Source organism: Adhaeribacter arboris (assembly GCF_003023845.1).
GTDB classification, from domain to species: Bacteria; Bacteroidota; Bacteroidia; order Cytophagales; family Hymenobacteraceae; genus Adhaeribacter; species Adhaeribacter arboris.
On the sequence record NZ_PYFT01000001.1, the window covers coordinates 4,200,715 to 4,431,400 of the forward strand.

Annotated in this window: 164 protein-coding genes and 1 pseudogene (1 of these 165 cut by a window edge); 90 read left to right on the plus strand and 75 right to left on the minus strand. The window is 43.0% G+C overall.

The genetic code is table 11. The features are described from left to right. Window positions 1–42: 42 nt before the first annotated feature. Together AHMF7605_RS17250 and AHMF7605_RS17255 are read right to left on the minus strand one after the other, a co-directional pair. Window positions 43–1,404 (minus strand): sensor histidine kinase, encoded by a 1,362-nt coding sequence (locus AHMF7605_RS17250; RefSeq protein WP_106931301.1) that lies wholly within the window; start codon window positions 1,402–1,404, stop codon window positions 43–45. After that, a complete protein-coding gene (locus AHMF7605_RS17255; protein WP_106931302.1) occupies window positions 1,394–2,773 on the minus strand; it encodes a sigma-54-dependent transcriptional regulator in 1,380 nt (459 codons plus the stop codon). The genes AHMF7605_RS17250 and AHMF7605_RS17255 overlap by 11 nt, the downstream gene beginning before the upstream one ends. 265 nt (window positions 2,774–3,038) lie before the next feature. Between AHMF7605_RS17255 and AHMF7605_RS17260 the strand changes: the two genes are divergently transcribed. From AHMF7605_RS17260 to AHMF7605_RS17300, 9 genes are all read left to right on the plus strand, one after another. After that, entirely contained in the window at window positions 3,039–4,301 is a 1,263-nt protein-coding gene (locus tag AHMF7605_RS17260) for an efflux RND transporter periplasmic adaptor subunit (protein WP_106931303.1), read from the plus strand. Between the two features lie 330 nt (window positions 4,302–4,631). After that, on the plus strand, window positions 4,632–5,309 hold the full coding sequence (locus AHMF7605_RS17265) for a family 16 glycoside hydrolase (protein WP_106931304.1): 678 nt from the start codon (window positions 4,632–4,634) through the stop codon (window positions 5,307–5,309). Between the two features lie 121 nt (window positions 5,310–5,430). Then, window positions 5,431–6,123 carry an ABC transporter ATP-binding protein gene (locus AHMF7605_RS17270; RefSeq protein WP_106931305.1) on the plus strand — a complete coding sequence of 231 codons (693 nt, stop codon included), beginning with the start codon at window positions 5,431–5,433 and terminating at the stop codon, window positions 6,121–6,123. 540 nt (window positions 6,124–6,663) lie between these two features. Further along, window positions 6,664–9,078 carry an ABC transporter permease gene (locus tag AHMF7605_RS17275; protein WP_106931306.1) on the plus strand — a complete coding sequence of 805 codons (2,415 nt, stop codon included), beginning with the start codon at window positions 6,664–6,666 and terminating at the stop codon, window positions 9,076–9,078. Window positions 9,079–9,231: 153 nt separating this feature from the next. Next, window positions 9,232–11,700 carry an ABC transporter permease gene (locus tag AHMF7605_RS17280; protein ID WP_106931307.1) on the plus strand — a complete coding sequence of 823 codons (2,469 nt, stop codon included), beginning with the start codon at window positions 9,232–9,234 and terminating at the stop codon, window positions 11,698–11,700. Between the two features lie 201 nt (window positions 11,701–11,901). Next, complete coding sequence (locus AHMF7605_RS17285) at window positions 11,902–14,304, plus strand: ABC transporter permease (RefSeq protein WP_106931308.1); 2,403 nt, start codon at window positions 11,902–11,904, stop codon at window positions 14,302–14,304. Between the two features lie 134 nt (window positions 14,305–14,438). Continuing rightward, window positions 14,439–16,178: a serine hydrolase gene (locus tag AHMF7605_RS17290; RefSeq protein WP_106931309.1), complete on the plus strand. Its 1,740-nt coding sequence runs from the start codon at window positions 14,439–14,441 to the stop codon at window positions 16,176–16,178. Window positions 16,179–16,640: 462 nt separating this feature from the next. After that, on the plus strand, window positions 16,641–16,850 hold the full coding sequence (locus AHMF7605_RS30565) for a hypothetical protein (protein WP_233219175.1): 210 nt from the start codon (window positions 16,641–16,643) through the stop codon (window positions 16,848–16,850). Window positions 16,851–17,267: 417 nt separating this feature from the next. Then, window positions 17,268–19,646, plus strand: a complete 2,379-nt coding sequence (locus AHMF7605_RS17300) for an ABC transporter permease (RefSeq protein WP_106931310.1) — start codon at window positions 17,268–17,270, stop codon at window positions 19,644–19,646. Window positions 19,647–19,784: 138 nt separating this feature from the next. Here AHMF7605_RS17300 and AHMF7605_RS17305 read toward each other — a convergent pair whose 3' ends face one another. Next, window positions 19,785–21,428: an ABC-F family ATP-binding cassette domain-containing protein gene (locus tag AHMF7605_RS17305; protein ID WP_106931311.1), complete on the minus strand. Its 1,644-nt coding sequence runs from the start codon at window positions 21,426–21,428 to the stop codon at window positions 19,785–19,787. A 511-nt stretch (window positions 21,429–21,939) separates the two neighbouring features. Here AHMF7605_RS17305 and AHMF7605_RS17310 point away from each other — a divergent pair. The 17 genes from AHMF7605_RS17310 to AHMF7605_RS17385 all read left to right on the plus strand — a co-directional run bounded on the left by AHMF7605_RS17310 (window position 21,940) and on the right by AHMF7605_RS17385 (window position 38,187). Then, window positions 21,940–22,701: an SDR family NAD(P)-dependent oxidoreductase gene (locus tag AHMF7605_RS17310; protein ID WP_106931312.1), complete on the plus strand. Its 762-nt coding sequence runs from the start codon at window positions 21,940–21,942 to the stop codon at window positions 22,699–22,701. Between the two features lie 267 nt (window positions 22,702–22,968). Continuing rightward, a complete protein-coding gene (locus AHMF7605_RS17315) occupies window positions 22,969–23,706 on the plus strand; it encodes an SDR family oxidoreductase (RefSeq protein WP_106931313.1) in 738 nt (245 codons plus the stop codon). A gap of 174 nt (window positions 23,707–23,880) precedes the next feature. After that, on the plus strand, window positions 23,881–24,786 hold the full coding sequence (locus AHMF7605_RS17320; protein ID WP_106931314.1) for a helix-turn-helix domain-containing protein: 906 nt from the start codon (window positions 23,881–23,883) through the stop codon (window positions 24,784–24,786). A gap of 157 nt (window positions 24,787–24,943) precedes the next feature. After that, window positions 24,944–25,717 (plus strand): SDR family oxidoreductase, encoded by a 774-nt coding sequence (locus AHMF7605_RS17325; protein WP_106931315.1) that lies wholly within the window; start codon window positions 24,944–24,946, stop codon window positions 25,715–25,717. A gap of 99 nt (window positions 25,718–25,816) precedes the next feature. Then, window positions 25,817–26,854, plus strand: a complete 1,038-nt coding sequence (locus AHMF7605_RS17330; protein WP_106931316.1) for a bestrophin family protein — start codon at window positions 25,817–25,819, stop codon at window positions 26,852–26,854. Between the two features lie 438 nt (window positions 26,855–27,292). After that, a complete protein-coding gene (locus tag AHMF7605_RS29825; RefSeq protein ID WP_158267544.1) occupies window positions 27,293–27,442 on the plus strand; it encodes a hypothetical protein in 150 nt (49 codons plus the stop codon). A 375-nt stretch (window positions 27,443–27,817) separates the two neighbouring features. After that, a complete protein-coding gene (locus tag AHMF7605_RS17335; protein ID WP_106931317.1) occupies window positions 27,818–28,861 on the plus strand; it encodes a DUF4097 family beta strand repeat-containing protein in 1,044 nt (347 codons plus the stop codon). Window positions 28,862–29,386: 525 nt separating this feature from the next. Beyond that, the gene (locus AHMF7605_RS17340) at window positions 29,387–29,674 is read left to right on the plus strand and encodes a hypothetical protein (RefSeq protein WP_106931318.1); all 288 of its coding nucleotides are present in this window, start codon (window positions 29,387–29,389) and stop codon (window positions 29,672–29,674) included. Window positions 29,675–29,826: 152 nt separating this feature from the next. Beyond that, the gene (locus tag AHMF7605_RS17345; RefSeq protein WP_106931319.1) at window positions 29,827–30,693 is read left to right on the plus strand and encodes an SDR family oxidoreductase; all 867 of its coding nucleotides are present in this window, start codon (window positions 29,827–29,829) and stop codon (window positions 30,691–30,693) included. A gap of 13 nt (window positions 30,694–30,706) precedes the next feature. Beyond that, the gene (locus tag AHMF7605_RS17350) at window positions 30,707–31,624 is read left to right on the plus strand and encodes a helix-turn-helix domain-containing protein (RefSeq protein ID WP_106931320.1); all 918 of its coding nucleotides are present in this window, start codon (window positions 30,707–30,709) and stop codon (window positions 31,622–31,624) included. Between the two features lie 241 nt (window positions 31,625–31,865). Continuing rightward, on the plus strand, window positions 31,866–32,609 hold the full coding sequence (bla, locus tag AHMF7605_RS17355; RefSeq protein ID WP_106931321.1) for a subclass B1 metallo-beta-lactamase: 744 nt from the start codon (window positions 31,866–31,868) through the stop codon (window positions 32,607–32,609). Between the two features lie 350 nt (window positions 32,610–32,959). Then, window positions 32,960–34,339 carry a LutB/LldF family L-lactate oxidation iron-sulfur protein gene (locus tag AHMF7605_RS17360; RefSeq protein WP_106931322.1) on the plus strand — a complete coding sequence of 460 codons (1,380 nt, stop codon included), beginning with the start codon at window positions 32,960–32,962 and terminating at the stop codon, window positions 34,337–34,339. 249 nt (window positions 34,340–34,588) lie between these two features. Then, window positions 34,589–35,473 carry a glycerophosphodiester phosphodiesterase gene (locus tag AHMF7605_RS17365; protein ID WP_158267545.1) on the plus strand — a complete coding sequence of 295 codons (885 nt, stop codon included), beginning with the start codon at window positions 34,589–34,591 and terminating at the stop codon, window positions 35,471–35,473. A gap of 95 nt (window positions 35,474–35,568) precedes the next feature. After that, on the plus strand, window positions 35,569–36,513 hold the full coding sequence (locus tag AHMF7605_RS17370; protein ID WP_106931324.1) for a DUF1835 domain-containing protein: 945 nt from the start codon (window positions 35,569–35,571) through the stop codon (window positions 36,511–36,513). A 247-nt stretch (window positions 36,514–36,760) separates the two neighbouring features. Further along, on the plus strand, window positions 36,761–37,000 hold the full coding sequence (locus AHMF7605_RS17375; RefSeq protein WP_146153612.1) for a hypothetical protein: 240 nt from the start codon (window positions 36,761–36,763) through the stop codon (window positions 36,998–37,000). Window positions 37,001–37,077: 77 nt separating this feature from the next. Next, window positions 37,078–37,539: a hypothetical protein gene (locus AHMF7605_RS17380; RefSeq protein WP_106931326.1), complete on the plus strand. Its 462-nt coding sequence runs from the start codon at window positions 37,078–37,080 to the stop codon at window positions 37,537–37,539. Window positions 37,540–37,584: 45 nt separating this feature from the next. Continuing rightward, on the plus strand, window positions 37,585–38,187 hold the full coding sequence (locus AHMF7605_RS17385; RefSeq protein ID WP_106931327.1) for a hypothetical protein: 603 nt from the start codon (window positions 37,585–37,587) through the stop codon (window positions 38,185–38,187). A 176-nt stretch (window positions 38,188–38,363) separates the two neighbouring features. Here AHMF7605_RS17385 and AHMF7605_RS17390 read toward each other — a convergent pair whose 3' ends face one another. Beyond that, the gene (locus AHMF7605_RS17390; RefSeq protein WP_146153613.1) at window positions 38,364–38,570 is read right to left on the minus strand and encodes a hypothetical protein; all 207 of its coding nucleotides are present in this window, start codon (window positions 38,568–38,570) and stop codon (window positions 38,364–38,366) included. A 243-nt stretch (window positions 38,571–38,813) separates the two neighbouring features. On the opposite strand from AHMF7605_RS17390, the gene AHMF7605_RS17395 reads away from it, so the two are divergent. Beyond that, window positions 38,814–42,482 carry an AAA family ATPase gene (locus AHMF7605_RS17395; RefSeq protein ID WP_106931329.1) on the plus strand — a complete coding sequence of 1,223 codons (3,669 nt, stop codon included), beginning with the start codon at window positions 38,814–38,816 and terminating at the stop codon, window positions 42,480–42,482. 114 nt (window positions 42,483–42,596) lie between these two features. On the opposite strand, the gene AHMF7605_RS17400 is transcribed toward AHMF7605_RS17395, so the two are convergent. The 3 genes from AHMF7605_RS17400 to AHMF7605_RS17410 form a co-directional block, all read right to left on the minus strand. Beyond that, on the minus strand, window positions 42,597–43,628 hold the full coding sequence (locus AHMF7605_RS17400) for a glycoside hydrolase family 5 protein (RefSeq protein ID WP_106931330.1): 1,032 nt from the start codon (window positions 43,626–43,628) through the stop codon (window positions 42,597–42,599). Window positions 43,629–43,780: 152 nt separating this feature from the next. Beyond that, window positions 43,781–45,043 carry an MFS transporter gene (locus AHMF7605_RS17405; protein WP_106931331.1) on the minus strand — a complete coding sequence of 421 codons (1,263 nt, stop codon included), beginning with the start codon at window positions 45,041–45,043 and terminating at the stop codon, window positions 43,781–43,783. A gap of 96 nt (window positions 45,044–45,139) precedes the next feature. Beyond that, window positions 45,140–45,886: a 3-keto-disaccharide hydrolase gene (locus AHMF7605_RS17410; protein ID WP_106931332.1), complete on the minus strand. Its 747-nt coding sequence runs from the start codon at window positions 45,884–45,886 to the stop codon at window positions 45,140–45,142. Between the two features lie 471 nt (window positions 45,887–46,357). Here AHMF7605_RS17410 and AHMF7605_RS17415 point away from each other — a divergent pair, with 471 nt between their 5' ends. After that, complete coding sequence (locus AHMF7605_RS17415; protein ID WP_106931333.1) at window positions 46,358–49,756, plus strand: ThuA domain-containing protein; 3,399 nt, start codon at window positions 46,358–46,360, stop codon at window positions 49,754–49,756. A 489-nt stretch (window positions 49,757–50,245) separates the two neighbouring features. Next, window positions 50,246–52,951: a T9SS type B sorting domain-containing protein gene (locus AHMF7605_RS17420; protein WP_106931334.1), complete on the plus strand. Its 2,706-nt coding sequence runs from the start codon at window positions 50,246–50,248 to the stop codon at window positions 52,949–52,951. A gap of 215 nt (window positions 52,952–53,166) precedes the next feature. On the opposite strand, the gene AHMF7605_RS17425 is transcribed toward AHMF7605_RS17420, so the two are convergent. Next, entirely contained in the window at window positions 53,167–54,213 is a 1,047-nt protein-coding gene (locus AHMF7605_RS17425; protein ID WP_106931335.1) for a sugar phosphate isomerase/epimerase family protein, read from the minus strand. 157 nt (window positions 54,214–54,370) lie between these two features. After that, window positions 54,371–55,510, minus strand: a complete 1,140-nt coding sequence (locus AHMF7605_RS17430; protein WP_106931336.1) for a Gfo/Idh/MocA family protein — start codon at window positions 55,508–55,510, stop codon at window positions 54,371–54,373. A gap of 437 nt (window positions 55,511–55,947) precedes the next feature. Here AHMF7605_RS17430 and AHMF7605_RS17435 point away from each other — a divergent pair, with 437 nt between their 5' ends. Then, the gene (locus AHMF7605_RS17435) at window positions 55,948–56,877 is read left to right on the plus strand and encodes a TIM barrel protein (protein ID WP_106931337.1); all 930 of its coding nucleotides are present in this window, start codon (window positions 55,948–55,950) and stop codon (window positions 56,875–56,877) included. Between the two features lie 124 nt (window positions 56,878–57,001). Beyond that, window positions 57,002–60,094, plus strand: coding sequence for a PVC-type heme-binding CxxCH protein (locus AHMF7605_RS17440; protein WP_106931338.1), 3,093 nt, complete (start codon window positions 57,002–57,004; stop codon window positions 60,092–60,094). Window positions 60,095–60,312: 218 nt separating this feature from the next. Here AHMF7605_RS17440 and AHMF7605_RS17445 read toward each other — a convergent pair whose 3' ends face one another. The 7 genes from AHMF7605_RS17445 to AHMF7605_RS17475 all read right to left on the minus strand — a co-directional run bounded on the left by AHMF7605_RS17445 (window position 60,313) and on the right by AHMF7605_RS17475 (window position 87,839). Next, the gene (locus AHMF7605_RS17445; protein WP_106931339.1) at window positions 60,313–64,761 is read right to left on the minus strand and encodes a T9SS type A sorting domain-containing protein; all 4,449 of its coding nucleotides are present in this window, start codon (window positions 64,759–64,761) and stop codon (window positions 60,313–60,315) included. Window positions 64,762–65,228: 467 nt separating this feature from the next. Then, window positions 65,229–69,728, minus strand: a complete 4,500-nt coding sequence (locus AHMF7605_RS17450; protein WP_106931340.1) for a T9SS type A sorting domain-containing protein — start codon at window positions 69,726–69,728, stop codon at window positions 65,229–65,231. Window positions 69,729–69,861: 133 nt separating this feature from the next. Further along, window positions 69,862–72,870, minus strand: a complete 3,009-nt coding sequence (locus AHMF7605_RS17455; RefSeq protein WP_106931341.1) for a T9SS type A sorting domain-containing protein — start codon at window positions 72,868–72,870, stop codon at window positions 69,862–69,864. Window positions 72,871–73,608: 738 nt separating this feature from the next. Further along, entirely contained in the window at window positions 73,609–78,030 is a 4,422-nt protein-coding gene (locus AHMF7605_RS17460; RefSeq protein WP_158267546.1) for a T9SS type A sorting domain-containing protein, read from the minus strand. A gap of 436 nt (window positions 78,031–78,466) precedes the next feature. Then, entirely contained in the window at window positions 78,467–82,996 is a 4,530-nt protein-coding gene (locus AHMF7605_RS17465) for a T9SS type A sorting domain-containing protein (protein ID WP_158267547.1), read from the minus strand. A 433-nt stretch (window positions 82,997–83,429) separates the two neighbouring features. After that, on the minus strand, window positions 83,430–84,431 hold the full coding sequence (locus AHMF7605_RS17470; protein ID WP_106931344.1) for a T9SS type A sorting domain-containing protein: 1,002 nt from the start codon (window positions 84,429–84,431) through the stop codon (window positions 83,430–83,432). A 9-nt stretch (window positions 84,432–84,440) separates the two neighbouring features. After that, complete coding sequence (locus AHMF7605_RS17475) at window positions 84,441–87,839, minus strand: hypothetical protein (protein WP_106931345.1); 3,399 nt, start codon at window positions 87,837–87,839, stop codon at window positions 84,441–84,443. Window positions 87,840–88,799: 960 nt separating this feature from the next. Here AHMF7605_RS17475 and AHMF7605_RS17480 point away from each other — a divergent pair. Beyond that, window positions 88,800–89,576, plus strand: coding sequence for a LuxR C-terminal-related transcriptional regulator (locus AHMF7605_RS17480; protein ID WP_106931346.1), 777 nt, complete (start codon window positions 88,800–88,802; stop codon window positions 89,574–89,576). 196 nt (window positions 89,577–89,772) lie between these two features. Here AHMF7605_RS17480 and AHMF7605_RS17485 read toward each other — a convergent pair whose 3' ends face one another. The 4 genes and pseudogenes from AHMF7605_RS17485 to AHMF7605_RS17500 all read right to left on the minus strand — a co-directional run bounded on the left by AHMF7605_RS17485 (window position 89,773) and on the right by AHMF7605_RS17500 (window position 102,965). Then, window positions 89,773–92,775 (minus strand): T9SS type A sorting domain-containing protein, encoded by a 3,003-nt coding sequence (locus tag AHMF7605_RS17485; RefSeq protein WP_106931347.1) that lies wholly within the window; start codon window positions 92,773–92,775, stop codon window positions 89,773–89,775. Window positions 92,776–93,349: 574 nt separating this feature from the next. Beyond that, the gene (locus AHMF7605_RS17490; protein ID WP_106931348.1) at window positions 93,350–96,910 is read right to left on the minus strand and encodes a GEVED domain-containing protein; all 3,561 of its coding nucleotides are present in this window, start codon (window positions 96,908–96,910) and stop codon (window positions 93,350–93,352) included. 786 nt (window positions 96,911–97,696) lie between these two features. Then, the gene (locus tag AHMF7605_RS17495; protein ID WP_158267548.1) at window positions 97,697–101,059 is read right to left on the minus strand and encodes a GEVED domain-containing protein; all 3,363 of its coding nucleotides are present in this window, start codon (window positions 101,057–101,059) and stop codon (window positions 97,697–97,699) included. A gap of 638 nt (window positions 101,060–101,697) precedes the next feature. Beyond that, window positions 101,698–102,965, minus strand: a pseudogene (locus tag AHMF7605_RS17500) (dicarboxylate/amino acid:cation symporter). 268 nt (window positions 102,966–103,233) lie between these two features. On the opposite strand from AHMF7605_RS17500, the gene AHMF7605_RS17505 reads away from it, so the two are divergent. The 4 genes from AHMF7605_RS17505 (at window position 103,234) to AHMF7605_RS17520 (ending at window position 110,674) form a co-directional block, all read left to right on the plus strand. Next, window positions 103,234–103,977, plus strand: coding sequence for a hypothetical protein (locus tag AHMF7605_RS17505; RefSeq protein ID WP_106931350.1), 744 nt, complete (start codon window positions 103,234–103,236; stop codon window positions 103,975–103,977). Window positions 103,978–104,184: 207 nt separating this feature from the next. Then, the gene (locus AHMF7605_RS17510) at window positions 104,185–106,968 is read left to right on the plus strand and encodes a TonB-dependent receptor (protein ID WP_106931351.1); all 2,784 of its coding nucleotides are present in this window, start codon (window positions 104,185–104,187) and stop codon (window positions 106,966–106,968) included. Continuing rightward, window positions 106,968–108,116: a DUF4249 domain-containing protein gene (locus AHMF7605_RS17515; protein ID WP_106931352.1), complete on the plus strand. Its 1,149-nt coding sequence runs from the start codon at window positions 106,968–106,970 to the stop codon at window positions 108,114–108,116. Before AHMF7605_RS17510 ends, AHMF7605_RS17515 begins: the two co-directional genes overlap by 1 nt. Before the next feature lie 95 nt (window positions 108,117–108,211). Beyond that, on the plus strand, window positions 108,212–110,674 hold the full coding sequence (locus AHMF7605_RS17520) for an MG2 domain-containing protein (protein WP_106931353.1): 2,463 nt from the start codon (window positions 108,212–108,214) through the stop codon (window positions 110,672–110,674). A 169-nt stretch (window positions 110,675–110,843) separates the two neighbouring features. Here AHMF7605_RS17520 and AHMF7605_RS17525 read toward each other — a convergent pair whose 3' ends face one another. The 3 genes from AHMF7605_RS17525 to AHMF7605_RS17535 form a co-directional block, all read right to left on the minus strand. Further along, window positions 110,844–112,481 carry a catalase gene (locus AHMF7605_RS17525; RefSeq protein ID WP_394336205.1) on the minus strand — a complete coding sequence of 546 codons (1,638 nt, stop codon included), beginning with the start codon at window positions 112,479–112,481 and terminating at the stop codon, window positions 110,844–110,846. Between the two features lie 172 nt (window positions 112,482–112,653). Further along, window positions 112,654–112,992, minus strand: coding sequence for a hypothetical protein (locus AHMF7605_RS17530; protein ID WP_106931354.1), 339 nt, complete (start codon window positions 112,990–112,992; stop codon window positions 112,654–112,656). Between the two features lie 256 nt (window positions 112,993–113,248). Next, the gene (locus AHMF7605_RS17535; RefSeq protein WP_106931355.1) at window positions 113,249–114,343 is read right to left on the minus strand and encodes a DnaJ domain-containing protein; all 1,095 of its coding nucleotides are present in this window, start codon (window positions 114,341–114,343) and stop codon (window positions 113,249–113,251) included. A gap of 160 nt (window positions 114,344–114,503) precedes the next feature. Here AHMF7605_RS17535 and AHMF7605_RS17540 point away from each other — a divergent pair, with 160 nt between their 5' ends. The 4 genes from AHMF7605_RS17540 (at window position 114,504) to AHMF7605_RS17550 (ending at window position 116,239) form a co-directional block, all read left to right on the plus strand. Then, entirely contained in the window at window positions 114,504–114,878 is a 375-nt protein-coding gene (locus AHMF7605_RS17540; protein ID WP_106931356.1) for a phage holin family protein, read from the plus strand. Continuing rightward, complete coding sequence (locus tag AHMF7605_RS17545) at window positions 114,875–115,099, plus strand: hypothetical protein (protein WP_106931357.1); 225 nt, start codon at window positions 114,875–114,877, stop codon at window positions 115,097–115,099. The genes AHMF7605_RS17540 and AHMF7605_RS17545 overlap by 4 nt, the downstream gene beginning before the upstream one ends. 212 nt (window positions 115,100–115,311) lie before the next feature. Further along, window positions 115,312–115,476 (plus strand): hypothetical protein, encoded by a 165-nt coding sequence (locus AHMF7605_RS29830; protein WP_158267549.1) that lies wholly within the window; start codon window positions 115,312–115,314, stop codon window positions 115,474–115,476. Then, entirely contained in the window at window positions 115,466–116,239 is a 774-nt protein-coding gene (locus AHMF7605_RS17550; RefSeq protein WP_106931358.1) for a geranylgeranylglyceryl/heptaprenylglyceryl phosphate synthase, read from the plus strand. Before AHMF7605_RS29830 ends, AHMF7605_RS17550 begins: the two co-directional genes overlap by 11 nt. Window positions 116,240–116,332: 93 nt before the next feature. Here AHMF7605_RS17550 and AHMF7605_RS17555 read toward each other — a convergent pair whose 3' ends face one another. The 7 genes from AHMF7605_RS17555 to panC all read right to left on the minus strand — a co-directional run bounded on the left by AHMF7605_RS17555 (window position 116,333) and on the right by panC (window position 122,453). Continuing rightward, window positions 116,333–117,256, minus strand: coding sequence for an AraC family transcriptional regulator (locus AHMF7605_RS17555; protein WP_106931359.1), 924 nt, complete (start codon window positions 117,254–117,256; stop codon window positions 116,333–116,335). 157 nt (window positions 117,257–117,413) lie between these two features. Continuing rightward, window positions 117,414–118,553 (minus strand): acyl-CoA dehydrogenase, encoded by a 1,140-nt coding sequence (locus AHMF7605_RS17560; RefSeq protein WP_106931360.1) that lies wholly within the window; start codon window positions 118,551–118,553, stop codon window positions 117,414–117,416. A gap of 353 nt (window positions 118,554–118,906) precedes the next feature. Beyond that, complete coding sequence (locus AHMF7605_RS17565) at window positions 118,907–119,587, minus strand: zinc metallopeptidase (protein WP_106931361.1); 681 nt, start codon at window positions 119,585–119,587, stop codon at window positions 118,907–118,909. A gap of 14 nt (window positions 119,588–119,601) precedes the next feature. Then, the gene (gene rfaE2 / locus AHMF7605_RS17570; protein ID WP_106931362.1) at window positions 119,602–120,090 is read right to left on the minus strand and encodes a D-glycero-beta-D-manno-heptose 1-phosphate adenylyltransferase; all 489 of its coding nucleotides are present in this window, start codon (window positions 120,088–120,090) and stop codon (window positions 119,602–119,604) included. Then, window positions 120,071–121,126, minus strand: coding sequence for a lysylphosphatidylglycerol synthase transmembrane domain-containing protein (locus tag AHMF7605_RS17575; RefSeq protein ID WP_106931363.1), 1,056 nt, complete (start codon window positions 121,124–121,126; stop codon window positions 120,071–120,073). Before AHMF7605_RS17575 ends, rfaE2 begins: the two co-directional genes overlap by 20 nt. An 18-nt stretch (window positions 121,127–121,144) precedes the next feature. Beyond that, complete coding sequence (gene panD, locus AHMF7605_RS17580; RefSeq protein WP_106931364.1) at window positions 121,145–121,492, minus strand: aspartate 1-decarboxylase; 348 nt, start codon at window positions 121,490–121,492, stop codon at window positions 121,145–121,147. A gap of 112 nt (window positions 121,493–121,604) precedes the next feature. After that, a complete protein-coding gene (panC, locus tag AHMF7605_RS17585; protein ID WP_106931365.1) occupies window positions 121,605–122,453 on the minus strand; it encodes a pantoate--beta-alanine ligase in 849 nt (282 codons plus the stop codon). Between the two features lie 142 nt (window positions 122,454–122,595). On the opposite strand from panC, the gene AHMF7605_RS17590 reads away from it, so the two are divergent. The 3 genes from AHMF7605_RS17590 to glmS are packed head-to-tail and all read left to right on the plus strand — an operon-like array spanning window position 122,596 to window position 126,704. Next, a complete protein-coding gene (locus AHMF7605_RS17590) occupies window positions 122,596–123,414 on the plus strand; it encodes a glycogen/starch synthase (RefSeq protein ID WP_106931366.1) in 819 nt (272 codons plus the stop codon). Continuing rightward, complete coding sequence (locus AHMF7605_RS17595) at window positions 123,398–124,810, plus strand: DUF4270 family protein (RefSeq protein ID WP_106931367.1); 1,413 nt, start codon at window positions 123,398–123,400, stop codon at window positions 124,808–124,810. The genes AHMF7605_RS17590 and AHMF7605_RS17595 overlap by 17 nt, the downstream gene beginning before the upstream one ends. A 58-nt stretch (window positions 124,811–124,868) precedes the next feature. Continuing rightward, window positions 124,869–126,704 carry a glutamine--fructose-6-phosphate transaminase (isomerizing) gene (gene glmS / locus AHMF7605_RS17600; protein ID WP_106931368.1) on the plus strand — a complete coding sequence of 612 codons (1,836 nt, stop codon included), beginning with the start codon at window positions 124,869–124,871 and terminating at the stop codon, window positions 126,702–126,704. A gap of 64 nt (window positions 126,705–126,768) precedes the next feature. Here glmS and AHMF7605_RS17605 read toward each other — a convergent pair whose 3' ends face one another. Further along, window positions 126,769–127,449: a 3-hydroxyacyl-CoA dehydrogenase family protein gene (locus AHMF7605_RS17605; RefSeq protein ID WP_106933516.1), complete on the minus strand. Its 681-nt coding sequence runs from the start codon at window positions 127,447–127,449 to the stop codon at window positions 126,769–126,771. Between the two features lie 44 nt (window positions 127,450–127,493). Here AHMF7605_RS17605 and AHMF7605_RS17610 point away from each other — a divergent pair, with 44 nt between their 5' ends. Then, on the plus strand, window positions 127,494–127,880 hold the full coding sequence (locus AHMF7605_RS17610; RefSeq protein WP_106931369.1) for a RidA family protein: 387 nt from the start codon (window positions 127,494–127,496) through the stop codon (window positions 127,878–127,880). Between the two features lie 67 nt (window positions 127,881–127,947). Here the strand turns inward: AHMF7605_RS17610 and AHMF7605_RS17615 are convergent, their stop codons facing one another. Beyond that, the gene (locus AHMF7605_RS17615) at window positions 127,948–128,919 is read right to left on the minus strand and encodes a YihY/virulence factor BrkB family protein (protein ID WP_106931370.1); all 972 of its coding nucleotides are present in this window, start codon (window positions 128,917–128,919) and stop codon (window positions 127,948–127,950) included. Between the two features lie 227 nt (window positions 128,920–129,146). On the opposite strand from AHMF7605_RS17615, the gene gltX reads away from it, so the two are divergent. The 3 genes from gltX (at window position 129,147) to AHMF7605_RS17630 (ending at window position 132,194) form a co-directional block, all read left to right on the plus strand. Beyond that, a complete protein-coding gene (gltX, locus tag AHMF7605_RS17620) occupies window positions 129,147–130,685 on the plus strand; it encodes a glutamate--tRNA ligase (protein WP_106933517.1) in 1,539 nt (512 codons plus the stop codon). A 347-nt stretch (window positions 130,686–131,032) separates the two neighbouring features. Further along, window positions 131,033–131,350, plus strand: a complete 318-nt coding sequence (locus tag AHMF7605_RS17625) for a hypothetical protein (protein WP_106931371.1) — start codon at window positions 131,033–131,035, stop codon at window positions 131,348–131,350. 79 nt (window positions 131,351–131,429) lie between these two features. Further along, window positions 131,430–132,194: a TIGR00266 family protein gene (locus tag AHMF7605_RS17630; RefSeq protein ID WP_199200258.1), complete on the plus strand. Its 765-nt coding sequence runs from the start codon at window positions 131,430–131,432 to the stop codon at window positions 132,192–132,194. Window positions 132,195–132,280: 86 nt separating this feature from the next. On the opposite strand, the gene AHMF7605_RS17635 is transcribed toward AHMF7605_RS17630, so the two are convergent. The 5 genes from AHMF7605_RS17635 to AHMF7605_RS17655 all read right to left on the minus strand — a co-directional run bounded on the left by AHMF7605_RS17635 (window position 132,281) and on the right by AHMF7605_RS17655 (window position 137,092). After that, complete coding sequence (locus tag AHMF7605_RS17635; protein WP_106931373.1) at window positions 132,281–132,664, minus strand: hypothetical protein; 384 nt, start codon at window positions 132,662–132,664, stop codon at window positions 132,281–132,283. 218 nt (window positions 132,665–132,882) lie between these two features. Beyond that, entirely contained in the window at window positions 132,883–134,400 is a 1,518-nt protein-coding gene (locus tag AHMF7605_RS17640; protein WP_199200259.1) for a GH3 auxin-responsive promoter family protein, read from the minus strand. Window positions 134,401–134,584: 184 nt separating this feature from the next. Continuing rightward, window positions 134,585–135,316, minus strand: coding sequence for an LPS export ABC transporter ATP-binding protein (gene lptB, locus AHMF7605_RS17645; protein ID WP_106931374.1), 732 nt, complete (start codon window positions 135,314–135,316; stop codon window positions 134,585–134,587). A gap of 170 nt (window positions 135,317–135,486) precedes the next feature. After that, on the minus strand, window positions 135,487–136,689 hold the full coding sequence (locus AHMF7605_RS17650; protein ID WP_106931375.1) for an alginate lyase family protein: 1,203 nt from the start codon (window positions 136,687–136,689) through the stop codon (window positions 135,487–135,489). 124 nt (window positions 136,690–136,813) lie between these two features. Further along, window positions 136,814–137,092 (minus strand): hypothetical protein, encoded by a 279-nt coding sequence (locus tag AHMF7605_RS17655; protein WP_106931376.1) that lies wholly within the window; start codon window positions 137,090–137,092, stop codon window positions 136,814–136,816. 397 nt (window positions 137,093–137,489) lie between these two features. Here AHMF7605_RS17655 and AHMF7605_RS17660 point away from each other — a divergent pair, with 397 nt between their 5' ends. Continuing rightward, the gene (locus tag AHMF7605_RS17660; protein WP_106931377.1) at window positions 137,490–138,530 is read left to right on the plus strand and encodes a ferredoxin--NADP reductase; all 1,041 of its coding nucleotides are present in this window, start codon (window positions 137,490–137,492) and stop codon (window positions 138,528–138,530) included. A gap of 73 nt (window positions 138,531–138,603) precedes the next feature. On the opposite strand, the gene AHMF7605_RS17665 is transcribed toward AHMF7605_RS17660, so the two are convergent. Then, window positions 138,604–138,846, minus strand: a complete 243-nt coding sequence (locus AHMF7605_RS17665) for a hypothetical protein (RefSeq protein ID WP_146153614.1) — start codon at window positions 138,844–138,846, stop codon at window positions 138,604–138,606. Between the two features lie 250 nt (window positions 138,847–139,096). Further along, window positions 139,097–139,768 (minus strand): peptide-methionine (S)-S-oxide reductase MsrA, encoded by a 672-nt coding sequence (gene msrA, locus AHMF7605_RS17670; protein WP_106931379.1) that lies wholly within the window; start codon window positions 139,766–139,768, stop codon window positions 139,097–139,099. A 433-nt stretch (window positions 139,769–140,201) separates the two neighbouring features. Between msrA and AHMF7605_RS17675 the strand changes: the two genes are divergently transcribed. The 5 genes from AHMF7605_RS17675 to AHMF7605_RS17695 all read left to right on the plus strand — a co-directional run bounded on the left by AHMF7605_RS17675 (window position 140,202) and on the right by AHMF7605_RS17695 (window position 146,738). After that, window positions 140,202–140,585 (plus strand): Hsp20/alpha crystallin family protein, encoded by a 384-nt coding sequence (locus AHMF7605_RS17675; RefSeq protein ID WP_233219176.1) that lies wholly within the window; start codon window positions 140,202–140,204, stop codon window positions 140,583–140,585. Between the two features lie 235 nt (window positions 140,586–140,820). Next, the gene (locus AHMF7605_RS17680; protein WP_106931381.1) at window positions 140,821–141,579 is read left to right on the plus strand and encodes a hypothetical protein; all 759 of its coding nucleotides are present in this window, start codon (window positions 140,821–140,823) and stop codon (window positions 141,577–141,579) included. Window positions 141,580–141,717: 138 nt separating this feature from the next. Beyond that, window positions 141,718–142,152: a nucleoside deaminase gene (locus tag AHMF7605_RS17685; RefSeq protein ID WP_106931382.1), complete on the plus strand. Its 435-nt coding sequence runs from the start codon at window positions 141,718–141,720 to the stop codon at window positions 142,150–142,152. Next, on the plus strand, window positions 142,125–142,556 hold the full coding sequence (locus tag AHMF7605_RS17690) for a septal ring lytic transglycosylase RlpA family protein (RefSeq protein WP_106931383.1): 432 nt from the start codon (window positions 142,125–142,127) through the stop codon (window positions 142,554–142,556). The genes AHMF7605_RS17685 and AHMF7605_RS17690 overlap by 28 nt, the downstream gene beginning before the upstream one ends. Window positions 142,557–142,973: 417 nt before the next feature. After that, on the plus strand, window positions 142,974–146,738 hold the full coding sequence (locus AHMF7605_RS17695; RefSeq protein WP_106931384.1) for a DUF7948 domain-containing protein: 3,765 nt from the start codon (window positions 142,974–142,976) through the stop codon (window positions 146,736–146,738). A gap of 137 nt (window positions 146,739–146,875) precedes the next feature. Here the strand turns inward: AHMF7605_RS17695 and AHMF7605_RS17700 are convergent, their stop codons facing one another. From AHMF7605_RS17700 to AHMF7605_RS17730, 7 genes are all read right to left on the minus strand, one after another. Next, window positions 146,876–147,628 carry a ZIP family metal transporter gene (locus tag AHMF7605_RS17700; protein WP_106931385.1) on the minus strand — a complete coding sequence of 251 codons (753 nt, stop codon included), beginning with the start codon at window positions 147,626–147,628 and terminating at the stop codon, window positions 146,876–146,878. Window positions 147,629–147,642: 14 nt separating this feature from the next. After that, window positions 147,643–148,380 (minus strand): class I SAM-dependent methyltransferase, encoded by a 738-nt coding sequence (locus AHMF7605_RS17705; protein ID WP_106931386.1) that lies wholly within the window; start codon window positions 148,378–148,380, stop codon window positions 147,643–147,645. A 338-nt stretch (window positions 148,381–148,718) separates the two neighbouring features. Then, window positions 148,719–148,997: a heavy metal-binding domain-containing protein gene (locus AHMF7605_RS17710; protein WP_106931387.1), complete on the minus strand. Its 279-nt coding sequence runs from the start codon at window positions 148,995–148,997 to the stop codon at window positions 148,719–148,721. 18 nt (window positions 148,998–149,015) lie between these two features. Continuing rightward, window positions 149,016–149,315, minus strand: a complete 300-nt coding sequence (locus tag AHMF7605_RS17715) for a hypothetical protein (RefSeq protein ID WP_106931388.1) — start codon at window positions 149,313–149,315, stop codon at window positions 149,016–149,018. A 142-nt stretch (window positions 149,316–149,457) separates the two neighbouring features. Continuing rightward, entirely contained in the window at window positions 149,458–149,931 is a 474-nt protein-coding gene (locus AHMF7605_RS17720) for a YcxB family protein (RefSeq protein ID WP_106931389.1), read from the minus strand. Between the two features lie 126 nt (window positions 149,932–150,057). Further along, window positions 150,058–150,918, minus strand: a complete 861-nt coding sequence (nadC, locus tag AHMF7605_RS17725; RefSeq protein ID WP_106931390.1) for a carboxylating nicotinate-nucleotide diphosphorylase — start codon at window positions 150,916–150,918, stop codon at window positions 150,058–150,060. 278 nt (window positions 150,919–151,196) lie between these two features. Continuing rightward, a complete protein-coding gene (locus tag AHMF7605_RS17730; RefSeq protein ID WP_106931391.1) occupies window positions 151,197–151,604 on the minus strand; it encodes a DUF4783 domain-containing protein in 408 nt (135 codons plus the stop codon). A 139-nt stretch (window positions 151,605–151,743) separates the two neighbouring features. Here AHMF7605_RS17730 and gpmI point away from each other — a divergent pair, with 139 nt between their 5' ends. The 15 genes from gpmI to chrA all read left to right on the plus strand — a co-directional run bounded on the left by gpmI (window position 151,744) and on the right by chrA (window position 175,411). Continuing rightward, a complete protein-coding gene (gene gpmI, locus AHMF7605_RS17735; RefSeq protein ID WP_106931392.1) occupies window positions 151,744–153,273 on the plus strand; it encodes a 2,3-bisphosphoglycerate-independent phosphoglycerate mutase in 1,530 nt (509 codons plus the stop codon). 33 nt (window positions 153,274–153,306) lie between these two features. Next, window positions 153,307–153,879, plus strand: coding sequence for a hypothetical protein (locus tag AHMF7605_RS17740; protein ID WP_146153615.1), 573 nt, complete (start codon window positions 153,307–153,309; stop codon window positions 153,877–153,879). A gap of 158 nt (window positions 153,880–154,037) precedes the next feature. Then, a complete protein-coding gene (locus AHMF7605_RS17745) occupies window positions 154,038–155,333 on the plus strand; it encodes a sugar MFS transporter (protein WP_106931394.1) in 1,296 nt (431 codons plus the stop codon). Window positions 155,334–155,522: 189 nt separating this feature from the next. Then, window positions 155,523–157,028 carry a M43 family zinc metalloprotease gene (locus tag AHMF7605_RS17750; protein ID WP_158267550.1) on the plus strand — a complete coding sequence of 502 codons (1,506 nt, stop codon included), beginning with the start codon at window positions 155,523–155,525 and terminating at the stop codon, window positions 157,026–157,028. 561 nt (window positions 157,029–157,589) lie between these two features. Beyond that, window positions 157,590–159,722: a nitrite reductase gene (locus AHMF7605_RS17755; RefSeq protein ID WP_106931396.1), complete on the plus strand. Its 2,133-nt coding sequence runs from the start codon at window positions 157,590–157,592 to the stop codon at window positions 159,720–159,722. 274 nt (window positions 159,723–159,996) lie between these two features. Further along, a complete protein-coding gene (locus AHMF7605_RS31130; RefSeq protein WP_394336206.1) occupies window positions 159,997–161,550 on the plus strand; it encodes a TSUP family transporter in 1,554 nt (517 codons plus the stop codon). 255 nt (window positions 161,551–161,805) lie between these two features. Beyond that, entirely contained in the window at window positions 161,806–162,978 is a 1,173-nt protein-coding gene (locus tag AHMF7605_RS17765) for an O-succinylhomoserine sulfhydrylase (RefSeq protein WP_106931398.1), read from the plus strand. Then, entirely contained in the window at window positions 162,975–163,889 is a 915-nt protein-coding gene (locus AHMF7605_RS17770; protein WP_106931399.1) for a PhzF family phenazine biosynthesis protein, read from the plus strand. The genes AHMF7605_RS17765 and AHMF7605_RS17770 overlap by 4 nt, the downstream gene beginning before the upstream one ends. A gap of 569 nt (window positions 163,890–164,458) precedes the next feature. Continuing rightward, window positions 164,459–167,854, plus strand: a complete 3,396-nt coding sequence (locus AHMF7605_RS17775; protein ID WP_106931400.1) for a SusC/RagA family TonB-linked outer membrane protein — start codon at window positions 164,459–164,461, stop codon at window positions 167,852–167,854. Window positions 167,855–167,987: 133 nt separating this feature from the next. Further along, on the plus strand, window positions 167,988–169,448 hold the full coding sequence (locus AHMF7605_RS17780; RefSeq protein ID WP_106931401.1) for a RagB/SusD family nutrient uptake outer membrane protein: 1,461 nt from the start codon (window positions 167,988–167,990) through the stop codon (window positions 169,446–169,448). A gap of 24 nt (window positions 169,449–169,472) precedes the next feature. After that, entirely contained in the window at window positions 169,473–170,357 is an 885-nt protein-coding gene (locus AHMF7605_RS17785; protein ID WP_106931402.1) for a zinc-binding metallopeptidase, read from the plus strand. 49 nt (window positions 170,358–170,406) lie between these two features. Next, a complete protein-coding gene (locus AHMF7605_RS17790; RefSeq protein WP_158267551.1) occupies window positions 170,407–171,741 on the plus strand; it encodes a DUF4302 domain-containing protein in 1,335 nt (444 codons plus the stop codon). A 230-nt stretch (window positions 171,742–171,971) separates the two neighbouring features. Then, window positions 171,972–172,673, plus strand: a complete 702-nt coding sequence (locus AHMF7605_RS17795) for a superoxide dismutase (protein ID WP_106931404.1) — start codon at window positions 171,972–171,974, stop codon at window positions 172,671–172,673. A 275-nt stretch (window positions 172,674–172,948) separates the two neighbouring features. After that, the gene (locus AHMF7605_RS17800) at window positions 172,949–173,923 is read left to right on the plus strand and encodes an isopenicillin N synthase family dioxygenase (protein ID WP_106933519.1); all 975 of its coding nucleotides are present in this window, start codon (window positions 172,949–172,951) and stop codon (window positions 173,921–173,923) included. Window positions 173,924–174,172: 249 nt separating this feature from the next. After that, a complete protein-coding gene (gene chrA, locus AHMF7605_RS17805) occupies window positions 174,173–175,411 on the plus strand; it encodes a chromate efflux transporter (protein ID WP_106931405.1) in 1,239 nt (412 codons plus the stop codon). Window positions 175,412–175,426: 15 nt separating this feature from the next. Here chrA and AHMF7605_RS17810 read toward each other — a convergent pair whose 3' ends face one another. From AHMF7605_RS17810 to prfA, 3 genes are all read right to left on the minus strand, one after another. Then, a complete protein-coding gene (locus AHMF7605_RS17810; protein WP_106931406.1) occupies window positions 175,427–175,849 on the minus strand; it encodes a secondary thiamine-phosphate synthase enzyme YjbQ in 423 nt (140 codons plus the stop codon). Further along, entirely contained in the window at window positions 175,846–177,351 is a 1,506-nt protein-coding gene (locus AHMF7605_RS17815; RefSeq protein ID WP_146153616.1) for a hypothetical protein, read from the minus strand. The genes AHMF7605_RS17810 and AHMF7605_RS17815 overlap by 4 nt, the downstream gene beginning before the upstream one ends. A gap of 158 nt (window positions 177,352–177,509) precedes the next feature. Beyond that, a complete protein-coding gene (prfA, locus tag AHMF7605_RS17820) occupies window positions 177,510–178,580 on the minus strand; it encodes a peptide chain release factor 1 (RefSeq protein WP_106931408.1) in 1,071 nt (356 codons plus the stop codon). Window positions 178,581–178,768: 188 nt separating this feature from the next. On the opposite strand from prfA, the gene AHMF7605_RS17825 reads away from it, so the two are divergent. Further along, the gene (locus AHMF7605_RS17825; protein WP_106931409.1) at window positions 178,769–179,518 is read left to right on the plus strand and encodes a c-type heme family protein; all 750 of its coding nucleotides are present in this window, start codon (window positions 178,769–178,771) and stop codon (window positions 179,516–179,518) included. Between the two features lie 283 nt (window positions 179,519–179,801). Here the strand turns inward: AHMF7605_RS17825 and AHMF7605_RS17830 are convergent, their stop codons facing one another. Both AHMF7605_RS17830 and crtD read right to left on the minus strand, forming a co-directional pair. Next, on the minus strand, window positions 179,802–180,455 hold the full coding sequence (locus AHMF7605_RS17830) for a carotenoid biosynthesis protein (protein WP_158267552.1): 654 nt from the start codon (window positions 180,453–180,455) through the stop codon (window positions 179,802–179,804). 35 nt (window positions 180,456–180,490) lie between these two features. Beyond that, complete coding sequence (gene crtD, locus AHMF7605_RS17835; protein WP_106931411.1) at window positions 180,491–181,969, minus strand: 1-hydroxycarotenoid 3,4-desaturase CrtD; 1,479 nt, start codon at window positions 181,967–181,969, stop codon at window positions 180,491–180,493. A gap of 52 nt (window positions 181,970–182,021) precedes the next feature. Between crtD and AHMF7605_RS17840 the strand changes: the two genes are divergently transcribed. Beyond that, on the plus strand, window positions 182,022–182,387 hold the full coding sequence (locus tag AHMF7605_RS17840; RefSeq protein WP_317046549.1) for a hypothetical protein: 366 nt from the start codon (window positions 182,022–182,024) through the stop codon (window positions 182,385–182,387). An 81-nt stretch (window positions 182,388–182,468) separates the two neighbouring features. Here AHMF7605_RS17840 and AHMF7605_RS17845 read toward each other — a convergent pair whose 3' ends face one another. From AHMF7605_RS17845 to rbfA, 4 genes are all read right to left on the minus strand, one after another. Further along, the gene (locus AHMF7605_RS17845) at window positions 182,469–185,423 is read right to left on the minus strand and encodes a DEAD/DEAH box helicase (RefSeq protein WP_106931412.1); all 2,955 of its coding nucleotides are present in this window, start codon (window positions 185,421–185,423) and stop codon (window positions 182,469–182,471) included. Between the two features lie 586 nt (window positions 185,424–186,009). Next, window positions 186,010–187,233: an ABC transporter permease gene (locus tag AHMF7605_RS17850; RefSeq protein ID WP_106931413.1), complete on the minus strand. Its 1,224-nt coding sequence runs from the start codon at window positions 187,231–187,233 to the stop codon at window positions 186,010–186,012. A 184-nt stretch (window positions 187,234–187,417) separates the two neighbouring features. Beyond that, on the minus strand, window positions 187,418–188,230 hold the full coding sequence (locus AHMF7605_RS17855) for a class I SAM-dependent methyltransferase (protein WP_106931414.1): 813 nt from the start codon (window positions 188,228–188,230) through the stop codon (window positions 187,418–187,420). Window positions 188,231–188,295: 65 nt separating this feature from the next. After that, the gene (rbfA, locus tag AHMF7605_RS17860; protein WP_106931415.1) at window positions 188,296–188,685 is read right to left on the minus strand and encodes a 30S ribosome-binding factor RbfA; all 390 of its coding nucleotides are present in this window, start codon (window positions 188,683–188,685) and stop codon (window positions 188,296–188,298) included. Between the two features lie 250 nt (window positions 188,686–188,935). On the opposite strand from rbfA, the gene AHMF7605_RS17865 reads away from it, so the two are divergent. After that, entirely contained in the window at window positions 188,936–189,682 is a 747-nt protein-coding gene (locus tag AHMF7605_RS17865; protein WP_106931416.1) for a hypothetical protein, read from the plus strand. 50 nt (window positions 189,683–189,732) lie between these two features. Further along, complete coding sequence (locus AHMF7605_RS17870; RefSeq protein WP_106931417.1) at window positions 189,733–190,344, plus strand: hypothetical protein; 612 nt, start codon at window positions 189,733–189,735, stop codon at window positions 190,342–190,344. 112 nt (window positions 190,345–190,456) lie between these two features. On the opposite strand, the gene rpiB is transcribed toward AHMF7605_RS17870, so the two are convergent. From rpiB to AHMF7605_RS17905, 7 genes are all read right to left on the minus strand, one after another. Continuing rightward, entirely contained in the window at window positions 190,457–190,891 is a 435-nt protein-coding gene (gene rpiB / locus AHMF7605_RS17875; protein WP_106931418.1) for a ribose 5-phosphate isomerase B, read from the minus strand. A 114-nt stretch (window positions 190,892–191,005) separates the two neighbouring features. Next, complete coding sequence (gene tatC / locus AHMF7605_RS17880) at window positions 191,006–191,809, minus strand: twin-arginine translocase subunit TatC (protein ID WP_106933521.1); 804 nt, start codon at window positions 191,807–191,809, stop codon at window positions 191,006–191,008. A gap of 70 nt (window positions 191,810–191,879) precedes the next feature. Further along, window positions 191,880–193,154, minus strand: coding sequence for a serine hydroxymethyltransferase (glyA, locus tag AHMF7605_RS17885; RefSeq protein WP_106931419.1), 1,275 nt, complete (start codon window positions 193,152–193,154; stop codon window positions 191,880–191,882). A 222-nt stretch (window positions 193,155–193,376) separates the two neighbouring features. Then, window positions 193,377–196,691: an IPT/TIG domain-containing protein gene (locus AHMF7605_RS17890; RefSeq protein WP_158267553.1), complete on the minus strand. Its 3,315-nt coding sequence runs from the start codon at window positions 196,689–196,691 to the stop codon at window positions 193,377–193,379. A 471-nt stretch (window positions 196,692–197,162) separates the two neighbouring features. Further along, window positions 197,163–197,399 (minus strand): hypothetical protein, encoded by a 237-nt coding sequence (locus tag AHMF7605_RS17895; RefSeq protein WP_106931421.1) that lies wholly within the window; start codon window positions 197,397–197,399, stop codon window positions 197,163–197,165. A 164-nt stretch (window positions 197,400–197,563) separates the two neighbouring features. Further along, window positions 197,564–198,073, minus strand: coding sequence for a hypothetical protein (locus AHMF7605_RS29835; protein ID WP_158267554.1), 510 nt, complete (start codon window positions 198,071–198,073; stop codon window positions 197,564–197,566). A 91-nt stretch (window positions 198,074–198,164) separates the two neighbouring features. Continuing rightward, entirely contained in the window at window positions 198,165–199,022 is an 858-nt protein-coding gene (locus AHMF7605_RS17905; protein ID WP_106933522.1) for an SDR family oxidoreductase, read from the minus strand. A gap of 270 nt (window positions 199,023–199,292) precedes the next feature. Between AHMF7605_RS17905 and AHMF7605_RS17910 the strand changes: the two genes are divergently transcribed. The 7 genes from AHMF7605_RS17910 to AHMF7605_RS17945 all read left to right on the plus strand — a co-directional run bounded on the left by AHMF7605_RS17910 (window position 199,293) and on the right by AHMF7605_RS17945 (window position 204,143). After that, the gene (locus tag AHMF7605_RS17910; protein WP_106931422.1) at window positions 199,293–199,547 is read left to right on the plus strand and encodes a 4a-hydroxytetrahydrobiopterin dehydratase; all 255 of its coding nucleotides are present in this window, start codon (window positions 199,293–199,295) and stop codon (window positions 199,545–199,547) included. Between the two features lie 88 nt (window positions 199,548–199,635). Further along, window positions 199,636–200,322 (plus strand): 16S rRNA (cytidine(1402)-2'-O)-methyltransferase, encoded by a 687-nt coding sequence (rsmI, locus tag AHMF7605_RS17915; RefSeq protein ID WP_106931423.1) that lies wholly within the window; start codon window positions 199,636–199,638, stop codon window positions 200,320–200,322. 22 nt (window positions 200,323–200,344) lie between these two features. Further along, the gene (locus AHMF7605_RS17920) at window positions 200,345–200,797 is read left to right on the plus strand and encodes a hypothetical protein (RefSeq protein ID WP_106931424.1); all 453 of its coding nucleotides are present in this window, start codon (window positions 200,345–200,347) and stop codon (window positions 200,795–200,797) included. A gap of 105 nt (window positions 200,798–200,902) precedes the next feature. Next, the gene (locus AHMF7605_RS17925) at window positions 200,903–201,145 is read left to right on the plus strand and encodes a hypothetical protein (RefSeq protein ID WP_106931425.1); all 243 of its coding nucleotides are present in this window, start codon (window positions 200,903–200,905) and stop codon (window positions 201,143–201,145) included. A gap of 588 nt (window positions 201,146–201,733) precedes the next feature. Then, window positions 201,734–202,963, plus strand: coding sequence for an Lnb N-terminal periplasmic domain-containing protein (locus AHMF7605_RS17935; RefSeq protein WP_106931426.1), 1,230 nt, complete (start codon window positions 201,734–201,736; stop codon window positions 202,961–202,963). 107 nt (window positions 202,964–203,070) lie between these two features. Beyond that, complete coding sequence (locus AHMF7605_RS17940) at window positions 203,071–203,868, plus strand: inositol monophosphatase family protein (protein WP_106931427.1); 798 nt, start codon at window positions 203,071–203,073, stop codon at window positions 203,866–203,868. An 89-nt stretch (window positions 203,869–203,957) separates the two neighbouring features. Beyond that, entirely contained in the window at window positions 203,958–204,143 is a 186-nt protein-coding gene (locus AHMF7605_RS17945; protein WP_106931428.1) for a FeoB-associated Cys-rich membrane protein, read from the plus strand. Between the two features lie 16 nt (window positions 204,144–204,159). Here AHMF7605_RS17945 and AHMF7605_RS17950 read toward each other — a convergent pair whose 3' ends face one another. Further along, window positions 204,160–204,609, minus strand: a complete 450-nt coding sequence (locus AHMF7605_RS17950; protein ID WP_106931429.1) for a YybH family protein — start codon at window positions 204,607–204,609, stop codon at window positions 204,160–204,162. 229 nt (window positions 204,610–204,838) lie between these two features. Here AHMF7605_RS17950 and AHMF7605_RS17955 point away from each other — a divergent pair, with 229 nt between their 5' ends. Then, a complete protein-coding gene (locus AHMF7605_RS17955) occupies window positions 204,839–205,171 on the plus strand; it encodes a hypothetical protein (protein ID WP_106931430.1) in 333 nt (110 codons plus the stop codon). A gap of 143 nt (window positions 205,172–205,314) precedes the next feature. On the opposite strand, the gene AHMF7605_RS17960 is transcribed toward AHMF7605_RS17955, so the two are convergent. From AHMF7605_RS17960 to AHMF7605_RS17990, 7 genes are all read right to left on the minus strand, one after another. Further along, on the minus strand, window positions 205,315–206,256 hold the full coding sequence (locus tag AHMF7605_RS17960) for a mechanosensitive ion channel family protein (RefSeq protein WP_106931431.1): 942 nt from the start codon (window positions 206,254–206,256) through the stop codon (window positions 205,315–205,317). 4 nt (window positions 206,257–206,260) lie between these two features. Further along, window positions 206,261–206,680 carry a putative signal transducing protein gene (locus AHMF7605_RS17965; RefSeq protein WP_106931432.1) on the minus strand — a complete coding sequence of 140 codons (420 nt, stop codon included), beginning with the start codon at window positions 206,678–206,680 and terminating at the stop codon, window positions 206,261–206,263. 95 nt (window positions 206,681–206,775) lie between these two features. Then, window positions 206,776–207,798, minus strand: a complete 1,023-nt coding sequence (locus AHMF7605_RS17970; RefSeq protein ID WP_106931433.1) for a radical SAM protein — start codon at window positions 207,796–207,798, stop codon at window positions 206,776–206,778. Window positions 207,799–208,832: 1,034 nt separating this feature from the next. Continuing rightward, window positions 208,833–210,209 (minus strand): DNA repair protein RadA, encoded by a 1,377-nt coding sequence (gene radA, locus AHMF7605_RS17975; protein ID WP_106931434.1) that lies wholly within the window; start codon window positions 210,207–210,209, stop codon window positions 208,833–208,835. A gap of 268 nt (window positions 210,210–210,477) precedes the next feature. Then, a complete protein-coding gene (locus tag AHMF7605_RS17980) occupies window positions 210,478–211,089 on the minus strand; it encodes a hypothetical protein (protein ID WP_106931435.1) in 612 nt (203 codons plus the stop codon). A gap of 134 nt (window positions 211,090–211,223) precedes the next feature. After that, complete coding sequence (locus AHMF7605_RS17985) at window positions 211,224–212,471, minus strand: MFS transporter (RefSeq protein WP_199200260.1); 1,248 nt, start codon at window positions 212,469–212,471, stop codon at window positions 211,224–211,226. Window positions 212,472–212,531: 60 nt separating this feature from the next. Next, window positions 212,532–213,392, minus strand: a complete 861-nt coding sequence (locus AHMF7605_RS17990; RefSeq protein ID WP_106931436.1) for a sugar phosphate isomerase/epimerase family protein — start codon at window positions 213,390–213,392, stop codon at window positions 212,532–212,534. A 315-nt stretch (window positions 213,393–213,707) separates the two neighbouring features. On the opposite strand from AHMF7605_RS17990, the gene AHMF7605_RS17995 reads away from it, so the two are divergent. After that, window positions 213,708–214,292: a hypothetical protein gene (locus tag AHMF7605_RS17995; RefSeq protein ID WP_106931437.1), complete on the plus strand. Its 585-nt coding sequence runs from the start codon at window positions 213,708–213,710 to the stop codon at window positions 214,290–214,292. Between the two features lie 339 nt (window positions 214,293–214,631). Continuing rightward, complete coding sequence (gene fumC, locus AHMF7605_RS18000; protein ID WP_106931438.1) at window positions 214,632–216,032, plus strand: class II fumarate hydratase; 1,401 nt, start codon at window positions 214,632–214,634, stop codon at window positions 216,030–216,032. A 184-nt stretch (window positions 216,033–216,216) separates the two neighbouring features. Here fumC and AHMF7605_RS18005 read toward each other — a convergent pair whose 3' ends face one another. Further along, window positions 216,217–216,921: a LytR/AlgR family response regulator transcription factor gene (locus AHMF7605_RS18005; RefSeq protein ID WP_106931439.1), complete on the minus strand. Its 705-nt coding sequence runs from the start codon at window positions 216,919–216,921 to the stop codon at window positions 216,217–216,219. Window positions 216,922–216,943: 22 nt separating this feature from the next. Further along, the gene (locus AHMF7605_RS18010) at window positions 216,944–218,008 is read right to left on the minus strand and encodes a sensor histidine kinase (RefSeq protein ID WP_106931440.1); all 1,065 of its coding nucleotides are present in this window, start codon (window positions 218,006–218,008) and stop codon (window positions 216,944–216,946) included. A gap of 236 nt (window positions 218,009–218,244) precedes the next feature. On the opposite strand from AHMF7605_RS18010, the gene AHMF7605_RS18015 reads away from it, so the two are divergent. Continuing rightward, window positions 218,245–218,703 carry a hypothetical protein gene (locus AHMF7605_RS18015; protein WP_106931441.1) on the plus strand — a complete coding sequence of 153 codons (459 nt, stop codon included), beginning with the start codon at window positions 218,245–218,247 and terminating at the stop codon, window positions 218,701–218,703. A 214-nt stretch (window positions 218,704–218,917) separates the two neighbouring features. Here the strand turns inward: AHMF7605_RS18015 and AHMF7605_RS18020 are convergent, their stop codons facing one another. Beyond that, window positions 218,918–219,406 (minus strand): DUF416 family protein, encoded by a 489-nt coding sequence (locus AHMF7605_RS18020; protein WP_106931442.1) that lies wholly within the window; start codon window positions 219,404–219,406, stop codon window positions 218,918–218,920. Window positions 219,407–219,485: 79 nt separating this feature from the next. Continuing rightward, window positions 219,486–221,036: a M20/M25/M40 family metallo-hydrolase gene (locus tag AHMF7605_RS18025; RefSeq protein WP_106933524.1), complete on the minus strand. Its 1,551-nt coding sequence runs from the start codon at window positions 221,034–221,036 to the stop codon at window positions 219,486–219,488. A gap of 390 nt (window positions 221,037–221,426) precedes the next feature. Here AHMF7605_RS18025 and AHMF7605_RS18030 point away from each other — a divergent pair, with 390 nt between their 5' ends. The 6 genes from AHMF7605_RS18030 to AHMF7605_RS18050 all read left to right on the plus strand — a co-directional run bounded on the left by AHMF7605_RS18030 (window position 221,427) and on the right by AHMF7605_RS18050 (window position 228,174). Beyond that, the gene (locus AHMF7605_RS18030) at window positions 221,427–222,533 is read left to right on the plus strand and encodes a Gfo/Idh/MocA family protein (RefSeq protein WP_106931443.1); all 1,107 of its coding nucleotides are present in this window, start codon (window positions 221,427–221,429) and stop codon (window positions 222,531–222,533) included. Window positions 222,534–222,979: 446 nt separating this feature from the next. Beyond that, complete coding sequence (locus AHMF7605_RS18035) at window positions 222,980–223,486, plus strand: DUF6265 family protein (protein ID WP_106931444.1); 507 nt, start codon at window positions 222,980–222,982, stop codon at window positions 223,484–223,486. Window positions 223,487–223,973: 487 nt separating this feature from the next. Beyond that, window positions 223,974–224,489, plus strand: a complete 516-nt coding sequence (locus AHMF7605_RS18040; RefSeq protein ID WP_233219177.1) for a DinB family protein — start codon at window positions 223,974–223,976, stop codon at window positions 224,487–224,489. Window positions 224,490–225,171: 682 nt separating this feature from the next. Then, window positions 225,172–225,858 carry a trehalase-like domain-containing protein gene (locus tag AHMF7605_RS30975; RefSeq protein WP_317046550.1) on the plus strand — a complete coding sequence of 229 codons (687 nt, stop codon included), beginning with the start codon at window positions 225,172–225,174 and terminating at the stop codon, window positions 225,856–225,858. Further along, entirely contained in the window at window positions 225,855–227,003 is a 1,149-nt protein-coding gene (locus AHMF7605_RS30980; RefSeq protein WP_317046551.1) for a glycoside hydrolase family 15 protein, read from the plus strand. The genes AHMF7605_RS30975 and AHMF7605_RS30980 overlap by 4 nt, the downstream gene beginning before the upstream one ends. 145 nt (window positions 227,004–227,148) lie before the next feature. Further along, the gene (locus AHMF7605_RS18050) at window positions 227,149–228,174 is read left to right on the plus strand and encodes a glycoside hydrolase family 5 protein (RefSeq protein ID WP_106931445.1); all 1,026 of its coding nucleotides are present in this window, start codon (window positions 227,149–227,151) and stop codon (window positions 228,172–228,174) included. Window positions 228,175–228,362: 188 nt separating this feature from the next. Here the strand turns inward: AHMF7605_RS18050 and AHMF7605_RS18055 are convergent, their stop codons facing one another. Beyond that, on the minus strand, window positions 228,363–230,027 hold the full coding sequence (locus AHMF7605_RS18055; protein WP_106931446.1) for a carboxylesterase/lipase family protein: 1,665 nt from the start codon (window positions 230,025–230,027) through the stop codon (window positions 228,363–228,365). Window positions 230,028–230,313: 286 nt separating this feature from the next. On the opposite strand from AHMF7605_RS18055, the gene AHMF7605_RS18060 reads away from it, so the two are divergent. Then, window positions 230,314–230,686: the beginning of an ABC transporter ATP-binding protein gene (locus AHMF7605_RS18060; RefSeq protein WP_106931447.1), read on the plus strand. 1,406 nt of this gene lie beyond the right edge of the window; the window shows 373 of its 1,779 coding nt (coding positions 1–373); its start codon is at window positions 230,314–230,316; its stop codon lies beyond the right edge, outside the window.

The following is a 230,686-nucleotide window of genomic DNA, read 5'->3' on the forward strand; positions in this document are numbered from 1 at the left end:
CTGATTGGCGTTACAGGCAAACACTACCCAAACTACCAAAACCTAAAACTGCAAAGTAAAAGTAGTGCCGTGGTTTTCTTTGGATTTTACCTGGATATTGCCTTTGTGCAGGTGCATGATTTGCTTGGCCAGGCTCAGGCCAATGCCGGAACCATCTTTGTGCGCCGTAAAGAAAGGAATAAAAATACTTTCGATAATTTCTTCCGGAATGCCGCTGCCGTTATCGGCTACTTCGATGTAAATTTTTTCGTTTTCCTGTTTACCAGCTCTTAGCTTAATGGTAGGATTTGGCCGGCCGAGTACGGCCCGTTGAGCATTGAGTATCAAGTTAATCAATACCTGTTCCAGTAAGCGGGGGTCGGCTTGTAGGGTTAAATCAAGGGTGTTTATCTCGGTTACCAGCAGAATGTTTTTTTCCTCTAACTGCGGGTTCATGAGCGTGTAAATACTGTTCAGCAGTTCTTCCACGTACACGGTTGTGAGCAGCAGGTCGTTTACTTTACTCAGGTTACGGTACGTTTTCGCGAAACGCAGCAAACCTTCGCCCCGGTTCTGAATAATTTCAATGCCTTCTTCTAAATCCTGCAACAGTTCGCCGTTGGGCTGGGGAATTTGCTCTTGTTCGTATTGTTCCCGGTTCAGGCGCAAATGGCGGCGCATGGTATCGGCCAGCGACGAAATGGGGGCTACCGAGTTCATGAGTTCGTGCGTCATTACACGCAGTAATTTTTGCCAGGCTTCGGTTTCGGTTTCGTCAATGGCAGTACTCACGTTTTTAAAGGCTACCAATAGTAAGTCGCGCTGCTGCATCTTAAAGGCCGTAGCCGACAAGAGCAACTGCATGGGTTGCTGATTAACGCGCAGCTTTATTAGTTGGCTATCGTTGGGTTTCAGCTTGATAATAGCTTCGTGCAAGGCTTCGTTCCTTCTTTGTAAGGAATCGATTTGTTTTAAATAAGGCAGCCCCAGCGTGCGTTTAAAAGCTTCATTTATCCATTCTACTTCGCCGGTGGCGGCATCAAACGAAATAATACCGGTATCAATCAGTTGCAAAATGGTTTGCAAATAATGAAACTGGGCTTCTTTCTCGAATTGCAGTTGCTTAAACGTGTTGTTAATCTGGTTAAAGGCGTGGTGCAGTTGCCGCAGCGACGGATTGGTGTGCTTTTCGTTAAACTGCTGCGAAAAGTCGCGGTACTTTACCGCCAGAATAAATTTAGCCAGTTCGTTGTTGCTGCGCGTTACATAGCGGGCCAGTTCCCAAACTAAACCGATTAAAATACTCGCGGCAAAAATTACCTGTGGGTACGCCCGCTGGATAAAATAATACACCGCGGCGTACAACAGAACAAAAATAAAGAAGAGCCGAAAAAATATACCGACTTCGAGGCGCTTAAATGTCATGTTTCTCGAGGCGGCGGTACAAGGCCGTGCGGGTGATGCCCAATTCTTTGGCGGCTTTAGAAATATTACCTTTGTTGCGTTCAATGACGCGCATAATCGTAGTGCGCTCCACTTCGCTAAGTTGCAGCGGTCCTTCGTCGGGAACAGTGGTTGGCGCGGTTGCGTGCACAGGCTGTTCCATGGCCGAAAAAGCAAAATCCTGGGGCCGCAGTTCCTGACCATCGGCTAAGATAATGGCGCGTTCTACGGCGTGCTGTAATTCCCGGATGTTTCCCGGCCAGCTATGCTGCTTTAACTTTTTAAGCGCCCCATCCGAGAGGTACGGTACCGGTTTATGGTTTTTCTGAGCGTAGTGCGCCGCAAAATGGCGGGCGAGTAAAATAACATCGTCGCCGCGTTCGCGGAGCGGCGGTAAAGTAATTTCCACGGTATTAATGCGGTAAATTAAATCTTTCCGGAACTGATTTTTAGCGGCTAACTCGTAAATAGGCACGTTGGTCGCCGATACCAAACGAATATCAATGGGAATTTGCTGATTGCTGCCCAAAGGAATAACCAGGCGGTTTTGCAAGGCCGTCAGTATTTTGGCTTGCTGCGGCAGCGAAATATTACCAATTTCATCCAGAAACAATGTTCCGCCATTAGCCGCTTCAAACCGGCCGGTACGGTCTTCTTTGGCATCGGTAAAGGAGCCTTTTTTATGGCCAAACAGCTCGCTTTCAAATAAGCCTTCGCTTAGCGCGGCCAAATCGGCGGTGATAAACGGCTTGTTGGCCCGGAACGATTTTTGGTGCAGCGCCCGCGCTACCAGTTCTTTACCGGTTCCGTTTTCCCCCAGAATTAAAACGTTGGCTTCGGTAGGAGCAATTTTATCAATTTTGTAAAACACATCTTGCATGGCTTCCGATTGGCCCAACATATCAAAGCCTTCGGTAGCGGCTTTGGGGCGCGGAGCGGTTTTGTTGGCGTGTTCGCCGCTGGTATGGCCGGCGCAGGCTTTTTCCAGGGCTTCGAGCAGCTTCTCGTTGCGCCAGGGTTTCACAATAAAATCGGTAGCTCCTTCTTTTAAAGCGCGTACGGCCAGTTCTACGTCGCCGTAAGCCGTAATCATAACTACGGTGGCATTTTTATCTTTTTCCAGAATTTTGTTCAGCCAAAAAAAGCCTTCGTTGCCGGTATTCAGTGCACTCTTATAATTCATGTCCAGGAAAATAACATCAAAGGCCTGCTTCGATAACAGGGAAAGCAAGTTCTCCGGATTTTTTTCCGTTACTACTTCTTTTACTTCGGTTTTTAGCAGCATTTTTACGGCAAACAGCACGTCGCTCTCGTCATCTACTACTAAAACCCGGGCATTTTTGGTATTCATGTGTGGATTTGGATTAGATTAATTTATTACGAATATAAGTAGGTTTTTTAATAATTCCTGCAAGAAAAGTCCTGTTGTTTTTGGTATTTTGTAAGCTGTTACATCACCGGACACTTTGCCGCGAAGAGGTGTATCAAAACCGAACATTTTTTTACCTAATTGAGTATTATATAGTGCTAAACTACTTAAAATAAACAAGTTACATAATTGGCATTTTTATTTCTCTAAGTGGTTACAAGAAATGACATAATAAATGTATACAACAATGGATGTTTTAATTAAAAAAAAGAAGTGGACTACGCAACGGATTGTAAGCCTGGCGATGGGCGCGTTAGTGGTTTTGCTGGTAGGCGCTTCTTATTTTTCGACTAGCGGCAAAGCCAAACTCAATGTAGATACCAATAAAATTACGATTAGCCCGGTTACCAAAGGCAATTTCCAGGAATTTATTCCCTTAGATGGCATTGTGCTCCCTATTAAAACCATTTACCTCGATGCGACGGAAGGCGGTACTGTGCAGAAGATTTTAGTAGAAGACGGCGCCCAATTAAAGCAAGGTACGCCTATTGTGCAACTGGCCAATACCGACTTACAACTCGAAATGATGAACCGCGAAACGGCGGTGTTTGATTTAATTAACAACATGAACACCACGCGCAACCTGATGCAGCAAAACCGCATTTCGCAGCTAAACCAACTCGCCGATATCGACTACAACCTGCGCGATGCCCAACGCTTATACGACATGAACAAAAAACTTTACGAAGAAAAAGTAGTGCCGAAACAAGAATATCTGCAAGCCAAATACAAATACGATTATCAGGTTCAGAAACGCCAGTTGACGCTGCGCACTTTAAAGCAAGATTCCCTGAATATGCACCAGCAATTAGCCCAGATGAAAGAATCGGTGGAACGGATGCAGAACAACCTGGCTTTAATGCGCAAAAAAATGGACGATTTACTGGTAAAAGCGCCGGTGGATGGTCAGATTACTTCGCTGAACGCCGAAATTGGGGAATCAAAAACCCGCGGCCAACGCCTGGGCCAGATTGATGTGCTGGATGGGTTTAAAGTGCGCGCCAATATTGATGAGCATTATATTTCCCGGGTATTTACCGGCCAGAAAGCAACTTTCTCTTTTGCGGGTAAAGATTACGACTTAAACGTGAAAAAAGTATTTACCCAGGTAACTAACGGTCAGTTTCAGGTAGATATGGAATTTGTGAACGAAGTACCCAAAGGAATCCGGCGCGGACAATCCTTGCAACTGCGCTTAGCGCTCTCCGACCAAACCCAAGCCGTTTTAGTACCACGGGGTGGCTTTTACCAAAAAACCGGCGGCAACTGGATATTTAAAATCGATGAAAGTGGCAATAAAGCTTACCGCACCGAAATTCGTTTAGGCCGTCAAAATCCGGAGTATTTCGAAGTAGTTTCCGGCTTGAATCCCGGCGACAAAGTAGTAACCTCGAGCTACGAAAACTACGAAGACATGGGCGAACTGGTCATTAACGAAGAGAAAGAGTAGCCTGAATCGCAGATTTGCGCAGATTATTAAGATTATCCAAATTATAAATAATTTAAGCTAAAGCCGATAATTGTCCCCCTTGGAAGGGGGTAGGGGGATGATAAGGCAGCTAAATAAGTAAAAGATAGAACAACAGAGCAGAATAAGTATTATACTGAAAAGCTAAAGCCATTTGCTAAAACTTTACGCCATGATTCTACTAAAGCGGAAATTAGATAATGGAAAGGCAAAGGTAAATCTTCCCCCTACCCCCTTCGAAGGGGGACAAAATACTTAACTTATATACATCAAATACTTGCATAACATCAAATAATAGAAGATAAAACAAAGATGAGAGCCCGGGTTATAGTAGCGTATATGATTGCTTTTCTGTTCGTGCTCCGGGTACACGGACAGGAGAAGCCGACGCACTACAACCTGGCAGAATTAAGTAAAGCCAATCAATTAGAAGCCTACAACCGGGAAGTAAGTTCTTTTTCGGAAAATGGCAAAAGCGGCATCCGCTTCTCCGAAAAAGAAAACGATGGCATTGCCTGGTTAAAAGGTGCTACTTTCTCAGACGGAATAATTGAGGTGGACATAAAGGGGAAAGACGTTTTACAGCAAAGTTTTGTGGGAGTAGCTTTTCACGGGGCGGACGATAAACAGTTTGAGGTGATTTATTTTCGTCCTTTTAATTTCCAAGCCCAGGATTCAGTTCGTCGTATTCACGCGGTACAATACGTATCGCTCCCGGATTTTGACTGGCAGCGTTTGCGCCAAGAACAAAACGGCAAATACGAAAAAGCCATTGGGTTAAAGGTAAATCCTAACGATTGGTTTCACGCGAAAATAGTTGTTCAATATCCGCAGATACAGGTATTTATTAATGGGGAAAGTAAGGTTAGTTTGCAGGTAGAGCAACTAAGTAACCGCCGGACTGGCAAATTAGGCTTGTGGGTAGGAAATCAATCAGATGGTGATTTTGCTAATCTAACCGTAGTAAATAAGAAAAGTCCGGCCGAGTAATCCCTTACGAACCGTACAGTATAATTGGTTCGGGAGAAATAAAATTTAAAATATAACAACGAGCCTTAGGGTAAAATAAAAACAGAAACTAAAATATTAAAAATATTAATCGCTCATACTTATGATTACTGTCTCGAACCTCGAAAAAGTGTACCGCACCGAAGAAGTAGAAACCAAAGCCTTGAACAAAGTTTCGTTCGTGATTAACGAAGGCGAGTTTGTCGCCATTATGGGACCTTCGGGCTGCGGTAAATCAACTTTGTTAAATATTCTGGGATTGTTAGACCAGCCCGATGGCGGTAGTTTCCTATTTCTGGGCCAGGAAATTTCTAATTTTTCGGAACGCCAGCGGGCCGAACTGCGCAAGAAAAACATTGGTTTTGTGTTCCAGAGCTTTAACCTGATTGATGAGCTAACCGTGTTCGAGAACGTAGAACTGCCACTGATTTACTTGGGTGTAGGTGCCGCCGAGCGCAAGCAGAAAGTAGAAGCCATGCTGGAGAAAATGCAGATTATGCACCGCCGCAACCACTTTCCGCAACAGCTGTCGGGTGGTCAACAGCAGCGGGTAGCCGTGGCCCGGGCCGTTATTCAGAAACCTCGCCTAATTTTGGCGGACGAACCAACCGGTAACCTCGACTCCTCGAACGGTAACGAGGTAATGGAACTGCTAACCGACCTGAACGAAAACGGTACTACCGTAATAATGGTAACGCACTCCGAGCACGATGCCCGTTACGCCCACCGCATTTTGCGCTTACTCGACGGCGAAGTTGTACTCGAAAACATACAAGAGCAGTTCTCGGGAGTGTAGAAAAAACTGCATTGTTACTACTCTTTTAAGTTAATTTCAGACAGGCAAAACTTTTCTGCTAATCTTTAATGCCCGTTTTTATGCTTATAAAGAAAAGCTACTTAGTTATTGCTATCCGCAATTTGGTACGGCATAATGTATTTTTTTCGTTAATTTATTCGGGCTGGCTCTTGGTATTTGGTATGGCCGGTAGAGTGTAAAAGCAACCACTTGAACTTCCAGACAGCGGTATTTAGATGAACTATAATCAGGCAGCTTTAGCTTAAATTTTTCTTTCGCAACCTATTCTCACCCTACAAGGAGGAATTACAAAAGAAAAATAAGCCGTATGATGAACCTTAACCTAAAAACACCAAACTGTACGGTCAAATAGTGGTTTTTACCATTAAAGAGTCATAATTAAGAAAGCTTGTATTCATTCACTCATTCAAAATTCACTCATTCCAACATCCACTCAGGCACTTATTCAAAATGCACGCATTCATTTACCCACAGTAGTAATCCGATATATTTTCGTTCCGCCACTTAGAAGCTACTACAATGCTCAAAAACTATCTCAAAATTGCTGTCCGCTACTTCTTCCGGCACAAAACGTATTCGGCCATTAACCTGTTGGGCTTAAGCATAGCCGTAACGTGTTGCTTATTAATTGGCTTATTTGTCAGGCAGGAAAATAGCTACGATAATTTTCACGCGAAAGCCGACCGCATTTACCGGCCCTGGGTAAAAGAGATTTTTCAGAACGAGCCTTTTGTAAATACTACTACTCCTTACCCACTGGGACCGGCTATAGTAACGAACTACCCGGAGGTGGAAGGTATGACCCGGGTAGTTAGCGTAAGCGGGAACGTGCAACAAAACGGGGAAACTTTTAAAGAGCGCATTCACCTGGTAGAACCTGATTTTTTTAAGTTGTTTGACTTTCCGTTGGTGCAGCAAAGCCCTGCTCCGCTCCGGCAACTAAATACCGTCATTCTAACCGAAGCCATGGCGCAGAAGTACTTCGGGAAGGAGAATCCAATCGGCAAAATCCTTAAAATTCAATTAGATTCTGCTCTAGAGGCATTTTCTGTAACGGCAGTGGCTAAAAATGTACCCGTAAACTCCAGCATTCGGTTCGACTTTCTGGTGTCTTTTGATCACATTAAGCAAATTCGTTCCCCGAAAAATTTAAAGCATTGGCATCAGGTAGAAGGCGAAACCTACATCTTGCTCCGCCCCGGCATCCTTCCCGCCCAGCTAGCAGCTAAATTTCCCACTATGGTAAAAGCCGCTCTCGGCGAAGAATACAAACCTAACACCTATACCATTTCTCTGCAGCCCATCCGCGATATCCACTTAAATAATGAATTACCGGAAGGAATAGAACCCATTAGTAACCCGGCTTATTCTTATATTTTGGCTACCATTGCCGGCTTTATCTTACTTATTGCCTGCATTAATTTTATGACCTTGGCCATTGGCCGCTCTGCCAGTCGCGCCCGCGAAGTGGGCATGCGCAAAGTAATGGGGGCGGTTCGGCGGCAGTTGATGCAGCAGTTTTGGGGCGAAGCCTTGTTTTTAACCTTTTTAGCGGTGCTGCTGGGTTTACTTCTAACCGTAATTTTGCTGCCGGCCTTTAATCAGTTAGCGAATAAAACCCTGGTGTTCCGCCTGGATGCCGGCACCATAAGCCTATTGTTGGGTTTAATATTGGTAGTAGGCCTGATTGCGGGAAGCTACCCGGCGCTGGTACTTTCTCATTTTCGGCCGGTAGAAGTATTAAAGGGCAAGCTTACCGTAAAAGGCGACCAAAGTTTGTTTCGGCGCAGCCTGGTAATTGTGCAATTTTCGTTATCGGTATTCTTAATAGTCGGAACCCTGGTAATGAACCGACAAATGCATTACCTGCAAAATAAACCTTTAGGCTACCGGGCCAATCGCTTGGTAGTTATTCCTACTACGCAAGGCGGCGAAGCGGGACAGGCGCAGGTAACCCGGTTCCGTAATGCCCTTAGTACCCGGTTAGGAGGAGCTACGGTAGCGGTTTCAGCTTTCCCGTTTGGCAGTGGTCCCTGGGCCAGCGTTGGCTACACCGATACCAAGAAAGTATACCACGAATTTGCTCAAAATAACATTAATGCGCCATTTATTCCGGTTTACGGCATTAAACTCAAAATGGGGCGCAATTTTGAAGAAGGCAACTCCGCCGATACCTACCAATCTATTATTGTAAACGAAGCACTGGTGAAAGAATACGGCTGGAAAGACCCGCTGAACGCTCGCCTGCCCGGCAAATTTCCGGCGCACCGCATTATTGGTGTAGTCCAGGACTTTAATTTCGAATCGCTGCATACCCCGATTAAGCCGTTGGTGCTGGTCATGCAATCCGATTCGCTTTACCAAGGCATCCAAAATTTAATGTATTCTACTTCTCCGCAGCCCGATATTTCAGTACGCCTACCCGAAGGCAACCTTGCCGAACAAGTTGCCCTGCTGGAGCAAACCTGGAAAAATATTGCTCCTAACGAGCCTTTCAGCTATACTTTCCTCGACCAAAATCTCAAAAATCAGTACCAACAAGAGCAACGCTTAGGAAAAATGATAAATATTGCTTCGGCGCTGTCTATTTTTATTTCTTGTCTGGGGTTATTTGGTTTGGCAACGTTGGCTGTTGCCCGCCGCACCAAAGAAATTGGCGTGCGTAAAGTATTAGGCGCCTCCGTGCCCGACATTGTAGCCCTGCTTTCCAAAGACTTTATATTACTGGTACTAGTAGCTAATCTAGTGGCCTGGCCCTTAGCTTGGTACAGCGTGCACCAATGGCTGCAAGATTTTGCTTACCAGGTTCCGGTAAGTGGGTGGGTTTTTGGCTTGGCCGGAATGGCCACGTTGGTCATTGCCTTACTCACCCTGTCGTTCCAGGCAATCCGGGCCGCCTTGGCCAATCCGGTACAAGCTCTGCGCAGCGAGTAATATCGGGGTTCTGGTTCAGCTAAATGCGGGAATGTTGAATGCGCGAGTAAATGAGGACTAATTACAAATTTGAATAGTTATAGGTTATCTGATAATTGAAGCATTTAAAGCAAGATTTCTTAGTTCTGTTATTCACGCATTTAAAATTCAATCATGCTCCGCAATTACTTTAAAATAGCCCTTCGTAACTTCTGGAAATACCCTGCATTCTCCGGCATTAATGTGCTGGGGTTATCCATTGGCATTAGCGCTTGTTTAATTATTTATTTGCTGGTACGGTTCGAATTAAGTTACGATACGTTTCATGCGGACCGGGAGCGGATTTACCGGGTAGTGTCGCACATTGGCATTGCCGATGAAACGTTTAAGAACAATGGGGTTTCCGGTCCTTTGCCGGCCGCGATGCGGCAGGAAGTAAGCGGCTTGTCCAACGTAGCCGCCTTTCACTTGCTGTATGTACAGCAAGTACAAATTTCCGCAGCGCCCGGAAAAGCAAAAAAACTCGATGTTAGCTCCGCGGATTATAATCCGGTCAATCAAAACTACGTAATAACCGACCCGCAGTATTTTGCTATTTTTCGGTACGACTGGCTGGCCGGTAATCCCCAAACTTCACTGCAAGAGCCTTACCAGGTAGTTTTGTCTGAAAAGCAAGCGTATAAGTATTTCGGAAAGTTAAAGCCGGCGGCCTGCCTGGGCAAAGTACTCACTTATCTGGATGGTCAGGATACCTTAACGGTAACTGTGGCGGGAGTTGTTCGCGATTGGCAACAAAACACTGATTTACACTTCACGGATTTTATTTCTTTGGCAAGCGCTCAAAATCCAAAATGGAAAGATCGACTAGGCCTGGAAAAATGGGGAAGTACCGACTCGAACTCGCAGTTGTTTATTAAATTAGCGCCTAATACGAATCCGGACCAAATAGCTAAGCAATTTCCGGCTTTAATCAACCGGCACCTCCCGAAAGACGAATACAACAATAAACGCGCTTTTTTGCTCCAACCTTTGTCGGATATTCACTTCAACGCCGAATATGGGGGCAATTACGTGCGCTTGGCGCATCGGCCTACGCTGTACGCCCTTATGGGAGTGGCGGTGTTCTTGCTACTCATTGCCGCTATTAATTTTATTAATCTGGCTACGGCGCAATCGGTGCAGCGAGCGAAAGAAATTGGCGTGCGCAAAGTACTGGGCAGCAGCCAGAGCAGTTTAGTAAGTCAATTTCTAAGCGAAACCTTGGTCTTAACATTAGCGGCGGTGCTGCTGGCCGGGCTACTTACCAACCCCATTATAATTGCATTTACCGCGTATTTACCGGCTGGCCTCCACTTACCCTTGTTCGAGCCGGCAATTTTACTTTTTCTGGCGGGTATTACAGGCGTAACCACTTTACTGGCCGGTTTTTATCCGGCCTTAGTTCTTTCCGCCACGGCTCCTATCCAGTCGCTAAAAGGACAGATTTCGGCTGCCACTACCCGCAAGGCGTACTTACGCAAAACTTTAATTGTGTTTCAGTTTGCTATCTCGCAGGTTTTTATTTTGGGTACCCTGGTAGTCGGCACGCAGATTAATTACATGCGCCACCAAGATATGGGTTTCCAGCAGGATGAGATTGTAACCTTTGAAACGGATTGGCGCGATCAGAGCAAAAGGAAGCTGGTGCTATTAGATAAAATCCGGCAAATTCCCGAAGTAGACCAAGTGAGTTTAAGTAATTTAACACCGGCTCATAGCAACAGCAACACCACTACTTTAAGTTATTTCGATGGTAAAAAAGAAATCTCCCTGAACGTACATAACAAATCCGGCGACGAAAATTTTATTCATTTGTACGGCATTAAGCTTTTAGCGGGACGAAACATTCAGGGCAGCGATACCTTGCGGGAAGTGCTCATTAATCAAACTTACGCCCAAGCGTTGGGTTTTAAGCAGGCCGGCGAAGCCGTCGGGCACTTTTTACTGCTCGATAAGCAAAAGCTTCCCATTGTTGGAGTAGTAGCCGATTTCCACGTGCAATCGTTGCATAACCCGATGGAACCCACTTTTATCGGCTCCGAAAACAAGTATTCCCGCACCATTAGCCTGAAACTACTGACCAAAGGGCGGTCTGCCGCTGCCGTTAAGGCTACGCTGGCTAAAATAGAAAAAGAATTCCAGGCCCTTTATCCGGCGCAAAAAATAAACTATGCGTTCTTCGACGAAACCATTGCCCATTTTTACGACAATGAACAAAAAATAGCCACCATTATGCGTTGGGCTACGGGCTTGGCTATTTTAATTTCCTGCTTGGGTTTACTGGGTTTGGTGGCGTTTACCATTACCCAGCGCACTAAAGAAATTGGTATCCGCAAAGTTTTGGGCGCCTCGGTTACTTCTATTGTTTCGCTGCTGTCGCAAGATTTTCTAAAACTGGTATTACTGGCGAATGTGGTGGCCTGGCCTTTGGCTTGGTGGGCCATGCACCAATGGCTGCAAGGTTTTGCTTACCGCGCGCCTCTTTCTTGGGGGTTATTTGCCCTGGCGGGTATTTCGGCTATTTTAATTGCTTTACTGGCGATTAGCTTCCAGGCCATCAAAGCGGCGGTGGCTAACCCGGTTAAAAGTTTACGAACGGAATAAGTCTGATTTAGAGTTTTTAGAACAAATAGATTTTTAAGATAAGGATTTCTAAAACTTGTTTTGCCTAAATAAAAAATTATCCTGATTGCTAAAATGTAAAGCAAGAACTCTTTTAACAAAAATGAAGGCAACGGAGACGCAACATTCTTTAATTCTCGAATTAAGCAAATCAAGGTTCCGACTAAATTAACCACTACCCCCATGCTGAAAAATTATTTTAAAATTGCATTCCGGAACATTAACCGGCACAAAGGCTATACTTTTCTGAACGTGGCCGGTTTAGCTATCGGCATGGCGGCCTGCCTGCTAATTGCCCTGTACGTCCGGAATGAGTTGAGTTACGATACTTACCACACGGCGGCCGACCGGTTGTACCGCGTGACCATTGATATTCAGAGCCGGGCTGGTAACCGGGTGTTTGCCCAGACCTCAGCACCCTTAGCAGCGGCTTTGCAAAGAGATTTTCCGCAGGTAGAAAAAGCAACCCGCCTGCATAAACAAAGTAGTCAATTGGTAACTTACGGACCGGAAAAAAGCTTTTACGAACAAAACTTTTACCTGTCTGATCCGTCCATTTTTGAAGTCTTTACCCTGCCGCTGGTAAAAGGCAATGCGCAAACGGCTTTAAACCGACCGAACACCTTAGTAATTACCGAAGAACTGGCTAAAAAATATTTTGGTAATGCCGAACCGTTAGGTAAAATTTTAAAAGTAAATAATGAGCCTTTTGAGGTAACAGGGGTTTCGCAAAGCTTACCGTATAACAGCCACCTGAAAATGGATTTAATTACTTCTCTGGCGACTTGGGATAAGCAGGATTGGTACAAAAAAGATGTTGCCGACAACTGGCATTCTACCATGTTTTATACCTACATCAAAGCCAAAGAGCAGGTAAATATTCCGGCTTTTGAAAAACAAATTGTAACGGCAGCAGATAAGTACGTAAGCGAACAGATAAAAGACTGGGGGGTTAGTTATTATTTTTTCCTGCAGCCAGTTAAAGCTATTCACCTGCATTCGCAGTTAAAAGACGAGGCCGAAGCGCCGGGCAATGCCGTTAATGTTTATATCCTGATGGTAGTGGCCGGGTTAATTATCTTAATTGCTTCACTTAACTACATCAATCTTACTACGGCGCAATCAGCTAACCGGGCCAAAGAAGTGGGAGTCCGCAAAGTGATAGGAGCTACTAAAAGGCCGTTGATTACGCAATTCCTGTGCGAATCTTTACTGCTTACGTTTATGGCGCTGGTTTTAGCACTACTTGTTGTTTTCCTTACCCGTCCATCCTTCGAAACTTTAACGGGACAAACCTATAATTTCAGCTTAATTTTTACCCCGCAATATATTTTAATTGTACTGGGTATTACGGTTTTGTTAGGTTTGGCGGCAGCTATTTACCCGGCCTTGGTTTTGGCTTCTTTCCGGCCGGTGGCAGTGCTGAAGGGTAGTTTAAGCTTAGGTACCAAAGGCGCCGGCCTGCGGCAAGTACTGGTAGTTTGCCAATTTACTATTTCGCTGATGCTGCTGGTGGGCACCATTATGGTGTACCGGCAACTAAACTATATGAAAAGCCAAAGCCTGGGTTTCGAGAAAGAACAAATGCTGGTTTTACCCGTTCGGGGTACCTCTATCGCCGACAACTATGAACAAATAAAAAGTGAGTTTCAGAAGCATCCGGCCGTAGTAAGCGCCACTACTTCGGCCAGTGTACCCGGCCAGGAAGTAAATAATTTTAGCGTTTCCTTAAAAGGCGAAGCCGATGACAAAGGACAATCTATGTATTATTTATTCACTGATTTTGATTTTCTGAAAACCTACGGTATTAAGATAGTAGCAGGCCGGGATTTTGATAAGACTATTCAAACCGATAAAGAATCTGCTTTTTTAATTAATGAAAAAGCGGTAACCGCCTTCGGCTGGGCTACACCGGAAGAAGCAATTGGCAAAAAGCTGGATGCCGGTTTTGGCCGGGATGGAGAAGTTGTTGGCGTGTATAAAGACTTTCACTATCGCTCCTTGCAAGCGCCCATTGAGCCTCTGGTATTAGCCATTGTTCCGTGGCGGCTAAACACCATTAGTTTGCGCCTAAAAACAAACGAATTACCGGCCACCATGGCTTTTGTGCAAAAAAAATGGCAGGAGCTTTTTCCGCAAAACCCTTACGAATATGCTTTCCTCGACGAGGAATTTAACAAACAATACCAAGCCGACGAAAAAATCGGCCGCACTTTTCTGGCTTTTACCAGTATTGCCATTTTTATTGCCTGCTTAGGCTTATTTGGTTTAGCTACGTTTGTGGCGCAGCAACGGACCAAAGAAATTGGGGTGCGCAAAGTACTGGGCGCTTCAGTAGCTAATATTGTGAGCTTGGTATCAAAAGATTTTGTAAAGTTGGTATTTATTTCCTTCGTAATTGCTACGCCGCTTGCTTATATACTTATTAGTAAATGGCTGGAGAATTTTGCATCTCGTATCTCTATTGGTTGGCTTACTTTTGCTATTGCTGGTATTGCCTTGCTTCTAATTGCCCTGTTAACAGTAAGCTATCAATCTATAAAAGCAGCTTTAGCAAATCCGGTAAAAAGCCTGCGGAGTGAATAAGCATTCCGCATCATCTCTAATTTAATGAAGCACGCATTAAATTTATATATATAAACTTCGGTAATGTTTTTACTCCTAAATCGTCTTTCTTAATACTTAACTTTTTATAACTTATATCAGAAAATAAGGCCCCTATGCGACTAAGATTTAATCATCTCAATAAATGGGCAGTTTTTGGTTTGAGTTTACTTCTGCTGGGGCATTCTATCAGGGGTGTGGCCCAGGGCAGTTCCAGTTCGCAGCAGAATAAGGTAAGTACGACGCAACTAATTGCACAATTAAATAAAACCATACCCCAATTACTCGATAGTGCTTCTATTCCGGGTTTAGCTATCTCGGTAATTAGAGAGGGCAAAATGGCCTATACCCAGGTTTACGGCGTAAAAAGCACCGAAACCAAGGAGAAAATGGCGATCAATACTATTTTTGAAGCCGCCTCTTTAAGTAAACCGGTTTTTGCCTACGCTTGCTTGCAGTTAATGGAACAAGGGCTCCTAAACCTGGATAAACCCTTGTACACTTACCTGCCTTACCCGGATATTGCCAGAGACGAACGCTACAAAAGAATTACTGCTCGCATGGTATTAAGCCATACTTCCGGTTTCCCGAATTGGCGCAACAACGATTCTTTACGCATTAATTTTGAACCCGGTCAAAAGTTTAGCTATTCCGGCGAAGGTTACGTCTATCTGCAAAAAGTTGTCGAGAAAATTACGGGTAAGCCTTTAAACCAATTAATGGAAGAAAAAGTATTTCGGCCCCTCGGTATGCCCAACAGCAGCTACATTTGGCGTCCCGATTTTGATGCCAAAACAGCCGCGCCGCACGATGCCTTTAACAATGCGTTACCGAAAAATAAACCAACCACTGCCAACGCCGCCGCTTCGTTACACACCACGGCTCCCGATTACGCTGCATTTATTACGGCCGTTTTAAACGGTACCGGCCTGAAAAAGCAAACTTTAACGGCTATGTTCACACCGCAAATTCAGGCTCCGGAAGAAAGAATCAATGCTGCCACTGCTTTATCTAAATCAGTTTCCTGGGGCTTGGGAGTAGGCTTGCAGGAGACACCCGAAGGAAAAGCATTTTGGCATTGGGGCGATAATTATAGTTTCCGGTGTTACGTACTGGCTTACCCGAAAGAAAAAATGAGCGTGGTATATTTTACCAACAGCAATAATGGCTTAAGTGTCGCCAACCGAATTATGCACTTGGTAACCAAGCGGGAACAACCGGCCATTGCCTTTATCGATTACGAACAATATACCAGCCCCGGCTTTTTGTTCCGGCAAGGTATTCCCAAACAAGGAGTAACCGCCGCTATTAAACCTTTCTTAAAGCCCGATAATAAGCCGGATATTGCCGAAGAAGAGCTGAATAGCATTGGTTACCAGTTACTGCGCAGCGGGAAAGTACAAGAAGGGAAAGAAGTGCTGCAATTAAATTTGGAAGCGTACCCGCAATCGGCGAATGTGTACGATAGCTACGCGTATGCCTGTCTGCTAAACGGCGAAAAAGACGCCGCCGCCCAGAATTATTTTAAAGCCTACGCCCTCGACCCCAAAAACAAAGAAGCCAAACAGATTGCTGACCAACTTACCGCGGCGCAAGCACCCAAAGGCAACGCAGAGTTTAAATTAAAAGGTTACGGGACTGCTAAACTAATTACCCTGGCCGGCAGCTTTAACGATTGGAATGCGTACCGTAATTTTTTTGTAAAACAAGGCGACGAATGGGTATGCCGCCTGGATTTAACTCCCGGAAAATACCAATACAAAATAGTAATTGACGGCGACTGGATATTAGACCCTAATAATAAAGAAACTGCCGAAGAAAATGGCTATAAAAATTCGTTGTTAGTGGTAAAGTAAAATTTATTAGGTCTTTTCTTTATCGCTACTACCTAATTAAACTGCTTTCCGGGAGAAGTAACAAATATAAGTTCGGCTTTTAGTTGGGCTTAATGCATAGGACTTCAACCACATTGGCAGGAAGACTAAAATTGCTTAACTTTATTAATTGAAAAAGCAAAACGAACCACTTAATTTCGAGATTGACAAGCTTACTAATTCTATTGAGAACATTGTTACTCGCGACAGTTTTCCGACGGACGTACTAGTACTTTCCAAGGCAGATTTAAAACATATAAGTAAAAGAATAGTTGGGAGTTTGATTGGAAGAATGAATTTAAACAAGCAGATAGAGATATTTATAAATTAACTATCGTTAACAACCTCACTGTTGTTCAAGGACTCAGAAGCCTGACCGAGAAACAAGACCACATTTACTTACACCTTATTGAAAGTGCCCCGTTTAATAAAGGAAAGAATAAAATGTATGCTGGTGTACCAGGGAATTTAGTGGCCTTTGCCTGTAAATTATCTTTCCATAGAGGTCACGATGGCTTTGTATCTTTTCTGGCCAAATTAAGACTGATAGACCATCATCAGCAAACATTGCAAGCGGTACATGTTGGCGGACATTTAATGGTTATAAATACAACTGGTGCACTTAAGCTGATTGACAAGTACTTTACAACTTAAAATTATGGGGCTAATAAAAGAACCTCAAAATATTGACTTTACGGTTGACCCATGACCGTTAATAGAAGAAGAACAGAAAACAATCAGTAACTATATTCAAGCTGAGAAAGCAAAGAACAAGGCAAAAGCAGAAAAAAAAGCATTAAGCTCAATAAAACCTTTCCAGCAGGCAGGTTAACATTTGACAGTTACTGCTATTACCTTTCGATAGGCTGATAAGGATAGTTGCAGAAGCGAACAATAGATTGTACTACAACCGGACAGTTTCACCCAAAATACGCACAAACAGTATATTAACTGATTAATAATCAGCAGATTATATTATTGGCATTGTTCTTATTGTTAATTCAGGGTCTATTCCCGGCAGTATTTGTTCCGGAAAAGAAGCATTATCCGGTACTCTTAATCTGATACATTATGCTCCAGCACACCTTACTCCTGGCCTACCGCAGCTTTTTGCGGTTTAAAAGTACGTTTCTCATTAATTTGATTGGTTTGTCTACGGGCATGGCTTGTACTTTATTCATTTACCTTTGGGTAAACAGCGAAGTACACGTTGATAAATTCCACGCGAAAGATGAACGGCTTTTCCAGGTAATGGAGCGCCGGCAAAACGCGGATGATATTATCATGAGTGAAATGACCTCCGGCCCGGTAGCAGAAACGTTGGTGGAAGAAATGCCGGAGGTAGAATACGCGGCGGCGGTAATGCATTATTCGTGGTTTCCCAAATTTACCCTTTCTATCGGCGAAGAGGATCGCCAGGCCTTTAAGGGAACCGGACAATTTGCCAGCCAGGACTTTTTCCAGGTTTTTTCCTACGGCCTTATTCAGGGCCAGGCCAAAGACGTATTGCGCGATAAAAACGCGATTGTGCTATCGGAAGAACTGGCGCAAAAATTATTTCACACCACGCAAAATGCGGTGGGCAAAACCATGGTTTGGAAAGTGGGCCCTTTAAAAAAGCCCGTAATCGTTACAGGTATTTTTAAGGATGTTCCGGCTAATTCTTCCGAACAGTTTGATTTTTTATTGTCTTTTGAAGCCTGGAAAGATATCAATCCCGGCGTTTTAGAATGGGGAAATAATGGCACGCATACCTATGCGGTTTTAAAAGCCGGCGCTAACCCGGAACAGTTTAATAGTAAAATTACGAACCTGTTAGCTAGCAAAGTAGGCAGTACAAACCGGCAACTGTTGCTGAAGCCCTATTCGCAGAAGTATTTATATGGTCACTACGAAAATGGGGTACAAACGGGCGGCAGAATTGTGTACGTCAAGCTCTTTTCGGTTATTGCTCTGTTTATTCTCCTGATTGCCTGCATTAATTTCATGAATCTTTCTACGGCCAAAGCCAGCAGCCGAACCAAAGAAATAGGGGTGAAAAAAGTAATGGGCGCTACCCGCAACACGCTTGTTTGGCAATATTTGAGCGAGTCGCTGCTCATGGCTTTTATATCTTTGGGGGTAGCCCTTTTACTGGTTGTTTTGTTACTACCGGCTTTCAATCAGATTACCGACAAACAGCTAACTCTTACCCCAAGCCTCCCCTTCATCCTGGCGATTTTAATGGTTACCTTATGCACCGGCTTGATCGCCGGCAGTTATCCCGCCTTATATTTATCTGGGTTTAATCCGGTAGCGGTATTAAAAGGAAAGCTGCAAACTGTATTAGGGGAAGTGTTAATCCGTAAAGGATTAGTGGTGTTTCAGTTCTCGTTGTCGGTTATTTTAATTGTGGCGGTGTTGGTGGTATACCGGCAAATTGGGTATATCCAAACCAAACAGTTAGGCTACGACAAAGACAATATTATTTATTTTGACCGGCAGGGCAAACTCTACGAAAATTTGGAAGCATTTCTGGCCGCCGTAAAAAATACACCGGGCGTGGTAAATGCCTCCAGCATTAGCAGCAGTATTATTGGCAGCCACAATACAACGGGCGGTCTGGACTGGGAAGGTAAAAATCCGAACGAAAGTATCGATTTCGAATTAGTAAGCGTGAATTACGACCTGCTTCAAATGTTGGGTATTCAAATGGCCGCCGGAAGAGCTTTTTCCAAAAATTTCGCTACCGATAATACCAAAATCATTTTTAATGAAGCGGCCATTACTGCCATGGGATTAAAAGACCCGGTGGGTAAAAATATTAACCTCTGGGGTACAAATATGGAGATTGTGGGAGTAGCGAAAGATTTTCATTTTGAATCGCTCCACGAAAATGTGAAACCCTTGTTTTTTAGATTAGAGCCTCCGCAAACCAATACCATAATGGTAAAAACCAGGGCGGGGCAAACCAAAGCAGTTATCGGTAAACTTCGCCACTTGTACGAAGAATTTAATCCCGGCTTTACTTTCGATTATACCTTTCTGGACCAGGATTTTCAGGCGCAATACGTAGCCGAACAAAGGGTGGCCATCCTTTCCCGTTACTTTGCCGGTTTGGCTATTCTTATTTCGTGCCTGGGTTTATTTGGTTTAGCCGCTTTTACCGCCGAACGTCGCCGCAAAGAGATTGGGGTACGGAAAGTATTAGGAGCCAGCCGCTTCAGCATTGTGTACTTATTATCCGGCGACTTTACTAAACTGGTGGTAATTTCTATTGGTGTTGCGTTGCCAGTTAGCTACCTCATTGTAAAAAATTGGTTGCAGGATTTTGAATACCGGGTAGCTTTAGAATGGTGGTACTTTATAGGAGCTGGTTTGGCTGCATTAGTAATTGCCTGGCTAACGGTGAGCACGCAGGCCGTAAAAGCGGCCTCGGCAAACCCCACGCAGAGCCTAAAAGATGAGTAAACGCGGAGTTAACGTAAACGAGTTTGGCGAACAAGCTAATTGCTTTTGGCGAGAATAGCCGAACCAATAGAATACAGACAAAAAGAGAATGCCCGGACGTTAAAAAAAGCGTCCGGGCATTCTCTTTTTTTTAAAATTTTACTTTTTCGCGGTTCGTTCTATTTCACGAAGGTTTTCCATTTTTTTGTTGCGCAGGAAACCGTTAATATCTTCGAAGTGCTCTTTAATGCGTTTGTTACCAAATTCAAATACTTTGGTCGCCAGGCCATCCAGAAAATCGCGGTCGTGCGATACCAGGATCAAAGTGCCGTCGAAGGCTTTCAGCGCGTCTTTCAGGATGTCTTTGGTTTTAATGTCCAGGTGGTTGGTCGGCTCATCCAGAATCAATAAATTAACCGGCTGCAGTAGTAATTTAATCATGGCCAAACGGGTTTTCTCGCCACCCGAAAGCACCTTTACTTTTTTCTCGATGGTATCGCCGCTAAACATAAAAGCGCCCAGAATATTTTTAATGTTGGTGCGCACGTCGCCCACGGCAATCTGGTCAATGGTTTGGAAAACAGTGAGTTCGCCATCGAGTAAAGCGGCCTGGTTCTGAGCAAAATAGCCGATCATGGCATTGTGGCCCAGATGCAATTTGCCCTCGTACTCTATTTCGCCCATAATGGCTTTCACCAACGTCGATTTACCTTCGCCGTTTTTGCCCACAAAAGCTACTTTCTGGCCCCGCTCAATGGTAAGCGAAGCATCCTGAAAAACCGTGTGGTCACCGTATTTCTTGGTGAGATGATCTACGATCACGGGGTAATTACCGGAACGCGGCGCGGGCGGAAATTTTAAATTTAAATGCGAGGTATCTACTTCGTCTACCTCAATCAGTTCTATTTTCTCCAGCATTTTTACCCGCGATTGTACCTGTAAGGTTTTGGAATAAGTGCCTTTAAAACGGTCGATAAATCCCTGGATTTCGGCAATTTCTTTCTGCTGGTCTTCGAACTGGCGCTGCTGTTGCTCCCGTCGCTCTTGCCGCAACTGCAAATACTGGCTGTAATTTACTTTGTAATCGTAAATGCGGCCCATGGTCACCTCAATGGTGCGGTTGGTAATATTATCCACGAACGTTTTATCGTGCGAAATAACCATTACGGCCTTGGCATTATTTACCAGAAATTCTTCGAGCCACTGAATGGATTCAATATCCAGGTGGTTGGTCGGCTCATCGAGCAAAATCAAATCGGGTTGTTGCAGGAGGATTTTGGCCAGTTCAATGCGCATGCGCCAGCCGCCGCTGAACTCCCGGGTAGACCGCAAAAAATCTTCCCGCGTAAAGCCCAACCCCTTGAGCGTTTTCTCTACTTCGGCATCAAAGTTAATTTCTTCGACGGAGTAATATTTTTCGCTGAGCTCCGATACTTGTTCAATAATCGCGTAGTATTCTTCTGATTCGTAATCGGTGCGGGTTTCAAGTTGGGCATTCAGCTCGTCCATCTCGGTTTTCATAGCCAGAATTTTACCGAAAGCTTTGGACGCCTCTTCAAATACGGTGCAATCGTCTTCGGTGAGTAAATGCTGCGGCAAATAAGCGATTACGGCATCTTTGGGCGCCGATACTTTGCCCCGGGTGGGTTTACTTTCGCCGGCAATAATTTTAAGTAAGGTTGATTTTCCCGCCCCATTTTTGCCCATTAAGGCAATGCGGTCCGTCTCGTTGATATTAAAACCCACATTGCTAAAAAGAGGTGCCCCGTTGAACTCTACACTAACCGAATCTACTGAAATCATGATACTTATAAATGAGGCCGCAAAGATACTCGTATTTTTACTTTCTTGCGTTATCCTCCGGTAAGTAAAGTACGTTCGAAATTATCTAAAGCCCTTTCGGCCAGTTTAAAGCCAAAAAATGCTTAAACTTGGCGGTGATTTGGATTTATTTGCGGTGTAAAATACAAATATTGACAGGTATATTTCAAGTGACTACAAAAAGTACGATAAAACTTTCGCCTATTTAAGAGCTGACAACAAGGCAGATCGGCTGCACAACCGGCAGTTTGTAAGATCAGTACCGGACGGTAAGCCGAACAGCTTCTAGCAGGTTTTCACATTCATTCAATTACTGCTCTGTCATCTACTTTACAGGTAAAACAGTCCTTCACTGACTTTAGGAATAACATCACGGGCAGTATCGTTTATAAACAATCCTCGATTTGGTTATAAAAATCCGCAATTAGGTTACGTCTTACTCCTTACCTCTGATGACATTTGTTGCATAATCTCAAAATTAAAAATTAACAAAATGAATAACGAACGTATTGCCCTGGTTACCGGGGCGAATCAAGGGGTGGGCTTTCAGGTGGCCAAAGAGCTGGTGGCAAACGGCCACCAAGTGTTTATCGGGTCACGTAACCTCCAGCGGGGGGAAGCCGCGGCCAAGGAGATTAGCGAGGGCGCTATCCCGCTCCAACTCGATGTAACAGACCGGGCTTCCATTGCGGCTGCGGCAGAGCGGATACGCACCGAGTTTGGCCGCCTCGACCTGTTGGTTAACAACGCAGCTATTTCAAATACGCGCATGCAGCAGTTGGGCCTGTCCCTTCGCGAGTACGCCCAGATTACCTTAGCGAGCAATGCCTCCCTCGATGAAGTAAAAGAAATTTGGGAAACCAACGTATTCGGGGTACTCGCTGTTTATCAGGCGATGTTGCCGCTCCTGCGCCAGTCGGAAGACGCTCGTATCGTCAATGTATCGAGCGGTGTCGGCTCCCTTGCCACCAATGCAGACCCGGCTTTCCCTTACCGCGCCTTTTACAGTGTGGGGTATTCCGCCTCGAAAACGGCTCTGAATGCCGTAACCCTGGCGATGATGGTGGAGTTAGAGTCTACCAACATAAAAATCAATTTAGTTTCACCGGGCTTCACCAAGACGAACCTCAACGGATTTGAGGGTATGGAATCTATCGAAGAGGGTTCCCGCGAAGTGGTGCGGGTGGCGCTACTCGGCGCAGACGGTCCGTCAGGCACATACACGATGTGGGAAAATACCACCATCCCGTGGTAGTATGGTGTTAGCGGGTTTCATGAAGAATAAAATTTCAAAAGGGAAAAAGAGAAAAATATTTCGTACAAACTGGAATCTTTATTTTGCTTTAAACCGGATGCCGTCCTTACCGAGCCTTGACAAAAATAAGCGACAGAGAAGACCCGGATGGGCAATCCGTTGACGTACAATCAACCTTCTCATTCTGGCTACGAAATTCCCTGGTTAGGTTACATTTAACAAATAATCCCTGCTGAATTTTGTACCTCACAATTAAATAAATAGAAAATGAAAAAAGCGTTAATTACAGGAGCCAATAAGAGCATTGGTTTTGAAATTGCCAGACAGCTACTGCAAAAAGGTTATCACGTTTATTTAGGTAGCAGAAAATTAGAAAACGGGGCAGAGGCAGTAGAAAAGCTCAAAGCCGAAGGTCTTGCAGCAGTTAAAGCCGTACAAATTGATGTAAGCAATACTGCATCTGTAAAAGCGGCTCGTGCTGAAATAGGCAAAAAAACAGAAGTGCTTGATGTGCTTATAAACAACGCCGGTATTAATGGTGGGATGCCGCAAACAGCATTAACTGCTGATGCTGACATTATGAATGAAGTTTATAATACCAACGTTTTTGGTGTGGTAAGAGTTACCCAGGCTTTTATTGATTTGCTAAGAAAATCTGATCAACCCCGTATTGTAAATGTTTCATCAAGCCAAGGTTCTCTTACTTTGCATAGCGATCCTACATCGAAATACTATAACCATAAGGGAGCTACTTACCATCCTTCGAAATCCGCATTAAATATGTACACCATCAATTTGGCTTACGAATTACGTGATACGAATTTCAAAGTGAACGCTGTTGACCCAGGCTTTACTGCTACAGATTTTAATAATCACCGGGGAACTGGTACTGTTGAAGAGGCGGGAGCCCGGATAGTAAAATACGCTACGGTTGATGCCAGTGGGCCAACCGGTAAGTTTTTCAGTGAAGAGATTAATCCTGAAACCGGAGTAATTCCGTGGTAGAATTTATCATAATTATTTTTTACTCTTTGGTAAAAACTCAACGCAGCTAGCATTTATACCTTACGAACGTTAGCCATGACGATTATTACACTCTCCATAATGGTATTTAGTCTAATGCCTTTATACCTAAATTATTGGGAACCAGAACAAAACAATAATTAATAATCCCACAAAATGGACAAGAGCATCCCTCGTAGATTTAAATCAATATCTGAATTTAATCGGGCATTCGGGCAACCCAAACCTTTGCACCCGTTGATAAGCTTGATAGATATTAAAAACACGAACATTTTGCCAGACGAGTTATTTAGCTCGTTTATTTTAGATTTCTACAAAATTGCCTATAAGACAAACGTTCATGGGAAAGCAAAATATGGCCAGAACTATTATGACTTTGGCGAAGGCGGCTTAATATTTTCCGCGCCAAACCAAGTTTTTGAAAGACCTGAAACTGGAAAATCGGGCAATGCATTGCTTATTCATCCTGATTTTTTGCTTACTTATCCCTTAGCCAAGAAAATAAAACAGTATGGCTTCTTTTCCTACGCAGCAAATGAAGCCTTGCATTTATCAGACAGTGAAAAGGAAACCATCCTGACTATTTTTAAAATAATTGATGATGAATTAAAAAGCAGGATAGATGATTTCAGCCAGGATGTAATTATATCGCAAATTGAATTGCTGTTGAATTATAGCAATCGTTTTTACAAGCGGCAATTCATCACCCGTAAAGCAGTAAATAGCGACGTGTTACAAAATTTAGAGAAATTGTTAGATGATTATTTCAACAATGAGAAATCATTGCTGCAAGGTATTCCAACGGTGCAATTTCTTGCGGAAAACTTAAATATTTCAGCAAGCTATTTAAGCGATATGTTGCGCTCCCTTACCGGACAAAATGCACAACAACACATTCACAACAGACTTATGGAGAAAGCGAAAGAATTATTATCTGCCACTAATTTAACGGTTGCAGAAGTTGCCTATCAGCTTGGTTTCGAATATCCGCAATCGTTTAGTAAATTCTTTAAGACAAAGGCAAAGTTTTCACCTTTAGAATTCAGACAATCCTTTAACTAATCCTGCTAAAAACAGGCAACAACCAAAGACACAGCTGGGCCATTCTTTTGATCTATTATTGGCTTTCTCATTTTGACTACAAAATTCCTCAGTTAGATTACATACGACGAATAACATTTCCTGAATTTTGCCTCTCACCATTAAAAACAAGCAGAAAATGAATATCAGCAATAATACCATCCTTATTACCGGTGGCACCAGTGGCTTAGGGCTTGAATTTACCAGGCAATTAGTTGATTGGGGAAATACCGTCCTCGTAACCGGCAGAGACCTTTCCAAACTGGGGAAGACCAAAAAAATCTTTCCCCAAGTGCATATTTTTCAAAGCGACGTAAGCGACCCAAAAGCAATCCGTGAACTTTATGAGAGGGTAATCACGCAATTTCCAAACCTTAATGTATTAATAAATAATGCAGGCGAAATGCGAAAAATAAACCTGCACGACGTTTCGTATGATTTGGAGAATATTACCAGAGAAATTGAAATTAATTTATCGGGGCCCATTCGTATGGTACAGCAGTTTTTGCCCCATTTAAAAACGCAAAAAGCCGCGGCCATTTTAAACGTAACATCAGGGATTGCCCTCATCCCATTTCCCATCTCGCCCATTTACGGTGCTTCAAAGTCCGGGCTTCGGTCTTATACAAAGTCTTTGCGTATTCAAATGAAAAACACTAGCGTCAAGGTTTTCGAGTTAGTGGCACCAGGGGCAAAAACCCCTTTGAATGATAAATTTGAAAAAGACGTTGACCCTAAAACATTGATGGACCCCGGCAAATTAGTTGCCATTGCTATAAAAGGTATAGAAAATGACACTTTAGACATTTATCCCGGTCTTGCCAAACTCCTAAAAATAGCCAGCAGGGTTGCACCCGGCTTTTTATTGCAACAACTTAGCAAGCCGGTCGACAAAATGCAATTAGACCAATAAGGCAAATTAGCCAAACGCTAATAAATAGCGTACTGGAAAGTTGCCATAAACAAAATATAAAAGTAGCGAACGTTAAAATTTTAGCTTTAAATTAAAAACATGGTAGTCAAAAAAAATGTGTCGCTTAAGGACATTTTAAGCTTTGCCGGCCATCATTTTATTTGGTTTACTGCCTGGTCCGTAAGTGTTGCTTGTTTGTATTATTTTACAGACCTTAAGCAATTTTCAATTCCCTGGCTACCCTTGTCTTTGATAGGTACGGCGGTAGCCTTTTACGTGGGTTTTAAAAACAACCAGGCTTATGACAGAGTATGGGAAGGTCGTAAAATTTGGGGTAGCATTGTAAATAGTAGCAGAAGCTGGGGTAGTATGGTGAAGCATTTTGCAAATAATCAGCATACTACTCAACCCAGATACCAGGACGAAATCAATGCACTTAAAGAAAAAATTATTTACCGTCATATTGCCTGGGTGTATACTTTACGCAGCCAATTGCTTATTAATACAGACTGGGAACACGTAAACTTAAAAGGTAGTTACGGTAAATTGGGACAGCAACGGCAAAAAAAATTCGGTACTGGGCTCTTTGAAGATGGAATAATGGAAACCAACCTTTCTGACTACTTGCCCAAAGAGGAACTGGCACTACTTGATAATTTTGAAAACACTGCTACGCACATTATAGACAAACAAGCCGAAGAATTAACCAAACTTAGAAGCCTCAATTTAATTGACGATTTTAGGCACATGGAGTTGCAAAAAATACTGAACGAATTTTACGCTTTCCAGGGCATGGCGGAGCGGATAAAAAAATTTCCCTTGCCACGCCAATATGCAAACGCCAGTTTCATTTTTGTATGCCTGTTTATATTTATGTTGCCATTTGGTATGGTGTCGGAATTTTCGAAACTGGGCAACTGGGGAATTTGGCTTTCCGTTCCGTTCATGGTAATAGTAGGATGGATATTTGTGGTTATGGAATTAGTAGGCGATTACTCCGAAAATCCGTTTGAAGGACTTGCTACTGATGTGCCCATGCTCTCCATCTGCAGAACAATAGAAATAGACTTGTTGCAAATGCTTGGCAAAAAAGACATTCCAAAACCAATACAAGCAAAAAACGGCATTCTGATGTAACTCCACTTAATTGGCCGAAACGAAGAAACCAGCGGCTAACAGCAGTTTGCTAATAAGATAGCAGGCCGTTTAAATGTTAACCGTTCCTTCAATTTAGCTTCATGTACGACAAAAGACTAGCTATTATATATAGATTAATAAATATTATATATTAATTCTATTTATAATCACTCTAAGCACCAGCTGCCAACACGGGTTTGGCGCAAGCGGGGCTGAAGAACAAGGGCTGAACTTCTTATCGCTATTCATCAGCAGTACACGGGCCAAGCTGACGGAATGCTGTTTTCCCGCCTGTGTCAAGCCCTAATCCGTAACATGTATTCAGCTAACAGGTGTTAGATACGCGTAATAATATCAGATACATATCAGGAGCGCATAATTTGATAATAAACGAATTTAAAAACGAGTTCGTAGATGGGGGATAAGAAATAGCATTAAATGACGGCTCAAGAATTAAAAACAGATATCCAGAAAGTACTGGACAACGTTCCGGAGAATCTTTTAGCAGCGGTTCTTTCTTATTGGCAAGAAGTACAGAAAAGAACCGCTGCTGATTTTAATAATGCGCAGCATCTGAAAAAATATTAACGGAAGACAGCGAGCTTCTTCAGAAGCTTGCTCAATGATTCGTATGAAAGAAGTGGAGCAAATGCATAATTTGTTAATAGAAGAATTTGGGAGAGCCAAAAGGCCAGAGATTTTAGAGCATTAAACGCCGCCAATAACTATTTCAAATCTTAGTTTCTAAATTTTTCATTCTCCCTGTAATATTCTACTAACCTAGTCGTCTTTGTGATTGACTCCCCTACAGGCCGGAGCATGTTTTTCGGCAGATCCCGTACCCAGAAGTATAGATTATTAATGTACAGCAAAAGATTACAGGCAACCTCGCACATGTTTTTAGAATCTGCTAGTAAAGAATAAGCAACAACTCATTTCTTAAAAAATCTAAAAAATAAAACCATGAAAATTTATTTAGCGCTCTTATTATTTGGCCTTGGTTTTACGGTAAATGCCCAGATTAAAACCGGTCAAGAACCTTACCTTACTAAATCCCTGGCTAAGGAATCCATAAAAGAAGTAGAAGTAAAAACCTCGGGCGGCAGCATTGCCGTTACGGGTGGCAACGCTGCCGATGCCCGCGTGGAAGTATTCGTCAACAGCAACCGGGAACGCTCCGGCCAAACTCTAAGCAAAGAAGAAATTCAGCAACGGCTAACCGCCGATTATGACCTTACCCTAAGTGCCAGCAACGGTAAGCTTATTGCCCGGGCCCGGCCAAAAGAAAAAGATATGGACTGGAAACGGGGTCTGAATATTTCATTCCGGGTATTTGTACCGCAAAACGTTTCTACGGAGTTAACTACCAGCGGGGGTGGTATACAGTTAGCCAATATTTCGGGGGAGCAGCATTTTACCACCAGCGGCGGCGACTTACAAATTGACCGGGTAAGCGGCCGAACTAAAGGCAGTACTTCCGGCGGGAGTATTCACCTGAAAAATTCAAAAGATAATATAGATTTAAACACCAGCGGCGGCGACATTGAGGCCACGGATTGCACCGGCGATATGCGGCTCGCTACCTCGGGCGGCTCTTTGCAGTTAACTAATTTAAACGGAATAGTAGAAGCCAGTACCTCAGGCGGCGACGTGAATGGCCGTAATATTACCGGCGAATTAAGTGCCCGTACGTCGGGCGGCGATATTGATTTGCGCGACCTGGCCTGCACCCTCGAAACTTCTACGAGCGGCGGCAATTTAGAAGTGGCGATTAAAAAGCCCGGCAAATACATTAAACTCAGCAATTCAGGGGGTGATATTTCCCTGCAACTACCCAAAAACATTGCGGCCGACCTGGATTTACAAGCGGATCAGGTGAACGTAGGCAAACTGGACGCCTTTAACGGCACCATCGAAAAAGACGAAGTAAGAGGCAAATTAAACGGCGGCGGCATCCGAATCACCGCCGATGCCGGTAGCGGGAATGTATCGTTGTCGGTCCGGTAACGAGTTATTGCTTCGTTCAATAAAACTCAAAACTTAAGCAGTATATAGCAAGATTTTATATTACTTACGTTTAAACCGTTTTAGAAGAAGCCACAAAGGGATAAAAGTAGAGAACTCAACAAGCGTTCTCTACTTTTATCCCTTTGTGTTTTTACTTGATTTCCCATTACTGAAAGCTAATTCTAGCCTTAGAAAGCCAACTTCTTGTTTTCCCATATTTGTCTTCCAGGAAGACTAGTTTTCCATCTCCTAGTCAGCGCATCCGGTTATTATTCTAATTTTTAGTCTTGGTTACTCACCCAAACATAGTTTCTTTATCTTTACTAAATACTGTTTTAGATATAGCAAGCGGATACACCTTACATAATGCCGATAACCGGAACAGTTGGTACTTCTGGTTGTGCGTAAGTAAAATGTATAAAAGGAAAAGAGGACATAGAAGAAGTTGCTGACCTACAGGAAGCTATTGAATGCGACACCGAAAGTCATAGGATTAAAGAAATAGCAGAGTTATTCATTAATGCAATGAATGACTGGCCTACCTACAACCAGACCAAAATTGCTGACTTTGTTCAAGAGTTAAAGGTCTACTTTGGAAATCCATTGACAATAGACTCCATATATAGAAAAGAACTAGATCCGAAAGATGGTCTTGATCTTTGGCGACATGAGGCTGGGTCTTCCGTAGCTGAAATGATTCACATCTCTACAAGGTTTGAAGGGGAAAGTAACTTTGATAAAATACTACAACAGCTTCTGAATTATTATAAAGTGGTAAAATACCATCGAAAATCCACACCTAAAAAGTACTAAAACGCTTTTTAGCCACGGTCCGTTAGCACCATAGTGAACGACCAGAAACGACACGATAACCGATAAGGTCAGATTTGACTACGACAAAGATAGATCTGACTAAAATTATTTATGTGCTGTTGCAGAACTTTACAGCAACAAAAAATAAGAAAATGAATAGAATATTAGTAACCGGTGCAACGGGCCAACTAGGCAGTGCCGTCATCGAAACCTTGGTAAAAAAAATTCCCGCCAGTCAAATTTCAATCCTTACCCGTAAAGAAGAAAAACGAGTTAAATTTCAAGCGGAAGGCTTCCCTGCGTATTTAGGTGATTATGACGACGTAGATGCTCTTGAAAAAGCCATGGCCGGAGTGGACACCGTTTTACTTATTTCGGCCGGTGACGAAGGTAACCGCAGGCAACAACACCAAAATGTGGTGAACGCTGCCCAAAAAGCCGGGGTAAAAAATATAGCTTATACCAGCCGGTCTTTAAAAAACAGAGCTACTTTAGCCAATAAACTAATGGTGGACCATTTTGAAACAGAAGATTATATTATAGCAAGTGGACTGAAATACGCTTTTTTTAGAAATGTATTGTACCTGGACGCCATACCTTTGTTTATTGGCAAGCAAGCCACCGAAACAGGTATTTCTTTACCGGCCGGCGATGGAAAAGTGGCTTATGCTTTAAGAAGCGAAATGGGCGAAGCAATGGCCCATGTTTTACTGCAGGAAGAATGGGAAAATAAAATTTATAATTTCAACGGCGGCAAAGCGTATTCCTTTTACGATATTGCTGCTGCTCTTACCGAGCTTTCGGGCAAAGAAGTAAAATACACCGCCATGGAAACCACCGCCTTCGAAGGAATGATGAAACAAAGAGGTTTACCCGAACCCGTAATCAAGAAAATTGTTGCTTTTCTAACGGACATTAAACAAAATCAGGAAGCAGAAATCGGCAATGAACTGGCGATTCATTTAGGCCGAAAACCAATAGCACTAAAAGACGGATTAAAAACCTTATTTGGCTTGTAATTGAGATTGTATTATGGCTTCCTTAGCAGCAAATCACTTAAAAACCATTGCCGACTATCATCGGTTTATGGAACTGCCCAAGCCCGAACATCCTTTGGTAAGTGTGGTAAAATTTGAAGACATTAAACGAAAATCCTCGAATTGTCCGGGCAGTATTATTCACAATTTCTATTCTATTGCCCTGAAAAAAAACTTTAATGGAAAATTAAAATATGGGCAACAAGATTTTGATTTTGACGAAGGCGTAATGCACTTTATGTCACCAAAACAAGTTTTGACAATAGAGCCAAACGCACCAGAATTTACGCATTCAGGCTGGCTATTGCTTATTCATCCCGATTTCCTTTGGCATACGGCATTGGCTAAAAATATAAAGCAGTACGAATATTTTAGCTACAACGTAAATGAAGCCCTGCATCTTTCTGAGAAGGAAGAAACGTTGGTAACCGGAATCATGCAAAATATTGCCCTAGAGTATCATACCAGCATCGACAAATACAGTCAGAATGTTATTATTGCGCAAATAGAATTGCTACTAACTTATTCGGAACGTTTTTATCAGCGCCAATTTATTACCCGGAAGATTGTTAATCACAAAATACTTAATCAATTGGAAGACCTGCTTACCAGTTATTTCAAAGACGATAGTTTAATAAAAAAAGGAATTCCATCGGTTCAGTTTATTTCGGACAGGTTACACATTTCTCCCAATTATTTAAGCCGTTTACTTAAAATGCTCACCGGACAAAGCACGAAGCAATTTGCACAAGACAAGTTAATGGACTTAGCTAAAGAAAAATTATCCACTACCAACCTGGCAATTAATGAAATTGCTTACGACTTGGGTTTTGAACATCCTCAATCGTTTAGTAAACTTTTCAAAAGCAAAACCAACTTATCGCCTTTAGAATTTAGGCAGACATTTAACTAAAGAATAGCCCTTACAGCTTACAAAAAAATAGTTTTTCCTTTATCTTTCTAAGCTTGGTTTCATCAAAAGTTTTCGGACAAAATTATAAAGATATTCACCCTGATTCATGTTAAACTTGCTAAGGAAAGCACTTTATTTATATAGGTATATAACTCGTGGTTCGACGGAAAAGCAACCCATATGAAATATTAAACGCTAAAAATACCTTTTCCCATTTTTCTCTCCTGCACGCTAAGCCTTTATGAAAAAATACCAACTGCTTTTCCTTTTTAGTTTTTTAATCTTTGGATTCATCTCCGCCCAAACAAGCCAAAACAACCCAAACAGCAAAACGGAATCGCTTACCATTCAAAAAATTAGCAATCACGTTTACCAGCACACTTCGTTTCTGCAAACCGAAAGCTTTGGTAAAGTTCCGTGCAATGGCATGATTGTTTTTGATAAAACCGAAGCCATTATTTTTGACACTCCCCCCGATAATAAAACCTCTTTAGAATTAATTACTTGGGTAAAAAATAAACTGCATTGTAAAATTAAAGCCATTATTCCCACTCATTTCCATTCCGATTGTTTAGGTGGCTTAGAGGAGTTTCACAAACATAGCATTCCTTCTTACGCGAATAATGAAACCATTGCTATTGCCAAATCTAAAAATATAATCGTGCCGCAAAATGGATTCAACGATTTGCTGGAATTAAAAGTGGGGGACAAAAAAGTGCTGGTCGAGTACTTTGGTCCAGGCCATACTCAAGATAATGTAGTGGGTTACTTTCCGGATGAAAAAATTATGTTCGGGGGTTGTTTAATTAAAGAACTAGGGGCCGGAAAAGGAAATTTAGAAGATGCTAATACTATGGCTTGGCCTATAACCGTAACAAAATTAAAAGAAAAGTACCCCAATACAGCCTTCATTATTCCCGGTCACGGAAAATCAGGCGGCACCGAACTATTAGATTATACGATTAAACTATTTGCGCCAAAGTAAGTTATACAGTAGCCTGATCCAGTTCAGCAATTATTCAATCTCTGCAAAGTAAGTAAAGGTTAAAACGCTTACTCGCTCCGGGCAAAGAGAAAATTTTATCATCACTTCAGAAAAGCTTTTCTCTTAGGGGAGCAGGCATGAGGAAAGAGATTTATCGCCGTTTCAAAGTTTAATGGCGTTTATAGAGTAATACGCCTGCTTTCAATCTAACAAACTAATATTTAGATTCGGGCAATAAAAAATATTGCAATTCCTTAACCGCGTGCTTACCTTAGCTATTCTATCGTTTAAGGAAGTTACCGCTTATTCGTTTTTAAGCGAAGTCATTTAATTATAAAAGGATACCTATTTTGACAAAGATAAAACAGTTTTTGCAGGACTCAGAAACCAAGTCGTTTGACCTGAACCACCGGCGAATTATAAAATATAATATTGGCAAGTATAACCTGGCCGTAAAACAAGGCTTACAACAATATCGCAACCACGAATTGGCGCGCGATCGGGCTTCGTTTATTAAAACCAACGTTATAAATAACCTGGATAAATACCTGGTTGAGTTCGAAAATAATTTCACCCAGCGGGGGGGTAAAGTGATCTGGGCCCAAAACAAGGAAGAAGCTTTGCGCGAAATCGGCCAGATTATGAAGCGCAAACGGGCCAAATCGGTGGTAAAATCTAAATCCATGACGACCGAGGAAATTCATTTAAATGAATTCCTGGAGAAAAACGGCATTGAAACCGTAGAAACCGATTTAGGCGAATACATTGTGCAACTCGCCGAACAGCGGCCTTACCATATTGTAACGCCAGCCATGCACATGTCTAAAAAAGATATTTCGGACTTGTTCGTGAAAAAGCTTAAGATTGCCCCTACCGACGATGCCCAGCAACTGGTTTTAACGGCCCGCCGGTTGATGCGCGATAAATATACGGCCGCCGAGGTAGGTATTACCGGCGGCAATTACCTAATTGCCGATATTGGCGGGGTAGCCGTAACCGAAAACGAAGGCAACGGCCGTTTATCCACCACTTTCCCGAAAACGCACATTGCTATAGTGGGTATTGAGAAAATGATTCCCAGCATTATGGATCTGGATCTGTTCTGGCCTTTGCTGGCTACCAGCGGCACCGGCCAAAACGTTACGGTTTACAATACTATTTTTACCGGCCCGCGGCAACCGCAAGAAAAAGATGGTCCGGAAGAAATGTACGTTATTTTGCTCGATAACGGCCGCACCGATTTATTGGCTTTGCCCGAGAAACGCGAAGCCCTTAATTGTATTCGCTGCGGGGCGTGTTTAAACGTTTGCCCGGTGTACCGCAACATTGGCGGCCATGCCTACGAAACTACTTACAGTGGCCCGATTGGTTCCGTCATTTCGCCGCATTATAACGGCATGGCCGAGCATAAACATTTGAGTTATGCCAGTTCGTTGTGCGGTGCTTGCACCTCGGTATGTCCGGTTAAAATCAACATTCACGAACTATTGCTGCTCAATCGCCAGCAAAGCGTGGCCGAAGGCTTGGCGGATAACCAGGAAAAATTAACTTTTCAGTTGTGGACCAAAGCCATGAAAAACCGGCGTTTGATGGATTTAGTACCGGTGGCCTTAAAAAACATGGCTTTGCGCCTGATTTTAAAAGATACCTGGAGCCGCAAACGCGAGCCCTTACAAGTTGCCCCCAAATCTTTTGGAAAACTTTACAAAGAATACCAGAAGAAAAAATAAAGTCAGCCTATTTCGTCTATAAATTCGGTAAAAAAGCCTCTCGCACGAGAGGCTTTTTTATGTTTCACCCGGAATAGAAAAAGCCTTTAGAGAAATAAAATCGAGTACTTGCGCAGACCCGGAAAGTAGTTAACTTAAGAGCCTAAATCTATCGCCGAAATGAAATGCCCCAGTTTCCTGACCTCGTTTAAAACGGGTAATTTACCTGCCCAGGCAAGCCTAAAGTTTCTACTTTTAACTTTTTCGAGGATGGAAGTTCTACAGTTATTTTTCCGAATGCGGCTTTATAAAGATTCTTACTCTGTTTTGTGGAGCGGCTTGTTTTTAGTGAGTTTGTTGTGGACGGGTTGTTCTAACACGCCGGAAAAAATCCGGTTAATAAATCAGAAACGAAAAGTAATGCTGGCGGCTCACCGGGGGGCTTCGGAAGTAGCACCGGAAAACACTTTAGCGGCCATTCAAAAAGCCTTAGATTCCCCCGCCGATTTTATCGAAATTGATATTCACCAGACCCTCGATTCGCAATTGGTAGTAATGCACGATGCCACTCTTGACCGGACAACCAACGGCGAAGGCGCTATATCGGACTTACCGTTATCGGCAATAAAAAAACTAGATGCCGGTAGCTGGTTTAAACCAGAATTTAAAAAAGAAAAAGTACCAACCCTGGAAGAAGTTCTGCAACTGGTAAAAGGCCGCAAAAAGTTACTCATTGAATTAAAAAAAGGCGATGATTTTTATCCAGGAATGCCCCATCGAACGATTGCTCTGTTGCAGAAGTACCATGCCCGTAGTTGGTGCGTGCTACAATCTTTCCACGACGAGATTCTTCAGGAAATCTGGCAAAACGAATACAACGTGCCTACGCACAAGCTAATAGTAGGTAAATTACCTATGTTGCCGGTTTATTTTGATGTAAGCCTACGATTCGGTTATTTCGATAAATATTACCGGGCTTCGGCCATAAATGCGCACCACTATTTTGCTACTCGCGGCTTTGTGAAACTGGTGCATAATGCCGGCTTCAAAACGTTTGTCTGGACGGCCGATGATCCCAGCGAAATTAATAAACTCGTAGACCGAGGCGTAGACGGAATAATAACCAATGCGGTTTCTTCTTTAATAGTACAGTAAATTTTCTTTCTTCCTTATTTCATTTTAAACGTAAATACTTTTATAAGAACAGTATTCTGAAGTTTAATGTTACATACCTGAATTAACTATCTTTCATGCTGCATATTCTGAATGGCGACGGAATGGCTGAACCGTTTAAACAAGCCGCTATACCCGCCGATGATTGTATTGTTTGGCGCGAAATTTTGTCGGAAGGTCCTATTGTAGACCAAGACTCAACCGTTGAATTTTGGCAAGCCCGGCAGCACTATATCACCCAAACGTACCAGGAAGCTCCTACCACTTACGTATTAAAAGTAACTACCGAAGTTAAACACCTCGACACGTATAGCCAGCACAACGAAGTAGTTTTGTGGTTTGAACACGATTTGCTTTGCCAGATAAATTTACTGTATCTGCTGCACTGGTTTGCGCAGCATAATTTAAATAAAACTTCTCTAAGCCTGGTTTGCATCGGCTCGCACCCGGAAAAGCCGGATTTTAAAGGTTTAGGTGAATTATCTCCCGAACAATTAGCCGCTTTGTTTCCGCAGCGGCAAGTACTTACTCCCGCCGACTTAGCTTTAGGCGATCGCGGTTGGAAAGCTTACGCAGCGCCCACGCCCGAACCTTTAATTTACTTTTTACAGAAAGAAGATTTCACCCGTTTACCCTTACTCCCTATTGCCTTACATGCCCATTTAACCCGGTTTCCGTCGGTACAAAATGGCTTAAATGCTATAGAACAGCTACTATTAGAAATTATCGCCACAAACCAACTTACCACAACTGAATTATTCGAGAAATTTTGGCAACGTACCAGCTTATTTGGTCTCGGCGATGCTCAGATTGTGAACTACCTGGTAGAGTTGGAACAAGCAGAGTTAATTCAAATTCAGGAAACAATTTCCATTACCGATTTAGGAAATAAAACTTTACGGTCGGAATGCGATTACGTGCAACTTCACCCGGTAAACCGCTGGTTAGGTGGGGTTCATTTACAACCCGGTATTCCTTACTGGCGTTGGAATCGCGCAAACGAGGAGATACTAATGTTGTAATTCCTAACTCATTATTTCATTACTTTCCTAAATTTCCGAACAGACTTTTTTCGATCCTCGATGAAAAGTTTGCTTCTAGTTTGCTATACTTAAAATTCTAAAAATTACTCCTTCCTGATTATTTTTAAACTGCTTTTCGTTCTTTTAAGAATAAGCAAATAGAAATTTACTCTTTAAAATTATAGCTATTCAAATAAATTTTATTATTTTGTATAGCTATAAACACATTAATCATCCTTTTGCCCTTATGAAAATCCTTTACTTAACCTGTATTGTTTCTGGTCTTTGCTTGGCACAGCACCAGGCAAATGCCCAATTGCTCAATAAAGTGCGCCAAAAGCTGGAAAATGCCGCGGAGCAATCCGTGAATAAAGCCCTGGGAACCGACAAAAATGCCTCCTCTTCCCCTACTTCTCCCACTGCTTCTTCGGGCAGCCGGGCTCGCAATAAAGGGGGAGCCGGTTTGGTTACTACTCCCCCGATGTAAAAGAAAACCTCACTGATGCCGAGAGTAAATACAAAGCCGGTCAATACGGCCAGAGCCGGGCGGCTTTACAGCAAGCGATGCTGGGGGTAGAAATGGAAATCGGGCAGAAAATTTTAAAATCATTACCGGAATCTATTTCGGGACTGAAGAAAAACGCCGAATCGGACCAAGTTACCAGCACCGGTTGGGGTTGGGCCGGTCTAACTATCCAGCGCCAGTACGCGGATGGCAACGACAAAGAACTAACGGTTACCGTCGTAAATAATGCCGCCTTGCTCTCGGCGGTAAATTTGTACTTAAGCAACGGCGGCTACAGCCAAACGACAGGCGGTAAGCAAGACTGGAAACAAACCAAAGTAAAAGGCAACCGGGCGGTTATTGAGTACGACGAAAATTCCGGATATAAGCTCACCGTGCCCGTAGGGCAATCGTCGGTTTTGGTTTACGAAGGCGTTAACTTTAAAGACGAATCCGAATTAATGACGGCTGCCAACGCCGTAGATATTGCCGGGATTAAAAAAATGTTAGGCGAAAAATAAAATCCGGTATTCACTCTTTAACTATTTCTCCTTGATTTTACCCTCATGAAAAAGATATTTAGCTTATTATTTTTAAGTGGATTTACCCTGGTGGCTTTTGGCCAGGACTTTAATAAAAATTTAGCGGATGCCCGCACCGCGTATGCGGCCGGTAACTTAAGTAATTCCCGGTTTGCCATGGAGCAAATGCTGCATACGCTGGATGCGGCCATTGGCAAAGATATTTTAAAACTGCTACCCGCTAAAATGGATGCCTTAGCCGCCAATGTAAAAACCGATAATACTACCGGCACGGGTACGAACAGCGGCCTAGGCCTTTATGTGCAGCGCTCTTACGGTACCGGCGCTAAAACGGCCACCGTTGATATTATTAACAATTCGCCGCTGATTACCTCCTTAAATACGTTGCTGGCTTTGCCTTTTATCGGTCGGAGTGGCGATGGCAACCAAAAAGTAGTGAAAGTACAAGGCTACAAAGCCGTTCTTTCCAAAACGGAGAATTCGGAAACGAAAAAACTAGACTACGACTTACAAATTCCCATGCAAAACACCCTCGTTACTTTCAAGATGACCGAAGCCCAGGAAGCCGATGTACTCCGTTTAGCCAATACCATTCCGTTAGAGAAAATTGCCACAATGGCCCAATAACTTATTAAATTTTATTACATATTAGCTTATTCCATTTAGGGGAGCCAGAGTAATCTCAGCTCCCCTGATTTTTAACCCGGCTGTTAACAAAATACTCGCTGAATGTCCTCGCTAAGTTCTAAAAATTATTTTTTTACCTTTCAGCATCTCATTTTTATCCAGTACTGCAAATCACTTTATCTCAAGGGAAAAATAATCAGAACGTAGGCAAAATAACCTGTAGCAAAAAGAAACTGAACCCGTTTGGCTAGGGAGGGCCTTCTCAGGTTCCGGTGCTTGAGCATTCCGACGTGTAGGGGCGTGCTGCGCACGTTCCCGCCCGCCCGGAAGAGCCAAATGAGGCCCGCCGGCCAGGAGGCAAACAGGTTACTGCTCCACCGCATTAGCACGGCCACATTGAGACTGGCACAGTCTCAACGGATAAATCCATTAACACATCTTTTAAGTTTCTATCTAGTATTATAGCCAGTCTCTGGTTTCCTAATCTTTTCATTCCCAAAACCGAACCTATAAAAGAAGTTACCTTCGAAAGCGCTTGGCCTAAGTTAATTCTTTTAAATTCCCCTTTTCGTTTTTATCTTTAAGAAACCAGAATAACCGGAAGACCGGTAGCTGCACGTATATTTATGAAGATACTGGGCGTACGATTCCTGAACCTGAACTCCCTCAAAGGACTACACGAAATTAGATTTGACCAAAGTCCGCTCGCGGAAGCGGGTTTGTTTGCCATTACCGGACCTACCGGGGCCGGCAAAACTACCTTACTGGATGCGATTACCGTAGGACTTTTCGGGCGGGTTCACCGGCACGACCGCGATGCTTTCGAAATAATGACCCGGCACACCAGCGAATCTTTTTCGGAAGTAGAATTTGAGGTAAAAGATAAAAAGTATCGGTGTAAATGGGCAGTTTACCGGAGCCGTAAGAAAACGGATGGCAAATTGCAGCCTACGCACATGGAGTTAATTACCCTCCCGGACCAGAAATTAATGGATTTAAAACCCAGCGAGGTTCCGGGTAAAGTTGCCGAAATCAGTGGCTTAGATTACAATCAGTTTTTACGCTCGGTAATTCTTTCGCAAGGTGATTTTACTCGTTTTTTAAAAGCCAGTGAAAGCGAACGCAGCGATTTACTCGAAAAAATAACAGACACAGGAATCTACTCCCGTATTTCGATGTGGGCGTATCGTCAGGCCGATAAAGAGAAAAAAACGCTGGAACTCTTGCGCGCCAAACTGGATAATTCGGAACTATTAACCGAAGAACAAGTTTCTGATTTCCAAACCCAGGTTGCCGATTTACAAGACCAAATTCAGCAACAACAAAAAGTTAAACAAGAACGGGAACAACAGGTAAACTGGCTATTGCGCCTGGAGCAATTGCAGCAGAAAAAAACCGGATTGGCCGCTCAACTGCAAGTATTAGTAGCCAATTTTGAAGCCCAGCAATCTGAATTTAAAAAACTGCAGCAGCACCAACGGGCACTACAATTTAAACCAGCTTTAATTCAAATAAAAAGTTCGCAGAACCAGGCGCAGCAATTAGATCAGAATTTATTGCACATTGCCCGCTTGTTGCCCGATTACCAGCAACAAACCCAGGAAGCAGAACAGCAATTAATTATAGCCAAGCAACAAGTACGGCAAGCGCAGGAAGAACTGGAAGCAGCAGAACCCATCTTTCACGAAGTTACCCAGCAAGATTCCATTATTTCGCGGGACAAAGAACATTTCCTGAAAAACCGGCAGAACTACATTCAAGCGGGTGAAGAACTGGAAAAGCTTAGACAACTTTTAACAACTAAACAAACCGCACTACAGCAAATTCAGCTCTATTTAGAGCAAACCCAAAATTGGCTGCAGCAAAATCAACCAGCCCAGCACCTGGATCGGGAAATTATTACTTACCAGCAAGGAGTAAAAGATTTGCACGATAGTAACCGTAAATTACAAGAAGTTAACCGGGAGTATGCCGAGCAAGAAAATACGCATAAAACAGCTAACCGGTTCATTCAGCACCAAAAACAACAGCTGGAACAAGATCAGAATAACGCCTTAGCCACCTCGGCACAAATAACTTTTTTACAGCAGATTAATCAAAATTTACTGGCTGGCCAATCATTCGCTGAATTAGAAAAAATTTGTAACGAGTTACCAACCCGAATTCATTTACTAGAACAGCAAAACCAACTAGCCTACCAATATCAGCAAATTACCGGCAAACTTAAAACCTTAAGCCAAAGTATTCAGGTAAATGAGGCCGAACAGCAACAAGTTAGCCAGGCCAGTAGCGAGTTAACTGTAAAAAAACAACAAGCCACCGAAACTTTACAATACCTGCAGCAGATTGTAGACTTACAGCGTCAGATTCAGAAGTACGAAGCCGACCGGGAATTACTGCAACCGCACCAACCTTGCCCGCTTTGCGGCTCGGAACAGCACCCGTTCGTACTAAACCAATACCATAGCAACGTATCCGAAGCCGAACAAAAATGCCATACGCAACAACAGGTAGTGGCCGGGTTAACGGACCAGCAAACTATTCTGGCTTTGCACTTAAGTTCGTTAAAGGCCCTGCTGGAGAACGAACAAAAACAAATAGCGGAGCTAAAAGCCGAGCAGGCGGCCTTAATAAGTAAGTTCAGGGTAAATCAGGGAAACCTGCCCGAAGAACTTTTTATTAATTCTGGTGCCGCCATCCTAGAAATACTACTTGGTTACCAACAAAAATACCAGGCAAAAAAAGAATTATGGAACAAGATCCGGCAAAACGAAGAAGAATGCCGCCGCTTCGAAAAAATACAGCAGGAGCAAAAAGAAATTATCCTGAAGCGCGAACACGAGATTAGCCGGGCCCAGGAAAAAGAAGAACAGGCTCTGCGGCAAATGCAGTACCTGCAAGAAGAAGTAGCTGATTTAAAAGAACAGCAGTTGGTGGTATCCGCACAAATTCAATCGTTTTTATTACGCTTCGGAATGACGTTTACCCTGGACAAAAGCCGGGATATTGAAGCCCGATTACAACAACTTTCCGCTACTTTCGCGCAGCATTCCGAGCAATTACAAAAATTAAATTTAAATTTAAAACAAACCGAAACGGAGCAAATCCATCTTTCCGAAAATATTCGAGAGAGAGAACAGTTACTTCAACAGCAAAAAATAGTACTTCAAAAAGACCAGGCTAATTTACAACAGCTCATCCATACCCGGCAGCAATTATTTGGCACGAAGATTCCGCAAACCGAACGGGAACGACTGAAACAAGCTTTACAACAGCAAAATCAATTACTCGAAAGTTTACAAGGTTCCTTCCTGCAAAAGCAAGAGCAAATGCGCTTGGCGCAAAGCCGGCAACAACAATGGCAAACCGAATTAACGCGGGTACAGGCGCAAGTAACTACCTTAACCACCGAGCTACACCAATCGGTAAGGGCACATAATATTGATTCGGTAGATACTTTGGTGCAATTATTTTTAACCGACGACGAAGCCCACCGCATTGAGTTATTGCAAAAACAAGCCGAACGGGCTTTAGCCGAACACCAGAAATTATACACCGATACCGAACAGGAACTTTATCGGGAACAAGCCCGCCAACTCACCGATTGCGCCTTGGCAGATTTGCAAACGGAAAAGGAAGATTTAAATGCCACAATGGCCCGTTTGCACCAGCACATAGGATCGCTGCAAAGGCAACTGGAACAAGATGCCGAGATAAAAGCAAAATATCGCGAAACGGCCGCGCAGGTAGATATTCAACAAAAAGAGTTTTTGCGCTGGGATAAAATGGCCGCCCTTATTGGCTCCGCCGACGGCAAAAAGTTCAGTAAGTTTGCGCAAGGCCTTACCCTGGCTCGCTTAACGGAGCTTGCCAACCGGCATTTAGTTAAATTAAACGAACGGTACCGGATTTTTAAAAATCCTAACCAGGATTTGGAATTACAGATTATTGATACGTACCAGGCGGATGCCGTGCGCTCCATGAATACTTTATCGGGCGGCGAAAGTTTTCTGGTAAGTTTAGCGCTCGCATTAGGTTTATCGGATTTAGCGGGCCGGAAAGCGCAAATAAATTCTCTATTCATCGACGAAGGATTCGGCACTCTGGATACTGATACTTTAGATATTGCCATAAGTGCGCTGGAGAATTTACAAGTCGGCGGGAAGCTAATCGGCGTTATTTCGCACGTAGAAGCCTTAAAAGAACGGATCAGCACCCAAATACAGGTAAATAAGCAAGCAGGCGGCCAAAGCTTTATAAAAATAGTGGGTTACGAAACCGAAGTTTACGTGTAAAATAAATCTCCAGCTACTAAATCTTTTCTTACTCTTGCCACTTGGCCCAGTGCGTACTTAAATAGTTTATAAACCACCGAGCTAGTAGTAGATTTTCTAACTATTCTTAAAGTATTACTTAGGATTTTTGGCTCGTAATTCTTCCCGCACGAATAAACCCGAAGGACTAATTTCGGCATCGGCCCAACCGCCCGTTGATTTGGCGCCGGGTTTTAAAGCGGCCGAGGTTTCTTCTTTATCGGCTAATGACCAATTGCACCACGAAATCTTATTATCATCCATAAATTTCCACCAGGCTTTGGTTTCGGTTTGGTCGAGTACGCCGTTGCCGGAAGCTTCGCAAGTACCATATTCGGTTACCATTAAGGCAATACCTTTATTTAGGGCTCGAGCCGCGGCATCGCGCAGCCATTGTTTGTGCGTGGCAGCGTAAAAGTGCAAAGTATAGGCTACATTAGGCTGCTTTATGGGATCATTGGCGGCTTCTTCTACTTGCTGCGACCAATTACGCGTACCACAAATTACCAAGTTATCCGGGTCGTGCTGCCGGATAGCATTAATAATAATTTCGCTGTAAGGTTTTATTACCCCCGACCACGACACATCCAGCGGCTCGTTAAAGATTTCGTAAATAACATTGGGTTTATCGCCGTATCGTTGCGCCATTTCTGTAAAAAAAGCTTTGGCCTGCTCGGTGTGCTTCTCGGCTTCGTGGTCGTGCCAATCAATGATTACGTATAATCCTTGCTCAATAGCCGCATCTACTACGGTAGTAACTTTTTGCTTTTCTGCCTCCGGATTTTGTAAATACCCTTCGTAATCTACGGCCATAGCCGCCCGAACTACGGTGCAACGCCAATCGTCTTTCAACCATTTTACCGCTTCGGGAGTGTAGTATTTCCCGATCCACTGGCTCCAGAAAAAAGACATTCCGCGTAACTGAACCGGACTGCCATTTTTATCGACAATGCGGTTGCCTTGTACCCGCAACTGTCCGAACTGAGCTACGGCGTTGGTAACAGTAACCACATCTGTCGGTGGATTTGCAGGAAGATTAGGTTTAGCCGTTGCGGTTGGTTCTTTTGACTGGCAACTCCACAACAAAAAGAAAAATGCAACTAGCAGATAATTATATTTTTTTCTCATTTTTTAATTTAATCTGACAACCACTCCGACAAATCCAATACGCATAAGTTCAATAACTCTTATACTTATAAATACTGCATTCATCATAAAAAAGCCGCTATTTACCTAGCAGCTTTTTTTATGATGAATGTAAATTATTATAGTAACCTAAATTACACGATTGGTTGCTGAAGCACCTTTCCTTCTGTGGCAACACTTACTCTACGGTTACGATTACGCATCACAAACCACAATATTGTAAAGGCTACAATCAGAATAAGAGGGAAAGTAGTCATTTTGAGCAAAGTTGCTTGTCCGGCGGCTAAATCCAATGCATCCCCGGAAAGACCAGCGGCTGATTTTGTTGCCCGCTCACCATCAATCCAACGGCCAATAATAGGCTGGAAGATAGAGGTGGAAAACATACCTACCCCACCCACGATAGACATGCCAAGCGCTCCACTTAATGGAATGTTCTGGGCTACAAACCCGATCATTGTTGGCCAGAAATAGCAAACCCCCACCGCAAAGAAAATAGCTGCTACGTAGGCCATTGATCCGGTTTGGGAGCTAAATAAATAAATACCAATAGCAGCAAATATAGCCGAACCTAATAATACTCCTGTCTGGTCGATTTTATGAACAAGCGGACCGGCAAAATAGCGGCCAATTGCCATTAAGGCGGTGGTAAGCGCCAATATCAGCATTGGGCTGGCTCCGCTTTTAGCCATGATAAGACCTACCCATTGCTGCGGACCAAATTCACTGATAGCCGTTAAAGCCATGCAAGCAAAAATAAACAGGTACAGGGGAGTGAGCATAGCCTGGAAATTTTTGGCTAAAGAAGTTACACCTTCTACATGTGGCCGAGGAAAATTTTGACCAAAATATAGGAACGCATAGATGATAGTAGGGATCATAATTACCCAAATCTGAGCTTGCCAGGGCAATCCGGCATCGGTCATAAATTTAGATACCAAGCTACCGATAAAGATACCACCGGGGAACCACATATGGAACCGGGCCAGCATCTTGTTCATTTGATTACCGGAGTACATATCAGCTATCATTGGGTTACACGCCGCCTCGGTACAGCCATTACCTAAACCGATAAAAAAGGTAGAGATCAGCAGCCCGGTGTACCCACCTGCATAAATGGTCAGGAGGATACCCAATGTATGCGCAAAAAAGGCAAACATCATGATTCTTTTAGGGCCAACGGTGTGGTAAACCAAGCCGCCAATAATCATAGCTATGGGGAAGCCAAAAAACCACATCGAGTTAATGAAGCCTAACTGCTCCGCCGATAAGCCAAAGTCCTTGCCCAACTGAGGCAAAATACCGGCCCGGATACTAAAGGAAAAGGCCGTGGTAATTAAGGCAAAGCAACTGGCGTAAAAAAGCCTGGTTTGGTTAATTTCTTGTGTCTGTGCCATAAGAAGTAAGCAAATAAATAAGGTTAGTTATAAGTTTGATTAAAATAAGAGTCCTGTTGTATAAGTAGTAATTGCTATTTGCTTAGCCTGAGCAAATTATAAGGTGCGAATTTTGATATTTTTAAACCAAACTTTATCGCCGTGATCCTGCAAAGCGATGTGGCCTTTTTTGATTTTACCGTAACCCGGCATAGAAGCAAACTTACTTTCTTTTACCAAGGCTTGCCACTCGGGGCTGCCTAATTGGTATTCTACTACTTTTTTGCCGTTTAACCAATGCTCCACGTGGCCTTTATTTACTACTAACTTAACGTGGTTCCATTGGCCAACCGGCTTCACGGCTGGTGTCGATAAAGGAATCATGTCGTAATTGGCCCCGGCTTGGCGGTTACCGTTTTTACCTTGTTTGGCATCCGGGTGCTTTTCATTGTCGAGTACCTGCATTTCCGGGCCGGTGTGGTAAGTAGCCTGGTACTGCGGATCTTCGGACACATTATAGATGATACCACTGTTTCCGCCTTCCGAGATTTTCCAGTCCAGGAGTAGTTCGTAATTTTCGTATTGATTTTTGGTAATAAGATCACCGGCTCCCTTTCCTACCAAAGTAATGGCGCCATCTTCTACGCCCCAACTGGCCGGCACATTTTCTTTGCGAAAGCCGCGAAACTGATTAATGGTTTTTCCATCGAAAAGCAAGGTATAGCCCGCTTTTTTTTCGGCGGCGGTTAACGTATTATCGCTTTTCCCGGTAGTTTGCCGGAGTTTTAGGGTACCCGCGTACGAGGCAGAAACGGCTAAAGCAAATAAGGCCAACAGTTTTACTTTTTTTAGACTAATCTTCATTAAAGCTTGGTTTAAAATATGATGTGGTAAACTGAAATTTGTCTAAAAATAAATAATTTAAAACTAATCGTCGCAATAATTTTCAGCATTAAAGATTGAATTTTATTTATTTTGTAAATTATACAATATTATTCCTGATTAGGTAAATCATTTAAATTAAAACCCGGTAAATGTTGAGTTTTATTTAAATAAATAGACCTTTAAAAATTCCACCTATCTGCTTTAAACCAACATTTCGGGTAAAACACCTCGTTGGAACAGGTCTGCGCATTATAGAAAGTACATTCCGGAAAAGAAAGAGATAACCTTAGCGAATTAAAATCAGTTTTTATAATTATTCTGAAATGATTTACCTTAGACGAAAATTTATTTTCGTAAATAGTAGTATGATGTAACACCCTGCTGCCTCCTGTAGCAAATCGTAAGAACACCTAAAAACAAACAAGTACTAAATAGATTAATTAAAAAGTAATGAAAATTAAAAATACCTGGCGGCTTGTGGCCGGAAGTACTTTTGCCGTTTTAATTCTGGCATTATTTACTTTCAGCAAATTAGTAGTAAAGCCGAAAATCTTGATTTTTAGTAAAACCGCTGGCTATCACCATGCCTCCATTGCCAAAGGCCAGCTCGCCCTCCTTCAATTAGCCCGCGAAAACGATATGGACGCGGATACCACTACCGATTCTACCGCTTTTAACGACTCTAATTTAAAGCAATACGCCGCTGTGGTTTTCTTAAGCACTACCGGCAATGTGCTGAACAATTACCAGGAAGCCGCTTTTGAGCGTTATATTCAGGCCGGTGGTGGTTTTATGGGAATTCACGCCGCCGCCGATACCGAATACGACTGGGGCTGGTACGGCCGCCTGGTAGGCGCTTACTTTCTGAACCATCCGAAGCAACAGAATGCGGTTATTCAGGTAATTGACCGCAAGAATGGAGCTACCAAACACTTGCCTAAAAAATGGAAGCGCTGGGACGAATGGTATAGCTACAAAAAAATCAGCCCGGACATTAAGGTGTTAATGAACCTGGACGAAAGTTCGTACGAAGGCGGCAAAAATGGCAAAAACCACCCGATTGCCTGGTACCACGAGTACGATGGCGGACGCGCTTTTTATACCGGTTTAGGCCACACCGACGAATCGTACGCGGACCCGCAATACCTGAAGCACGTTTTAGGAGGACTTCGTTACGCCAGTGGCAAAAACCAACCTTTAGATTACGCCAAAGCTAAAACCCAAAACGTACCCGAAGACGATCGTTTCGTAAAAACGTTACTCGATCAAGGCAACTTTAATGAGCCTACCGAAATGGCCGTGTTGCCTAACTTAGATATTTTAGTAGCGCAACGCCGCGGCGAACTTATGCTGTACAGCCAAAAAGAGCAAAAAGTAAAACAAGTAGGCGCGTTAAACGTGTACTTCCGGACGCATACCAAAGGCGTTAACGCCGAAGAAGGAATTTTAGGTTTAGCCGCCGATCCGGATTATAAAAACAATAATTACGTTTACCTCTATTATAGCCCGGCCGATACTTCGGTAAACCGTTTATCCCGGTTTACTTTCCGCGGCGATTCGCTGGATCGGAAATCAGAAAAAATGATTCTGCAGCTTTATTCACAGCGCGAAATTTGCTGCCATACCGGTGGTTCTATTGCGTTTGGCCCGGATAAGTTGTTGTATCTTTCTACCGGTGATAACTCTACGCCTTTTAACGAACCCAATGCCCGTTACGTAAGCTCTGGGTATGCTCCTTTAAACGATATTCCCGGTCATATTCAATACGATGTTCGCCGGTCTTCGGGCAATACCAACGATTTACGCGGTAAAATTCTGCGCATCCGCGTAAAGCCGGATGGTACTTACGACATTCCGGAAGGTAATTTATTTCCGAAAGGCACGGCTAAAACCCGTCCGGAGATTTATACCATGGGGCATCGTAACCCGTATCGTATTTCCGTAGATCAGAAAAATAGCATTTTGTACTGGGGCGAAGTAGGCCCCGATGCCCGCGAAGACAGCATGGCAACCCGCGGCCCGCGCGGTTACGATGAAGTAAACCAGGCCAAAAAAGCCGGATTCTTTGGCTGGCCGTTGTTTATTGGTAACAATTATCCTTACCGGGCCTTCGATTATGCTACTGGTAAAAGTGGGGAACCTTTCGACCCCGCTAAGCCGATTAATAACTCCCGCAACAATACAGGTTTAACCGAACTACCGCCGGCTACGCCGGCCTTTATCTGGTATCCGTACGCTGAATCGCCGGACTTTCCGCAGGTAGGCATTGGTGGCCGGAATGCAATGGCGGGCCCGGTTTATTACACCGATATGTACCCGAAAGAAACCCGTTACCCCGACTATTATAACGGCAAATTGTTTATTTACGAGTGGATCCGCGATTGGATTAAAGTAGTAACCTTAAATAAGGAAAATAACTACGATAAAATGGAGCCTTTCATGCAAAACGCCAAATTAGCTGCTCTTATTGACATGGAAGTAGGCCCGGATGGCCGGCTTTACTTACTCGAATATGGTAAAGGCTGGTTCGCGAAAAACCCCGATGCTGGTATTTCCCGCGTGGATTACCTGCCGGGTAACCGTCCGCCGAAAGTATCTACTTTAGATATTGATAACCTGAACGGTAACTTACCTTTCACGTTTACCGCCAGCGTAAAAGCCACCGATCCGGAAAAAGATAACTTAACGTACGTGTGGACTATTGGCGATCTTAAAAAAGAAACCAAAGAGCCTAGCCTGAAATATACCCTGAATAAAGCCGGCGATTATAAAGTGCAGGTACAAGTACAGGATGATAAAAAAGCTTTCAGCAGCAGCAACGTGGTAACGGTATATGCGGGTAATGAGCAGCCAATGGTAAATATTGTTATTCAGGGCAATAAGTCTTTCTATTTCCCGAATAAACCGGTTAATTATTCGGTAAAAGTAATCGACGAAGGCGCGAAAGTAGACCCGAAAAACTTGTTTGTTTCTACGGATTACATCCAAGGCCGCGACATGGCGGCGGCTTCTACTGGTCATCAGGTAATTTCGGAAGCTATCTTGGGTAAAAACTTAATGATGAATTCTGATTGTAAAGCTTGCCACAGTATCACCGAAAAATCTATTGGGCCCGCCTTTGCCGATGTAGCCAAGCGGTACCAGAAAGATACGCGCGCCCAGGATTACCTGATTGGTAAAATTATTAAAGGTGGCGGCGGTGTTTGGGGCGAAAACGTAATGCCGGCGCACTTAACCATGAAAGAAGGCGACGTACGGCAAATTGTTACTTTTATTTTATCGCTGGCTAATGCGGATAGTAACAAACCTAGTTTACCAGCAGTTGGTAAAATTGTACCTAGCATAAACGAAGAGAAAAAGCAGAATAATGTGTTCCGGTTAATGGCTACCTACACCGATGCCGGTGGCGCTGGTATTCAACCGCTTTCCGGTTCTCAGGCTATTTACTTGCGCAATACCACCATGGATGTATCGGATTTCCGCGAAGTAAAAGGCTTTGCGCCAAAAGATTCGGCGGGCGCCCGTTACTTAACTTTACCCGTTACGGAAGGCTACCTTAAAGGCGAGCAGTTAGATTTAACGGGTATCAGCCGCATTGAATTAGCCGGCTTTGGTAGCGGTCGCCCCGGCAAATACCAGGTGGAATTACGCAGTGGCAAAGCAAACGGTACAGTTATTGGGCAAACAACGGTTGATTTTGCCGATAACCGGCAAAAAGTAACCGCTAGTGTACCAGTGCCTAAAACTGCCACTAACGGCCAGTTACAAGATTTGTATTTGGTAGTGAAACCGGTTCAACCAGGTGGCCGGGCCTACCTTAAAACCATAAGCTTTATACCGGAGTCATAGTACTTTAACTTTAAATCAGGTATAAATAGAAATACCGCTTTCCCGCAAGGTGATTTAAGCCCGATGGAAAGCGGTATTTCTATTCATATATCCTCTACTACTAAGCTAATTTTGAAATTAATAGCGTAATCTTAGAAGGGAACTTAAGTTTAACGCGCAATGCGAGGAGCGATGGGTCTGGAGATGAATACACCAATTTATCTTTAGGCTTAGCCTTTCCGATATATTTACCGGGTAAAAACAACAAATAAGTAATGTAAAAATTAGAATTTTAGAGCCTGTTCTGATGAGCGGGCTTTTTTATTGGTTTAACTCGTTCTAGTAACTCTGTTTTAACCTAAAACATCCTATCTCTTTCCATTTTCATTACCTTCAGTTTCTGAATTATTATTTTGGATGTTTATCCTTTAAATTTTTTCAAAAAGTACATTTAAGTAGGATGTGCTACTATCCGTTCTTTCTTATATTACTTCTAAATATCCGAAAGTAATGCCTCAGCTAAAACTTATCGTCAGGAAAGTATATCTCTGTATCACATTGGTAATTTTATCTGCACCTAGTTATGGGCAGAACGAAGCTTCCGTTTGGTATTTGGGGAATGGTTATGGCTTAGATTTCAATCAAGGTACGCCGGAAGTTATTAAGGCAGGATCTGATGAGGGATTCCCTACTTATACGTATTCCAATACAGCCGGTCAGGTACTTTTATCGGCCAACCAGCAAGGTATCTTTAATAAAGACGGGAATCTTATTCAGCACGGAGCCTGGGAAGAAACTATTATCAATGAAATTTACATCATCCGGAAGCCGGGTTCCCGATCGCTGTTTTACATTTTTTACGTGGGTGCTACCAGTACCAATAACACATTTATTAACTCAGTGAAGTATAAAACCGTAGACATCACGGCAAATGGAGGATGGGGAGCCGCCTTAGAGGAAGCTAAAACGATTTACTCCACTTTACACGGCTCCTTTACCGTTTCCGCGCTTTGCGCCAATAATACGTACTGGCTGGTAGGCGAAGCCGACCGGAATGTTAGTACTGGCTCCGACCAGTTACTAGCTTTTCGCATAACCGTAGACGGCGTATCGCTTAATCCGGTGCGCTCCGTACCCGTATCCATTGGCAATTCCAGTGGTTTAAAGTTTTCTCCTAAAGGCGATAAAATAGTATTTGGCTATGATGGTAATGGTTTTGAAGGAACGGATGTGGCTAATTTTAATACCGAAACGGGAGAAATAACCAAATCCATCCGGTTGGAGCAAAGAGGCTGGAACGCAGAATTCTCGGCCTCAGGTAACAGAATCTATCTTAGTGGCTTATATAATAACCCCGGGAAAGTATGGCAGTTTGACCTTAGCACGAATGATGCCCAACAAATAATAGCTTCTAAGACACTGGTTTACGCGGGACCAGGGCATTTTGAATCGTTACAGTTGGCTCCCGATGGAAAAATTTACTTAACGCAACCAGATAATAAAAAAGCGCTGGCGGTGATAACTTACCCGGAACGGTTAGGAGCCGCCTGTGCAGTTACTCCTGATGCCATTACGCTGCCCAAAGAGATAGAAGGCCGATTGCCCACTTTTGCCGCTAATTTTTTATCAGACTATACCTTTCAACCCGATGCTGGTCCGGACAAAGAGGTATGTCAAAACCAACAAGTGACGCTGGGAGGCACGAGTAACAATCAATTTACTTACCGCTGGGAACCAGCTAATTACCTCAGCGATCCGACTTCTTATCACCCAACTTTCCAGTATGCCGATACTATTACTAAAAAGATAGAAGTAAATTACACCCTGTACGTAAACGATGGCAGTTGCGTACGGGTGGACGAAGTAGTGGTTTCGGTATTCCCGATCCCGGAAAAAACATCTATAAATGGCAGCCGATCCGTTTGTCCGGGAGTGGAACAAGTAGAGTACACCGTTGTGGCACACGCAGGATACCGTTACCAATGGTCGGTAATGGGGGGGCAGTTGGTAAGCGGGCAAGGTAGTAATGCCGTTAAAGTAAATTGGGGAGCCACAAACGCCCATGCGCAGGTGAAAGTAATAGTACTAAACCAATTTAACTGCGCGAGTGAAGCAACTATATTACCTGTGCGCATTAACGTAGAATTAAAACCAGAAACACCGCAAGGCGCTGATGTAATCTGCCTGAATCAATCAGCCCAAAACGTGTATTCGGTTATCTATACCAATGGCTCGGTATATACCTGGGGTATACAAGGCGGGAAGATAACATCCGGGCAAGGTACCAGCTTAGTAAGCGTTGATTGGATGGGTTTAGGAGAACATAAAATTTGGATTCAAGAAAAAAGTACCACCGTAGACACGATTTGCTTCGGAGTTTCTGATACACTTCGGGTGAAAATTTTTAAAGATTCTACTGCTTTAATGATGCAGAATGTAAGCGTAAGTCTTACCGATGAAAAGCAAGTGGAAGTAACCTGGGCCAGTTCAGATAATGATCGTTTGCAAGGTCCGCTTACTTTGTGGCGCCGGCCATTTGGTACCACCACCTGGACTGTGGTTAGTAACCCTGGCAACTCCCCTTTCACTGATGCTGATATTACAACTGATGCGAGTATCTATGAATATCAAATTGGCGCTTTTAATGGTTGTAATGAATCTATTAAGAGCGACTCTCACCATACCATTCAGCTAAAGGCCGAAGCTCTAGAGAATAACTCCAAAATTACTCTAGCTTGGAATGCCTATGATGGTTGGCCAGACGGGGTGGAACGTTACGAAATTTGGCGCCAATTAGATGATGAATCAGATTTAAAACTGGTTGCCCAGGTTACTCCGGAGAACCTTACCTTTGTTGAACTTTCTGCTACCGCTGGTTTTACGCACCTGTACCGCATTAAAGCGATTGCCCGCAACAGTTCTTTTAGTTCTTGGTCGAACGCGGTAAACCTTTCTTTTTCACATGCACCCTTAATTCCTAATATCATCACTCCCAATGGCGATGGACGGAATGATTTTTTTACCATTCGATATATAGAGCTTTATCCGGACAATCAATTAACCATCTATAACCGGTGGGGACAGCCCGTATGGGAAAAAGAAAAGTATGATAATAGTTGGTCAGCGGCAAACCTAACTGTAGGTACTTACTATTATAACCTATTGCTTCGGAAAACAGGAAAGCAAATAAAAGGATGGGTTGAAGTGGTCCGTTAAAAAAGTAGATACAGCAACTATAGTAAGTAGCTATTTATACAGACATGCCTTTTTATTGCCTACCAGCTAATTGAAAATCTACCTTTAATAGAGTGCTTAAAATATGCTTCGTTTTAAAACTAACAAATGATTAAAGAGCAATTACAGCTTTGATTAAAAACAAAAAACCTGTTCTGTAATAACAGGTTTTTTGTTTTTAATGTTAACACTCTCAATTATTCTAATCCCAGAACCTTACGGTTATAAGCTTCGTCGGAGCCAGTGCCGGCAAAATCATCAAATGCCCGTTCCGTACGGCGAATAATATGCTGCTGAATAAACGGTGCGCCTTCGGCGGCACCATCTTCGGGGTGTTTAATGGCACACTCCCATTCCAACACAGCCCAGCCTTCGTAATTATACTGCGCCAGCTTGCTGAAGATGCCCATAAAATCTACCTGGCCATCGCCTAAAGAACGGAAACGGCCCGGACGATCAATCCAATCCTGGTAGCCGCCGTACACCCCGGAACGGCCAGTTGGGTTAAACTCCGCGTCTTTTACGTGGAACATTTTAATGTGCTCGTGGTAAATATCAATGTATTGCAGATAGTCTAATTGCTGCAGCACAAAGTGGCTCGGATCGTACAATAAATTTACCCGTTTGTGATTACCCGTAGCCGCTAAAAACCGTTCGAACGTAACGCCATCGTGCAAGTCTTCACCGGGGTGAATTTCGTAGCATAAATCTACTCCTACTTCGTCAAAAGCATTTAAGATAGGCCGCCAACGATCTGCTAACTCTTTAAAACCCGTTTCTACTAAACCCGCCGGGCGTTGCGGCCAGGGATAAACAGTATGCCACAACAACGCTCCGGAGAAAGTAGCGTGCGCATTTAAACCTAAGTTCTGGCTAGCCTTAGCCGCGTATTTTAATTGTTGTACCGCCCATTCGGTACGGGCTTTCGGGTTATTACGGTATTCGGCCGGGGCAAAGCCATCAAACATGGCGTCGTAAGCCGGGTGCACCGCTACTAATTGCCCTTGTAAGTGAGTAGATAATTCCGTTATTTCTACCCCAGCGGCTTGGGCTACGCCTTTAAATTCATCGGCGTACGTTTTGCTTTCGGCCAGTTGTTTTAAATCTACAATGCTGCCCGCCCAGGTAGGAATTTGTACACCTTTATAGCCTAAACCAGCGGCCCATTTACAGATGCTTGCAAAAGAATTAAAGGGGGCTTCATCGCCCAAAAACTGCGCTAAAAATATTCCAGGTCCTTTCATGTATGTTTGGTTGATAGTCCATGGACGACAGTCCACAGAGGGGTTAAACAATATACTTAGTCGATAGTCCATAGACCATAGTTTACAAATGTTATTAAGTTATTTAGCCGATAATCGAGGATTCATGGACTATGGTCTATGGACCATCGACTATCGACTAAATAACAAACTTCGTCCATTTCTGGTCAGAGTGGGCCGAAGCCAAACAAGTATCAATAAAAGCTAGGCCACGAATTCCTTCTTCAATACCCGGAAAGTCCATGTAAATAGGATTCGGTTCTTCGCCGTTCATGCGGGCACGTAACGTAATGGCAAAGTTGCGGTATAAATTGGCAAAGGCTTCCAGAAACGCCTCGGGGTGACCGGCCGGTACCCGGATGTGGGCTTTAGTCGCTTCGGATTGTTGCCCAACGCCCGGCCGCAATCTGCGCGCGCCTTCTTCGTTGGTTTTGTAGATAAGCGTATTAGGATCCATTTGCCACCATTGCAAACCGCCAAACTCTCCGTAAACCCGGATGTTTAAATCGTTTTCTTCACCGTTGGCAATCTGGCTGGCGTGCAATACGCCTTTGGCCCCGTTGTCGAACCGCAACAACACGTTACCGTCGTCTTCCAATTTGCGGCCTTCCACAAAAGTGGTCAGGTCGGCGCAAAGCTCGGTAATTTTTAACCCGGTGATGTATTCGGCTAAGTTTTCGGCGTGCGTACCTATGTCGCCCATGCAACCGGCCGCACCGGAACGGGCGGGGTCGGTGCGCCAATCGGCTTGTTTGTTGCCGGTAGCTTCTAATAGTTGCGCCAACCAGCCCTGCGGATATTCCACAATTACCTTCCGGATTTTGCCCAGTTTGCCGCTTTGGACCATGGCCCGGGCTTCTTTCACCATCGGGTAACCGGTGTAATTATGAGTCAGGCAAAACAGCAAACCCGTTTGGTCAATAATTTCTCTTAAATCTAAAGCTTCCTGCAAATTTAAGGTAACCGGCTTATCGCACACCACGTGAAAACCATTTTCTAAAGCCATTTTCGCGGGCGGAAAGTGCATGTGGTTTGGCGTTACAATTGACACAAAGTCCATGCGTTCGCCTTCGGGCAGTTCTTTTTCTTTTTGGATCATTTCCTCAAAATTAGCATATACCCGATCCGGTGGTAAACGTAGCGCTTCGCCCGAAGCTTTCGATTTTTCTGCGTTGCTACTAAAAGCGCCGCAAACTAAATCAATTTCCCCATCCAGAGCGGCTGCCATGCGGTGGACAGCACCAATAAAGGCGTCCTTTCCGCCGCCAATCATGCCCATTCTTAGTTTTCTGTTCATTGTTTACAGTAAGCGTTTATCTAATTTAAACTGGGTTAAGAGCAAATATTTTCTGTTACCCGGAAGGTCATACTTTGTTTCTAAAACTACTAGAAAGATTTAATATTTATTCCTACCCTGCCTTTCAAAAATAATAGTTACTACGGATATTTTCTATTAATAGAAGACTTTGTACCGGAAAAGAAATCAGGAATAATAAAAGTTACAGATGTAAGATTTTACTTGTTATTGTACAATTAACAATAAATAAGAAGATTAACTACACTTGTTACAACAAAGCACTACTTCTATTAAATAAATTGTAAATAAAACGCGCAAGTGGTTATTTCATTTGAAATATTTTAAATTAACCCCCTACTTTACGTCTGTAAAATCGAATCTGGCATCCTTCATCAGCGAATATATTATACCTTAAACTCATGAACCGTAGAAATTTCTTTCAAAAAGGCTTGGCTGCCAGTGCTGCGGTAGCACTAGGATCAGCTGCTCTTACTCCGGAAACCTTGGCTTCTCCTCTGGTTGCTCCCAAACGTAAATTTAAATTGAATTATGCGCCGCATTTCGGGATGTTTAAAAACAGCGCGGGCGACGACGTAGTGGATCAGCTTAAATTTATGGCTGATAATGGCTTTATGGCTCTGGAAGACAACGGCATGATGGGCCGGCCGCCGGCCGAACAAACCAAAATTGGCGAAACGCTAGCTAAATTAGGCATGACCATGGGTGTTTTTGTGGTAGATAAAGGGGGGAACGGTCAAAACACCTTAGCGGCCGGCAAGAAAGAGCACATGGATATTTTCCTGAACGGCTGCAAAAAAGCCGTGGAAACGGCCAAACGGGTGAATGCTAAGTGGATGACGGTAGTACCCGGCGATTTCCACCGGGATATTCCCATCGGCATTCAAACCGGTAATGTAATTGAAGCTTTGCGCCGAGGGGCCGAAATTCTGGAACCCAACAATTTAATAATGGTACTGGAGCCGCTCAGCGATTCGCCCAACCTTTTCCTGCGTAACTCCGACCAAACCTACATGATTTGTAAAGGAGTAAACAGTCCAGCCTGTAAAATCTTGTTCGATATGTACCACATGCAGAAAAACGAAGGCCGTATCATCTACAATCTCGACCAAACCTGGGAAGAAGTAGCCTATATCCAAATTGGGGACGAACCCGGTCGCAAAGAACCTACTACCGGCGAAATGAATTACCGCCGCATTTTCGAGCACATCTATAAAAAAGGGTATAAAGGCGTATTAGGCATGGAGCACGGCAATTCACAGCCGGGGAAAGAAGGCGAAAAAGCGTTAATTAACGCTTACGTAACCTCCGACGATTTTAGCGTTGCCTGATCTGTTTTCTAACTAAAATTTTACTAAATCAACAGCCAACTAATTTATTAAAACTGCCCGAAGAGCTGAAAGGTAATTTTAGTAAATCTGTAAGCTGTTAACCTCTGTTACCTACGCATTGCCCATGAAGAATAAAACAGGTTTTTCCACCTTTCAGGAAAAGCAATCCATTACGAAAAGTAATCCTTTTTTAAGTAAAACCAACGGACGCTTACTTTTAGGAGGTCTCCTGTGCCTGAGTGCCGCCTTTAGTACCAATATTCATAAAATCCGACCGGCCGACGATGATCTTTCAACGGGCTTTGAAGTAGCCAACGGCCTGGAGGTAAAAGCATTCGCCACGGAACCTTCCGTCCGCAATCCTACTAATATGGACATTGATGCCAAAGGCCGGGTTTGGGTGTGCGAAGGCGTAAATTACCGGCCCAAGCTTAACCCCACTAACAAAGGCCAGGAAGAGGGCGACCGCATTTTAATTTTAGAAGATACCGATGGTGATGGAAAAGCGGATAAAGAAAAAGTTTTTTATCAGGGCAACGATGTAAACGCGGCCTTAGGCATTGCGGTGCTGGGTAATAAAGCCATTGTTTCGGTATCGCCGAACGTATTTATATTTACCGACACCGATGGGGATGATAAGGCCGATAAAAAGGAACTATTGTTTACTGGCTTAAGCGGCGAGCAGCACGACCACGCTGTTCACGCTTTTACTTTTGGCCCGGATGGAAAATTATATTTTAACTTTGGGAACGAAGGCAAGCAAATAAAGGACAAAGAAGGTAAACCGTTGGTGGACCGGGAAGGCAACGAAATTGCCGACAATGGCAAACCTTACCGCCAAGGCATGGTTTTCCGCTGCGATATGGACGGTTCTAATATAGAAGTACTGGCCAATAACTTCCGGAACAACTACGAAGTAGCCGTCGATTCGTACGGCACTTTGTGGCAGTCGGATAACGACGACGATGGCAACCGCGGTGTCCGGATTAACTACGTGATGCCTTACGGGAATTATGGTTTCCGGGACCAGATGACGGGAGCCAGCTGGCAATCGCCGCGCACGAACCTGGAAGAAGAAATACCGCTCCGCCACTGGCATTTAAACGACCCCGGCGTAGTACCTAATTTACTGCAAACGGGTGCCGGTTCTCCCACGGGTATGGTAGTATACGAAGGAAATTTACTGCCTGCTACCTTCCAGGGCCAGATGATTCATTCCGATGCGGGTCCTAATGTAGTACGGGCTTACCCGGTACAAAACGACGGGGCGGGTTACAAAGCCGAAATCGTAAATATTTTAAAAACCAAAGAAGACAAATGGTTCCGGCCTTCCGATGTAACCATTGCTCCGGACGGTTCACTCTTCGTCGCCGACTGGTACGATCCGGGCGTTGGAGGTCACCAGGTGGGTGATTTAGTTAAAGGCCGCATTTTCCGGATAGCGCCTCCCGGCACTGCCTACACCGTTCCCAAACTGGACTTATCTACTCCGGCCGGCGCCGCCGAAGCCTTAAAAAGCCCAAATTTGGCTACCCGTTACTTAGCTTACGAAAAGCTGCAGGGCTGGGGCAAGAAATCAGAGAAAGTACTGGCTAAAATGTTTCAATCCGATAGCAATCCGCGTTTCCGGGCCCGGGCTTTATGGCTGTTGAGTAAACTGAATAAAAAAGGCAAAAAATACATGGATGCGGCCGTTAACGATGCCGATGCCAACATCCGGATGGCCGGTTTACGCGCGGCATTAGAACAGAAAATAGATGTAAACCCGATCCTGGCAAAACTAGCCAAGGACTCATCGCCGCAGGTACGCCGGGAAGTAGCCGTCAATTTACGTTTTAATAAATCGCCGGAAGCCGCTCAAATCTGGACCACTTTAGCCAACCAATACGATGGCCAGGATCGCTGGTACCTGGAAGCATTAGGTATTGGGGCAGATTTACAGTGGGATACTTTCTTTGCGGCCTGGCAAAAACAAAGTAACCGCGATGTAGCCAACAAAGCCAATCGCGATATTATCTGGCGGGCCCGCACTCCGGAAGCTTTAAAAATGCTGCCTACTCTTATTACGCAAGCCAATGTAACCGAAAAAGAACGTCCTCGTTATTTCCGGGCTTTTGATTTTTACCCGGAAGATGCTGCCAAACAACAAATATTGCTTGGCTTATTAAACGGCAACAGTCCGCAACAAGCTCAGATAATATCTTTAGCATTGAATCACATCGACGCCAAAAAATACGGTTCCGATCCTAAGGTGCAAAGTGCTTTACGTCGGGGGCTGGAATACGCAAAAGGCCAAAACCAGTTTGTGCAACTGGTAAAACGCTTCGAGTCAAAAGATCAGAATGCCGAATTAGTGCGATTGGCTACCACGCAACCAGAATCGGAAATAGGGGTGGAAGCTTCTAAAATCCTATTACGGACTGGTCCGGACCAGATTATGAAAGTTTTAAACGGCAAAGAAGAAACGGCGCTCGCCATGATTACCGCTATGGGCCGTTACGAAGACAAAAAAGCGCAGGAATTGCTGGAAGACGTAGCCTTAAATGGCAATCGTAGCATAGAAGTTCGTAAACTAGCTTTAAAGAAAATTGGCCGGGGCGGTTCGGGAGAAGCTCGTTTGCTGAACATTGTTAAAAACAACAAATTAAACCCGGAAATGCAGCAGGTGGCCGGTAGTGTTTTATTAAATTCTTACCGCCAGAACATTCGCGAAGAAGCGGCTCAATACCTGAAAACTCCTTCCCGGGAAGGCAAACCTTTACCTCCCATTGATCAGTTAGCCACCTTAACCGGTGATCCGGTAAATGGCAAAGCGGTGTTCTCGCAATCGTGTGTAGCCTGTCACAAGGTTAATGGCGAAGGCACTCCATTTGGTCCGGAGCTTTCCGAGATTGGCAATAAACTCCCCAAAGTAGCCTTGTACAAATCCATCCTGCACCCGGATGCCGGTATTAGTTTTGGCTACGAAGGATATCAGGTCAAATTGAAGGACGGGAACCAGGTAGTAGGTATTATAGCCAGCCAAACCGAAGACAAATTAGATCTGCGCCAACCCGGTGGTTCGGTAACGAGCTATGCCTTAGCTGACATTGCTTCCAAAAAACAAATGGAAAATTCACTAATGCCCTCTAACCTGCAGCAAACCATGAGCGAGCAGGAACTGGTAAACTTAGTAGAATACCTGACTACCTTAAAGAAAGCATCCGCCTCTAATTAGGGGATTCTTATTCAATCTTAAAACTTCCTGGCCTAATACCAAATCGCTTCAAGTAGCTGCCATACCGAAGGAAATAAAACTTGGCGGGTTAGCGCAATTTTTTAAATCAACCTGATGGAAGGTAACTAATATTATTGGGTATAAGTTGATACAAAAAGGATTTACAGCATGAAAGCCAAAGGCGCTTCATTTTTTATTTAGCTGCTTCCGTATTAGTATTATTTGGTTAAGAGCATTTTCTGCTGATGGCGTTGCGTAGGGGTTTGTAATTGCAGGAAATACAGGCCGGCCGGGTTAGGGCCGGCTTGCCAGTGTACCTGGTAAGTTTGGTTTACTTGGGTTTGACCTTGAAACAATGTAGTAATTTCTTTGCCTTGGTTGTCGTATATTTTCAACTGTACCGATTGCGACTGAGGCAAAGTAAAACTTACAGTAATTTTCTCCCGGAACGGATTAGGATAGGCGCTTAAATTTATTATTTCTGCTGGTTCATCTACTAAGGTAGCTTCTCGGGCGGGAGTTACGGCACTGGTCTGGGGGGCTACTTTCACGAGCCAATAATCGGTGCTGCCTTGGCTGGGTTGGGTTCTGTCGCCGCTTACTCCTGAATCCGAACGCCCACCGAGCAGTAAACCACCATCGTAAGTTTGCAACACAGCGTGCAGTTCTTCGGAGCCATTGCCCCCGAAGCGTTGGTCGGCTATTTTCTCCCCTCCGGGAGCCACTTCTACTACCCAGTAATCGCTGGCTCCCTGGTTGGCTTGCGTCTTGTCCCCGCTATTACTCGAAGAAGAAGTGCCCGCTAAAATGTAATTCCCTTCTTCGGTGTAAGTACTGGCCCGCAGTTCATCGTCCTGATTGCCGCCAAAGGTCTTATCCCACAACTTGGTACCTTTTTCATCTAACCTAATTAACCAGTAATCTTTTTCTCCTTTACTTTTCTGGCTCTTGTCGCCTTCTTTGCCCGAACTACTGGTGCCGGCAATAAACAAGTTATCGCCCTGGCTACGCCCTACTGAATAGGCCTCATCCTGGTCGCTACCGCCGTAACTTTTCTCCCAAAGTAAATTACCGTCTTTATCGGTCTTCACGGCCCAGAAATCACTCTTACCTTGACTCGCCTGGCTCTTATCGCCACTGCTGCCGGACGCGGAACTGCCGCCCAGGAAAAAACCGCCGTCTCTCGTTTCCGTAAAGCTGCCTAATGTTTCGTCTAGACGGCCACCATAGCGTTTATCCCAGACCTTATTACCATCGGCACTTATCTTCACCAGCCAGTAATCATGGTTGCCTTGAGAAGCTTGGCTTTTATCACCGCTAACGGGGGAATTGCTCGTGCCACCTACCACGTATTCCCCGGAAGTTAACTGAACTACTTTCTTCAACTCGTCATTCCCCGAACCGCCAAAGGTTTTATCCCACTGCTTCGTGCCTTGTTTATCTATTTTCACGACCCAGTAATCGCGCTCACCTTGGCCGGCTTCTGTTTTGTCTCCGCTCTTACCCGAGCGAGAGGAACCGCCTAAGAGATAGCCCCCATCAGCGGTTTGAATAACGCGGTTCAGATAATCCTCCTGCGTGCCGCCGTAGCTTTTCTCCCAAACCTTTTTGCCGTTCTTATCTGATTTTACAATCCAGTAGTCGTTATTACCTTGGCTGTTCTGGCTCTTGTCGCCACTAACCCCGGAGTTGGTATAGCCTCCCGACAAGTAGCCGCCATCACTGGTCTTAATTACCGAAGTGAAGTTGTCTTTGCCCGTGCCACCGTACCGCGTATCCCATTGGGCGATGTAGGGTTGTTCTTCAGTTAGCTTAATTATCCAGTAATCGAAGCTACCCTTACCAGCAGAAATTCCACTAAATAAATACCCGCCGTCGCTTACTTGCTGTAAAGAAATTAATGCTCCACTTATAATAGTTTCGTCCCAAACTTTCGTGCCATCTGCGTGTAACTTTACTATCCAAGGTCTACCAGATGCTTTTGTTCTATCCCCACTGATGCTGGAAGTAGAAGTACCACCCAAAATATAGCCGCCGTCATTTGTCTGTTGCACCGAGGCTAACACATCATCCCCATCTCCCCCAATAATTTTATCCCATTCTTTAATACCATTCGCTTTTAGCTTTATTATCCAATAATCATTGTTGCTGCTAGTCCTGTCACCTCCAGCTCCTAAAACATAGCCCCCATCACTTGTCGGCTGTACCGAAGATACCTCCCCCACATTAAATGCTTTATCCCAAACTATGGTACCATCCGCTTGTAACTTCACCAGCCAGGCCCCGCCTCTGTTATCTTCGGATTTATCACCGGTTTTGCCGGAAAAAGAAGTGCCACCCAGGATATACCCTCCATCGCTGGTTTGCTGAACGGAGACAAAAATTTCTTCATCATCGCCGCCAAGGGTTTTATCCCAGACTTTAGTACCGGCCGAATTCAGCTTCACTACCCAATAATCGCCGTGATAGAAAGCTTCCTCACTATCCCGGCTAGCTTCGGATTTATCGCCACTAATTCCGGAAACAGAAGTGCCACCCAGAATATATCCCCCATCACGGGTTGGTTGAAGGTAGGTTAATTCATCCTTCTTATTACCGCCAATGGTTTTGTCCCAGGCCTTACTACCATTGGCATTCAGCTTCACTACCCAGTAATCAGCTTCCCCTTTATTGGCTTCGGATTTATCGCCGCTTTTACCCGATTCGGAATACCCCCCTAGAATATAGCCCCCATCACTCGTCTGCCGGACAACATGTAACACATCGTTCGCATTACCCCCAATCGTTTTATCCCAAGCTATGGTTCTATCGGCATTCAGCTTCACTATCCAGTAATCTGTAGTAGGCTCACCGTTACTAACTTCCCCTTTGTTAGCTTCGGATTTATCCCCGCTGATGCCCGAAGCAGAAGTACCACCCAGAATATAGCCGCCATCCGGGGTTGGTTGGACAAAAGAAATAACGTCCTCCTTATCGCCACCAATAATTTTCTCCCATTCTGTTTTAAGCAGCGCCGGTGTTTCCACGAAGAAGGAAAGGGTTGCTTCGGCCGGTTGGTAAGCATCAGTGCCTGCCACAAAGGCTTTTACTAATACGGTACCTAAGCCGATAATCGTTACTATATTATCTTTAATAGTAGCCGGCCCCGAAACAACCCGGAAGGTAACTGGTAAACCCGATGTGGCTGTGGCAGAAATAGCAAAAGGCCCCTCACCTAAAGTTTTAACGGGAATAGAAGCAATAGTTACAAATTGATTTTTACTACCTTTGTTATCCAATTTTATAATCCAGTAATCGCTTCCTCCTTTAGCTGCTTGCGATTTATCGCCGCTTTTACCCGAATTAGACCAGCCGCCTAGAATATAGTTTCCATCACTGGTCTGCTGTAAAGAGGTTAATACATCCGTATCACTGCCACCGCTGGTTTTATCCCATTCTTGGCTCCCATCTGCTTTTAGCTTCACCACCCAGTAATCTTCATAACCTTTAGAAATTTGGGATTTATTACCGCTAATGTCCGAACCAGAATATCCACCTGCAACATAGCCGCCATCACTCGTCTGTTGCACCGAAGCCAACTTATCACTATTACTTCCCCCGATGGTTTTGTCCCATTCTTTGCTGCCATCGGCCTTTAGTTTCACTATCCAATAATCACCGTTGCCTCCTTTAGGTGCTTGCGATTTATCGCCTGATATTTCGGATTGCGAAGTGCCGCCGAGAATATATCCCCCATCATTCGTCTGCTGCCCAGAAGTTAAATTATCATCACTATTTCCCCCAATCGTTTTATCCCATTCTTTGCTACCATCTGCTTTTAGCTTCACTACCCAATAATCAACATCGGTGTAATCACTTTTTTTGTTTTCCGATTTATCACCGCTTATACCGGAAGTAGAAGAGCCGCCCAGAATATAGCCGCCATCACTCGTCTGTTGCAACGAGCTTAACTCATCAGATTCGCTACCTCCAATAGTCTTATCCCATTCTTTGCTGCCGTCCGCTTTTAGCTTTACTATCCAATAATCATAGTTTTCTTCTTCTCCTCTGTAAGCATCCGATTTATCTCCGCGTTTGCCGGAATTAGAAGTCCCGCCTAGGATGTAACCGCCATCACTTGTCTGCATCAATGCGGCCAACATGTCTTGATTATTTCCCCCAATAGTTTTATCCCAAACCTTTTTACCCTTATTATCAATCTTCACTATCCAGTAATTTTGAAAACCTTTATTTGCTTCGGATTTATCACCACTCTTGCCAGATTCAGAATACCCGCCTAGAATATAACCGCCATCACGGGTTGGCAGCACGGTGGCTAAGTGTTCATAACCATTTCCCCCGAAGGTTCTGTCCCAAATTTTTTCACCATTCGCATCTAACTTAACAATCCAATAATCAAACTCACCTTTATTAGTTGTGGTTTTATCGCTGCCAATGCCTGATAACGAAGATCCACCCAGAATATAGCCGCCCTCCTGGGTGGGTTGGATAGAAGCTAATTCATCCAAATTACCGCCCCCAATGGTTTTATCCCAGAGTTTATTTTGGGCCAAAGTAGTGAGGGTGAAAGAGAAATAAAGTAAAAAACAAAGGCTTGGCGCGCACCACGCAGGTACTATTTTCCGGCTTGGATAGCTATGATTAAAAGCAGATAAAAGTGTTTTCATGAGGAAAGATTTAGTGTAAGGGCGGAGAAGTAAATACAAAGGGTTAAGCAGATAAATGAAGGGAGATAATACTGGTAATTAGTAAGAAGGTAAAGCACCCAAATACAAGTAGTTCCTTCTGGTTTTAGTACCTAAGTTAAAGTTATTCTTGATAATATACTAAAGAATCTAAAATGGATTAGCATAAAAAAGCCTGTATAGTTTGCGGGTAGATTTTAGGAATAAAGCAGCTAGCGCTTCGCTTAATTAAAAATCAGAAATTATGAATTAGAAATTCTAGCTTAAAAGAGTTGCAAGCTAGAATAGATGCTAATTTTATTTCTACCAATTAAATTGGACAAATACTAGCGAAAAATAATAAAGAAAACGTAAGTACTCGTTTTACTTTTTACAGGTATGTTTATAAAAAACAAAGCCGGCTAGCATTTTTGCTCTGCTACCCGGCTTGCTTATGAAAGTAGTTTGGCTTACTTCGTTACAAGCAGCTTCTGTTGCTGGCGCAAAGTAGGAGTTTGCAGTTGTAGTAAATACATGCCCGCTGCCTGCTGATTAGCTTGCCACTCAATTTGGTACGGTTGCTTGGCTTGCACCTGCCCCTGGAACAAAGTGGCGACCTGCTTACCTTGCATGTCGTATACTTTTATGGTAGCGGTTTGGCTTTGCAGCAAAGTAAAACTAACAGTAAGCCGTTCTTTGGCCGGATTCGGAGAAGCCGTGAGCAGGTTATACGCTGCTTTAATTATTGGTTCCGTTGCGGGTACGGCCTGCCGGAAAGCGGCGAGTGAATTACTAAGTGGCGCTACTTTTACCAACCAGTAATCCGTACCGCCCTGACTAGACTGGGATCGGTCGCCACTTACGCCGGAAGCGGAGCGGCCGCCCAAGAGCCAGCCGCCATCGCTAGCCGGGAATACGGTGCGTAGTTCTTCGGCTCCGCTGCCGCCAAACCGCTGATCAATCAGGTTCTGGCCTTTCTCATCTACCTGCACCATCCAGTAGTCACTTTCTCCCCGGCTGGCCTGGCTTTTATCGCCCCCGGCATCGGAATAAGAAGTACCCGCCAGAATATAGTTCCCTTCGTCGGTGTACGTACTGGCCTGTAGCTCATCATCCTTTGCGCCCCCGAAAGTTCGGTCCCATACTTTTGCGCCTTGCTGATTTACTTTTACCAACCAGTAATCTTTGCCGCCTTTACTTTCCTGGCTCTTGTCACCGTTTTTACCGGAGTCACTGGTACCGGCCAGGTAGAGGTTATCGCCGTGGCTGCGCCGCACCGAGTAAACTTCATCGTTACCGCTACCGCCAAAGGTTTTTTCCCAAAGTAAGTTGCCGTCTTTATCCGTTTTTACCGCCCAATAATCACTGCCGCCCTGGTTTTCCTGAGTTTTGTCGCCCGTTTTGCCTGACCAGGAACTACCGCCCAGGAAAAAGCCCCCATCTCTGGTGTCGGTGAAGCTGCCTAGCTTGTCTTCTTTGCTGCCCCCATAGTTTTTATCCCAAAGTTTCTCGCCCGTGCTGCTGATCTTGACTAACCAGTAATCCTTATTTCCTTGCCCATCCTGGCTTTTATCGCCGCTCTTGGGCGAATTACTCGTACCGCCCAGCACGTATTCTCCCGAGGCCAGTTGCACTACTTTTACTAGTTCATCCTGACCACTGCCCCCCAGAGTTTTGTCCCATTCGGTATTACCTTGGCCATCTACTTTTACTATCCAATAATCCCGCTCGCCCTGGCCAGCCTCTGACTTGTCGCCACTTTTGCCCGAAAGCGAGGAACCGGCTAATAAGTACCCCCCATCGGCTGTTTGAATAAGACGGTTCAGAAAATCATCGCCACTGCCACCGTAACGTTTATCCCATTCTTTTTGCCCGTTCTTGTCACTCTTTACAATCCAGTAGTCGTTCTCCCCCTGGCTACTTTGGCTCTTATCGCCATTGTTACCGGAAGTGGTGTAACCACCCGCTAAATAACCGCCATCCCGGGTCTTGATTACCGAAGTTAAGTTATCCTGACCACTGCCCCCAAAGCGCATATCCCAAACTGTTTCCAGGGTAACTTCTTCTTTTAACTTTACGATCCAGTAATCATTGCTACCTCTACTCGACTCGCTTTTATCGCCAAAAACTCCCGAAGAAGAAGTTCCCCCTAAAATGTATTCTCCGTTGCCGGTTGGTTGCACCGACACCAATACATCATTATCGTTACCGCCCAAGGTTTTGTCCCAGACTTTGCTGCCATCGGCTTTTAGCTTGATTACCCAATAGTCAAAGTCGGGGGCGCCGCGCGGAATTTGAGTTTTGTCGCCGGAAATAGCAGAAAAAGAATTTCCTCCCAAAATATAGCCCCCATCGCTGGTTTGCCGCACCGAGCTTAACACTTCGCTTTCATTTCCACCCAGGGTTTTATCCCAATCTTTGGTGCCATCGGCTTTTAGCTTTACTACCCAGTAATCGTGTTGGCCTTTAGAAGCCTGACTTTTGTCGCCGCTAATACCCGACCAGGAATAACCGCCCAGGATATAGCCTTCGTCGCTGGTTTGCTGCAAAGAGGTTAAATAATCTTCGTCCGTGCCGCCAATAGTTTTATCCCAGGCTTTGTCGCCGTTAGCCCCCAGTTTTACAATCCAGTAATCGGTGCTGCCAATCCGGGCCTGCGATTTATCACCGCTGATACCGGATAAAGAATAACCGCCCAAAATATACCCGCTATCTTTGGTTTGCTGCAAAGAAGTTAAGACATCTTCGTACCGCCCGCCAATGGTTTGATCCCATTCTTTACTGCCATTTGCCTTTAATTTTACGACCCAGTAATCCGTCAGGCCCTGGGAAGCTTCGGTTTTATTAGCTCCAATGCCGGAAGTAGAATGACCGCCCAGGATATACCCGCCGTCATTGGTTGGCTGCACGGAGGTTAAATAATCTTGGTTTCTGCCGCCAATGGTCTGGTCCCATTCTTTCGTACCATTTGCCTTTAGTTTTACGACCCAGTAATCCCAACTACCTTTAGTGGCCTGCGTTTTATCGCCGCTCACGCCGGATAAAGAATATCCGCCCAGAATATAGCCCCCATCTTGCGTTTGCTGGACAGATTGTAATACATCCTGACTATTTCCCCCAATGGTTTTATCCCATTCTTTACTGCCATCGGCTCTTAATTTCACGATCCAGTAATCCTGGCCGCCTTTACTAGTTGCTGATTTTTCGCCATTTTTGCCGGAGGACGAGCTACCTCCTAAAATATACCCTTTATCGCTGGTTTGCTGGACAGAAGTTAACTGATCGGATGAGTTACCCCCAATGGTTTTATTCCACTGTTTTCTCACCAGGGAAGCCGGTTCTACCAAAAAGGAACGGGTAATGGAAACCGGCAGGAAAATAGTAGTGCCCAGTTGCGCTGCTTTTACGGTAACGGTTCCCAAGCCCGTTAAGATTAACTTATTGCCTTCGCTAATGGTTGCCGGGCCAGATTCCACGGTATACGTTATGGGTAAGCCCGAGCTAGTAGAAGCCTCCAGAATAAGGGGTGGATCGTCCACGTTTTTATAGAGAAGAGGAGCAAAGGTAATTAGCTGGTTCAGGTTAGTACCGCTGTTATCTAGTTTTACCACCCAATAATCGTAACCTCCTTTACTTTTTTCGGATTTATCGCCGTTTTTATTTGTATACGAAAATCCACCCAGCAGGAAATTACCATCCGAGAGCTGCAAAACAGAAGAGAAGTTATCGTCGCCATTGCCGCCAATGGTTTTATCCCAGGCAATGGAACCATCGGTATTTAATTTCACGACCCAGTAATCGTTGCCGCCTTTATTTGCCTGCGTTTTGTTCCCGCTAATACCCGAAGTAGAGTTGCCCCCCAGGATATAACTATCGTCGCTGTTTTGCTGCAAGGAGGTTAAAATATCGTCACTATTGCTGCCAATGGTTTTATCCCACTCTTTGCTGCCATCGGCCTTAAGCTTGACAATCCAATAATCATTGCCACCTTTACTTGCCTGGGTTTTATCCTCGCTTATGCCAGAATTAGAATAGCCGCCTATAATATAGCCGCCGTCGCTGGTTTGCCGCACCGAGGTGGGGATATCCCCATTATCCCCCCCAATGGTTCGATCCCAAGCTTTACTGCCATCGGCATTTAAACCCACCACCCAGTAGTCATAGTTGCCTTTACTATCCTGCGATTTATCGCCGCTAATATTGGCAGCAGAATAGCCAGCCACCACATAACCGCCGTTTTTAGTTTGCCGAATGGAAGTTGCCCAATCATCCTCCCTACTGCCCAAAGTTTTATCCCAGTCTCTACTGCCATCCGCTTTTAATTTTACAATCCAGTAGTCATATCCCCCTTTAGAAGCCTGCGATTTATCTGCGCTAAGACCAGAGGAAGAATGGCCCAGCAAGATGTAACCCCCATCCTGCGTTTGCTGCACGTACTGAAATTCTTCCCAGTTGCTCCCGCCAATGGTTTTATCCCAGACTTTATCTCCTTTCGCATTCAATTTTACAACCCAATAATCCTGACCGCCTTTAGAAGGACTGGATTTATCGCTACTTTTATTTGAGTAAGAAGAGCCACCCAGAATATAGCCCCCATCGCGCGTTTGCTGCACCGAGCGGAAATAATCGTCGCTATTGCCCCCAATGGTTTTATCCCATTCTTTACTGCCATCGGCCTTAAGCTTGACAATCCAATAATCCCAGCCGCCTTTGTTATTTTCTGATTTATCAAAAGTTTTGCTCGAGTAAGACATACCACCCACAATAATCCCCCCATCGCGGGTACTTTGGGAAGAATATAAGTAATCTTCGCTATTGCCCCCAATGGTTTTATCCCAGAGTTTATTCTGGGCGGAAGTGCCCGTTACAAAGCACCAGTTAAGTAACAGGATAGCTCCTAAAACGCGCCACCCAAACGTTTCAGCCCTATACTTTTGAACCAGGCTGAAACCAGATACTACTCTTTTCATAAATGTATACGTTAACGAATAGGTGATTTTTAATTTTATCTTTGCTCATTCAATAAGACCAGCTACCCTTAGGCCGGCCCCCAGTAATTCGCCTAGAAAAGCAGGAGAAACAAAATACTTTCTTCTTTAATTCTTAGCGGGCGAGCAGCAATTTATATTGGCGGCGTTTGGCCGGAGTTTGCAGTTGCATCAAATACATGCCCGTGGCTTGTTTATCGGCCTGCCATTCTACCTGGTACATTTGGTTAGCCTTAGCTTCGCCCTGAAACAGAGTGCTTATTTCCTTACCTTGAAGATTATAGACTTTTAACTGAGCCGCCTGGGTTTGAGGCAAGGTAAACTGCACCGTTACTTTTCCCGGAGCCGGATTGGGGTAAGCACTTAAAAGGAAGGACGAGCTGGCCTCTCCGGCTTTTCTTTCGCCCCGGTTGGTTTCGCTCACTAAAGCCGGAGGCGCCGCTAGTTCTGCTGGAGCTTCAATCACTTCGGGCGCTACTTTTACTACCCAGTAATCGGTTTTGCCTTGGCTGGCTTGGGTTCTATCGCCACTCACCCCGGAATCAGAGCGTCCGCCCAATAAATACCCCCCGTCGTCGGTTTGCAGAATGGCCCGGATTTCGTCGTAGGCATTGCCTCCAAAACGTTTATCCCATTGTTTCACTCCCACGCTGTTTGTTTTCACGATCCAATAATCGCTGCTGCCCTGGCTTTTTTGGGTTTTATCGCCGCTAATATCCGATTCGGAACGACCAGCTAATAAATAACCCCCATCGGCGGTGATAATAATCGAGCGCAGTCCTTCGTCTTTATCTCCCCCAAACCGACTATCAAACAGTTTTTCCCCGTCGCCGCTAATTTTTATCATCCAGAAATCTTTACCGCCCCGGTTGCTTTGCGTTTTATCGCCACTAATGCCGGAAGTACTATGGCCGGCCATAAAGAAGTTACCGGTGGCCGTGCCCGTGCTACCCAACGACATTAAATTATCTACTCCGGAACCGCCGTAACGCTTATCCCAAACAACATCTCCATCGCCGTTTATCCTTACTACCCAATAATCCGCGCTGCCCCGGGTGCTTTGCGTTTTGTCGCCGCTTACCCCCGAAAAAGAGGAACCACCCAGCAGAAAGCCGTCGTCCAGGGTAGGAGCAATGCTTTCCAGCGCATCGTTAAGGGAGCCGCCATAACGCCGGTTCCAAACCAGGGAGCCGTTATTGTTTAATTTTACTACCCAATAGTCTTGCCCTCCCCGGGTGTTCTGGGTTTTATCGCCGCTCGCCGTAGAACTGCTGGTACCCGCCAGCACATATCGGCCGGAAGGTAATTGAAAAATTTGTTTGAGGTCGTCGGAGCCACTTCCCCCGAAGCGTCTGTCCCATACTTTTACTCCTTTCGCATTTATTTTTATTACCCAATAGTCGCGCTCACCCCGGCTGGCCTGCGTTTTATCGCCGCCTACTCCGGAGAGGGAAGTACCGCCGAGCAAGTAACCGCCGTCAATGGTTTGAATAACGGAATTTAAATAATCATCCGAAGGCCCGCCGTACCGGATGTCCCATTGTTTTTTTCCCGCTTCATCGGTTTTAACAATCCAATAATCGCTCTTGCCCCGGGAAGGCTGCGTTCTATCGCCACTGTTGTCGGAAGTAGAAGAGCCGCCGAATAAGAAACCACTATCGGCAGTTCTAATTACCGTAGCAAAACCATCATTGCCTGAACCTCCGTAACGAAAATTCCACTGGGCATCCAGGAAGTTATCTTCTTCCACTTTTACTACCCAATAATCACTTTCGCCTTTACCTGCTTCACTTTTTTCGCCACTAGTGCCGGAAAAAGAACTACCGCCCAGTAAATACCCCCCATCGGGAGTAGATAATAAAGCCTGCAGTTCATCGGAATTTTTGCCCCCGAAAGTTCTGTCCCAAGCTTTATTACCGGTTTCGTTTATCTTTATTACCCAATAATCCGGACCGCCGCGGCTAATCTGCGTTTTATCGCCGCCTACTCCTCCCTGGCTTGTACCACCCAGCAAATACCCGCCGCCCGGCAGGGCAACCAAGTCAGCAAAATAATCATAGTCGCGGCTACCAAAGGTTTTATCCCAGATTTTATTCCCGGTACTGTCTACTTTTATAATCCAGAGATCTGCCCCACCTTTTCCGGAACTGGTTTTATCGCCTTGTAAGCCGGATTCGGAATACCCCCCTAACAAATAGCCGCCATCTTGGGTGAGCGCCAAATTATAAAGATTATCGGTAGCCCCGCCGCCAAAAGTATTATCCCAAACCTGCGTACCCGTGCTGTCCAGTTTTACCACCCAGTAATCATCCACCCCTCTGGATTCGCCGGTTTTATTGTAGCCAATGTCGGAGTAAGAATTTCCTCCCAGCAAAAAACCGCCATCCGGGGTAGCCATTACTTCGGCCAGCCGGTCATCGCTGTCGCCGGTTATGGTTTTATCCCAAACTTTTTTACCGTTTTCGTCGATTTTTATTACCCAGTAATCCCGGTCGAGACCGCCCCGGCCCGCCTGGCTCTTATCGCCGCTTTTGCCGGAAAAAGAACTACCACCCAGTAAAAAGCCGCCATCCTGGGTGGCAACCATCGCTTGAAAATAATCCGAACTATTGCCCCCAATGGTTTTGTCCCAGACTTTATTGCCGGCGGCATCTAATTTCACGATCCAATAATCAAAACCACCCTTACTTTTGCCGGTTTTATCGCCATTCATGTCGGATAAAGTAGAACCACCTACCAAATAGCCGCCATCGGGGGTGGTAATTAAATCTTCGAAATAATCATAACCGCTCGTACCAATTGTTTTATTCCAGACGATATTGCCGCTGGAATTCACTTTTACAATCCAATAATCGGCTTCGCCCCGGCTAGGCTGCGTTTTATCTTTGCCCGCTCCCGAAGTAGAGGTGCCGCCCAGTAAATAGCCGCCATCGGGCGTTACAATCATGGTAGTAAGAGCTTCGGCAGCACTACCGCCCAGGGTTTTATCCCATTGCTTGCTTTGGGCCCACGCGACAGAAGCGGAACAGTACGAACTAAGTAAAACCAAGAATAAAAAGCGCCAAAAACGAGCGAACGATTGATTTTCCCAAATCCTGTTGCAACAAAGTACTAGTGTTTTCATGCTGTTTTGGTTTAAATAGGGTTATTAAAAAGGTACTGGACTATAAAGGCACACGCAACACTGTTTTAAACAGAGACAATAGAAAGAAGTAATGTGGCAGTTGAATACGCAGAAGGTGATTTACCCCTACTTATTTTTACTATAATAAGAATAAAAGCGAAAAGAGGCCTTACTATTACTAACATATTTGGGCAAATAACAAGCATTTTTGCCGCTCCGTCGGATTCTAATTGCGATTTATAAATCGAGTTCTTTACCAGAGAAAATCTCGTACGAGCCTGACACCAAACCCGGAGAAGAATAGAATTTATTAATTACAAAGTAAATTCAGTTGTAGAAAATAATAGCAATAAAACCAGAACCAATAGAAAAGTATTCACTCTGGTAAAGAATAGAAATAGGCACGGAATGCTAGCCAGCTACTTATAAGCAAAGCTTTTTTGGACTTAACTGCTAATAAATTTAATAAAAACTTTGTAAAGAAGAAATTATTTGGGTTTAATTTAAAATTTTGCTAAAAGAAAATCCTAAAACAACGCCTTTATAATTAGTTTTATCTTTTAAGCTGTTGCGGAGCTATTGGTTTTAGCCTGTATAGTTAGCTTTTTTGAATTTTAAAGCAGCTTATTTTTTATACTTTTAGCAATGGCTGTCCCTTTTGTTTAACTATAAAACAATAAAATTCCAAAGCCAGATCGCGTTGCGGCAATCTGGCTTTGGTTTTAAAATTAGGATTATTTATCTAAATAGAAATACTTTCTGCTGCTGACGCTGAGTGGGGGTTTGCAGTTGCAGCAGGTACATGCCGGCGGACTTATTACTGGCTTGCCATTCTACCTGGTAGGTTTGCTGGGCTTGGGCTTGACCTTTAAATAAAATGCTTATTTCTTTGCCCTGGTTATCGTACACCTTTACTTCGGCTGGTTGGGTTTGGGGTAAAGTAAAGCTTATTTTTACTTGCTCTTTAAAAGGATTAGGATAAGCTTTTAACAAGCTAGATGCTGTTTCCTTTACCGGTTCTTCAGTTGCAGTTTCTTCTCGGGTAGCTACATTTGAACCAGTCACGGGAGCTACCTTTACCAGCCAGTAATCGGTGCTGCCTTGACTCGGTTGCGTTCTGTCGCCACTTACCCCCGAGTCGGACCTGCCACCTAAGACGTATCCACCATCCTTGGTCTGGAGTACCGTTCTCAGCTCTTCCGTGCCACTGCCGCCTAAACGTTGATCCCATTCTTTCTCGCCCTTGTCAGTGGTCTTCACTAACCAGTAATCCTTACTACCTTGGCTACTTTGGTTCTTATCTCCACTTACCCCGGAGTGGGAGGAACCGCCCAGCAAGTAGCCGCCCTCTTCTGTCAGTTGAATCGTGCGTAGTTCTTCGTCCTGGCTGCCCCCAAAGCTTTTATCAAACAATTTCTTGCCGGTATCATTAATCTTGAGCATCCAGTAATCTTTGCTTCCTTGGCTCGCCTGACTTTTATCCCCGCTCTTACCCGAACTGCTCGTACCGGCTACAAAGAAATTACCCGAACTCGTATTGGTGCTGCCCAACGCTCGCAGTTCCTCATCAGAGCTGCCGCCATACGTTTTGTCCCACACTTTCTCTCCCGTGCCACTAATGCGCACTAACCAGAAATCCTTACCGCCTCTACTCGCTTCACTCTTATCCCCGCTGATGCCGGAAGTAGACGTGCCGCCTAACAGAAAACCTCCGTCTAAAGTTAAGGCTAAGTCTTCCAGTACTTCCTCCTGGCTGCCCCCATACCGTTTGTCAAACATCTTCTTACCGGTACTATTAATTTTAAGTATCCAGTAATCACTACCGCCTTTACTTTCCTGGCTTACCTGACCACTTACCGGAGAGTTGCTGGTGCCCGCCAAAATAAAAGAACCCGAGGGCAACAGGATAACTTTCTTTAACTCTTCCGTACCACTACCGCCGTAAGTTTTATCCCAAAGTTTTGTGCCTTGCTTGTCTATTTTGAGGATCCAGTAATCGCGCTCTCCTTGGCCGGCTTGGGTTTTATCGCCGCCTATGCCCGACAAAGAACTACCCGCCAGTAAATAGCCGCCATCCGAAGTCTGAACCATACTGTTCAAGTAATCATCTGAAGAGCCGCCGTAGCTTTTCTCCCACAACTTCTTCCCGTTCTTATCACTTTTCACTATCCAGTAGTCGTTTTTACCTTGGCTGCTCTGGCTCTTATCCCCACTTACATTAGAAGTAGTGTAACCTCCCGATAAATACCCACCATCCTTGGTTTGGATAACCGTAGTAAAGTTATCCTTCCCCATACCGCCGTAGCGCATGTTCCATTGCGCTGTTAAGGATTGTTCTGCTGAAAGCTTGACGACCCAGTAATCATTTTTGCCTCTGCCAGCCTCGGATTTATCACCACCAATGCCAGAATAATCAATACCAGAGTAAGGGGAATAGGAATTACCACCTAAAATGTAACCGCCGTCACTAGTCTGCTGTAAGCAGGTTAATACATCGTCACTAGTTCCACCTATAGTTTTATCCCATGCTTTGCTACCATCCGCCTTCAACTTTACTACCCAGTAATCGGAGCTACCTCTACTCACCTGAGTCTTATCGTCATTTTTGCCTCTCCAAGTAGTTCCACCTAAAATATACTCCCCATCACTCGTTTGCTGCACGGGCAATAATCCATCTCCATTAGCCATGCCCTTAAAAGTTTTGCCCCATTCTTTACTGCCATCGGCCTTTAACTTTACTATCAAGAAATTACCGTTATTGTAACCACTTCCCAGAATGTAACCGTCATCCTGCGTCTGCTGGATGGAGGAAAATACATCACCAATAACAACTTTATCCCATTCTATGGCACCATCTGCTTTTAGTTTCACTATCCAGACACCTGACGAAGCTTCGCTACCAGAATAAGAATTACCACCTAGAATATAACTCCCATCACTAGTCTGTTGCAACGAAACTAATTTGTCATCATTATCTCCGCCAATAGTTTTGTCCCACGCTTTACTGCCATCCGCTTTTAACTTTACTACCCAGTAATCATAGGAGCCATTATTCTTCTGAGATTTGTCTCCGCTTATAATGGACATAGAAGAGCCTCCCAGAATGTAGCCGCCATCTTGGGTCTGCTGAAGTGATGTTAAATAATCATAATTATCTCCGCCAATAGTTTTATCCCATTCTTTCGTGCCATTTGCATTTAACTTTACTATCCAGTAGTCCCCACCACCTCTGCTAACTTGGGATTTATCGCCGCTGATGTCAGAATGAGAAGAACCACCCAGAATGTAGCCGCCATCTTGGGTCTGCTGAAGTGATGTTAAATAATCAAAACTATTACCTCCAATGGTTTTATCCCATTCTTTGCTACCATCCGCCTTTAGCTTCACTATCCAATAATCCCCATAGCCTCCTTTAGATGCTTCGGTTTTATCCCCGTTTTTTTCAGAATCTGAACTACCTCCCAGAATATAGCCGCCATCACTGGTTTGCTGCACTACGGATAATGTTTCAATTTCACTTTCACTCCCCCCGAAAGTTTTATCCCATTGTTTTTTCACCATGGAAGCTGGTTCTACCAGGAAAGTCCGGGTTGTTTCTGCTGGCAAGTAGGAGGTATTGCCTGCTACCGAAGCTTTTATAGTAACCGTACCTAATCCGGTTAAAGTAAGAATACTACCTTTGATGATAGCCGGGCCAGATACCACACTAAAATGAACTGGTAAACCTGATGTAGCAGTAGCCAAAAGAGGGAAAGGCACATCCCCCAAATTTTTATATAAAATTGGCACAAAAGAGATATCCTGGTTCAGGTTGGTGCCACTATTATCCAACTTCAATATCCAGTAATCAGAGTCTCCTTTGGAGGTTTGTGATTTATTGCTGCTTTTTCCAGATGCAGAGGAACCACCCATAATAAAACCATCATCACTTGTTTGCTGGATTGCGCATAAATAATCTTCTTCCTTTCCTCCAAAAGTTTTATCCCAAACTTTAGTACCATCCGCTTTTAGTTTCACTATCCAATAATCACTTCCCCCTTTAGAAGCAGTAGTTTTATCTCCGTTAATACCGGATTTGGAAGTACCCCCTAAAATATAGCCGCCATCTTTGGTTTGCCGGACAACAGTTAACTGCTCCTCGGATTTACCACCAAATGTTTTATCCCAGAGTTTAGTACCATTTGCCTTAAGCATTACTATCCAGTAATCGGAGTCTCCTTTAGATCCTTGGGTTTTATCGCCGCTAATGCCCGACCCAGAATAGCCCCCTAAAATATAGTTTCCATTAAGGGCTTGTTGTACCATGGATAGATGGTCCACCCAACTGCCGCCAAAGGTTTTATCCCATTCCTTTGTGCCATCCGCCTTTAGCTTTATAACCCAATAATCACTAGGCGACCCACCTTCTTCGAACGTGCCCCCTTTATTAGATTCTGTTTTATCGCCACCGATATCGGAAGAAGAAGAGCCCCCCAAAATATACCCACCATCACGGGTTTGTTGCAAGGAGGATAGCCAGTCGGAATTATTCCCTCCAAAGGTTTTATCCCATTGTATGACGCCAGTAGAGGTTAATTTTATGATCCAATAATCAGATGCTCCTTTAGAACCTTGAGTTTTATCGCCACTAATGCCCGAAGAAGAAGAGCCCCCCAAAATATAGGCTCCATCGCTGGTCAGTTGTAGGGAGGTTAAGTTGTCCTCATTATCTCCCCCGATGGTTTTGTCCCAAACTTTGGTACCATCGACCTTTAGCTTTACTATCCAGTAATCACTAAAAGGAATACCATATTCATTTACGCCGCCTTTATTAGGGTCAGTTTTATCACCGCCTTTGCCCGACCGTGAACTACCACCTAGGATATACCCACCATCTTGGGTCTGCTGAAGTGATGTTAAATAATCATAATTATCTCCGCCAATAGTTTTATCCCATTCTTTCGTGCCATCCGCTTTTAACTTTACTACCCAGTAATCAGTGGCGTAATCCTCTTTCCCTTTATTGGCTGCGGTTTTATCACCGCTTTTAGAAGAACTAGAACTTCCTCCCAGAATATAACCGCCGTCATTAGTCTGCTGTACTATGGACAATTCATCACTTTGATTTCCGCCAAAGGTTTTATCCCAGATTTTATTTTGAGCGAAGGTCCATGTAGACATACTTAAGGATAGAAGTAAAAACAGGCTGATAAAGCGCCGATTCATCCTCAACATGGGGTATAAAAAAACCCAGAAGGAAAAAGATAAATGTATTTTCATATTGGTAAGAGTAAGCCCATGTTCTGGAAGCAGTAAAAGGAGCATCAAGAGAATGCGCAGTAAACATTAAGGCGTTTACAAATGAAAATCAGTATTACTTTTTATTTTAAAGATAAAGTATTATTTTGAGAATAGATTAGCTATTTAGAATAAATAATTAGATAGTAGTAGAATTATCAAGCTTATTATCACCTATTTACCATAAAACAGCAGCAATAACTATCTATAAGCGATTATGAAGGTGCAAGAAGTCCATCCTGCAGATACATAGAAAATTTAAAATTAAAAGCCAGCTAGCCTTGCAGCTACCCGGCTTTTGTTGACTTATTAAGATTATTTACTTAGTAAGCAGTAGTTTCTGCTGATGTTGTTGAGTAGGGGTTTGCAGCTGTAACAGATATAAACCGGCTGGTTTATTACCCGCCTGCCATTCTACCTGGTAGATTTGGTTCGCTTGAGCTTGCTCCTGAAATAAAGTAGTAATTACTCTACCTTGTATGTCATAAATTTGAATTGTAGCAACTTGAGTAGTGGGTAAATTGAAGCTAATACTTACTATTTCCCGGAATGGATTAGGATAGGCTTTAAGTAGATTTATATCCGTCTCAGCTTTCAGTTCTGCTCCTGTTTCTTCCCGGGCAGCTACCATCGAGGTAGTGAGTGGCGCGAGTTTTACCAGCCAGTAATCGGTGCTGCCTTGACTCGGTTGCGTTCTGTCGCCACTTACCCCGGAGTCGGACCTGCCACCTAAGACGTATCCGCCATCCTTGGTCTGGAATACCGTTCTCAGCTCTTCCGTGCCACTGCCGCCTAAACGTTGATCCCATTCTTTCTCGCCCTTGTCAGTGGTCTTCACTAACCAGTAATCCTTACTACCTTGGCTACTTTGGTTCTTATCTCCACTTACCCCGGAGTGGGAGGAACCTCCCAGCAAGTAGCCGCCATCTTGCGTCAGCTGAATAGTGCGCAACTCTTCCTCCTGGCTGCCCCCAAAGCGTTTATCCCACAACTTCTTACCACTGCCATTAATCTTGAGCATCCAGTAGTCCTTTCCTCCCTGGCTCACTTGACTTTTATCCCCGCTCTTACCCGAACTGCTCGTACCGGCTACAAAGAAATTACCCGAACTCGTATTAGTACTCCCTAGTGCTCGTAGTTCATCATCTTGGCTGCCGCCATACGTTTTGTCCCACACTTTCTCTCCCGTGCCACTAATGCGGACTAACCAGAAATCCTTGCCTCCTTTACTCGCTTCACTCTTATCCCCGCTGATGCCGGAAGTAGACGTGCCGCCTAACAGAAAGCCTCCGTCTAAAGTTAAGGCTAAGTCTTCCAGTACTTCGTCCTGCGAACCCCCATACCGTTTGTTCCACATCTTCTTACCCGTGGCATTGACCTTGACGAACCAATAATCCTGCCCGCCCTTACTTTCCTGGCTCATTGCTCCACTTACCGGAGAGTTGCTGGTGCCCGCCAAAATAAAAGAACCCGAGGGCAACAGGATAACTTTCTTTAACTCTTCCGTACCACTACCGCCGTAAGTTTTATCCCAAAGTTTTGTGCCTTGCTTATCTATTTTGAGGATCCAGTAATCCCGCTCTCCTTGGCTGGCCTGGGTCTTATCCCCACTCACTCCCGAAATTGAAGAACCGCCCAGCAGATAGCCGCCATCCGAAGTCTGAACCATACTGTTCAAGTAATCATCTGAAGAGCCGCCGTAGCTTTTCTCCCACAACTTCTTGCCGTTTTTATCACTTTTCACTACCCAGTAGTCGTTTTTACCTTGGCTACTTTGGCTCTTATCCCCACTTACTCCCGAGGTCGTGTAACCACCCGATAAATAACCGCCATCTGAAGTTTTAATCACTGTTGTAAAGTTGTCCTTCCCCATACCACCATACCGCATGTTCCATTGCGCTGTTAAGGATTGTTCTGCTGAAAGCTTTACTATCCAATAATCATTACCGCCTTTATTCGCTTGGGATTTTTCGTATGATTTTCCTGAATTTGAACTGCCCCCTAAAATATAATTACCATCACGCGTATGCTGAACAGAACGGAGATAATCATCGTTGTTTCCTCCTAAGGTTTTATCCCAAGCTTTCGTACCATCGGCTTTTAGCTTCACTATCCAATAATCAGTAGTGAAATAATCCTTACTGCATTCACATCGCTTTGCTTCGGATTTATCACCGCCAATGCCGGAATCAGAAGATCCGCCCAGAATATAGCCACCATCGTGCGTCTGCTGCAGAGAAGCAAAATAATCCGTGCTCGTGCCGCCGATCGTTTTATCCCAAAGCTTTGTGCCATCTACATTCAATCTCACTACCCAATAATCATAGCTACCTTCTATACCTTTATCGGTTTTATCGCCGCTGATTCCAGAATTAGAAGTACCGCCCATGATATACCCACCATCAATGGTTGGTTGCAGTGAGGCTAATAAGTCGTTGCTATCTCCGCCAAAGGTTTTATCCCATTCTTTGGTACCATCGGCTTTTAGCTTCACTATCCAGTAGTCGGATGAATTTTGACCATCATAATTTATATAAGAGTCCTGGCTCTTATCGCCGCTTATTCCGGAGTCAGAAGTACCACCTAGAATAAACCCGCCATCACTGGTTTGCTGCAGAGAGGTTAATTTATCATCATAGTTCCCTCCTATGGTTTTATCCCATACCTTATTCCCGCTGGCATTCAGCTTTATTACCCAGTAATCTTCAGAGCCTTTCTTGGCCTCAGACTTATCCCCGCTTTTGCCAGAGAAAGAATATCCTCCCAGAATATAACTACCATCACTCGTCTGCTGCAAAGAGGTTAAATAATCTACACTATTACCCCCAAAAGCTTTATCCCACACTTTATTCCCGCTGGCATTCAGCTTTACTACCCAATAATCATAGTTTCCTCTATTGGCCTCCGATTTATCGCCGCTAATGCCTGAATTAGAATATCCTCCTAAAATATATCCCCCATCACTCGTCTGCTGAATTGATGTTAATTGCTCGCTACCCATACCCCCCAAAGTTTTGTCCCATTGCTTCTCCCCATTTTCATTCAACTTTACTATCCAGTAATCGTACTCCCCCTTACAGTTTTCTGATTTATCACCGCTCTTGCCGGACTGAGACCACCCTCCCATAATATAGCCGCCATCGCGTGTTTGTTGCACGGAGGTTAGAAAGTCCTCATAGCTCCCTCCTATGGTTTTATCCCATTCTTTTTTCACTATGGATGGTGCTTCTACCTCGAAGGTCCGAGTAGTATCTGCGGGTTGGTAGGTCCCATTACCTGCCACCGATGCTTTTACCGTAACAGTACCTATTCCAGTAAGTGTAACTACATTACCCTGTACTTTTGCCGGACCGGATACTACCTTAAAAGTAATCGGCAAGCCCGAACTAGCCGTAGCCGAAAGAGCAAAAGGTGCTTCACCCAAAGTTTTATTGATTATAGGCTCAAAAGTAACTGTTTGAGAGTAAAGGTTATCTCCACTGTTATCCAGCTTCACAATCCAGTAATCACTTCCTCCTTTAGAAGCTTCCGTTTTATCGCCCTTTTTACCGGAAACAGATAACCCCCCCAGAATATAGCCCCCATCTTTAGTCAGTTGTACCGAATGTAGGTTATCCAAACCTTTTCCACCAAAGGTTTTATCCCAAACTTTGTTGCCACTAGCACTTAGTTTTACCACCCAATAATCCCCGGTACTACATCCATACTCGTTACACTCTCCTTTATTTTCTTGCGTTTTATCCCCGCTCTTACCGGAGTAAGAAGTTCCTCCCAAAATATAGCCTTTATCTTTAGCCTGTTGCACTGAGCTTAACTCATCACGACTATCGCCACCAATCGTTTTATCCCATTCTTTGCTGCCATCAGCTTTTAGCTTAACTATCCAGTAATCGGGTGGAAGAATATAAACGACTTCATCCTTGCGCCCTTTGTTATCCTCCGATTTATCTCCACTTTTTTTAGAGTAAGAATATCCCCCCAGGATATAGCCGCCATCACTGGTTTGTTGAAGCGATGTTAAATAATCATCGTCCGTGCCGCCAATGGTTTTATCCCATTCTTTTTTCCCACTTCCATCCAGTTTGACAATCCAGTAATCGTAGTTGTTTTTATTGGCTTGGGATTTATCCCCACTCTTATCCGACAAGGACCAACCACCCAGAATATAGCCGCCATCACTCGTCTGTAGTACCGAGGTCAGATAATCTTCCCTATTCCCACCAATGGTTTTATCCCATACTTTATTTCCACTGCCATCTACCTTCACTATCCAGTAATCATTAACTTTAGCGTTACCTTTTAGTCCTTCAGTTTTATCGCCACTTATCTTAGAATACGAAGAGCCACCGAGGATATAGCCACCGTCGTTGGTTTGCTTCAGGGAAGTTAGGTTATCTGCTTTGCTCCCGCCAATGGTTTTATCCCATTGCTTCTTACCATTGCTATCCAGCTTCACAATCCAGTAATCACTTCCTCCTTTAGAAGCTTCAGTTTTATCCCCGCTTTTACTGGACAAAGAAGTACCTCCTAGAATATATCCCCCATCACTAGTCTGTTGTAGTGAGGATAATTCATCCCTACTATCACCCCCTATAGTTTTATCCCATTCCTTCGTACCATCAGCTCTTAACTTTACTATCCAATAATCACTGATAGGATTACCTAATTCATCTTTCCTTCCTTTATTATCTTCGGATTTATCGCCACTTTTGCCGGACAAGGAAGTACCTCCCAGAATATAACCGCCATCTTTGGTCTGCTGAACAATAGATAAATTATCATAATTATTTCCGCCGATGGTTTTGTCCCAAATTTTATTTTGGGCAAAAGAGATGATAGGTATACTCACATAAAATAACAGGATGATGCTTAAAAAGCACCACCTAGCACTTATTGCCTGATTTGCTAAAAGTAGAAAAGAACAAGGTAAATGTGTTTTCATAAAGGAAGCATCGGATAAAAGGAGGTAGATAAAACTTTAAATATCCCAGCAAAGCTCAGCCTATATATACTTTTTGAAAAAATATTAAGCAACAAGGAGTTGGTAGTCTTTGCTTTGTATTTAAATATAGGTATTTAACTTAGAAAAAATATAAATTAATTTAAATTCATATTGGACTATGTTATGTTTCGAAAATGGTTATCTTAAAAATGTATTTGAAGAAAGTTATAGATTGGAATAGAAGTAATAAGACTCAGCAAACAAATTAATAAAGCCCGAAAAATTAAATAAAGTTAGAATAATTACCCTGTCTGGCTCCGTTACTTAGGTATAAGCTTGTTTACTTAGCTAAGAATAGCTTTTGCTGGTAGCGTTTAGTAGGGGTTTGCAGTTGCAGCAGGTACATACCCGCTCCATTTTGAATTGCTTGCCATTCTACCTGGTAGGTTTGGTTCGCTTGAGCTTGACCTTTAAATAAAGTACTTATTTCTCTGCCCTGGTTATCGTACACCTTCACTTCGGCTGGTTGGGTTTGGGGTAAAGTAAAGCTTACTTTTACTTGCTCTTTAAAAGGATTAGGATAAGCTTTTAACAAGGTAGATGCTGTTTCCTTTACCGGTTCTTCTGTTACCGTTTCTTCTCTGGCTGCTACCATCGAGGTAGTTAGAGGAATTACTTTCACCAGCCAGTAATCGGTGCTGCCTTGACTCGGTTGCGTTCTGTCGCCACTTACCCCGGAGTCGGACCTGCCACCTAAGACGTATCCGCCATCCTTGGTCTGGAGTACCGTTCTCAGCTCTTCCGTGCCACTGCCACCCCAGCGTTGATCCCATTCTTTCTCTCCCTTGTCAGTAGTCTTGACTAACCAGTAATCCTTTCCCCCTTGACTTCCTTGACTCTTATCCCCACTAATGCTGGAAGCAGAACTCCCGCTCAGCATGTAACCGCCCTCTTTCGTCATTAAGGCTGACCGAAGTTCTTCGTCCTGGCTGCCCCCAAAGCTTTTATCAAACAATTTCTTGCCGGTATCATTAATCTTAAGCATCCAGTAATCTTTTCCTCCCTGGCTCGCCTGACTTTTATCCCCGCTCTTACCCGAACTGCTCGTACCGGCTACAAAGAAATTACCCGAACTCGTATTGGTACTCCCTAGTGCCCGCAGTTCCTCGTCAGAACTACCCCCAAAGGTTTTGTCCCACACTTTCTCTCCCGTTCCCGTAACTCGTACCAGCCAATAGTCTTTGCCTCCTTTACTCGCTTCACTCTTATCCCCGCTGATGCCGGAAGTAGACGTGCCACCCAGCAGAAAGCCTCCGTCTAAAGTTAAGGCTAAATCTTCCAATACTTCGTCCTATGAGCCCCCATACCGTTTGTTCCACATCTTCTTACCCGTGGCATTGACCTTGACGAACCAATAATCCTGCCCGCCCTTACTTTCCTGGCTCATTGCTCCACTTACCGGAGAGTTGCTGGTGCCCGCCAAAATAAAAGAACCCGAGGGCAACAGGATAACTTTCTTTAACTCTTCCGTACCACTACCGCCGTAAGTTTTATCCCAAAGTTTTGTGCCTTGCTTGTCTATTTTGAGGATCCAGTAATCGCGCTCTCCTTGGCCGGCTTGGGTTTTATCGCCGCCTATGCCCGACAAAGAACTACCCGCCAGTAAATAGCCGCCATCCGAAGTCTGAACCATACTGTTCAAGTAATCATCTGAAGAGCCGCCGTAGCTTTTCTCCCACAACTTCTTGCCGTTTTTATCACTTTTTACCACCCAATAGTCGTTTTTACCCTGGCTAATCTGGCTCTTGTCACCACTTACGCCCGAAGTAGCAAAGCCACCTGATAAGTAGCCACCATCCTTGGTTTCAATGGCGGTAGTAAAGTTGTCTTTACCTGAACCGCCGTAACGCATATTCCATTGCGCGGTAACCGGTTGCTTTTCTTGGAGCTTTACTATCCAGTAATCACTAGTAAGTGAACCATATTGATCACTCTCCCCTTTATTAGCCTCAGATTTATCGCCATTCATATTAGACTGAGAAAATCCACCGAGAATGTAACCACCATCATCTGTCAGTTGCAGGGAGGTTAGTACATCCTGATAATCTCCACCTATGGCACTATCCCACGTTTTTTTCCCATTTGTATCCAACTTTACTATCCAGTAATCCCCACCACCTTTAGAGCCTTTAGTTCTATCACCGTCAATTCCGGTTTCTGACCAACCTCCTAAAATAAAATCACCATCATTGGTCTGAAGTAAGGAAGTTAAGCGATCCCACCCATTCCCTCCAATTGTTTTGTCCCATTCCTTCGTCCCATCCGCTTTCAGTTTTATAACCCAGTAATCAACGTAAAGAGCACCATCCCAGCTTCCTCCTTTATAATCTTCGCTTTTATCACCACTACTATCAGAATTAGAGGAGCCCCCCAGAATGTACCCCCCATCGCTCGTCGGCTGCAGGGAAGCGAGCCAATCCCAATTATTCCCGCCAAGAGTTTTATCCCACTCTTTGCTGCCATTGGGCTTCAACTTTATAATCCAAAAATCAGCATAATCAAAACCATCCTCACCACCTTTATTGGCCTCAGTTTTATCTCCGCTGATGCCAGACCAAGAGCTTCCCCCTACAATATACCCGCCATCACGCGTCTGCTGTACCTTAGCTAATTGCTCACCTCCACTTCCTCCAATGGTTTTATCCCACACTTTGCTGCCATCTGCGTTCAACTTTACTACCCAGTAATCCTCATCACCTTTACTAGCTTGTGATTTATCACCACTCTTACCGGATGAAGAATATCCCCCCAGGATATAGCCGCCATCTTTGGTCTGTTGCACTGAAGATAAATAATCTTGGCCATCTCCGCCTATAGTTTTATCCCAAGCTTTAGTCCTATCAGCATTTAGCTTTACTATCCAATAATCACTGAAAAATCTGCCAAAACCATCTTTTTCTCCTTTGTTTACTTCCGATTTATCCCCGCCTTTGTTAGAAACGGAAGAGCCGCCTAAAATATAGCCCCCATCCTTAGTTGGTTGCACAAAAGATAAATTATCATCTTTATTACCGCCAATGGTTTTATCCCATTCTTTTCTAACCGCTACCGGTGATTCCACGAAGAAAGAATTTATAGCCTCCGCGGGTCGGTAGGTATCATTACCTACTACTGAGGCTTTTACCGTTACCGAACCCAGGGCGGTGAGCGTTATCTTATTACCTTTTATGGTAGCTGGCCCCGATACTACCTTAAAGCTCACTGGCAAACCCGAACTAGCAGTAGCTACAAGTGTAAAAGGGGACTGGCTCAAAGATTTATTCGCAATAGGAGGGAAATTAATTACCTGATTTTTACTACCCCTATTATCTAGTTTTACTATCCAGTAATCATAACCACCTTTGGAAGCCTGCGATTTTTCGTCGCTAATGCCGGATTGAGAAGAACCACCCAGAATATACCCGTTATCTGAAGTTACTTGCAATGAAGTCAACATATCCCTGTCACTTCCCCCAAAAGTTTTATCCCATTCTTTAGATCCATCTGCTTTTAACTTAACAATCCAGTAATCGCTTTCCCCTCTGGAAGCTTGCGATTTATCGCCACTAACCCCAGAACTTGAATAGCCTCCCAGAATATAACCGCCATCGCTGGTCAGCTGCACCGAAGATAAGTTATCAACAAAATCTCCTCCTAAGGTTTTTTCCCAAGCTTTCGTACCATTGGCTTTTAACTTCACTATCCAATAGTCTTCATAACCTCTATATTCCGATTTATCACTACTACTTCCTTGACCAGTACCTCCTAGAATATACCCGCCATCATTCGTTTGCTGGAGTGCAGCTAAATAGTCCTCCCCATCGCTCCCAATAGTTTTATCCCATTCTTTATTCCCAGCTGCGTTTACCTTTACCACCCAATAATCGGAACCATACAGAGTGCCTCCATTGTACGGTTCTCCACGTCCATTTTCGGATTTATCACCACTTTTGGGAGAACTAGAGCTACCTCCTAAAATATACCCCCCATCACTAGTCTGTTGTAACGAGGAAAAGATATCCGCTCCACTACCACCTATGGTTTTATCCCAAGTTTTAGAACCATCTGCCTTTAATTTTATTAACCAATAATCAAAGTCGCCTTTGGTTTGGAGTGTTTGGCCACTAGGCTCGGAATAAGATGAACCACCTAGGATATAACCTCCATCTTTGGTCTGCTGCAGGGAAGCTAGATTATCATAACCCTCTCCGCCTAAAGCTTTATCCCATTCTTTACTGCCATCCTCCTTAAGTTTCACTATCCAGTAACCTAGCTTGGCTTCGGTTTTACTGCCAATAATAGGGGTATTGGAAAAGCCAGCCAGAATATAGCCGCCATCACGCGTTTGCTGAATGGAGCTTAAGAAGTCATCATATTCTCCCCCAAAGGTTTTATCCCATTCTTTCGTGCCATTTGCTTTGAGCTTCACTATCCAATAATCATTATACCCTTTATTAGATTGGGTTTTATCGCCACTTTTGCCCGAATAAGAAGAACCGCCCAGAATATAGCCTCCATCACCGGTCTGCTGCACCGTAGATAACTGTTCCTCCATATCTCCTCCAAAGGTTTTATCCCAGAGTTTATTTTGAGCTAAAATTGTAACAGGTAGGCTCACATAAGTTATTAAAAATAGGACGAGTAAGCGCCAATCAGGCACCACAAACCGATTTAGTTGAACCAGATAGAAACGGGGTAAAGGTGTTTGCATAAAATTTAGAAGTTGGTTTTGTTTAAGGAAGAAGTAAATAAGCGCTTTAGTAAAAAGATGACGGTAAAACTTGTGTTTCTAAATATAATTGCCCAATAAGAGTAGAGCCGGTAAAGAAATATCAGTGGCAGTTCTTTTCTTCTAATTAATAGTAAGCATTTTCCCAATTATATTCTAAAAATTATTAATTTTATTTTAATTAAAAGCTATAATTAATTACGCCATATTAATTTACTTTGCAGAAATCAGGTAAGTAAAAAGGCGAATAGATTATTCCTAGCTTACCTAATGCCTGGTACATTATTTAAATAAGTTGTTTTAAAATGTTACTCTAAATCCCTCTCCGGCCAAAGAGGGATTTAGGATAAGTTCCCATGAGGACGAGCACCCCTTCTCCGGCCGGAGAATGAGTTGAGGGATAGACGATTAATACAATTCTTTAATTTACTTATTCTTCATATTTCATATTTAACTGGGGTCACCCGGAAGTTTGAGATACTAGTATTGTAAACTTGTTTAGGAGTGTAGCTCCTTCGTTTGCCACTCGCTTAGGTACTACCCCATCCTAAAATAATAGTATTCTGTTACTTAATGCTTTTGTAAAAAATATAAGAAGCAAAATTTTGCCCATAAGTTTTAAAATAATTTGGTGCTATTGCTATTACCTTATGCTCTTTTCACCCGTTTAAAGCGGAGTAAATTGCTCCACTTTGCATCTAACCACTACCTTATCTATAATCAATTGGGAATTACAAGGTGCATTGGCAAACGTTTGAAAATGCAATTCCACAGTAGTAGTAATATTTTTAAACAAAATTTTGAAAAAATATTACTATAGCTTGAGGGTTCCTAAATGTTTCGTCTAAATTAGAATTTAAAGACAGAGCAATCAATACCCCAATTGGGGTATTTTCAGGTAAACTCCTCTTCGGTATTAGCTTTACTATTTATAATTTGAGTATGCAAAACTTGGTACTAGAACTTAAAGAAGCCCTGGAGCTTGACCGGAACCCTTTTCTGGTTGCAGATAATCAATACCAGCAACAATTGGCCAATCATCCTTTAGTAAAGAATCTGTGGACCATAGGCCATTTTTTCGTGATTGTGTCTAATTTGAGTACCTGGCATATGGGATTGGTGAGCGGAAATTGCGAAGAAGTTAGCGGCTACTCGGCAGCCGAAATATTAGCCCAAGATGCGGAGTTTTCGATGCAATTCGGTTTACCGGAAGATACCCGGTTCAATATAATGGTAACCCAATTAGGCATGCAGTATTTTAAAAGCCGGCCAGTAGAGGAAAGAGAACTGATTTTCTTCGTTTACTTTTACCGGGCCAGAAGAAAAGATGGCAGAATTATTACAGTGCAGCACCAATGCATTCCACTGTACTTTGATGAAGATAAAGTTCCTTTCGTTTTCTCCAATATCTATACCGACATCACTTACCTGGGGGTTACCCAAGTGCCGCAGGCTTTACAAATTAACCGTTACACGCAAGAGATCTTTCATATCGGGCCACAAAGTTTACGGTTTAATAAATCGGAAGAAGTATTCAGCGCTCGGGAGCGGGATATTATAAAGCTCTTGTTACAAGGCAAGAGCAGCCGCCTGATTGCCGAACATTTATGCATCAGCCAGGAAACGGTAAGAACCCATCGCAAAAATATACTAAAGAAAGCCGGTCTTAATAGTACCGCAGAATTAACAACTTATGTTCTTACCCGGGGTATTATTTGAGAGGGAGCATACTTTCATTTTTACTGTTAGTACTATCTGTGCTGTTTTTCTGTTCTTTTCGGAGATAGGAAGTAAAACAGAATACATATTAAATATGGAAAGCTAAAAAGATATGAACTTTTTTGCTTCTCCTATAACACACAAACCCACTGCCGTTACGGTTAGCCAGTTTGCGTGTTATAGGAGTAAATTTCATTTATTTGGCTAAAAGCAGTTTTTGCAGGTAGCGTTTAGTAGAAGTTCGCAGCTGCAATAAGTACATACCGGCTGGTTTATTACCAGCTTGCCATTCTAATTCATATTTGTGATCTGCTTTTGCTTCGCCCTGAAATAAAGTTGCTATTTCCCGCCCTTGGCTGTCGTATACCTTTACTTCTGCTGCTTGGGTTTGGGGTAAAGTGAAGCTTACTCTAACTTGTTCTTTCGCCGGATTCGGGTAAACTTTAAATAGGTTTACTTCTGTTTTGGCAGCTTCTTCTGTTGCAGTTTCTTCTCTAACAGCTACCATCGAGGTAGTTAATGGTGCTACTTTCACGAGCCAGTAATCCGTGCCTCCCTGGCTTGGCTGCGTTTTGTTGCCGCTTATTCCGGAGGTAGACTTTCCGCCTAAAATATAACCTCCATCAGCGGTTTGCCGAACGGTACGCAATTCCTCATAGCTATTCCCCCCGAAGCGTTTGTCCCATTCTTTTACTCCCTTGTCATTGGTCTTCACGAGCCAGTAATCACTGCTGCCCCAACTAGTCTGCGTCTTGTCGCCACTAATGCCCGAGTAAGAGCTACCACCCAGCACATATCCCCCATCTTTGGTGATACTAATCGAGCGCAGACTTTCCTGCTGACTACCCCCAAAACGCTTGTCCCAGAGTTTATTGCCCTCCGGGTTAATTTTGAGCATCCAGTAATCGGTACCGCCTTGGCTTTCCTGGGTTTTCTCGCCGCTCACCGGCGAATTACTATGACCCGCTATGAAAAAGTTGCCGCTGCTGGTACCCGTACTGCCTAAGGACAGGAGAACATCTTCTTTCGTGCCGCCATACCGCTGATCCCAGATTTTTACGCCTTCTCCCGTAATGCGTACCAGCCAGTAATCGTTACTGCCCCGGCTCGATTGGGTTTTATCGCCGCCGATCCCCGACACGGACGTACCGCCCAGTAAAAAGCCCCCGTCTAGGGTGAGGGCCAGATCCGCAAAGGCATCGTTCAACAAGCCGCCAAACCGCTTGTCCCACTGCTTGGTACCGGTAGTGGATATTTTAAGAATCCAGTAATCCTGCGCGCCCTGGCTACCCTGACTTTTATCCCCGCTGGCCGGCGAACTGCTGGTGCCCGCTAATATATACCGTCCCGAAGGCAGTTGCAGTACTTTCTTGAGTTCGTCGTAGCCGCTGCCGCCAAAACGTTTGTCCCATTCTTTGTTGCCCTGAGCATCTATTTTTACGACCCAGTAATCCCGGTCGCCGCGGCTAGCCTGGCTCTTGTCGCCACTTACGCCCGACAAGGAGCTACCCCCGAGTAAGTACCCACCATCCTGGGTTTGAATTAGGTTGGTTAAGAAATCATCGCCGGAGCCGCCGTAGCGTTTATCCCAGAGCTTTTTACCGTTTTTATCACTTTTTACAATCCAAAAATCATTTTTACCCCAACTACTCTGGCTTTTATCGCCGCTTAGGCCCGAGTTGGTGAAGCCACCGTATAAGTAACCGCCATCCAAGGTAGGAATAACACCGGTGAAGTTGTCATCTTCTGTTCCGCCAAAACGCCGGTTCCAGGCGGTATTTACCATAATATCTTCTTTCAGTTTTACCCCCCAATAATCACTAAAATTAAAGTCTTTGCTCGCTTCGGTTTTATCGCCGTTGATACCGGTATTAGAATATCCTCCTAGCAGGTAAGCCCCATCGCCGGCGGCCTGCACCGATACTAAAATATCGTTCCGGTTACCACCAATCGTTTTATCCCAAAGTTTATGGCCGTTGGTATTTATTTTTACTACCCAAAAATCTCTTTCTCCTTTATTCGGCCCGGTTTTCTCGCCACTCACTCCGGATTCGGAAGAACCGCCCAGAATATAGCTGCCATCATTGGTTTGAAGGATAGAAGAGATGAAATCCAGTTTGGTGCCGCCCAGCGTTTTATCCCAGACTTTGGTACCATCGGCCTTGAGTTTCACTACCCAATAATCCGAGGGGAATAAGTCGGGAATTTCTTCGATATCTCTAAGCCCCTCGGATTTATCACCACTAATGCCCGAAGCCGAATTACCGCCTAGAATATAGCCGCCGTCCGGAGTTTGCTGCACCACCTCTAATCGGTCGTAAGAACTTCCGCCAATGGTTTTATCCCAAACTTTGGTACCGCTGGCATTTAGCTTGACAATCCAGTAATCTAAAGCGCCTTTACTAGCCTGGGTCTTATCGCCGCCGATCCAATCGGTATAGCCCCCCAGAATATAGCCGCCATCGCTGGTTTGTTGCAAAGAAGCGAACTCATCATCTCCCGCACTCCCTATCGTTTCATCCCATTCTTTGGAGCCATCGGCTTTTAGCTTCACAATCCAAAAATCCGTACCGCCTTTAGCTGCTTGTGATTTATCGGCGGAGGCACCGGAAGAAGAACGCCCTCCCAGTATATACCCGCCATCGCTGGTTTGTTGCAAGGCTTCTAAGTGGTCGTTTTGGTTGCCGCCGTAGGTTTTATCCCAGACTTTAGATCCATCTGCTTTTAACTTTACTACCCAATAATCAACACTCCCTCTATTTCCTTCGGATTTATCGCCGCTGATACCCGAAGCAGAATACCCCCCTACAATATAGCCCCCATCGCCGGTTTGTTGGATAGAACTTAAAATTTCGCCCGCATTGCCGCCCAAGGTTTTATTCCAGGCTTGGGTGCCATCGGCGTTTAGTTTGACAATCCAGTAATCGTTTCCCCCTCTGGATGCTTGCGATTTATCGCCGCTAACTCCCGAAGCGGAATAGCCTCCCAAGAGATAGCCCCCATCGCTGGTCCGGATAGTTGTTCGAAGAAAGTCATAATTATCGCCGCCAATGGTTTTGTCCCAGAGGATAGATGCCTGGCCCCGGGTAACCATTGTAGAACTACCGACCAGAAGCCAAGTCAAGTAAAAGAGGCGCCAATAATAAGCAAACGGATGATTTTCCCAAATCCCGTTGCCCCGCAATAATAGTGCTTTCATGTTATTGTAGTTTAAAGAGCGAGAGGAGTAAATAACTACTTGAGTTATAAAATTTAAAGTTCCGGAAACTAGCGGGTAGCAAGGATTACTTATTAAATTAATAATCGAGGGCCTTTCACCCTTAACTAATTGCCTGGGCAGAATTACTAGTAAGAAGCAGTAGGTAACGAGTATGCTGGTACAATGCTCTACTACTCTTACTAAACCGTTTGCGCAAAATTCAGAAATGCAAAAAATCCATTATCCGAAAAAATTTATGATAATGACAGGAGAGCAAATACGTTAAGCTTTATTTTTATAAATAAACAGATACTCAATTGAGAAAAATAGAGAAATACTTTTAAATATATTATTTTTTCACTTAAAGCTTCTACTATTCTCTTTAAAAAATCTTGGCTTACAAAACGGTTTAGTAGCTGATTCGGAAGTAAACACACACACTTTTCCCACTGCAAGAATAAACCGCCAAAATTGACCAAATAGAGCTATTATTCCCTATCCATTCATTGCCTTAAAAAATCAAAGCCGGTCAGAGTAATTTCTAGCCGGCTTTAATTTTTAAGGAAAGTGGTATTTACTTAGTGAGCAGTAGTTTCTGTTGTCGGCGAAGAGTTGGGGTTTGCAATTGCAGCAGATATACACCGGCAGCTTTCGTACCCGCTTGCCATTCTACCTGGTACCTTTGCTTGGCTTTAGCTTCTTCGTAGAATAAATTACCGACTTCTCTACCCTGACTGTCGTAGACTTTTACCTGGGCGCTTTGAGTTTGCGATAAAGTAAAGTTGATGGTAACTTTATTAGAAAAAGGATTAGGATACGCTAAAAGCTGTAATGGCTCTGATTTAATTGTTGCTTCTTCTCCTTCTGATACTTCTTTTCTGGCCGCCAGAAGTATGGTTTGTGGAGCTACTTTCACCAGCCAGTAATCGGAACCACCCTGGCTGGGCTGGGTTCTATCGCCACTTACCCCGGACTCCGACCGGCCACCTAAAATAAACCCGCCATCCGTAGTTTGGGCAGCCGTCCGGATTTCGTCGTAGCCACTGCCGCCAAAACGTTTGTCCCATTGTTGTACGCCGGTGCTGGAAGTTTTCACAATCCAATAATCACTGGAGCCTTGGTTGCCTTGGCTCTTGTCGCCGCTTACCCCGGACTCCGAGCGCCCCGCCAGTAAGTAGCCCCCATCGGCCGTTAACAGAATGGTACGCAAGCCTTCGTCACCGGTGCCCCCAAAACGCTTGTCAAACAACTTCTCCCCATTCCCATTTATCTTGAGCATCCAGAAATCTTTACCGCCTTGGCTGCTTTGGCTCCGGTCGCCGTTGGCGCCCGAAGTGCTGTGGCCGGCCAGAAAGAAGTTTCCCGTAGAGGTACCCGTACTACCTACATCCATTAAGTTATCCTCGCCGGTGCCGCCAAAACGTTTGTCCCACACCTTGGCGCCCGCACTATTTACCCGTACCAGCCAGTAATCGCTGTTGCCCCGGCTGGCTTGAGTTTTATCGCCACTCACGCCCGAAGGAGAACTCCCGCCCAACAAAAAGCCGCCGTCCAGGGTAAGCGCCAAGCCTTCCAGGTTTTCGTCCGCGGATCCGCCGTAGCGTTTATCCCACACTTTGGTACCCGTGCTGCTGATCTTTATTAGCCAGTAATCCTGACCACCCCGAGCCGCCTGGCTTTTATCGCCATTGGCCGGCGAGTTGCTCGTACCGGCTAGAATGAAGTGGCCGGAAGCTAATGGAATGATTTTTTTAAGTTCATCGGCGCCACTGCCGCCAAAACGTTTATCCCATTGCTTTACGCCCGTATTAGATATTTTAACGACCCAGTAATCGCGCCCGCCGCGGCTAGTTTGTGTTTTATCCCCACTGCGGCTGGACATTGAGGAACCGGCCAGGATATAGCCCCCATCCAGAGTTTGAATTAAAGCGTTCAGGAAATCATCCTCGGAACCACCATAGCGTTTGTCCCAGAGCTTTTTGCCAAGTTTATCACTTTTCACAATCCAGAAATCGTTTTTACCCTGGCTGCTTTGCGTTTTATCGCCGCCAATACTGGACGGAGAGTACCCGCCGGATAAGTAACCTCCGTCCGCTGTTTTAATTACGGTTGTAAAGCCTTCGTTACTTTTGCCGCCGTAGCGTAAGTTCCATTCCGTCCGAACTACTTCCGGGTCCTTAATCGTAATAGTATAATCTTCGGCTTCGCCGTACTCAAAGGAGGCACTTGATTCATAGTTGGTAAAAACGGGGCCGGAGTACTTAGATCGTACGCGCATCCGGGTCGAGCCTAAAGTGGCCGTAGCCGGAATGGTGATGGTGGCGGAAAACAGATTGGCGCCATCAGCAGGAGAAGCATAGACAAATTCACCGGCGTCATCAAAATCCTTATCATTATTATAGTCTATCCAAACCCCAAAATACTCGGCGTAATCAGCTGCCGCCTGCATAGTAAGACTGTAGTTTTGTCCTCTGTTAACGGTAGTAGTTAAAGTACCCACCGGATCATAACTCGTGTATCCCTTAGCCGTGCCGCTGCTGCAGGCGGAGTTATTATTAACTAAAGTATGAAAGCTGAAATTATTAATAAAAATGGCGTTGGTGGCGCACCCATCGGTATAAACAGGCAAATTATAATCTTTATTGGAAATGGAGTAGGAACCCAGAGTAGCATAATCGGAATTAGCGCCCAAAGCTCCCGTAGTGCCATCAATAGCCAGGTAATACGTACCGGCGGCTAAGGTGGTATCCAGCGTAGCCGATAAGGTACCGGGGTTAACCGTAGCTACTTCTATACCCGCTGAATTACGAAGAGAAAGATAGATGTCTAAATCCGGAAAATCAGGGGCAGGATTTACGGTTAGAGCAATAGGGCCGCCATGGTGGGTAAAAGTAAAAACATCTACGTCCGTCTGGGTAGAGATAATGCCCTTATTAGCGGCCGCCAATACAGTACCATTAACATCTTTTACCAGTGGGGTTGCCGTGTTTATCTCATTGCCATGGTCGTCGGGGCGGTAGCCGAAGCCATTGGCGGTTATTTTAGTAAGGTCGTCTTCGAGGTTATTTGCATTAGAATATTCTCCTTTGCTCCATTGAGTTAAAGGCACGTAATAACTGGCGCCCATTATGGGCGCCCAAAAGCTTTGGCCCTTAAAATATTCTTCCGGGGGTGAATTCCGGCCATCGTGCCTTAAATTTAAGGTATGGCCTACCTCGTGCGAACCCGCTTCGCCGGCGTACTTACTAGTGGTATTAAACACCCAACAAGGAGCTTCGTTATAAGTAATGCCTCCCCAGGTAAACGAACCAACATAAGCCGTACCTCCTACGGATTTAGGATACCAGCTTTCGGTAGGGGTAAACAAAACCCGTATGCGCCGATTGGGAGGAGCATTGTTAAAAACAATTTCGTTGGTGGTAACGTTAAGGGCAAACGGCCGGAAATCCTCACTCATTAATTTCCACACCTCGATTATTTCCGTTTCCGTTAGAGTAGAGGGGGCCGCTACAATAGGCTTTCCGTTAGTATAAGATTGATTCCAATTAGTATTGGTTATGGTTTGGCCATCAAAGTCGAGGTACACCACCGCGCCGGCGCCCGGTAAACTCTCTAGAACGGGCACAGCAGCCGGACTCAAGGCTTTGGCGCTACTTTGGCTCAAATTGCTTCCTGGTGATTTTGGGGCGGTAGGTTGCTTCACTTCCGGCAACCCAACGCATAGTACCTGGTCAATATCTTCTTCCAGCAAGTATACGGAACCATCGGGCGTAGAAGTATAGCGATAAAACGCCTTCTGGTCCAGCATAGTAATAGCGCCCGAAACTGCCTGATCGGTAATTTGCAGGTAAAAGCTACTGGACGGAGTATTATAGACAGTGCCGTAAAAAAATTCAGCGTTGCCTTGCTGCTCATTAAAGTTAAGTTTCAGTTTTAATGGTTGTTTACCTGGCAGGGCATGGCTTACTTGCGAGCCCGAGGCCTTACTATTATTTATTGCTGACTTAGCTCTGTTTCTATAAGTAGCCGCAACATCCTTTATCTTTCCAAGGTAGATTTTTTTTTGCGCGTAAGTAGAATTAATCGTGCTCCAGAATACGAGAATTAAGACAACCGCAAAGTAAAGTTTTTTCATAATGAAACAGTATTGAATTATTTTGTCAAGAATTTTTAGGTAAAAACGTGTCGTAAAAGCCTAAATAGAATAGTTGACGACAACAGAATAAGTATGCCGGAGAAGAACTTTTCGTTAAAAGTTAATCGGGATGGTAGACAACGAATATTTTTCCTACACTTTCTCTCATGCTGATTGTTAAAGAAACAACTGGGAGAAATGTAGAATAAAAGGCTCAGCTGGAGCATCCGGTGAGCAACAATTACGCGCTAACCAGGCTCATCCATACTCGCCCCAATAGAAACAACTGGTAGAATGGAGATAGACGTATTTACATAAGTTTGCTGATTAAATATTTAACAATAAAACGCCAGGAAGAATCGGGAAAGAGGCCCTGCCAACCTTGCGATTGATGCGGGCGACCTGCTGGAGGGTTAGCAAAAGTAGATAACTGCCTATCTAATTCCTACAAGTATAAACAGGTATTTTGGGTATAAAAGCTGGTATTTTGCTTTACTAATGGAAAAGATTCATTTGGCCGAGAAGGGGAGTTGAAAACGTAACACAATACCGAGCAAGAAGGTGATGCTCGTGCTATTTCAATTTAATTGGCAGAAATAAAGCTACTATTTATTCTAGCTTAACTACCTTTTTAACTTAAATCTCTAATTCATAATTTCTAAGTTTTTAATTTGGCGAAGCACCAGTTTATTCATTAACAGTAAAGTAGTTAGAGGCCAGCCTAGCTAAAAATTATAAAAACAAAGCTGACTAGTGCTAGCCAGCCTTGTTTTTGGCTCGCATCTTTTATTTAGTTAAGAGCAGTTTCTGTTGCCGGCGCAGCGTAGGAGTTTGCAGTTGCAGCAGGTACATGCCCGCAGCCTGTTTATTGACTAGCCATTTTATTTCATAGGTTTGATTGGCCTGTGCTTTGCCCTGGAACAAAGTAGTAATTTCCCGGCCTTGGCTGTCGTATACTTTTACTTGGGTAGTTTGGGTTTGCGGTAAAGTAAAATTAACGGTTACCTGTTCTTTAAAAGGATTCGGATAAGCTTGAAGCACGCTTAATTTTGTTTCATTTACCGGCTTAGTAAATCTTGTTGCTTCTCGGGCAGCTACTATGGCGGTAGTTTCCGGCGCTACTTTCACCAGCCAAAAATCCGCACCGCCCTGGCTGGGCTGCGTTCTATCGCCGCTCACGCCTGAAATTGATTTACCAGCCAGCAACAAGCCTCCATCCGGGGTTTTAATCACAGCCCGGAGTTCTTCGGCTTCGCTGCCACCGTAACGTTTATCCCACTGGTACATACCATCCGCATCCGTTTTCACGATCCAATAATCGCTCGATCCCTGGCTATTCTGGGTTTTGTTGCCGCTTTTGTTCGAGAAAGACTTACCGGCTAAAAGATACCCGCCATCGCTGGTCTGGACGCTAGCCCGTAGTTCTTCATCCAAGATACCGCCGAAACGCTTGTCCCAGATTTTCTCGCCGGTGCTGGTGAATTTAAGGAACCAGAAATCTTTGCCGCCCTGGCTGCCCCGGGTTTTGTCAAAGCCAGCGGGGGAGTCGCTTTGGCCCGAGATAAAATACTCACTGCCACTCTTACCTAAAGAATAGGCTTCGTCTTCGCCGCTGCCGCCGTAGGTTTTATCCCAGAGTTTAGTACCGTTCTTATCTAAACTGATCAACCAGAAGTCCTTGCCGCCCCGGCTTACTTCGCTTTTCTCGCCGTTGATGCCAGAGGCCGAAGTACCGCCCAGTAAGAAGCCCCCACCGGAAGTTTGCACAATACCGCCCAGTTCTTCGTTTAACGTACCGCCGTAACGTTTGTCCCAGATTTTAGTACCTGTACGGCTTACTTTTATCAACCAGAAGTCGGTACCTCCCTGGCTGCCCTGGCTTTTATCGCCCCCTGCCGGCGAGTTGCTGTAACCCGCTAAAATGTATTCGCCGGTGGGGAGTTGCAATACTTTCTTGAGTTCGTCGTAGCCGCTGCCGCCGTAGCGTTTATCCCATTGCTTTACGCCGGTACTGCTAATTTTTACTATCCAGTAGTCGCGATCGCCGCGATTAGATTGAGTTTTGTCGCCACCAATGCCCGATTGGGAAACTCCGGCTAAGAGGTATCCGCCGTCCTGCGTTTGAATAATGCGATTTAAATATTCGTGGTCGGAGCCGCCGTAAGTTTTATCCCAAAGTTTATTGCCGTTGGCATCGGTCTTTACAATCCAGAAGTCGTTCTTGCCCTGGCTGCCTTGAGTTTTGTCGCCGCTGATGCTGGAAGGCGAGTAACCGCCAGATAAGTAACCACCGTCGGAAGTTTTAATAATAGCGGTAAAGCCTTCATTACCTGTGCCTCCGTAACGAAGATTCCACTGAGTACTAGACACTAAAGGTTCTGCAACCGTAATGGTATAATCTTCCGTTTCGCCGTAATCGGTACTACCACACCATTCGGAACCGGAGAAGGTATTAAAATATTTGGTACTTACCCGCATCCGGTGTAATCCATCTGTTACATTTGTCGGAATGGTAATTGTACCGGAAAATGTACCCAATGCGGCTGAAGGAGATTTATAAACAAATTCTCCTGTATCAGCAAAATCGTTGTCATTGTTATAATCTATCCATACTCCATAGCTTTGCGCGTTGCTTCCATCTCCCTCCAAGCTAATGTTATAAGTTTGACCTCGATTAAGGACAGTAGTAAAGCTACCCATCGGACTGTAGTTGATATAGCTTTTGGTTTTTCCGTTACAACCCGAACTATTGTTAACTAAATTATTAAAACTAAAATTATTAATATAAATAAATTCGCTACACCCGTAAACAACAGCGGGCTCACAGTACGGATTGTAGGGCGTATCTAAGTTCTTAGCTTTCACTAACCAGTAATCAGCCCCCCCCCTTTTAGCTTCGCTCTTGTCCCCACTTATACCAGAAGTTGAATATCCCCCAAGTAAATACCCTCGATCTGGAGTAGCTATAACCGCCCTCAAGTAATCTTCTCCATTGCCACCGTAGGTTTTATCCCAAATGTTTACACCATCCCCGGTTATCTTAACAATCCAATAATCATAATTGGAATTTGAAGCCTCACTCTTATCTCCACCTTCATTTGACGAGGATTGCCCTCCTAATAAGAAACCTCCATCTGCAGTGGTTATGAAATCTTGAAAATAATCCGGACCATCACCACCTATTGTTTTATCCCAAAGCTTAGTGCCATCCCTATTTATCTTGATTACCCAGTAATCATAGTCTCCCTTACTTGCTTCGCTTTTCCCTTCTTCAATACCTGAATCGGATTGGCCTCCCAGTAAATAGCCTCCATCAGGCGTGGTTTCTATGTCGCAAAGATAATCTTGTCCAGTACCGCCATATTTTTGATCCCAAATCTTGGTGCCTTTGTCATCCAGTTTTACTACCCAAAAATTATAATCTGTTTCTTCCCAACTGAAAGTATTTGAATAGCCACCTAAAATATACCCCTTGTCACTGGTCTGTTGCACTAACGATAATATATCACTTCCCCAACCACCAATTGTTCTTTCCCAAACTATAGTTCCGTCAACACTTAGCTTCACCAACCAGTAGTCAGTATACCACGGCTTGCCTTTATTATCCTCAGATTTATCTCCACTGACGCCCGAATAAGAAGAACCGCCAAGAATATACCCTCCATCACTTATTTGTTGAACGGATTCTAATCTATCATTTTCTTCACCGCCAATTGTTTTGTCCCAAACCTTATTCCCGTTGGCATCTAATTTTACTATCCAATAGTCCTGCCCTCCTTTACCATCTTCACTCTTATCTCCACTTTTTGTAGAAGAATCTGAATAACCACCTAATAAATAGCCACCATCCTTGGTAATAGTTAATGCTTTAAGGTAATCATTGCCATTACTGCTAAAAGTTTTGTCCCAAATCTTATTTCCATTTGCATTAACTTTTACTACCCAATAGTCCTGATTGCCTAAACTAGGTTGAGACTTATCGCCTCCAACTCCTGAAGGAGAACTTCCACCAAGTAAATAACCCCCATCTGCCGTAGCAACTATAGAAGTAAATTCCTCGGACATACTACCTCCAAGGGTTTTATCCCATTCTTTGGTTTGAGCCGATGTTCTAGGAATTGGGCTAACAGCAAAGAATAAGAGTAGCAAGATGTTAAGTTTGGCAAATTTTATAAAAAAATAATTTAAATTCCGTTTTAGAAGAGATAAAAGTATTCTCATACGCTTTGTTGCAAATGTTTTTTAGGTGAAAAAAAGATTAATAAATATGGATGATAAATACAGTAATATATTGCTTTACAATAAATATACTATTAATAATTATTGATTTCCCCATACTATAATTGCATGTTTTACTACTTGAGAAATCATTCTCATATGGAGTCTGGTAAAGTTAGTAATGATAGCTTAGTTTAGGATTTACACTTATACATTCGGTTAATGGGAAGATTGTTACCTGGTATGGAAGAATATTTTATAAAATATATTCTTTATTAATTAGGTAGGAGATTTATCGAAAGTATAAATGTGTCTTAAGCTAGCTTGGTTTACCAACCACTCGGGAAATACATAAAAGAGATTTAAAAACGGGAGAACAAAAAACAAGTTGTAACCCAATCTTTTAGAGTAAGTTCATTTCAAATTGTAGATTTTCTCTGCTTTAAGGGAACATTCTTACTCAAAGCCTTTTGCTCTACGCTAGCACGCCAAAGAAGTAGAAAAGAATAAATAATTACGATAATCTAGACGCATTTAAATATAGCAACCAGGCTGCTTTCACGCGGGTTTTAGGCCAATACTTCTTCCTCCGAAACCACACCGGAAAAAGCCAATTGCTGCTTTCCTGCGTCGAACTCGTTTTCGCTTTTGGCGATGACAATGGTGGCTACGCCGTTGCCGATGATATTGGTAATGGCCCGGGCTTCGGACATGAAGCGGTCTACACCGAGCAGCAAGGCTAGCCCTTCTACGGGAATAATTTTGGTAGCGGTAATGGTGGAAGCGAGCACGATAAATCCGCTGCCGGTAATGCCCGCTGCTCCTTTAGACGTAAGCATGAGAATAGCAATAACGGTAGCTTCCTGAGCTAAAGTAAGATTAATGCTAAACACCTGCGCCAGAAAAATAACGGCAATGCTCAGGTAAATACTCGTACCGTCGAGGTTAAAAGAATAGCCCGTAGGTACTACCAAACCCACTACCGATCGGGAGCAGCCTAACCGTTCCAGTTTGCGCATGAGCTGCGGCAGCGCTGACTCCGACGACGAAGTACCCAGCACCAGCAATAATTCTTCTTTTATGTATTTTAAATACTGCCACAAGCTTACTTTGTAGTAGGCCAGAATGAGGTTAAGCACCACGAAAATGAACAAAAACATGGTCAGGTAAACGGTAAGCATGAGTTTGCCCAAAGGCAGCAAAGTATTAATGCCGTATTTACCAATGGTAAAAGCCATACCACCAAAGGCACCTAACGGGGCCAGTTTCATGATCATGGCCAGAATCCGGAAGAAAACGGCGGATAATTTTTCAAAAACGGCAATAATAGCGGGTGCAGCTTCGCCTACCCGGGTGAGCGCCACCCCAAACAATACCGAGAAAAAGAGCACCTGCAAAATATCGCCCTGGGCAAAAGCCCCGATTACCGTGGAGGGAACAATATGCGTGAAATATTCTACCCAATTAATTTCGGCGGCTTGTTGGGTATAGGTACTGATATCGCCTTTCGCCAGCGCCGAAATGTTAATGCCCGCCCCCGGTTGCAAAATGTTAGAGGCTACTACTCCAATTATTAAAGCAAACGTCGTTACTACTTCAAAGTACAATAATGCTTTACCCCCTACCCGGCCCACTTTTTTCAGGTTCCCCATGTTGCCGATGCCCAGCACAATGGTTAAAAAGATAATGGGCGCAATTACCATTTTAATCAGGTTAATAAATACCTCGCTGATGGGCCGGAGTTGGGCGGCGGTCTCCGGGAAAAATATGCCGGTCAGAATGCCTAAAAAATAGCTAGTAAAACCTGAAAAGTAAGGTTCCGGGAGAGTCGACGCATATACGAGTAGCTGTTTTCGCGTAAAAGATAACTAGAATTACCGGAAAGTGCCGAAAAGATTTATGCTAACCCGAGCGAAGGTAAAAGCTGGGTTTTGAAAGAAGGATTGAAGCAAGCAAGGAACTTCTGCTCTCTAAGAATCAAACTCGAAATATAGCTTACAACAGCCTATTAGTACTTTTAAAAAGAACTTTACACCAACGAATAGCACATAAAACAAGAATAAAATTTAAATTAGAACAAAGTTGCCTGCTTACTATCCCCAACTATGGCGCTACGTTTCCAGCGAATCCTTTTTATTGTTTTTCTCTGGCTGATAGGCTGGTGGGGAGCTTATGCCCAAGCCAGTCTTGATACCAGCTTTGTAGCGAATGCCCGCGAGAATTTGGATCAAGGGTATACCCAAATGGCTAGTTCCGAGTCTATTTTATACAACGGAACGGAATATGCGCCGGAAAAGAAAGCCTACCTGAAAGGGCACTCTTATTATAAAACCGCCCACGAACTAGAAGGTAAAATTTACTACCATAACACTTGGTTCCCGAATGTACCGCTACAGTACGACCTGGTTTTAGACCAAATTATTGTTGAACACCCTACTTCTGAATTTAAAATAAAGCTGGTAGCCGAAAAAGTAAAATTCTTTATTGTGGCGGGCCATACTTTTATTCGCTTAACCCCGGATAGTTTAAAAACAACCACTTTGAAAGCTGGATTTTACGATTTACTTTACGATAATAAGCTACAAGTTTTAGCGCACCGGTCTAAAAGGCTGGTGCAACAAACTACTGATATTGGCTTGGAGGGCAAGTACGTCGAAACCGACTCTTACTTTATTTATAAAAAAAATATTTACTATCCGGTAGATAAAAAGAAATCTGTTGTAAAAATATTGGCCGACCGGAAAAAGGAAGTGCAGGCTTTTATCCGGAGTAATAAATTAACCTTCCGGCAAAACCGGGAAACAGATATTATGAAGTTGGTTCAGTATTACGTTCAATTAAGCGGTTAAACCCAACGGGGCCTGCCAGTAATAACTTTATTTTAGAATTTAAATGTAAGCGCTTTAAAAATAAGTAACCGGATAAAATTAATTTAATATAATTAAAGTAGGAATAGCTACTAAAATCATTGCTATTAAATTACTTAAATACAAAAAGTCTAACATATTATATCTAAATACTTGTGTCTTTTACTTAGTTGCCTGCCTAACTAACATATGATTAGATGCTCCTGGTTACTATTCCTACTAATTTGCCTGCTAGGTTACAGCAATGGTGTTTTAGGTCAGCAGCAAGCCGATACTCTCTTTACCGGAAGTTTTACTAAAACACCTTTTGCTGAGTTTGTACAACAAGTAGAGGCGAAAACCAGTTACCATTTTTTCTTTTCTCCGGCTACTGTTGATAGCCTTTTTGTCACCCTCCAAGTTCAAGAGCAATACTTGCCCGAGCTTTTGCCGCAAATATTCCGGAATACGCCCGTTCAATTCGCGATAGATAATCAGTACCGGGTATTTATTACGAAAGACACGGCCATTCAAACAACTTTACGATCTGATTTTTTTGAACCAGCTACCGATAGCACCATTTCCACGGTATCGCCAATCCTTGCAATTACCGCCTCGAATCCTCGTTCCATTCGGTCGCGGAACACGCTGGAAACAAAATTATTTGAAATTGGCTCGGGGCGGGCCACTTCCGTTAACAGTAAAGCAAACTTGGCCGGCTACGTGCGCAACCTAAAAACCGGTGAACCCATTACGGGGGCTTCAGTTTACATACAACCGCCCCTCATTGGGGTAAAATCCGACCAATTTGGGTATTACTCTTTAACCTTGCCGGTTGGGCGCCACGAACTCCTGATTAAATCCGTGGGGCAGAAAAGCACCCGCCGCCAAATTCAAATTACTGCCGACGGCAAATTAAACATCGACTTAGAAGAAGAGGTAACTACTTTAAAAGAAGTGGTTGTAGAAGCCCAAAAAGATAAAAATGTAACGGGTTTACAAATGGGCCGGGAACAACTGGATATTAAAACCATCCGGCAAATACCAACGGCTTTCGGGGAAACGGATATTTTACGGGTGGTCCTCACCTTACCCGGAGTGAAATCGGTAGGCGAGGGCAGCACCGGTTTTAACGTGCGCGGCGGAGCCACCGACCAAAATTTGATTTTATTTAATGGCGCTACTATCTACAACCCGGCGCATTTGTTTGGTTTCTTTTCGGCCTTTAATCCCGATATTTTAAAATCGGTGGAGTTATACAAAAGCGCGATACCGGCGGCTTACGGAGGAAGGTTGTCTTCGGTATTAGAAATAGCTACCCGCGACGGCAATAAAAAACAATTCTCAGGCTCCGGCGGCATTGGGTTACTAACCAGCCGGCTTACCTTAGAAGGCCCCATAATAAAAGATAAAAGTGCTTTTCTTATCAGTGGCCGTAGTACTTATTCCGATTGGTTATTGCAGCAATTACCCAATAAAACGTTACGGGAGAGTGCGGCGGCTTTTTACGACGTAAACGTTCACCTGAGCCACGAAGCAAACGAGAACAATACCTTTTATGTAACGGCCTACACCAGCCGCGATAAATTTAAACTGGGCGCCGATACCTTATACCAATACACCAACCAAAGTATTAGCACCAAATGGAAGCACATTTTTACTAACCAATTATACGGCGTAGTAACGGGTAGCCTTAGTCGTTATTCTTATAATATCGAAAGTCAACGCAACCCGGTAAACTCCTCCCGGCTTACGTACGGCGTTAACCAGGCGAACCTGCAAGTTGATTTAAATTACTTCCGGAACGAGACGCATACTTTTAATTACGGCCTTAGCTCTATTTTTTATACGGTTACTCCCGGCAAACTACAGCCCTTAGGTTTTGAATCGTTAATTACCCTGGATGCCCTGCAAGAAGAAAAAGCAATAGAAAGTGCCGTTTACGCTTCCGATCAAATAACCATTAGTCCGCGCTTATCGGTTTATTTAGGTTTACGGTACTCGTTGTACCAGGCATTAGGTCCCCGACAGGTGAACCAATACGTACCGGGTGTGCCGCGCACCGAAAAAACAATAACGGATACCATTTTCTACCAAGCGGGCCAAAGTATTGCCCACTACCAAGGTCCGGAGTATCGAATTTCAGCGAAGTATTCTCTAACGGATTACTCTTCCCTGAAGGTAAGTTATAACCGCATGCGGCAGTACATTCACATGCTTTCCAACACGGCGTCTATGTCGCCGGCCGATGTATGGAAATTAAGTGATGCGTATATCCGGCCGCAGATAGGCGATCAACTAGCCATTGGCTACTACCATAATTTAAAATCCAATAGCATTGAAACCTCCGTGGAAGCCTACTTTAAAAACATGCACGATTTCGTGGATTATAAAAGCGGCGCCACCATCATCCTGAATCACCACCTGGAAACGGATGTGGTAAACGCCGAAGGCAAAGCCTACGGGATTGAACTAATGGTAAAGAAATTAACGGGTAAACTAAACGGCTGGTTTAGTTACACCTACGCCCGTTCCCTGGTACGGGTAAATGTAGGCACGCCCGCCGACCAGATTAACAATGGCAAGTATTATCCCAGTAATTTCGATAAACCCCACGATTTTACCTTAATTAGCAATTACCGGTTTAACCAACGCGTGAGTACTTCTTTGAATTTCACCTACAACACGGGCCGGCCCATAACTTTACCGTTGGCTAAATATTACCTGCGCGACACTCCCCGCATTTTTTACTCGAACCGCAATGAGTACCGGGTGCCGGATTATTACCGGGCCGATTTTGCAGTAAACCTGGAAGGAAATCATAAAATAAAGAAACTAGCCCATAGTTCCTGGACCTTTGCTGTATATAACCTGACGGGGCGCAAAAATCCTTTTTCTATTTACTTTAAATCGGAAAGTAACCAGATTAAAGGCTACCAACTAGCTATTTTCGGGCAGCCCATTCCCACTGTTACTTATAATTTCAGATTCTGATGCGGTTGAAGAAGGGTAATTTCATCAATTGTTTTATCTGGCTTTTGTGGCTATTATTGAGTAGTTGCGTAGAACCGTACGAACCTAAAGTACTCCGGTCAGTTAGTAAGTTTTTGGTGGTAGATGGTTTTATTAACAGCCAGGGAATAACTACCATTAAACTAGCCCGCACTTTAAATCTGACGGATACATTAAATTTACCCGAGCCGGAAACGAAGGCCCAAGTACAAGTAGAAGAAGAAAACGGAGCGCCATACCTTTTAACGGAAAAAAATCCGGGCACTTATGTTTCCGGCAAACAAACCCTTCACGCCAGCCGCCGATACCGTTTACTTATCCAAACTGCCGCAGGCACAAAATATGCTTCCGCTTTTGTTTCGGTCCGGCCCACCCCCGAGATAGACAGTGTTAGCTGGCGAGTGGAAAGTAATGGGCTACAGATTTATGTAGATACCCACGATCCGCAAAACAATACCCATTATTACCGCTGGGAATACGAAAATACCTGGGAATTTACCCCGCCTTATAATTCCGTTTTGAGCTATGTAATAGATACTGTTTTAATTCGGCGGGATGATATTTACCATTGCTGGAAAACAGAAATATCGCCCAGAATAAGTATTAGTAATTCTATTAAGTTAAGCCAGGATGTAATAGCCCAGTACCCTTTGCTTTTTCTGCCGGCTGGTTCAGAAAAGTTGCGTTACCGGTACAGTATTTTGGTTAAACAATACGCCCAAACTGCGGAAGAATACCAATATTGGGAAATGCTGCAGAAAAATACCGAACAAATTGGGGGACTTACCGATCCGCTGCCTTCGCGGTTAACCGGCAATATTCAAAACCTCACTAACCCCGATGAACCCGTGATTGGTTATATTGGAGCCTACAGCCTTCGCGAAAAAAGAATATTTATTACCAACGAGGAATTACCCCAAGAATGGGTTTATGAATCAGGATACTCCGATTGCGAAGAGCCTTTTCCTATTTATCTTGGTGATAATATAGCGGCTTACCTGAAAGCAGGAAAGTATATTCCTTTGTATCCGATCGCCCGTCCCGGTTTAATCGGGTACTATATTGCCTCTCAAGAATGTACCGATTGCCGCTTGAAAGGCACCAATATGAAGCCTGATTTTTGGCCTTAAAAAATTTCAAATAATTCGTATTCAAACAATTAACTACCATACAATTATAAAATTATTAGCAGACTAAGAAACTACTTCCGATTTAGCTCATTAAAATGAATACTTTGTTCTTATCCGTTAATCCGCCAATCCCATTTTTTTACGTTCGACAAAATACGCTGCTGGGTTTATTTTTAGGGGTAGCATTACTCCTTCCCCGATTGGTTTTTGCTCAACCGGATTCGTTAAAAAGTATTACCTCTCATTTTGATCATTATCGCCGCCAAGTTCTGACGGAAAAGTTATTTCTGCATCTCGACCGGCCCGCGTACGTGAGCGGCGAGACCATGTGGTACAAAGTTTACAGCACGGATGGTATTTACAACAAACCTTTGGCTCTAAGCAAAATAGCTTACGTGGAAGTAGTAGACAAAAATCAAAAACCGGTACTGCAAGCCAAAACCGCTTTGCAAAATGGTTTTGGGAATGGCAGTTTTAGTTTACCGTTTTCCTTAAACTCGGGTAACTATACGGTGCGGGCTTATACCAACTGGATGAAAAATGCTGGCCCGGATTATTATTTCTCCGCCGCAATTAGCATTATTAATACTTTCAAAAAATCCGGAATAAAGCCCAAGGTAAGTACGCCTTCTTATGATATACAATTCTTTCCGGAAGGCGGCAACCTGGTTCAGAACTTACCAAGTAAAGTAGCTTGTAAAGTAATGGACTCAAACGGCAAAGGAGTAAGTTTCAGAGGTGAATTGCGCGACCAGAACGAAAAAGTTCTAACTAGTTTTCAATCTCTTAAATTCGGGATGGGTCACTTTTACGTTACCCCTACGCGCAGCCAGAAATTAACCGCCGTCATAATAGTACCAAATAGTAAAGTTATTCGCCATTCCTTACCAACTGCCCTTGAGCAAGGCTATGTGATGCACCTTCAGGCAAACGAAAATGATTCAGGAAATTTAAAAATAACTGTACAAGCTTCTTCTAAAACTTCTTCGGATGCCCCGGAATCTATTTATTTATTGGCGCATACCCGTAACCAAATAGCTGCGGCTGAAAGTAAAATGTTACAACAAGGGCAGGCCACTTTCCTGGTAAACAAAAAAGATTTAGCCGCAGGTATTTCGCACTTTACTATTTTTAACCGTAAAAAAGAACCGGTATGCGAACGCTTGTACTTTAAACGCCCGACAAATAAATTAAACATTGTTGCCCACACAAATAAAACCCAATACTTAACCCGCGAACCGGTAATCTTAGATATTCTCACGCAAGATGAAGCTAGCCAGGCTACCTCCGCTAATGTGTCGGTAGCCGTTTACCAGCTAGATTCTTTAAGCACCCATTTGCTTCCTGGTATTCAAAGCTATTTGTGGCTACGTTCTGATTTAAGGGGCGAAATAGAAAACCCGGATTACTATTTTGAAAATACCGATTCGCTAGCCGATGATGCGGCCGATAATTTAATGCTGACCCAAGGCTGGCGCCGCTTTAAGTGGGAAGCTATCCTGACAAATCAACCAATTTTAACGGACTACCCTCCCGAATTAAATGGTCATTTTATTATGGGTAAGGTAACGGATACCCGTACGGGAAAATCTGCCTCCAACATCAGCACCTATTTGGCCTCTCCTGGCCGGCAAGTTGAGCTGTATACCGCTACCAGTAATACCAATGGCTCGTTGTTATTTGAGGTAGAAAATTTTTATAATTCGCAAGATTTAGTCCTGCAAACCAATCCGCAACGCGATAGCACCTACCACTTAGAATTATTATCTCCTTTTTCACAAAAGTATCCCCCTCATCTCCTCCCAGATTTACATTTACTTAAACGCTGGCAAACCAATATTGCTACCCGCCACCTGCAAATGCAAGCACAAAATAGCTATTTTAAAGATTTTCAGCCGCTGGTAAAGTTACCCGTAACAGATAGTATTCCTTTTTACGGTAATGCCAACGAGAAATACAAACTAGATGATTATACCCGGTTTAAAACCATGGAGGAGGTTATGCGGGAGTACGTGATTGGGGTGCAGGTACGAAAACGGCGCAACGGCTTCCATTTCATGGTTCTGGATAAAGTTAATGGCGGTATTTTTCAGAATAACCCTATGGTGTTGCTGGATGGGGTACCTATTTTTAATATAAACAAAATCATGGCCTTCGATCCGCGCCAAATCCAAAAACTAGAGGTGCTTACCAGCCGGTATTTTCACGGACGGGTTACTTACGAGGGTTTGGTGAGCTATATAACCTACAAAGGCAACTTAGGAGGTTTTACCTTAGATCCCCGGGCACTTTTAACCGCCTACCAAGGGCTACAAATACCCCAGGAATTTTACTCGCCGCAGTATAATAATCCGGAAAGCTTAAAAAGCCGGCTGCCCGATTTAAGAAATTTGCTTTACTGGTCACCTGATAGTAACACCTCCATTTCCGGGAAACATAAAACAAGTTTCTACACGTCCGATCAGCCAGGAAAATATGTAATAGTACTGCAAGGTATCACCAAGGATGGCTTGGCCGGAAGCGCTAGTTTTACCTTTGAAGTTAAAAATACTCTGTAATCTGATCTATGTAATTACTCTACGCTATTTAAAGACAAGTTAATAACCCATCCAATTCAAGGATAAATCTATACTTCAAAAGGATAGCGTACTATTTATCTCCGTAAAAGCAGAAAGCCATCTTCAAACGAAGATGGCTTTCTTTTTAAATTTAAAATTATTTATAAACTTAGTAAGACTTTGCTTCGTGCGAAACGCGTTGGGCTTCTTCTACTCCTTCTTTCGGGGAAGTAGCGCCGATTGGTCCTTTATCGCTTTGATCTTTTAATTTAAGTTGCAGACCTTCGGCTACCCGGCGGCCATACTCTTCGTCGGCTAAAGTAAAGTGCTCCACCATTTTGTCCTGGATGCGCTTATCGCAGGTGCTAAGCGTATTTACCAAATTAAAAATCAAATCATCGCGTTCCCAATCTTCAAAATTATGGTACGTTTCGCCGGCTTGCTTAAAGTTGTTGGTCCGGTCGATTTTTTGGCGTACCAGGTTGGCTTCGTAACGCGGAGTATAATCTTTACCCGCTTTAGCAGCTTCCTGTAAACCACCTAAGAAAGAAGGTTCGTAATTAATGTGTGGGTTCTGACCTTCGGCAAAATCGGTTTTGTACGACATTTGTCCACCGCGCTGGTTGGTAGCTACTTTTACCCGCGGAGCATTAATGGGCAACTGCAAATAATTAGCTCCTACCCGGTAACGTTGGGTATCCGAATAAGAAAAGGTACGGCCTTGTAACATTTTGTCATCCGAGAAATCCAATCCGTCTACCAATACTCCGGTACCAAAAGCCGACAGTTCTACTTCGTTGAAGTAATCTACCGGGTTCCGGTTTAGAGTCATTTTACCAACGGGCAACCAAGGAAACTGATCTTTCGGCCAGATTTTAGTATCATCCAACGGATCGAAATCCAGTTCCGGATGCTCGTCGTCGCTCATAATTTGCACGAACAATTCCCACTGCGGGAAATTACCGGCTTTAATGGCTTCGAATAAATCCTGGGTAGCGTGGTTAAAGTTCTTGGCCTGGATAGATTCGGCTTCGGCTTGAGTCAGGTTGCGGATCCCCTGCAATGGTTCCCAGTGGTATTTTACCAATACGGCTTCGCCGTCGGCATTTACCCATTTATACGTATTAACGCCCGAGCCTTGCATTTGCCGGTAATTGGCCGGGATACCGTACGGCGAAAACAGGAAAGTGGCCATGTGGGTAGCCTCGGGAGTATTAGCAATAAAGTCGAAAATCCGTTCGCCGCTCTGGATATTGGTTACCGGATCTGGCTTTTGCGAGTGAATCAAATCCGGAAACTTCATGGCATCTCGGATAAAGAAAATCTTCAGGTTATTTCCTACTAAATCCCAGTTACCGTCTTCGGTATAAAATTTAACGGCAAAACCGCGGGGGTCGCGTAAGGTTTCCGGCGAATGGCCACCATGCCCTACGGTAGAAAACCGCACAAACACCGGCGTTTGTTTTCCTTTTTCCTGAAATAATTTAGCTCTGGTATATTTTGCTATTGGCTGATCTCCTACGGTTCCGTAAGCTTCAAAAACACCATGCGCACCCGCTCCCCGGGCATGTACGACCCGCTCCGGAATCCGTTCCCGGTCGAAGTGCGAGACTTTCTCGATGAAGTGATAGTTCTCCATGGTAGCAGGCCCCCGGTTACCAACGGTGCGGATATTCTGGTTATCAGTTACGGGATGCCCTTGACGAGTAGTAAGAATGCGTGGTTCGTTTTCTGCGCCCATACGACCATTGCCGGTCGATCCGTTCTCCCCGGCGGGTTTGTGAGTTCCGTTTTCTTGTTGCATCATTAAAAATAAATTTTAGGTATAACTTTACTTTACCTGTAAATAAATAGTCAAGTTTCGTTTTAGAAACTTATCTTTTCCGTTTCCCCGCAATATTAACAACCGCATCGGGCTTTTCCTAACGAAACTTGCTTCTCGTTAGGCAGAAAGCCCGCGATGAAGCGGGCTCTCTGAACTATCGCGTTCCAACTAAGGCAAATGCTCTTAGTGGCATAACTAAATCGATTTTTATAGGAATTTCTTCAAGCACCCATTCCAACGCGCTATCCATTTCTGAGAAGAACTGAAAATCAAACCGAATAATTTTTTTCTGGTAATTAAACATATCTTCCATTACTAGTAAGTAATACACATCATCGGCTGCAATACAAGCATATTTCTCGGTGGGTAGCTGTAAAAAATGCGGATACCAATTCTCGTACATCCAGTTAGCATTATCCCCACTTAGCTTTCCAAGATTTTGCGAATTAATCACCCAATTTTTAACTTCTTTTTCCCGACCTAACTGTAACATTAACTTTCATGCATCGCGGTATTCACCATCATCAGGGGCTTGCAGCCAATGCATTACTAATGAATCCTTATCAGCGAAGTAATACATTAAAAGATGGGGGCATCGAAACAAATCATAATTAACCGGAAGTTTAGAAATTTTTAAATTAATTGTGAGTACTTTACTCTAAACCCAGCTTATTCGTTATATTGCTATATATTCATAGATAATTAACATAGGTACTTAAGTCGAATAATTAAAACGCACACCGACCAAACTAATCTACCTTTATTCTACAATATTGATACAAATCGTAAGCGGCGGAGGCATAGCCACGTTTATACGCTTGTAAAAAATTACGGCACGCTTCGTCTTTCCTATCCAAATCGTAGTAGGCTTTGCCTAACAAGTAGAGCAAGCGGCCACTTTGGGTGTCGGCAGCTAGTGCTTGTTCATAATCAGGAATAGACTTATCGGCTTGTCCTAGCAAATAATAACAATATCCCCGGTACAACAAGGCCTCGTTGCGCATTTTAGCGTTGGCACCCGAAAATTTTAAAAAAGAATTAAAATCCTGAATGGCCTGAGGATAGGTATTCAGCAAAGTAGCCCGAATCATTCCGCGCTCAAAATAGGCCGGGGTATACACCTGGTTGGCCTGCAAAGCTTTAGTCATTTGGGCTTCGGCTAAGGTATCGCGCTGTAACTTTTCGTAACACCGGCCTTTATCATAAAACAAATCGGCTCTTGGTTGCTCTGTTCGTTTTATAGCTTCATCTAAGTCGGCAATGGCCGCCGGGTAATTCTGGTAAATATTCATTTCAATGCGTGCCCTCCGGGAATAAGCATCGGCAAAATTAGGTTTAAAGTAAATAGTTTTGGTGAGCAGGCTATGCGCTAAACTCCATTGCTCCATTTTAGTATATTGCAAAGCCGCGCGGTAATTGCTCATACCGGTTATATGGTCCATTAACAACTTTACCAGTAAACTGGCGATAATTATTCCGATGAAAATACCGATAATTATTTTTAAGTCTTTGCGCTGAAATTCCCGTTTAGGAATAGTACGGTAATGGCGCTCGGAGTACGAAGCTGGTTCGCGGGTAACAATCGGCGTTTGATACGGCGCCTGTTGCATGGCTTGGTATTGCAGTACCAGGTACTGCAATTTTAAATCGTATATGGCCCGTTTTCTTTCGTCGGATAAAATCTGGTATGCTTCGTTTACGACTTTAAACTTTTCTTCGAACAACCGGTTTCCCTGGTGCTTGTCCGGATGGTATAGCCGGGCCAGTCGTTTGTAAGCTGCTTTTATTTCGGCGTTCGTAGCCGAAGGATTTATTTCTAAAATGGTATAATAATTCTGATTCAAAGATGCCTGCCCGTTAGGTAAAGAAGCTATTTTTAAAAATAACGCTTTTTTTAGACAATATTATTCTAAAATCCGTAATACAATTTTCGAATAATAGAGGTTCCTTAATATTTTTTACTTTTTTATTGTACACGTAATTGGATCTAACTAAACTAATACTATGAATAACGACGACAAAGGCTCTAAGACGGAAAGCCTGATCAGCAACTTAATGGGTTATATTGATACCCGCATCGATCTATTAAAATTAGAAATACAAACCAAGCTAAAAGAAGGCTTTGTAGGCTTACTACGCGCGATTGTATTAGGTTTTGCTGGCTTTATGGCTTTAATCTTTTTTAATATTTTTATAGGTCTTCTCCTGAATGATCTTCTCGACAGCCATTTCTGGGGCTTCGGTATTGTTACTTTATTTTACGTTATTTTATTAGTTATTGTAATAATGGGTGTAGATAAGAAATTATTTAGTAACCTGGCCGATAAAACATTCGATAATACTGTATATAAAGACGATAAAAGAAATCAACCGTTATGAACGAACTAAATAATCCGCTTTTCGAAGACAGAAAAGAATTCTTAGAAAGACAAAAACAAGAGTATAAAAACGCCCTGCTGGGCGATGTTGCCGAATTAAAGACTCAATCGCAGGAAATAGGCAAAAAGGTGCTTATTGGCGGTGGTGCCTTAGTCGGGATTTGGTTAGTAAGCAAGCTGCTGGGAGGAGGAAGCAAAACTAAAAAAAAAGTAAAGCCCTAAAAACGGGGCTTCAAAAACAACTGGCGACAACGAGTACGTATGCGGCTCCAACGGGTGCGAGTTCTGCAAGGGAAGATAATTCTACTCCCTACGATTCAACTTTTCAATCTGGCTCCGGTCAGGTACCTCCTATTTCCGCGTATTACCAACCGCCACAACCTGCTCAGCCGTCGTTTGTAACCGAGTTGGCGAAAACCTTTATGGAATCGGAAATGGCAAAAGCTTTATCTACTCAAATAACGGCTTTTTTGCTGGTGTATGTAACCAAAAAATTAGAAGAGTACCTGCATGTGCCTAAAAATCCCGATATTGTGGTCACGAAAGAACCCGTAACCAGAGATATCGATTTCTCATATCACGAAGAGGATGCCGTTTAGCCGGATATACGAACAAATACTCCAGAAAAAACAACAGAGACAAAAATTATTTGCCGTACTGCTCGACCCGGATAATTTAACCGTAGCGGCCTGCGAAAGACTTATTTTACTAAGCCACACGTATTCTATCGATTATTTTTTTGTAGGCGGCAGCCTGGTTACTACCTCTAACCAAGCGCCGCTTATTTCTTTGCTCAAACAGAAAAGCAGCATTCCGGTAATTCTATTTCCCAGCAGCAGTTTGCATATAGATGCGCAAGCCGATGGCATTTTATTGCTGTCGCTTATTTCGGGCCGAAATCCTGAATTTTTAATTGGGCAACACGTTATTTCCGCTCCTATTCTAAAATCCAGCCAGCTTCAAATTTTACCTACCGGTTATATTCTCGTTGATTCTGGTCGGCCAACGACTGCTTCGTACATGAGTGGCAGCATGCCTTTACCGCACGATAAACCCAGTATTGCGGCCAGCACCGCCTTAGCCGGCGAACAATTAGGTTTACACCTGATATTTTTAGACGCGGGCAGTGGGGCGCAGAACCCCGTTCCTGCGGCTATGATTCAGGCGGTGCGTCAGGTAGTAGAGGTTCCTATAATTGCGGGTGGTGGACTAAATACCCCAGCAAAAATAATGGCTGCTTTAGGAGCCGGCGCAGATATGATTGTAGTAGGTAATGAGATAGAGAAGAATCCGGACTTTATCTGTTCCGCTGCAACGGTTATTAATGAATTAAATTCTGCTGCTTTATTAAATTCTCTTTAAAATTGGCTTTTGTTCCATTACCTAATTTCTTATAAAACAAGCGCGCCTACGTTTTCAGACGTAGGCGCGCTTGTTTTATAAGAAATCTTTGATTTAAATATTCATCGCAGATTCGCGGCGGCGCATCTTACCAGCCGGAATACCGAACATCATTTTAAAGCGACGGCAGAAATAAGCCGTATCTTTGTAGCCTACTTCTTTACCAATTTCGCGGATGCTTTTCTTAGTGGTACGTAACAAGAACACGGCCCGTTCCATGCGCTGGTACTCAATATAATCCTGCGGATTAATACCGGTCAGCATTTTAAAGTACTGCCCCACGTAATCTTCGGATACATTAGCCACATTAGAAAGCACTTTATTGGATAAATCGCCGCCGATATTTTCTTTAATATAGTTGAAGAGATCGATCAAACGGGGATCTTTAAAGTAAGTGCTGTTGGTAGCCAATTGCTCCACAAACATCTTATTTTTAAGAATATACCGAATAATCTCTACTATAATATTTTCGGTATAGATGTTTATTAACCGTTCTTTACCCGGTAAATCCTGCATGCTTTCCTCAATTACTTTTATAATTAAGTTAGCCAGCTTGGAATTACTAGAAATTAAGAAAGCCGGTACATCCAGCGAAGCGAAAAAGTTAACCGAATCAAAAACTTTAGCCTCAAAACTCACAAAGCTATGGCTTTCTTCCGCATCGCCAATTAAGTCCAGATCGTTGTTGCTCCGGAAGAACTTTTCTTTATTACTTATTAAATCATCATTCGAAATCATCCGGCTATCCGGATCGCCGTAGTAGATTTTGGTACTCCGCCCACCCGGCACAAACAACATCTCCCCTTCTTCTACTACTTGTTTCTCATCACCGAAAGCAATAACCCCTCTATGGAGCAAAATCAGGTTATTGCCCACATCATAAAAGTTCCGCACACCAAATGGTTGCTGCAATACATAATTCTTAGATTTAATATATCGCACCCCCAAGGACTCAATAACCTTATTGTAATCTTCCATGATTGGTATTTTATCTTTATTTTTTTGATATTTAGATTATAAGGTTTAAAATTACTATTAATCTTTCAATAAGTCAAAAATAATTGAAAAATAATTATACACCATTTAACAAATATATTATTTTTGAACAGCATTATTTCAACATAGCACTATTCTATTATTTTAGTAACTCTCTTGATATTACTATTTTCTGAATCTCGGAGGTGCCTTCATAAATTTGCGTAATTTTTGCGTCGCGCATCAGTCTTTCTACGTGGTATTCTTTCACAAATCCGTAGCCGCCGTGTACTTGCACGGCCTCAATAGTGGTATCCATGGCTACTTTAGAAGAAAACAATTTCGCCATAGCTCCCGACTTAGCATAATCGCGACCGGCGTCTTTATCAGCGGCCGCTTGTAAGCACAATAGGCGGGCGGCATCTATATACGTAGCCATATCGGCCAGTTTAAATTGAATGGCTTGGTGCTTGGCTATTTCAACGCCAAACGACTTACGTTCTTTCGCGTATTTAACGGACAACTCGTAAGCGCCGGACGCAATACCTAAAGCCTGCGCCGCAATACCAATACGTCCGCCGTTCAGCACACTCATGGCAAACTTAAATCCGAAGCCATCTTCCCCAATGCGGTTCTCTTTGGGCACTTTTACATCGGTAAACATAAGCGAGTGCGTATCGGAACCTCTAATACCTAATTTGTTTTCTTTTTTACCCACTACAAAACCAGGAGTATCCCGTTCTACAATAAACGCATTTATGCCTCTATGGCGCTTTTCGGGATAGGTTTGCGCAATAACCAAATAAACACTAGCCGTGCTGCCGTTCGTAATCCAGTTTTTGGTGCCGTTGATTAAATAATAATCGTCCTGTTCTACAGCGGTGGTACGCTGCATAGTAGCGTCGGAGCCCGCTTCGGGTTCAGATAAACAAAAAGCTCCAATAATTTCGCCAGTCGCCAGCCTAGTCAAGTATTTTTGCTTTTGTTCTTCGGTACCGTATTTTTCGAGTCCCCAGCACACCAGCGAATTATTTACCGACATTACCACCGAAGCCGAAGCATCTACCTTCGAAATTTCTTCCATAGCCAGCACGTACGAAATAGTATCCATGCCGCTTCCCCCGTACTTTGGGTCGACCATCATGCCTAAAAAACCAAGCTCGCCCATTTTTTTTATCTGCTCGGCCGGAAACCTCTGCTGTTCATCCCGTTCAATAACGCCGGGTAATAACTCGGTTTGGGCAAAATCGCGGGCCGCTTCTTGTACGGCTAGATGTTCTTCGGTTAGTCTGAAATCCATGCTGCTGGTTTATTTTGATAAGGAACACATACTTTGTTCTTAAGTACCCGAGTTAGTTGAAGTAAAATTTTAGCCTGTTCCCTTCAGGTAAGTCGAATACCAGATACAGTAAATATACGCATACTTTTAAATAAGTATGCATGCATACCTATTTATTCATATTTTTGGTTCTTCTATCTATTATGGTGTTGTCCCGTTCCCTATTCATTCGGAAGATTTACGCCATAGCCCGCTGGCTGTAGCTACCACTTACTTAGATTTCTACTTAATAAAGCTTCTGACAAGACAATAAATAAAAACGCCGCTCCTTATAAGGAGCGGCGCAATAAAATCTATATTTAAGCTGAATTTACTTAATCCCGGCGCCCCATCAAAATAGATACGTAGTATAACAAAGTAGCCAGCGAACCAATAGCAGCCACTACGTAAGTTAAAGCCGCCCATTTAAGAGAATCTTTCGCCATAGCATGTTCCTGAGTAGTTACTACTCCCCGGCGATCCATCCAAGCCAAGGCCCGGCGACTGGCATCAAATTCTACCGGTAAAGTAATAAAGCTAAATAAGGTAGTTAAAGCAAATAAAGCTACGCCAATAGTTAAAGGAATAACACTGGTATTAATCATAAAAATACCGATTAATATAATCCATTGCATATACCGCGATGCCACACTCAAAGCCGGCACCATGGCCGAACGGAATTTAAGCATACTATAGGCGGTAGCGTGTTGCACCGCATGTCCGCACTCGTGCGCAGCTACTGCCGCCGCCGCCGCACTCCGGGAAGCATAAACTCCTTCGCTTAAGTTAACTGTTTTATCTGCCGGGTTATAATGGTCCGTTAACTGACCTTCGGTAGAAATAACCCGTACATCCCGAATATTATGATCGGCCAGCATCATTTCAGCTATTTCGCGGCCACTTAAACCTGAATGTAAGCCTACTTGCGAATACTGCGCAAATTTGCTTTTTAGCCGCCAGCTTACAAATAAGCTAACCAGCATTACCAGTATGGCTATTAAATATACTCCACCCATTTTCTTTTCCTTGTTTAAATTTGTTGTTTTATTTTCTCGACAATATTTGTAGTTGAATACCCTTTTACGAGTGCAATCGTTTGTACGGTTCCCCCATTTTTCTGAACGATATCGTGCCCCACAATATTTTCAATGGCATAATCATCGCCTTTTACCAGAATATCCGGCTTAACCACGGCAATTAACTCGTACGGAGTATCTTCCGCAAACAATATTACCATATCCACAAACAACAAGGATGCCATTACCCTGGCTCGTGACATTTCGTCCTGAAGGGGCCTTTCCGAACCTTTTAAGCGGCTTATTGAGGCATCTGTGTTTAAACCGAGAACCAATTTATTGCCTAAATGGCGGGCTTTTTCCAGGTAATCTACGTGGCCCAAGTGTAAAATATCAAAACACCCGTTGGTAAATACAATAGTATCTCCTTCCTCTTGCCACCGCCGAATAGTAGCTAAAGCCGTTGATACATCTTTAAAAATTTTACTTTGAGCGTTTATCATAAACAACTGAATTTAATTCGGACTGGAGCACTGGTGTTGGTTTTACGGGCGCCCGATTCAGCATGCTATAAATGAAGCTGATACCGCCTAGTATAACTACTAACAAGGTTTGCGAAGTATGCGTTAGTAAGGCATAGGCCATGCCGGTTTCTTTGGATAAGCCATAAAGCAACAGGGTAGAACGGACCATTATATGAAATACCCCAATACCGCCTTGCACGGGAGCACTCATTCCTAAACTCCCTACCACCAAGACCGATAAAGCCGCGCCTAAACTTAAATTTCCGGTACCAGGCAAGGCTAGAAAACCCACGTAGCCGGTAAAATAATACGTAAGCCATACAAAAAGTGTGTGCGCTACAAAAACGAACTTATTTTTCAGTTTGGCAATACTAAGCACCCCTTCGGCTACACCAATTAAGAAATCGCGTATTTTCCAGTATAAGGGATTATTTTTTAACTTTTCCCGGAAGGTATATAGCAGCGCAAGTCCTAAAATAAAAACCAAAACAGCAGCCCCCCCTAACCGATACAGTAGATCACTTTTAGCTTCGTAATCGGCGACCTTTGTCGAAAACAAATTCCAGAAGAAAGCGTGAATTCGATCAAATTCTATTAAGAAAGCGGCTCCAGTTAGTAGCAGCAGCATTAACATATCAAGCAACCTTTCGGTAATAACTGTTCCGAAGGACGCTTTTACCGCTACGTTACTCGTTTTACTTAAAATACTGCAGCGTATTACTTCTCCGGCTCGGGGTAAAACTAAATTAGCCAGATAACCTACCATCATGGCATGGTACGTTTCGAAAATAGTAAGGCGATATCCCAAGGGCTCTAACTGCATCTTCCACCGGTAAGCCCGACTAAAATAACCAGTTATACCCAGCAAAAGCGAAACTCCAATCCAGAAATAATTAACGTGCTGTAATTGCTTCCACACCAAAGCAAAATCAATTCCCTTTAGTGCGTACCACATCAGGAAAACCGACAAACCTGCTAATAGAAGATATTTACCGATAGTAAGAAGCTTTTTCATAAACGCTATTCTTGCTGCCTAAATCAGCCGGTTATTTTGGTCAGGAAATATAAGAGTTGGTACGTGCGTTTTGGCTTCGCTAAAATCAATTAAGCAGTACGAAATAACAATTACAATATCACCTACCTGTACTTTACGGGCCGCCGGACCGTTCAGGCATACGACACCGGTTCCTCGTTCCCCTTTAATCACGTACGTTTCAAAACGTTCGCCGTTATTGATATTTACAATCTGTACTTTCTCGTTTTCTACCAGATTAGCAGCATCAATCAAATCTTCATCAATGGTAATACTGCCCACATAATGCAGTTCGGCCTGAGTAACTTTTACCCGATGAATCTTTGATTTTAAAACTTCTATTTGCATATATTTTTCTCTTTCGCTTAAATTGGCCGCAAAGGTACATATTTTTGTTTTACCCGATAGTCAACCATAACCCTTGAACTTTTACCTTTACAAAAGCTGCTCACTACCTCCTTTATAAAGCGTCTACTATCACATTATCTATCAGGCGCACATTATCCAGGTAAGCTGCCAAACATAGAGCTGCTGGCCGGGTAAAACCCGAAGCAGGTTGTAACGTTTCTGCGTCCACTATTTCAAAATACTCGGGAGTAATTTCCGGGTACTGTTGTAAGAACGTTTTTACTGTATTTTTAATTTCCTGAATGGTAGCACTCCTGCGTTCGGCGAGTTGTTTTCCTAGCTGCAGCGCTTTATAAAGCTGGGGAGCTATTTGGCGCCCGGTTGGTGTTAACCGCTGGTTTCTGGATGATAAGGCTAATCCATCTGCTTCTCGCACCACCGCATGACAAACCAGTTCTAAGTCAAAGTTAAGATCTTGCACTAATTGCCGTATAATAGCAAATTGCTGTAAGTCTTTCTGTCCGAAATAAGCTTTGTGGGGTTTTACCAAATGAAATAATTTACTCACTACCGTAGCTACTCCGTTAAAATGGCTCGGCCGGTAAAAACCTTCCATTACTTGTTCCAACGCTCCAAAGTTAAACTTAAGTAAAGCTGGTTGTTCGTACATTGCCGTTGCTTCCGGCATAAACAAGATATCGCAGCTATTCTCTTGCAATAAGGCTACATCTTTCTCAGTTGTTTTAGGATATAACCGATAATCTTCGGCATTATTAAATTGTATGGGGTTAACAAAAATGCTACAAACTGTTACGGCGGTATCGCGGGTGGCGGTACGTAATAACTGTAAATGCCCTGCATGCAAAGCTCCCATAGTGGGCACAAATCCAATCGTTTTTCCGGTAGCCCGTATTTGCTCGGTGAGTAGTTTAATATCTGACAGATGCGTAATTACTTGCATTAATTTTTGAGAATGTTTAGCCTAAAAAGTAGTAAGCTTAAGTTTTAGATAAATAAATTGAAAATATGATAAAATTTTTGTAATTTTGTGCTGCCGAATAGTGTTGCCCATTATTTCTCATCATTAAAATAGTCAAAAACCTATGTCAAAACTTCGCATTTTATACGCTGCAACAGAAATTAATCCGTTTTTGCAAACCACCCAGGTATCCGAGTTTTTAAGGATGCTGCCCCAAGGCATGCAGGAACGCGGAATGGAAATCCGGATTTTTGTCCCGAGATTCGGATTGATCAACGAGCGTAAAAATCGTTTACACGAAGTAGTAAGATTGTCTGGTATTAACATTGCCGTAGGTGAAGAAGAAAAACCGCTTATTATTAAAGTTGCCTCTATTCCAAATGCAAAGCTACAGGTATATTTTATAGATAACGAAGACTATTTCCATCGGAAATCAGTTTTAGTAGACAAAGACAACAAATTTTATACAGATAACGATGAACGGGCTATCTTTTTCTGTAAAGGCGTGCTGGAAACCGTTAAAAAATTAGGCTGGTCGCCGGATATTGTGCATTGTAATGACTGGATGACTGGTTTAATTCCGATGTATTTAAAAACTACTTATAAAAAAGATCCGATTTTTAAAGATGCGAAATCCATCTTTACCGTTTACAATAATGAGTTCGATTACAAATTTGAAGGTGATTTGCTTGAAAAAGTAAAAATGTTGGACATTGACGATGATATGTTGACTCATTTAAAGACGGCTGATTTTGGTGGTTTTGTGAAAGTTGGTATGGAATATGCTGATTTGGTTTCTAAATCGCACGAAGAGAATTTTAGTGAGAACATTAATGCTTTATTCAAAGAATTTTGCTCTACTAAACCTATTAACCAGATTGATTCTTCGGACGAAAACTTTTTAGATTCTTACTATAATCTTTATAATGAATTGGCTAATTAAGCGACCTTACATTTTTGTTTTAGCTCTTGTTTCTCTTTTTTCCTGCAATGACTCAAATGATTTAGGTACCGCTTATGAGGGAAGCCTTGTAGATGCCGTTTTTACCGATACCATAAGTATTAAAGCTTCTACCGTTTTAGCAAATGATTCTATTATAGGCTACCGGATAGGCAATTTATTGGTTGGAACCTTTACAACAGTTCAAACAGGTACCACTACGGCTAAATCGTATTTAGCCGTAGGTCCTACAGGCGGAACCATTGCTGCTAATGCCGGAACGCCTGATTCGGTAATATTATCATTAGATTACGGTGAATATTACGGAGATACCACGAAGAACTATACAGTTGAAGTGCGGGAATTAGGTACTCTTTTTAAAGCGGAAGCTACTTATTACACCAACAATAATAACAATTTAGAAGCACTACCTAATTTAATAGGGTCTGCCACTTTTCTGCCTACTCCTAAGAAAACACGTACAGTTAAAGATGCTAAATCAGGAGTAGAAACAAAGTATTCCATACCTGTTCGGATTAAACTTAATAATGAGTTGGGCCAGCGGATAATGAGCTTACCTGCTGCTACTTTAAGTAATCCTGTCGAGTTTGCTAAAACGTTTAAAGGTATTGTTATTAGTGCTGGCTCAAACACGAATGCCGCAATTGGGTTTGCGCCGGATGCCGATAGTACTTATTTACGGATTTACTATACTTCGTCGGATAATAAAAAGCAAAAATATGATTTAGCTATTAGTGGTAGCAACGACCGACTAAATCAAGTTACAAGTAATTTAACTGGTAGCGCACTGGCTGCTCTCCATAATTCCGGAGATTCCCTTAATTCAGGTGCCACAAACAGCGAGACGTATCTGCAGGAAAGCACGGGTATTCTTACAAAGATTTCTTTCCCTTATCTTAACCGTTTCCGGGAGAAGCTTAATTTAATTGATGTAGCGGTTAACCGGGCTGAATTAATTATTCCCGTAAAAGACAACGCTTTTTATTTACCATCGCCGGCAGCCTATTTAGTAGAAACTAATAAATCTAATAGAATTCTTAAAACTGCTGGTTTGCCTCGGGTAGTTACAGAAGATCCATTAGAAACGCTTTCCCGTGGCGATAACACGCCGCAAGCGGCAGCTATCCGCTATAATAAAGATAAAAAAGCTTATATTGTTAATGTTACCAGATATGTGCAGGATTTAATTTATGGTAAACAATCTGTTTACCATAAATTAACGAGCAAGAATTTACTACTAGTACCCACTTCCCGAACTGGGATTCTAGATGCTACTGGTAAAACTGTATTGGAAGCTACTGGTCTTTATTCATCGATTCTGCAAATAAGTGGACCAAATAAAATAAAGCTTCGTCTTTATTTCTCTAAAACAAACTAATCTGTTTAATCAACTCAACTAATGAAATAATTTTTAACTCATTTAATATTTTAATTTTATGTGCGGCATTGTAGCATATGTAGGGTACCGTGAGGCTTGTCCTATTATAATCAAAGGTTTAAAGCGTTTAGAATATCGAGGTTATGATAGTGCCGGTATTGCTTTACTGAACGGTAACTTAAACGTTTATAAGAAAAAAGGGAAAGTTAGCGAACTCGAAAACTTCATCTCTGATAAAAATACCCATAGCCATATTGGGATGGGCCATACCCGTTGGGCTACTCACGGAGAACCTAATGATGTTAATGCGCACCCCCATTATTCTAGTTCTAAAAAAATTGCTATCATCCATAATGGCATTATTGAGAATTATGGATCATTAAAACAACATTTAATAAATAAAGGATATGAGTTCCACAGCGATACTGATTCTGAAGTATTTATTAACTTAATTGAAGATATTCGCGAAAACAGTAATATTTCGCTAGCAGAAGCAGTTAGGTTAGCTCTGCACGAAGTAGTAGGCGCTTACGCTATTGTTGTTATATCTCATGATTCTCCTAATCAATTAATTGCAGCTCGCAAAGGTAGTCCACTGGTAATTGGCGTAGGTAAAGATGAATTCTTTCTGGCCTCAGATGCTACTCCTATTATTGAGTACACCAATGAAGTAGTATACTTGAACGATTATGAATTAGCTGTTATCCGGGATGGCAAGCTGGATATTCGTACGCGCGAAGATGTGTCGCAAACTCCTTACATTCAAAAACTGGAGCTCGAACTCGAATCTATTGAAAAGGGGGGTTATCCGCATTTTATGCTGAAAGAAATTTTTGAGCAACCACGCTCTATTTTAGATAGCATGCGCGGTAGATTAGTAGCCGAAAACAGTCATTTAGTGATGGCTAGTGTTATTGAATTTGAAAACAAATTTAAGAATGCGGATCGGATACTTATTGTAGCTTGTGGTACTTCGTGGCATGCTGGTTTAGTAGCTGAGTATTTAATTGAAGAATTTGCCCGTGTTCCCGTTGAAGTAGAATATGCTTCGGAGTTTCGGTACCGGAACCCGATTATTAAAGAAGGTGATATAGTAATAGCTATTTCCCAATCTGGCGAAACAGCCGATACCTTGGCTGCAATTGAATTGGCGAAATCGAAGGGCGCCATGATTTTTGGGGTTTGCAACGTAGTTGGTTCTTCTATTGCGCGTGCTACAGATGCAGGCGCCTATACCCATGCCGGGCCGGAGATTGGAGTAGCCAGTACAAAAGCCTTTACCGCGCAGGTAACAGTTTTAACACTGCTTGCCATGATGATCGCGGAAAAACGCGGTACAATTGAAACATCTACCTTACGGCAACTTATGTTGGAAATGGAGCAAATTCCGACTAAAGTAGAAAAAGCTTTACAGTTAGACACTGAAATAAAGGTTATTTCGGAAATATTTAAAGATGCTGCTAACTTCCTGTATCTAGGTCGTGGATTTAACTTCCCGGTAGCCCTGGAAGGAGCATTAAAATTAAAAGAAATTTCCTACATCCATGCGGAAGGATACCCAGCCGCGGAAATGAAACACGGCCCTATTGCTCTTATTGACGCTAATATGCCAGTAGTAGTAATTGCTACAAAAGATTCATCTTACGAGAAAATTGTTTCTAATATTCAGGAAGTAAAAGCTCGTAAAGGTCGGATTATCGCTATTGTAACGGAAGGCGATGCCGTTATTCCGGATATGGCTGAGTTCGTTATTGAGGTTCCGGATACGCATGAAGCATTAACGCCCTTGCTTTCTGTAATTCCATTACAATTACTTTCTTACCATATTGCGGTTATGCGGGGTTGCAACGTAGACCAACCACGTAATTTAGCTAAATCTGTTACAGTTGAATAACTTTCGGTTATTCAAGTACTCATAAACAAAAAGAGCCTTAAGTGGCTCTTTTTGTTTATGGTATTCAAATTTTAAAAATTTCTCCTCGCAAATACTTCGTTTTTAAAAGCGGGCAAATTTTATAACGTTCGTCTTTAGTATTCTCATAAAGGGCAGTTAGTAGTTCGTAAACATGCCGGATACCAATCCGGTTTGCCCATTCAAATGGTCCGTAAGGATAATTTGCACCTAATTTCATGCATTTTTCAATATCTGTTATCTGAGCCGTATTTTCCTGTAGCGTATAACAAGCTTCATTAATAATCATAGCGATAATGCGCGGCGTTACCATACCTACCCGATCTGCAATAACTAAATAATCGCTATTCAAATAAGTGCAAACTGCTTGTAATTTGGCAATATCTTCCGAACATAAAACAGAAACCTCTAGAACCGATCGGTTTAAGAAACCGGGTAAGCCGTTAAAACCAAATAAAGCACAATGTAGTACCGGAAATTTAATAGCCAACTCGGCTAACTGGATCTTAGCTGCTTGGCAAAATACAACTAACGACGATCGGTGCGCATATAAGTTTAATTGTTCTGGTTCATCCGCCAAAAAATAATCAAATACGACTTCGGCTTTATCTAAAAGCGGAAGCAAAGCTTCGTAAGAAGACACCACTTTATAAAGCAGAGATGGACTAGAAAACTTTTGCCGAAACTCGGGTGCCGTTTCAGGAGCAGCTAACACAACTATTTCCATATTTGCGTACATTTGGGCCAAAATACAGAAATTAAACTTTGTTTATGGCGAATACTATTATAAATTCAACTAACGCTCCGGCTCCAATTGGTCCGTATAGTCAGGCGGTACTGGCCAATAATGTTTTATATGTTTCCGGTCAAATAGCTATTAACCCAGCTACTGACAGTATGGTACTTGATGATATAGAAACAGAAACCCATCAGGTAATGCAAAACTTACAAGCTATTCTATCCGAAGCAGGTTTAGATTTTACTAATGTAGTAAAGTGCAGCATATTTGTGAAGGACCTGAATAATTTTGCGCGCATTAATACTATATACGGTAGTTATTTTAATCAAATGCCACCCGCCCGCGAAACCGTAGAAGTAAGTCGACTTCCAAAAGATGTAAATGTTGAGATTTCGTGTATTGCCGTAAAACCTGCTTAAAGTTTAGCTAAACTCAGGATTCTTAACGAACGAAAAGCTTGCCATATAAGAAGCGGCTGATTAGAAATTAATTGTCTGAGTTTTCAAATTTACCTGGTTCGGCGTTTACAGCCGTTTTTCCTACCTCGACTTCTTGGCGAATCACGCGTACGGCGTACGGTGAAGGATAGATATTAGAACCATATTTCCGGGAAAAGACCAGGGTAAAAACAGCCCCAAAAAACAAAATTTGAGAAGAGTAAAATACCCATACTAAAATAATGACTACTGTACCTGCCGCGCCATACACATTAGAGTAATTGCTGTTGCCCAGATAAAACCCAATCAGGAATCTGCCTAAAGTAAATAAAAGAGCGGTCACAATAGCTCCTACCCACACATCGCGCCACTGAATTTTGACATCGGGTAAAAATTTAAATATCATGGCAAATATAAAAGCTACTACTGCCAGCGAAATCATTTCGTTGAACATTTGCAGCAGAATAATGGCCGTTTGATCTAAGAGCTTCATGAGGTAATTACCTAGTTTAGCTAAAATGGCCTGTGCTACTAAGGATACCAACAAAATAAAAGTAAAACTTAAAATCATGGCAAACGACATAATCCGGTCGAGTACCATTTTAAAATAATGGTTTCTGGGTTTGGCCTTTACGCCCCAAATTACGTTTAAAGCGTCTTGCATCGAAATAAACAAACCGGTAGCTGCCAGTAGTAAGGTTATAATTCCAATAAGGGTAGTAAAGGTAATCTCTCCGGATCGGCTGATATTTTCTACCATTTTTTGTACTTCGTAAGCGCCTTGTGAACCAATTAATTCTTTTATTTCGTAGTAAATCTCCCCGCTTACGGCATCTTTCCCAAATAAGGCGCCTACCGAATTAATCATGATGATGAGAATAGGAGGTAAGGCAAAAACAGTATAATAAGCCAAAGCCGCGCCCCGATCAAAAGAATTATTATCCAAGAACTCTAAAAAAGTTTCACGCAGCAAATGCCAAATGCTCTTAAATATGTTATGATAAAGCCGCTTTACACTCATATTATAGGGTTATAGTTATAATTATACTCATTTTCATGCTAAGTTCCTATAGATTAAAAAGATGTCATTTCAATCTATTTGCCGGAATTAAAAACGAATCGCAAGCTCTAACAAGTAACCGCTTTAACAATTAAAATGGACAAACTGAAAAATGCGCGTAAATACGCAATCTGTTTAGTAAATTGCGGCAGTTTTTAAGCGCTTGTGAAACAGCGCAGAAGTTAATTATGGAAAGAGAAGTAAGAGTACGATTTGCACCTAGCCCAACGGGGCCACTGCACATTGGTGGTGTCCGGACGGCATTATACAATTATTTATTTGCCAAAAAAATGGGCGGCAAGATGCTGTTGCGCATAGAAGATACCGACCAGAATCGCTTTGTACCTGGTGCTGAAAATTATATTTTCGAATCTCTGGCCTGGTGCGGCATTCAATTAGATGAAAGTCCATTAACGGGCGGTCCGCACGCGCCGTACCGGCAATCGGAACGAAAACCGATGTATATGCAGTACGCGTTGCAGTTGGTAGAAGCCGGTCATGCCTATTATGCTTTTGATACGGCCGAAGAATTAGACGCCATGCGGGAGCGTTTAAAAGCCGCTAAAGTAACTACTCCCCAATATAATGCTATTACCCGCAATACCATGAAAAACTCGCTTACCTTATCCGAAGACGAGGTAAAGCGCCGGTTAGAAAGTGGAGAGCCTTATGTAATCCGGTTAAAGGTGCCCCGGAAAGAAGAAGTTCGGTTGAAAGATTTAATTCGGGGGTGGGTAGTGGTTCACTCCTCGGCAATAGACGATAAAGTGTTGATGAAATCGGATGGAATGCCTACTTACCACTTGGCCAATATTGTGGATGACCATTTAATGGAAATCACCCACGTTATTCGGGGCGAAGAATGGTTGCCATCCGCACCATTACACGTATTGTTATACCGGTATTTGGGTTGGGAAAGCACCATGCCGGAATTTGCGCACTTACCTTTATTGCTTAAACCGGATGGCAATGGCAAATTAAGTAAACGCGATGGCGATAAATTAGGCTTTCCGGTATTTCCGCTGCAGTGGGTAGATCCTTTTACGGGCGAGAAATCAAGCGGGTACCGCGAAAGTGGTTATTTACCGGAAGCTTTTATTAATTTCTTGGCTTTTTTAGGCTGGAATCCGGGCACGCAACAAGAATTATTTACCATGGACGAGCTCGCCGAAGCTTTTACCATCGATCGGATTGGGAAATCCGGTACCCGTTTTGATATTAATAAAGCCCGTTGGTTTAACGAGCAATACTTACGCGCCAAACCCGACGATGAATTAGCGCAATATTTAATCATGGCTTTAACGGAGCACAATATTGAGTGCTCTCTGGACAAGGCAATTAAGATTTCCAGCGTAATGAAAGAACGGGTAACCTTCCCGCAGGATTTTTGGCGCGAAGCTTCCTACTTTTTTGTAGCTCCGGAACAATATAACGAGCAGGTTGCCAGCAAAAAATGGAACAGTGGGGTAGCTACTGTTTTTGAATATTTTAAAAATCAATTGCCTTCCGTAACTGATTTTACCGCCGATAATGTAAAAGCCTTATTAACGCAAGTTTTAGAGCAACACGGCAAAAAAATTGGGCAAGTAATGCAAGCGCTTCGTTTAGCAATTACCGGCTTAGAAGCTGGTCCGGATTTAATGGCTATAATTGAAGTTATTGGCCCAGATGAGACCACCACTCGTATCGAAGCTGCCATTGCTAAACTACAACCATATGCGGTTTAAGCTTTAATTATATTATTCAACCTTTTTTATAAAATTTTATTTTAACGCCTGGCAAGTTATAGCAACTTCCAGGCGTTTTTATTAACAACATAATTTTTTAATTCAATTTAGAAGGATTAATACTTGGAATCTTTTTCATTACCCTAAGGTGATGGTTAGTTTTTAGGCTACTTCTTTAGTGTAAAAATTTAAACTTGATTCACGCATCTTCTTCCTTAATATTTTTTTAAAATTTCTTCTGTTTTAACCTTAAGTCCACAAACGACTTTAAAAAAATATCCCTTCTTCCTGTTTTTCCGTTTTAGGAGATAACTGATTTCATCAGCCAGAATAAATTATTTACCTCCATGGCAAAAAAGAAAAAAACATCGGAAAAAAAAGCGCGGGTGCACAAAGATCTCGAAGGTTTCGAAATAAAAATAAATCCGCTCGGCGAGATTAGCTCCAACTACGATATCGATCGGATTAATGATTTTCTCGACAAAAATGTGCGTGATAAAAAATTGGTGCATACACAAGGAAAAGATGAAGACGATTTATATCCTATTGAGCACTCTGACGATGAATCAGAAGAAGATGAGGCTGATTTTTTGCCAAATGCCTCCGCTGATTCAGATGAACTAGACGAAGAAGATAAACCGCAAAAGCCGAAACGCAAAAGATAAATTTAGAAGGGCGGTACCTTTGCGAAATCAAAATTAAAATACTTATTTAACGATCTAAACTACTTTAAACAAAGTAATTATGAGATCGCACGAAATAGATTATCGCATTTATGGTACTGATATTCAGGTTCTGGAAGTAGAGCTCGACCAGAATGAAACGGTTATTGCCGAGGCCGGCGCCATGGTATTTATGGAAGACGGCATTACCTTCGAAACGAAGATGGGCGACGGTTCCGAACCGGAGCAAGGCTTTTTTGGGAAGCTCTTGTCGGCAGGTTCGCGCCTGATTACCGGCGAATCGTTGTTTATGACGCATTTTACGCACCGGGGCCGTAATCAAAAAACGCGGGTTGGTTTTTCGGCGCCTTACCCGGGCACCATTATTCCAATTGATTTAAGCCGTTCGTATAACGGTATTATTGTGCAAAAAGATGGTTTTCTGGCGGCAGCTTTAGGAACAAAAATTCAGGTTCACTTTAACCAAAAATTAGGCTCCGGCTTTTTTGGCGGTGAAGGTTTTATTCTGCAGCGCCTAACTGGCGATGGCTTGGCTTTTATTCACGCGGGCGGTACCGTTATAGAAAGACAACTCAATAACGAAACTTTACGGGTAGATACTGGCTGCGTAGTCGCTTTCGAAAACGGAATAGATTTTAGCATTGAGCGCTCCGGAGGTTTAAAATCAATGATTTTCGGGGGTGAAGGTATTTTTCTGGCTACTTTGCGGGGTACCGGCCGGGTTTGGCTACAATCTATGCCGATTAAAAAGCTGATCGAAGCTTTAATGCCTAGAGGCCAGAACACTAATAAAGAAGGAAGCATATTGAGTAGCTTCCTGGAATAAGAAAAACTATTTGTGTATAATAAAGCCGCCAAGCGTAGCAACTTGGCGGCTTTATTATTTATTTAACATCTAAAAGATTTCAACCCTTATAAAGTACAAGCATAGTTCGGCCCTTTCCAGATAACCTTTTTATTTCTAATGCTCTTATCTTGATTCGCATCTTTACCCATGGTAAATAGTTTATCGCCTTTACAATTAAAAACGGTTGGTGGCGCGGTATTACACATTGGGCAGCAGTTTCCGGTAAAGAATACAGTTTCGCCCTTATAATCTGCCTGAACGATATAGAAGTATTGGGAAATATCGAATGAATTTTTCTCCAAGTTTTCAACCTGTATTTTTAGCCACGGTAAATCCTGTAAAGGATTGGCAACCGCGCAAGCACTCGGACGACCGCATTCCGGTTCTTCCTTTTCGCAGGAAAAAGCCATTAAACTTATGGCCGCAACTAAAACAAGTAATCTTTTCATGGGCTTAACTTAAGGTAGTTTTAGTTATGACCCCTGATCTATTAATAAAGTTGCGAGGCCTCAAGCTTAAAAATATCTTTCAGAAATAGTTACCGTTTGCCAGACTCAGGATTTTCTTGATAGCAACTAAGAATTGCTAGTTATTTGAACTCAGCCGCGTACACCTTATTATCAAATAAATTTGTAAGCCATAAAACTTTTATAGGCAGAGGAATCAACTATGAGGCAAGTAATTCTAAAATTTCCTCTAGGTACTCGCGGGAATTACTTAACCGCGGCACTTTATTCTGACCGCCCAATTTACCTTTATTCCGGAGCCATTGGTGGAAAGTACCCGGAGGAGCTAATTGAATAATAGGAGCTCGTAAGGCTAAATCGTTTTGGCGTTTGGCATCGTAATCCGAATTTATGGTCCGCAACGTCTCGTCTAAAACCTGGCGAAACGTTTCTAAATTATCAGGTTCCCGGGAAAATTCAATTACCCACTCGTGACCGCCCCGGTTTTTACCTTCAAAATACACGGGTGCTGCCGTAAAATTAGCCATAATGGCGTTGGTTTTTTGGCAAGCTTCTATAATAGCCGTTTCGGCATTCTCAATAATCAGTTCTTCTCCAAAAGCATTAATAAAGTGTTTGGTGCGACCTGAAATTTTAATGCGGTAAGGCTCCAGACTGGTAAACTTAATGGTATCGCCAATTTTATACCGCCACAAACCCGCATTGGTAGAAATCACAAGGGCGTAGTTCTTATCTAGTTCAACCTGGTCTAAAGTGAGCGCTTTGGGGTCATCCAAATCAATTTCATCCATCGGAATAAACTCGTAGTAAACGCCGTAATCCAGCATGAGCAGCATTTCGTCGTGCGTACCGGCTTGGTCCTGGATGCCAAAAAAGCCTTCGGAGGCATTGTAAATTTCGAGGTAATGCATTTGATCCGATGGGATGAGTTGTTTAAATAACTCGCGGTAAGGTCCAAAAGCTACCGCTCCGTGGGCGAACAATTCCAGGTTCGGCCAAACTTCCAGAATATTATTTTTACCGGTAAGCTCTAGTATTCGGTTGAGTAACACATACGTCCAGGTGGGGACGCCCGTTAAACTCGTTACATTTTCTTTTACCGTAATATCGGCCATGGCTTCAATTTTCTCTTCCCATTTGTCCATTAAGGCTACTTTAAGGGGAGGAGTACGTTTTGCTTCGGCCCAGATAGGTAAGTTGCGCATAATAACCGCTGATACATCGCCGCAATAGCTTTTCGGATTATACTCGTTTTCGCGCAAGCTACCCCCGATAGATAAACTTTTACCGTTAAACACGCGGGTATCCGGGTACAGGATGGTGTAGATAGAAAGCATATCTTTCCCGCCTTTATAATGGCAATCTTCCAGCGACTCCGGCGAAACGGGAATGTATTTACTGCGGGCATTGGTGGTACCCGACGATTTGGCAAACCAGGAAATAGTAGAAGGCCACAATACATTTTGCTCACCTTTCATTACCCGTTCAATATGCGGGAATAAATCTTCGTAAGTGGATATCGGAACGCGCTTTTTATATTCTTCTACGGAAGTAATTTCGGCGTATCCGTATTTTTTTCCCCAGTCGGTATTTTTGGCGGTATCTAATAAGCTAGAAAATAATTCATTCTGAACATCGTGTGGGTATTTACGAAAAAGGTCAATTTGGTGAATACGCTTTTTCATGACCCAGGTCATGATCGAATTTATTATTTCCATTTATTAGTTTTTTGTTATTAGTTGTGAGCTAAAGTAATTTTATGTTTTGGATTGTAACAACCCATAACATAAAACTAGTGTTTAGTCAGCTTTAAAACGACAGGTTGTTCTAGATTAAACAACCGAATATTCTAGCTATTATACCCGTGGACTATCATCTATCGACTATGGACTAAAAGCTAAGTTATATTTTTCTTTTCAGCTCGAAATGCTTACCCAAATACACCCGGCGTACTTGTTCATCGGCGGCTAAATCTTCGGCGGTACCTGCCTTTAAAATTTTTCCTTCAAAAAGTAAATAAGCCCGGTCTACGATAGAAAGCGTTTCGTTTACGTTATGGTCGGTAATGAGGATGCCGATATTTTTGGTTTTTAATTTAGCGACGATGGTTTGAATTTCTTCTACGGCAATGGGGTCTACGCCGGCAAAAGGCTCATCGAGTAAAACAAATTTTGGGTCTACGGCTAGGGCCCGGGCTATTTCGGTACGGCGGCGCTCGCCCCCGGATAATACAATACCTTTATTACGGCGCACGTGCGTAAGCGAGAACTCTTCGAGCAGGGCTTCTACCTTTTCTTTTTGTTCTTGCTTGGGTTTATTCGTCATTTCCAGTACTGCCAAAATGTTTTCTTCTACGGTAAGATCCCGAAATACCGAAGCTTCCTGCGCTAAGTAGCCTACTCCTTTTTTAGCGCGCCGGTACATTGGCAATAAGGTAATTTCTTCGTTTTCTAAATAAATTTTACCGGAATTAGGTTTTACCAAGCCCACAATCATATAGAAAGAGGTAGTTTTACCGGCTCCATTCGGCCCGAGTAAACCCACAATTTCGCCTTGTTTAACTTCTACCGATACATCGTTTACTACCGTACGGGATTTATATTTTTTAATCAGGTGCTCAGCTCTTAGTATCATTCATCCAAAATTAGATAATTAAAGCAGAAGTTTACCAGTAAAACCGGTTCTGGCTTCTAAAATCTATCTTTAATCAAAAATTTATTTTTCAACGGTTATTAAATATTTTAAAAGATATTACGTGTTAACGCTTTATTGCCGTTTCGGCCAGTATAAATTGCTTTTATGATTCAGCATTTTTTGTCGACTACTTGGTCAGCTAATTGCGCGTAATTGGCATCCGGAAATTCGCAGGCTGCTTGCCGTAATAGCGGGTAGAGAGCCGAAGAATCAAGGTTTTTTATTTGTTCTTTCTCCCATACCTTTTCCCCGAGGGCGTAAGGCAGTAAATAATCCAAAGCTTGCCGAATGCTGCGCCCATTGGGAGTTTTATAATTCCACCAGTCCAAGTTTACGTTTTCGGCTAAAGAAGCCAAGGCAAAAAAAGCATTCAGGTTCATTATACTGTACGTCCAGGAAAGAGTACGCGAAAGTTCGTAAGGCTGGCTGCCATCGGGCTTAATTTGCATGGCCAACCGCTTCTTAAAAGCTGATTCCAGAATATTTTCAGCTAGTGAAGTTTTATTCACGAATAACGCAATGGAAGCAGTCTGCACATCGTACCAGGTTCCGTGGTTGTTTTTTTCTCTCGCGGCATCGCGGCCGTTCGAATTTTCTTGCAGCCACTTTAAATATTGAGTAAACCAATTTTCTATTCCCCGCTGATCTTCCTCCGTCCAGTTTGGAGAAGTTTGTAATAAACCAATGGCGTCTATTAAAACAGGGAACTTATGGGCATCTATAATTCCGATTCCCCGGCCACTGCTTACTCCCGGTATAGCTTGGCCAAAATTTAAATTCGGATTCATACGGGTATCTTCTTCCAGGAACCAGGTCCGTAGTAGTTGGCCCGCTTTTTCGGCGTACTTTTCGTCCTCGAAAAAATAATAAGCTAAAGCCGTATTTTCTACTCCCTTTATCATATTATCTAAATCTTTATCGTTTTTCAGGAGCTTAATCTCCGGATTTGCTTGCCCGTCGCGGCGCACATACGGCAATCCGTTGGCGGTGTTTGGGTTGGGCCACCAGTACGTACCCATACTCATATAATCGTGCTTATCGCCGCTAGGCGGCAAAAACTCCTTATTCACCACCGAATAAAGTGGCCCGGCTACTACTTTATCGGCGGCTCCCCGCAAACTTTTAGCGGCCGGCAGTACGGCTGCCTTATTTTCAGAAATTTCCTGTTTGGTTTTAGCCAGTAATTCAGCTTTTAAAATAAATACCCGCAGCGGCGACTCGGGCCGAATCTTTTTTGCTTTTGCTTCTGTGGCTAGAAGGGGAATAGTTGTAACAATTAAACTAAATAAGCAAAATTTATAAATAAACCTCATAACCTCTGGTGGTATAAACAATCTTTAAACGAAATTAACTACAATAAATGACAGCGCAACACGAAATAAAATAGTAGTTTTCTTTAAAGAAAAGTATTTGAGGCAAATACCAGATTATTTGATCTTAGCTTATATCGAGCATGCAGTTATCCAGGTATTTAACTGCTTCTTTTTCCGATAATATCTCGTAGGTAGTTTGTAACGACATATCCACTAACCGGAAAGTAGTTATTTCGAGAAGGTAAACTCCGGAACCGGTGCGGTAAACGGCAAAAGTATCTGGTATATATGTTTGATCTTGTAAAAATTCCTCGGAACGGATAACGCCTACTGCCAGCTGTTCAAACATATCAATCTTAAAAATTTGTCCGCAAACAGTAGTAATAGAATTAGAAAGTGCCATGACTAATGGTAATTAGAACAACCAAATAAGTGAGTTTAACGGAAAATACTTATACGATAATTCCAAGGATTAGCTTCACTAAATATATTTACATATTAATAATTAATTGTTATTTATTGAGGAAATTTTATTTATTTTACTTTTTTGCTTTACTTATCTAATTGTAATTTAAACTTTTAACTAATAAATAGTGCCTCCTAAATAATTTTAACCTTACTTTTTTCTCGTTGTAATGCTTAATTACTTCCTCTCTTTCGCCAGATAATTTTGATTAATCTTGCGTTTAAACAGTTTTAGCGGCCCAAATATAAAATTGTGTTGGCTTATAGCAGCTTAAGCTTTATTATCCGGGATTGCGTACGTAGATACTTTATGGCCTAATCCACGCAACTACGTTATGGATTCTTTGTATCAAACTCTTATCATTCGCGAAATCAGGGAAGAAGCAAAAGAAGTAAAAACATTTTATTTTGAAGAAAACCCAGCTAGTAAAATTGTTTATGAGTCCGGGCAATACTTAACCTTAGTCCGGCAAACCCCTACCGGCGAAATCCGACGCTCTTATTCTATAACTTCCTCACCGATGTTATCCGAACCTCTAGCTATTGGCGTAAAGCGAATTGATAATGGCCTTTTTTCCCGGTATTTAATCGATCATGCTAAACCCGGCGAGGTAGTATATACCACCGGCGCGGGCGGTTTTTTTACCTTGCCTCCGGATATTAGTACGTATAAACACGTTTTCTTTTGCGCCGCCGGGAGCGGAATTACGCCCATTTACTCTTTACTAAAAACAATTTTACACGCGCACCCAGCTTTAAATGTAACTTTAATTTACAGTAACCATTCGGTTGAGGATACTATTTTTTGGGACGAACTTCAACAATTGGCGCAGCGTTTTCCGGAAGAGTTACAGCTAGAATTTCTATTTAGTAACAACCCTAACTTGAACCGGGCCCGGCTACACAAATCTTTATTGCATACTTTCTGGCAACAATACGTGGCAATTCCTCCGGAACAAGTGCTAAGCTATATTTGTGGCCCTTTAAATTACATGCGCATGTGTACCTACGCTTTACGCGAAATGGGTGTACCGGCTAACAATATCCGTAAAGAAAATTTTAACACCGATAAACCTGTTCTCCACAATGAGCCGCCCGATACGGAACCGCATTTAGTAACTATAAACTATCGGCACCAGCAATTCTCCTTAGTAGTACAATACCCGAAAACTATTTTACAAACGGCAAAAGAGGCCGGCATTATATTACCCTATAGTTGCGAGGCCGGCCGGTGCGGCAACTGTGTAGCGCAGTGTATTCAGGGGAAAGTTTGGCTGGCGTACAACGAAGTACTTACAGATAAGGAATTAGCCAATGGATTAACGCTTACCTGCGTGGGTTATCCGGTAAAAGGAGACGTTTTGTTACGTATGTAAGTAATTTGGCTTCAACGAAAAAAATTTAGGAATTGGACTAAATTCCTTTGCCTAAAAAGATAAACTTACTAACTCAAGAGCGCTTAATTACTTTGGCTAATGGTTGTGCTTTCGCTTTACATAGCATTATATAAGGGTTCTGAACCGGCTGAACAGATGCACCAACATTAGCTCTTTTAAAAGCTACCGGATTGGCGCTGGCCTTATGTAACCAGTTGGTCATGTTGTCGGCTACCAGGATGATGCCTTTAAATGAGTTTTGCTTCACCGGCGCATTCGGGTAATTAGTTGCTCGCATCGTAGTATTTTGAGCCATGCTGGTAAATACTGGCAATAGGATAGCCGCAACAAGTATATTAAGTGTTATCCATTTCTTCCATCCGGAAGAAAAAAGGAGTGGTTTTGTTGGCTTCATGGCATTAAAATTTAAAATATCACATTCAACAGTACAAAGATAAACATAGTATTATGTATTACAAGGTACTTTACGGAAATTTTATCTGGAGGTTAATAAAAAAGGCTACCTTTTTTAGGTAGCCTTCCAAAAATACTTTTTCCTCAGCTATTTAGCTGGTCCTAGTTTTTAGTTTCGCCTTAAACTGTTTCTCAAATTTGTGCACTTTAGGAGCTGTAACCGATTGAACATACGGATTATTCGGATTGTGCTCGTAATAATCCTGGTGATAATCTTCGGCGGGGTAAAATATTTTATAAGGCTGCAGCTGGGTAACTATGCGATTAGGAAAAGCTTTTTTTGCCTCCAGTTCTTTCATATAAGCAACAGCTTGCTGCTTTTGCTGGTCGTTGTGGTAAAATATAGCCGACCGGTATTGCTTGCCTACATCAGGTCCCTGGCGGTTTAACGTAGTAGGATCATGGGTAGCAAAAAATACTTCGAGTAATTCTGGATAAGTAACCTGCTTCGGATCAAAATAAATTTGCACCGATTCGGCATGTCCCGTCTCACCCGAACCCACTTGCTCATAGGTAGGATTTTTTTCCGGACCACCAGTATAACCAGAAATTACCCGATCCACACCTCTTAAACGCTCAAATACTGCTTCGGTACACCAAAAACAACCACCCGCAAAAGTGGCTATTTCTAATCCTTTTGCTTTTATCTCGGCTGCTGAAAGGGGTGGGAGAGCCGGAGTGGCTACCGGTTTCGTTTTACCTTCTGTGCAGGACTGCAACACCAGCAACAAGAAAGCCATTACATTTAAAAATATACGATTCATGCTTTTAATTATATAATGTGTGATAAGTCAAATGCTTAGCACTCCTATTACAACACTTAAGAACGTATCTTAATTTAATTATTGCTAAATTTATTTGATTCAGCTATATGGTTTTATAGAACCGCTAAACCAACAAAGAATGTACGAAATAAACGGGTTATTAGCTTTACCAAAATAAAAGCAACACAAGTATTCAGCAAGAAGTTAACCGTTTACCCGTAAATAAGTTTAATAATTCTTATATTTCTACAATCGGAAATAATTACCGAGAACACGAATATTCCTTTCTTCAAAATCCGTCATATTGGCGCTTTATTCGGTTAATTAAAGACATATTGGCTTTTTACAGTCTTTCCTTCCGCCTATTTGTGGCCCTTGGTCGGCTGGTATACCATTTGCATAAATCCCAGTACAATATTACTTGGAGATAGAGATGAAGTTAATTAAAAATAAAGAATTCTTACAGCAAATTGCCCATCAGATTGACGTGTTAAATACGCTGGGCGGCGGAATTAGCCTGCCCCAGGTAGAGGTAGATAAACACGAAAAAGGGGCTATTATTCGGGTGGCTATTCCCTCGGTAAGCCCGGAAGCTTACCAGATTGCGTTAGACCAAAACCAATTAACCGTTATGGCCACGCATCGTTTAGATAACGATTCTGAGGCAGTTTTTCCTTTGTTCAGCCAGCATTTTATGCTGCCCCCACAAGTAGATTTATCGCGGATCGATGCTGTGTTTACTGACCAAGAGCTACAGGTTCGTTTACCGTATCACACCTCGGTTTACAAAACCCGGAACATTGAAATTAAATATTAATCCAGCTAAATAAAAGAAACACGAAGGATACTTAAAAGGTATCCTTTTTTATTTTTAGATAATTTAAACAAGCTCCGCTTGAACAATAGCTATTTGGTAAAATAAATCTTATTATAACTATAGACTTTTTAAAGTTGGTATTCAACAGAAAGTTTTAGTTGGTTATTCACATAAATCTATGAAAAACGCTTACTTTGCTCCATACGCTAATCGGCGTTAAATTCATTTATTTTACATGAAAAAATACCTTTTACTACTTTTACTCGGCCTGTTTTCACCATTTTCGTGGGGGCAAATTGCTCCAACGGATATTCAGGAACCCGGTTTGTTTATTGGTTTAAACAATGGTCAACGAGTATATGCCCGCAAGCTGCAAATTAAATCGCCTCTTTTTAAGAAAACTTTTGTGCTAATAAACGATTCCGCGCAGTACGACATGTCCAATGTGCAATATTTTCAGGATGAAGAAGGATTTTATACCCGCATAAGCAACAACAAACGCTCTGATTTTGCCAAAAGAGTTTCAGTAGGTAAAATTTCTAAATTCTATACTTCTAAAACCAGCTACGATAATTATTACCCCGGCATGTATGGTTATGGCTACGGTGGTTACGGGTACGGCATGCCTTCTACCCGCCAGGTTTATTATTTCTCGAAAGATGGTGGTCCGCTGGCGGATATGAATTACCAGAATTTGCGGCAGGCGCTCAACGATAATCCCGGCAGCTTGGAAGTTCTGGAAAAATACCGCCGTAGCAAACGGGTAGAAACCGGTTTAACGGTGGCTGGCTCCGGAATTTTTATTTATGGGTTAATAAATTCTTTAAAAGCGCCGGCTACCGGCGTCGTGCAACGGGCAGATCCTACTTTGTATTTAGGTTTAGGGTTAGCCGCTATTCCGTGGGCAATGCATTTTTTCCGTAAAGATCACTTAAACGAGGCCATCGAACTTTACAATTACGATTTAGCTCAGCAACCACCTGCATCACGCTAACAGCTTATACCTTTAAGTAATTCCTACTAATAAATACGGCGAAGCCACTTTGCCCGACAGGTAGTTTAAATTCTTAAAAAATCAAGATTTTACACCGGTTAACTTAGCTCACTCTTTATTATATTTTGAAAAAGCAGCATGGATGAATTTATGAAAATGGCGATTGCGGAAGCCAAACAAGGCTTAGCCGAAGGAGGTATTCCGATTGGTTCGGTGTTGGTGAAAGACGGCCAGGTGGCAGCCCGCGGCCACAATAAACGCGTTCAGGAAAATAATCCTATTCTGCACGGCGAAATGGATTGCTTGAACAATGCCGGCCGCATGGATAGCTACCGCCGTACCGTTATTTATTCTACCTTAATGCCTTGTTTTATGTGTGCCGGCACTATTGTACAGTTTAAAATTCCGAAAGTAATAGTGGGAGAGTCGCAAACGTTTAGCGGCGCCCGCGCCTTTATGGAAGCCCACGGAGTGGAAGTAATTGATTTAAACCTGCCGGAATGTGTAGAAATGATGCAGCAATTTATTCAGGAAAAACCTCAGTTATGGTTCGAAGACATTATGGAGCTTTAAGGGTTAGCCTTTTGTCTGCTTGCTTCCGGTTTGTAATTTGTGCTTTCATCTTAGCTGGACTGGTAAGCAGTTGTGCCCGTACCAACTGGAATGGGTACACCGAACAAGGGAATGCCTCATATTACGCCGATAAATTTCAGGGCAGGAAAATGGCCAATGGCCAGCCTTACCGCAAAGGAAAGTTAACGGCCGCTCACAAGAAAATACCCTTAGGTTCCCGGGTAAAAGTTACCAATTTAAAAACCCACCGGTCGGTAAAAGTAAAAATTACCGATCGGGGTCCTCATGGTCGTAACCGCATGATTGATTTATCACGGGCTGCGGCCCGAAAAGTTGGCATGATAGAAGCCGGAGTAGTTCCGGTAAAAATTAAAGTTCTTAAACCCAAAAAGGATAAATCTTAGGATTTATCTAAAATTTTTCCTTTTAACTTATATAGGATATATCGTTGATATTCTGCCTATAGCATTGGCGTAAACCATATACACCCATTCGTGTGCTTTGCCTTGCTGGCATTTTTCATAATTTGTTCGATAGCTAAGTAATTGCTCCAAAATAGTTGATAATTCTATTTGTAAGAATGAGCGTCCTTTACCAAACATTGCCTGTACTTGAATAAAATTCTAAATTTTACCGTAAGTCTGGCCTTAATAGATTTTTAGATTGAATTATTTTGGAAGCCCTGCAACGAAAAGTAGATTGAACGGACTCTTAATAATATATTAGTTTAACAATAATGCCTTGCACAAATGTTGAAAATATAACGAAAGCAACAAGGTCTCGAAACTTCTTAATATATTTAGTGTTCAGATTAAGCGGGTATGAAGCGAATTTTTACTCTTTTCAGCGGCTTGGCGCTAAGTTGCTTTTCTTTTTTATCGGTTGCACAAACGCGAATAAATAACCCCATCGCCTTGCCGGCCCGGATGAGCAGTCAGCCCGTTACCGATAAAAGCCTGCAGTTTGTTCAAAATAAAAATCAATGGCCGGCGGCCGTACGTTTTGCCGCCAACTTGCCCGATGGCCGGATTTTCCTGAAAGAAAATGGCTTGGTGTATAATTTTGTAGATGGCTCCCAACTTCCGCAACACCACGGCGAACAAGTGGCGTTAAAAAGTAATCCAACCCCAGGTAAAGCCAAAGGACACGCGTACCAGGTTACTTTTTTAAATGCAATTAAAACAAACGTGCAAATAAATGGTGCGGACGAGCGGCCCGGCCTCCGGAACTACTATATTGGTAAAGATCCGAAAAAATGGGCTTCCGGGGTTAAAAGCTTTGGCGAAGTAACCTACCAGGATTTATATCCGGGAGTGAATATGCACCTTTACCAGAAAGGCAACCATTTAAAATATGAATTCCTGCTGCAGCCCCGTGCTAATCCAAATCAAATCCAACTACAATACGATGGCGCCGAAGTAAGACTACACGCCAGTGGCGACTTGCAAATTAAAACATCGGTTACTACTATTCTGGAGCGTAAACCAATAGCTTTCCAAACTATAAACGGGCAACGGCGCGAAATAGAATGCCGGTTTAAATTAAATGGCAAGGTACTTTCGTTTGAATTTCCGGCCGGTTATAACCAAGATGTTCCATTACTTATCGACCCGGAATTAATTTTTTCGTCGTACAGTGGCTCCACGGCTGATAATTGGGGTTTCACGGCTACTTACGATCAAGCAGGTAATATGTATTCTGGCGGTATTACCAACGAGGTCGGGTTTCCTACTACAATGGGAGCATACGATTCCACGTGGAACGGCAACGCCGATGGGAGCGATACGCCGGACGGTGGCTGGGATATCGCCGTACTTAAATTTAATCCGGCTGCCAGCGGCGCAGCTTCGCTGGTATATGCCACGTATTTGGGAGGCAGCCGGGCCGATATTCCTAGCAGCTTAATAGTAAACAGCCAGAATGAATTAATGATTTTAGGCACTACCAGTTCCGCAGATTTTCCTGTAACAACCGGAACTGTAGGTTCTTCTTTTAAAGGAGGCACTAGCATTAGTCCTTTAGGAGACAGAGGTGGCATTACCTATAGCCAGGGTTCCGATTTAATAATTAGTCGCTTGAGTGCCGATGGTACCGCCTTAATTGCTTCTACGTTTATGGGCGGCTCGCAAAACGATGGCTTACTGGAACGTACGGCTGAGCTTACCCGCAATTACGGTGATCAGTTCCGGAGCGATATTATTACCGATGCGGCTGATAATGTTTACGTCGTTTCTTCCACCGCCTCCGCCGACTTTCCGGTCAAAAATGCTTTTCAGCCTAATACTGGTGGCCAGACGGACGCGGTTTTATTTAAATTAGATGCCAATTTAAGCAACGTTGTGTGGAGTACGTATTTGGGTGGTTCCCGAGCCGATGCCGCTTATTCTATTCAACTCGAACCAACTACTAACAATATATTTATCTGCGGTGGTACCAGTAGCCCTACTTTACCCAGCGTTGCGGGCGCCTACCGCCCGGTTTTCCTGGGAGGCCTCGCCGATGGGTTTGTAGCTAAAATCAGTAACGATGGCCAGCAATTACAACGGGTATCCTACCTGGGCACTAACGATTTCGACCAGGCTTATTTTGTGCAGTTAGACGGGGCCGGCGACGTATATTTATTAGGTCAAACTTTAGGTAATTACCCGGTTACGCGGGGAGTTTATACCGTACGCAACGGTCGCCAGTTTATTCATAAACTAAACAACAACTTAACGGCTTCTGTTTTCTCAACCGTTTTTGGCAGCAACGACAATCCTGCTGTGCCCAATATCTCGCCAACGGCTTTTCTGGTAGATGACTGCAACCGGATTTATGCCTGCGGATGGGGCGGAGGAGCCAACGAACCTTACGACAATGGCACTACCGATGGCTTAGCAGTAACGGCTAATGCTTATCAGCGTACTACTGATGGTCAGGATTTTTATTTAATGTTACTGTCGCGCGATGCTGCTTCTTTAGAATATGCAACGTTTATAGGCGGCTCACAGGGTTCGGCTCAATCCGGCGAACATGTAGATGGTGGTACCAGCCGGTTTGATAAACGTGGTTTTGTGTACCAGGCGGTTTGCGGCGGTTGCGGGGCTATTTCTTTGTTTCCTACTACGCCAAATGTATGGTCTAATACCAACCAATCTAACAACTGCAACAATGCAGCTTTTAAGTTTGATTTTAATATAGTACAAGCCAGGGCCGGCGATAGTGAATCCGTTTGCTCTAATGCGGCACCTATTCAATTAACCGGGTTTTCTCCGGCCGGTGGCATTTGGTCCGGACCAGGCGTAACCCCCGATGGAGTATTTACGCCAAGTAATGAGTTAATAGGAGCACAGACTATAAATTATACCGTAGCAAATGGCAGTTGCGTTAGCACCGGCACTAAAATTATTACCGTAGTTGCGGTGCCGGAAGCTACTTTTGTTGGTTTGCCGCCTAAAATCTGCCTTCCTGGTGGTCCGGTTACTTTACTACCCACTCCTGCCGGCGGTACTTTTAGCGGCTCCGGCGTTACCGGAGATACATTCAATCCGGCTTTGGCGGGCATTGGCACCCATACTATTACGTACACTTTAGGTAATGCAACCGGTTGTGCCTCGATTAGTACGCAACAAATTGTGGTAGGCGAGACACCAATAGTAGTAGCCGGTCCGGATGCCCGGATTTGTTCCGGCTCCTCTCCTATTCAATTAACTGGTTTTTCCCCAGTTGGTGGCACCTGGTCCGGAACGGGCGTAAATCCAACGGGCCTTTTCACTCCCACGCAATCCATGACGGGCACTTACATTCTTACTTACACCGTTACCGCCAATAATTGTACCGCTTCGGCCACCAGAACCATTGTTATTGATTCTACCAGTCCGTTTACCCAAGGTCCTGATCAAGTTGTTTGCGCCGATAGCGCTCCTTTTATGATTACCGATGCCACGCCTCCCGGGGGTACCTGGTCGGGGCCGGGAGTTAGTTCGAATGGTTTATTCACTCCGGGTCCACAAGTAGTGGGCACCAACGTACTTACGTATTCGGTAACAGTTGGAGCTTGCAGCGGTATCAGCACTAAAATTATTACGGTTGCTCCAGCCCCCGAAATAAAGGCTGGCGCCGAGCCCACGGAATGCGGCACGCCGACGTCTATTCAAGGCTACGCCCCTTTTACCGCTAAATTTACCAATTCTACTACCGGCGCTACCGGTTATCTCTGGGACTTTGGGGATGGCACTACCTCTACGGAAGCAACTCCCAGCCACGTGTATACCCAAGATGGCAATTATCGGGTAATCCTCACCGTATTCTTTAGTAGTAGCTGCCAGATTACCCGCGAAGTAGTTTCGGTGCTTACCGATAAAAAACAACTCATCCCCAATATCTTTACACCGAACGGCGATGGTAAAAATGACACCTTTGTGCCCCGTGTTACCTGTTTGCCCGCCGACTTAAAAGTATTTAACCGTTGGGGCCAGGTAGTGTACAATCAAAAAAATTACCAGAACACCTGGGATGGCAATGGCTTACCCGAAGGCATTTATTATTATCATTTAACCAATAACAAAGGCAATAACTGGAAGGGTTGGGTAGAAATTGTGCGCTAAGGTTTAAGTTAAAGCATTTTAATTCAGAAAGTATACAGTAAGTTGATAAAAATGATTGTCCTTACCTTTCTAAAGAGTACGCAAAAGTTTCAGGTGAACTAGTACAAGTTATCCGGAACTTATAACAAAAAGGTTTTCTACATCCAATCGCTAACCAAAGAGAGCAGTACGCCGGCTAGAGTAGCCAGTAATTTGCGGCGGTTAAAATGGTGTTCGGGACTAGTTTCGAACAGAATAGTGGTAGAGATATGCAGGAAGTTTCCGGCTACTAAACCAGTTAATATAGTATACACCGTACTGGTTTGTACCTGGTCGTGGAGTACATAATTACTAAACCACAAACCTAAGGGCGAGGCAATAGCAAAAAAACTTAAATAAAAGAAAGCTTTCTTATAGTTATGCAGCCGCGAAACTAAAATGGACATTAGCGCAAAAGCCGCCGGTATATGGTGAATGGCAATGCCCGCTAAAATGCGGTAAAAATTTCCGAAAACCTCATCGTGGTGCTTATGACCCAGGTGTTCCCCACCCTGAACAAGAATACTACCCTCCAGAAACGAGTGAATCATCAGCGAAAACAGAAGTAAATAGGGAATAGTATCGGTTTGCTTTTCGTGGTGGTGCATGTGGCCATGCTCAATACCTTGCGAAAATATTTCTAAAACGAGTTGCAGAAAAAAACCAGCTAAAATATAGTACCCCACTGCGTGCGGATCAGGAGCTGTTAGCAGTACATCGGGCAATACGTGAATTACCGTTAGAGTAAATAAATACGCGCCACTAAAGGCTAAAATTAACTTAAGCCATTTCTGGTTATGCTGCGGAAAAAACTGCACCAAGCCACCCGAAAATAATACGGTAAGGAATAAAATAATACTGGCCAGAAGCATGCCGCTGCGTTGCGTTATTTTTTAAGAATAAAGATCATCCGTTCACTGGTTTCCGGATGATAAGGTTCCAGATTATATGACCCAAATACATTTACCATCCGCAAACTGGTCATCCGGAAATACTCCATAAAATGGTCGTAGGTAAGTGCCCGTACTTTTTCGTAAAACGTGTGCGACTGCCCCGCATCGGTTACATTAATGGTTTTTACGATATAACCTTTTTCTACCTTACGGCTGATTTTAAACTGTACTCCTTCTATTATTTTTTCTTCGTTGTGTACTAAGTGCTGGATAGTACGGTTGGTATTCATAAAATCTATCACCAGTTTCCCTCCGGGTTTTATGGCCGATACCGTAGAACGTAAAGCTACCACGTTTTCCGTTTCAGAATTAAAATAGCCAAACCGGGTAAAAAGATTTAAAATGAGATCGTAGTAAGCCGTCCGGAAAATATCGCGCATGTCGTGCTGGTAAAAGTGCAGCGTTTCCTTCTCAAACTGCTTCGCAAAAGAGATATTCTTTGCCGAATAATCGAGCCCGGTAACGTTAAATCCTTTCTGATTCAGGAACAAGGCGTGCTGGCCTTTGCCGCACCCCATATCCAAAAGCCTATAAGTACGTTTTGTTTGTAAATGTCCGATTAAGTTATTAATAAAAGTTTGGGCTTCCTTTACATCGTAGTTTTTATACAGAATATCGTAATACGGGGAATCAAACCAGGTGCTGAACCATTCTTCCTCTTGCTGATGCATGGGTTTAATTTATGTAAATGGCCGCAAAGGTAAGGGTTATTTTACAAATCAAGCTCATGAAAAATTAAAATTACCCCTAATGCTCCTTCTACAGTTATAGCAGTTATTAAGGGACACTACTGTAATTAAATATTTTTTAGTAATTCTGATTCCATATTAAGGACAATCACCTATAGTCAAGAGAGAGCCTATTTTCCCGTCTATAAATTCATTAGGCATGATTACAATGTAGTACTTCTATGAAAAATTAAATAGAAAACATTCACACAGCGGTAAGTAAAAAATAAAAAAGACAGGTAGAAATACCTGTCTTTTTACCGTTTAATTATTTCCCAAACCTATAAAGCCGTTGAATCGGCAAGTGTAGTACCTTTAAAATCCGGATTCTTCACTAAATCCATGGTACAAACCGGGCATTTACCCGGCGTATTACTGGCGCTGCCTTCGCACTTCATCGGACAAATATAGGCGAATTGAGCGGTGCTAGCCGAATCCGGAACGGTACTAGTTTCAGCAGCCTCGGTGGCAGAACTCTTTTCGGAACCTGTATTATTACAAGCCCCTAAAAAACTGCTGCCCACTAAAAATACAGCCAAAGCAATATTTTTTAATTTCATGTTTTAAGATACGTCTAACTATTCATGGTTTTCTACTGCGTCTTTTTGAGTAGTTTTAGTTGAATCCACTGCTTGTTCCTTGGAGTTATCCAGCGATTGGTTGGAGTGCTCGTCATGGTTTAGCATAACGTCCTCACGAGGATTATCGTGCTCACTATTATCCGCAGCATTATCTAAATTACCGGAAGTACGGCTTCCTGGCGGAACTTGGTCCACGGAAACTTTATTTTCTGGCCGTAAATCCGAAGGTTCGCTGCTGCAGGCCACTAACCACGAAGTACCCAAAGCAAGGGCTAAAGTAAGAGCTTTTGTTGTCATTTATTTCTTAATCTGTTGAGTATAATGTCAATTCTATTATTTGCTAAAACGATACTTTAAAAGAATAGATACTTATAATGAGGAATATTTACGAAAGTCGCCCGGTTATTATCTCTCTGGCAGTAAAACTTAAACAGCCTCACTAGGCAATCAGGTTTTTGCGCTTTAAGTAAGCATCCATCATTTTCAAGTCGTTAGGACCTGAAAATATCCGAAAAGGCAGGTGAATAAATTGAGCTTTTGATAACGAAAGAAAGTAAGCATCGTTGGTCTTTTTAGCGCTTTTAATCATTTCCCACGCTACTGGCATTCCTTGCTTTTCGTTTATCTTCATCAAAATCTGGCGCCCATCAATCTCATAGGCCATCTTCTCGAAGATTATCTTATTTTGTTCTAATTGAGTAACACCGGTAAACTGTACGGCCCAAAACAGCAAATAAAGGACTACAATTAAAATAGCCCCGGAAATAAACCACCACGAAGGCCAGATAAAAGCCAGGCAAGCAACCGCAATTGGCCCAATAATGTACCACCATTGCTTGCGCAATAAGTCTAACATAGCCATTTTAATGTACGTACTTGTTTCTAACTTGTACTTTTTAGTTTTAATAATCACGCGTTGGGTAATTAAAAATTAAATTTTATAAAACGGCACAAAAGTAGACAAAATTTACCTTGTTAAAAAAACCATATTCTATTTTTACCAAATACTTAGCGGCTTTTTGTTTTCTTTTGAAATAAATTATTTCCTTGCTTTCAGGCTTATATCCATGCTCCGGACAGAATGAGTAAGCGCCCCTACCGAGATAAAATCTACCCCGGTAGCGGCAACCGCCGCAATTGTCTCCTTGGTGATACCTCCGGATGCCTCGGTAATAAAGCGTCCGTTAATAAGTTGCACCGCTTCCCGCAATTGATCTGGGGTCATGTTATCCAGCATAATGCGGTCTATCCCGCCCGTTTCTAATACCTGTTGTACTTCTTGCAAACTACGCGTTTCCACTTCTATTTTTAACTGCCGGTTCGTTCGTTGCAAGTATTCCTGGGTAGCGGTAATTGCTTGCTTAATACCGCCCGCGTAATCTACGTGGTTGTCTTTTAAAATAATCATATCAAAAAGGCCATACCGATGATTTACTCCCCCACCAATAAGTACCGCCCACTTTTCCATCATTCTAAAGTTAGGGGTAGTTTTGCGGGTATCCAGCAAGCGGGCGTTCGTTCCGGCAATAAGCTGATTTAACTGGTGCGTATAAGTAGCAATACCGCTCATACGCTGCATGCAATTTAAAACCAGGCGTTCCGCGGTTAAAATCGCCTGGGCTTTACCTGTAACAATAAACGCTACATCGCCGGGCTTAACCGCAACGCCATCCCTTAAAAACACGTCTACTTGCAAAGAAGAATCTACCTGGCGGATAATTTCCTGCGCCAGTTCTACTCCCGCCAGTACACCCGTACCTTTTATTAATAATTGTGCCTCATTTTGGGCACTAGCCGGAATAGCCGCCAGCGAGGAATGGTCACCGTCGCCGACATCTTCGGCTAATGCTTGCTTAATAAATTGTTCTAAGTTTTCGTCGGTTATATAAGATGGTCTCACGAATCAGTTATTAAGTTAAGGTTGCAAATTACTGGTTAATTTGGTTCAAATTCCGGAAAGTTACTCGACTAAATAATTTCGCACTTTATAATTAATAGTCCTTACGCCCTAATTTCTTTTTAAGATTAATTTGGCTCCCCTTTAACGCAAAATTTACTGCCAATGAAATATTTTTGACACAAAAAAAGCGCGGACTTTCGTTCCGCGCTTACTCATAAGCATTTTAATTTATCTAATCACTCATAGTCGGTGGACTATAAACTTAAACTGTAATCTAACTATTCCTTCGTAAACTCAATGGTATCAATCAAATTAGCTCCTCTAAATTGTTTTATATACACCATTACCCGGTAAGAGCCCCCGTTATATTTATACTTCATAATTTCGTAGGTCAAACCTTGATCGGAGGAACCATTGTGTAAGCGTTCTAAGCCGGTTGGGGCTTGTTTACTAAAGAAGTCACGGAGCACAAATTCGGCCTGAGTCTGACTATAAGTAGATTTATTACCATCAATTCCTATCTCAACAGAAGTATTAAAATATTGCGCTAATTCTTTGGAATCTCCATTGCCGAGTGCTGCTCGAACGCCACTCAGCACATCGTCCTGTGCGTATACTTGACCCGTAAATACCCAAGAGGTAACTACAAAAGTCATTATAGTCAGAACTAATTTAATCGTCTTCATAAATATTGTAAAGTAATCTGCTGGCCTAAGTGCGAAAATTGTGCCAAGGTGCTTTCGGTAACTAATTGTATTATTCGGATTTTAGTTCGGCAAGTTAACAAAAATTATACATTTTAATACAGAATATTATCTTTGCAACATGAACAAAAAGGTTATTTTAATAATTCTGGATGGCTGGGGCATTGCTACCGATCCACGGGTATCCGCCGTAGACCAGGCCCGTACCCCGTTTGTTAACTCACTATACGAACGCTTTCCGCACGCTAAATTAGAAGCATCCGGTGAAGCTGTAGGTTTGCCGGAAGGCCAGATGGGGAATTCTGAGGTGGGCCACATGAATATTGGAGCGGGCCGGGTGATTTATCAGGATCTAGTTAAAATAAATGTTTCTATCCGGGAGCATGAATTAGAAAAAATGCCGGTATTAGCCGAAGCTCTGGAATACGCCCAAACCCAGAATAAAAAATTGCATTTTATGGGCCTTGTTTCCGATGGCGGCGTCCACTCGCACCTAGATCATTTAAAAGCCTTATGTTCCATTGCCGCCGAAAAAGGTTTAAAGCAGGTTTACGTGCATGCTTTTACGGATGGTCGCGATACAGACCCGAAAGGTGGAGTGGGCTATTTGCAAAATTTGGAGGCCCACATGGCGCAAACTACCGGCGAACTAGCTTCCATTATAGGTCGTTACTACGCCATGGATCGGGATAACCGTTGGGAACGAGTAAAAGAAGCCTACGATTTAATGGTGCATGGTATTGGTCAGATTACGACTAATCCTATTGCTGCCCTGCAAGATTCTTATGCAGCCGGGGTTACCGACGAATTTGTAAAACCTATCGTGAAAGTAGATACCGGCGGCAAACCTGTAGCAATTATCGAAGAAGGCGACGTAGTATTGTGTTTTAATTTCCGGACCGACCGTGGCCGCGAAATTACGCAGGCTTTAACCCAACGCGATTTTCATGAGCAAAATATGCACAAACTCAACCTGTATTATCTGACGCTTACTAATTACGACGATAGTTTTGTAGGAGTAAAACCCATTTTTGATAAAGACAATTTAAATAATACCTTAGGCGAAGTAGTAGCTAACGCCGGTAAAACGCAAATCCGGATTGCCGAAACCGAAAAATACCCGCACGTTACCTTTTTCTTTTCGGGTGGCCGGGAAGCAGTTTTTAATGGTGAAAAGCGTTTAATGTGCGCTTCGCCTAAAGTTGCCACCTACGACTTAAAACCAGAAATGAGCGCCTATGAACTCCGCGATACAATTGTGCCGGAACTCCGCGAGAAAACGGCTGACTTTATCTGTTTGAACTTTGCCAATCCCGACATGGTTGGCCACACTGGTGTATTTGAAGCGGCCGTTAAAGCCGTAGAAACCGTAGACCAATGTGCCGAAACTGTGGTAACTACTGCCTTAGCCAGTGATTATGCCTGTATTATTATTGCCGATCATGGTAATGCCGAAATGATGATTAACCCGGATGGCACCCCTAATACCGCACATACTACTAACCTGGTACCGTTTATTCTAGCATCAAATGATTACCAGGGTTCCTTACAAAACGGCAGGTTAGGCGATTTAGCCCCGACTATTCTGGAATTAATGGGTATACCCCAGCCACCTGACATGACTGGGCATTCGTTATTACAACACGCTTAATTTTTTATTTTGGCTCGTTATTTAATTTATAGTATGCTGGTTGGACTAGGATGGTTGAGCAGTTGCAACAACCATCCTTCTGCACCCGCGCGTTCGCCAAGGGTTGTCTCCCCGTATTTTAATTTGAGTGAATTTATTTCTGGCCAAATAAAGCAATTGCAGGCAACCCATGCTAAAGTAGAAAAAACGGTAACCACCAAGCCAGGAGCTCCGGAAACCAAAGTACTACCTGATGTAGATTGGACACAAGAATTAGAAACTTTTAACCAAGCAGATATTAACAAGCCTGCGCTGCGGGCCGCGTACGAAATAACCAAATCAACTACTCCCGATAACCAGATTAAAACTACTTACCGCAAACGTCCCGGCTACCGCGATGCTACCGTAGAATACCTGGAAGTGAGCGTTTCACCTGAACAACAAGTAACCCAAATTATCGGTAAATACCGCGAAGACAATTACCTGGTATCGTCGGCAAAAGATTTCTCCCTCACTTGCGCTCCTGTAAATGGCCAGAATCAAATAATGACTTACCAAATCAACGGCACGCAAAAAACTATTTTCTTTGCCCCTCTCCATTACCAGGTTCAAGCTAAAATCCGATAGCTGGCGGTTAAATATCTTTAAATTATACTTTTCTTCTGGCTGCCTTTAACAACTACTTTAATCTAATCCGGTAATGGGGCTTGCTATAATTTCAAAATAATTTGTTACTTTCGGCTAACACGTTTGTGCCAATTATAACCACCAACTTTTAAAAAGCCATGACTAACAGTTCGGTATCTCGGGAGCCCGTTAAAAGCCCGGCCAAAGCAAATGCCAATTATCTGCGTTCTATTGTTATTATCGGAGCGTTATTTTTTATTTTTGGTTTTGTTACCTGGCTAAATTCCGTTTTAATTCCTTATTTAAAAATTGCCTGCGAGCTCAATAACTTCGAATCGTACCTGGTAGCTTTTGCTTTTTACATTTCCTATTTGGTTATGGCTATTCCGTCGGCGTGGGTACTTAAATTAACTGGGTTTAAAAAAGGCATGTCGGTGGGTTTATTAATTATGGCAGTGGGAGCGGCTACGTTTATTCCGGCGGCTATGACAAGGCAATACGCTTTATTTTTACTCGGTTTATTTATTCAGGGTACAGGGTTAGCTATTCTGCAAACGGCTTCTAACCCTTACATAACTATTCTGGGGCCGTTAGAAAGCGCCGCTAAACGGATTAGTATAATGGGAATCTGCAATAAAGTAGCGGGGGCTTTAGCTCCTATTATTTTAGGAGCCATTGTGTTGCAAGATGCGGATGCACTTAGTGCCCGTGTCCGGAGCATGGATGCCGTGCAAAAAGCAGCCGAATTAAATGAATTAGCGGCCCGGGTAATTACTCCTTATCTTATTATGGTAGGAGTATTAATTGTTTTGGCGGTTATGATTTATTTTTCTGGCTTACCCGAAGTAGATACTGACCAGGAAGATGAAACTGTAGCCGCGGCGAATGTGCGCAAAACCAGTGTATTTCAATTTCCGCATTTATTGTTAGGCGTTCTTACCTTTTTCTTGTATGTGGGGGTAGAAGTAATGGCCGGTGATACCGTTATCAGCTACGCGAATAATTACCAGCAAATTCCCCTTACCGTAGCTAAATTCTTTACCACGTATACGCTTATCGCTATGATTGTGGGTTACATTGTAGGCATTATTTGTATTCCGAAGTATTTTACGCAGGATAAAGCGCTTAAAGTATGCGCTATAATTGGGGTAATATTTTCTTTAGCGGCCATTTTTACCAGTGGGTTTGTGTCCGTACTCTTTATTTCGTTGCTGGGCTTAGCTAACTCCCTTATGTGGCCGGCTCTTTGGCCTTTGGCTTTAGCAGATTTAGGTCGGTTTACGAAAATAGGCTCTTCTTATATTATAATGGCTATTTCCGGCGGAGCTATTATTCCTTTGCTTTACGGTAAACTAGGCGATATTATCAACTTACAGCAAGCTTACTGGATTATGGTACCGTGTTACTTGTTTATCTGGTACTACGCGGTTGCTGGTCACAAAATACGAAGCTAGTTTTAAAACAAGTAAACTTTAAAAGCCTGGTATAAAGCCGGGCTTTTGTATAATTACCACACTGGCTGAAGGAATAAAATGCTGGGCTTTTACAATTTTCAAACGAAAATCTAATAGTTTATCGTTATATTCATTCAGGTCATACGCTTTACCTGAATTAGCGTATGAATGTTTAAATTACCATCTGTTTTGAAATTTATTCTATTGCGGGCAAATATCTACGTTTGTATTATCTGGCTACTCCTGGTAGTTGGCTCGGTTAAGGCGCAACCAGCAAAACCGCGTCCTCGTTGTGCCACCAACGAAGTAACGCAACGGCTTCAGCAACTTCATCCGAATTTACTCAACCAGATGCAAAAAGTGAAGGTGCACGCCCAAACCTACCAACAGCAAAAAAGTAAGGCTCGTTTGCAACAACCCGTAACGGTAGTGCCGGTAGTATTTCACGTGGTATACCATAATAGCCGGGAAAATGTATCCACCGAACAGTTGCTCTCGCAGCTAGAAGTATTGAACGAAGATTATCGTCACCAAAACGCGGATTCGGCGCAAACCTTACCTCAATTTAAAAAATTGGCTGCCGACACCCGGATTCAGTTTTGTTTAGCAACCCGCGACCCGAATGGAAATGCTACTACGGGTATTACGCGGAAGTTTACTTCCAGCGCCGAATTTGACATAGATGATGCCGTTAAATTTTCGGCTTTCTCGGGTCAGAATGCCTGGGACAGTGAACGGTACTTAAATATTTGGGTATGTAATTTATCTGGTCAATCTCTAGGTTACTCGCAGTACCCGGGCGGACCCGCCGAAACGGATGGAGTGGTGCTGGATTATACTACCATTGGCCGGGCACCGGCAAACCCATTTGCCTCGCTTTATAACTTAGGCCGTACCGGTACGCACGAAATTGGGCATTGGCTAGGCTTGCAGCATATCTGGGGACCTAACGATACGGGTTGCGACGATTCCGATGATATTGCCGATACTCCTAATCAGGATAAGGCTTCCAATGGCTGCCCAACGGGAATGGTAACATCCTGTAATAATAATCCGACGGGTAATATGTACCAAAATTACCTGGATTATACCGATGATGCCTGCATGAATTTATTTACGCAAGACCAGGCCGAGTACATGCAAAGCATTTTAAGTACCGTGCGCCAAAATATATTAACTACTGCGGTGGTGTGTAGCAACCCCCTAACCGCCAATTTTGAAGTATCCGATACCATTATTGTAGCCGGAACTACCGTGCAATTTCAGGATGCCAGCATTGGCGTACGCGCGAACGAATGGGCCTGGATTTTTGAAGGAGGTAATGTAACTACTTCTACGGAGCAGAACCCTACCGTCCGGTACGATCAGCCAGGTACTTACACAGTTTCGCTTACAGCCAGCTTTAATTCCGTAACCGATGCAGTTACTAAAACCCAATACATTCGGGTAACCGGCCCGGAGGCCATTATCTATCCTAATCCGGCTCAGCAGCAACTTTCCATAGAAGCCCCGGCCAGTAAAAAATTACAGAAAATTCAAATAATTAATAGCGTAGGGCAAGTAATTCTAACGCAAACCGTTCAGGTGAATTTTGTAACACTATCCTTACCGAACGTTGCTAATGGTATTTACTACTGTCGGTTGTGGTACCAAGACGGATCCTTTGATATTAAAAAATTAGTAATAGCCCGATAATTTATTTTAAAAATTTAAATTTACTCGGGTTCTGCTCCTTCTAAAGCCTTGGAATCTGTAATTTTCAAAGCTCAACGGAACAATTACTTAATAAAAATGTTATTTGCTTGCATAAGCCGCAATATTTTGGCGGCTTTCTTAAAAAAATAAATCTAAGCTGCTGAAAGTTCGTAACATACTTATATATTTACGGCACCAAACAAGACAATGAACAAAAACGCCTCTTCTTCTGCCAACTTCTGCAAATCCATGGCATGCTGTGGTATCTGTTGTATGGCTGTGGCAGGAAAGGCTTAATTGTAAAATATAAATTTTTAAAAAAGGCCTTTTCTGCATCCAGGAAAGGCCTTTTTAATTCCGGGGTAATTCTATTAAAACGATATAGATAATATGATAAATACTCTTACTTCCTGTTGTTGTATGTGTTGTTGCGCCGCGAAAGATGGGCTAGTATAAGCTATTGCATTTTGTAAAGTAAATAGTTTTACGCTGGGCCTTTCTCTAAGTAAGAAAAGGCCTTTTTAGTTTTAAGTTGTATAAAAGAAATTAAAGAAATAGAACATGTTAAGTTTTCGGACAGAATTCGAGAATCCGTTGGTTTCAAAAGAAATAATTGATCTCGACAAAAAAATACGCCAATTCCGGGGAGGTCAGCTGCCTGACGAGAAATTCCGGAGTTTACGTTTAACCCGCGGTATTTATGGCCAGCGTCAGCCTGGTGTACAAATGGTACGCATTAAATTGCCTTTCGGCCGGTTAACCGTGAAGCAGTTACTCAAAATTGCCGATGTATCTGATGAGTACGCGAGCAAAAACCTGCATTTAACTACCCGCCAGGATATTCAAATTCACTTTGTGAGCCTCGACCGCACTCCGGAACTTTGGTCTAAGCTAGCCGAAGATGATATTACTTTACGCGAAGCTTGCGGTAATACCGTGCGTAACGTAACCGCTTCCCCTGACGCTGGTATCGACCCGAACGAACCATTTGATGTATCGCCTTATGCTTACGAAACATTCCGGTATTTTGTGCGAAATCCTATCTGCCAGGATATGGGCCGGAAATTTAAAATTGGCTTCTCCGCTTCGGAAGCGGATACGGCCATGGCCTATATGCACGACGTAGGATTCGTGCCTAAAATTAAAACGGAGGACGGCGAAGAAGTACGCGGTTTCCGGGTAGTATTGGGCGGTGGTTTAGGAGCGCAGCCTATGTTAGCGAAACTAGGTTACGAATTTTTACCCGAAGACCAGGTTATTCCGTTGATCGAAGCTGTTGTTCGGGTATTTGACCGCCACGGCGAACGCACTAGCCGCAATAAAGCTCGGCTGAAATACTTAATTGCTAAAATTGGTTTTGAGGCTTTCATGGACTTAGTAGCGCAGGAACGTACGGCTATTAAAAGCAAGTCGTACGTTATCGATCGCAGCTCCGTTCCCCAACCAGAACCGGCTCCTGCCCGGGAAATTCCAGCCGTAGAAATTTTAAATCAGAATCATTACGAGGCCTGGCTGAAAACCAACGTTGTAGAGCAAAAGCAAAAAGGTTTTTATTCGGTGAGAACCCGGGTGTTAATGGGTGATATTAAAACCGATATTGCCCGTAAAATAGCGGCCTTAGTCCAAGATTTTGCGGCGGATGATATCCGGGTAACGGCTAATCAAGGTTTGTTATTTAAATACATTCGTCCGGAAGCTTTACCTTATTTCTTCCAGGAGTTAAATAAATTAGGTTTAGCCAAACCTGGTTTTGACAGTACCGCCGATATTACTACTTGCCCCGGTACCGATACCTGTAACCTAGGTATCACTAATAGTATGGGTATTGCCGAAGTATTGGAAAATATGATTGCCGAAGAGTTTCCGGATTTAGTTTACAACCACGACATTAAAATTAAAATTAGTGGTTGCATGAACTCCTGCGGACAGCACAGTTTAGCTAATATTGGGTTCCACGGTAGTTCTATTAAGCACGGCAACGCCGTAGTTCCGGCTTTACAGGTAATGCTGGGCGGCGGTACGTTAGGCAACGGCGAAGGCCGTGTGGGCGACCGGGTAATAAAAGTACCTACCAAACGTGGTCCGCATGTTTTGCGCTTCCTGTTCAACGATTTTGAAACCAACGCGTACGACGGCGAATATTTTAATTCGTATTACGACCGTCAGGGTAAAAATTATTTCTACCAACTACTAAAACCGTTAGCCGATTTAAGCACTATGGCGCCCGACGATTATAAAGATTGGGGCCACGTAGAAGAATATGCCACCGCTATTGGCGTAGGAGAATGCGCCGGCGTAATGATTGATTTAGTAGCTACTCTATTGTATGAGGTAGAAGAAAAACTGGAATGGTCCGTGGAAGCCTTAAAGAATGGTATGTACGCCGATTCTATTTACCATAGCTACAGCATTTTTGTGGGTACGGCCAAAGCCCTTTTATTAAGCAAAGGAATTGCCTGCAACACCCAAATTGGTATTATTAACGATTTTGATACGCACTTTGTAGCAAACGGCACTTTTAGCTTCGCGCCGGATTTTAAAACGCACGTGTTGCAAATCAACCAGAACGAACCAAGTCCGGAATTTGCCCTGCAATTTTTAACCGAAGCCGACGGCTTCTTAACGGCGGCTAAAAAATACCGCGGCGAAGAGGTAAACCGGCCGGAAGTATTGACTGAGTTGCTGAATGTTTGATATTTTTGTCTGAATCGCAGGTATCCACAGATTAAAGGATTACGCCGATTTTTACCGGAACTTTGTATTTACTTGATTAACTTTATTCTCTGGATTTACTAAAAGATTCCGATTGAGAATAAAAAAATCCTTTTGTGTAAAACAAATTATTAGAAAAATTTGCAAAATCTGTGGATATCTACGAGCCTGACAAATTAAATCTGTGATGCCAACAAAATCGGCGTAATCCTTTAATTCGCGTAAATCTGCGATTCTGATAATAAAAATATTCGTGTTGACTGAACCTAAACCATTAACTGCTACCGACCAGGAGAATTATCTGTTTCCGGTTTTTCTGAAACTGCACGAACTGCATACCTTAATTGTAGGCGGCGGCTTGGTGGGGGAAGAAAAAATATCGGCGGTACTCCGTAACAGTCCGGAAGCTAAAGTTACGCTGGTAGCAACGCAAATTTTGCCGCAAATAAAGGAATTGGCCGAGCAGCACCCCTACGTAATCTTACTGGAAAGGCCTTACTTGGTGACGGATTTAGAAGGAAAAGACCTGGTAATAGTAGCTACCGACGATAAAGCACTGAACCGCCAGATTAAACAAGAAGCAAAAGCTAGAAAGTTACTGGCCAACGTAGCGGATACCCCCGATGAATGCGATTTTTACCTGAGCTCCATTGTGCAGAAAGGTAATTTAAAAATTGCTATCTCTACCAACGGAAAATCGCCCACGGTAGCTAAACGGGTAAAAGAAGTACTAAACGAAACTTTCCCCGTTGAACTTGAAGCGGTGCTGGTCAACTTGCAGCAGATCCGGAATAGCTTAAAAGGTGATTTCGCCGAAAAAGTAAAACAACTCAATAATATAACGTCGGTTCTAGTAGAAAAACCGAACACTTCGGAGGGGGTAACTCCCGCTGAACTGCCTAAACATGCTCCAATTCCTTTAATCCCGCACATTAAACATTCTTGGCGTTACCGGTTAATTGTGGCCTTTGCTTGCTTAGGTCTAATGATTTCCGGTCACTTGCTGTTCAGCCTTTTACCAATGGATACCATTGGTGTGTATGCTCGTCAGGCGGCCCAACAGGTTGATTCCAAAATTCTGTGGTTTATGTTGGCAGGTTTTGTGGCCCAGATGATTGATGGGGCTTTAGGGATGGCGTACGGCGTAAGTGCTTCAACTTTTCTGTTAACGGTAGGTGTGCCACCAGCCTTTGCCAGTGCCAGCGTACATGCTTCCGAAATATTTACCAGCGGTGTATCCGGATTGATGCACCTGCGGTTCCGAAACGTAAATAGTAAATTATTTAAAAACCTGCTCCTCCCCGGAGTAATTGGGGCTATTTTAGGCGCTTATGTACTTTCTTCGGCCGAGAATTACGTGTTTATTATTAAACCTTTGGTGGCTTTATACACTTTATTCCTGGGAGGTGTGATCATTAAAAAAGCCCTAAAGAAAACTACCCGGCGAAAACCCATCCGGAAACTAGGAATACTTGCCACTGCCGGTGGCTTCCTGGATTCAGTGGGAGGTGGCGGTTGGGGACCAATTGTATCATCCTCGCTTATAGCCAGTGGCCGTAGTCCTTTGTACACCATTGGCTCCGTAAACCTAGCAGAATTTTTCGTTTCTCTGGCCAGTTCCCTTACTTTTATCACTCTCCTTGGCTTTAATCATTGGCAGGTAGTCGCCGGATTAGTATTGGGTGGCGTAGTAGCTGCTCCTATTGCGGCTGTTCTAGCGCGTAAACTCCCGATAAAAACCATGATGATCTTAGTAGGATTAATTGTGATCATCGTAAGTTTGCGCAACATTATCACAATGCTTTTTTAAGCACCTAAATACCGCTAAATGAATGTTGGACTTGCTGGAAGGAAAATTAAATACTGCTGCCTCAAGCCCCATTAATTATTTTAAATTTTAACTCAGAAAATACTTAGCGGTATAGCTTAAAAGTTTCCTTCTGAATGACAACAGAGAATAAAAGTTAAACTGATGAAAGCATTTTCCAAATAAATTGAAGTAGCTAACCTTTTAACTTTTCAACCTCTAACTTGCAACCTGCAACTTGTAACCGATATTAAACCCGTGAAAGATAACGAAACCAAAGTAATACGCACCCATCCGAATCGCAGCGAATTTCGGGAACATTCAACGCCGCTTTACCTGACATCCAGCTTTACTTTCGAGACGGCCGAGCAAGGGCGTGCTTTGTTTGCGGATGAACTGGAAGGCAATATTTATTCCCGCTTTTCGAACCCGAATACGTCTGAATTTATTGATAAGATGTGCTTGTTAGAAGGCGCCGAAGATGGTTTTGCCTTTGCTACGGGTATGTCGGCGGTGTTCTCCGGGTTTGGTGCCATTCTGCAATCCGGCGATCATATTCTGGCCTCCCGGTCGGTATTTGGTTCGTCGCATCAATTGCTTACCAAAATCTTGTCTAAGTGGGGGATTACGCATACCTACGCCGATGCGGCCCGACCAGAAGAATGGGAAGCTCTCATTCAGCCGAATACTAAATTGATTTTTATCGAAACGCCTTCTAATCCGCAGTTAGAACTTATTGATCTGGAATGGCTCGGTAATTTAAAAAAGAAACATAATTTAATTCTGAGCGTCGATAATTGTTTCGCCACCCCTTACCTGCAAACGCCAATAGAATACGGCGCCGATTTGATTATTCATTCGGCTACTAAATTTATCGATGGCCAGGGTAGAGTTTTAGGAGGAGTAATTGTAGGACGGCAAGATTTAATCGACGAAATTCGGTTTTTTGCCCGGCATACGGGACCAGCTTTATCGCCGTTTAACGCCTGGGTTCTAAGCAAAAGCCTTGAAACTTTACCCGTCCGGATGGATCGGCACTGCCAAAGCGCTTTAACTTTAGCGCAATTTTTAGATAATCATTCTGAATTGGAGAGTGTTCTGTATCCGTTTTTACCCTCGCACCCGCAGTACGAATTGGCAAAAAAACAAATGAAGCAAGGGGGCGGCATCGTTACTTTCGTGGTAAAAGGCGGTTATGCCCGGGCGCATCAATTTATGGATGCTTTGCAAATTGCTTCTAAAACGGCAAATCTGGGCGATACCCGCACTACCGTTACCCACCCAGCTTCTACTACCCATTCTAAGCTAACCGATGCGGAACGCGCGGCCGTAGGTATTTCCGATGGACTTATCCGGATTTCGGTAGGATTAGAAAACGTGAACGATTTGATTGCGGATATTGATCAGGCTTTAGCCGCTACTCAGGCATGAAAAAATTGCTTTATTATTTAGCGGATGTTTTCACGGATGAGGTATTCGGGGGTAACCAGCTGGCTGTTTTCCCGGTTGGTGAGGAGGTACCGGAACATTTAATGCAACGTATTGCGAAAGAACTAAATCTTTCGGAAACAACTTTTGTACTGCCTCCGGTGAATCCGGCGAACGATATAAAATTACGTATTTTCACGCCGGGTAAAGAACTACCCATGGCTGGTCACCCGACTATTGGTACAGCTTACGTATTACTGCAACAAAAATTATTATTGGCAGAAGGTCGTAATCAGGTAATTTTTGAAGAAGGGGTGGGGAATATTCCGGTAACATTTAAACAAGATGGCCAGGACTTAGGCCTTATTACCATGTCGCAGCCGTTACCGGAATTTGGCCAGACAGTTACGGATAAGCAGGTTTTAGCCGATTTACTTTCGGTTGAGGCGGAAGATATTGCAACGGAATTGCCCGCCCAAGTAGTTTCGTGTGGAGTACCATTTTTTTATGTATTCTTAAAGAATTTGGCAGCGGTTAAAAAGGCCCGTTTACGCACCGAAGTATTGGAGCATCAACTCAACTATATTGGTACCGAAAGCGTTTTTCTATTTTCCCGCGAAACCGAGCAAGCCGAGCATTCTGTACACGGTCGCATGTTTGCGCCTGCTTTTGGTATTCCGGAAGATCCGGCTACGGGTAGTGCTTGTGGTCCTTTAGGCTGTTATCTGGTGCATTACGGCTTAACTCCCGTTGAAACAGATACTACCGAAACAAAAATTATCTGTGAACAAGGCTTTGAAATGGGGCGACCGAGTTTATTGTATATTACCATCGGGCACGAGAACAATAGTATTACCGGGGTAAAAGTAGGCGGTAAAAGTGTTTTGGTAGGAGAAGGCTATTTTTATTTATAAGAAAAAGTTACGTAAATTAGAAAAGGCAGTCGTACGACTGCTTTTTTTGTTTATTCTCTGATTTCCACGCTTTGTTCTTATTATCAGAGATTGATCTCTCATTGCCTTACAAGAGATACTTGATTTTATTCCGCTGAATTTCAGTTCATTTTAAGCTTTCCTCCCGCCAAATTTTCATCCTTACCGAATTATTTACAATCAGTTACAAGTAATAGGTTCTGCTAGCTGAACTAACCGTATAATTTCTGTTCGAGTAAACTATCCCGGATTCTACCTTAGAATAAAAGAAGGGATTTAGTAAAAAATTTAAATTTCTCTTTATTTCCCCGCAATATAACTTTGCTTGTTTTCGTACTATTTTGTGTATTCATCTAGTTTCATCCAAGCTTTAAAATTTATTTCTTTTTGCATTATTTCGTTCCTATATTTTCCTGCTGTTTTATGCCGCCCAAAATATTAGACGGCTATCTTGATATTAATTCACATTATTTCTGTAAATTATCTTCACTAAATAGAATCTGCTTACGGGGTAAAATATAATTACCCCTTTTAACCAAATCAGGATTTTTATGCATCAAAATAATTACCCGAAAAAAGTACGACGATTAAAAGTTATATTTTTACTAAGTGCTACATTAGGCTACTCCTCCATATCGGTTCCAACAGTTGCCCGCGAGCGCATCCTTACCATTTGGGAAGTTCCTGTAAGTGGTACGGTAAAAGTGCAGGGCACCAACGGTACCGAAAATGGGGCCGGGGTAACGGTTGTAGAACGAGGCACCAGTAACGGTACTACCACCGATGCCAACGGTAGTTTTAAATTAACCGTGAAAGACAATACCTCGGTTTTGGTATTTTCGATGGTTGGCTATAAAAGTCAGGAAATTCTGGTAGCTAGCCGCACCTCTTTTAACATTACCTTATCCGAAGATGTTAGTACTTTAAACGAAGTGGTAGTTACGGGTTACCAAACTATCGACCGCAAGCTATTTACCGGTTCCGCTGCTCTGCTTAAAGCGGATGATTCGAAACGGGAAGGAGTGAACGATGTAAGCCGGATGCTGGAAGGTAGAGTAGCGGGAGTATCGGTGCAGAACGTATCGGGTACGTTTGGGGCCGCGCCTAAAATCCGGGTGCGGGGCGCTACTTCCATTACCGGCGAAAACAAACCGCTGTGGGTGGTAGACGGCATTCCGTTGGAAGATATTGTAAACGTATCGAATGAGCAATTATCTACCGGCGATCCTTCTACTTTGATTGGTTCCTCGGTGGCGGGCCTGAACCCCAATGACATTGAAAGTTTTCAGATTCTGAAAGATGCCTCAGCTACCGCCTTGTACGGCGCCCGCGCCATGAACGGCGTTATTGTAATTACAACTAAAAAAGGTAAAATCGGCAAACCTATTATTTCGTACACCGGCAACTTTACTACTTATCTGAAGCCTACTTACAATAATTTTAACATCATGAACTCCGCCGACCAGATGTCGGTGTACACGGAGTTAGAGCGTAAAGGCTGGCTGAACCATTCGGATGCCTCGCGGCGGCAAGACGGGGGCGTATTTACCAAAATGTACGACGAAATCAACCGCTTCGACCCGGCAACTGGCCAGTTTGGATTACAAAATACCCCGGAAGCCCGTGCCGCGTTTTTAGAACCTTATGCCCGCGCGAATACCGATTGGTTTGATATTTTATTCCGCAATTCGTTCATGCAGGAGCATTCTCTAAGCGTATCATCCGGCACCGAAAAATCCCAGTTTTATATTTCTACCAGTTATTTACAAGACAACGGCTGGACCGTAGCCGACGAGGTAAAACGCTTTACCGGTAACGTACGTGCTAATTTCAACGTGTCGGATAAGATTTCGTTTGGGTTGATCACCCAAGGATCCATCCGCGACCAACAGGCACCCGGTACCATTGGTCGGGTAAGTAACGCCGTAAGTGGACAGTACGATCGTGATTTTGATATCAATCCTTACAGCTATGCCCTGAACACTAGCCGGACACTTCGGGCTTACGATGCAAACGGAAACCGGGAGTATTTCCGCCGCAACTTTGCTCCGTTTAATATTCTCGACGAACTCGAAAACAACACCCTGGATATTTCTTTACTGGACTTAAAACTGCAAGGCGAATTTTCTTATAAAATCCTGCCTAATCTAAAATATAGCTTTTTAGGCGCGCTGCGGTACGCCAGAACGGGTCAGGAGCATAAAGTCCGGGAGAATTCGAACATGGCGAATGCTTACCGGGCCGCCGGTGATGCGACTATTCGCCAAAATAATAAATTTTTGTACCGCGACCCGGACAATCCCGAAGCAGAACCGGTGGTAGTGTTGCCTTACGGCGGATTTTATAACACCAACGACGATAACCTGGTTAATTACAACTTCCGAAACCAGTTAGAATGGGATAAAACTTTTAACGAAATACATACGATACGCCTGTTTACTTCGCAGGAATTACGCTACACCGACCGGCAGAATAAAATATTTAATGGTTACGGCTACCAGTACGATAAAGGCGGCGTTCCCTACGTAGATTATCGCCTGATAAAGCAAAATGTAGAAGGTAATTTTAATTATTACGGCATGACCATGCGCTACGAACGTTTTCTGGCGTTTATGGCCAACGGAGCGTACTCGTTTAAAGGTAAATATAATCTGAACGGCACCGTTCGTTACGATGGTTCCAATTTACTCGGCCAGGCCCGTACGGCTCGCTGGTTACCCACCTGGAATGTAAGCGGCTCCTGGAACGTGGATACGGAAGGCTTTATGCAGGCTTTTTTAAATAAAGTAAACCGGCTCACTTTACGCGCTACCTATGGTCTAACCGCCAGCATGGGAAATGCGACGAACTCCAGCTTAGTTTTAGAAAACATCAGCACCCGCCGGCCTTATTTATCGGAAGTAGAATCGGCTATTGGCATTCAGTACTTAGAAAATTCTGAGCTAACCTGGGAAAAGCAATACGAAACCAATGTGGGCATGGACATTGGCTTGTTTAACGAGCGGGTATCGGTAACCATAGATGCTTACAAACGTAACGGTTTCGACCTGATCGGTAGCATCCGGACTTCGGGCATTGGCGGGGAAGAATACAAAGTAGCCAACTACGCCGATATGGAGTCGAAAGGTCTGGAATTAACGCTGGGCAGTAATATTGTAAACGAACAAGATTATGGCTTCCGCACGCAACTTACCGGGGCTTATAACAAAGGCAAAATTACCGAGCTTAAAAATGATCCGGATATTTGGTCGTTAGTAGGTCCGAATGGGGGCTCTCTACAGGGCTATCCGTACCGTGGCTTGTTTTCCATCGATTTCCAGGGACTCAATCCTAACAATGGCTCGCCCATTTTTATTAACGAAGATGGCGAAAAGAGCGGCGACGTGTACCTGCAAAGCGATAAGATTGAGCACTTAAAATACGAAGGTTCCGTCGATCCTATTGTTACGGGTGGGTGGTTTAATTCGTTCCGGTATAAAAATTTCTCGTTATCGGCTTTGGTAACTTTTAGTGCCGGTAACGTAATCCGGCTGAATCCGGCCTTTAAATCAAGTTACACCGATTTGGATGCTATGCCTAAAGAGTTTTTAAACCGCTGGACTTTACCCGGTGACGAAAACACAACTACTATTCCTTCTATTTTAGATCGCATTGAAGAATCGCAGTTAACGGGTTATCCCTACAACAACTACAACTATTCTACTGCCCGGGTAGCCGATGGTGATTTTGCCCGCCTGAAACAAGCTACCCTGACTTATAATTTACCGGCGGCTCGCTTGAGTGGGATAGGCTTTAATACCGTTTCGCTGAGTTTAGTAGCTAATAATATCTGGCTGATTTACGCCGATAAAAAGTTGAATGGCCAGGATCCGGAATTTTTTGGCGCCGGTGGGGTAGCCACTCCAATTCCCCGCCAGTTTACTTTATCGCTGAAAGCCGGTTTTTAGTGAGTTAGAAAGTTAAAAGATTGGAAAGTTAAAAAGTTAATCAATAATCATAGAAAACTTCCTCCTAAGTTTAAGGAGAATGAAGGGTAGTTGGTTTTAATGCTGCTAACTACTTCTGATTAAAATTTAAACCATGAAGAATAAAATAAAATACATTTTACTAGGTAGCATCTGGCTGATTTCCGGGTGTCAGGATGATTATCTGGAACAGGCCGTGGACCAGCGTACCCAGTTAAATACCGTTGAAAAAGTTAGTGAGTTATTGGTTACTGCCTACCCCCAAGCCGATTATGCTACTTTTACCGAAGCAATGTCCGATCTGGCGGAAGATAAAGGTCCCAATTCGGTTGTCATTGAAGATGTTAATCGCGACCCGTATTTCTTCCGCGATGTAGAGAGTAAAGCGCAGGGCTCGGCGGACAATTACTGGAATGCCAGTTATGCTGCTATTGCCGCCGCTAATCACGCCCTGGAAGTTATTACCAATGCTCCTAACCCCAATGATTACAGCGCCCAAAAAGGCGAAGCTTTGGTAGCCCGGGCCTACGCTCATTTTATGCTGGTAACCCTCTACTCCAAAGTGTATGATCCGGCCACTGCTGCCACCGATCCGGGCATTCCCTACGTAACTACTCCGGAAAAAGTAGTATTAGGTAAATACGAGCGTAAAACCGTAGCGTACGTGTACGAGCAGATTGAAAAAGATTTAACCGAGGGAATACCTTTAATTGTAAATACGACTTATCGGGTTCCTAAATACCACTTTAATACCGCTGCCGCGCACGCGTTTGCCGCCCGTTTTTACTTATTTAAGCAAGATTATCAAAAAGTAGTGGAGCATGCCAACCAGGTATTTCCAGGCGGAAATTTTGGTGCCAATTTACGACCCTGGGTAAATGTTTACAGCACTTTAACCGCGAACGAAGGTTTGGCAATTTACACGCAAGCCACCGAAAATGCGAACTTGCTTTTAGTAGAAACTCCTTCCAACTGGGCTCGTAATAACGCCCGCTATCGTTATGGATTATCTACGAACCTGGTTAACCAGCTTTTCCGGCAAGCGAATGTAACCGGCGACACTTGGGTTTATCCGTTATACACGCAGGGTGCCGACAATTGGCTAGTTCTTAAATTCCGGGAGCATTTTGTTCGCACGGATTTAAACGCTACTACCGGAGTTCCTTATACCATTTTTCCGCTGTTTACCGCCGAAGAAGTGTTATTTAACCGGGCCGAAGCCAATCTGGCTCTGGGGAACATTGAAGCAACCCGTACGGACTTAAATTTGTACGCCAGCGCCCGAATTGCAGATTATAACCGCGCTACGCATAATATCAGCAATGCCAAAATCGCAAACTACTATGGCACCGGTTCTAACGTAAGATTAGGCATGCTTTTTACCATCTTAGATTTTAAAGCCGCCGAGTTTGTGCAGGAAGGAATGCGGTGGTTTGATTTATTACGGCATAAAATTCCGGTAACCCATTATACCGTAGATGGTCAGGTAATTCAACTAGGCGCGGATGACCCGCATCGTTTACTCCAATTACCCCAAGAAGTAACGCTGGCGGGCGTAGAGCGCAATCCCCGATAAAGAAAGAATACCGATTATTATACCATGAAAACAAATTACGTTAAATTATTCCTGTTATTTTTTGCGATTAGCTTCTTACCGGCCTGCTCCGAAGAAGATGAACCGGATGCTGTACTAACAGGATTAGGTGGCGAAACCTGGACCAAAGGACCATTGGATAATTGGCTCCTCGAAAATTTTGTAACTCCTTACAACATTGAAGTAAAATACCGCTTCGACCGATACGAACTTGCCTTAAATAAAGCACTAACGCCACCGCAGGAAGATAAAATTATTCCAACGATGGAAACGATTAAAAAAACTTGGATCATGCCTTACGAGCAAGTAGCGGGCCCTAACTTTATAAAACGACTATCTCCTAAACAATTTGTACTAGTAGGTAGCCCCGAGTATAATACCAATGGTACGATAACCTTGGGTACCGCTGAAGGCGGCCGGAAGATCGTATTGTACCTGATTAATTATTTCGATAAAGCGAATAAACCGGTAGTAAAAGAAATGCTGCACACTATTCACCACGAATTTGGTCATATTCTGCACCAGAACATTTTGTACCCGGAAGAATTTAAACGTATCACTACCAGTTACACGGCCAGCTGGAATGATTTTAGTTTAGCGGATGCCCGTTCCCGGGGGTATATTACTGAGTACGCCCGCAGCAACCCCGACGATGATTTTGTAGAAACTTTATCTTTGATGCTGATAGAAGGCCGAACTAATTTTAATACCATTGTTAACAGTATTGTAGTAACTGATCCTAACGATCCTACCAAATCCATCCCGAATGCTGCGGCTCAGGCCGCTTTACGCCAAAAAGAACAAGTAATTGTTCGTTATTTTAAAGAAGCCTGGAATATTGACTTTTACACTTTACAAGCCAGTGCCGAAACGGCTATTAACTCTTTGTAATCATTCAGCTATAATGCCTCGTGCTATCCGCTGCTACCGTAACATCTACATGAAAAAAATATACTTCCTGAGCCTGGTATTATTTACGCTGCTCTCGGCCTGCCAGAAAGACGAAAATGACCCAGCTCCCGGCCAACGCCCGGACGAACGCCTGGCGAAAGCCCTCGCCGATTATAAAGCCCAATTAACCGGAGCGCCCTATGGCTGGAAAGCCATGTTAACCACGGGCGAAGACCGGAAATACAGCTTTTTTCTAAAATTTAACGAGAACGACCGGGTAAGCATGTCCGCGGACGTTAGTTCCAGTTCAGCGGGTGTACCAACCGAAAGCACCTACCGCTTAAAAGGGATGCAGCAACCCGCTTTAATTTTCGATACCTACTCGCCGTTGCATCTTCTGGCCGACCCCGATCCGGAAGTACTATTTAATTTAAATGGGCAAGAAGGCACCGAAGGGCAAGGCATGTTTTCGGATTTTGAATTTACGATTGACTCCGTAAATACTTCTGCTATTCGGTTAACCGGTAATTTGCAACAAAGCCAAATGATACTGGTGCAAGCTACGCAGGAGGAATTTAACGCTTATAACGCGGGTAAACTTAAAACCATTCTCGACGAAACTTCTGCTTACTCTAAAGCCAATCCTTTTCTCTTCCTGCCTGCACCTAACGGCAACAAATTGCAAGTGGATATTAATGCCACCAACCGAACATTTTCGCTGGTGTCTCTGGAGAATGGCAACGTGCAAATAATTTCTACTACGTTTACCTATACCCTCCGCGGATTATTGTTTGATCCACCGCTGGTACTAAACGGCACGACCATTTCCGAACTTTTATGGGACAGCGCCCAGCAAGTATATTACGCCGAAATTAATGGTAACCGGGTAGTAGTGCAGTCTTCGCCCACGGCTATTATTCCGTTGCATAATTTTGTAGGCGTTACTTTTAATACAGTAGCCGTGCCACCGCAAGCGCTTCCGGGCTGGTCGCCGGATTTCACGAGCAAGCAACAACAAATAGCTACCGCTTTACTAAACAGCAATTATAATTTACGATTAGATTATATGTTGTTTTTATTTAATCCGCAGAGCCGGTCTATGCAATTGTACGCAGCGGTGTACCAAGGCAATAACTTGTTCTATGCTATTTTCCCATATACGTACACTAAAACTGCCGATGGAGTCTATAAATTCAGTGCGCAAACGCCTAATGGGAACGGTCAGTTGGTTGTTCAAGAGATGAGTCCGATTTTAACCCATTTAAACAACGATCGTTTTGTTTTGGATTATTTCCAAGATCCCAATGAAGGTACTTTAGGCCAAATGAAGAGCATAGAAAATCCGGATTTTTATTTTACCGGAACTTTAGAAACGTTACAGTAGAAATAAAGAGGCCTTATAGTTAATTATAAGGCCTCTTTATTTCTACTGCTGCTATAATCAGAGTGTTAACTAAAACCAGATAAGATCGTAAGCATAGTTGATTTAAAATTATAAACTGCCTAATTGCTACTAAAAACACCTGGTGTTAAGAATACCCTCTCATTTAAATTTATACTTTTGCCTGTGGCAAAACGTTTTTCTACTAGTCATCTTAAAAAATTAAACCTGTTATGGATAAAAGAACTTTTCTTAAATCGGCTGCTATGCTTGGGTTAGCCGGGCTGGTGAAACCATTGAATATACTGGCTAAACCCGTGGCCGATACCTTCACCTTACCTAAATTGCCTTACGAGTTTGGGGCGCTGGAACCACACATCGATAAGCAAACCATGGAAATACATTATACCAAGCACCACCAAGCTTATGTAACCAACTTAAACAAAGCCGTAACTGGTACGGCACTTGCCTCCCTGAAACTGGAAGATATGCTGAAAGATATTAGCAAGCATCCGGTAGCCGTGCGGAATAATGGAGGAGGTCATTGGAACCATACTTTTTTCTGGAATATTTTATCCGCCCAAGGAGGCAAACCTACCGGTAAATTAGCCGCTGCTATTACTAGTGAATTAGGAGGCTTAGATAAATTTAAAACCGATTTTGCCCAAGCGGCCACTACCCGGTTTGGTTCTGGCTGGGCCTGGTTAATTGTTGATCCGGCGGGTAAACTGGCAATTACTTCTACTCCCAATCAGGATAATCCTTTAATGGATGTAGCCGAGAAAAAAGGCACTCCTATTATTGGCTTGGATGTGTGGGAACACGCTTACTACTTAAAATATCAAAACCGGCGGCCGGAATATATTGCTGCCTTCTGGAATGTATTAAATTGGGCAGGAGCCGAAAAAAATTACCTAGCCGCTTTGCAGAAATAATTAATTTAACAACGTAAAACAGCTTCTGGTAAAGACGGTATTTACCTCTTCACCAGAAGCTGTTTTTATTAAAGTAAAAAGCGATTAGTTCTTTCATCCGAGTGAAAGTATTTCTTGTACGGTTACCTACTTTAGCCAGAATAATATTGCCAAACCATTCTACGGTTCATCGTTTAAATGCTTAATTTTGCCGGAAACAGTTCGACTTTATTTAACGTCCTAAACCAAGCCGAACGAACAGTTATAACTTAACCCAGTTATTTAAAATGGAAACCATAACCGAGCAATTAGTTGATAAAATTCCTTCCTTGGATTTAGCCGATTTTACTTCCGGCGATGCCGAACGCAAGCAACGGTTTGTGCAAGACCTGGGACAAGCTTTCCAGAGTATTGGCTTTGTGGCAATCCGCAACCACGGCTTAAGCGACGAATTATCCGGCCAGTTATATAGTGCGGTAAAAAAGTTCTTCCGCCTACCCGACGAAATAAAGCAAAAATACGAAAATTCAACCTTAGCGGGCCAGCGTGGCTACGTAGGCAAAGGAAAAGAACACGCAAAAGGACGGAATACCGGCGATTTAAAAGAATTTTACCACGTAGGTCAGGATTTACCCGCCGCCGAACTACAAGCCGAAAATTACCCAGCTAATATCTGGCCCAACGAAGTACCCGAATTTAAAGAAATGACCTTAATGGCCTACCGGGCTTTAGAACAAGCGGGTACGCAAATGTTGCGGGCCATTGCTCTTTATCTAGGTCTCAGCGAAGATTATTTTGATGCAAAAGTACACCATGGCAACAGTATTTTGAGGGCCATTCATTATTTCCCGATTGAAGATCCGGATAGTGTACCAGCAGACGCGGTACGGGCCGCTGAACACGGCGACATTAATTTAATTACCTTATTGATGGGCGCCAGCGCCGATGGTTTGCAGGTACTGCGCCGCGACGGCAAATGGATTCCGATTACTGCTTTGCCCGAGCAAATTGTGGTGAACGTAGGCGATATGTTATCTCGGCACACCAACAATAAATTAAAATCGACCATTCATAGAGTAGTAAATCCGCCGCGCGAGTTGATGCACACCTCCCGGTATTCTATTCCCTTTTTTATGCACCCCCGCACCGAAATGGATCTTACCTGCCTGAGTGGTTGCATTGATGCCGAAAACCCGAAAGCTTATCCCGATACTACTGCCGGAGAATTTTTAACGGAGCGCTTGATTGAGTTGGGCTTACTGAAAAAGTAGTCGATAGACCATGGTCCATGGTCGATAGTCCACAGATACTAAGTAGTTATTGGTTATTAGTTGTTCAACTAATAAATTTTGATATGTAGCAAATCAGTATAAATCGTAGTCTAAATTGATTTTACCGAAGTACTTAAATAAAAAAGTAGAAGAATACATTACTTCTGTTAGCTGTAGGCTAAATTACTTTATGCGCACTATCGACCATGGTCTATCGACTATGGACTAATAATTATAAATCTGTAGCCTATGGACCATGAACTATTAACGGACCATAAACCGGTGGACTCTAAGCCATGGTCCAAAGGGCAGAAATTCTTAAATGTCCGGAATTACATTTTCCTGAAAGATGTACTTTGGTTAGCTATAACGGCTTTTGGCGGGCCGCAGGCGCATATTTCCATGATGTTTAAGGTGCTGGTAGAAAAGCGTCGGTATCTTACCGAAAGCGAACTAATTGAGCTAAATGCGCTGTGCCAGATTTTGCCCGGGCCTACCTCTACGCAAACCATTACGGCCATTGGATTCCGGTTAGGCGGGCCCAATTTAGCTTATCTTACTTTACTCATCTGGATTGCGCCTGCTACAATCATTATGACTTTGGCCGGATTAGCCATGTCGTACCTGCAGGCCAACGATATTTCGCTTAGGTTTACGCGTTTTATTCAGCCTATGGCGGTTGGCTTCGTGTCATTTGCGGCTTACCGTATTAGCTCGAAAGTAGTTAATACCAAAACGGGCATTGGCATGATGGTGATTTCAGCTAACATTTCTTACTTTTTTAACATACCTTGGGTATATCCCATTCTGCTGGTTTTAGGAGGTGCGGTTACGGCCTTGCGCTACAAAGCGCAGCCCATTGAACCGGACAAAAACATAAAAATTAACTGGAGCAATTTTATTTTATACACCGCCGTGTTTATTGTCGCGGCGGTACTGGGCGGAACTACCCAATTACGCGGGTTTAAACTTTTTGAAAATTTTTATCGCAATGGCAGTTTAATTTTTGGTGGGGGACAGGTACTCATTCCGCTTATGTATTCGCAGTTTGTAGAGTTTAAGCAGTATTTAACTTCCGAAGAATTTCTATCAGGCTTTGCTATAGTGCAGGCTTTACCAGGGCCAGTCTTTGCCTTTTGCTCTTACCTGGGAGCCTTAGCCATGCGGGATTACGGTATTGGCGGAGAACTGTTGGGCGCCTTTATCGGGACGGTTGGCATCTTTCTGCCGGGCACTTTTTTGATATTTTTTGTTATCCGGTTTTGGGGCGAATTGAGAAAATACCGCGTTATTAAAGCCTCTTTAGAAGGAATTAACGCGGTAAGTTCCGGCATGGTAGCCGCCGCCGCTATTCTACTCTATCACCCCATTGAATCGAACCTGGCGAATGTGGCCATTGTGGTAACCACTTTTTGTATTTTGCTCTGGACCAAGGTTCCGCCCCCCTATATTATCTTAATTGGCTTATTAACCGGACTTATTTTTTAAACAAGTAAAAATTTTTTATTCTCCCTGAAGCGTAATTACCAGCCAGCGCCGAGTGGCATGATTGCGGTGCTCGCCCAGGTAAATGCCTTGCCAGGTACCTAAATTAAGAGTACCGTTGGTAATAGGTATGGTTACCGAGTTTCCGAGTAGAGAAGCTTTAATGTGCGCCGGCATATCATCCGGTCCCTCGAGCGTGTGCCGGTAATAAGGAGCATTTTCGGGTACCATTTTATTAAAATGGCTTTCAAAATCTTGTCTTACCGTAAAATCAGCGTTCTCGTTAATCGTTAAACTAGCCGAAGTATGCTGAATAAAAATATGGGCCAGGCCGATTTTTATTTGTTCGAGTTCCGGTAATTCAGCTAGCAGCAAATCGGTAATTAAGTGATAGCCGCGTTTAAGCGCGGGTAAGCGAATACTTTTCTGGTACCATTTCATGGGTTCAGGCGTTCGTAAGCGCCCGGATCGGGCGTGGTTAAATGACGGTTTTTATCTTCTAAATCTTTTATTACGGCAGGAATAACCCTAGCGGTGTTGCTCACTTCCGATAGAGTATCGAGGCGGAAATTGGGTTGATTAATGGATTCACCTCCAATGGGGGCTTTGAATTTAGGATCCACATCCAACAAATTATCACAACAAACAAAGGCCGGGTGGTTCAGGTAATTTTTGGTTTGTAAAACGGAGTGATTTAACTGTAAGACCGGCGTTGTTTTACCTTCATTTTTAAGAAGTATTTGGTCTTGAGCAGTATCAGAGCCATGCTTACCTGCCCATACAATCGAATTCTGCAAGGATAATTTAACGCGATAATCCTGATTAGGTCCATTGGCTACCTTTAACCGATCTGAAAACAGTAAAGTAACGCTCCCGGGCCGAAACCCGACGGTGTAGTTCGCTAAAGTACAATACGTAAATTCGTAATTTCCGCCACCTAAACCCATTACCGCACTCTGCCCACAATTAGTAATTAAGATATTGGTAGCCTGCACATCGGCTCCGTAGCTTAAAATACCCGTTTCATACATATTCTGGATAACCGATTGGCTGATTTTCAAATCATAATCGGTTTCGTCCTGATCTGGATTAGCTACCCAAAGCCCGAAGGTAGCATTTTTAATATCGGCAAATTGGATGCTATTATTAGTACTCGTGGCTTCAAACTTAATGCCTTGCCATTGCCCGGGAACAGCCGCATATAATCGTTCCCGCCGATCGCCGGTAAATAAAACGCGTTTATTCGCTGCGCCTTTTACTTCTAAGCGGCCGTTTATTACTAAAGCCGCATCTTTATGAAAGTAAATTTTAGCTCCTTTTTCAATTTCCAGCTTTACTCCGGCTGCTACATTTACCGAACCATACACCACATGCGGTTTATCGGCTTTCCAGATAGTATTTACTGTAATTTCGGTTTTGGAATGGAAGTAGGCATTTTGCCCATAACTAACTAAGGCTACTCGTTGGCGATTCGTATTGGTTAAAAACGAAAGAACATCCGTTTGGATAAAAGCGGCTGTATCTGGCGTTGGAGGAATTTTAACTTTTATTACTACGAGCAAACTATCCTCGCCGCGCAATAAAATATTATTTACCTGATTCGTTTCCTGGCCATCCACAACTAATCTGTAAGCCGGGTTGGCCAGTCCCAGCTTTATCTCGGTTATTTTTACTGCCTTTGAATGGCGATTATACACCCAAACTGCCCGGCTTACACTTGTGGTATTGACAAAAACCGTATCAAACTTTACCGAATCAGTAGAAAACTCCAGCTGGGCACTAGTATCCGTAGTAATAATTTCTTCTTTCGGTTCGCAAGAAGCTAATGCGTAAATAAACAACCAAAACAGGAAGCCAAACAAAAGCCGTTGCGGAAATAATTTGCCTCCATCTTTAAGCAAAAAGAAAACCCAAACTTTATGAAGTCGCAGCCTTTTAATCAATAGCACTGAATTAGAATAACCTTTATCTATTAAGTATAATAATTGTAGGGTAGAAGTTAATTTTTAATTTGCCGTTACCTTAAAACAAATGTAGCGAGTTCTTTACACCCGCTACTCTGTTATGCTCTATAAAAATCAACTTGCAACTTGTAACTCTTTTACGCAACCCCTTCCTTCAGGCGCTCCGCATTTTCAGCAATACGTAATTCTTCAATAAAGTCATCAATTTGGCCGTCCATTACGTTTGGCAGGTTATAAACGGTATAGCCAATGCGGTGATCGGTTACGCGGCCTTGCGGATAATTATAGGTCCGGATTTTATCGGAACGGTCGCCGCCGCCTACCATGCTTTTCCGCTGGGCGCCCATTTCTTCGTTCTTTTTAGCCAGTTCTACTTCGTAAATCCGGGAACGCAATACTTTCAGGGCCTTCTCGTAGTTTTTAATCTGTGACTTCTGGTCCTGACATTGGGCCATAATACCGGTTGGCAAGTGGGTTAAACGAACCGCCGAATACGTCGTATTTACCGACTGGCCGCCTGGTCCGGAGGCACAGAATAAATCTTTCCGAATCTCGTTCATGTCCAGTTCAATATCGAACTCTTCTACTTCGGGTAATACTACCACGCTGGCTACCGAAGTATGAATCCGGCCTTGCGTTTCAGTGGCGGGTACGCGCTGTACTCGGTGCACTCCCGACTCGAACTTCATTTTGCCGTAAACATCTTCGCCGGAAATACTGCTAATAATTTCTTTATACCCTCCGGAAGTACCTTCCTGAGCGTCAATCAGCTCCATGCGCCAGCCTTGTTTCTCGGCCAAACGAGAATACATCCGGTGTAAATCGCCGGCAAAAATAGAAGCTTCGTCACCGCCGGCACCGGCCCGGATTTCAATAATAATATTTTTACTATCGTCTGGGTCTTTTGGAATGAGCAGGTTTTTGATACCTTCTTCCATTTCTTCTAACTGCGGATACAGTTCGTCAAGTTCTTCTTTCGCCATTTCCCGAAACTCTTCGTCTTTTTCGGTGGCAATTACTTGCTTCGCATTCTCGATATTGCCGAGTAGATTTTGGTATTTTTTGTACTCGATTACAATCTTTTCGAGGTCTTTGTATTCTTTATTAAGCGACTTATATTTTTTCATGTCGCTCATGCTTTCGGGTTGTTGTAAAAGCTGATTTACTTCGTCGAAACGCTCTTTAATAGCCTCTAACTTATCTAACATAACGGTAAGTATCTGTTTTAAAACGCAAAGATAATAAAAAATTACCGGTTAGTCGTGGCGGAAACTGGTAAATTGCCGCTAGAGCAACCTACTACTTCTTTTTGTTTCTTTTTACCTAACGCTGATATTTGCAGGTATTATAACCCTTTAACCGACCGGTAAGTTTTACTAGTATTAAACCTTTATTTATGCCGATTCGTTCTTTTCTGAATAAGCAACTGTCTGCTCTTCGCTTGCTTTTACCTATTATTAGTTTATTGGTTAACGGTAGCTGTGAACCTAAAAAACTCCCTAACGGGAAGGAAATAGCCGAAGAAATGGAACGACACCTGGTAAAACGCATTACTGGCCCCATGATTTTACAGGAAACCCGCCGGGTAGGCGATAGCCTTATTCAAACCACAGAACAACAAATGCTTGCTTATTTACAAGCCACCTTAGATTCCGGCAACTTTAAAGCCGCCTTAAATTACCGCCAATTAGAAAGGTATCCGGCCGTACAAGAAATGGCGAAGAAGTACCAGGCCAATTTAGGCCGCACAAGTAAAGCCTGGCCAAACTCTGCTACCGACCCAGCTAGTTTGCTTTTGCAGGAACAATTACAACAATATGCGGCTCTAAGTAAGCAAAAGCAGATTTTAGAGCCTCAAGTAACCCGGGTAGGTACTACCGAATTACTCTACACTAAACCAATTGTAATGGCTAATTCGCTTTGTTTACAATGCCACGGCCAACCAGAAAAAACCTTACAACTGGAAAATCAAAAAGCTTTGCCAGCAAATTTTGCCACCCCGCACGCGGGTTATCAAACGGGCGACTGGGCCGGAATGTGGTACGTACGCTTTAAAACCAAAGGTATTTTAGATAGCATCACTCAGAAACGTAAAAAATCACGGCGCGGACAACCGCTATTTGGTAAGCCAGATTCGGTAAAGTGAGTTTGCTAGTGTTATACTCTTCTGTGTATGATAAGCTAAAAGCAGGGGAGGATAGGTAACGATTACTTTCTTATTTTTCTTTCTTTAACTGAATGGAATGACATTGGCCGGGAACATTTGCGCTCGTGTCTACTATTTGGCAGGTCTTCGGCCGGGTGAACCGACAAACTTTCGGAAAAGCAATGAGTCAAACTCCAACCGGCCAGAGCCCGGACGATGGACATCACGAGCGAGGACGCTCGCGATAGGAAGGTGTATTTAATTTAAATTAATGGTTTAAGGTTCAAAGAATCGCCCAGGAAAGCAATCCAAAAAACATAAACTGTAGAAAAAATACGAAAGGTGCTATAGGATTATTTTTTGAGAACGTTGCTTTTTGAAAATAAAACTGCAATAAAAGCGCGACACCAAACCAGCCAACAAAATTAGAAACAGGTATTTTGTTCCCCTGCCACGACCAGAAATCTAAATGTACCGCTACCGGTTCGATGAAATAGTCTAAAGCTACCATTAAAACAGCCCCTAGCACAGCTTTTATCACCCACGGAATGCGTTGGAAATAATTTACCGTATGACCAGCCGTGTACACCAACATCAGCCAGTTTAGCCCAATTATAACCGGTACCTGAAAAAGCTGCCAACCTAAGGCTGCCCCGTAAGTATAATGCCCGAAAAGTAATGCCGTATGAATACCTAATACTTCGGCCAGAAAACCTGCACTAAAAACTACTAGCGCAAATACCCAAAAGGAGGGAGAAAAAGCCCGATGAAAAAAGAATAAGATAAAATTAGTCAGCAACAGATTAAACGGAACAAGACTTAAAAAATAAGCCTGGTAGCTACTAAAGATTAATCCATAAAATCCTACCGCATAGAAAATGACTAATATAATAATGGCGAGCAATTCTTTTCTTCTAATTGGCAGAAGCGTATTCAAGTTTTCCGTTTTTTTAATTCTTAGCTCAAAAATAATTATTTATTATCCGGCGAAGGTACCAGATTACTGACAATTTTGGCCGAAAGTAAGCACAAAGGAATACCGCCGCCCGGGTGTACGCTGCCTCCGCAAAAATACAAGCCTTTTACTTTACTCGTAAAATTAGGGTGCCGCAGAAAAGCAGCCAGCCGGTTATTAGAGCTGCTCCCGTATAAAGCTCCGGCAAACGAAGAAGTCTCGGTTTCTATTCCTACAGGATCCCAAACCTGTTCGCCGGTAATGTACGCGTTTAAATCGGTGTCGAGAGTTTTGCTTAATTTCCGGATAACTGTTTCACGTGTAACCTTTACTAAATCCAACCAATCCTGACCGCTGTTGTGCGGCACATTCACCATTACAAACCAGTTCTCGCTGGCTTCCGGGGCATCTGCCGGCGAAAACTTAGAAGTAATATTTACATAAACCGTCGGGTCGGGGCTGATGGTTTTCTGCCGGAAAATACGCTCGAATTCTTTTTTATACTCTTTACTGAAAAATATATTATGCAAATGCAGCTCCGGAAACTCCCGGTTAATTCCCCAGTAAAAAATGAGCGCCGAACTGGAGCGGGGTTGTTGCAAAGTTTTTTCGGGAGCGGGTAATTGCGGCAATAATTTACGGTAAGTTGGCACTACATCCATGTTACTGACTACGATATCGGCTGGCACCAAAGCTTGTTTAGCAGTACGTACGCCTATTACCCGGTTATTTTCCGTTAGTATTTCTTCTGCTTTTTCCTGGTAACGGAATTGTACCCCAAGTTCTTCGGCTAGTTTCACCAAGCTTTGGGCAATAGCGTAAATACCGCCTTCCGGATAAAAGGCTCCTAAATTATGTTCCAGGTGCGGGATTAAATTAAGCGTAGCCGGTGCCTGGTACGGGTCGGAACCGTTGTAAGTGGCAAAGCGGTCGAGCAGCTGCACGAAGCGCGGATCTTTAAACTGTTTCACATTCGCCGCGTGCATGGTGGTAGTTAAGCCTAGCTCGGGTAAAGCCGGAATAGTTTTAAGCACCTCGGCGCTCAAGTAAGTTTGTACCTGGTGCAGGGATTTATGCAGGAAAGTAGGGGCCGTTGCTTCGTAAACACGACGGCTTTTTGCCAAATAACTTTTAACTTTCTCCTGCGGAATGCCCAACTTTTGTTCTACTTCGGCGGCAAATTTCTCTGGTTCCCGGTAAGCTGTCAGGCGCGTTCCATCGGCAAAGAAGTATTGGGTAATAATATCTAACCGTTGGTAGCGAAAATAATCCGCGGGGTTACGCCCGGCCAAAGTAAATAGTTCATCTACCAACTGCGGCATCGTGAACAGCGAAGGGCCTTTATCGAAACGGTACCCGTTAAGAGTAAACTGCGTCATTTTACCGCCAAAACCAGCATTGGCTTCCAGTACCGTAACCGCGTAACCTTTTACCGCTAACCGGATGGCGGCGGCTATCCCGCCTATTCCTGCTCCAATAACCACGGCTTTCCTCATTTTTAACTTACTACTAGCTTAGTTCCGCACATTTAACTCGTTGTGGTAAGAAATGTTTTCGTTGATTTTTATTTTACATCCGGATATTCCAAATAAATTAGCCCGCATAAATCCAGCTGTTTATTTTATGACCTTTCCCGAATTTAAAGCTACTCTTGCTAATACAACTCCGCCTGCCGGTTTAAGCCCGGAATTACAAGCTCTCTGGTACGATGGCAAAGGCGACTGGCACCAATCGCACGAAATTGCGCAAGAAAAGAATACGCCCACTTATTGTCTTATTCACGCCTACCTGCACCGCAAAGAAGGCGATCAATGGAACGCTAATTACTGGTACCAACGCGCCGGCCGCAAAATGCCTTTAGTTTCGCTGGAGCAGGAGTGGGAAAGTATCGTGAATGAGTTTTTGCAGAGTTAATAAAACATACATAGTTCTAAAAAACAAACCCGATAGATTCTACAATCTATCGGGCTTAATAATACTTTATTTTAAATAACTCTACGACAACAAACTCTCAATATCGTCTTTAGTCAGGCTCTTAATAATGGTTTCGTCCGTCGAAATTAAATCGGTTACCAGTTGAATTTTCTTGTTTTGCAAGGCCAGTATTTTTTCTTCGACGGTATCTTTCGAGATAAATTTATAAGTAAATACTTTGTTTTGCTGGCCAATACGGTGCGCCCGGTCTACGGCTTGGGCCTCAATGGCCGGGTTCCACCAAGGGTCGAGGATAAACACGTAATCGGCGGCCGTTAAATTTAAACCTACTCCTCCGGCTTTCAGGGAAATTAAGAATACCCGAATATTTTCGTCGGTCTGGAAGCGTTCTACTTGTTTGTGGCGATCTTTGGTGTTGCCATCGAGGTAGGTATACGGAATTTGTTTATCGTTCAAGGCGGTCCGAACAATATCCAAATGCTTTACAAATTGGCTAAAAATCAGTACTTTGTGCCCTTCCGCTACCACACTGCGTGTCATCCGGATAACTTCTTTCATCTTCCCCGAATCACCTTCGTAATTTACGTCGGCCATGCGCGGGTGATTGGCAATTTGACGCAGTTTCATTAAACCTTGCAAGAGCATAAACTGGGTATTCACGCTGCCGCTTTCTTCAATATTTTTTAAAATTTTATTGCGGTAAAACGATTTGGTTTCTTCGTAAGCGTGTTCCTGCTCCTCGGTCATTTTGCAGTAGGTAATTTGCTCAATTTTCTCGGGCAGTTCCTTTGCCACCTGCGATTTGTGGCGCCGCAAAATAAACGGTTTAATGAGCGCATGCAGTTTTTTAGTTTTTTCTTCGTTCTTTTCTTTTTCAATCGGCCGTAAAAACTCGTTCTTGAAAAAAGTCTGGTTTCCTAATAAACCCGGATTAATGAACGACATCTGCGACCATAAATCCATGGTGCTGTTTTCGACGGGTGTACCGGTTAAAATTAACCGGTGTTTCGATTTCAAGCTGCGTACAGCCAATGAAGTATTGGAGCCAGGATTTTTAATAGCCTGCGATTCGTCGAGGATAATAAAATCAAAGTAATAGTTTTGGAGCAACTCGGCATCCAAACGCACAATACCGTACGACGTTAAAATCACATCGTAATGCTTAAACTGGGAAACCGTTTTTTCGCGGTACGTGCCGGTATAATTTAAAACCCGCAAACCCGGGGTAAACTTTTGCGCTTCGTTCATCCAGTTATAAATAAGCGAAGTAGGCATTACCAACAGCGTGGCACTTTGCGCCCCGGCTTCTTTCTGATACTGCAGCATGGCCAAGGTCTGAATGGTTTTACCCAAGCCCATATCGTCGGCTAGACAGCCGCCAAATTTGTAATCTTTAATAAAGTGCAGCCAATTATAACCTGCTTTCTGGTAAGGCCGCAACTCCCCTTTAAAACCCAGCGGCAAAGGCTTATCTTCTATCGTTTCAAACTCCCGCAATCTTTCCAGTTTACGGGTCATGGTTACTACTGCCAGATTACCGTTCTGAAGCTCGTTTACTAAAGTTAAATGGTGCTTGCGCAACTTTAACTCCCCTTCGCCCTCCGAAAAAGCAAACAATTCAATGTACTGAGTAAACCATTCTTCCGGAATAATAGCAATCTGACCATTGGGTAATTGGTACTCGTTATTCTTCGTTAGAATATGGTTCTTTAATTTGATAAACGGCACCTCAAACTCGCCAAACTTTACTACGCCGTAAATATCAAACCAATCGGCATTTTCGCGGATGCCCACGCTAACACTTACCTCACCGATAAAGTAATTTTTGGCCGAAGTATTGGTTTGTTTAATCGTGAAACCCATGCGCTCCAAATCCTGCACGTGGTTGTTTAACCAGGAGAAAGCATTGGCTTTTTCCAGAACAGCTTTCCCGTTTTTTACTTCCAGGGCCCGGTTAGTGAGTTCCCGGATAAATTCTTTTTCGTGGTCAATGTTGCGGATCAAGCGGTGAAAAATATACGAATCCTGGGTTTTTTCTACGTTTACGCTTACTCTTTTAGCTTCCTGATTATTATGGACGGTGTGCGCCCCGTACTTAAAACTTAAATTAAATAAAATTTTATCTGACCGGCTGGCACTACCATTGCTGCCGTTTAGTTTACTTCCCAAACGGGCGGCAGGCGTACCAAATAACTGCGGGGCGGCATCTACATCAGTAATTTCGGTAAAAGTAAGAAAAGGATTAGGGCTATATTTCTCCGATTTAATATCAAAACCTTTGGCATAAACGTCGAACGACTCCACCAGCGGCGCTACAAATTTCTGGTAATACGTTTCTTCTACTTTGCGCGGAATAACAATAAACTTTTTATTTAAAAAGGGCTGCAGTTTCTTGCCGTCCACCTCTTTCTGAAAAGAATATAAAACATCGTCGAGCAAAAGCCAGGCGGGTTCGTTACAAATTAAAGTAGCGTTGCGGTTCTGGAATTCCAGCTTTTCGTTCTGGTATTTAATGGTTGGGAAATAATGGGTATTATCTTCGTTGCGACGGAAATGAAACAAAATGCTGGCTTTTTGGGGCGCTATCGAAATCTGTTTCCAGGTAGGTTCGCCATCTTTTCCCATGATAAAAACCTGCTTACCAGCCAGTAATTCCAGAATCTTTGCCATGCGGTGCTGCACATAACTATCAATGGCTTCCTGGGTTAATTTATCACCTTTCTCCGGATCGTAGGTTTTCAGGAAAAAATCAGCAACCGAAAGTTTCTTCGTCGAAAACTTTTTTAAAATAGCATCCTGCTGAATTTGGTCGGTTAAATGAATCAATTTAAAATCAGTAGCATCGAGCCGGGCCGAAAACTCGGCGGCATTTTTATCGGCTATGTTTTGGTGTTGCAGCGTTAATTGCCCTTTGGAATTAACCTGTACAACGTACGATTCAAATAAATAACCCAGATACTCATGCTCAAACAATGAGTAGACTATCTGAAAAGGTTGCGTGGTAAATACTTTCATACACAGGAACAAAGATGCAATGTGAATATTAGGATTCTTTACTAATAAAACAACATTTAGATTAAATATTTTTTAAAGAATAGCCTAATTGCTTATGGTATTTTTTACAAAAAGGTAAATCGAATTAACATTTTATAATACAATAAATCTCTTACAATGTTTAGGACGACTATTGCTATTTATTTAAGTGGAACTTAAACCAAGATTAGATCAGAAAAGATTAAGCCATCATTTATGAAACGTCTTCTGTTTATCTTAACCTTTACTCTTAAAACCTGGAAATTGAAGATTTATTTAGATAAATAACTAAATACTATAAATTTTTAAGTCTAATCTCAAAAATAATATTAATATTTCAAAGTTATTGCTTATTTTTTTAACTAGTTTATTTCAAAAAATGATTTTTTACTTTAGAATGCTTTTAAATTTAGAGGTATTCGGATAAAATTAAAGGCATATTATTTCGTACCCTGGTGTAAATTGAGGGACAGGCTTGATAGTATCTGGCAAGCCGGTAGTGAGACTTTAAGAAGCGAAATAGATTTCGAACTACAAGGTTCGGATTAAGAAAAAATGAAAAGCAAAATTAGATATTGTTGCGTACTTCGGTAGCAGCAGCAGCCCGAGCCGGCCGGATAGAAACGAGTAAAGTAATTATAAATATAGCAAATCCGGTAAGGAGAAAATCTTGCAGCTGCATTTTAACCGGGTAAGCTTCTACTAAAGCTGTAGCCATGTTCATCGAAATTAAGCCAAAAGTTTCCTGTATCCAGCAAACGAGCAGCCCTAAAGCTAATCCTATAATTGCCCCTACAAATGCCACAATCGCTCCTTCCGCCAAAAATATATTCCGGATTACCTGCGGACTGGCGCCCATAGAAGCCAGAATAGCAATATCTTTTTTCTTATCAATTACCAGCATGGAAAGAGAAAAGAAAATATTCAGGGACGCAATCAGTAAAATAAAGGCAAAGGTGATAAACACGAACATTTTTTCTACTTTCACGGCCCGCAGTAAACTCAAGTGTTGTTCGTCACTGTTTTTAATCTCGAATTTGGGCCCTAACACTTTTCCTAGCCGTTCTTCTACATTTTTTAATTCCCGTTTACTCTCCACCCGTATTTCCAAGGAAGTTCGTTTGTTACCGTAAGCCAGCAAATCGCGGGCAAAATCGAGCGGCACAAAAATATAGTTATCGTCGTACTGGCGTTCAATTACAAATACGCCCCCTACCATAATGGGTTTTTCCCGGAACGTATTTTCCGGGTCCAGAGAAAGGGATGCTTTGGCTTTAGGGTAAAGCAAAAACATAGGTACAATGGCGTTAGTAGCCCGGATCGATAATTGGTACTGTACTCCCCGACCAATTAAAGCATAATTGTTACCTCCCCGCTGTAATTGGTAATTGCCTTCAATGACCGATGAATCTATTTTATTTTGCGCAAAAAAGTTGGGACTCACCCCTTTCATTTTTATCACCATCTGGCGGTCTTCGTAACGCAACAAAGCATTATCTTCTATTACCTCCGTCACGATTAAAACGCCCGGAGTTTTCCGGATTCGGGTTAACAGATCTTCGTTCATTTCAAATCCTTTCCCTTCTACCGAAGTAACTTTAAGATCCGGGTCAAAACTCCCGTAAATACTCCGGATTAAATCTTCCAGGCCGTTAAATACCGAAAGCACAATAATTAGAGCCGCCGTACCCACGGCCACGCCAACCATAGAAATAATAGAAATTATATTGATAATGTTTCTTTTCTTCTTGGAGATAAAGTAGCGTTTAGCAATGAGAAAAGGAACGTTCATAGATTGCAGGAGCTGATAAAGTAGTAATTAAATTAAGAGTTAATAAAAATAAATTAGTAAAGTATACAACTCTTTGGCCTTACGGTTAAATAAATAATTAGGTATAAGTAAAGCGGCACAAGTATATAGATGTTAGACTATCAACTTTTCAACTTTCCAACCTTTTAACTTTCCAACCTACAACTCACAACTTCCACGCTTTTACAATCAGGCCGGTGCCAGAAGCATGTCTGCCGTTGGTATCGAGCCAATTTAAAATTAGGCAAAACGGAAAAGTAACCAGGTAATAAAACGGCAATATCAAGAAAAAAACTTTTGATTTACCCAATAACAAGATAGGGTACTTCATGGAAAGCCGCCACGAAATCTGGCCCGGTTTACCGTACGAATACCGGGCTTGTACCTGATTAAAGCCGGCTATTTTAAGTTTATCGGCTATTTCATGAATATTATATCCGTCGCGCACGTGTTCTTCAATAAAAGAACTTTCCTCATTATCGTGCACATCGGAGCCACCTTGGTCGGAAGGCGTAGAAATAAGTAACATCCCGCCTTTTTTAAGAGAAGCGTAAATATTTTTAAAAACTTCTACATCTTCCAGAATATGCTCCATTACATCCACGGATAAAGCCAGATCGAAAGTTTCCGGTTGCTGAAAAGTGACCAGATCTGCCACCGCGAAACGCACTTTGGACCGGCCAATTTGCCGGAAAAATTGGTTGCTATCTGCTATTTGCTCATCTTTTACGTCTACGGCCAAAATCTGCCAATTAGCACTCATACCCGATAAGTAATAAGTATACTGTCCGTAGCCAGAACCAGCATCCAGAATAGAAATAGCTTTAGATTGTTTGCCTTGCGCCCAGGCCCGAAGTTCTTTGTGTACGTGCCAGGTGCGGAGCAAAAGTAAATCGAGTAAGTGGTAAAAAAAGCGCCTGAGTAAGGGAGTTTTATTAAATGCTTCGCCGAGAACGCGTTTTATCGGGTCGTATTGCATGCCAGATTTGCAAAAAGTAAGAGCGCCAGCTACCGCCTGCGCTTATAAAATATTAACAAGAAATTTTATTTTTCTTCGTCGGTTTCCGAATCGTCTTTGTCGGCTGGTGGTATATCTAAGCCAGAAAATAATTCATCCATCCGGGCCGCATATTCCGCCGTATCATCCAGATAAAAGATTAACTCCGGAATAACCCGTACTTGCTTTTTAATGCGCTGGGCCAGTAAATGCCGGATAGTTTTGGTATTTAACTTTATTTCCTGTAACAATTCTTTCGCATTAGTACCTACCAGCAGACTCAGATATACTTTGGCCACGCCTAAATCAGGCGATACCCGCACTACACTCACCGACACATACGTTCCTTGAAACAAATGCGAACATTCTCGCTGAAATACTTCGGCTAATTCTTTCTGAATTAGTTTAGCGAACTTTTGTTGTCTTTTGCTTTCCATCTGCCTGCAAATATCATATTAATTTCGCACTTTTACCTGCTTACTAGCGCTTACGCGTAATTAAAAATCAGGAACTAAGCTTTACAGAATTAAAAATTAGAAATTAAAAATTATTTTTTTGAAAAGTAATCATATCATGAATAAAGGTACCCCTGGCGTTCTCTACCTAATAATAATAGTAACATGAATCCGTATTAGGTTATTATTTTCAATTTCTAATTCCTAATTTTTAATTTCTAATTTTTAAAACTTGATTCGTTATTTCCGCAGCCTGCTCTTATCGCGGCTTCTTGCTTTGGTTCTGCTGTTTCTGGCTATCCGGGTACCTTTGGTCTTTTGGGGCGTACCGTTAACCTTACCCGAGCTAAAATCCATGGTACTCGGCGAGCGCATGGCCAATGGCTACCTCTTATACCGCGACATTTTTGACAACGAAGCACCTTTGGCCGCCGGTATTTTCTGGTTGATTGATCTACTTACCGGCCGTTCGGTACTAGTTTACCGGATATTACCTATGATTTTGCTTTTTATCCAAGCCCTTCGCCTGAACTCTATCTTTAATCGCCATAATGTTCTTCCGGACCGGACCTTTTTACCGGCTTTGTTGTACCTGGTAGCCGGCAGTGTTTTTTTCGAACTCGATACCCTTACGCCCTTGTTGCTGGGCATGACTTTTATTGTATTCTCGCTTAATTACTTAATTTCTTTTTCGAAAGAAGGAGAAAACAATCGTCAATTATTTAAAGCCGGCTTTATATTAGGGTTGGGAGCTCTATGCTATTTACCTTTAGTGCTGTTTTTAATAGTAGCTATTTTTGCGATAATCTTATTTGCTTCCGGCTCGGTGCGTAGCTCGCTCTTGTTGTTATGCGGGTTTATCTTTCCGTATAGTTTGGTACTAACCTACTATTTGTATACCAACACCCTAACTAATTTCCTCGATTTTCATTTGTTTCCTTCCTGGAATTTCAAGGTAGATTTTTACTCGAGCCTTTAGCCGTTTTAAAAATTTGGGTGGTGCCTCTTTTGTTTTTAATAATTACTGTGATGAGCAGCATCGCCAACGCTCCCGGCTTAAACTACCAGGTTAAAATTCTGCAACTTATGCTTATCTGGTTACCAGTAGCAGTTGTAATTGCGATTATTGGCAAAAAAATTTCTACGGGAGCCTTACTGTTGCTTTTACCAGCTTTAGCGTACTTTGGCACTGCCTTTTTTCTGCATATCCGGAAAGCTTTGGTGCGGGAAGTAGTTTTTCTGGTGTTATTTGGGTGTATTTTGTTATTGCGGTACAGCACCTTTTTGGGCTTAGCGCCGCTACTGCAAATTAATGTTGCTAATTTGCTTATCAGTCCGGACCCTAAATATCAGGCCATTCAAAATAAAAGCTTTCTGGTACTTAACCCTGACTTAAATTATTACATTCATAATAGCCTGACTACTCCGTATCTGGATTGGGGAATTGCGCAGCGCGATTTTACCAAATTGGATACCTACCAAGCCGTTTATGAAATTTACCGAAATATTGCCCCTCATTTTCCGGATTATATTGTGGCCGACCCGAAACTTATGCGCGAGTTACAATACAAAATCCCGAGGGCTTTTGGCAACTATAAACCCGTAGAAAATAACCAACAGCTTTTTCAGAAAATGCCATAAATTAAAAGGTCGTAATTTTTAAAACTTACGGCCTTTTAATTTACAAATAATTTATTTTACAAATAATTTATTCTTCAGTGGTAGGAAGCACGAAGCAGCAATGCTTTTAGGACTAACAAGTAATTTTGGACACCCGCGTTTGGTGACGGCCGCCTTCAAAAGAGGTACTTAAAAATTCCTGCACCATTTCGTACGCAATTGCTTCTGAAACAAACCGTGCTGGAATACAAAGTATATTCGCATTATTGTGGCTACGGGCTAATTGAGCTAATTCGGGTAACCAGCACAAAGCGGCTCGTACCTGCGGGTGCTTGTTAGCGGTAATGGCTACCCCATTGCCGCTACCGCAAATTAAAATACCAAAATCCACTTCTTTATTTTCCACAGCAATGGCCAAGGGATGTACATAATCGGGATAATCCACGGAAGCATCTGAATCCGGGCCAAAATCACGTACGCTATGCCCTTGATCCTGTAATAAAGCTACCAAGTTCTTTTTATATTGATACCCTGCGTGATCGCCCCCGATGGCAATAACTAATGCCATAATAAGTAAAATATAGGTTTTAAATTAAAGTTTGTGAAAATGGATATACCATAGAGAAAACTGTAAATAGTAAAGCAGTAAATCTTAAACTTAGGTAAGATTTACTGCTCTTAATTATCCGTTTAGTTCTTCGTTTAAGCGTTTAATATCATTCTTCCGGACCACCTTGGCAATGGTAATACTTACTTCGTATAATAACAGTAACGGTATTGCAATCAGCATCATACTCATTACATCGGGCGGAGATATAACAGCCGCGACAATTAAAATTACCACAATAGCATGCCGGCGGTATAACTTCATAATCTCGGGCGATAAAATTCCCGCTTTGGCCAGGAAGAACACAATCATGGGCAACTCAAACATGAGGGCACAGGAAAACGTCATGGTAGTGAGGGTAGAAATATAAGAAGCCAGGTCAAACTCGTTCAGAATGCTGGCATCTACCTGGTACGAAGCCAAAAAGTTAATGGAAAGCGGGGCCGCAATATAGTAACCGAACAAAGTACCCAGGAAAAACAGCAAGGACACAAAAAACACCGCTCCCCGCGAGTTTTTTTGTTCGCGCGGGTACAAACCTGGTTTTATAAAGCGCCAGATCTCCCAGAACGTATACGGGAAAGCCAGCACCAGCCCAATAATAGCGGAAACCGTCATGTGCGTAGTAAACTGACTGCTCATTTCCCGGCTCTGCAACGTAAACGAAATTTTATCAATGCATAACTCCGGCCTGCCCAAATAGGCTCCTAACTCACACAACTTGCGATAGGTAAAAAAATCCGCCCGCGACGGCCCTAAAATTAAATCATGAAAAATAAACTCTTTTGATAGGAATGCCGCCGTGGCAAAAACTAAAATAGAGGCTACCGAACGGATTAAATGCCATCTTAACTCTTCCAGATGGTCGATAAACGACATTTCGTGTTCACCACTTACTACAACTTCTTCTTCCACCGTTGCTTCTCCGGGCTAGATATAAATACTGATTTTAAAAATTAAATAAAGGAACGTCTTTCATCCAGGAATTTATTTCCTGCTTCACTGCTCCAATTTTGGCGTCGTTATCGTGATTGGTTAATACTTCGTCGATTAAGGCTACAATGCGCTCCATATCGTTTTCTTTTAAACCACGGGTAGTAACGGCCGCTGAGCCAATACGCATACCTGAAGTAACAAACGGCGATTTATCATCAAAAGGCACCATATTTTTATTTATGGTGATATCTGCTTTAATCAATGTGTTTTCCGCCAGTTTACCCGAAAGGCCTTTGGATCTCAAATCAATTAACATTAAATGATTATCCGTACCACCCGAAATTATTTGATAACCCCGCTCTGTTAACGCTTTTGCCAATGCTTTCGCATTTTTCTGAACCTGAATGATATAGTTTAAATAATCTTCGGATAAGGCTTCGTAAAAAGAAACGGCTTTGGAAGCAATAACGTGTTCCAACGGACCACCTTGCGTACCGGGAAAAACAGCGGCATCCAATACCGACGACATCATCCGGAGATCGCCCTTCGGCGTTTTTAATCCCCAGGGGTTTTCAAAATCCTGCGGCATCATAATCATCCCACCCCGCGGGCCACGTAGGGTTTTGTGAGTAGTAGTAGTAACAATGTGGCAATATTCAAAAGGGTCGTTTAATAAACCACGGGCAATTAACCCGGCCGGGTGCGAGATATCGGCCATTAGCAAAGCGTCCACCGCATCGGCGGCTTCGCGCAAACGTTCGTAATTCCAATCGCGGGAATAAGCCGAAGCACCGCAAATAATTAACTTTGGTTTTTCTTTTACGGCAATCTCGTGTACTTTGTCCCAGTCAATCAAGCCAGTTTCCTGCTCCACGCCGTAGAACAGCGGCTGGTATAGCTTGCCCGAAAAATTTACCGGCGAGCCGTGGGTTAAGTGGCCGCCGTGCGATAAATCAAAGCCTAAGATTTTATCACCGGGGTTAATAACGCCCAGCATAACCGCCGCGTTGGCTTGCGCCCCGGAATGAGGTTGCACGTTTACCCAAGCCGCATTAAATAATTCTTTGGCTCGATCAATGGCCAATTGCTCCGCCTGATCGACAATTTCGCAACCGCCATAATACCGTTTGCCAGGTAAGCCTTCGGCGTATTTGTTGGTCAATTCACTCCCCATGGCTTGCATTACTTGCTCCGACACAAAATTTTCGGAAGCAATTAATTCAATACCGTGTGTCTGGCGTTCTTTTTCCTGGCGGATTAAATCAAAAATGGCGGTGTCTCTCTGCATTTTAAATAAGTATAGAATGATAAAGCGAGTCCAAAATTACAGTAAGAAGTTTAATAAACCAATGCCATTTTTCAGGTAAATCCAGATTGCGGCCAGATGCCTTTATTTGCCTTTATTTTATTGTTCTGCACCCTATAAACGATTTAATTTTAAATTCAGATTGCCCGAATAAAAAAAGGAAAGCGAATGCTTTCCTTTTCCTAATGGTAACAAGTATTGCGGTTAGTGTTTAATTATTTTAGTCTGGGCCGCCTGGGTAGGAGTAGTAGCATTAATAAAGTATACGCCCACCGGTAAGCGACTTACATTTACCTTTATTTCACCTTGTGTTAGTTTAGGCCCCATTATTTGATTAGAAACAACTCTTCCAAGAGCATCGGTTACTGTAATAGTTACTTTTTCTTTGGTCATGCCGTCGGCGAGTATAGTTACTTCGGCCTCTTTATCGGTTACCGGATTTGGATACGCCAACAGCGTGGAACTTGCCTGATCGAAGCGGAGAGCTTTAGGGCCGTAGTACTTACTGGTTCCACTCCAGTCAGTTTGCTTTAAGCGGTAATAAACGGTTCCGGTTCCCGCTGGCCGGTGCGTAAATTCGTAGTTCTGCAAGGTAGTGGCATTCGGATTAAGGGATTTTACAAAACCTACTTCTTCAAAATGAATAGCATCGGAAGATATTTCTACCCCAAAACCATAATTGTTTTTCTCGGTGGCCGTTTGCCAGGTTAATACCGCATTCTGGCCTTTTTTAACCACATTAAAATACGTTAATTCTACCGGCAAGGGGTTATTTCGGTCGGATACAGTAAAAGTAGAGAACGAAGATACTGTTACACTAATGCTGCGACCGCTGGCATCCTGATCTACTTGACTTACATCATAAAAAGTGGTTCCATCTTCCCCCTGCGTTTTCCAGACCCGGGCAGTGGTTAAGTCTTTTCCATTATCATCGTCGGCTACCCAGGACAAAGTAACACTTACCGGAGAAGTCGGCTGGTTTCCTGGTATTACTTCCCATCGGCGGTTAATACCTTCTTTATCTTCCACTAATACGCTGCTATTAGGGCCTGCTATACGAGATACAGTAGTATTACCTGTATTTGCTCCGTTGCCTATTATAAAACCTATTCCGCCAAAATTAGAACTAGTATTGTTAATTGTTCGGGTGGCACTTAATTTACCTACTACGTACCTTCCAGGAGCTTCTCCGATAATAGTAGCATTATTTCCTAAAATCAAGTTGAAATCAGTAGCGTCTACTTTATTAGCTATCATTTTTAAATCCCCATTGATTATAATATCACTTCCTAACACTTTATCGTCCGTACCGGAAATTATTACATTGTTATAATTAAAATTAGGAATGATTTGGACACCACCATTAAATTCAATGGTGCTATTAGTAGTATTATATACTGGAATACTCCCAGCAGGAGCTAAAGTAAATGTTCCTGCCACTTTTAATGTATTTGGCAGGGCTATAACCGCGCTTGCTGGTCTATTACCAGCAATGGTAAGATTGTCATAATTTGCAGAAGATATGGTTTGAGCTCCCGTACCAGTATATTCTACAGTTGAACCTTGGTTTAAAGTTACTGATTGCAAGGAATTAGCAAAGGAAGTAGCCGTTCCGCCTAACAGTCCATTGGTATTAGTGGTTCTTACCGTACCGTTAACAATTATCTTTCCGTTTCCAGTAATGTTCCTCGATAAAGTTATACTTGCGCCAGTTTCAATACTTAAAATAGTATTAGCTCCTAATGAAAATGTTCCGGCTGTGCCCGAAATTGTTCTATTAACACCATTCAATTTTACATTAGTTACACCCGAAACATTATTAAAATTTAAAATGCCGTTAAAAGCAAAACTTATACTATTAGATAGAGTTACGGTACTGGTTGTTGCAGGATTAAAATTTAATGTTCCTCGACTTACATTTAAAATGCCGGAGATAGTTATGTTACCATCTAGATTTAAATTGAAGGTAGGAATAAGGGTTGCAACAGGTGTGTTAAAAGTAAAATTATTCTTTACTACTAAATTTCCACTTCCTGCCACCGTTTGATTAAAGGCTGTAGAAGCATTTGGCGCGTTACTAATAATTAAATTACCAAACGTTCTGCCAATCAGATCAGGAGCACTATTTACTTCATGGCTATACGTACTATTTGAGTTAAATATTACGACGGCATCCGGGCTAGCTGCGCCAAAAGGTGATGCTCCGGACTGATTGGAATAGGTTGTCCCAGTGGCGAAAACCACTGAACCCAAGGAAGTAGTACCAAATGGTGAACCAGAGAGAGTGGAAGCGGCAACGAACTTACCAGAGCCTGTAAAGTTTAAACTTCCGGCAGTTGCTAGTAATTGGTGCTCTGCTATGAAGTTGGAAGCCCCTGATTGAAATGTAATTGTTCCGGTTATAGCTCCGGTTTCACCCGCGGTAATATTAATTATCAGATCAGCGCCATTAGCAGAATTAGTAACAATAAGATTTGCCCCATTACTAACGACAAAATCAGGAGTAGTACCCGCCGCTACATCGTTATCGATAATTAATGATTTGTCGCTAGCCACTGTAAACGTAATAGTAGGGCTACTTATACTTAAATAGCCGATAGTTTCAGAGGTTGAAGCAAAATCTAAAATTGGATTATTCGTAATGGCGCCTTCAAAAATTAATAGATCATTACTCGATGGGGCAGTTCGAGCGGGTGTCCAGCTATTGGGATTAGCCCAACTAGTTAAAGTATTGTTCCAGGTATAAGTGGTATTGGTTATGGTAAAGGAAGCACTAGCTGAACCGGCCGCATTAGTAACCGTTACCACACCCGTAACTGCTCCAACCGGAACAATGGCGGTTAGTTGGGCACTGCTGACATACGTTTTAGTAGTAGTAACGGGCGTACCTGATTTATTAGTAAATGTAACCGTAGCGGTGCTGGTAAAATTAGTACCATTAATCGTTATAGTATTGCCTATTATAGCCGAAGATATCCCGCCCGGACCAGTTATAGAAGCAATAGTGGGGGGCGGGGTAAAAGTAACGCTTGTAGAACTAGTTCCGGTTCCACTTGGGGTAGTTACGGCAATTCTCCCTACCGTAGTGCCAACTGGTACAGTGGCTGTAATTTGATTATCACTGTTCACAGTAAAAGAAACTGCTTCCGTTCCGTTAAACCTAACGGAGGAGGCACCGGTAAAACTAGTACCAGTTATGGTAACTAAGGTACCGATCGGGCCTGCTGTTGGACTTAAGCTAGTAATTCCGGGTATTACTTTAAATATTTGTGAGCTGACAACACTACCCAAACTGGTGGTTACAGTTATAGCCCCAGAAGTAGCACCAGGGGGTACAGTAGCGGTAATCCGGGTATTGTTAACCACTGTAAAATTAGTAGCTGGTACTCCGTTAAACGCTACCCCCGTGGTATTACCTAAATTAGTGCCATTAATAGTTGCCGTTCCGTTTACTGCCGCGCCAGCAGCAGGAGTAATAGATGTAATAGTAGTCGTTTGCCCATTCGCAAACTTTGCCAACAAAGTAAAAACAAGTAGAAATAAACACCTTAATTTGAAAAGCTTCTTATTATTAAAGTTTTGGTAAATATTGCGCATACTATAATTATGGTATTTGATTATTCTCATCTAACAAGTACTTGCTAATTTTACATACTGTTCGTCTAGCTTTATACAATCGAACTGTATATAAGACAAAGGATACAGGATACTTGTAGATATAGATTAGTTTCTTGCTATCAAATATTGTAAAAATTTAATATTTAGGTAGAATAATTTCCTTTTTATTCTTCTTATTGTTCTTTAAGAAGAATAAAGAATACGCTAATTTAACTTTCTACGATTTGTTGTTCTTTACAGTCTCCTCTTTGATTCCTAGTTTTTGTAAAGTTTTATTAGCTAAATACAAATTTGCGGCTTTGAATAGTTATAAAAGTAAAAAGCTCTACGTGTTAACGAAGAGCTTTTTTGTTAGGCGGAAATAGTAGTTTATTATCCGTAAGCCGGTTTGTCAATACTTGGTTTATTGGTATTCCGGTTCGGATGACTGCCTGGTGTTTGAGGAAGGTCTGGTTCCCCGTTTTCGTCGGTATACTTCTCGCCAAGCTCATCCATTGCCTTTAACGAGCTTTCGGCATCAATATCTTTCATTCCTCCAACACCTTCGCCAGCCGGGTCGCCCATTGGTCTTTTAGATTGCTTACTGGTATTATTACTTTTGTACGGCATAACTACCTCCTTCTTTAATATAAAATATATTTACTTTCCTTTAATTGCTGCTTAAGCATCCGCTGAGCTTATAAAAATAGCCAGCTCCCGTAAACTCAAGCTAATAAAACAAGCAAAACTGAATAGTATTCTGATGATAGTTTTTGTGCTTACAGGTTGTTTTCTTATAAACGATCATCATCGTCGTCGTCATCATCCTCGTCCAGATCCAGGTCATCCACGTCGTCATCGAAATCATCGTCTAAATCCGAATCAAAATCATCATCCGGTATTTCGCTGATGTCTAAATCATCGTCGTCGAAATCGTCATCGGTATCTACATCGCTTAAATCATCATCGTCATCTAAATCATCGTCATCGCCAAGGGCGTAAATGGTTTGACCACGATTTAATTGCTCGCTAGTTTGGATACCGTCGGTATGCGTGTTTACATCTTCGGTGTCTTCGTTTAAAGATAAAGCGGTACTTCCATTAGCCGAATCGGTACCGTAGCCGTTACGACCATCCCGGTCGCCAAAGCCACCGCGGGCATGCTCATTTTTTGGTGGATCGGCCCCAGGAATAATATGCCCAGCATTCATTTCATCAAAATCAGTATCGGAGTCTAATACCCGAACTCTCCCGGAGCCGTTAGTCGTTTGGTCGCCCAAGGATTTGTTTGTTACAGTTGCCATTTTAAAATAGATTAAAGTTTTATAATTACGGAATACTCCTGTATGGATGGAGTATTTTACTGTTTTTTAGGGTTATGGGTTTAATAAAAAATTAACCGGCTACAACTTCGCCGCCGTTTACGTGAATTACCTGGCCGGTAATGTACGAGCCATCTTCCGAAGCAAGGAACACGTAAGCCGGCGCTACTTCCGATGGTTGGCCGGCCCGGCCCAGAGGAGTATCGGAGCCAAAATCCGCAACTTTTTCGAGCGTTGCCGGAATAAGCGGGGTCCAGATAGGGCCGGGAGCTACAGCATTTACGCGTATTCCTTTCTCGGCCAAGTTCTGCGACAGCGAACGCGTGAAAGTAGTAATAGCGCCTTTAGTAGCCGAATAATCAATTAAATGGCTGCTGCCCCGGAAAGAAGTAACCGATGTGGTGTTAATAATGCTATCGCCTTTTTGCAAGTGGGGGATAGCGGCTTGAGCAATATAGAAATAAGCAAAAATATTAGTCCGGAAAGTAGCTTCCAGTTGCTCCTGGCTGATACTTTCGAGTTCTTTTTGTTCGTGTTGTTCTGCGGCATTATTTACCACAATATTCAGCTTACCCCCAAATTCGTCAACGGCTTGCTGCACCGCATTTTTACAGAAACTTTCTTCCCGTAGGTCGCCTTTAATCAACAGGCATTTACGGCCTTCGGCTTCAATTAAACGTTTGGTTTCGCGGGCATCTTCGTTTTCGTCGAGGTAAACAATAGCTACATCGGCGCCTTCGCGGGCAAAATGCACGGCCACCGCACGACCAATACCGCTATCTCCGCCCGTAATAAAAGCGACTTTACCGGTTAGTTTATCACTTCCTTTGTAGTTATCCCGAATTATCTCTGGCTTCGGCGTCATTTTATACTCATCTCCGGGCTGGTCCGCCTGGTGCTGGTCCGGCTGAGAGGTGGGTTTGTTTTCCATAGTTTTAGTTAAAAAGATCTGAACGAGAGCCATTCTATACGAAACCCTTTTATTGCAGTTCTAAAAATTTTAACTTCCGCTTAATTATTTAAAATTAACCGGGTAATTAGGTTTAAAAGCGGCTATTCTTAGTACGTAAATGCCATTGAAATTATTTACCTGGCTTACAAAATTACAAGTAAATAGTTGCCAAAAGCTTAGTTTTTTAAGTTAGGCCTAACCCGTTAAAGTTTAAAATTGAATAGTTGTATATTTAAAACAAGAATTATTATGTGGCAGGAATCAGATAATCGCTTAAAAAAGACCCTCCGGTTTCCGGATTTTAAAACGGCTTTTGCTTTTATGACCCAGGTAGCCGCAGTTGCCGAAGAAATGGACCATCACCCGGAGTGGCGTAATATGTACAATGTGGTGCATTTTGAGCTCTATACGTATGATGCCGGCAACACCGTAACCAAACGCGACCATAAATTAGCCCAGCGCATTGATGAAATAGCTGCTACTTTTGGCGCTAATCAGGAGTAAGCAGCTATACATTTTGCTTTAAAGACACTCCTTACTTAATCCCTTAAAACCTTTTACTTACTTAAGTCAAATTACCTACCTTTGCGGCATGGCTACTACCAACGAAACTAGGCTGTACCTGGTGCCTACGCCCATCGGGAACCTCGAAGATATTACCCTGCGGGCTATCCGGATATTGAAAGAAGTAGATACCATTCTGGCCGAAGATACCCGCACCAGTGGCAAATTACTCCAGCACCTGGGTATCGAAAAACGGATGCACAGCCATCACTTGCATAACGAGCACAAAGCGGCCAGTCACTTGGTACAACGCTTACTCGACGGCGAAAAAATGGCTTTGATTTCGGATGCGGGCACTCCGGCTATTTCGGATCCGGGTTTTTTACTAGTGCGCGAATGCCTGAAAAGCGGCGTAGCCGTAGAATGTTTGCCTGGTCCAACCGCCTTTGTGCCTGCCCTAGTAAAATCGGGTTTTAGCACCGACCGCTTTACCTTCGAAGGATTTTTACCTATAAAAAAAGGCCGGCAAACCCGGCTGCAAAGCCTAAGCACCGAAGAACGTACCCTAATTTTTTACGAGTCGCCGCACCGTATACTAAAAACGCTGGAACAATTTAAGGAAACTTTCGGGGAGGGGCGGATGGTGTCGGTATCGCGGGAGCTAACCAAATTGTTTGAAGAAACAATAACGGGCACCTTAACCGAGGTATTAGCTATTTTTCAGCAAAAATCCATTAAGGGCGAATTTGTAATTGTGCTGGAAGGATTGAAATAACGTAGTTGGCCCAAATGAAGAGATGATAGAAAAGCACTTTATTAGTCCATGGGGATTTGGGAATAATGACAAACAGATGTTTTCTCCTGATAAACAAAATAGAATCGAATACTTTGATTTAATTGAATTTGTAATGGGGAGCCCTCTGGCAGGTGAGTGTTACTGGGTGGATAGGAACAGTAAAATGTATTTGATTAATAAGCTGTGTGCTGGACCTCCAATATGGAATACTGAAGGAAATAAAGTAGCCTTGCCAGTTTGGAAGCGTACATTGCTGAAAGGCACCATCCAGAAACTTACTATTGTAGATATAATTAAAAATGAGTTGACACTGTATAAGAAAATATTTCGGGTACTTGACTTAAAAACTTTCGATAAAAACTTAGTTACTGGTATTGATAGTCCTATCCATAATCCTATAGCATTTCAATTTGATTTGAATCAAGAAGAAGTAGAAAAAACAAAAAGAATATAAAATCAACCCTTTGCTACGTTGCGGGCTTGGCATAAAGGCGGCCGTTAGCGAAAATACCAGAAATATTCATTTAAATAAAATTGTCTGATCTGAAAATAGAAACGTATGGGGAGTTTATCAATGAGTAATAAAGCCTTGGATAAGTACTTTGGAATTTTGAATCGGCTTGATAATAACGCAAAGAAAAAGCTAATAATTAAGCTTACAAAATCACTTGATTTTGAGGAGAAAGCTACTGATTTGAAAACAATGTTTGGTGCATGGGAAGATTCACGGGATTCAGATAAAATAATTAAGGAAATTGAAGAAGCAAGAATAAATAAAGGATTAATCGAAAGCTTCGAATGAAATACCTGCTTGATACGAATATTTGTATTCATTTTTTTCGCGGAAAATTTAATCTCTACGAAATTTTAAAGAAGTAGGCATTTATAATTGTGCTATTTCTGAAATCACACTAGCTGAATTGGTTTTTGGCGCCGAAAATAGCTCTAATCCTAAGAAAAATTTTGACTTAATCGAAAGTTTTTCAGCTCAGGTAATGATTTTACCTATCCTGAATGCCATCTACATTTATGGTAGAGTAAAAGGCGCGACTTAGAGCTTTGGGTAAAATGATCAGCGATTTTGATCTCTTAATCGGTAGCACAGCCGTTGAAAAAGATTTAATAATGGTAACAGAAAATGTTCCGGAATTCGAGCGAATTGCAGGAATTAAGATTGAGAATTAGATAATAAGATAAAAATGGCACCTCCCTAATACTGTATTTAGCTTAGTTTAGCAACATTCAGAATCTCAGTTTATTAATTATTACTATTCAGGCTATTCTATACTAAAGCTACCATAAGCTAAATACTTAATTGATAAGATAAATCCGAAAATTTAATTACTCCTATTTGCGTTATCTTTTTCGTTTACTTTTGATTACTAACTACATGGTCTCATTCCGCTTTCTGTTGTTTAAGTGGTTGCTTTTAGTTTTACTTCTTTGGGGCTTGGGTAACCAGCCGACGGTAGCGCAAAATTTATCTCCGCAGGCCCGTATTAGCTTAATTACCTGTTCACCCGGCGACGAATTGTATTCGATGTACGGACACAGCGCTATCCGGGTAGCCGATCCCGCTTACGGCATCGATTACGTTTTTAACTACGGCACTTTTGACTTTAGCACCCCTAACTTTTACCCCAAATTTGTAATGGGTAAACTTAAGTACAAACTAGCAGTATCTAATTTTTCAGATTTTCTGGCGGCTTACCAATATTATAACCGGTTGGTTTACGAGCAAGTACTAAACTTAACCGCTCCTCAAAAAAACAATGTATTCCGGTTTTTACAAACCAACTATTTGCCCGAAAACCGCGAATATTATTATGATTTCTTCTTTGATAACTGTGCTACCCGCATCCGGGATGTATTTCAAAAAACATTGGGTGATACCTTAAAATTTAATCCTGCATTAAATCAGAAAAAGCAAAGTTTCCGGCAGATTGTGGGTATTTACCAAAACCCTTTTCCGTGGGCTGATTTTGGCGTAGACCTAGCGATGGGGGAAGCCAGTGACCGGCAAGCAACGGCATCGGAATATATGTTTATCCCGGATTACCTGCAAGAAGGATTCGCGAAAGCTACGGTACAAAATAAGAATGATAAAGCTCCGTTCGCCCAACCTGTTACTACTCTTTTCAAGGCTAATTCGCCGGTTTCTGTACTTGGGCCTCTCCGGCCGGGTATTGTTTGCTGGGCTTTATTTAGTTTAGGCGCGTTTCTTACTTGGTGGCAATGGCGGCAGAAATACGCAGATTATAGCTTTGATGCGGTATTTTTCGGTGTAATTGGTGTATTAGGCTTTGTTTTATTATTTCTAACTACGAGCAGCGAGTATAAAGCTTTTGCCAAAAACTTAAATTTACTCTGGGCCATTCCGCTGCATTTGCCGGTAGCCTTTTTATTGCTGCGCCAAAAGCCGTGGAGATTTATAAAAATCTACTTTTTGATTACCGCCATTTTAATGGCGGCAATACTTATTTTTTGGCGGTTGTTACCGCAGGAGTATCATCCGGCCTTCTTCCCGGTTGTATTGCTGTTAGGCTTACGGGCGGGTTATATTTATTTCACGCAAAAGTTTTCCATTCATAAGCGCGCTCCACAACGAGTAAGCTATTAGTATTAAATTTAAAAATCGATACCTGTTTTTCCGTTAGTATTTGTCATCTTTGCGGCATTTAGCTTAAGTTGCCGCCATAATTTGTTTTCCGTTTAAATAATTACGTTATGCTGCTTTCTGAACTTTGTCAAAAAGTAATTGCCATCACTAAAAGTACCGGCGCTTTTATTCGCACCGAAGCCCAATCGTTCGACCGTAACCGGATTGAGCATAAAGGATTAAATGATTTGGTTTCGTACGTGGATAAACAAGCCGAAGAACAACTGGTAAAAGGGTTGCAGCAACTATTACCGGAAGCCGGTTTTATTACCGAAGAAGGCACCGTTACCGAAAAAGCCACCGAGTATAACTGGATTATCGATCCGCTGGACGGCACTACTAATTTTATTCATGGCCTGCCGCTTTTTTCTATTAGTATCGCCTTAATGCAACACACCGAAATTGTTTTGGGAGTAGTGTACGAAATAAACCGCGACGAATGTTTTTACGCGACTAAAGGCAACGGGGCATTTTGTAATGATCGGCCCATCCGGGTGTCAGGTACTGAGAAGCTGGCTGATGCTTTAATTGTAACCGGTTACCCGTACACTGATTTTGGAAAAACCGATATTTACCTGCAAATTTTAAAAAGTTATATGCAGAAATCGCACGGCGTACGGCGCTTAGGTTCGGCCGCCGTGGATCTGGCTTACGTGGCGAATGGTATTTTCGAAGGCTTTTTTGAGTTTAACTTGAATTCGTACGACGTTGCTGCCGGGGTTATTCTGGTAAAAGAAGCGGGTGGCTACGTAAGCATGTTCACGGATAATAACGGCAACCCGGTATTTGACCGCGAAATTGTAGCCAGCAATGGGCAGGTGCACGCCGAAATGCTGCAAGTTATCGGCGAATACTGGCAAGGGTAAAACTTCGTTGTAATAAAATAACTACTTAGTGATTCGCTAAACTTTTTTGATTAGGTAAGAGTTATAAAATAACCAAAGCCTCTCCCCTTATGGTACAGGAAATTATTATTTTCATCATTTTTGCCTTAGCCGCCGCGTACGTTATTCGTTTGCTGATTGCCAACTTTCGGCCCAAAAATGGCGCTGGCTGCGCGAAAGGCTGCGGGGGTGCCTGCTCCACCATTGATTTTGATAAGATCAAGAAAGATTTAGAAGCAAAATCTGCTTCTTTTTAATCCTCCGTTTATTCTTTTAATATTGGGTAGTTTGGTCCCGCACAATTTGCCAGCCGTTCTTAAATTTACGGAACTTTAAAGTAAATTCTCCGTGCGGATGATCGTTGGCTCGCGTTAACGCCCAGTTTCCTAAAACAATGGCAGAATCTTTTGCTAGAGCGCTAACTTGTAAATTTGAAAATTTTAAAGTCCCCATTTTGGCCCGCGAACTATATGTTTTTTGGTACCGCTCCAGAGTTGGTTGCCAGCCTTTGGTGCTAGTAGTGCCCGATACAAAAACTAAATCCGGCGAATTCCAGTAACCAGCCATAAAACTGGTAATATCCCCTTGGTTCCAAGCCTGAACTTGTTTGTTTAATACCTGTAGAATGGCCGCAGTACCAGCAGTATCCGTTTTTGCTTTTTGCGCGAACGCATTACCCAGAAGCAGCCAGAAAAGTAAAAAGAAGAGTATTTTATTTTTCATAAGAATTAATTATTTTCTCTTTTTTAGGTACGAATTACGTATAACAAAAAGCTAATTGCACGTAAGTAGCAAATGTAGGTTCTTGTTGTTTAATTAGAAGACTGTATTCATTAACTTATACCATTAATATCAAAAAAATGAAAGGCGCGTTAGAACAAATTATTGTTTTTGCGTATAGCCTCTATACTATTTTTTTATTAGTCCTATAAAATCGAAAAACTATAAAGCTATGCAAGATAAAGAAGAATTAACAACCATGGTTAAGGTGGAAAACCGCTTAACGAATGATGGTTTCACCGAAGACTTTCGGGTATCAGAAGGTCGCCTTTGTTCCCTGAACAGTGATAAAACCTACGGCGTAGAAGACGTAAGGATTGTCAATTTTTACCGTTTCGAAGGCGAAACCGACCCGGACGATATGTCGATTCTGTACGCTATTGAATGCACCGATGGCACAAAAGGCACCATCAGTAATTCGTATGGCCCTACCGCCGATACCGAAGTAGACCAATTTCTGGTAGAAGTAGAGAACTTGGGAAAAAACCTGGAAAAACGAAGCTAGTGTTTAGTCCATAGTCGACAAACGATAGTCTATAATTTTTATTTATGGCAGGTCATCCTGTTGGAGGTAAAGCCACCCGCCAATTTGCCGTTGACGGAGTGCTAGGCTAGTTGTTAAAAAATATTGCAAGAGCGGCAGAATTTTTATTCTTCCGCTTCTTTTTTGCCATTTTGCGAGGAATTCTTTCTGGCTTTTTCTAAGGTTTCCCTTAGTTGCTGATTCAGCGATTCGCCCCCTTTAATAGCAAAGTCCAAAGTCCGAATGGGAAACGGAATCTGAATATTGCCGTTATCGAAAGCTTTTTTTATTTTAATAATTGCCGCGCTTTTCGCGTATACGTAATCGGTTTGGCGTTTATACTGAATCCAGAACCGCACCAGAAAGTTAATCGAGCTATCCCCAAACTCGTCGTAAACTACTTCTACTTCGCGGTTTTCCACCATTCCTTTTATTCCGGTTACGGCATCTTTTACAATGCTTTGCACCCGCTCCAGATCTTCGGCGTACGATACGCCCATACGTAAATCAATGCGCCGGATACCGTAGTGGGAATAATTAACCATGGGGCTTTCAAATACTTTGCGGTTGGGCACTTTTACCAATTCACCGGTTACTCGCCGCAAATCAATGGTGCGCATGTTGATGCGCTCAATGGTACCAAAAAAATCATTTGTTTCAATTACATCGCCTACCCCAAAGGGTTTACGCACGGCAATGATTACCCCCGAAATAAAGTTGGCCGCAATATCCTGAAAAGCAAAACCTAAAGCCAAGCCAATAATACCTACCCCCGCCAGCATGGTAGTTACCGTTTTATCCAGCTTAAGAATAGTGAGGACAAAGAAAATTCCTAACAGCAAGGTTCCCGTTTGCACGAGCGTAGCAAAAAGATTATTAAGAGCGGCACTATGCGATATACGGGGTAATAACTTCTCGGTGAACCGACGAACCTGTTTGGCTACGTAATACGTGATAAACAATAAAATAAGGGCAATTACCATATTGGGCAGCATCAGCACAAACTGCCGCATCCATATCTCTAGTTTTTTAATTAGTAAACCTAAGGCCGCTTCTAATTCGCTCATATATTTATAATTCCATTATCCAGTTATAGCCGCAATTCCGGCAGTTAAACCGCCGTACTTTTATGCCGGTTGTTCCCGAGGTGAATAGATTACGCAGAAAAGTTAGAATCGATTGATTTGGGGTTTTTACTTCTTCTACCTGACGGGAATGACAGTTGGGACATTGATCGGCTTGTAAATCGGGCGATGTTGCTAAGTCGGTAAAGGGCTCGCGGGTTTGGATAATGGCTAAAGCCCGCTCCTGATCGGTTTCCATTACTTGTAAGCGCACGCCCCCGTAAGCCATATACAAATAAGGCTGATTAGTAAGGGTATGTTCATCGGCAATAAAAGCCGGAATACCTTCCGCTTCCAGGCGGCCTCGCATGATTTGCGCTTTTACCGCATCCGGGAAAGTGGCAATCGTCATTAGTTTATTTGCCATATAGCGCGTGGATAAACCTCTTCAGCTAACCAAGTAGTAAGGAAGTAAATATTTAATAATCAGAATTGTACTACAGAATATAAGGTAAAAATATTTTATCCCCATACCTTAGTGCCTTCCGTACAGTTTTTGCACATCTCTACCTGGCTTCTGGATTGTAAAACCGCCTGCCGGAATGTAGTGTAATGAGCCCCTCGCCATAACGAATGGAAAGCTTCTTTTTTTAAATCGCCCATCCGGTAATCCGCGTCTTTATCAAAACAACACGGAACCACTAAGCCGTCCCAAGTAATAACGCAGGAATGCCACATGCGCCAGCAATGATTTAATAATTTATTTTTTATCTGGTAACTACCATCCCCGTTGTTCTGGTAACGCGAATAATAATCAATGGTAGGAATAAGGGGAGAGCCTTGGGTGTAATTATAGATTTGAGCCGTTTTGAACCAGACACCATCTACTTCTAATTCTTTTGCTAATTGTTTAATGTCTTTTACTTGATGTTCGTTGGGCCGCACTACCAAAAACTGGAAAACCACAAAAGGCGTTTTCGATTTTAATTGTTTCTTCCATTTCATCAGGTTATGGGTGCCTTCCAGTACTTTTTCTAAGCTGCCGCCTACCCGGTAAGCCTGGTACGTTTCCTGGGTAGTGCCATCGATGGAGATAATAAGCCGGTCCAGACCGGATTCTACCGTTTTCCGGGCGTTTTCATCGGTTAAATAATGTGCGTTAGTAGAAGTAGCCGTGTATATTTTTTTTCGGGCAGCATACTTCACTAATTCTAAAAACCGGGGATGCAGGTAAGGCTCCCCCTGAAAATAAAAAATTAAATAAAGTAAATTCTGGTGTAGTTGATCAAGAGTGTTTTTAAATAAATCGTCGGGTAACATACCAGTTGGGCGGGTAAAAGACCGCAAACCACTGGGGCACTCCGGACAGCGTAAATTACAGGAAGTAGTAGGCTCAAACGAAATACTTATCGGGCTACCCCAGTGCCTTGCTTTTTTTGTCCATTTAGAAAGTACATAGCTACCGGCTACCCGCCCCATATTACCTAACCGTCGCCAGGTTAGTTTAGATAGTAAATTCAGAGTGTCCGTTAATTTTCCGGTCATGGTAATTGAGCCGCCAAGTTTAATCTAAACAAAGTAACGAGTTTAAGCGGCAACTTGGCAAAATGTACCTTACAAACTTATAATCTCCCTAGAAAATAAGTAAACGGACTTATACGAATCAAGTAAATGGATTGCTAGGATAACGCCGACGGCTAAATTTGATTTACCGATATTGCGGCGATACACTGAATTAAAAAGTAGGGAAAAATTAGATGCTTTAAATGAAATGCCTAAGCTCTAAATAGAAGGTGGGCTTGCATTACTAATGAACCACTATATACTCTATTATATACTTAAGTGCTATACAATAAATGTCAAAAATAAAAGTCGCCGGAATCTAAGTAGGTAAAGGAACCAACCAAGAAGCAGAACAAATACTACTAAAAAGGTTTATTCCGCCTTCTGTTTCTCGGGCTTCCTCCTTTATTGATGTTTCTCATTATAATAAAGTAAATGCCCGCTAGAATAACGGCGTAAGCAAGCCATTCATACCATTCCATAATACGTTACATTTTATTGTTTGTAAACATTTTACTACGATTAAAATCCTGGCGTGTTAAAGTATTTTATTAGAAGAAATAGTCTATTTATTTATCTAATAGCACCATTAATCTTTCTTAATTTAAGATTAAGTTTTGTTGCGCTTAAAAGCAAGCCGATAGCTTTGTACGACTTTAGAAGAATAAGATTGAAACGTATTGACCTATTTATAAATTAGAGGGAGTGAATGGCTATTCTTTAATGGAAGAGAAGGTACTAAATTTAAATAAGGCGGAAACCTGAATACATAAAATAGCCCTGATTTCACGTATTGGAAACCAGGGCTTCGTTCGGATTGGATTAATTATTTATGTATAAAAATTTCCTAATTAAAATAGGACGCTAAATCAATTCTGCTGTTCAAGCCACTTGAACGAACAGTAACTCCATCTGTCCCGAATATATGAAATCTCTATAGAAGATTTACGCCATAATCCAAAATATTTACAGATAAAGCTTTTATTTAGAGATAAAATTATCTGCTTATCCTGTAATTATCCAAATAAAGAGCTTAAAACTTCTTCGAGTTTACTAACGGCGTTTACTTTAATACCCAAACGATTTAGATTAATCCCTTTTAAATTAAACTTAGAAATATAAATTTCCTGGAAGCCTAACTTTTCCGCTTCGGTGATTCGGTTTTCAATGCGGTTTACGGCCCGTATTTCGCCACTTAAACCAACTTCAGCGGCAAAACAAGTGGTATGCGGTATGGCCAAATCTTCGAACGACGATAATATAGAAGCGCACACGGCTAAATCAATGGCCGGATCTTCTACTTTTATGCCCCCGGCAATATTTAAAAACACGTCTTGCGCCCCTAATTTAAATCCGCCGCGTTTTTCCAGAACGGCCAGCAGCATATTTAATCGTTTAGCATCGTAGCCGGTGCTAGACCGTTGCGGGGTACCATACGTAGCCGGGCTCACGAGGCTCTGTACCTCAATGAGTAAAGGCCGATTACCTTCTAACGTAGCGCTAATAGTAATACCACTAAAATTTTCTTCGCGCTGCGAGATTAATATTTCCGAAGGATTACTTACCTGGCGCAAACCCGTACCCAGCATTTCGTAAATACCCAACTCGGAAGTAGAGCCGAAACGGTTTTTAGTGGTGCGTAAAATGCGGTAGGTCATGTGCCGGTCGCCTTCAAACTGCAGCACGGTATCTACCATGTGCTCCAGAATTTTTGGTCCGGCCAGGTTCCCTTCTTTGGTAATATGCCCAATCAGAAATACCGGGGTGCCGCTTTCTTTGGCGTATTTTAACAATTCGGCGGTACACTCCCGTACCTGCGAAATACTACCCGCGCCGCTTTCAATAAAAGCCGAATGCAGCGTTTGAATAGAATCTACAATTAATACTTCGGGTTGTAACTGCTCGATTTGTTTAAAGATATTTTGGGTAGCGGTTTCGGTTAAAATAAAACAGTTAGGATGCTGCACGCCTAAGCGCTCCGCCCGCATTTTAATTTGTTGTTCGCTTTCCTCGCCGGATATATATAATACCCGTTGGTTTTTCAGGTTTAAGGCAATTTGCAGCATCAGCGTGGATTTACCAATGCCGGGTTCACCGCCAATTAAAACCATGGACCCGGGCACAATGCCACTACCCAGCACCCGGTTTAATTCCTGGTCGTGGGTATCAATCCGTGATTCTTCGGAATAGCTGATTTCGGCAATGGGCCGGGGTTTATTCGCAATTTGCAGCGACGAGGAAGATTTCCAGGAGGCCGGACCAGCCGCTTCTTCGCGCTGTATTACTTCTTCCACGTAGGTATTCCATTCGCCGCACGCCGGGCACCGGCCAATCCATTTCGCTGATTGCGCCCCGCAGTTTTGGCAGAAGTAAGAGGTTTTTATTTTTGCCATTTACTAATTTCTGAGTGAATAAAGGTAGCGGAAAACTCTGGGAATGCAGGAAAGTTAAGTGCTCCTATTCAAGTAAATCCGTCTTTATAGAACAAAATTTTGGAGGTTTTCCGTCAAATGATTACGATAAATATAGCAGGATTTCGGGCAATTATTGCCCGAGATAAAACAGGCAGAACTAACTCAGTTTGGTGTGACTCAAACAGCAGTAGCTCCACAAAACGGACAGAAGTTTAAATTATATGTTTAGGTAAATGGATAAAAGCTACTATTTCTGGGGTGGAAATAAAGCTAAAAGAACTATCAATGGCAATACTATTAAGATGGAAATAATCAGTGCCCGCCAAATAGGTTTTGCTTCGTAAGCTCGCTGAACCCCCACGTATTTCGGCCAAAAGTAATAGTTTAAAATAAAGGCACCGGCCATGTTAAGCGCCGCCCATAAACTTAAACTGTGTTTTGCCTGGTACAAGGTTACCGCTAAAAACATAAAAAACAGGCTGAAACCAATTACTACCCAGCTGCCTCTACGGTTGCCAATTTGCCGCAGGTTAGTAGCTAGCAACAAAGCCCCGAATAAAAAATTGAAAATTATAGAAAAGCCTAAAATAGCGGTAGGGGAGTATAACTGAGGTAATTCTTCAGCTTCTTCCTCCGATCCGGCATTCTGGGCAATTTCTTCCAGGACGGCTTTCCTAACTGCTTGCCGCTCCGGTTCTAAAGTAGCTAATTCGGTGTCGGTAAAGGTGCGACCCCGTTTTTGTAATTCGTTAACGGCAGCCAGTACAGCGGCCGGCACATATTTCTCGTGATTATAAAAATATTCCAGTAACTCCCCCTCCGTTTTAGCCGCCATTTTATTGACGTAGTATGCATCCATATACCGGATATTAAAAAATTTAAAATTCGCCGAATCTTTTTCTTAAACTGCGTACTTTTCGGCGAAATTACCGTCTATTTCTAAATAAGTACTCCGAATAACCGTAAATGTTGCCTGATTAAAGGGAGGAGGCTTTAGTGCTTTTCAATAAAATCCAGATCCTTACCAAAAGTTTCGGACATACCCCAAAGCGCAACTAAGGCAATAATAAAGGTGAGGCTCCCAACAATTAAGCCGCTTTGCATCAGACCGGCATGCGTTTTAAAATAATCAAATAACCAGATTACCGGAATTAAACTGCCCCGCACAAAATTGGGAACCGTAGTGGCTACCGTAGCTCTAATATTAGTACCAAACTGCTCGGCCGCAATAGTGACGAATAAAGCCCAATAACCAATTGAAAAGCCTAAAGCCATACAAACAAAATAAACAACTTCGGCGCTGGGTAAATCAACCAGCAAATATCCCAACACGCACCCGATACTTAGCAGAATAAAGCCCAACACAACTTTTCTCCGGCTCCGTAAATACTGACTAATTAAACCGGAACTTAAATCCCCTGCCGATAACCCCAGGTACGCAAACATGACGGATTTACCCGCTTGTACCGGCTCGGCAATGCCCATTGCTACCGCAAATTCCGGCGAAAACGTAACCAGCACACCAATTACAAACCAAATGGGTAAACCAATAAGAATGCAGCGCAGGTATTTCATGAAAGTACTACCCGAAGAAAATAATTGAAAAAAGTTGCCCCGCTTTACTTCTTGCTCCTTTACGTTCGTAAACATTCCGGATTCAAAAACGCTGAACCGCAGCACCAGCAGCAACAAGCCCAAACCACCGCCAATGAAAAAAGCAACGCGCCAGTCGAACAAATCCGCCATAAAATAAGCCAGCACCGCCCCTAAAATTCCGACCGATGCTACCAGCGAAGTACCGTAGCCGCGTATTTCTTTCGGCAGAATTTCAGCTACTAAGGTAATGCCGGCGCCTAATTCGCCGGCCAGGCCCACACCGGCAATAAAGCGCAGCAAAGCGTACTGGGTAACATTGGTGGCAAAACCGTTGGCAATATTGGCCAGCGAGTACAGCAATATAGAGCCAAACAACACCGATAATCTACCCTTTTTATCCCCCAGAATGCCCCACAAGACCCCGCCTACCAACATGCCGGCCATTTGAGTATTAATGAGAAAAAAACCATCTTCGAGCAGTTGATCGCCGCTTAGTCCCATGTCTTTTAAACTGGGTACCCGCACAATGCTAAACAACAGCAAATCGTAAATATCCACGAAATAACCTAAGGCAGCTACAATTACCGGTATCTGCAACAATTGTTTTATTTTAGAAGGTTGAGTAGGAGAGGAAGTTGTTATCATACACTAAAAACGCGAAAACCAGTCCTGCCGGGCTGGTCTCCTTTTTAATTTATAAAACTTTTAAGCAAGTTGTTTCTGACAATAATCAAAGCATTTTTTTACTTCGGTTACCGTATCAGCCCCTTTGTATTCGTACTCAATATTAGCCGGAATATTCCATTTATTATCGCGCAGTAAGGTTAATACCGCTTTAATAGGAGTATCGCCCTCCCCGAAAGGCAAGTTGGCGCCATGGTCGCGCTTGCGGTCTTTTATGTGCAGGCACAAAATTTTAGCGTGATGCTGCTTAATGTATTCTACTGCGTCAAAATTAGCGGCCGTAAAGTGACCAATATCTAAATTCATCTGCACATAATTAGATTTACTACCTTCCATACCTTTCTCAAAACTTTCGGGAGTCGAGAACTCATTCGGGTCTTCGGTGTGGTCGTGGTTGTGCATGCCCACTTTAATTTTATACTGATTGGCGTATTTACCCACCCGGGGCATAACTTTTACCGTGGAGGAACAGGTAATGGTATCGGTACCTAAAGCTTGGGCCATTTTAAAACCTTGTTCTATTTCGGCATCCGAAAAATCTTCCCGGAACGAGTAATTAAACGCCTGAATTTTAATTTTGGATTGGGCAAACTTCTGCTTTACCTCCTGGCAAAAGGAATTGGCTTTTGTGGTTCGCCACGTGGCAAGTTCCTCCCGCGAAAGACCTTTAGGTTCCAGGTGTCCGCTCCAGAGTTCGCAGCTTTTCAGCCCAATTTCCTGCATGGCCGTTAAAGCTTCGTCCAGCGAACGATCACGGAAGCTATAACTTTGCACCCCAATAATTACGCCCGGTTTAGCGGCCCGTAATCCACGGGGAATTAATAATCCAGTTACTCCGGCTACAGCCAAAGCAGTAAAATCCCGACGGCTTATTTTTGTCATAAAGTATTTGGGTTTGAACAAATGAAATCATTTTTCGCCATAATTCCGCTTTTTAATTCAGATTTTTTAAGCGAGAAAAGCATCGTTAAAATTAGCTAATTAAAGGCACGTTTCCGGTACATGATCCATTTTTACAAGTCTATACTTTTCCTTTAACAGCTACTAAAATTTAATCCGGTGAATGGGTTAGCTCCATATTTAGTTGCTTGAATTTAACTTTGTTCCACGGGAAACACTTTCTGGAAAGGCAAAAAATAAATCCTTTTTATTCAAGCAACAGTATATTAGGGTTAAATTATTTAATCCGCTATTCTCATGAAAAACTTTATCTTTCTTTTTGCCCGTCCGGTTAATTTTTTTGGCGCCGTTCTTTTAGCCTTTCTGGTTAGCTCCTGCACCCGCGAGCCGCAGCGCCTTTTATTTTCTAATCATCCAACGGAATATAAAAAAACAGCAGAACCCGTTAAAGTAGCTGGTACTACCCATGCGTCAGCTAATTCTATTACGGTCAGCGCAGCTTCCGAAGCTGCTGCCATTGCAGCGGAAAACATTGCTGCACCCGCCGAAATCAATGCAAAAACCTTAGCAACTGAATTAACAAAATCTTCCCGCACAGTATCGGCTCCGGAAACAAAAACCATTACCCGGAAAGAAAAAATAACGGCTCTGAAAACGGCTTTTAAAGAAGTAAAAAAAGCAAAAAAAGAAATAAAACAATTAAAGAAAGCGGACACTAAAAAAGTACAGGCCGCTGGACCCGTGACCAATGATGTCGCCATTAAAATAATAGTAATTGGTTTAATTCTGGTTCTGTTGGGCCTGGTAGTTCCGTTCTTGTATGGTTTAGGCGGCTTAGTAGTAGTAATTGGTTTAGTTTTACTATTACTGAACTACTTATAAAGTAAAACCTTAAAACTTTGTTGATAAGAACTTAATACACTTCTATTGGCTTATGTTACTATAAACAATCAAAATTTAAATTTAAGAGCCCGTTTCAACTTTAACTGAATCGGGCTTTTATATTTTGCTTGGTATTATCGGATTACTTTCTTTAAGAATACAGCGTATATTTAACTAAGAGGCTAAAACATAATTTTTTACATTCACCACCTTTACCAGGCAAAAAGATGTAAACAGAATCTTTTCGTATCGTATTATTTTACTAGTGAGGCGTAAGGCTTTCAAAAATTATTTTTTACTTTCGAGCCGTTTTGCAGAAACTAACCTTTAAAGAAAAATATGGAATTTCGCGTAGAAAAAGATACCATGGGGCCGGTAAACGTGCCCGCCGATAAATATTGGGGCGCGCAAACCGAGCGTTCGCGCAATAATTTTAAAATTGGTCCGGAAGGCAGCATGCCCAAAGAAATTGTGTACGCGTTTGCTTACCTGAAAAAAGCCGCCGCGCACGCTAACCTGGAACTGGGCGTATTGCCGCAAGATAAATGCGATATCATCAGCCAGGTGTGCGACGAAATTTTAACCGGTCAGCACGACCATGAATTTCCGCTGGTAATCTGGCAAACCGGCTCGGGTACGCAAAGCAACATGAACGTAAACGAGGTAATTGCCAACCGGGCGCACGTGTTACTGGGCGGTTCTTTAAACGACGAAAAAAAGCAAATCAATCCCAACGACGACGTAAATAAATCGCAGTCGTCGAACGATACTTTCCCAACTGCGATGCACATTGCAGCTTACAAGCAAGTAGCCGAAATTACTTTACCCGGTCTGCAAACCCTGCGCGATTCGCTGCAACGCAAAGTAGCGGAATTTAAAGACGTCGTAAAAACCGGCCGCACGCACTTTATGGATGCTACCCCGCTTACCCTGGGTCAGGAATTTTCGGGATACGTGCAGCAAATAGATAACAGTATGCGGGCGGTTAAAAATGCCTTGGAAGTAGTAAAAGAGTTAGCGTTGGGTGGAACCGCTGTAGGTACCGGCCTGAATACGCCGCAAGGTTACGATGTATTGGTAGCGCAAAAAATTGCCGATTTTACCGGTTATCCGTTTGTAACTGCACCTAACAAATTCGAAGCTTTAGCTGCCCACGATGCTATGGTAGAATTATCGGGCGCTTTAAAACGTACTGCCGTTTCCCTGATGAAAGTAGGAAACGATATCCGGATGCTTTCTTCGGGCCCGCGTAGCGGCATCGGCGAAATTATTATTCCGGATAACGAGCCGGGTTCCTCCATTATGCCGGGTAAAGTGAATCCCACCCAGCCGGAAGCTTTAACCATGGTTTGTGCTCAGGTAATGGGGAACGATGTAGCCGTATCGATTGGTGGCTCGATGGGTCATTTTGAATTGAACGTGTTTAAACCTTTAATTGCAGCCAATGTACTGCAATCGGCCCGGTTATTAGGCGATGCTTGCGTATCGTTTACTCAAAAATGTTCTGATGGCATCCAGGCCAACCACGAAATTATTCAGCGCCACTTAGAAAATTCGTTAATGCTGGTAACCGCCTTAAATCCGCACATTGGTTACTACAAAGCCGCCGAAATCGCCAAAAAAGCGCACAAAGAAGGCACTACCTTGCGTCAGGCCGCTATCTCAACCGGCTACGTCACCGATGAGCAGTTTACCGAGTGGGTGCGCCCGGAAGATATGACGGGCAGTTTGAAAGGTTAGACCATAGACGACAATCCATAGTCCACAGAAGAAGGATTCAGATAGACGATGGGCGATAGTCCATAGAAAAAATAGAAGTAACAATAAAAAAGCGGCCTTTATGGAGGCTGCTTTTTTAATTACTAAAAGCTTATTTATCTAACAACGAACAACGAACAACTAACAATCAATAACCAACACCTACTTACACCCCAATACTTTTCTCCACGTCTTCCCGGTAATTTCGGCCGATGGGAATCTGGTAAGTGCCTATGACAATCCGATTCCGTTCGATGCGCTTAATGGTTTTAGTTGCTACGAGAAAGGATTTGTGCACCCGGATGAAAAGAGCTGACGGAAACATTTCCTGCACCATTTTTATGGACCCTTTAATAACAATTTTTCCTTGTGCGGTATGAATAATCGCATAATCTTTTAGTCCTTGAATATGGGTTACCTCACTAAAGTAAAGTTTAATTTTGTTTACCCCGCTTTTTACGAAAATAAATTCCGGAGCAGGGTCCCCCGAATCCAATTGAGTGTCTTTGTTTTTAAGGGAAAGAAAGTCTTGCACCTTATCCATTGCAATGGAAAACCGCTGAAAGGAAATCGGCTTTAATAAAAAGTCAATGACTCCTAGCTCAAATCCTTCAAAAGCGTAATTACGGTAGGCGGTTGTAAAAATCGTGAGAGGCGGATCGGACAGCTTCTCCAGGAACTCAATTCCGGTTATTTCCGGCATTTCTATATCCAGTAATAATACATCCGCTTTTTGATTTTCTAAATAATGTAAAGCCTCACGGGCTTTGCTAAATAAGGTTATGGACTGAATACCACTCATTTTTTTTAAGTAGTTCTCCAGTACTTCCAAAGCGAGCGGTTCATCATCCACCACCACCATACGTAACATAGCTTTTATTTCTTAATCTTATTTATGCGAGTTCGATTACCAGCCTGGCCAGAAAGCTGTCTGTTTTATTTTCCAGGTTTAGGCTATGCCGCGCCGGATAGAGCAGTTCCAGACGCTTTCGTAAGTTGCCGAGCCCTATTCCGCCTTTACTTTTCCGGCTAACTGCAGGTGCTATTGCATTCTCGACCACCACCGTCAGGGTTGATTGATGCAGGTCGATATTCACGTTTAACCAGCCATTTTCATTTTGGGTGCTAAGCCCGTGTTTAGACGCATTTTCTACCAGAGGCAGCAATAGCAAGGGGGCAATTTCCTGCCCGTTGCAGTTTGCATTAATGTTCAAATGCATGGCTGAGTGGCCATTAAACCGGAGTTGTTCCAGTTCGAAGTAGTGGCGCAGATAAGCGACTTCTTTCTCCAGCAGCACCTTTTCAGCGGTACTATCATACAACATGTATTCCATCAGGTCGGCTAGCTTGAGCACCACCTCCGGAGCCATCTCGGATTTTTTAAGCGTTAGCGCATACAGGTTATTCAGGATATTAAACAAGAAATGCGGGTTGATTTGGGCACGCAGAAAATCAACCTCCGCGTTTAATTTTTCTACCGTAATTTTCTGAATGAGGAGTTGCTGCCCGTACCAGTCCAGGCTTAATTTAAGGGCGAGCATTAAACCGAGATACCATAAGGTGCTAAAAAAATTGTAGGATAAAGTTCCCAGCAAACGGCTATCGCGTAGCGGGCCTACTACGTACCCGTACAAATAATAATCAAACAAACTTTGCACGATTAAATACCCGAGCACGGAAAAAATAACCGCTGCAAAATAGACTCCATAACGCTTTTTTAAAAGAAACCGGGGTAAAAAGTACTGGAGGTTCAGGTAAGCAATCCCGATCAGGAGGCCCACCCGGCCGGCCACGCAGATAATAAAATAAGGCAAATTAGCTTTCTGAATCAGGTACTTTTTCTCATAGATAAAGAATCCGGTAATCAGTACCCAATAGGCGCCATGAACCAAGGCGTATTTCAGCGAAACGCCGCGATTTGAAAACGGTAGTTTAAAGGTTCTATCCAGCAAATCCATCAGGATGGCGTAAAGAAGCGGTATGGGTACTAAGTACAGTATTGCTTTATTGTAAAAGAAACGAAAAGCAGGCAGGCCGCGAAATTAGATCGACCAACTACTTAAAAAGTAGATGAATATAAATAGAAGCAGCCAATATCTACTATTTTGGTTGTTGGTCTACTATTTTTTTGATTGCCAACGCTTTAGGTTAATTTAGGATAAGAAATTTAAAAATTTACTTAAAAATTAACCTTATGAAAAAGATTAAAATGAATCAGGCGTTTATCAAGCTATTTACGCTGCTAATTTTAGGCTTCACGGCCTTTAGTTTCACTCCTAAGTTTGGGCTGGACAGTTACTCGATTTATTTGAATGATAAACTCATTTTAAAACAATGGGTAAACCAACCTTTAGACTTAAGGGTGCTCGCGCTGCGGTCGGCCCAGGAAACCGATCAACTCCGCATCCATTATAACCATTGTACTATCAAAAACGGCGCGGGCACGAGCCGGAGCGTAGCGCTGCAGGATAAGAAAGGGAAAGTAGTAAAAAAATGGGAATTTGCCGATGCTACCGGCTCGAATTTAACCATGACCATCGCCGTAAAAGAACTACTGCAACTAGAAAAAAAACACGCCAACCAGGAACTTAGTCTGGTCTATACCGCCCGGGAATTGCCAAAAGGAGAAATGCTTTCTATGCTTCGGTTTTAATGGCATTGCTTGTTGTCGAGAAGATATGACCGGAAGTTTGCAGGGTTAGTTATTAGTCGATAGTCCATGGTTGATAGCCCACAGAATAGAATTATTTAAAAAAAGCGGCCTTCGAGAAGGCCGCTTTTTGTTGTTAAGCTGGTTATCTCCTTTATATAACTGAAAGTTTTATAATAGCGTTAGAATAGATTACTATAAACTTTGTTAAGATTCTTTATCTTTTTGTTACTTCTAGTTGCCGAGTCAATTCGTTTATTAGCACTGGGTGATTGATTAACTCTTCATTTGTTAAAGTTAAATCTTGCTCAGTTAATTCAAAGTCAATTGTATCAGTAATACAAGTGCTAATGTTGAGGATATGTTCTAGTTTATAATCAGTTAAATATTCTAGTAACTCAAGTACAGCAACACTAGCATTTAACGCGTAACTGCCATCATAATCTCCGAAGTCTTCTGTATCCGGAGTAACGGCATCAACTTTGTGAATTAACTCCTTTATTTGGGTAGGCTTTAGTATTCGATTTTGAACTGTTGAAATAACTTCTTTCAGCAGTTCAAAATCTCCCCAACCATATTTATCATTAAAGTTTTTGTAGTACGGTAATAAACGTTCACAAATATTTTTTGCAAAGTCAATAACTCGATCCCTAGGTAACTTCTGCAAATTAGCAAGTAGGTAATTTTGGAATTCAGAAGTAATCATACTACTCTAGTAAGTTATTAATATTTAATGCTAAGTTGTCGCTGTAAAAATCTTAGGAATAGCCACCAATTCAACAACTCTAATCTAAACCACCTTTACGGGTAGGCTGCCGTGGCTCCGGCCAGGTACCCGGTTGCCCGGTTTGCGGATTTATAGGTAAAACACTTTTATCCCGTGGTGTTTTATTCGGGTCTTCGCTCGCCATATACGCCAGAATAGCCGTTAAAATGGCGTTGCTGCGCACATCGTCAAAAACAATTTTATCGTAAGTGTCGCGGTTGGTGTGCCAGGTGTAGGTGCCGTACGACCAGTTTAAAGAACTCAAAGAAAACGCGGGTACTCCCGCCGCCACAAACGAAGCAAAATCCGAACCGCCGGTGCCCGGCGCACCCGGAAAACTGGTTTGAATGGGCGAGCGGATTTCTTCGGGCACTTGGGTTAACCAACGACCCAAATATTCATACGAATGTAGAAATCCTTGTCCCGCTAAGTTTACCACGCGGCCGGTGCCATTGTCCTGGTTAAACACCGCTTGCACGTTCGGCACAATTTCCGGGTGATCGGCCACGAAAGCGCGCGAACCGTTTAAGCCTTGTTCTTCGCTGCCCCAGTGTCCTACCAGAATGGTGCGTTTCGGGCTCGGGTACACTTTCTTTAAAATGCGCATGGCTTCCATCATGGTTAAGGTGCCGGTGCCATTATCGGTGGCGCCGGTGCCGCCGTCCCAGGAATCAAAATGCGCCGACAGAATAACGTATTCGTTGGGTTTTTCGGAGCCTTTTATTTCGGCAATGGTGTTAAAAGTGGGTACTATGCCCTTTTCTTTCGCCTCGGTTTGTACCCGGATTTTTGGTTTGTGGCCGGATTCGGTGAGGCGGTAAAGCAAGCCGTAATCTTCCAGCGAAATATCGATGGTGGGTATTTTTTTGGTGTAAGCCGAAAATATTTTATTCACGCCAAAGCCATTCGACCAGTTACAGGTAACTACGCCGGCTGCCCCGGCTTTTTCCAGAGCTACGGATAAACTACGTGCTGTGCGACCGGTTTTATTAATGCGGTTTCGCCAAGCCTCGGTTTGGGCCGCACGGTCGGCTTTCATTTTCTCGAAAGATTCTTTTCTGGCAAACTCCTGCCAGTTGTAATCCGGCCGGCCCGTGGGTTGGTTCATCGAAATCAATACGAATTTACCTTTTACGGTCGGCAACCATTTTTTAAATTCTACAGAATCGGCGATGTCCGGAATAATAACCAGCTCGGCGGTAACCGCTTTTTTCATGCCGGGGCTCCAGGCTAGTTGCATGCCTTCCAGCGATTCGGTCCGCGGATATACCAAGTCGATGTGCGAAATACCCCGTTGCCAGCCGCGCCATTCGCCCCATTTTTCGTTATGCGCGTTTATGTTCCACTCTTTGTATTTGGCTACTGCCCAATCGTTGGCTTGTTGCATTTGCGGTGTACCCACTAACCTCGGACCAATCACATCTACTAATTCGTGCGCCAGCTTTTCTAATTGTGAATTTTCGTTTGCTTCTTTCACGATAGCTTCTACTACGGGGTCTTTGGTTTGTGCCACCGCAAAGCTGCCCCAAAAAAGGAAAGGCAGATAAAATAAAATAACTCTTTTTTTCATGTAAATAACCTGAATTATACGCGAACAGATAAAAGCCGAAGGTACAGAATTAATTAAAACCAATTTTCATCTGCCTTTATTCAACTGAGTACAATTATTCTTGCGCAGCGCTTTCGATATGTAACCCCTACCGTAAATTGAGTGCGTTCTAATTAACTCCGGATGCTTCTTAGCAACAGTTTTTCACCACTTCCTTAAATCTAAAAAAGCGCCTATCAAAGAAATATAATGTAGCGCTTAAAGTGTAAAATCCTTATCTTGTTTTTTTAAAAAGAACCCTTTTGTTAAGTTTGCCCAAAGAAACACATGTTTTTTTAAGGCTGCTTTAGGTTAAGGAAGAAAAGTATTCATTTAGGTCATTTGCTACTAGCTACTTAAACTTTTAAAACTATGTCATTAACTTCTCGCCGCGGCGTCCTTAAAATTCTGGCTTTAAGTAGCGCCACCGCCTTGTTTTCACCAAATACTTTGCTGGCCGCTACCTATCCGCAGAAAACCCGTTTGGGAGTAGCCTTGGTTGGTTTGGGTTATTACAGCACCGATTTGTTGGCTCCGGCTTTGCAGCAAACGAAACATTGTTACCTGGCGGGTATTGTAACCGGCTCGCCGGATAAAGCCGAAACCTGGAAGAAAAAGTATAATATTCCGGATAAGAATATCTATAATTATCAAAATTTCGACACTATTGCCAATAATCCGGCTATTGACGTGGTGTACGTAGTATTGCCCCCTTCTATGCACCGGGAGTACGTGGTTCGGGCGGCCAATGCGGGTAAAGCGGTGTGGTGCGAAAAACCCATGGCTGTCACCTCCGAAGAATGCCAGGCCATGATTGATGCTTGCCGGAAAAATAAGCAGCCATTGGCTATTGGGTACCGTTTGCAGCACGAACCCAACACGCAAGAATACCGCCGCATCGTAAAGCAGCAATTATTAGGCAAAGTGCAGTCGTTAAAATGCGCGGCCGGTTATCGCGATGACCGAACCACTCACTGGAAACAGCAAAAAGAAATGGGCGGCGGGGTAATGCACGATATGGGGGTATATGCTATTCAAGGAGCCCGACTGGGTACGGGTATGGAGCCTACGGCGGTAGTAATGGCAAAAACCTCTACCACTCGCCCCGAAATCTATAAAAATGGTTTGGCCGAAACCGCAGTAGCTACTTTAGAATTTCCGGGTGGTGTATTAGCCGACATAAAAAGCAGCTTTGGAGAGAACGTAAACTTTATGAACATTAACTGCGAAAAAGGAGAAATCAGAATGGCGCCTTACTCGGCCTACGATGGGGTAAAGGGCAGCAGCCCGCTCGGAGAGATTAATCATCCTTATAAGAATCCTTGGCAGCAGGCCAAACAAATGGACGACGATGCGCAATCTATTATGCAACGCAAGCCCCTCCTGGTGCCTGGGGAAGAAGGTTTACGCGATGTAAGAATTGTGGAAGCTATTTATAAGTCGGCAGCTACTGGTAAGCAGGTAAATTTAACCGCTTAATTTGTGGTTACAGGCGGAAAGGTTGAAAAGTTGCTACAAATAAAAAAAGATACTGGCGCGAGCGTCTTCGCTCGTGGCTACTATCCGGGAGGCCTCCGGCCGGGCGAAACGGAAAGCTCTCTCCACTTATCAATTTCCAATTACCATTTTAAAGTCAGCTCTGCAACAAACAGCCTTAGCCCAATGCAAGTTATAACTCTAGCCTGTTCGAGCGTTCAGCGAGTTGAAAATCGTCTTGTTTTTAAGTATGAGAGCAGGAGTCCTATTACTTTGTATTCAGATAAAAAGAATAGAACCTGAGCGATGAAACAACTTTATTAGAAAACACGGCAATAGCCGTAGCTATGGGAACAAGTAAACTCTTATGCTGAATTACTCTAATTTCAGCTAGCAATTAAAACAGTTTTGTCTATTTAATTTTAAAATTTAACCTAATTTCTGCTTCTATGAAACGCATGTATGCATTGCTTTTAGTATCTGTTTTTGCGGGATTTTTATCGCACGTTTATGGTCAAACCCAGCCAAAAGGAGGCTCCGTTGCGGATGTTAGCTTTATTCAGGGCAACTGGAAAGCTACTACTGCCGACGGCAGAACAATTGATGGCGTGTGGCTGGCTCCGGAAAACGGTAACATTCTAGGTTTTATGCGCATGATGAAAGGCGGCAAAGCAGATTTGTACGAAATCCTCGCTTACGAACAATCACCGCAGGGCCTGGTTTCGTTGGTGAAACACTTTCAACCGGGCTTAGTTGGGACCGAAGAAAAAGATAAACAAGACCGGTACAATTTTGTGGAAGCGAGTAAAGACAAAGCTATTTTTCAGAAAGAAGGGGAAGATCTGCGAATTTTGTACGAAAAGCGCTCACCTAACCAGTTTGTAATTGCTCGCGGCAACCAACAAGATGGTAAGTGGGTATTTAAGGACTTGTTTGTGTTTAATCGCGCTAAATAATTTTTTAATACTATATTTTCTTCTTTCAGACTCAAACGCCTAATCACCTTAAAAAGTGGTTAGGCGTATTTTTTTATTATTACAGTAGAGAAGAGTTTGTCTTTGGAGACTTTCCAAGTCTCCAGACAGCGGTGCTAATGCGGTTTGAACAGCCTAAGTCTGCCTCATAGCCGGCGGGCCTCGCTTGGCTCTCTCAGACGGTTTAGCGAACCTTGGCTCACTTCGTTGCGCCATGCCTCGTTCCTCGGCACCGGAACGCTAAAAGGTCCTCGACAGCCAAACTGGTGTCAGTTTTTCTTAGCTGCTTTTTTTACCATATAGAAGGAATGAAAATAGAATTCAATATTATCTCTCCTTTTATTTTCCTTTAGTATAGATGTACCAGTTGAACATATTTCAAATATTCTTTCTGATTTAAAAACACACTGCCATAGGGTTGTCAGTGGGGGTTATTTACTTTGTAGCATACCACTAAAACTTAAAAGCTATGCCTGAAATTCAAACTTTGTCTGTCCTCGATTTGCTGCCGAAAGAATTGGCCCAGGAAGCGGAAACTACCCGCAAAATGTTATCCCGTATTCCGGATGATAAATACGACTGGCAACCGCACCCCAAAAGCATGACCATAAAGCAGTTGGCTACGCATATCGCCGATTTACCGTCGTGGATAACTATGGCCCTGAACACCGACGAACTGGATTTCAGCGCGCAGCCTTATACGCCTACGGAGGTAAAAAATACGGCTGAATTGCTGCAAATTTTAGAAAAGTCTATTGCCTCCGGCACCGAATCTCTCAGCAAAGCTACCGAAGAAGATTTATTACCTACCTGGACTTTACGCGACGGGGAGCAGGTTTACGCGGTTTATACCAAATACGAAGTTATCCGCCATGCCCTAAGCCAGCTTATTCATCACCGGGCGCAATTAGGCGTTTACCTACGATTATTAAATATTCCTATTCCGGGCAGCTACGGACCTAGCGCCGACGAAATGAATTTCTAGCCGAATATTAATATCAAGTAAAAGCAAAGGGCTGTTTCTTACTACGAAACAGCCCTTTGCTTTGCCAAAATTTAAAAACTCACCCTTTTAAAAGGTTAACTTATTTCCTCTATTACCAAATGAAATAAGGATACGTATTTACGGCTTCCATTTTCGTTATGTGCCATAACCAGGTAGCTAAAAAGAAATGACACCAGTTTGGCTGTGGAGGGCCTTCTAAGGTTCTGGTTCTGCGTAGCAGAATTCCGAGGCACGAGGAAAGGAAGCTTAGACCAGCCCGGAAGAGCCAAACGAGGCCCGCCGGCCACGAGGCAAACACGGACTTACAAAACCGCATCAGCACCGCTAAATGGAGACTTGAAAAGGCTCCACAGAAAAACTTTTATTAACCTGTTGATTTATATTCTTAACGTTATAAGCTATTATATCAGGCTACATTGCTATCTGTAGCTTTATCCTTCTTCTATCTAAAACCTTATGCAAACCTATATTACTTTACTGGCGGCAGCAATAGTTGTTCTATAAACCGGTTTATAATGGCACTAATGGAAGTTGCGCTTAATCAAATCCCTTCCATCCAGACAAAAAATTACTTTACTATTCTCTTTATAAGTAACTCCTGGCAGCGCTCCCGAACACCACACGGATAATTGCGTTACTTAGAGCAAACGTACGGTAAAGCATGAGTTATCAACCAATAGAAAACTACGGGATTATAGGAGATTTAAATACGGTTGCCCTGGTGGGCTTAAATGGCTCCATCGATTTTATGTGTTTTCCTGATTTTGATTCGCCTAGCATCTTTGCCGCTTTGTTGGATGAAGGAAAAGGGGGAAGCTTTTGGATAAAACCGGAGTTTGCCCAAATGAAAACGAAACAGATTTACTTACCCGATACCAACGTATTGCTTACCCGTTTTTTATCGCCGGATGGAGTAGGAGAAGTAACCGACTTTATGCCAGTCGAAGAACTCTACAACGGAAAAGAATTAATCAGACGAGTAACTACCGTGCGCGGAGAAGTAAGGTACACCATGCGCTGCCAGCCCCGATTTAATTATGCTCGCAGCAGCCATACGGTAGAAGCTACATCCGAAACGGAAGTAATATTTACCAGCAATGGTCCCGATAAAACCATTCTAAAATTAATGAGTTCGGTGCCGCTCAGAATTGAAAAAGGCGATGTAGTAGCCGAATTTACTTTATCGCCCAGCCAAACCGCCGATTTTCTTTTAGAGCATATCGATAAAATCAGGTTCAGGAAAAGAATTTTGAAGATTTTATTACGGAAAGCCTTTTCAGAACGGTTAATTACTGGAAAGATTGGATTGCCCAATCTAATTATAAAGGCAGATGGCTGGATACCGTGAATCGCTCGGCCTTAGTTTTAAAACTGCTTACGTCTTATAAGTACGGTTCCATCATTGCCGCTCCCACTTTTAGTTTACCCGAAAGTATTAGAGGTAAAAGAAACTGGGATTACCGCTACACCTGGATTCGTGATGCCTCTTTTACGGTATATGCTTTTATCCGGCTGGGTTATACGAAAGAAGCTGGGGCGTTTATGAACTGGATAGAAAAGCTCTGCCAGAATGTGAAAGGTAAAAACCGGCTGGGCATTATGTACTCCATCGACGGCAAGCGACAGCTAAAAGAAACCATCCTGGAAAATCTGGAAGGATATCAGCAATCGGCACCGATCCGGATTGGCAATAATGCTTACAGCCAACTGCAACTGGATATCTACGGCGAGCTCATGGACTCCGTTTACCTGTATAATAAATACGGTGACCCCATCTCGTACGATTTCTGGAGAAATCTGGAAGAACATATTAACTGGCTCAGCCAAAACTGGAACCAACCCGACGAAGGTATTTGGGAAGTAAGAGGTGGGCAGAAAAGTTTTCTTTACTCCCGTTTATTGTGCTGGGTAGCGCTGGACCGCGCCATTAAAATTGCTGAAACCCGCTCTTTCCCTTTAAACGAAAACTGGCGCAAAGAAAGAGATACTATTTTCAACAGCATTTTCACTGATTTTTGGAACCCGGAAAAAGCAGCATTTATGCAGTATCCCGGCTCGGCTACCGTAGATGCCTCTTCGCTGTTAATGCCTCTTATCCGGTTTATCAGCCCCAAAGACCCTAAATGGTTATCCACGTTAAAAAGAATTGAACAGGAACTCGTTTCGGATTCGCTGGTTTACCGGTATAATCCGGAATCGGCCGCTCCCGATGGATTAATCAGCAGAGAGGGAACATTTTCGATGTGTACTTTTTGGTACGTAGAGTGCTTATCCCGGGCCGGTGAACTAGAAAAAGCCCGGTTTTACTTTGAAAAAATGCTGGGCTATGCCAATCACCTGGGGCTATATTCTGAGCAATTAGGCTTTCAGGGCGAACATTTGGGCAACTTTCCGCAAGCTTTTACCCACATGGGCTTAATCAGTGCCGCCTATAATCTGGACCGGCAATTAAACAACAGTAGAAACAAAGATAACCGTCGTTACTCAGGCTAGGCGTTAAAGCTGAATTTTTAATGATAAGCTTTATTAAAGCTACTAACGAAGCTTATCAAAAATCCTTAAATTTATTTGTACCGCCTATCTTCTCTCTATAATTCATCTTATCTTTCAGATTAAATAATTAACCGGTTTAAATTTAATGATGAGAATAAGAACTACTCTACAGATTACTCTGCTTTGTCTACTGTTTTTAACCGCTAGAATTTCTTTTGCTCAAACACCCTCTTCTTTACCGTTGATAAGCGTGCAGGGAAATAAGTTTGTAACTACCGGAGGTAAAACTATTGTTTTTAGAGGCTTGGATACCAGCGACCCGGATAAACTGCAGCGCGATGGTCACTGGAACAAAGAATATTTTGAAGTGATGAAAAGCTGGGGTGCTAACGTTGTGCGGTTCCCGGTTCACCCGAATGCCTGGCGCAAGCAAGGTCCGGAGAATTATATTAAACTACTCGACCAAGGCGTACAATGGGCCACCGAATTAGGTTTGTACGTGATTATTGACTGGCACAGCATCGGCAATCTGCGCTCCGAGTTGTACCAGAACCAGATGTACGAAACTACCAAAAAAGAAACTTTAGAATTCTGGCGCATCCTAGCCAAGCATTATAAAGGAAATACCACTGTAGCTATGTTTGAGTTGTTTAACGAACCTACCGTTATGGGCGGACAAGCCGGTACCTGCACCTGGCCGCAATGGAAAGAACTCGTAGAAGAAATGATTGTGGTAATAAGAGCGAACGGTTCGCAGGCCGTACCGCTGGTAGCTGGTTTTAACTGGGCTTACGACCTTACGCCGGTAAACCAAGACCCCATTAATGCTCCAGGAATTGCCTACGTTAGCCATCCGTATCCTATGAAGCGTGAAAAGCCATGGGAACCACAATGGGCCTTGGATTGGGGCAACGTAGCTAAAAAATACCCGGTAATTTTAACCGAAATTGGCTTCTGCGGTCCCGATGACAAAGGCGCCCACGTGCCCGTTATTAGCGATGAATCGTACGGCGATGCCATAACCAAATACGCCGATGCCAATGGTATTTCCTACACTGTCTGGGTGTTCGATCCACAGTGGGCGCCCATGCTATTCAGCGATTGGAAATTTACTCCTACCCGCCAAGGCCGCTACTTTAAAGCGGCTTTACAGAAATACAGGAAGCAATAGTTTTTCTGGTAAGTGGAAGTGAAGGCAGTAATCTGGTGGAATTAGTAAAAAGCTATCCTGATTAGCGTTTTTTTATCTATTCTGCCTAAATCTAACAATTGGGAAATGTAATGTCCAAAAAAGGGTAGAGTTTGCGTTACCGGACTCTACCCTCAACCAGAAATAAATACTTCTTAATTCTAAATATACTACGCTAAAGCTTTACGGGCTTCGCGGTCCGGGTCGTTTTTAATCACCGGCGTATCGTCCAGGAACATGGTTTCGCCGTTTTCGGGGGTGTATTTAGGCCAGGTGGGCAGACCGCCGCCGTTCGGGTTACCGGTGCGTGCAAATTTTAAGAAAGAATCCGCCATTTTTGCCGATAATTTCCGGGGTCGTGAACCACCACCGGTATGGGTATACATTAAATCGGTATTATAAAACCAGAAACTGATATCGCTGCAATGGAAAGCGCGCATCCGGTTATCGAATAATGGCGGCTGCCAGCCAAACCAGGCCACATACACCGGCGCTTTTTGCTTGGACTTAGCATTGGCCAATGCCACTACATTCTGTCGGTTACTCACGGCCATCGACCAGATTTCAATGGGTTTTCTTTCGGGGAAAGCTTTGGCGTAAGAGTCGATTACTTTGCCAGCATTATCGCCGAAGCGTTCTTTCACTTTTTCTTTTACGGCATCCAGAGTAATATTTTCCAGAGAAGCATCGGAGCGGCTTGGCGAGGACTCATTCAGCGTAGAGCACAAAATTAACGGAACGTCGGCTGACAGGGGAGAGGCTACCGGATCGAAAGGATGCTGTGGTAGAAAATTACCATCGGCCACTGGCGCCCAGTTACCGCCCCGTTTACCAGCAGCTTTCATCTCATCGGCTAACTTTTTACTCGCCCGGGTAGCTATTTCGTAGTATTCTTTCCAGGGTAAAGTTTGCAGTTTATCAACCTGGTCCTTAGTTAAACCGGCTTCCTGCAAAATATAAGAACCTAGCTTTTCGGAAGTTTCTTTTTCCGTAACTTTTAAAGTAGCTCCACTTAATGCTACTCCTTTATGAAATAAGCCTTTTGCCGAAGGCATGGCCATTAAGGTACAAACTTTACCGCCACCTCCGGATTGGCCAATAATAGTTACGCTACCTGGGTCGCCACCGAAGTTGGTGATATTCGCTTTTACCCATTCCAGAGCCGCTACACAATCCAACATACCAACGTTACCCGAAGCCGCGTACTTGGTGGCATTGGCACCGGCAAAATTGGCGAATCCCATGGGTCCTAAACGGTGATTAATCGAAACATACACCACATCGCCGCGCCGGCTGATATTTTCGCCGTGGTAACCGTCCTGCTCAATGGCATTGCCGTTGGTATAACCACCGCCGTGCAACCACACAATTACCGGCCGTTTTTTGCCGTCCGCAATAGCAGGTGTCCACACGTTCAGGCGCAAACAATCTTCGCTCACATCGTCGTAATTCCAGTGGTCGATAAAAGAGCTTATGGGGTCGGCATACCTTTTCTCCATGTTTTGCGGGGCGGTGTTTCCCCACCAGATAGTAGGTTTTACATCGGTCCAGGGAGTTGGTTTTTTCGGCGGCATAAACCGGTTTTCGCCGGAAGTATCCGCGCCGTACGGAATGCCCAGGTACGTATAAATGCCTCTTAACTTAAAACCTCTTACTTTTCCATAAGCGGTATTAGCTATTGCTATTTTCTCGCCAATAAAGAGTATTTGATCCTCTTCTTCCTTTTTTACTTTAGTGGAACCAGCTAGCGAGGGCAACGAAAAAGCAGTGCTCAGACCAAAGGCAGTAGTACCTAAACCAAGCTTTTGCAGAAAACTTCTACGGTTATTTACCATTAAATTTAAAATTAAATGCGTTATAGGGTATACTCAAGATAAAATCAGAAGAATAGAAAGTACTCGCCGCAACAATTCCGTTTTTTATAACCCCCAATTTAAGTAAATTACCGACAGAAAAAATAACTTACCCTTTATTTTAAATCTGATTTTTACCTTTGAAAGCCAATTAATTAACTGTTATTTTTAATTACTCCGCCATTAAGTATTTTTCAGAGGTCGATAACAATTTACAGTTCGTGCTGGTTACTTTTAATCAATGCTTCTTTTGCCTTAATCTTTCCGTATGAAATTGCTCTTTGAATATTTAAAACAATATAAATGGCTGGTTTTCCTGGCCTTGTTACTAGCCGCCATCAACCAAACTTTTTCGCTCTTAGACCCGCTCATTCTCCGGAAAATAATCGACGATTATGCCACCGCGGCGGTTACCAAAAAGTTGCAATTAACTACCGTTGAGTTCTTTAAAGGTGCGGGCACCTTAATTTTACTAGCTATGGGCGTAGCCATGGTGTCGCGTATTGCCAAAGCATTTCAGGATTATTACGTGAACGTCATCACGCAGCGGCTCGGCGCCCAAATTTACTCCGACGGTTTGCGCCATTCCCTGGATTTACCTTATTCGGTGTTCGAAGACCAGCGCAGCGGGGAAACTTTAG

Excerpts from the sequence above, each read along its gene's own strand:
- AHMF7605_RS17250 (WP_106931301.1), bottom strand. The coding sequence starts at position 1,404 with ATGACATTTAAGCGCCTCGAAGTCGGTATATTTTTTCGGCTCTTCTTT.
- AHMF7605_RS17255 (WP_106931302.1), bottom strand. The coding sequence starts at position 2,773 with ATGAATACCAAAAATGCCCGGGTTTTAGTAGTAGATGACGAGAGCGAC.
- AHMF7605_RS17260 (WP_106931303.1), top strand. The coding sequence starts at position 3,039 with ATGGATGTTTTAATTAAAAAAAAGAAGTGGACTACGCAACGGATTGTA.
- AHMF7605_RS17265 (WP_106931304.1), top strand. The coding sequence starts at position 4,632 with ATGAGAGCCCGGGTTATAGTAGCGTATATGATTGCTTTTCTGTTCGTG.
- AHMF7605_RS17270 (WP_106931305.1), top strand. The coding sequence starts at position 5,431 with ATGATTACTGTCTCGAACCTCGAAAAAGTGTACCGCACCGAAGAAGTA.
- AHMF7605_RS17275 (WP_106931306.1), top strand. The coding sequence starts at position 6,664 with ATGCTCAAAAACTATCTCAAAATTGCTGTCCGCTACTTCTTCCGGCAC.
- AHMF7605_RS17280 (WP_106931307.1), top strand. The coding sequence starts at position 9,232 with ATGCTCCGCAATTACTTTAAAATAGCCCTTCGTAACTTCTGGAAATAC.
- AHMF7605_RS17285 (WP_106931308.1), top strand. The coding sequence starts at position 11,902 with ATGCTGAAAAATTATTTTAAAATTGCATTCCGGAACATTAACCGGCAC.
- AHMF7605_RS17290 (WP_106931309.1), top strand. The coding sequence starts at position 14,439 with ATGCGACTAAGATTTAATCATCTCAATAAATGGGCAGTTTTTGGTTTG.
- AHMF7605_RS30565 (WP_233219175.1), top strand. The coding sequence starts at position 16,641 with ATGTATGCTGGTGTACCAGGGAATTTAGTGGCCTTTGCCTGTAAATTA.
- AHMF7605_RS17300 (WP_106931310.1), top strand. The coding sequence starts at position 17,268 with ATGCTCCAGCACACCTTACTCCTGGCCTACCGCAGCTTTTTGCGGTTT.
- AHMF7605_RS17305 (WP_106931311.1), bottom strand. The coding sequence starts at position 21,428 with ATGATTTCAGTAGATTCGGTTAGTGTAGAGTTCAACGGGGCACCTCTT.
- AHMF7605_RS17310 (WP_106931312.1), top strand. The coding sequence starts at position 21,940 with ATGAATAACGAACGTATTGCCCTGGTTACCGGGGCGAATCAAGGGGTG.
- AHMF7605_RS17315 (WP_106931313.1), top strand. The coding sequence starts at position 22,969 with ATGAAAAAAGCGTTAATTACAGGAGCCAATAAGAGCATTGGTTTTGAA.
- AHMF7605_RS17320 (WP_106931314.1), top strand. The coding sequence starts at position 23,881 with ATGGACAAGAGCATCCCTCGTAGATTTAAATCAATATCTGAATTTAAT.
- AHMF7605_RS17325 (WP_106931315.1), top strand. The coding sequence starts at position 24,944 with ATGAATATCAGCAATAATACCATCCTTATTACCGGTGGCACCAGTGGC.
- AHMF7605_RS17330 (WP_106931316.1), top strand. The coding sequence starts at position 25,817 with ATGGTAGTCAAAAAAAATGTGTCGCTTAAGGACATTTTAAGCTTTGCC.
- AHMF7605_RS29825 (WP_158267544.1), top strand. The coding sequence starts at position 27,293 with ATGACGGCTCAAGAATTAAAAACAGATATCCAGAAAGTACTGGACAAC.
- AHMF7605_RS17335 (WP_106931317.1), top strand. The coding sequence starts at position 27,818 with ATGAAAATTTATTTAGCGCTCTTATTATTTGGCCTTGGTTTTACGGTA.
- AHMF7605_RS17340 (WP_106931318.1), top strand. The coding sequence starts at position 29,387 with ATGAATGACTGGCCTACCTACAACCAGACCAAAATTGCTGACTTTGTT.
- AHMF7605_RS17345 (WP_106931319.1), top strand. The coding sequence starts at position 29,827 with ATGAATAGAATATTAGTAACCGGTGCAACGGGCCAACTAGGCAGTGCC.
- AHMF7605_RS17350 (WP_106931320.1), top strand. The coding sequence starts at position 30,707 with ATGGCTTCCTTAGCAGCAAATCACTTAAAAACCATTGCCGACTATCAT.
- bla (WP_106931321.1), top strand. The coding sequence starts at position 31,866 with ATGAAAAAATACCAACTGCTTTTCCTTTTTAGTTTTTTAATCTTTGGA.
- AHMF7605_RS17365 (WP_158267545.1), top strand. The coding sequence starts at position 34,589 with ATGGAAGTTCTACAGTTATTTTTCCGAATGCGGCTTTATAAAGATTCT.
- AHMF7605_RS17370 (WP_106931324.1), top strand. The coding sequence starts at position 35,569 with ATGCTGCATATTCTGAATGGCGACGGAATGGCTGAACCGTTTAAACAA.
- AHMF7605_RS17375 (WP_146153612.1), top strand. The coding sequence starts at position 36,761 with ATGAAAATCCTTTACTTAACCTGTATTGTTTCTGGTCTTTGCTTGGCA.
- AHMF7605_RS17380 (WP_106931326.1), top strand. The coding sequence starts at position 37,078 with ATGCTGGGGGTAGAAATGGAAATCGGGCAGAAAATTTTAAAATCATTA.
- AHMF7605_RS17385 (WP_106931327.1), top strand. The coding sequence starts at position 37,585 with ATGAAAAAGATATTTAGCTTATTATTTTTAAGTGGATTTACCCTGGTG.
- AHMF7605_RS17390 (WP_146153613.1), bottom strand. The coding sequence starts at position 38,570 with ATGCGGTGGAGCAGTAACCTGTTTGCCTCCTGGCCGGCGGGCCTCATT.
- AHMF7605_RS17395 (WP_106931329.1), top strand. The coding sequence starts at position 38,814 with ATGAAGATACTGGGCGTACGATTCCTGAACCTGAACTCCCTCAAAGGA.
- AHMF7605_RS17400 (WP_106931330.1), bottom strand. The coding sequence starts at position 43,628 with ATGAGAAAAAAATATAATTATCTGCTAGTTGCATTTTTCTTTTTGTTG.
- AHMF7605_RS17405 (WP_106931331.1), bottom strand. The coding sequence starts at position 45,043 with ATGGCACAGACACAAGAAATTAACCAAACCAGGCTTTTTTACGCCAGT.
- AHMF7605_RS17410 (WP_106931332.1), bottom strand. The coding sequence starts at position 45,886 with ATGAAGATTAGTCTAAAAAAAGTAAAACTGTTGGCCTTATTTGCTTTA.
- AHMF7605_RS17415 (WP_106931333.1), top strand. The coding sequence starts at position 46,358 with ATGAAAATTAAAAATACCTGGCGGCTTGTGGCCGGAAGTACTTTTGCC.
- AHMF7605_RS17420 (WP_106931334.1), top strand. The coding sequence starts at position 50,246 with ATGCCTCAGCTAAAACTTATCGTCAGGAAAGTATATCTCTGTATCACA.
- AHMF7605_RS17425 (WP_106931335.1), bottom strand. The coding sequence starts at position 54,213 with ATGAAAGGACCTGGAATATTTTTAGCGCAGTTTTTGGGCGATGAAGCC.
- AHMF7605_RS17430 (WP_106931336.1), bottom strand. The coding sequence starts at position 55,510 with ATGGGCATGATTGGCGGCGGAAAGGACGCCTTTATTGGTGCTGTCCAC.
- AHMF7605_RS17435 (WP_106931337.1), top strand. The coding sequence starts at position 55,948 with ATGAACCGTAGAAATTTCTTTCAAAAAGGCTTGGCTGCCAGTGCTGCG.
- AHMF7605_RS17440 (WP_106931338.1), top strand. The coding sequence starts at position 57,002 with ATGAAGAATAAAACAGGTTTTTCCACCTTTCAGGAAAAGCAATCCATT.
- AHMF7605_RS17445 (WP_106931339.1), bottom strand. The coding sequence starts at position 64,761 with ATGAAAACACTTTTATCTGCTTTTAATCATAGCTATCCAAGCCGGAAA.
- AHMF7605_RS17450 (WP_106931340.1), bottom strand. The coding sequence starts at position 69,728 with ATGAAAAGAGTAGTATCTGGTTTCAGCCTGGTTCAAAAGTATAGGGCT.
- AHMF7605_RS17455 (WP_106931341.1), bottom strand. The coding sequence starts at position 72,870 with ATGAAAACACTAGTACTTTGTTGCAACAGGATTTGGGAAAATCAATCG.
- AHMF7605_RS17460 (WP_158267546.1), bottom strand. The coding sequence starts at position 78,030 with ATGTCTACATGGACCTTCGCTCAAAATAAAATCTGGGATAAAACCTTT.
- AHMF7605_RS17475 (WP_106931345.1), bottom strand. The coding sequence starts at position 87,839 with ATGCAAACACCTTTACCCCGTTTCTATCTGGTTCAACTAAATCGGTTT.
- AHMF7605_RS17480 (WP_106931346.1), top strand. The coding sequence starts at position 88,800 with ATGCAAAACTTGGTACTAGAACTTAAAGAAGCCCTGGAGCTTGACCGG.
- AHMF7605_RS17485 (WP_106931347.1), bottom strand. The coding sequence starts at position 92,775 with ATGAAAGCACTATTATTGCGGGGCAACGGGATTTGGGAAAATCATCCG.
- AHMF7605_RS17490 (WP_106931348.1), bottom strand. The coding sequence starts at position 96,910 with ATGAAAAAACTTTACTTTGCGGTTGTCTTAATTCTCGTATTCTGGAGC.
- AHMF7605_RS17505 (WP_106931350.1), top strand. The coding sequence starts at position 103,234 with ATGGCGCTACGTTTCCAGCGAATCCTTTTTATTGTTTTTCTCTGGCTG.
- AHMF7605_RS17510 (WP_106931351.1), top strand. The coding sequence starts at position 104,185 with ATGATTAGATGCTCCTGGTTACTATTCCTACTAATTTGCCTGCTAGGT.
- AHMF7605_RS17515 (WP_106931352.1), top strand. The coding sequence starts at position 106,968 with ATGCGGTTGAAGAAGGGTAATTTCATCAATTGTTTTATCTGGCTTTTG.
- AHMF7605_RS17520 (WP_106931353.1), top strand. The coding sequence starts at position 108,212 with ATGAATACTTTGTTCTTATCCGTTAATCCGCCAATCCCATTTTTTTAC.
- AHMF7605_RS17525 (WP_394336205.1), bottom strand. The coding sequence starts at position 112,481 with ATGATGCAACAAGAAAACGGAACTCACAAACCCGCCGGGGAGAACGGA.
- AHMF7605_RS17530 (WP_106931354.1), bottom strand. The coding sequence starts at position 112,992 with ATGTTACAGTTAGGTCGGGAAAAAGAAGTTAAAAATTGGGTGATTAAT.
- AHMF7605_RS17540 (WP_106931356.1), top strand. The coding sequence starts at position 114,504 with ATGAATAACGACGACAAAGGCTCTAAGACGGAAAGCCTGATCAGCAAC.
- AHMF7605_RS17545 (WP_106931357.1), top strand. The coding sequence starts at position 114,875 with ATGAACGAACTAAATAATCCGCTTTTCGAAGACAGAAAAGAATTCTTA.
- AHMF7605_RS29830 (WP_158267549.1), top strand. The coding sequence starts at position 115,312 with ATGGCAAAAGCTTTATCTACTCAAATAACGGCTTTTTTGCTGGTGTAT.
- AHMF7605_RS17550 (WP_106931358.1), top strand. The coding sequence starts at position 115,466 with ATGCCGTTTAGCCGGATATACGAACAAATACTCCAGAAAAAACAACAG.
- AHMF7605_RS17555 (WP_106931359.1), bottom strand. The coding sequence starts at position 117,256 with ATGGAAGATTACAATAAGGTTATTGAGTCCTTGGGGGTGCGATATATT.
- AHMF7605_RS17560 (WP_106931360.1), bottom strand. The coding sequence starts at position 118,553 with ATGGATTTCAGACTAACCGAAGAACATCTAGCCGTACAAGAAGCGGCC.
- AHMF7605_RS17565 (WP_106931361.1), bottom strand. The coding sequence starts at position 119,587 with ATGGGTGGAGTATATTTAATAGCCATACTGGTAATGCTGGTTAGCTTA.
- rfaE2 (WP_106931362.1), bottom strand. The coding sequence starts at position 120,090 with ATGATAAACGCTCAAAGTAAAATTTTTAAAGATGTATCAACGGCTTTA.
- AHMF7605_RS17575 (WP_106931363.1), bottom strand. The coding sequence starts at position 121,126 with ATGAAAAAGCTTCTTACTATCGGTAAATATCTTCTATTAGCAGGTTTG.
- panD (WP_106931364.1), bottom strand. The coding sequence starts at position 121,492 with ATGCAAATAGAAGTTTTAAAATCAAAGATTCATCGGGTAAAAGTTACT.
- panC (WP_106931365.1), bottom strand. The coding sequence starts at position 122,453 with ATGCAAGTAATTACGCATCTGTCAGATATTAAACTACTCACCGAGCAA.
- AHMF7605_RS17590 (WP_106931366.1), top strand. The coding sequence starts at position 122,596 with ATGTCAAAACTTCGCATTTTATACGCTGCAACAGAAATTAATCCGTTT.
- AHMF7605_RS17595 (WP_106931367.1), top strand. The coding sequence starts at position 123,398 with ATGAATTGGCTAATTAAGCGACCTTACATTTTTGTTTTAGCTCTTGTT.
- glmS (WP_106931368.1), top strand. The coding sequence starts at position 124,869 with ATGTGCGGCATTGTAGCATATGTAGGGTACCGTGAGGCTTGTCCTATT.
- AHMF7605_RS17605 (WP_106933516.1), bottom strand. The coding sequence starts at position 127,449 with ATGGAAATAGTTGTGTTAGCTGCTCCTGAAACGGCACCCGAGTTTCGG.
- AHMF7605_RS17610 (WP_106931369.1), top strand. The coding sequence starts at position 127,494 with ATGGCGAATACTATTATAAATTCAACTAACGCTCCGGCTCCAATTGGT.
- AHMF7605_RS17615 (WP_106931370.1), bottom strand. The coding sequence starts at position 128,919 with ATGAGTGTAAAGCGGCTTTATCATAACATATTTAAGAGCATTTGGCAT.
- gltX (WP_106933517.1), top strand. The coding sequence starts at position 129,147 with ATGGAAAGAGAAGTAAGAGTACGATTTGCACCTAGCCCAACGGGGCCA.
- AHMF7605_RS17625 (WP_106931371.1), top strand. The coding sequence starts at position 131,033 with ATGGCAAAAAAGAAAAAAACATCGGAAAAAAAAGCGCGGGTGCACAAA.
- AHMF7605_RS17630 (WP_199200258.1), top strand. The coding sequence starts at position 131,430 with ATGAGATCGCACGAAATAGATTATCGCATTTATGGTACTGATATTCAG.
- AHMF7605_RS17635 (WP_106931373.1), bottom strand. The coding sequence starts at position 132,664 with ATGAAAAGATTACTTGTTTTAGTTGCGGCCATAAGTTTAATGGCTTTT.
- AHMF7605_RS17640 (WP_199200259.1), bottom strand. The coding sequence starts at position 134,400 with ATGGAAATAATAAATTCGATCATGACCTGGGTCATGAAAAAGCGTATT.
- lptB (WP_106931374.1), bottom strand. The coding sequence starts at position 135,316 with ATGATACTAAGAGCTGAGCACCTGATTAAAAAATATAAATCCCGTACG.
- AHMF7605_RS17650 (WP_106931375.1), bottom strand. The coding sequence starts at position 136,689 with ATGAGGTTTATTTATAAATTTTGCTTATTTAGTTTAATTGTTACAACT.
- AHMF7605_RS17655 (WP_106931376.1), bottom strand. The coding sequence starts at position 137,092 with ATGGCACTTTCTAATTCTATTACTACTGTTTGCGGACAAATTTTTAAG.
- AHMF7605_RS17660 (WP_106931377.1), top strand. The coding sequence starts at position 137,490 with ATGGATTCTTTGTATCAAACTCTTATCATTCGCGAAATCAGGGAAGAA.
- AHMF7605_RS17665 (WP_146153614.1), bottom strand. The coding sequence starts at position 138,846 with ATGGCTCAAAATACTACGATGCGAGCAACTAATTACCCGAATGCGCCG.
- msrA (WP_106931379.1), bottom strand. The coding sequence starts at position 139,768 with ATGAATCGTATATTTTTAAATGTAATGGCTTTCTTGTTGCTGGTGTTG.
- AHMF7605_RS17675 (WP_233219176.1), top strand. The coding sequence starts at position 140,202 with ATGAAGTTAATTAAAAATAAAGAATTCTTACAGCAAATTGCCCATCAG.
- AHMF7605_RS17680 (WP_106931381.1), top strand. The coding sequence starts at position 140,821 with ATGAAAAAATACCTTTTACTACTTTTACTCGGCCTGTTTTCACCATTT.
- AHMF7605_RS17685 (WP_106931382.1), top strand. The coding sequence starts at position 141,718 with ATGGATGAATTTATGAAAATGGCGATTGCGGAAGCCAAACAAGGCTTA.
- AHMF7605_RS17690 (WP_106931383.1), top strand. The coding sequence starts at position 142,125 with ATGGTTCGAAGACATTATGGAGCTTTAAGGGTTAGCCTTTTGTCTGCT.
- AHMF7605_RS17695 (WP_106931384.1), top strand. The coding sequence starts at position 142,974 with ATGAAGCGAATTTTTACTCTTTTCAGCGGCTTGGCGCTAAGTTGCTTT.
- AHMF7605_RS17700 (WP_106931385.1), bottom strand. The coding sequence starts at position 147,628 with ATGCTTCTGGCCAGTATTATTTTATTCCTTACCGTATTATTTTCGGGT.
- AHMF7605_RS17705 (WP_106931386.1), bottom strand. The coding sequence starts at position 148,380 with ATGCATCAGCAAGAGGAAGAATGGTTCAGCACCTGGTTTGATTCCCCG.
- AHMF7605_RS17710 (WP_106931387.1), bottom strand. The coding sequence starts at position 148,997 with ATGAAATTAAAAAATATTGCTTTGGCTGTATTTTTAGTGGGCAGCAGT.
- AHMF7605_RS17715 (WP_106931388.1), bottom strand. The coding sequence starts at position 149,315 with ATGACAACAAAAGCTCTTACTTTAGCCCTTGCTTTGGGTACTTCGTGG.
- AHMF7605_RS17730 (WP_106931391.1), bottom strand. The coding sequence starts at position 151,604 with ATGAAGACGATTAAATTAGTTCTGACTATAATGACTTTTGTAGTTACC.
- gpmI (WP_106931392.1), top strand. The coding sequence starts at position 151,744 with ATGAACAAAAAGGTTATTTTAATAATTCTGGATGGCTGGGGCATTGCT.
- AHMF7605_RS17740 (WP_146153615.1), top strand. The coding sequence starts at position 153,307 with ATGCTGGTTGGACTAGGATGGTTGAGCAGTTGCAACAACCATCCTTCT.
- AHMF7605_RS17745 (WP_106931394.1), top strand. The coding sequence starts at position 154,038 with ATGACTAACAGTTCGGTATCTCGGGAGCCCGTTAAAAGCCCGGCCAAA.
- AHMF7605_RS17755 (WP_106931396.1), top strand. The coding sequence starts at position 157,590 with ATGTTAAGTTTTCGGACAGAATTCGAGAATCCGTTGGTTTCAAAAGAA.
- AHMF7605_RS17770 (WP_106931399.1), top strand. The coding sequence starts at position 162,975 with ATGAAAAAATTGCTTTATTATTTAGCGGATGTTTTCACGGATGAGGTA.
- AHMF7605_RS17775 (WP_106931400.1), top strand. The coding sequence starts at position 164,459 with ATGCATCAAAATAATTACCCGAAAAAAGTACGACGATTAAAAGTTATA.
- AHMF7605_RS17780 (WP_106931401.1), top strand. The coding sequence starts at position 167,988 with ATGAAGAATAAAATAAAATACATTTTACTAGGTAGCATCTGGCTGATT.
- AHMF7605_RS17785 (WP_106931402.1), top strand. The coding sequence starts at position 169,473 with ATGAAAACAAATTACGTTAAATTATTCCTGTTATTTTTTGCGATTAGC.
- AHMF7605_RS17790 (WP_158267551.1), top strand. The coding sequence starts at position 170,407 with ATGAAAAAAATATACTTCCTGAGCCTGGTATTATTTACGCTGCTCTCG.
- AHMF7605_RS17795 (WP_106931404.1), top strand. The coding sequence starts at position 171,972 with ATGGATAAAAGAACTTTTCTTAAATCGGCTGCTATGCTTGGGTTAGCC.
- chrA (WP_106931405.1), top strand. The coding sequence starts at position 174,173 with ATGGACCATGAACTATTAACGGACCATAAACCGGTGGACTCTAAGCCA.
- AHMF7605_RS17810 (WP_106931406.1), bottom strand. The coding sequence starts at position 175,849 with ATGAAATGGTACCAGAAAAGTATTCGCTTACCCGCGCTTAAACGCGGC.
- prfA (WP_106931408.1), bottom strand. The coding sequence starts at position 178,580 with ATGTTAGATAAGTTAGAGGCTATTAAAGAGCGTTTCGACGAAGTAAAT.
- AHMF7605_RS17825 (WP_106931409.1), top strand. The coding sequence starts at position 178,769 with ATGCCGATTCGTTCTTTTCTGAATAAGCAACTGTCTGCTCTTCGCTTG.
- crtD (WP_106931411.1), bottom strand. The coding sequence starts at position 181,969 with ATGAGGAAAGCCGTGGTTATTGGAGCAGGAATAGGCGGGATAGCCGCC.
- AHMF7605_RS17840 (WP_317046549.1), top strand. The coding sequence starts at position 182,022 with ATGTTTTCGTTGATTTTTATTTTACATCCGGATATTCCAAATAAATTA.
- AHMF7605_RS17845 (WP_106931412.1), bottom strand. The coding sequence starts at position 185,423 with ATGAAAGTATTTACCACGCAACCTTTTCAGATAGTCTACTCATTGTTT.
- AHMF7605_RS17850 (WP_106931413.1), bottom strand. The coding sequence starts at position 187,233 with ATGAACGTTCCTTTTCTCATTGCTAAACGCTACTTTATCTCCAAGAAG.
- AHMF7605_RS17855 (WP_106931414.1), bottom strand. The coding sequence starts at position 188,230 with ATGCAATACGACCCGATAAAACGCGTTCTCGGCGAAGCATTTAATAAA.
- rbfA (WP_106931415.1), bottom strand. The coding sequence starts at position 188,685 with ATGGAAAGCAAAAGACAACAAAAGTTCGCTAAACTAATTCAGAAAGAA.
- AHMF7605_RS17870 (WP_106931417.1), top strand. The coding sequence starts at position 189,733 with ATGAGCAGCATCGCCAACGCTCCCGGCTTAAACTACCAGGTTAAAATT.
- rpiB (WP_106931418.1), bottom strand. The coding sequence starts at position 190,891 with ATGGCATTAGTTATTGCCATCGGGGGCGATCACGCAGGGTATCAATAT.
- tatC (WP_106933521.1), bottom strand. The coding sequence starts at position 191,809 with ATGTCGTTTATCGACCATCTGGAAGAGTTAAGATGGCATTTAATCCGT.
- glyA (WP_106931419.1), bottom strand. The coding sequence starts at position 193,154 with ATGCAGAGAGACACCGCCATTTTTGATTTAATCCGCCAGGAAAAAGAA.
- AHMF7605_RS17895 (WP_106931421.1), bottom strand. The coding sequence starts at position 197,399 with ATGCCGTACAAAAGTAATAATACCAGTAAGCAATCTAAAAGACCAATG.
- AHMF7605_RS29835 (WP_158267554.1), bottom strand. The coding sequence starts at position 198,073 with ATGGCAACTGTAACAAACAAATCCTTGGGCGACCAAACGACTAACGGC.
- AHMF7605_RS17905 (WP_106933522.1), bottom strand. The coding sequence starts at position 199,022 with ATGGAAAACAAACCCACCTCTCAGCCGGACCAGCACCAGGCGGACCAG.
- AHMF7605_RS17910 (WP_106931422.1), top strand. The coding sequence starts at position 199,293 with ATGTGGCAGGAATCAGATAATCGCTTAAAAAAGACCCTCCGGTTTCCG.
- rsmI (WP_106931423.1), top strand. The coding sequence starts at position 199,636 with ATGGCTACTACCAACGAAACTAGGCTGTACCTGGTGCCTACGCCCATC.
- AHMF7605_RS17920 (WP_106931424.1), top strand. The coding sequence starts at position 200,345 with ATGATAGAAAAGCACTTTATTAGTCCATGGGGATTTGGGAATAATGAC.
- AHMF7605_RS17925 (WP_106931425.1), top strand. The coding sequence starts at position 200,903 with ATGGGGAGTTTATCAATGAGTAATAAAGCCTTGGATAAGTACTTTGGA.
- AHMF7605_RS17935 (WP_106931426.1), top strand. The coding sequence starts at position 201,734 with ATGGTCTCATTCCGCTTTCTGTTGTTTAAGTGGTTGCTTTTAGTTTTA.
- AHMF7605_RS17940 (WP_106931427.1), top strand. The coding sequence starts at position 203,071 with ATGCTGCTTTCTGAACTTTGTCAAAAAGTAATTGCCATCACTAAAAGT.
- AHMF7605_RS17945 (WP_106931428.1), top strand. The coding sequence starts at position 203,958 with ATGGTACAGGAAATTATTATTTTCATCATTTTTGCCTTAGCCGCCGCG.
- AHMF7605_RS17950 (WP_106931429.1), bottom strand. The coding sequence starts at position 204,609 with ATGAAAAATAAAATACTCTTCTTTTTACTTTTCTGGCTGCTTCTGGGT.
- AHMF7605_RS17955 (WP_106931430.1), top strand. The coding sequence starts at position 204,839 with ATGCAAGATAAAGAAGAATTAACAACCATGGTTAAGGTGGAAAACCGC.
- AHMF7605_RS17960 (WP_106931431.1), bottom strand. The coding sequence starts at position 206,256 with ATGAGCGAATTAGAAGCGGCCTTAGGTTTACTAATTAAAAAACTAGAG.
- AHMF7605_RS17965 (WP_106931432.1), bottom strand. The coding sequence starts at position 206,680 with ATGGCAAATAAACTAATGACGATTGCCACTTTCCCGGATGCGGTAAAA.
- AHMF7605_RS17970 (WP_106931433.1), bottom strand. The coding sequence starts at position 207,798 with ATGACCGGAAAATTAACGGACACTCTGAATTTACTATCTAAACTAACC.
- radA (WP_106931434.1), bottom strand. The coding sequence starts at position 210,209 with ATGGCAAAAATAAAAACCTCTTACTTCTGCCAAAACTGCGGGGCGCAA.
- AHMF7605_RS17980 (WP_106931435.1), bottom strand. The coding sequence starts at position 211,089 with ATGGATGCATACTACGTCAATAAAATGGCGGCTAAAACGGAGGGGGAG.
- AHMF7605_RS17985 (WP_199200260.1), bottom strand. The coding sequence starts at position 212,471 with ATGATAACAACTTCCTCTCCTACTCAACCTTCTAAAATAAAACAATTG.
- AHMF7605_RS17990 (WP_106931436.1), bottom strand. The coding sequence starts at position 213,392 with ATGACAAAAATAAGCCGTCGGGATTTTACTGCTTTGGCTGTAGCCGGA.
- AHMF7605_RS17995 (WP_106931437.1), top strand. The coding sequence starts at position 213,708 with ATGAAAAACTTTATCTTTCTTTTTGCCCGTCCGGTTAATTTTTTTGGC.
- fumC (WP_106931438.1), top strand. The coding sequence starts at position 214,632 with ATGGAATTTCGCGTAGAAAAAGATACCATGGGGCCGGTAAACGTGCCC.
- AHMF7605_RS18005 (WP_106931439.1), bottom strand. The coding sequence starts at position 216,921 with ATGTTACGTATGGTGGTGGTGGATGATGAACCGCTCGCTTTGGAAGTA.
- AHMF7605_RS18010 (WP_106931440.1), bottom strand. The coding sequence starts at position 218,008 with ATGGATTTGCTGGATAGAACCTTTAAACTACCGTTTTCAAATCGCGGC.
- AHMF7605_RS18015 (WP_106931441.1), top strand. The coding sequence starts at position 218,245 with ATGAAAAAGATTAAAATGAATCAGGCGTTTATCAAGCTATTTACGCTG.
- AHMF7605_RS18020 (WP_106931442.1), bottom strand. The coding sequence starts at position 219,406 with ATGATTACTTCTGAATTCCAAAATTACCTACTTGCTAATTTGCAGAAG.
- AHMF7605_RS18025 (WP_106933524.1), bottom strand. The coding sequence starts at position 221,036 with ATGAAAAAAAGAGTTATTTTATTTTATCTGCCTTTCCTTTTTTGGGGC.
- AHMF7605_RS18030 (WP_106931443.1), top strand. The coding sequence starts at position 221,427 with ATGTCATTAACTTCTCGCCGCGGCGTCCTTAAAATTCTGGCTTTAAGT.
- AHMF7605_RS18035 (WP_106931444.1), top strand. The coding sequence starts at position 222,980 with ATGAAACGCATGTATGCATTGCTTTTAGTATCTGTTTTTGCGGGATTT.
- AHMF7605_RS18040 (WP_233219177.1), top strand. The coding sequence starts at position 223,974 with ATGCCTGAAATTCAAACTTTGTCTGTCCTCGATTTGCTGCCGAAAGAA.
- AHMF7605_RS30975 (WP_317046550.1), top strand. The coding sequence starts at position 225,172 with ATGAGTTATCAACCAATAGAAAACTACGGGATTATAGGAGATTTAAAT.
- AHMF7605_RS18050 (WP_106931445.1), top strand. The coding sequence starts at position 227,149 with ATGATGAGAATAAGAACTACTCTACAGATTACTCTGCTTTGTCTACTG.
- AHMF7605_RS18055 (WP_106931446.1), bottom strand. The coding sequence starts at position 230,027 with ATGGTAAATAACCGTAGAAGTTTTCTGCAAAAGCTTGGTTTAGGTACT.